Below are 222,922 nucleotides of genomic sequence, written 5' to 3'. Positions count from 1 at the left end.
CCGCCCAGCGCCGCCCGGAGGAGACGCCCATGGCCCAGGAAGTACGCGCGCCGCAGGCCGGCGGCGGCCCCGTGCCCGGCGAGGGCCAGAGCCGCCGCACCGTCGTCATCGCGATCGGCGCCCTGCTGCTCGGCATGCTGCTCGCGGCGCTCGACCAGACGATCGTCTCCACCGCCCTGCCGACCATCGTCAGCGAACTCGGCGGCATGGAGCACCTCTCCTGGGTCGTCACCGCCTACCTCCTGGCGTCGACCGCCGCCACCCCCCTGTGGGGCAAGCTCGGCGACCAGTACGGGCGCAAGAAGCTCTTCCAGACCGCCATCGTCCTCTTCCTCATCGGCTCCGCGCTCTGCGGCATCGCCCAGAACATGCCGCAGCTCATCGCCTTCCGAGCCGTCCAGGGCCTCGGCGGCGGCGGGCTCATCGTGCTGTCGATGGCGATCGTCGGCGACCTCGTCTCGCCCCGCGAACGCGGCCGCTACCAGGGCATGTTCGGCGCGGTCTTCGGCGCCACCAGCGTCCTCGGCCCGCTGATCGGCGGCCTCTTCACCGAACACCTCTCCTGGCGCTGGGTCTTCTACATCAACCTGCCGATCGGCGTCGTCGCCCTCTTCGTCATCGCCACCGTGCTGCACATCCCGGTCGGCACCACCCGCCACACCATCGACTACCTCGGCACCTTCCTCATCGCCTCGGTCGCCACCTGCCTGGTCCTCGTCGCCTCCCTCGGCGGCACCACCTGGGCCTGGGGATCGGCGCAGATCATCGGCCTCGCCGTCCTCGGAGCCGTACTCCTCGTCTGGTTCGTGTACGTCGAACGGCGGGCCGCCGAACCCGTCCTGCCCCTCAAACTGTTCCGGATCAGGACCTTCACCCTCGTCTCCGTCATCAGCTTCATCGTCGGCTTCGCGATGTTCGGCGCGATGACCTACCTGCCGACCTTCCTCCAGGTCGTGCAGGGCGTCAGCCCCACCATGTCCGGCGTGCACATGCTGCCCATGGTCGCCGGCATGTTCCTCACCTCGACCGCCTCGGGCCAGCTCGTCTCCCGCACCGGCCGCTGGAAGGTCTTCCCGCTCGCCGGCACCGCCCTCACCGCGCTCGGCCTGCTCCTGCTCCACCAGCTGACCGAGACCAGCTCCACCTGGTCGATGAGCGTCACGTTCTTCGTCTTCGGCGCCGGACTCGGCCTCGTCATCCAGGTCCTCGTCCTCGTCGTGCAGAACGCCGTCTCCTACCAGGACCTCGGCGTCGCCACCTCCGGAGCCACCTTCTTCCGCTCCATCGGCGCCTCCTTCGGCGTCGCCATCTTCGGCACGATCTTCACCGACCGCCTCACCGACAAGCTGGACGCCGCCCTCGCCGGAGAGGACCTGCCGCCCGGCGCCGGAGCCGACCGGCTCGCCGCCGACCCGCGCGCCCTCGCCGAACTCCCGCCGGAGCTGCGCCCGTCCGTCCTCCACGCGTACGCCACGTCCATCACCGACGTGTTCCTGTACGCGGCGCCCGTCGTCCTCGTCGCCTTCGTCGTCGCCTGGTTCCTCAAGGAGGACCGGCTGCGCGGCTCCGTCACCGCGCCCGACACGACCCAGACGCTCGCCTCCAACCCCGTCGAGCGCTCCTCCTACGAGGAGTGCGCCCGGGCCCTGTCCGTGCTCGGCTCCCGCGAGGGACGCAAGGCGGTCTACGAGAGGATCACCGCCCGCGCCGGGCTCGACCTGTTGCCGGGCGCGAGCTGGCTGCTGCTACGGGTGCGCCGCCACGGCACGGTCGAGCCCGCCGCACTGGCCGAGACCACCCCCGTACCCCTACGGGTGATCACCGAGGCCGCCCGGCAGCTTGAGGAGCGGCACCTGGTGGCGCGGGAGGGCCTGCAGATCGTCCTCACCGAGGAGGGGGCGCAGACGGCGGCGCTGCTCGCCAAGGCGCGCGAGGACTCGCTGTCCGAGCTGCTCGGCGACTGGTGGGGGCCGGACCGGCCGACCGACCTCGTGCGGCTCGTGGAGGAGCTGACGGCCGAGCTCGGCGGCTCGGACGCGGAACGCCCCCGCTATCCGGAGCCGCCCGGCGACCACCGCGCCTGACGCGGAACGGCCGCCCGGCTCAGAGCTCCTTGCCGTACCAGATGTCCATGTACGGGCCGGTGCAGTACGCCGGGATCTCCGCGTAACCGCTCCGCGTGTACAGCGCCCGCGCCTCCACCAGGTCCAGGCGGGTGTTCAGGACGATCCGGCGGGCGCCGAGCCCGCGCGCCGCGTCCTCCAGGTCCCGCAGCAGTGGGGCCGCGCCGCCGAGGCCGCGGAAGGCGTGGCGCAGGAAGACCCGGGTCAGCTCGGCACGCTCCTCGTCGAGCATCAGCACACCGCCGCAGCCGGCCGCCCCGCCCTCGTACCGCGCGACCAGGAACTGCCCGGTCGGCGGGGTCAGCAGCTCGGCCCCGTCGTCGGTCAGGCCCTCGTCGATCTCCGCCTCGGTCGCCGGGCGCTTCCAATAGCGGCTTGCGACGTCGTCGTAGTAGTCGCGGCGCAGGGCGGTGGCGTCCGGGGTGTCGACGCGCTCGGGGGAGAAGGTCCAGGTCATGCGCGCCATTGTGCGGCGCGCACGGCCGGGGCCGCCGCCGGATTTCGCCGTACTGCTCTGGACAGCTCCGTACTGCTCCGTACTGCTCCGGACGGCTCCGGACTGTTCTGGAGCGCTCTCCGGACTGCTTCGGACTGCGCCCGTCTGCTCCGGACGGCTTTCGGACCGCTACTTGGGGGACGCCTGCTGGACGACCTCGAAGGACCACAGCGTGGAGCCGGTCGCGGCGGGCTTCGGCCGCTCGCCCCCGCCCTCGCCGCCGGAGGTGCCCTGGTGGGCGGCCTTCATGGAACCGCTCATCCAGTTCTGGAAGTCATCCTCGCTGCGCCAGCGGGTGTAGACGAGATAGGTGTCCGTCCCTTCCAGCGGGCGCAGCAGCTCGAACCACTCGAAGCCGTCGGAGTTCTCGACGGACCCGGCACGCGCCGCGAAGCGCTGCTCCAGGACCTCGCGCTGCTCGGCGGGCACGGTCAGTACGTTGATCTTCACGATGCTCATGGAGGGCAGGATATGACCGGTGGCGTACCGATCCGCGAACTGGCCGAGGACTGGCTGACCCTTCCGGAGGAGCAGGAGCGGGACTTCGTCGTGTCGCCGGCCGGGCTGTGGCTGGCGCTCGCCGCCGTCGCCGCCGGGGCCCGCGGGGCGACCGGCGAGGAGTTGCGGGGGCTGCTCGGCGTCGCCGGGGAGGAGGCCGCGGACGCGGTGACCGCCGCGGGGCGGAGCCTGGCCGGCAGCGGCGGGACGGACGTGGCGACCGGGGTGTGGAGCCGGGTGCCGGTGCTCGCGGAGTTCCGGGAGCGGCTGCCCGGCCTCGGCTTCGGCGAGCTGGGCGGTCAGGCACAGGCCGAGATCGACACCTGGGTGCGGAAGACCACCGGCGGCCGGATCGAGCGCCTGCCGCTCACCTTGGACGGCGCCGAGGACCTGGTCCTGGTCAACGCGCTCGCCCTGAAGGCCTCCTGGCTGACCCGCTTCCCGGGCCACCTCACCCGCGACGAGCCCTTCGCCTGCGGCGACGGCTCCGTCGTCCCCGTACCGACGATGCACCAGCGGATTCCGGCGCGCTGGGCCTGGCGGACGGCGGGCGCGACCGTCGTCGAGCTGCCCTGCGAGGGGGAGCGGGGGACGGCGGTGCGGGTGCGGTTCGTGCTCGGCGCGCCGGGTGAGGGGCCGGCCGCCGTGCTGCCCGCCGCCTGGGCCGGCGGCTCCGGCCGGTTCCCGCTGCGGGCCGAGGCCGTCGACCTCGCCCTGCCGCGCTTCACCCTCCGCACCGTCACCGACGTGTACGCCAGGCTGCCGGCCCTCGGCATCACCCGGGCGGTCCGGCCGGGCGCCGACTTCTCCGGGCTCTCGCCGGAGCCGCTGGTCGTGTCGGCGGCCGTGCAGGAGGCGCTGGTCGAGATCGCGGAGGAGGGGGTGGAGGCGGCCGCGGTCACCGCGGTCGCGATGACCCGTTCGGCCGCCCCACCCCGTCGCCCGACGGTCGAACGGATTGCCTTCGACCGGCCGTTCGGGGTGGTCGTCCTCGACGGCACGGGCGAGGTCCCGCTGTTCCTGGGCTGGAGGACGACCAGCGAGCGCTAGGCCCCTAGCCGAGGACGCGGGCGATCAGCAGGCCGTCGTACCCCTTCGTGCCGACCGTCTGGAGGGCGGTGGCGTCCAGCCGGGGCTCGCGGGCGATCAGTTCGTACATCTCGCGGGTGCCGGTGATCGCCGGGTCGTCGGGGTCGGGGGTCGCGACCCTGCCGTTGCGCACCACGTTGTCGACGACGATGACCGTGCCCGGCCGGGAGAGCTTCAGCGCCCAGGAGACGTAGTGCGGGTTGTTGACCTTGTCGGCGTCGATGAAGACGAAGTCGAACGGGCCCGCGCCCTCCTCTTCGAGGAGCGGCAGGGTGTCCAGGGCCGCGCCCGTGCGGACCTCGACGATCTTGTCGAGGCCGGCCCGGGCCAGGTTGGAGCGCGCCACGTCCGCGTGGGCGGGGGAGTACTCCAGGGTGACCAGCCGGCCGTCGGCGGGCAGCGCGCGGGCCAGCCAGATGGTGCTGTAGCCGCCGAGGGTGCCGATCTCCAGAACGTTCCTCGCGCCCTGCATCGTGACGAGGAGGTTGAGGAACTTGCCCTGGTTGGGGGCGACGGCGATCTCGGGGAGCCCGGCGGCCGTGGACTCGGCGAGCGCGGCGGCGAGCGCCTCGTCGGCGGGGGCCAGCTGGTCGGTGACGTAGCGGTCGACGGTGGTCCAGAGGTCCTGATCGTTGCTCATGCGGCCGAACGTACACCTGACTTGGCCCGCCGCACCCGTGCCACCGCCACGAGCCCCGTGGCGATCGCGCCGACCGCGAGCAGGGCGCCGAGCACGGTCAGGAGCCAGACCGGGATGCCGTCGCCCACGGTCATCAGCCGGTATTCCTCGTACACCCTGCGGTACGGGGTGTCCTCGGCGGCCCGGGTCAGCCGGTGGTCGCCGTCGATGAGGGCGGGGCGGGGGAAGTACTGCTCGACGGCGGTGAAGAAGACCCGCTCACGGCCGGCGAGTTCGGCGACCGGACCCTCCGGCCGGTCGATGGCGCCGGCGAAGGTGACCGTCGGCCGGTCGCCGCCGATCGCGTCGCGCGGCTCCATCCGGTGGTCGGACAGGATGTAGAGGTCGAGGGCCTGCGGCGTCTTCGCGAGCCGGGAGAGCCGCATGGGGTAGACGGGCGAGTCGTTGCGGAAGGTGATCCGCAGGGGGTCGAGGGCGCCGCGCAGGGGCTCGCCGCTCTTCTCGGGGGCGAGGCGGACGGCGACGTACTCCCACTTCTGCTGGACGTACGGCCGCAGTTCGGCGCTGAGCCGGTCCGGGAGCTCGAAGCCGTTGCGGTGCAGCCAGTCGCCGAGCGCGGTCGGGTCGGTGGCCGTGAGCCGGGCCACGTCGAAGGGGCCGAGCCGTTCGCGGCCGACGACGCCGACGTCCGGGGCCTTGGCGGTGGGCGGCGCGGCGCCGGCGCCGTCGGTGTCGCCGGAGGAGAAGGGCCAGTCGCCCGCGCGCGGCCAGAAGTAGGTGCGCTCGCGGTGCTCGGGCCAGGTCATCCGGTCGAGCGCGTCGAAGAGCGCCGGGTCGCCGAGCGCCACGTCGGCCCGGTGCGGCACCGGCATGACCCAGGCGGCCTGCTCGGCGTCGCCGCGGACGGTGAAGCGCATGACGATCCGCTCGGTGCCGGTGCGCGCGTCCCAGCGCACGGCCGAGGTCTCCCGGTCGACGCCGATCCGCGAGCCGCCGCCCGGGATCATGGCGCCGCAGCCGCAGGCGTACGCCGGTGCGACGAGCGAGCCGAGCTGGAGCGCGAACAGCGCGACGATCAGGATCAGGATTCTGTGTGTGGTCCCCCGCATGCCGGTTCGGACGCGCGAGCGGATCGTCTGGTTCCGTTGGCGGGTTCCGTACGGGAGTTCCGCACACGGGGGTTCCGTACGGGAGTTCCGCACACGGGGGTTCCGTACGGGGGTTCCGTACACGGGAGTTCCGTACGGGAGGCGGGGCGCTGGGCGTGGGGGTGGGGGCCCCGCCTCCCCGGGCTCAGGCCGTCTTGACCTGGAGCTCCTTGATGCCGTTGAGCCAGGCCGCCCGCAGCCGCCGCGGGTCGCCGGCCAGGGTGAGGTCGGGCAGTTCGTCGGCGAGCGCCTCGAAGATCAGCTCGATCTCCTTGATGGCGAGGGACTTGCCGAGGCAGAAGTGCGGTCCGCCGCCCCCGAAGCCGAGGTGCGGGTTCGGGTCGCGGGTGATGTCGAACGTCTCGGGGTTCTCGAAGACCTCGGGGTCGTTGTTGGCGGAGGAGTAGAACAGGCCGACCCGGTCCCCGCGGCGGATCTTCTGGCCGCCGAGCTCGGTGTCCTGGGTGGCGGTCCGCTGGAAGGAGACCACCGGGGTCGCCCAGCGGACGATCTCCTCGGCGGCGGTCACGGGCCGCTCCCGCTTGTAGAGCTCCCACTGGTCGGGGTGGGTGAGGAAGGCGTGCATGCCGTGGCTGATGGCGTTGCGGGTGGTCTCGTTGCCGGCGACGGCGAGCAGCAGGACGAAGAAGCCGAACTCGTCCGAGGAGAGGTTGCCCTGCCCCTCGGCGGCGACGAGCTGGCTCACGATGTCCTTCGCGGGGCACTCCTTGCGGGCCGCGGCCAGGTTCATCGAGTAGCCGATGAGCTCCATGGCGGCCTCGGCGCCGATCTCCTCGGTGATGGCGTACTCGGGGTCGTCGTACGCGACCATCTTGTTGGACCAGTCGAAGATCCGGGCGCGGTCCTCCTGCGGTACTCCGATGAGTTCCGCGATCGCCTGGAGCGGCAGCTCGACGGCGACCTTGGTGACGAAGTCGAAGGCGCCGTCCGGCCCCGCCGCGGCCCTCGCCTCCTCGACGATGGCGCGGGCCCGGTCGCGCAGCGCGGTCTCCAGGCTGCGGATGGCGCGCGGGGTGAAGCCGCGCTGGACGATCTGGCGGACCCGGGTGTGCTCGGGCGGGTCCATGTTGAGCATGATCAGCTTCTGGACCTCGATCTGGTCCCTGGTGATGTGCTCGTTGAAGCGGATGACGGCGGTGTTCTCGTTGGAGGAGAACAGTTCGGGGTGCGTGGAGACGTACTTGACGTCGGCGTGCCGGGTCACGGCCCAGTAGCCCTCGTCGGCGAAGCCGGTGAGGCCGGGGGGCTGAGCGCACCACCAGACGGGAGCGGTCTGCCGGAGCTGTGCGAACTCCGGGTGGGGGACGCGGCTCTGGAGCAGGTCGGGGTCGGTGGCGTCGAACCCTTCGGAGAGATGGGGGCAGGGCATCGGCAACACACTCCATTTATCTGATGGCCCATCAGAAGTTGCCGGGAAAGGTAGTAACGAGTTCTACAAGTGGCAAGAGAAGGGGTGGGAACTGTTGCGTCCCGGACCCTTGCGTACCGGCGGTAGCAGTCATAAGACTGCACTCAGAACTAGAACGCGTACTAGTTCTACGTGCTAGCCGGGCTAGCCACGTGACGTCGACCGGCGAGGGTGCCGGGACACCCCCCGGGCGAGGAGAGGACGATCTCATGGCCGCGGAACCCGTCATCGTCGAAGCCGTACGCACCCCCATCGGCAAGCGCGGGGGAGCGCTCGCCAACCTCCATCCCGCCTACCTGCTCGGCGAGACCTACCGTGAACTCCTCGGCCGCACCGGCATCCACGCCGACTGCGTCGAGCAGATCGTCGGCGGCACGGTCACCCACGCCGGCGAGCAGTCCATGAACCCCGCCCGTACGGCCTGGCTCACCATGGGCCTCCCGTACGAGACCGCCGCCACCACCGTCGACTGTCAGTGCGGTTCCTCGCAACAGGCCAGCCACATGGTCGCCAACATGGTCGCGGCGGGTGTCATCGACATCGGCATCAGCTGCGGCGTGGAGGCGATGTCCCGCGTCCCGCTCGGCTCCGGGTCCAAGCACGGCCCCGGCAAGCCCTGGCCTGACGAGTGGAACGTCGACCTGCCCAACCAGTTCGAGGCCGCCGAGCGCATCGCGCGGCGCCGCGGCCTCACCCGAGAACGCGTCGACTTCCTCGGCCTGCTCTCCCAGGAACGGGCCGCCATCGCCTGGTCCGAGGAGCGCTTCAAGCGCGAGACCTTCGCCGTGCAGGTCCCCACCACCGAGGAGGAGCAGGCCGCGGGGCAGGGCATGTGGCGGCTCGTCGACCGCGACGAGGGCTTGCGCGACACCAGCATGGAGGCGCTGGCCCGGCTCAAGCCGGTCATGCCGACCGCCGTCCACACGGCCGGCAACTCCTCCCAGATCTCCGACGGCGCCTCCGCGATCATGTGGGCCTCCAAGCGCATGGCCCGCGCGCTCAAACTCCGCCCCCGCGCCCGGATCGTCGCCCAGGCCCTGGTCGGCGCCGACCCGCACTACCACCTCGACGGGCCCGTCGACGCGACGCGTGCGGTGCTCGGCAAGGCCGGGATGTCGCTCAAGGACATCGACCTGGTCGAGATCAACGAGGCGTTCGCGTCGGTGGTGTTGAGCTGGGTGCAGGTCTTCGACCAGGACCTGGAGAAGGTCAACGTCAACGGCGGCGCGATCGCACTCGGTCACCCGGTCGGCGCGACCGGGGCGCGGCTCATCGCGACGGCACTGCATGAACTGGAGCGCACGGACAAGGAGTTCGCGCTGATCACGATGTGCGCGGGCGGGGCGCTGGCGACGGGCACGATCATCCAGCGGCTGTAGCCGTCCCTGCGGGGTGTGCGGTGTGCGGTGTGCGGTGTGCGGTGTGCGGTGTGCGGTGCGCGGCGCCGGGCGGTCGGCGGCGGGCGGTCGTGCGGGGGGTGTCCCTCACGGCCGGCCGGCCCCTACCGGGGCGCCTTCGGGCCCCACCCCGCGTCCGCGGCCAGTGTTGACAGGTACTCCGCGGCCCCTTGGCCCGGCCGGCTGAGGCCCGCCGCCTGGCCCGCCCACAGGTTCACGTACTCCGGGCGGTCCTGGGCGCCCGCCGCGCGGCGGATCGGCTGCATCAGGGCGTTCTGGACCGGGTACGGCGGGACGGTGTCCTCGTGGGCGGCCATCGCGTGGACGAAGGCGTTCGGGATGCCTCGGGCCGTGCGGCCGGAGAAGAGGCGGGTCAGGACGGTGGTGCGGGCCTCGGGGGTGGCGAGGGCCGTGCGGTGGACGGGGGACGCGCCCGATTCGCGGGTCGCGAGGAAGCCCGTACCGATCTGGACCGCGTCGGCTCCGAGCGCCAGCGCCGCCGTGATGCCGCGCCCGTCCGCGATGCCCCCGGCCGCGACGACCGGCACCCCCACCGCGTCCACCACCTGCGGGACCAGCGAGAACGTACCGACCAGCGACTCCCGTACCGGCCGCAGAAACGCCCCCCGGTGCCCGCCGGCGTCGCTGCCCGAAGCGACCACCGCGTCCACGCCCGACGCCTCGAGCGCCTCCGCCTCCGCGACCGTGGTCGCCGTACCGATCAGGACGATGCCCCGCCGCCGCGCCTCCGCGACGAGCCGCCGCGGCGGCAGCCCCATGACCAGGCTGATCACCGGCGGGGCGGCCGCCACCAGCGCGTCGAGCTGCTCGTCGAAGCCGGGCCGCGCGGCCACCTCGGCGGCGGTCGGGGCGGTCGCGCCGAGCTCCTCGTAGTACGGGCGGAGCCGCGCCACGTGCTCGGCCAGGGCGGCGGGGCCGACGGTGGCGCCCTCGCCCTCCTGCGGCACCCAGAGGTTCACCGCGAACGGCCGCTCCGTGGCCGTCTTCAGCCGGGCCACCAAGGTTGTGATGCCGTCTGGGGTGAGGATGTGCGCCCCGTACGAGCCGAGGCCGCCGTTCTCCGAGACCGCGACGGTCAGTTCGACGGACGACAGCCCGCCGCCGAACGGTCCCTGGACGATGGGGAGGTCGAGGGGGAGCAGCTCTCGCAGGCGGCCGGTCGGGAGTGTCGGGAGTATCGGCGGTACTGGGGGTACCGGGGGTACGGGGGGTACGGGGGGTGCCGAGGGTGCAGCCATGCGTACGGCCTCCTGGTCGGGGCGGCGGGCTCGGTGCCTGCCGACGTCCAGGACAGTAGACGACTGGTCAACTAAAAATCCACCCCCTTCACGGCGGACGTGAACCGAATAGTTGACCGGCCGTATAGTGACCGCCATGGGACGCACCAGCACCGCCAGGGAACGGCTCGTCGACGCCACCGGTGAGCTCATGCGCAGCCGCGGTTACGGGAGCCTCGGCGTCGCCGAGATCTGCGCCCGCGCCGACGTGAAGAAGGGCAGCTTCTACTACTTCTTCGAGTCGAAGCAGGCCCTGACCGTCGAGGTCGTCAACGCCTACTGGCAGACCGAGCGCGCCTGCTGGGCCGGCGAGCTGACCGCCCCCGCCCCCGCCCTCGACCGGCTGCGCAACCTGCTCGGGCTCGCCTCCGCCGTGCAGCGGCGCGGCAAGGAGGCCACGGGCACGGTCGACGGCTGCCTCCTCGGCAACCTCGCCCTCGAGCTGAGCACCCAGGAGCCCGACGTGCGGGCCCGCCTGGAGGAGATCTTCGACGAGCAGGTCGGGCTGATCGCGGCCTGTCTCGCCGAGGCGGCGGTCGACGGGGCGATCCCGGCCGACCGTACGGGGAACGAGGTGGCCAGGGCGGTCGTCGCCCAGCTGGAGGGGCTCGTCCTGCTCGCCAAGCTCAAGAACGACCCGGCGGTCCTGGACGGCCTGTGGCCGCAGGTCAGGATGCTGCTGGGGGCGTGAGGCGCGCCGGGCGTCACGCACGGGACCTCCGGCGCGAAACGCCGCAGGCCCCGCCCCTCCGAGCGGAGGGCGGGGCCTTGCGGGTGGGCGTCGCTGTGCGGCGTGGTGCTCTTAGTACCAGCCGTGGGACTGCCAGAAGTTCCAGGCGCCGTTCGGGGAGCCGTAGCGCTCGTTCATGTAGTCGAGACCCCACTTGATCTGCGTGGCGGGGTTGGTCTTCCAGTCGGCACCGGCCGAGGACATCTTCGAACCCGGCAGGGCCTGGACCAGGCCGTAGGCGCCGCTGGAGGAGTTGGTGGCCGTGAAGTTCCAGCCGGACTCGTGCTCGACGATCTTGCTGAAGGACGCGTACTGCGACGGCGGCACGATCTGTCGGGCGATCTCCTGCGGGGTGGCGGCCGAGGCCGTGCCCGTCGTGCCCAGGACCGCACCGGAAGCGCCCAGCAGGACGGCGGCGGAGACGGCGAAGGTCTTCTTGCGGTCGGAGACACGAGTGGCGATCGAGCGGAACAAAACGTCATACCTAACGTCGGGGACATGGGTCGCGCCGGGCGGTTTCGGCATGCCGGAACCAGAGCCCGGGGAACCCGGGAACTGGGGGGAACCGGCCGTCCGAGGTGCTGCGCTGAGCACCGGCTGCCTGGCGACGTCCACCAGAGAAGCAGGCCTGCCAGGGCGATGCAACGACCCCCATTACGAGGAAGGTTCGGACCCCCGCGGAAGGTCCCGGGGGTCGGGTGTGGTGGGTTTCCGCAGGTCGCGCCCGCCTATGGGGTGATTTGGGCGGGTCGTCCGGGTCTACTATTTCGGCTCGTACGTGACCTAGGTCCTATGAGGCGCCTCACCCCGGAGGGCCTCTTCGGGAGCCTCGAATGTGACCTGGGCCTCGAAGTTCGCCCGCCGGGTCGCGCGGCGCAGCGCCTTCAGGAGGGCGTCGCCGACGGTCATGGTGAGGACGACGGTGAGGACGGCGCGGCCGAGGTCCCAGCCGAGGGAGGTGGCGACGAGGAAGGCGAGGAAGCGGACCAGGTTGTCGTGGGCCGGGGCGCCCGGCAGGAAGAAGATCCCGCCCGCGTCCGCCGCATCGCCGCCGAGCGTCACCCAGCCGTACAGATTGGTGACCGTGCCGTACGCGAACGCCGCCACGAAGCCGTACGCGGAGAGCATCACCAGCTCCCGCCGGCCCCGAAGCCTCCCCCAGGCTCGCGGCTTCGCTCGGGCACCGGAGACCCCCATCGCCCCCGGCAGCAGCCCCGCGCCCATCGTGAACCAGCCCATCGCCAGCATCTGCGTCGGCATCCACGGGCCGACCCCACCGGTGAGCAGCGCGGACGCGAACATGGTCACCGCGCCGAGGACGAAGCCGAAGCCCGGTCCGAGGACCCGGCCGCTCAGCACCATCAGGAAGAACATCGGCTCCAGGCCGGCCGTCCCCGCCCCGAGCGGCCGCAGCGCCGCCCCCACGGCGGCGAGCACGCCCAGCATCGCCACCGCCTTCGCGTCCATGCCGCAGTCGGCGATGGTCGCCACCACCACGGCGATCAGGAGGGGAAGGAGCAGGGCGAAGAACCAGGGGGCGTCGGCGGCGTGATCGGTGAGGGCCGAGCCCGCGTCGGCGAAGAGCGGCCAGCCGATGGCGACGAGCCCGACGGCGGAGACCAACACCAGTGCGGCGACCGACCTGGGGCCCAGCCGGACGGGGCGGGCGGGGGCGCGGGAGCTCACAGCGCCTCCTCTACCTGCTCGACCGTGAGCCACGCCTGTGGGGCCAGGATCTTCGCGACCTGGGGCGCGAACGCGGGGGAGGAGACCACCACCTCCGCCGTCGGGCCGTCCGCGACGACCTCGCCGCCCGCGATGATCACCACCCGGTGCGCGAGCTCGGCCGCGAGCTCCACGTCGTGCGTCGCGAGCACGATCGCGTGGCCCTCGGCGGCCAGCCCGCGCAGGTGCGCCACCAGGCGCGCCTTCGCCGCATAGTCCAGGCCGCGGGTCGGTTCGTCGAGCAGCAGCAGCGGGGGGCGTGCGGTCAGGACGACGGCGAGCGCGAGCGCGAGGCGCTGCCCCTCCGACAGGTCCCGGGGGTGCGTGTCGTCCGCGACCCCCGGCAGCAGTTCCGACACCAGTGCCCGGCAGCTCCCGGCCGGCGCGTGCGCGTCCGCGTCGGCCGCGGCACACTCCGCGGCCACCGTGTCCGCGTACAGCAGATCCCGCGGCTCCTGCGGCACGAGCCCGACCTGCCGGATCAGTGCGCGGGGGTCCGTGGCGTCCGGGGTGAGCCCGGCGACCCGGACCGTGCCGGCGGCCGGGGCGACCATCCCGACGAGCGTCCCGAGCAGGGTCGACTTGCCCGCCCCGTTCCGGCCCATGAGGGCCACCGTCTCCCCGGCCGCCACGTGCAGGCTGACCTGCCGCAACGCCTCGACCCGTCCGCGGCGGACGGCGAGCCGGTCCACGTCGACGAGGGGCCCGCCGGGGGCGGTCGCGTCCGCGCGTCCGCGGCCCGGGCGCCGGAAGAGGAACCTTCCCCCACCCCGCCCCTGCCCGGAACCGGGGGCTCCGCCCCCAGGGCCCCGAACCTCGGACGCCGGCGGGGCCGGCTTCGACGCGGTCCGCGGCGCGGCCCCGGTGCGGGGGAGCGGACCCGCCGGGGCCCGGTCGGACAGGCGGGCTCGTAGCGGGGCCGCCCGGCGTCGCGCGTCACGGACCGTCAGCGGCAGCGGGTCCCAGCCCGCGATCCGGCCCAGGGCGACCACCGGCGGGTGTACGGGCGAGACCGCCATGATCTCGGCGGGCGGGCCCATGACCGCCTCCGGGAGGAGCAGGACCTGGTCCGCGTACTGCACCACCCGCTCCAGGCGGTGCTCCGCCAGCAGGACCGTCGTGCCCAGGTCGTGGACCAGGCGCTGGAGGACGGCCAGGACGTCCTCGGCGGCCGAGGGGTCGAGGGCGGAGGTCGGTTCGTCGAGGACGAGGACCTTGGGGTGCGGGGTCAGGACGGAGCCGATCGCGACGCGCTGCTGCTGCCCGCCCGAGAGCGTGGCGATCGGGCGGTCGCGCAGCTCCGCCAGGCCCAGCAGGTCCAGGGTCTCCTCCACCCGGCGGCGCATCACGGCCGGGGCCAGGCCCAGGGACTCCATGCCGTACGCCAGCTCGTCCTCGACCGTGTCGGTCACGAAATGGGCCAGCGGGTCCTGCCCCACCGTGCCCACCAGGTCCGCGAGTTCGCGCGGCGGGTGGGTGCGGGTGTCGCGGCCGTCGACGGTGACCCGGCCGCGCAGGGTGCCACCCGTGAAGTGCGGGACGAGGCCCGACACCGTGCCCAGAAGGGTCGACTTGCCGACCCCCGAAGGGCCGACCAGCAGCACCAGTTCACCCTCGGGCACGGTCAGGTCCACGCCCTTCAGCGTGGGCGCGGCCTCGCCGTCGTACGTCACCGAGACGTTCTCGAAGCGGATCATCGCGCAGACTCCTTCGGCACGGGGGCCACGAACGCGGGCAGCAGGCCCAACAGTACGGAAGCCGCCGGCCACAGCGGCAGTTCGGGCGCCTCCAGCGGTACGACCCCGGGGTGCAGCGCCCCCGGCGCCACCGTCCCCGCCCAGATCATCGCCACCGCCACCGTGACGCCCGACCCGGCCACCAGGCAGGCCCGCACCCCCCACCGGTCCGGCCGGTACCGGGTCCGCACCGTCCGTCGCCCGCCGAGCCGCAGCCCCGCGACGGCCGCGAGCAGCCCGGCCACGAGCAGCGGCAGCCCGTACCCGGCACCCTGCGCGGCGAGCAGCCCGTACGAACCGGCGCACACCCCGAGCAGCCCGCCCAGCGTCAGCAGGTTCGTGGTCCGCCGCACCACGGGCGGCACCTGCGCCGTACGGCCGTACCCCCGCGCGTCCATCGACGCGGCCACCGCCACCGACCGCTCCAGCGCGCCCTCCAGGACCGGCAGCCCGATCTGCAGCAGCGCCCGCACCCCGCCCGTGGGCCGGCCGCGCAGCCGGCGGGCGGTCCGCAGCCGCACCACGTCCGCGACCATGTTCGGCGCGAACGTCATCGCGACCACGACGGCCACCCCCGCCTCGTACAGCGCCCCCGGCAGCGACTTGAGCAGCCGCGCCGGGTTGGCCAGCGCGTTCGCCGCGCCCACGCAGATCAGCAGCGTCGCCAGTTTCAGCCCGTCGTACACCGCGAACACCAGCTGTTCCGCGGTCACCCGGCCCCCGATCCGCACCCCCTGCGCCCAGTCCGGCAGCGGCACCTCGGGCAGCGTGAACAGTTCGTACGAGCCCGGGATCGGCGAACCGAGGACGAGGGAGAACGCCACGCGCAGCCCTACGACGAACAGGCCCAGCTTCACGAACGCGCCGTACGAACGCGCCCACGGCGCATCGGTACGGCGCGCCGCGACGACATAGCCCGCGACGCCGATGACCAGGCCGAGCACCAGCGGGTTCGTCGTACGGGAGGCGGCCACGGCAAGGCCGAGCGCCCAGAGCCACCAGGCTCCCGGGTGCAGGGCGTTGGAGCGGGTCGCCTCGGGGGCGCGCAGCCGGGACGGCGGGGTGGTCATCCGCGGCGGCGGCGGGCCTGCACGACGCCGGCGGTACCGAGGAGGAGCACGGCCGCCCCGCCCACGACGAGCCCGACGGACGGCCCGCCGGAATCAGAGGACGAGGAAGAGGAAGCGGACGAGGAGGAACGGGCCGGAGGGGAGGATGCGGAGGCTGAAGCGGAGGGTCCGGAAGCGGACGCCTCGCCCGTCGGCTTCGTCGGCTCCCCCTCCGCCACCTGCTCGCCGCACCCCTTCTCCGGATACCCCTCGATCCCGCACAACAGCGCGTTGGCGTCGTACCGCAGGGGCTTCGCGACCGCCGCGAGCGCCTCCGCGGCGGTGGCGGACTCGCGGACCTGCGGGCAGCCGGCCTTGGGCGTCTTCGCCGGCGGGGTCTCGCCGGGCGGGGCGTCCTGCGGGCCGCCGAAGTCGACGACGACCGCGATCCGCTTGGTGCCCTCCTTCTTCTCCACGCCGGCGCAGATCGTCGCGAAGTCGGGGGCCGAGGAGGGCTGCGCCGCGTCGCTGGAGTCGCGGCTGACCGCGAAGCGGAAGCCGATGGCGTCGCCGTCGGCGGGCCGGGCGGTGGCCGGGCCCTGCGTGGCGTAACCCCACTCGCCGCCCTGTTCCTCCCAGAAGGACCAGTAGCGGTAGCCGGCGGCCTGGGCGGGTGCGGCGACGGCGACGGTCAGGAGGGCGGCGCCGAAGCCGGCGGCCAGCTTGGCGCCGAGGTTGCGGTGCCTCACTTCTTGCGGCCGCTCAGGAGGAAGCCGATGCCGACGCCGACGACCATGCCGATGCCGATGATCCACCACACGTCGAAGCCGGACTCGTCGTCGGCGCCGGTGGACGCCTGCGAGTTGTCGGGGGCCTTCGGGGCGGGGCCGGTGGCGTTCAGCTGCTCGATGAGGTCGGCGCTGCCGAACTCGCGCGGGTCGGTGTCCATGGCGTGCGCGGCGAACACCAGCTGGGCGTAGGCGGCGGGGCCGCTCTCCTTGGCCCAGGTGGCGGAGTTCTTCTCCAGCCAGGCGAGCGCGCCGGTGGCCTCCTTGGTCGCGCCGGCCGCGGCGAGCGCGACGACGGCGTCGGCGGTGTTGCCGAAGTCGGGCAGCTCGGCGGTCTCGGCGGCGCCGGGCATCGGCGGGGTGGTGAGGTGGCCGGTCCTGGCGAGCTGGGCGGCGAGGTAGGAGGCGCCGTTGAGCGCGGCCCGCTCGGCGGTCGGCTTCGGCAGGTCCGTACAGGCCGGGGTCTGCGGGGGCTTCACGCCGCGCGCGGTGATGCCCTTGCCGAGGCCGGCGAGGGCGCCGGCGGCGGTGGCGTCGGCGTTGGCGGGGAGGGCGCCGTTCTTGTCGGGCTGGTACGCGAAGGCTCCCGCACCGCCGTCCTTGGCCGTGCAGGGCAGGGCGAAGGTGAGCAGGGCGTCGTACGGGGTCTTGCCGTCGGCGGACTTCACGCGGCCGGGGTGGTCGCCGGCGGCGATGAGCGCGCCGATGACGATGGAGGTGGAGTTGGCGTCGCTGGGGGTGCCGGGGCTGTAGCTCCAGCCGCCGTCCTTGTTCTGCACGCCGCGGAGCCAGGCCGCGCCCGCCTCGGCGGCCTTCTCGGTCTTCGCCGGGTCGGCGGACTGGCGCTTGACCGAGGCCAGCGCCTGCACGGCGGCGGCGGTGGCGTTGCTGTCCAGCATGGTCTTCGGGTCGCAGGGCTTCGCCGGGTCGGGGCGGAACGAGGCGAAGGCGCCGCTGTCGCACTGCTGGCCGAGCAGCCAGTCAACGGCCTGGTCGGCGGGCTGGATGCCGGAGGTGCGCTGGGCGAGGAAGGCGAGCGACTGGCGCCAGACGCCGTCGTACGTCGGGTCCTTGGTGCCGTAGAGGCCGGCCGGGACCTTGGCGGGGGAGGGGGTCGGCGACGGGGCGGCGGTGGCCACTCCCGCGGCGGTGGTGCTGAGCACGGCACCGGCCGCGAGTGCGGCGGCGATGCGGCGAACGCTGATCATGGGTCCCTCTCCTGCGGGCACCGGACACCGGCACCCGGGGAGCCAGCCTCCGGCGCCGTATTCCTCGACGGTGCCGGCGCTCACGTCCCGTACCGGGCGTTCCGACTCACCGCCCTCTGCATGGGCGGCTCACGGTTGCGGGTCAGTGCCGGATTTCCACCGGCTTCCCCCTGTACGGGCATGACGACGATCGCCCACTCTACCGGCCGGCGCCCTTCGCCCCCGGGCGCTGTACGTCACACCGCCACGTACTCCACCGGCTCCGTCCCCGCCACCGGCTCCGCCCGCCCCAGCTTCACCAGCCGCCGGACGTGGGCCTCGGCCTCGCTGACGGCGATGTTGCGGGAGCCGTGCGGGATCTCGTCCCACGGGCGGTTCCACTCCATCCGTTCGGCGAGCTGCCACGGGGTGAGCGGGGTGGCGAGGAGGGAGAGCAGTCCGGTGAGGCGTTCCTCGTGGTGGTCGAGGAGCTCGCGGACCCGGCCGGCGGCGTCGGGGAAGGCGTACTGGTGGGCGGGGAGCACTTCGGCGACGCCGAGGCGGCCGATGCGTTCGAGGGAGTCGAGGTAGTCGCCGAGGGGGTCGGTGGCGGTGGAGTCGTCGGGGTCCTCGTACAGGCCGATGTGCGGGCTGATCCCGGGGAGCAGGTGGTCGCCGGAGAAGAGCCGGCCGTGGCCGGGGAGGTTCGCCGGGTGTGTCTCCTCCAGGTGGAGGCAGACGTGGCCGGGGGTGTGGCCGGGCGTCCAGACGGCGCGCAGGCGGCGGCCGGCGAGGTCGAGGAGCTCGCCGGGGACGATCTCGCGGTCGGGGAGCGCGGAGCGCAGCCCGGGCAGGGTGCGCATCCGGCCGCCGGCTGCGCGGGCGGCGAGCAGCGGGGCGGTGTGCTCGTCGGGGGCGCCGACGGCGGCGAGCTTGCGGGCCAGGTAGTCGAGCCAGGTGCCCGGTTCGGCGTCGCGGGTGCGGCGTACGACGGCGATGTCGGCGGCGTGCATGGCGATCCAGGCGCCGGACTCCTCCCGGACCCGGCCGGACAGGCCGTGGTGGTCGGGGTGGTGGTGGGTGACGACCACGCCGTGGACGTCCGCAACGGAGAGGCCGAGCCCGCCGAGCCCGGCGGTGAGCTCGGCCCACGACGCGGGGTCGTCCCAGCCGGTGTCGACGAGCACCGGCCCGCGGTCGGTGTCGAGGACATGGACCAGGGTGTGGCCGAGCGGGTTGTCCGGAATGGGCACCCGCAACGACCAGACCCCTCCGCCGTGCTCGGTCACCCGCTGGGTCGGCTGGGTCATGAGGCCTCATCTCTCCACGGCGGTACGGAGCTTGCTCGACCATTGCCCACTATAACTAGAACTGGTATCAGTTCTGAAACACAGTCAGAAAGCCAGAGTCGACGTGCGGTCCCCGGGGAGGCAGTCGGTCATGACCGAGCTTGTGGAGCACGGAAAACTGTTCATCGGCGGTGAGTTGGCCGATCCGCTCGGCAGTGACGTCATCGAGGTGATCTCCCCGCACACCGAGGAGGTCATCGGCCGCGTCCCGCACGCCGCCGAGGCCGATGTCGACCGGGCCGTCGCCGTCGCCCGGAGGGCCTTCGACGAGGGGCCCTGGCCGCGGATGACGCTGGAGCAGCGGATCGAGGTCGTCGGGCGGATCAAGGACGCGATCGCCGTACGGCACGAGGAGATCGCGCGGTCCATCAGTGCGCAGAACGGCTCCCCGTACTCCTGGTCCGTCCTCGCGCAGGCGCTCGGCGCGATGATGGTCTGGGACTCGGCGATCACGGTCGCGCGGGAGTACGCGTACGAGGAGCGGCGCTCCGGCGTGCTCGGGCCGCTGCTCGTGCGGCGCGAGCCGGTCGGGGTCGTCGCGGCCGTCGTGCCGTGGAACGTGCCGCAGTTCACCGCCGCCGCCAAGCTCGGGCCGGCGCTGCTCGCCGGGTGCACGGTGATCCTCAAGCCCTCGCCCGAGTCCCCCCTCGACTCGTACATCCTCGGTGAGATCGCGGCCGAGGCCGGGCTGCCCGAGGGCGTGCTGTCGATCCTGCCCGCCGACCGGGAGGTCAGCGAGTACCTGGTCGGGCACCCGGGGGTGGACAAGGTCTCCTTCACCGGCTCGGTCGGGGCGGGCAAGCGCGTGATGGAGGTCGCCTCGCGCAACCTCACCCGCGTCACCCTCGAACTCGGCGGCAAGTCCGCGGCCGTCATCCTGCCGGACGCCGACCTGGAGGCGGCCGTCGCCGGGATCGTCCCGGCCGCCTGGATGAACAACGGCCAGGCCTGCGTCGCCCAGACCCGCATCCTCGCCCCGCGCTCCCGTTACGAGGAGATCGCCGAGGCCTTCGCCGCCGCGGCCGGGGCGCTCGTGGTCGGCGACCCGCTCGACCCCGCGACCCAGGTCGGCCCGCTCGTCGCCCGCCGCCAGCAGCAGCGCTCCCTCGACTACATCGGCATCGGCCAGGCCGAGGGCGCCAAGGTCCTCACCGGCGGCGGCCGCCCGGCCGGCCTGGAGCGCGGCTGGTACGTCGAGCCGACCCTCTTCGGCGGCGTCGACAACACCATGCGGATCGCCCGCGAGGAGATCTTCGGCCCGGTCATCTGCCTGCTGCCGTACGGGGACGAGGACGAGGCCCTGCGCGTCGCCAACGACTCCGACTATGGCCTCAGCGGCAGCGTCTGGACCGGCGACGTCGAGCACGGCGTCGACTTCGCCCGCCGGGTCCGCACCGGCACCTTCAACGTCAACACCTTCAGCCTCGACATGCTCGGCCCGTTCGGCGGCTACAAGAACAGCGGCCTTGGCCGGGAGTTCGGGCCCGAGGGGCTGAGCGAGTACCTGGAGCACAAGATGATCCACCTGCCCGCGGGCTACGAGGGGCCGGGTGGCGCGTGATGGGCGACCGCTGGCACGTGGAGGTCGACCGGAGCGTCTGCATCGGCTCCGGCATGTGCATCAACCACGCCCCGGACGGCTTCCGCCTCGACCCGGCCCGCCAGTCCCACCCCCGCGACCCCGCCCCGGACGCCAACGAACGCGTCCTCGCGGCGGCCGAGGGCTGCCCGGTCGAGGCCATCTCGATCACCCTCCTCGACGGCGGGGAGCCGGTCTTCCCGCCGGAGGACTAGTTTCCTTATGCAAAACTACTCCCTTGATCACGGGGGCAAGGGGCCTTCGTACGCCCGGAATTGGGAGTGTTGTGCGCAAGTCGATGGGGGTACCCCCTGTACGAGCGAAGTCGAGCGTCGCCTGGGGGAAGGTGGCCGCGGCTGCCGGTGTGGTGCTGCTGGTCGCGGGGTGCGGGAGCAGCGGCGGTTCGGACAAGGGCGGTTCGTCCGCGGCGACCGGGGGCTCGTCCTCGGCCGGCGCCGGTGGCGGCTCGGAGGCCGGGGGCGAGGCGCTGACGGCCGACGCCGTGAGGACGGAGATCGAGACCGCGGCGACGGGCGCCGGCTTCGCCCAGGACGCCACCGGCGACGCGGTGCCGCCGGGCCTGGAGAAGTGCATGGTCTCCTGGACCGCCGACGCCGAGAAGGCCGCCGACCCGAAGAAGTCCTACACCGACACGGTCGCGACCCTCGGCAAGGGCGGCTGGAAGAGCGGCCAGAACTTCTCCCAGGGCGGCTCGACCATCCAGACCCTCACCAAGGGCGGCTGGCAGCTGAAGGCCAGCGACCACAGCATGGGCGCGCTGAAGATGGTGATGTTCATCGCCAGCGACACCTCGGCCACCTGCGAGGCGCCTTTCAAGGCCGACCTGGAGAAGAACAAGAAGTCCTGAGCCCGCGGGGCTCAGCCGCGTCCGGCCGCCGTGCCGGGCGCGGCCCCGGCGCCCCGCGCCGTCAGGTCGATCAGCCGGCACACCGTCTCGATGTCGATCTTCACCTGTGCGATCGACGCCCGCCCCGACAGCCACGTGATCAGCGCCGAGTGCCAGGTGTGCTCGATCACCCGCACCACCGACAGCTGCTCCGGCGTCGGGTGCTGCGTCCCCATCGCGTCCAGGATGATCGCGGTCGTCAGCCGGGACACCGTGTCCACCTCGGGGCTCACGCTGCGGTCGGCGAAGGTCAGCGCCCGCACCATCGCGTCCGCGAGCTGCGGTTCGCGCTGCAGGGCGCGGAACGCCCGCATCAGCGTCTCGGCGACCCGCTCGGCCGGGTCCTCGCCCGCCGGCGGGCGCTTGCGGAGCGTGGTGTGCATGTGCTGGAGCTGGTCCTGCATGGTGGCGACCAGCAGGTGGATCTTGGAGGGGAAGTAGCGGTAGAGCGTGCCGAGCGCCACTCCGGCCGCCTCGGCGACCTCCCGCATCTGTACGGCGTCGAAACCGCCCCGCCCGGCGAGCTGCGCACTGGCGTGCAGGATGCGCCGGCGACGCGCCTCCTGGCGCTCTGTCAGGGGCGGTGACGCAGGTCTGTCTTCCGCGGTCATGAGGTCCCGTTCCGTGCGGTGGCGGAGCGACAGTATGGCGGGGCTCCCGCCGTGGCGCGAATCACCTGATCCGGATCTCGCGGCCGAGCTACCTGCCGGTAGATTCTGTGCTCCTTGAGCGATCAAGAAGATCATGAACGATGATCATGAACGATCAAGTCTGTAACTTGTTCTAGATTAGCGCGGGCGGATACGCTCCCGCGAAAAGCACGCTCGAAGGGGGTCCCAGTTGACCGCGGAGGCCATAGAGGCAAGCCCCCGGCAGTCCGTCACCGCGGGCGGTGACAGTCCGTTGCGGATCGCTCTCCTCACGTACAAGGGGAACCCGTTCTGCGGCGGCCAGGGCGTCTACGTCCGCCACCTCTCCCGCGAGCTCGCCCGCCTCGGCCACAGCGTCGAGGTCATCGGCTCCCAGCCGTACCCGACCCTCGACGAGGGCGTTCCGCTCACCGAGATAGCGAGCCTCGACCTCTACCGCCAGCCCGACCCCTTCCGCACCCCCGGGCGCGAGGAGTACCGGGACTGGATCGACGCCCTCGAGGTCGCCACCATGTGGACCGGCGGCTTCCCGGAGCCGCTCACCTTCTCCCTGCGGGCCCGGCGCATGCTCGCCGCCCGCAGCGGCGACTTCGACGTCGTCCACGACAACCAGACCCTCGGTTACGGACTCCTCGGCGGCCCCCGCGCCCTCGGCGCCCCGCTCGTCACCACGATCCACCACCCCATCACCGTCGACCGGCAGCTCGAACTCGACGCCGCCGCCGACTGGAAGCGCCGCGCCTCCGTCCGCCGCTGGTACGCCTTCACCCGCATGCAGAAGCGGGTCGCCCGCCGGATGCCCTCCGTCCTCACCGTCTCCGGCACCTCGCGCCAGGAGATCGTCGAACACCTCGGTGTCCGCGAGGACCGCATCCGCGTCGTCCACATCGGCGCCGACACCGACCTGTGGTCCCCCGACCCGTCCGTCGCCGAGATCCCCGGCCGGATCGTCACCACCTCCAGCGCCGACGTCCCCCTCAAGGGCCTGGTCCACCTCGTCGAGGCGCTCGCCAAGCTCCGCACCGAGAACCCCGACGCCCACCTCGTCGTCGTCGGCAAGCGCGCCGAGGCCGGACCGGTCGCCCAGGCCATCGAGCGGTACGGGCTCGAGGGCGCCGTGCGGTTCGTCAAGGGCGTCACCGACGCCGAGCTCGTCGACCTCTACCGCTCCGCCCAGGTCGCCTGCGTCCCCTCCCTCTACGAGGGCTTCTCGCTGCCAGCCGCCGAGGCCATGGCCACCGGCACCCCGCTCGTCGCCACCACCGGCGGCGCCATCCCCGAGGTCGCCGGACCCGACGGCGAGACCTGCCTGGCCGTGCCCCCGGGCGACGCCGGCTCCCTCGCCGCCGCCCTCGGCCGGGTCCTGGACGATCCCGCGCTGCGCGCACGGCTCGGCGGCGCCGGGCGGGAGCGGGTGCTGACCCGCTTCACCTGGGCCAGGGCCGCGCAGGGGACGGCCGAGCTGTACCGCGAGGCCATCGCCCGACAGGGCGCTGCCCGGAGCCGTACAGCAGCCCCCCGCGCCTGAGCCCCGCACCCCCGACTCCGCGCCCCCCCACGCCCCCTTCGCAAAAAACGCGGCCCCCCGCAACTGAAGCCACTGAAAGGCAGACCCCGTGCTGACCGTCGACTTCACCCGCTTCCCGCTCGCCCCAGGCGACCGCGTGCTCGATCTGGGCTGCGGCGGGGGCCGGCACGCCTTCGAGTGCTACCGGCGCGGCGCCCAGGTCGTGGCCCTCGACCAGAACGGCGAGGAGATCCGCGAGGTCGCCAAGTGGTTCGCCGCCATGAAGGAGGCCGGTGAGGCCCCGGCCGGCGCCAGCGCCACCGCCATGGAGGGCGACGCGCTGAACCTGCCCTTCCCCGACGAGTCCTTCGACGTCGTGATCATCTCCGAGGTCATGGAGCACATCCCCGACGACAAGGGCGTGCTCGCCGAGATGGTCCGGGTCCTCAAGCCCGGCGGCCGCATCGCCGTCACCGTCCCGCGCTACGGCCCCGAGAAGGTCTGCTGGGCGCTGTCCGACGAGTACCACGAGGTCGAGGGCGGCCACATCCGCATCTACAAGGCCGACGAGCTGCTCGGCAAGATGCGCCAGGCCGGCCTCAAGCCGTACGGGACCCACCACGCCCACGCGCTGCACGCCCCCTACTGGTGGCTCAAGTGCGCCTTCGGCGTCGACAACGACAAGGCGCTGCCGGTCCGCGCGTACCACAAGCTCCTGGTCTGGGACATCATGAAGAAGCCCGCCCTGACCCGGGTCGCCGAGCAGCTGCTCAACCCGGTCGTCGGCAAGAGCTTCGTGGCGTACGCGACCAAGCCCCACCTGCCCAAGGCCGATGCCGACGCCGCCAACGCCGACGCCGCCAACGCCGACGCCGCCAACGCCGACGCCGCGAAGGCCGGCGCGTGACCTCTCCCGAGCGGATCGCCGAGCACCTGGTGCTGCCCGGCGTACTCACCGCCGACGAGGCCGCCCGTACGGTGGCCGGCATCCTTGCCGCACAGCGCGCGGACGGCGCCATACCGTGGTTCCGCGGACACCACCTCGACCCCTGGGACCACACCGAGGCCGCCATGGCCCTCGACACCGCCGGCGAGCACGAGGCCGCCGACCGCGCCTACGCGTGGCTGGCCCGGCACCAGAACGCCGACGGATCCTGGTACGCGGCCTACCAGGACGGCGACCCCGAGGACGTCACCGACCGCGGCCGCGAGTCCAACTTCGTCGCGTACATCGCCGTCGGCGTCTGGCACCACTACCTGTCGACCGGCGACGACGCCTTCCTCGACCGGATGTGGCCCGTCGTCTACGCGGCCGTCGAGTTCGTCCTCGGGCTCCAGCAGCCCGGCGGCCAGATCGGCTGGAAGCGGGAGGCCGACGGCACCCCCGTGAACGACGCCCTGCTCACGGGCAGTTCCTCCATCCACCAGGCGCTGCGCTGCGCCCTCGCCATCGCCGACGAGCGCGAGGAGCCGCAGCCCGACTGGGAGCTCGCGGCCGGCGCGCTCGGCCACGCGATCCGCAGCCACCCCGAGCGCTTCCTCGACAAGTCCCGCTACTCGATGGACTGGTACTACCCGGTCCTCGGCGGCGCCGTGACCGGACCCCAGGCCAAGGCCCGTATCGACGCCCACTGGGACGACTTCGTCGTGCCCGGCCTCGGCGTGCGCTGCGTGCTGCCCAACCCGTGGGTCACCGGCGGCGAGAGCTGCGAGCTCGCCCTCACCCTGTGGGCGATGGGCGAGTCCGACCGGGCCCTGGAGATCCTCCAGTCGATCCAGCACCTGCGCGCCGCGAACGGCAACTACTGGACGGGTTACGTCTTCGAGGGCGAGCGGGCCGTCTGGCCCGAGGAGCAGACCACCTGGACCGCCGGATCCCTGCTGCTCGCGGTGGCGGCCCTCGGCGGCGACGAGGCGACGGTCGCGGTCTTCGGCGGCGAGCGCCTGCCGCGCGGTCTGGAGCCCGACTGCTGCCGCTGACGGGGAACCCGTACGGACTCACTCCGGTGGCGCACCGGCGGGCCGGGGGCGAGGCTGGCGCCACAGCCCCCAGGGAGGTCTCACCGTGCCCACCTTCATACGTGCGCGCCGCGCCCTCGTCGCCCTGTTCCTGTCCGGAGCGCTGCTCGCCACCACCGCGGCCTGCGGCTCGGACGGCTCGCAGAGCCTGACCACCAGCTCGGACGCGACCCCGACGAGCTCGGCGAGCTTCGAGCAGCAGCGGCTGGCCAAGACCCGGTTCGTGGCCAACGCGGGCCTGGCGGCGGGCGCCACGTACCAGTGGATCATCAAGCCGTACCGCGAGGGCAAGTTCAAGAAGGGCGCGGACGGGCGGACCTTCGCCCTGGTGAAGGCCGGCCTCGCGGGCGCGTTCACGTACAACCGGCTCAAGGCGGCCGTGAACAACGCCAAGGGGGACCCGCTGCTCTCGAAGGCGGTGGCGCCGCTGACCGCGGGGATCGAGTCGCTGAAGGACCTCGGCACGAAGCTGCGCAAGGGCGAGGCGGGCGACGCCGACGTCGGTGCGTTCGAGGACGTCATCAACAACGTGAAGGACGCGGGCAAGAGCGCGGGCGCCGAGGTCGTCGAGAAGGTGCCGAGCACGTCCCAGCTGGGCGGCGGATGAGCGGGCCACGCGCACGGGCGGCGGCCCGAGACGGACGAGCGGCGGGCCGGTCGGCGGGCCGGTCAGAGGCCCGGCCGACCGGCCCGGTCAGAGGCCGAGCTCGGCGAGCGTGCGCAGTGTGGCGGGGTCCGGTGCCGTGACCAGGAGGTCGGTGACCGGGCCCTTCCGCCATGCCGCGAGCCGCTCGGCGATCCGCTCCCGCGGGCCGACCAGGGAGATCTCGTCGGCGAAGGCGTCCGGCACGGCGAGCACCGCCTCCTCGCGCCGCCCGGCGGCGAACAGCTCCTGGATGTGCCGGGCCTCCGCCTCGTACCCCATGCGCCCCATGAGGTCGGCGTGGAAGTTGCGGGCCGCGTGCCCCATGCCGCCGATGTAGAAGCCGAGCATCGCCTTGACGGGCAGCAGCCCCTCGGTGACGTCGTCGCACACGTGGGCGCGCACCATCGGGGCGACCAGGAAGCCCTCGGGCAGGGGGTCGGGGAGCGCGTACACCTCGGCCCAGCGCGTGGGGGACCAGTAGAGCGGCAGCCAGCCGTCGGCGATCCGGACGGTCTGGGCGATGTTCTTGGGTCCCTCGGCGCCCAGGAGGACGGGGAGGCCGGCCCGCAGCGGGTGGGTGATGGGCTTGAGGGGCTTGCCGAGGCCGGTGCCGTCGGGGCCGGTGTACGGGTGGGAGTGGTAGCGCCCGTCGAGCGCCACGGGCCCCTCGCGCCGCAGCACCTGCCGGATGACGTCCACGTACTCGCGGGTCGCGGTGAGCGGCGAGCGGGGGAAGGGCCGCCCGTACCAGCCCTCGACGACCTGCGGCCCGGAAAGGCCGAGCCCGAGCATCATCCGGCCCCCGGACAGGTGGTCCAGGGTGAGCGCGTGCATGGCGGTGGCTGTCGGGGTGCGGGCGGCCATCTGTGCGACGGCCGTGCCGAGCCGGATCGTGGAGGTGTGGGCGGCGATCCAGGTGAGCGCGGTGAAGGCGTCGGAGCCCCAGGCCTCGGCGGTCCACACCGAGTGGTAGCCGAGCGCCTCGGCCTCGCGGGCGAGGTCGAGGTGGGCGGGGGAGGGGCCGCGGCCCCAGTAGCCGAGGGCGAGTCCGAGTCGCATGGCGGGCAGCCTTTCTGACGATGTGTCAGCTCGGCTCGGACTGTACGGCAACGGCCCCCCGCCCGGAAGGGAATCCGGGCGGGGGGCCGTCGGCGAGGGTGGCGACTCCGCGGGAGCCGTCAGCCGCGCTGGATGCCGGTGGTGTCCTGCAGGACGCCGCGGCGGCCGTCCTGGGTCTGGGCGACCAGGGCCTGGCCGCGCTGCTCGACCGCCAGGTACCAGGTGCCGGGGGCCAGTTCGGCGATCGGGGCCTGAGAGCCGTCCTCCGCGTACAGCGGGCGGGCGACCGGGACGGCGAACCAGAAGGGGGTGAAGTCCCCGGCCGGCGCCGGAGCGGTGTCCTGCTGCTGCTGGGCCGGCTGCGGCTGCTGGGTCTGCGGCTGGGAGGGTGCGGCCTGCGGCTGCGCGCCGAACGGCTGGCCGGCGCCGAGCGACGGGTCGGGCTGGGCACCGTACGGCGCCGGCTGCTGCTGGCCGCCCGGGTAGCCGTAGCCGGCACCGGGGACGCCCGGCTGGCCCGGCTGCATGCCGTACGGCTGCGGGGTCTGCGGCTTCGGGGCACCCACGAGCGGCGCGTTGAGGGCCGGGACCAGCGGGCCCGCGACGGTGGCACCGGCGAGCACGAGCGCGGCGATCAGGCCGAGGATCAGACCGGCGCCGGCGTTGGAGGACTCGAAGACCCACATCAGCAGGGTCCAGGCGGAGGCGATGGTGAACGCGGCACCGACCTGGCCGAGCTCCAGGCCGGCCACCTTGCGCTGCTGCGGCAGGCCGCGGGAGACGACCACGAGGGCGGCACCGGCGATACCGAGGAAGAAGGCGCCCCAGCCGAGGGGCGACATCTCCCAGGAGTACGGGGTGTCGACGGCGTCGCAGTAGTTGCCGGGCGCGTCACAGCCGGAGATGCCGAGGAACGAGGCGATGAACAGCACCACCGCTGCACCGATCAGCACGCCATCGCCTCGAGTGAGGGAGCGGATATTCACGTAAGAGTCCTTCGTCGGGTCGTCTCGTCGGGGTGGCGCGAAGCACGGGGGCGGCCCCATCGTACGGAGCGAATCTATCGTTCGCCCGATCGCTCCTCGGTCCTACCCCTTGAGGTAGGCCCCGATGCCGTTCGCGATGCCCTGCGCGGCCTTCTGGCGCCACGCGGCGTCGGTCAGGAGCGCGGCGTCCTTCGGGTCACGCATATTGCCGCATTCGATGAAGACCTTGGGGACGGTTGAGAGATTGAGGCCCCCGAGATCCTCGCGTACATCCAACCCGGTGCCGGAACCGATGTAGTTGGCGGGGTGGCTGCCGGTCGCGCGGCCGAACTGTGTGACCAGCTTCTCACCCAGGGCGCGGGACGGTCCCACGATTTTCGCGGTGTCCGCGGCGCCCGCCTTCACGTGCTCGGGCACGATCACGTGGAAGCCCCGGTTCCCGGTCGCCGAGCCGTCCGCGTGGACGGAGACGACGGCGTCGGCCGAGGCGGCGTTGCCGATCCGGGCGCGCTCGTCGATGCAGGGGCCGTAGGGGCGGTCGGCGTCGTGGACGAGGACGACCTCGGCGCCCTGGGCCTTGAGGAGATCGCGAAGACGGTGTGAAACATCGAGGGTGAAGGCGGCCTCGGTGTAGCCCGCGTTCGTGGAGGTGCCCGTGGTGTCACACTCCTTGCGACTCGTCCCGATATTCACCTTCTTGTTGATTTCCGAGGAATGCCGGAAATTACCGGGATTATGGCCGGGGTCGATCACGACCGTCCGCCCGGCCAGCGGCGGCACCTTCCGCGGCGGACCTGCGGGAATGGCGCCGCCGGCCTTGCCGGTGGCCGAGGCGGTGGCGGTGGCGCCGGCCTTGGTATCCGCCTGCGGGGCCGACGCGGCATTGCCCCCGCAGCCCGTGAGGGCGGCGCAGGCGGTCAGGGCCAGGGGGAGGGCGAGCAGCCCGCGGTGGTCGTACGGCACCCCGCGACTGTAGGCGTTCCGGCGCCGGATTGCCCGTATCGCTGGACGTGTGTGAGAAGAGGGTGAAGGGTATGTGGCGGGCATCATCGCATCGACCACAGAGGGGGACCTGTGGCGGGGGAAGATCACGACCACACCAACGCGGGCCGGCAGCCGTCACCGTGGGAATGGAACGGCCCGGAGGGGGCGGGGCACGCGCCGTCAGGCCCGCCGCCACCGGCCGCTTCGCCGCCACCGGCCGCTTCGCCGGCACCGGCCGCTTCGCAGCCTCCGGCCCCTTCGCCGGCACCGGCTCCTTCGCCGGCGCCACCGCAGGACCAGGTCGCCGGGGGCACTCATCCGCCGGTACCGCCGACACCCCCCGGCTACCCGCCGTACGACGCGCCTCCGACGGCCCCGCTGCCGCCGCCGGGCCCCGCGAACCCGGCGCAGGCCGCCGCCGTCGGCCTGCTGAACCTGTCCTGCCTGGGCCTCGGCTACGCCCTGCTCAAGCACGGGAAGTCGGCCGCCCTCTGCTGGGCCGCCACCATCGCCCTGCTCGTCGTCGCCCTGCCCGCCGACCCGGACGGCATCCCGCTCGGCGTCCTCATCGCCTACGCGGTCTTCGTCCTGGCCACGGCCGCCGACGGGGCCCGGCGCGCACTGCATGCCCACCCGGAGCGCCTCGCGCTCCCCGGCCGGCGCGGCCTCGTGCTGCCCGTCGCGCTCGCCCTTCTGCTCGTCGTCCCCGGCGGCGGCACCTTCGCCTACGGTGCCGCCCGGGACGAGGCCATCGAGCAGTCGCTGCTCGACCGGCTCGCCACCGCCGACACGCAGGTCAGGCAGAGCGAGGGCCAGACCTTCACCAGCGTCGAGGCCACCTACCGCCAGGCCCTCGCCACCTACCAGGACCTGGGCACCAGGCACGCGGGCTCACGCGCCGGAAAGCAGGTCCCGGACCGGCTCGCCGCCTACTACAAGACGGTCTCCGCCCCGTACGACAAGAAGGACTACTGCGCCGCCGTCCCCGCCCTCAAGCACCTGCGCGCCCTGCCCGGCACCGTCGACCGGGGGCTCCTCGGCAGCCTCGTCGGCAAGGCCGACGAGCCGCTCGCCGAGTCCTGGTTCGAGTGCGGCACCAAGGCCATCGGCTCGGCCGGCCAGGAGGCCGGCTCCGGCGCCCACCTCAACGAGCTGCTCTCCACCTTCCCGCAGTCCCCGTTCGCGCAGAAGGTCGAGCCCACCCTCCGCGAGGGCCTGCGCACCCGCGACAAGTCCCTGGCCGTCGCGCCCTGCGACACCACCGCGGAACTGCGCCGCTTCGACACCACCGTCGACCTGCTGCCCAGCGCGACCTTCGGCTCGCTCGGCAAGGACACGGAACGGACCATCCAGCGCGGCGACTTCGCGTGCGGACTCGACCACTACAAGAAGAAGGAGTACGGCGAGGCCGTCTCGGCGATGGAGGCCTACGTCAAGGCCTACCCGTCCAGCCCGCAGACCGCCCAGGCCCGCAACGTCGCCATCGCCGCCGAGATCGCCGAGGAGACCCCGGCGGCCGGCGACAAGGTCCCCTCGGGCGCCACGTCCGACGGCTCCGGCATGGTGATGGTCGTCAGCAACGACGGCCCCGGCGAGGTCGAACTCCTCTACACCGGCCCCGTCACCGGCCGCCTCACCATCCCCGCCTGCTCCGGCTGCACCACCTATCCGGGCATCCTGCCGGTGGGCGGCAAGAACAAGCCCTGCTCCGGCCCGTCCTCGAAGTACCCGAAGCGCACCCTGATGCTGCCCCCGGGCACCTACCAGATGCTCCAGAAGCGGGACGGGACGGGCACCTCGGCAAGCGTGAAGAAGGCGAGCAACGCGAAGATCGAGTCCGGCTACAACTACACGAACTGCCTGTACGTGACGTCGCTGTTCAGGTGACGGTCACGCGGTACCGAGGGCGGCGACCTCGGCCGCCGTCAGCGGGTGGTCGAAGACGGCGACGTCGGAGACGGAGCCCTTGAAGTAGGCGTTCCTGTTTCCGCTCACGAGGTCGCGGCCGATGACGAACGGGCCGCTCGCCGCCCACAGGGCGGTGTGCGTCTGGGTGGCCGCGACCTTGCCGTCGACGTACAGCGTCAGCTTCCCGGAGGCGGCGTCGAAGGTGCCGGCGAGGTGCGTCCAGACGCCGGCCGGAGTCGTCGTCGAGGCGTAGGCCTGGTCGATGTGCCAGCCCGCGGTGTCCTCGGTGGGCATCCCGAACCGCCAGTTCCCGGCGCCCGCGTCGTACCAGAGGATGAAGCCGCTGGTCGTCCCGCCGTCCTGCGACGCGACCGCCCCGGTTCCCGCCCCCGGGGCGACCTTCGCCCACAGTGACAGGCTGAAGCTGCGGTTCGTGCTCACCACCGGCCCGGCCGCCGAGACCGTGCCGGTCCCGTCCAGGGCGACGGAGCCGCCGCGCTCGGCGCCCCAGGCGGCCCCACCGCCGAGTGTGCCGGTGCGGTCGTGGCCGGACGTGTCGGCGGCGGTGGTCCCCGACGCGTCGTGCAGCCCCCAGGCGAGCTGCGGGACCCCGCGCGTGTAGCCGTACAGCGGGGTGTGGTCGGAGATCCCGGTCGGGGTGGTGACCGTCCCCGAGTAGAGGGCCTGATCGGCCATCTGAGTCCAGGAGTCGCAGCCGGTGAAGCCCGCCCGCCCGAAGAGGTAGTCGATCTTGACCGACTCGTACTGCCAGGGCCCGGTCGAGGGGGTCCGGTGGAACTGGGTGTCCTCGTTCGCCGCGTCGCCCAGGGCGTACGACTTCGCGTCGCACTCCGGCATCAGGTCGAACAGGGGCTTGAGGTTCGGCTGGTACGACGTGTTGAAGTCGCCGCCGAGCACCACCCACGGGTACTGCGCGACCCGCGCACGCACGGCCTCGACCTGCTTGGCGTACGTGCCCGCCGGCATGTCCTTGGCGTTGGTGAGGTGCGTGGTGCACAGCTTCGTCCGCCAGCCGACGACCCCCGCACACAGGGTCTGGGCCCGCTCGAAGCCGGGGTTGGGTACCGGCAGCGGCTCGCGGACCGGCTCCCCGTCGAAGGTGCCCTTGACCCCGATGGCCACGCTCACGGTGCCGGTCAGGGCGCCCCGGCAGTTCGAGGTCCCGTCCGGACGCTTCACCTCGGCGGTGACGAAGTGCCAGACCGCGGGGTCCAGCTTCGCCTGCAGCCGGCCCAGAACGCTGTCCGCGGGACCCGCGCACACCTCCTGGAGCAGGACGGCGTTGAGGCCGCGGGCCGCCACCACGTCGGCGATGGCATCAGCCTTGGTCTGCGGCGCGTTGCGGAACGGGCAGTAGTCCGGGTGCGCGTCGTCCTCGGTGGGCAGGCTCCCGCCCGCCTCACCGCAGATGTTCCAGGTCATGGCCCGTACGGACTCGACCTCCAGGGCCGTGCCCGCGGTGGACGCGGTGGCGGCCGGGGTGGACAGCGCGGACAGCGCGGACGCCAGTGACACGGCTATGAGTGAGCCCAGGAATCCGCCCCGGCGAAGCCGGGCGGCTCGGGCGCTGCGTCTGAACAAGGTGGTTCCCCGCTGAGAGTGGACGATCAAGAGCGGGGAGACCATAACCTCCGCGGGTCAGCCGCGTCGCCGCAGCACCCGCAGGGAGTCGGTCACCGAGATCTCCTCGAAGTCACCGGACTCCAGCGCCCGCAGATAGATCCGGTACGGAGCCTGACCGCCGTCCTCCGGGTTCGGGAAGACGTCGTGGATGACGAGCACGCCGCCGGGGGCCACCTTGGGCGCCCAGCCCTCGTAGTCCGCCGTCGCGTGCTCGTCGGTGTGACCGCCGTCGACGAACACGAAGCCGAGCTGACCGCCCCACACCTTCGCGACCTGCGGCGACCGGCCGACGACCGCGACCACGTGGTCCTCCAGGCCGGCCTTGCGCAGTGTCCGGCGGAAGGTCGGCAGGGTGTCCATGACGCCGACCTCCGGGTCGACGACGGTCGGGTCGTGGTACTCCCACCCCGGCTGCTGCTCCTCGCTGCCCCGGTGGTGGTCCACGGTCACCGCGACCGTCCCCGCCGCCCGCGCCACGTCCGCGAGCAGGATCGTCGAGCGCCCGCAGTATGTGCCGACCTCCAGGAGCGGCAGGCCCAGCTCCGCCGCCTCGGCGGCAGCCGCGTACAGCGCGAGCCCTTCCTTGACCGGCATGAAGCCCTTCGCGGCCTCGAAGGCGGCAAGGATCTCGGGGGTGGGCTCGGCGGCGGCCATGGGCGGGTCCTCCTACTGGTGAGTACGCGGGTACGGGCGCCCATCGTGCCCTACCCGTCGCACTCGAACCACACCGTCTTCCCCCCGACCCCCTCCATGACCCCCCACCGGTCTGTCACGGCCTCCACCAGGGCCAGCCCCCGCCCGCCTTCGTCCAGCGGCCCGGCCGCCTTCGCCACGAGCGGCCCCGGCACCCCGTCGGCCACCTCCACCCGCAGCCCGTGCGGCTCCCGCAGCAGCAGCACCGTGCACCGGCGCCCCGGCACGTGCCGCACCACGTTCGCGACGAGCTCGGTGAGCGCCAGCTCGCCGGAGTCGGACAGCCGGCCGAGTCCCCAGCGCGTGAGGAACATGCGGAGGATGCGACGCATGTGACCGGCGGAGTGCTCACCCACGGTGAAGCCCATCCGGTAGCTCGCTTCAAGAGCCGCAGGGTAGAGGTCTGTTGCGTGACGCCTCGCCGCTGGACTACTACGGCTCGGAGTTACGCCGGTTGAGGGAGGAGGCGGGGCTCAGCCAGGAGCAGTTGGGCGACATCCTGTATTGCACGGGTTCGCTCGTCGGCCAGATAGAGACGGCGAAGAAGGTCCCGACCCGCCAGTTCTCGGAACGGCTGGACGCGGCGCTGATGACGGGCGGGCTGTTCTCGCGCCTGATCGGCCTGGTCCTGAAGAGCCAGCTGCCGAACTGGTTCCAGCCGTACGCGGAGATGGAAGCGAAGGCGACGTACATCTCGACGTACCAGGCGCAGCTGGTCTACGGGTTGCTCCAGACCGAGCCGTACGCTCACGCAGTCCTGAGCGTGGACAACCCGGGCGGCGCCGACGAGATGGTCGCCGCCCGAATGGAACGCCAGCGCATCCTGGAGCGCGAGAACCCACCCGTGCTGTGCGCCATCCTCGACGAGGCCGTGCTGTACCGGGAGATCGGCGGGGCGGAGGTGATGTGGAATCAACTCGCCCACCTGTTGAGTTTCCGCGACCATCCGTGGATCCAGGTGCAGGTGCTGCCGTTCGGAGTGGGCCAGCACGCGGCCATGATGGGGTCGTTCAACCTCCTGCGCTTCGACGACGACCCGGACATCTTCTACGCGGAGAGCTACGACAGCGGTCACATGACCGCCAATCCGCAAGTGATCAGGGAACGTTCCGTCGGTTACGCTCGGCTGCAAGCCGCGGCCCTCTCCCGGGAGGACTCGGCGGCTCTGATCGCACGTGTGATGGAGGAACGGTATGGGCACCAGTCAGGGCCTGAAGTGGCGTAAGTCGTCATACAGCGGCTCCAACGGCGGCGACTGCGTCGAGTGCGCCCCCCTCGGCGCCGCCGCCTGGCGCAAGTCGTCGTACAGCAGCTCCAACGGCGGCGAGTGCATCGAGGTCGCCGACCTCGCCGCACACGTCGCCGTCCGGGACTCCAAGAACCCCGCCGGCCCCGTCTTCCTCGCCGCCCCGGCGGCCTTCGCGGCCTTCGTGGCGGCCACTGCCGAGGGAACCGTCGGGCGACGCTGACGCGTCGGGACGTGCATGACCAGCACGCTCCCCTCGCCAGCCAAGATCGCCGCCTGGATCGCCCTGCTCGCGCTGGTCGCGGGCGGGGCGGTGCACGCGTACGGGCTGACGTACCTGCCGTTCCTCTTCCCTGAGGACGCCTGCTACTTCAACGCGGGGAACAAGGTGACCCCCGACTCGTCGAGCGGGATGCCGGTGAGCCTGGTCTGCGACGGAGCGGAGATCGTCCCGGGCTGGGTCAACCCGCTGCTGCTCGCCCTGGCGGTCACCGTGGTCGCGGCGACCGTCGCCTCCGTCGTGCTCGCCCTACGCGCCCGCGCCCGCAAGCGCCGCGCGTAGTCGCAGGACGCCCGCCTTCCACTCCTCGCCGTCGGACTCCTCCCACAGCTCCAGCAGCTCGGAGTCCGCGCCGAGGACGCGGTCGAGGGCGGCGACGGCGAGCGGGCGGAGGGCGGCGGGGACGGCCGGTATGGCCTGCTTGGGGCCGTACGAGGTGGTGACGGGCTCGCCGCCGGGGCACTGCGCGGCGACCAGGGCCGCGGCGGCGACGGCCTCGACGGCCAGGTCGGCGTCCAGGTAGTCGTCGCCGGTCTCGGTGACCTCGCGGAAGGCGACGAGGAGCACCGCCGCCTTGTCGGCCGCGGCGGCCTCGTCGACCCGGTACGAGAAGTCGGCGGCGGTGTCGTTGTCGAAGGGGCCGATGTCCCAAGTGCCCATGGCGTACTCGCTCATTCCGTCCGTGCCGGCGGTCCCGACTGCTGCTCCTCATGCTGGCACCCGCCACTGACAACGCCGCCGGTTCCGTAGTGACGGCCGGGCATGCGGGGGTCGTCCCAGCGGGCGGGGGCGGGCAGTCCGATGAGCCGCACGCGGTTCAGCAGGTCCTCGGACGCGCCCCGGCGCCGGAGCCGTGCGGGGGCGTGCCGGGCCAGCCAGGCGGCGAGCTCGGCGCGCAGGGCCTCCTCGTCGACCTCCCAGGCGTGCCAGGGGAGTTCGTCGCCCAGCAGGTCCCACTCCCAGTGGGCGGCGGCCTCGGAGAGGTGCCGGTCGGCCGTGTCGTCGTCGAGGGCCTCCCAGGCCGCGAGCCACGGGGTGAGGGTGCCGGAGGCCTCCGCGCACAGGACGAGGAGGTGGTGGACGGGGACGGCCGGATCCGGGGCGGTGAGGCCGTGGGCCCACCAGGCGTCCAGGAACTCGCGGACCGCCGCTGACTGGTCCGCGGGCCACTGGAGCCAGCGGGCGCGGAGGAACGCGCGTCCCACCTCCTCCATGTCGAACGCGGGGTCCACGGGGCCGTCGGCGAGCGAGCGGGCGAACTGCGGCAGGACGCGGCGCAGCACCGCGCCGTGGTCGGCCCAGTCGGGGGCCCGCCAGGTGCGGCGCAGGAGGTCGGGGGCGAGCTCGGTGTCCGGGACCTTCAGCTGCGCGAGCTCCTCCGGGTCACCCCAGTGGCAGTCGCACTGGACCTCGTCGGCGCGGGCGGTCGCGCCGCGGAAGGTGACGGCCAGGCCGTCCAGGGCGCGGTCGAGCCGGCGGCGGGCGGGGGTGGTGTCGTCGACGTGCGTCATCGTCGGTTCGCCTCACGGGACTCCGGGCGGCTGCGCCGGCCGAAGATCCCGACACTACCGGTGACGGACGTCATCCCGCGCGGCGGCAACCGAGCCTCTTTCTGACCTTCCGTCAGATTGGAACGTGTTCTAGTCTGCCGTGCCATGTGCATCGCCATCACGCACGAACAGCGGGAGCTCGCCCGATCCGTCCGCGGCTGGCTCACCCGCGCCGTACCGCCGGAGGACGTCCGCAAGCACCTCGACGCGCCCGGCGGCGCGACCGGAAGGCCCGCGTACTGGGACGGGGCGGCGGCGCAGGGGCTGCTCGGCATCCACCTCCCCGAGGGGTACGGGGGCGGGGGCGGCGGGGACCTCGTCGACCTCGCGGTGGTCCTGGAGGAGGCGGGGCGGGCGCTGCTGCCCGGCCCGTACCTCCCCACCGTCCTCGCCGCCGAGCTGCTGCACCGCGCCGGGCGGGGGGAGGACGCCGGTGCGCTCGGCACGGGGGAGCGGACCGGCGCCGTCGCCCTCGGGCCGGGCACCCTGACCGCCGCGCCCTCGCACACGGCCGACGGCTTCGTCCTCGACGGGGTCGCGCCGCCGGTCATCGGCGCCGCCCAGGCCGATCTGCTGATCCTGCCCGCGCGCGCCCGGCACGGCACCGTGTGGCTCGCGGTGGACGCCGGCACCCTCGACGTACGCCCGCACGAGAGCGCCGACCCGACGCGGCCGACGGCCGAGGTCACCGCCGACGGGGTGCCGGTGCCCTCGAGCCGGATCGTCGGGGGAGTGGACTCGGCCCTGGTCGCCGACCTGGCCGCCGTGCTCTTCGCCGCCGACGCCTGCGGAACCGCCGCCCGCGTCCTCGACATCGCCGCCGAACACGCCCGGACCCGCGTGCAGTTCGGGAAGCCGATCGGGCGGTTCCAGGGCGTCAAGCACCTCTGCGCCGACATGCTGGTCCGGCTCGAACAGGCCAGGGCGCTCACCTGGGACGCCGCCCGCGCGGCGCGCGAGGAAGCCGCCGACGTACGGGCCCTCACCGCCTCGCTCGCCGCGGGGGCCGCGCTCGACACCGCGTACGGACTGGCCAAGGACTGCATCCAGATCCTCGGCGGCATCGGCTTCACCTGGGAGCACGACGCCCACCTGTACCTGCGCCGCGCCCTCGTCGCCCGCCAGCTCCTCGGCTCCGGCGACACCCACCGGCTGACCGCCGTACGCCACGCCGCCGCCGGCGCCCGGCGCGCGCTGCGCCTCGAACTCCCGGAGGAGGCCGAGGCCTTCCGCGCCGAGGCGCGGGAGGCGCTCGCGCCCGCCGTGGGGCTCGACCCGCACGCCGCCCGCCGCGCCCTCGCCGGCACCGGCTACGCGGCGCCGCACCTCCCGGCGCCGTACGGACTCGGCGCGGGACCCCTCGAACAACTCGCCGTCCAGCGCGAGATGGAGGCGGCCGGCATCGCGCTGAGCCCGCTGTCCATCGCCACCTGGGTCGTACCGTCCCTGATCGCCTACGGCACCCCCGCCCAGCAGGACCGCCACCTCGGGCCCACCCTGCGCGGCGAGCAGCAGTGGTGCCAGCTGTTCTCCGAGCCCGAGGCGGGCTCCGACCTGGCCTCGCTCCGTACGAGAGCCGAGCCGGTCGAGGGCGGGGGCGGCGGCTGGCGGATCAACGGGCAGAAGGTGTGGACGAGCGCCGCCCAGTGGGCCGACTACGGCATCCTCCTCGCCCGCACCGACCCCGACGCGCCCAAGCACCGCGGGCTCACCTACTTCGTCGTCGACATGAAGAACACCCCCGGCATCGACATCAGGCCGCTGAAGGAGATCACCGGAGAGTCCCTCTTCAACGAGGTGTGGTTCGACGACGCCGTGCTGCCCGCCGACGCGGTCGTCGGCGAGGTGAACGACGGCTGGCGGGTCGCCCGCAACACCCTCGGCAACGAGCGCGTCCACATGGCCGACCAGGTCGCCTTCGACACGGGCCTGGAGGCACTGATCGCCGCGGCGGGCGAGATCGCCGACGGCTCCGTACGGGTCAGGGTCGGGGCCCTGATCGCCGAGGCGCACGCCCTCGCCTGCATCGGCCTGCGCACCACGCTCCTTCAGGTGTCCGGGCTCGAGCCGGGCCCGGGCGCCAGCGTCCGCAAGCTCGTCCAGACCCTCCACCAGCAGAAGGTCGCCGAACTCACCCTCGAACTCCTCGGCGACGCGGGCGCGTTGCGCGAGGGGCCGGGGGAGCGGGCCGTGCACGGGCTGCTGATGTCGCGGTGCCTGACGATCGCGGGCGGGACGACGCAAGTACAGCTCAATGTCGTGGCCGAGCGCCTGCTCGGCCTGCCGAGAGACTGAGGGGTGTTCCCGTGAAGGCGTACATCGTGGGCGTGGGCATGACGAAGTTCGAGAAGCCGGAGACCAGGGACTGGCAGTACTGGGACATGGCGAAGGAGGCCGGCACCGCCGCCCTGGCCGACGCCGGCATCCCCTACGGGCTCGTCGAGCAGGTCCCCGTCGGCTACTGCTTCCAGGCCTCCACGGCCGGGCAGCGCGCCGCGTACGAACTCGGGCTCACCGGCGTCCCCGTCTACAACGTCAACAACAACTGCGCGACGGCGTCGACGGCGCTGATGATGGCCCGGCAGTTCGTGGAGGGCGGCATCGCCGACTGCGTCCTCGTGCTCGGCTTCGAGAAGATGGCGCGCGGCGCGCTGGGCGGCGGCTCGGACGGCGGCGACTTCAAGACCTCGCCGGTGGCCCGCCACTACGGGATCATGGCGGCCGGCCACGGCTTCGAGGTGACCCCGCCCACCGCCCAGATCTTCGGCAACGCCGCCCGCGAGCACATGGAGCGGTACGGCACGACGGAGGTGCAGCTCGCGGCCGTCGCCGCCAAGAACCACGGCCATTCGTCGCGTAACCCCAACGCCCAGTTCCAGGACGTGTACACGGTCGAGGAGATCCTCGCCGCCAAGACCATCCACCGGCCGCTGACCAAGCTCCAGTGCTCGCCGACCTCGGACGGCTCGGCGGCGGCGGTGGTGGTCTCGGAACGCTTCGTGGACGAACACGGCCTGGCGGGCCGGGCGGTGGAGATCGCCGCCCAGGCCATGACCACCGACACCGAGGACTCCTTCGCCTCCGGCTCCTGCATCGACGTCGTCGGCCGCCCGATGTCGCGGGCGGCGGCGCGACAGGTGTACGAGACGTCCGGGCTCGGCATCGAGGACGTCGATGTCGTGGAGCTCCACGACTGCTTCTCGATCAACGAGCTGCTGACGTACGAGGCGCTGGGCATGTGCGAGGAGGGCGCCTCGGGCAAGCTCGTCGAGTCGGGCGCGACGACGTACGGCGGCCGCTGGGTCGTGAACCCCTCGGGCGGCCTCATCTCCAAGGGCCACCCGCTGGGCGCGACGGGCCTGGCGCAGGCGGCGGAACTGGTGTGGCAGCTGCGGGGCGAGGCCGGTCCGCGGCAGGTGGCGGGGGCGCGGGTGGGTCTGGCGCACAACATCGGACTGGGCGGGGCGGCGGTGGTGACGATGCTGCGGAGGTCGTAGGTCGTTATACCGATGTACGGGGCGAGAGGCGTCTGCGACCATGACACGCATGCCGCAGCCCCCTCGTACCGACCCAGCCGAAACGACAGCCGCCGAGAAGCCCGAGCCCTCCATACCCCTGTCCGTACCGACCCGCCACCGCCGCCTGTGGCTGGTGGTGGCGATCGCCTGCGCGGGCCAGTTCCTCGTCGTCCTCGACGTGTCGGTGGTCAACGTGGCCCTGCCGTCGATGCGGGCGGACCTGGGGCTGACGGCTACGGGCCTGCAGTGGGTGGTGAACGTCTACTCCATCGCCTTCGCGGGCTTCATGCTGCTCGGCGGCAGGGCGGCGGACCTCTTCGGCCGCAAGCGCATGTTCCTGCTGGGCCTCGGCCTGTTCACGGCGGCCTCGGTGGCGGGCGGCCTGGCCCAGGAAGGCTGGCAACTCCTGGCCGCCCGCGCGGTGCAGGGGCTGGGCGCGGCGGTCCTGGCCCCCTCCACGCTGACCCTGGTCACGGCGGCGGTACCCGAGGGCCCGGCCCGTACGAGAGCGGTCGGCACCTGGACGGCGGTGGGCGCGGCGGGCGGCGCGGCGGGCGGCTTCGTCGGCGGCGTCCTGGTCGACCTGCTCGACTGGCGCTGGGTCCTCCTCATCAACGTACCCATCGGCGCCCTGGTCCTGACGGCGGCGCTGCTGTGGCTCGGCGAGAGCCGGGTAGGCGGCGGCCGGCGCCTCGACCTGCCGGGCGCGGTCCTGGTGACGGCGGGCCTGGCGACCCTGGCGTACGGCATCGTGCAGACGGAGGAGTCGGGCTGGACGTCCGCGGCGACACTCCTCCCCCTGGCGGCCGGCGTGCTCTTCCTGGCCGCCTTCACAGCGGTGGAGAAGCGAACCGCGACCCCGCTGATGCCGCTGCGCATCTTCCGCACGCGCGCGGTGTCGGCGGCGAACGTGACGATGGCGCTGTGCGGTTCGACGTCCTTCGGCTCGTGGTTCTTCATGACGGTCTACGCGCAGAACGTGCTCGGCTACACCCCGCTGGAGGCCGGCCTGGCCCTGGTCCCCAGCTCGGTCAGCGTCATCGCCGGCTCCAAACTGGCCCCCCGCCTGATGCCCCTCGTCGGCCCGCGCACGGTCGCCGTCCTCGGCGCCCTGATCGCGGCGGGAGGGATGGCCTGGCAGTCCACGATGACGCCGGACGGCACCTACGTGACGGCGATCCTGGTCCCCGGCATCCTGATGATGTTCGGCCTGGGCATCGCCTCCACCCCCTTGGCCATCCTGGCCACCACCAGCGCCCCACCCTCCGAAGCCGGCCTGGCCTCCGGCCTCATCAACACCTCCCGCACCATGGGCGGCGCCCTGGGCCTCGCGACCCTGTCGACCGTCGCAGCCTCGGTCACTTCCGGCTCCCCCACCCCGGAGGCCCTGACCTCCGGCTTCGCGACGGCCTTCGCGGCGGCGGCGGCCGTGCTGGTGGCGACGGCGGGGGTGATGGCGGTGTGGCTGCCGAAGGGGGAGCGGCAAAAGCCCTGACGGCCGGCGGCCGGAGGCTCTACAGCCACCCCTGCTGACGGGCCGCCCGGACCGCTTCCATGCGGTTGCGGGTGCCCGTCTTGCCGATGGCCGAGGACAGGTAGTTGCGTACGGTCGACTCGGACAGGTGCAGTCTGGCCGCGATGTCGACGATCGTGGCGCCGTCCACCGACGCACCGAGGGCGTCCCGCTCGCGCGCGGTCAGCGGGTTCGGGCCGGCGCTCAGGGCGGCGGCCGCCAGTGCCGGGTCGATGACCGTTTCGCCCCGGAGGACCTTGCGGATCGCCTCGGCCAGCTCCTCGACCGGCCCGTCCTTCACCAGGAACCCGGCCGCGCCCGCCTCCATCGCCCGGCGCAGATAGCCGGGCCGGCCGAAGGTCGTGAGGATCAGCACCCGGCAGTCCGGCACCTCGTCCCGCAGGTCCGCCGCCGCCTCGAGGCCCGACCGCCCCGGCAGCTCGATGTCGAGCAGCGCCACCTCGGGCCGCGCCAACAGTGCCGCGTCCACGATCTCGTCCCCACGCCCCACCTGCGCGACGACCTCGATATCCGGCTCCATCCCCAGCAGCAGCGCGAGCGCGCCGCGCATCATGCCCTGGTCCTCGGCGAGGAGGACTCTCGTACGGCTCAGCGGGCGATGGTCCTGCGGCATCTCGTTCACGAGGAACAGCGTAGGTCGATAGGTTGCTCGACATGACCGAACTCGGGCCCTCCGTCTGGCCACCCGCCCCGATCACCACCGAGCGGCTGGTGCTCCGCGCGTCCGAGGCCCGGGACCGTGCGGCGTTCGTCGAGCTGTTCGCCTCGCCAGAGGTGGGCACCCACATCGGTGGCTCCCGACCGCGCGATGAGCTCGAAGCCGCGATGCCGGAGGTGCCCGGGCGGCGTCCCGGCCACTTCGTGATCGATCTCGACGGAGCGGTGATCGGCATCGTCACGCTCGATCGCCGCGACGCGGGACGGCAGGGGCACGTCCGTCCGGGGGCCGAAGAGGCAGCCGAGCTCGGCTACCTGTTCCTGCCGGAGGCGTGGGGACGCGGGTACGCCGCCGAGGCGGCCACCGCGGCACTCGACTGGTTCGCCGGCGTGCTTCCCGGTGAGCCGGTGGTGCTCACCACCCGGACAGCCAACGCCCGCTCGATGCGCCTCGCGGCGAAGCTGGGGTTCACCGAGGTGGAGCGGTTCGAGGAGTACGGCGCCGAGCAGTGGTTCGGCGTGTGGTCCCCGGCCACACCGTCCGGTTGAGCCGGGCGAGCATGCACCCGTTGGGGGGAGAGACCCTGTGCGGCGCCCCTGTCCGGGGCTGCACCTCTGATGAGATGCACCTGCTTACGTGAAGTTTCATCAGGAGGACCAGAGTGGCAACGGGAACAGTGAAGTGGTTCAACTCGGAAAAGGGCTTCGGCTTCATCGAGCAGGACGGCGGAGGCCCCGACGTCTTCGCCCACTACTCGAACATCTCCAGCAGCGGCTTCCGCGAGCTCCAGGAGGGGCAGAAGGTGTCCTTTGACGTGGTTCAGGGCGCGAAGGGGCCGCAGGCGGAGAACATCCAGCCCGCATAGACCGCCCGGCCTGCCCGGCTCGCCGGCCGAACCCGGCTGCGGTCAGGCCGACGGCTCCGGTTCGCCGGTCCTGGAGGTCTCCACGGGGAGTTCCGCCGTGACCCGGAAGCCACCGCGAGGGCCCGGCCCCGACACCAGGGTGCCGCCTGCTGTGGCCACCCGCTCGCGGAGGCCCAGGAGGCCGCTGCCCGGGGTGTCGGTGGTCGTGCCCCGGCCGTTGTCCGTGATGGTGAGGTGGACGCGGTCCGGGGTGCCGCCCAGGGTGAACTCGCAGCGGGTCGCCCCGCTGTGGCGGACCGCGTTGGTGGCCGACTCCCGGACCACCCAGCTCAGCAGCGCCTCCGTCTGGGGTTCCAGGGGCGGTCCCGACTGGCGCACGACCGGCTCGATGCCGGCGGAGGAGAGGGCGTCCCTCGCCCGGTCCAGTTCCGTGGTCAGGGAGCCCTCGCGGTAGCCCGTCACCGCCTCGCGGATCTCCGTCAGGGCCTGGCGGCCCACCGACTCGATGTCCGTGATCTGGGACAGCGCCGCGTCCAGGTCGCGCGGGGCCAGGCGGCGGGCCGCCTCCGACTTGACCACGATGACCGACAGGGTGTGGCCCAGCAGGTCGTGCAGGTCGCGGGAGAAGCGCAGGCGTTCCTTCTCCACCGCCGTGCGGGCGAGCTCCTCGCGGGTCGCGCGCAGTTCCCTGACCGTTTCGGAGAGGGTGAGCACCGCCGCCGTCACCATGGTCGACAGGAACGTCCCGTACGCCACGTTGATCGCGTCCCAGCCGTCCCGTACCCCCGCCGCGGCCGCCGCCACCAGGCACAGGGGAAGCACCACCCTCACCAGCATCCTGCCCCGTACCACCGAGCCCACCGCCAGGCCGAGCAGCGGGAAGAACAGCAGCCACGGCCCCGCGTAGCCGATGGCCAGGGCCAGCGTCACCGCCGTCAGCGCGGCCAGCAGCCACCAGGTGGCCGCCGCCTCCCGGCGGGTGCGGTCGAAGGCGCGGAAGACCACCGCGATGTAGAGGGAGTTGAAGGCCAGCAGGCCCAGGGCGCCGATCCAGGGGTTGGGGGCCGCGCCTCCGAGGAGATGCGAGACCGCGCCCCCGCCCATCAGCAGCCACGGCAGCAGCGCGAAGCCGTTCGGCGGGCCCATCTCCTCCGGGGCGCGCCCCCCGCGTCGCCCCTTGCGGCTCTTCCGAATCCTGCGCATGGCGACTCCCCGTTCCCTCGCGTCCCTCAGACCGTCCGTGCCGAACGACGGTACGAGACCGCCGCGTACGCACCGAACACCGCCGCCCACACCGCCAGGATCCCGAGCGCCGCCGCCCCCGGCACCGTGCCCTCCGCCAGCGCGCGGCCGAGCTCGGAGAAACGGTTCGTCGGAGTGTACGAGGACACCGCGCGCAGCCAGTCCGGGAACAGGGCCACCGGGAACCACAGGCCGCCGACCACGGCGAGTCCCAGGTTGCAGGCCACGTTGACGACACCCGTCGTCTGGGCCGAGAGCCGGTAACCGTTGCCGAGGCCGAGCAGCGTGAACGGCAGCGAGCCCGCCCACAGCGCCACCGCCACCGCCGCCCACTGCCACGCGTCGAGCCGTACGCCGTTGACCAGCGCCCCCGCGAGCAGCACCGTCGCGATGGACGGCAGCACCACGACCGTGCCGGTCAGCGCGCGGCCCGTCACCACCTGGCGCGGGCTCATCGGGGTGATCCGCAACTGGCGCAGCCAGCCGGAGGACTTGTCCTCGGCGACACCCGTACCCAGTGACAGGGCCGCGCCCAGGGCCCCGTACGCCGCCATGCTGACCATGGAGTAGGTCTCGTACCCGCCGTCGTCTTCGCCGCCGAGGTTGGTGAAGAGGAGGTACATCAGGACCGGCACGGCGATCGACGAGATCGCGAAACCGGCGTCGCGCAGGGTGCGGCGGACTTCGAGGCGTACGTACGCGGCGATCATCGGGTCAGCTCCAGGGACGTGGACGTGGACGTGGACGTGGACGTGGACGGGGACGTGGACTTGGTGACGCCGGTGAGGGCGAGGAAGGCGTCGTTCAGGGAGACCGGGGCGACCTCCAGGCCCCGGATCGAGTCCCGCGCCGCGAGGGTCAGGACGGTCGCGTCGGAGTCCGCGCTGCGCAGGTGGGCGCGGTCGCCGCGGATCTCGACCGCGGTCACGCCGGGGAGCAGGGACAACCCCTCGGTCGGGCCGCCGGCCAGGTCGAAGGAGACGACCGTGCCGCCCGCCGCCCGCTTCAGCTGGTCGGCGGTGCCGTCCGCGAGGATCCGGCCGGAGTCGACGACGACGATCCGGTCGGCGCTCGCGTCGGCCTCCTCCAGGTAGTGGGTGGAGAACAGCACCGTGTTGCCGCGCCGGGCGTAGCCGCGCATGGCGTCCCAGAAGGTCTGGCGGGCCTCGACGTCCAGGGCCGCGGTCGGCTCGTCCAGGACCAGGAGCTCCGGGTTGCCGGCCAGGGCGACGGCGAACCGTACGCGCTGGGCCTGGCCGCCGGACAGCCGGTCCACGCGACGGCCCGCGAGCCCGGTCAGGCCGGCCAGCTCCAGGGCCTCGTCGACCCGCATGGGCGCGGGGTACGCGCGGGCGACGAAGGTGACCAGCTCGCGCACCGTGACCCGGGGGACGGGGCGGGTGTCCTGGAGCATCGCCCCGACCCGACCGGCCGCGACGGCGCGGGCGGGCGGCTCGCCGAACAGCCGGACCCGCCCGGAGACGGGCTCGTCCAGACCGAGGAGCAGGTTGATGGTCGTGGACTTCCCGGCGCCGTTACGGCCGAGGAGTGCGACGGTCTCGCCACGGCGGATGGTGAGGTCGACGCCGTCGACGGCGCGGACGTCGCCGTACGTCTTGGTGGCCGCCTCGAAGGCGACCGCGGGCTCGTTCTTCATGTCCACGACGCTACGGAGCGGGGGCGGGGGTCCGGCAGAAGCGCATGTACGGACCTGGCCGTGACAAATGTCCTGGGCGAGGTGTCCCGGTGTCCCACAAGCTGTTCTGACGTACCGTCAGGAGGGTTCACAACGCCGAACCCCTCCGCTATACATGAGGATCACCGAACTGAAACGCGTTCTAGAACGACTCGAACGGCCGGACGCGTACGCAGAACGGTCCCCGCACGGCCTCGGTGCGGTCGACGGTGCGGACGACCGCATCGAGGTCTCCACTCCAAGGACCTCCAAGGAGCAGCAACACGATGCCCATTGACGCCGCCAAGGCCGTCGCCGCCGAACCCCGCAGCGCGGAGATCGCCTGGGACCACAAGGACGTCCAGCTCTACCACCTCGGACTCGGCGCCGGCACCCCCGCCACCGACCCCGACGAGCTGCGCTACACCCTCGAATCCCGGCTGCACGTCCTGCCCAGCTTCGCCACCGTCGCGGGCGCCGGCATGGGCGTCGTCGGCGGACTGTCCGCCCCCGGCATCGACATCGACCTCGCCGCCGTCCTGCACGGCGGCCAGTCGATCACCCTCCACCGCCCGCTGCCCGTCTCCGGGCGCGCCGTCTCCACCTCCCGCGTCGCCGCCGTCTACGACAAGGGCAAGGCCGCGGTCCTCGTGCTGCGCTCCGAGGCCGCCGACGACGAAGGCCCGCTGTGGACCAGCGACGCCCAGATCTTCGTACGCGGGGAGGGCGGATGGGGCGGCGAACGCGGCCCCTCCGAGCGCCTCGAACTCCCCGCCCGCGAGCCCGACACCACCGTCGAACGGCACGTCCGCGAGGACCAGGCCCTCCTCTACCGGCTCTCCGGCGACTGGAACCCGCTCCACGCCGACCCCGAGTTCGCCAAGCTCGCGGGCTTCGACCGGCCGATCCTGCACGGCCTGTGCTCGTACGGCATGACGCTCAAGGCGGTCGTCGACAGCCTCCTCGACGGCGACGTCACCCGCGTCCGCGCCTACCGCACCCGCTTCGCCGGGATCGTCTTCCCCGGCGAGACCCTGCGCATCCGGATGTGGCGCCAGGGCGACGGGGCGACCGGCGGCGGCACGACCGGCGGCGGCAGGGTCCAGGTGACGGTCACGGCCGTCGAACGGGACGACGCCCCCGTCCTCGCCGACACCGTCGTCGAACACTCCTGATCTCCACGGACTGTCCCGAACTCGCCCGAGTCTCCCGAAGGGAGCCGCACCATGCGCGCAGCCGTACTGCACGAGATCGGCCAGGACAAACTCGAAGTACTCGACGACGTCGAGGCCGTGGGCTTCGGCCCCGGCAAGGTGCGGATCCGGGTCAGGGCCACCGGCCTGTGCCACTCCGACGTGTCCGCCATGAGCGGCGTGCTCCCGCAGCCCGCGCCCTTCGTCCCCGGCCACGAGGGCGCCGGCGAGATCACCGACATCGGCGACGGCGTCACCGGACTGAGTGAGGGACAGCGGGTACTGCTGTGCTGGCTGCCCGCCTGCGGCAGCTGTCCCGCCTGCAAGCGCGGCCAGACCCAGCTCTGCCTGGCCGGCTTCATGAATGCCGGCACCCCCAACTTCAAGCGCCCCGGCGGTGACGTCTTCGGCTTCGCCGGGACCGGCACCTTCGCCGAGGAGGTCGTCGTCGACGCGGGCTGCGCCGTCCCCATCCCCGACGACGTGCCCTTCGACATCGCCGCGCTCATCGGCTGCGGCGTGACCACGGGACTCGGTGCGGCCATCAACACCGCCAAGGTGGAGGCCGGTTCGTCGGTCGCCGTCATCGGCTGCGGCGGCGTCGGCATCTCCGCGATCCAGGGCGCCAAGCTCCAGGGCGCCGCCGAGATCGTCGCCGTCGACCCCGTCGAGTCCCGGCGCGAGGCCGCGCTGCGCTTCGGTGCCACCGAGGCCGTCGCACCCGACGCGCTCGCCGACGCCAAGCAGCGGGTCACCGGTGGCGAGGGCTTCGACTACGTCTTCGAGGTCGTCGGCAAGTCCGCCACCGCCCGCACCGCCTACGAGAACACCCGGCGCGGCGGCACCCTGTGCGTCGTAGGCGCGGGCGCCCTCGACGACCACCTCCAGCTCAACATGTTCGAGCTCTTCTTCGACGAGAAGCGGATCCTGCCGTCGATGTACGGGGGCGGGGACGTGCTCCGCTCGTACGAACGCGCCATCGCGCTCTGGCGGGCCGGCCGCATCGACCTGGAGTCCCTGATCACGCACCGGGTGCCGCTGGCGGGGATCAACGAGGCGCTGGAGCAGATGCGCACGGGTGTCGCCCTGCGTACGTGCATAGAGATCTGAGGACTGGATCCAATATCCAATGTCCAGTATCCGATATCCAGTATCCGGTATTCGCATATTGGATCCGAGCTGAGAGGACTGCGATGACTCTGCCCCTGGAGGGCCTGAGCGCGATCGTCACCGGCGCGGGCCGCGGCCTCGGCCGCGCCGAGGCCCTGGAACTCGCCCGGCTGGGCGCGGCCGTGGTCGTCAACGACTACGGCCAGCCCGGCCGCGACGGCTCGGGCGAGGCGTCCGCAACCCCGGCGGAGGAGGTCGTCGACGAGATCCGCGCGTCCGGCGGCCGGGCGGTCGCGCACCTCGGCGACATCGCCGACTTCGAGACCGCCCGCGGCCTCGTCGACCTGGCCGTGGCCGAGTTCGGGAAGCTGGACATCCTCGTGAACAACGCGGGCATCCTGCGCGACCGGATGGTCTTCTCGATGAGCGAGGACGAGTGGGACGCGGTCATCCGGGTCCACCTCAAGGGCCACTTCAACACCACCCACTTCGCCGCCGTGCACTGGCGCGGCCGGGCCAAGGCGGGCGAGGACGGTGTCTACGGCCGGATCGTCAACACCTCGTCCGAGGCCTTCCTCGCCGGTTCGGCCGGACAGCCCAACTACGCGGCGGCCAAGGGCGGCATCGTCGGCCTGACCACCTCCACCGCGCTCGCCCTCGCCAAGTACGGCGTCACCGCGAACGCCATCTGCCCGCGGGCCCGCACCCGGATGACCGAGGACGTCTTCGCCGGCTTCGCCGAGCCGACGGCGGCGGACGAGCTCGACCCGCTGTCGCCGGAGCACGTGGCGCCGCTCGTCGGCTACCTCGCCTCCCCGGCGGCCGCCGCCGTCAACGGCCAGCTGCTCGTCGTCCACGGCGGGATGGTGGCGATCGTGGACCGGCCGAAGGTGGCCGCGAAGTTCGACACGGCGAAGGACGTCTTCACGTACGAGGAGCTGGACGGGCTGCTCACCCCGCACTACGCCGCCCGCCCGGCGGGCGAGACCTTCGCGGCGGCGGAGGTGCTGGGCTTGAAGAAGGGCTGAAGAGCGACTCGCAGCAGGAGCTGACCGCACGGGGGTGTGGTGGGGGAACGCGAACGGCCCCCGGGGAGACCCGGGGGCCGTTCGCCTGCTCACTGCGCGTCGGGCTCGCGGCGGTGGCGGCCGTGCGGCGAGGACGTGGAGTCCTCCGCGGGCGCGGTCGGACCCCGGTGCCTGCCCGAGCCGTTCTGCTCCTGCGCGTCCGTGTTGCTCATGGTGGAACTCACCCCGTAGAAATCGTTCTTGCTGTGCGGCCCGTGAGTCTAGCCAGCGGGCTTTCGGTCCGTCAGAGGTGCCTGCTGCAACGGCACGGGCCGGCACACCTTCGGCTCCACCACGACCGCCACCGGCTCCGGTGCGGGGCAGTCGGCGGGCTCCTCGAGGCCCGCGAGCCCGCACGGCGCCCCCGCCGTCGCGTACGGCAGTCGCAGCACCCCCTCGGCCGTCCACAGGCCCGCGCCGGCCAGCCAGCCCGCGGGGGCGGCCAGCTGGTGCATCCGGCGCGAGGAGGGACGCCACATCCCCACCCAGCTGCCGCCCGCCGCGTCGATCCGCAGCGCCACGCCGCAGCTCTCCGGCATCAGCACCTGCCCCGGCTGCACCGCGAACGGCGTGACCGCCGCGTCGTCCAGGCGCAGACAGTCGGGGAACCGCACCGGCAGCAGGCTCCCCAGGACCCCCCAGCCCAGGCGCTCGTGGCCCGGCGAGGGTGCGTCGGAGCGGATCAGCAGCAGCCCGCTGTCCGGGTCGGCGAGGAGCAGCCGGTCGTTGCTCTCCTCGGTGATCTGCAGCAGCGGGGTCACCTCGCCGCCGCGCTCCAGGTCGACCGCGACCGCCTTCACGGGGCCGCCGCCCAGCTGCCGGTCGAGGGCCAGTATCCGCCCCGTACGGTCCAGCCAGACCCCGCCCGTGCAGCGGCCCTTCACCTCGGCCACCTGCTCGGGTCCGAAGGCCCCGCCCGCCACCAGCCACAGGGTGGTGGTGTCCGGGCCGACGCACATGGCGTACGCGCAGATGCCGTCCGGCGACGGCGGCAGGAGCACGAGCCGCTCGGAGCCGGGCGCCTCCACGGCGCCGAGAACCAGCTCGCCCGTCTCGGGGCCGGTCGGGTAGAGCAGGGAGAACGTGTGCCGGCGTCCGTCGACGCGGCGGCCCACCAGGACCCGCCCGTCCGCCAGCGGCAGCAGCAGCGCGCCGGGCTCCTCGGGCTGGGCGAGGGGGAGCGGCACGGCGTACGGCTCCGGGCCGTCCAGCGTCCAGCGCTCCACGTACAGCGCGTCCCCCGAACCGGCGAGCCGGGCCGCGTAGGCGCCGTTCGCCGTGATCGTGAACCGCCCGGGGCCGGCGGGCGTGGGCCACACGGCGTCACCGTCCCCCGCGGCCGTCTCGATGGCACAGGCTGTCATCGACTCGTCACCTCCGGCCACGAAGCTAGTTTTCGCACTTCCAGCCGAACAACACGAGCCACCTCACTTCACCCCAAAGGGTGGCGGTCTTCCCGTTCCGCTGAGCGGAGGGGGCGGGTTGTGCTGGTGGGGCGGGGGGTAGGTAAGGTAAGGCGACCCTAAGTGGAACCTTCGCGTCCGCCGTGGGTCAGCAGCGGGCTCCCGAGGTGCCGGTATCCGACACGCCCGGGGCCCGGCACCGCCCCCATCCCCGTACGCGTACAGGAGACCCCATGTCCCTCCGCCGCCGTGGCACCGCTGCCGCCGCACTCACCCTCGCCGCCGCGCTCACCCTCGCGGCCTGCGGAGGCGGTGACGGCTCCTCGGACAGCGCCAAGAGGGACGAGGGCGGAAAGAAGAAGGACGTCGCCACCGGCGGCAAGGACTTCGGCGACGCCGCCGCCAAGACCGCCGCCATGGGCACGGACGCGAAGACCGGGCAGTTCCCGCGCACCCTCACCCACGCCCTCGGCAAGACGGAGATCCCCGCCGCCCCCAAGCGCGTCGTCGTCCTCGACGTCGGCGAGCTCGACAACGTCGTCAGCCTCGGCATCAAGCCCGTCGGCTACGCCCCCTCCGAGGGCGACGACGGCATCCCCGGCTACCTCAAGAAGGACGCCGGCAGCCCCAAGTCCGTCGGCACCATCAACAACCTCAACCTGGAGGCGATCGCCAACCTCCAGCCCGACCTCATCCTCGGCAGCCAGCTGCGCGCCGCCGACAAGTACGACGAGCTGTCGAAGATCGCCCCCACCGTGTTCTCCATCCGCCCGGGATTCACCTGGAAGGAGAACTACCTCCTCAACGCCGCCGCCCTCGACAAGACCGACCAGGCGAAGTCGAAGCTGACCGCCTACGAGAACAAGGCCGAGCAGCTCGGCACGGACATCGGCCCCGACAAGCCGACCGTCTCCATGGTCCGCTACCTCCCGGGCAAGATCCGCCTCTACGCCAAGGCCTCGTTCATCGGCACCATCCTCGAGGACACCGGCCTGCCCCGGCCCGTGAACCAGCGGGTGAACGACCTCGCCGTCGAGGTCAGCCCGGAGAAGATCGACCAGGCCGACGGCGACTGGATCTTCACCGGCGTCTACGGAGACCCCAAGGCCACCAAGCGCGACACCGCCCAGGCCAACCCGCTGTGGAAGAACCTCAGGGCCGTCAAGGCCGGCCAGGCCAAGGACGTCCCGGACGAGACCTGGTACCTCGGCCTCGGCGTCACCGCGGCGAACAGCGTGCTCGACGACCTGCGCGCGGACCTCGTGAAGAAGTAGCCCGCAGGCCCGGTGGACGGGACGCCGGGGGATCGCGCCCCACGGCTTCCGGCCCCCACCGCGCCGAGCGGGCGCCCGGGGTTATCCACAGGTCAGGGCGGCGGGGCACGGAGGACAGGTAGCCTTTCCTCCGTGCCCCCCCGTCTGTCTGAAGTCATCGCCGAGCTCGACGCCCTGTGGCCGCCCGAGCGGGCCGAGCAGTGGGACGCCGTCGGCACCGTCTGCGGCGACCCCGACACCGAGGTCAGCCGCGTCCTCTTCGCCGTCGACCCCGTCCAGGAGATCGCCGACGAGGCCATCCGCCTCGGCGCCGACCTCATCGTCACCCACCACCCGCTCTATCTGCGCGGTACGACGACCGTCGCGGCCTCCCACTTCAAGGGCCGGGTCGTGCACACCCTGATCAAGCACGACATCGCCCTCCACGTGGCCCACACCAACGCCGACACCGCCGACCCCGGCGTCTCCGACGCCCTGGCCGGCGCGCTCGACCTGCGGGTCACCGGACCGCTCGTCCCCGAGAACAACCTCGGCCGGATCTGCGAGTTCGACCACCCCGAGACCCTCGCCGAGTTCGCCGCCCGCGCCGCCAAGCGGCTGCCCGCCACCGCGCAGGGCATCCGGGTGGCCGGCGACCCCGACATGCTGTTGCACCGGGTCGCCGTCAGCGGCGGCTCCGGCGACAGCCTCTTCGACGCCGTACGGGCCGCGGGCGTGGACGCCTTCCTCACCGCCGACCTGCGCCACCACCCCGTATCCGAGGCGACGCAGCACTCGCCCCTGGGGCTGGTCGACGCCGCGCACTGGGCCACCGAATGGCCCTGGTGCGAGCAGGCCGCCGCCCAGCTCGACACGATCTCCGACCGCCACGGGTGGGGCCTCCGCGTCCACGTCTCGACGACGGTCACCGACCCCTGGTCCTCCCACCACACCTCTTCTGGAGCCCCCAACTGAACGCCGCGCCCGCCGACCAGATCCGACTCCTCGACGTCCAGGCCCTGGACGTGCGTCTCCAGCAGCTCGCGCACAAGCGCAGGTCGCTGCCCGAGCACGCCGAGATCGAATCGCTGAACAAGGACCTCACCCAGCTGCGCGACCTGCTCGTCGCCGCGCAGACCGAGGAGAGCGACTGCGCCCGCGAGCAGACCAAGGCGGAGCAGGACGTCGACCAGGTGCGCCAGCGCGCCGCCCGCGACCAGCAGCGCCTCGACTCCGGCGCGGTCTCCTCCCCGAAGGACCTGGAGAACCTCCAGCGCGAGATCACCTCGCTCGCCAAGCGCCAGGGCGACCTCGAGGAGATCGTCCTGGAGGTCATGGAGCGCCGCGAGTCCGCCCAGGAGCGGGTCGCCGAGCTCACCGACCGGGTCGCCGCCGTCCAGGCCAAGACCGACGACGCCACCGGCCGCCGGGACGCCGCCCAGGCCGAGCTCGACGCCGAGAGCGCCTCGGTCGCCAAGGAGCGCGAGCTGGTCGCCGGCTCCGTCCCGGCCGACCTGATGAAGCTCTACGAGAAGCTGCGCGAGCAGCAGGGCGGGGTCGGCGCGGCGCGGCTGTACCAGCGCAAGTGCGAGGGCTGCCACATCGAGCTGAACATCACGGAGCTCAACGAGGTCCGCGCGGCCGCCGCTGACACCGTGCTGCGCTGCGAGAACTGCCGCCGGATCCTGGTCCGTACGTCGGAGTCCGGTCTGTAATGACACCCGGCGGTGGCGGTGCGGTCCGCGAGGTGATCGTCGAGGCCGACGGGGGCTCCCGGGGCAACCCGGGTCCCGCCGGTTACGGCGCGGTGGTCCTGGACCCGGCGACGGGGGAGACGCTGGCGGAGCGCGCCGAGTTCATCGGCGTCGCCACGAACAACGTCGCCGAGTACAAGGGCCTGGTGGCCGGTCTTGCGGCGGCCCGGGAGCTGTTCCCGGACGCCACGGTCCACGTCCGCATGGACTCCAAGCTGGTCGTCGAGCAGATGTCCGGCCGCTGGAAGATCAAGCACCCCGACATGAAGCCGCTGGCCGCCGAGGCCGCCCGCGTCTTCCCGCCGGGCCGGGTCCGCTACGAGTGGATCCCGCGCGAACGCAACAAACACGCGGACCGGCTCGCCAACGAGGCGATGGACGCGGGCCGCCGGGGCGAGCAGTGGTCCCCGTCCGCCTCCGACGCCGCAGCGGCCCGCAACGCCGCCGCCACGACCCTCCTCGCCCCCTCCGGCCCGCCCGGCGACGCGACGGCGGGCGCGGCGCGAGCGAGGGCCGCCCTGGGGACCACCCGCCCGGAGCGGGCCGGTGAGCCCGAGCCCGAGGCCCTGTTCGAGCCGGACGAGAGCTTGGCCGCCCAGGCCCGCGCGTCGCTGGCCACGGCGGCGACGGCGGACCGGGCGACGGCGGACCGCGAGGCCGCGGGCCGCGACGCGGCCGAGCGCGCTGTGGCGACAGGCGACTTCGAGGCGGAGGCGGCCCACCCCGCCGCACCCAGGACGAAGGAGAAGGCCGAGGCGCAGGCCGACGCCCAAGCCCACGCCCGGCCCCAGACCGAGACCCGGCCCCAGGCTCCCGTCGCGCCGGGCTGGGCCGGGCCCGACATGGGGGCGCCGGCGACCTTCGTGCTGCTCAGGCACGGGGAGACGGCGCTCACGCCCGAGAAGCGGTTCTCCGGCAGCGGCGGCGGTGACCCCGAACTGTCGGCGGCCGGCCGCCGACAGGCCGAGGCCGTGGCCGCCGCGCTCGCCGCGCGCGGCACGATCCAGGAGATCGTCAGCTCGCCGCTCACCCGGTGCCGCCAGACCGCCGAGGCCGTCGCCACCCGCCTGGGCCTTGATGTGCGGATCGAGAACGGCCTGCGCGAGACCGACTTCGGCGCCTGGGAGGGCCTGACCTTCGCCGAGGTCCGCGAACGCCACAAGGACGACCTCGACGCCTGGCTCGCCTCCCCGAAGGCCGCCCCGACCGGCGGCGGCGAGAGCTTCGCGACCGTCGCCCGCCGCGTGGCCGCCACCCGCGACCGCCTCACCGCCGCCTACGCGGGCCGGACCGTCCTGCTCGTCACGCACGTGACCCCCATCAAGACCCTGATCCGGCTCGCCCTCGGCGCCCCGCCGGAGTCGCTGTTCCGGATGGAGCTGTCGGCGGCGTCGATCTCGGCGGTGGCCTACTACGCGGACGGCAACGCGTCCGTACGACTCCTCAACGACACCTCGCACTTGAGGTGAGCGGGCGGCGGTAGGGAGGAGCCGGGCGGTGCGCGGGGTGGTGCGCGGGCGGTGCGGGCCGGAAAACGACTGGACCCGTCCCCCGTCCCGTACCACCATCGCCGGCATGAGCTGGCACTTCACCGAGGACCCCGAGGCGTTCCGTGCCGCCGTACGGAACCACCTGGCCGCCGCCCCGGCCCGTCACACCGCGCTGCTGACCCAGCTCGACGTACCCGGACTGCGCGGCTGGTGGGCGGAGCCGGGGGAAGTCCGGGCGACGGGCGCGTTCCTCGTCTCGCCGCCCGGGGTGCCGCTGCTCGGCGTCATGCCGGACAGCGCCGCGCGGGAGCTGGCCAGGGCGCTGCCCGGGGTGCTGTCGGGAGCGGCCGAAGTGACGGGCGTACGGGGCGAGTCCGGGACCGTGGAGGCGTTCGCCGCGGCGTTCGGGCAGGCCCAGGGCAGGTCGTGGCGGACCACGCGCCGGATGCGGCTCTACCGGCTGGGAGACCTCACTCCGCCTGACCCCGCACCGCCGGGCCGCCCGCGCCTGGCGGTCCGGGCGGACCTGCCGCTCGCGGTCGGGTGGATGCGGGAGTTCGCGCGGGACGTCGGCGAGGACCCCGACGCCGACTACACGGCGAACGTCGCGGCCCGCGTCGCCGACGGCCGACTGCACCTGTGGGAGGCGGACGACCGGCCCGTCGCGATGGCCTCGGTCTCCCGTACGGTCGCCGGCCAGGCCCGCGTCTCGCCCGTCTACACCCCGCCCGCCCACCGCGCCCGCGGCTACGGCGGCGCCGTCACGTGCGCGGTCAGCCGGGCCGCCGTCGAGGCGGGCGCCGAACAGGTGCTGCTGTTCACCGACTTGGCGAATCGGACAAGCAACTCCTTGTACCAGCACATGGGTTACCGACCGGTGACCGATCATGCCGCTGTCGAGTTCGGGATGCAGGTCTAACCTGCTGGCATGCGTACTGTCATCACGGTCCACGCGGAGGGTGAAGGGGCGGACGGCGCCCACGAGTTACGGCGCTGGCTGAGCGCCGAACCCGCGCTGCGCGGCCGGATCCGCGCCGGCGCCGACGAGGCGGTGCCGGAACCGGGGGCGATGGGCGTCGGGGCGGACGCCCTGCTCGCGCTCCTCGCGCCCGGCGGGGTCGCGGCCGTCTTCGCGGGGGCGGTCGTCGCCTGGGCGCAGACCCGTCGGGGCAGCCAGACCATCACGATCACCCGCCCCGACGGCACCGAGATCACCATCGCCAGCGACCACGTCCGCGGCCTCGACGCCCGCCAGTCCGCCGACCTGGCCCGCACCCTGGCCGCCGAACTCTCCCGGCCGGCCGCGGAAACCCGGCCGGGGGCCGAGCCCGGCACCGGCGGCGCCGACGGCGCGGGGGGAGCCGCGGGCGCCGGCTCCGGCACGGCGTCCGGCGCAGGAGCGGGGGCAGCCGCAGCGGGTGCGGTCGCCGGCACTCTTCGAGGCGCCGGCGTTGGCGCAGACACGGCCACCGCGGACACGGCCACCACGGACGGCGCCGCCGCTGCCGCAGCCTCGGCCGCCGCCGGCGTCGACGGAGCCACCACCACCGGCCCAGGCGCAGCCGACGATGCGGAAACCGGCGACGGCACGACCGCCCGTCGATGACCGCCGCACTCGCCGCCGGCGGCGCACGGGCCGTTCTCATCGGCACCGGCCACCACGCCGACGGCTCCACGCTGCCCGCGCTGCCTTCCGTCGACACCACCCTCGACGACCTCCAGCGCGCCCTCCACGAAATCTGCGGCATGGCGCCCGAGCAGGTGCACCGCGTCCCCGCCGACGCGGGCCAGGAGGAGGTCGTCGCCGCCGTCGAGCGAGCCGTCGCCGAGGCGACCGGACCGCTGCTGCTCGTCTACACGGGCCACGGCCTGCTGGGCCCCGCCGACGAGCTGTACCTCGCCACCCGCGGCAGCCGCGGCCCGAGCACCGTCGCCGGCGCCGTGCCGTACCGCACCCTCAAGGGGCTGCTCGGCACCGCAGCCGCGGGCAGCGCCGTCGTCCTCGACTGCTGCTTCTCCGGCCTGGCCGCGGTCCCCGCCCCCGGACCTGCGGCGCTCGACCCCTTCCGCGACGGGCGCCCGAGCGGCAGCTTCCTGCTCAGCTCCGCCTCGTACTTCGCGCTCTCGTACGCCCCCGAGGGCGAGCGCCACACCCTGTTCGGCGGCCGGCTCCTCGGCCTCCTGGAGCGCGGCGACCCTGCCGGCCCGCGCCTGCTGACCCTGGACCACGTGGCCGCCGCGCTGCAACGGAGCCTCGAAGGCGAGCTCGCGCAGCCGCACCCGCAGAGCGACGGGACGCTGGGGCGGCTCGTCGTGGCCCCTAACCGCGCCTACCGGACCGGCTCCGCGCCGACCGCCGAACCGCCGGCCGACGTGCCGTGCCCGTACCCCGGACTGGAATCCTTCCGCGCCGAGGACAGCGGCTACTTCCACGGCCGCGACCTCCTCACCGCCCGACTCCTCGCCGCCGTCGAGGGCGACGGGCGGGGCGGCGGGCAGGGCGACGGGCAGGGCTCCCGGGGCGACGGGCAGGGCGACGGGCAGGGCTCCCGGGGCGACGGCGAGGCGGCGGCGCCCGCGCCTCCGCTCGTCCTGGTCGGCGACTCCGGCGTCGGCAAGTCCTCCCTCCTGCGCGCCGGCCTCCTCGCCCGTCTCGGCGACGACCGCCCCGCGCTCCTGCTCCCCGCCCCCGGACCGCACCCGCTGCGGGCCCTGGCCGCCCTCTGGGCCCGGGCGACCGGGCGCGAGGAGGCGGAGGTCACGGGGGAACTGGCCGAGGGCCGCTTCCCGGCGCCGCTGCCCGGGCGGCGGCCCTGCGCATTGCTCGCCGTGGACCAGTTCGAGGAGGTGTTCACGCGCTGCGAGGACGCCGACGAACGTGCCCGGTTCATCGGGCTGCTCACCGGCGGGGCCGGCCGGCCGCGCGTCGTCCTCGGTCTGCGCGCCGACCACTACGGCAGCTGCCTCGACCACCCGGGTCTCGAATCCGCCCTGGCCGCAGGGCAGTTGAACGTACCGCCCATGTCCGAGGACGACCTCCGCTCCGCCGTCGAACGCCCCGCAGCGGCCGCCGGGCTCACGCTCCAGGACGGCCTCGCCGACCGGCTGCTGCACGACCTGCGGCAGGGCGGCGGCACCCGGGACGCCCTGCCCTTCCTCGCCCACGCCCTGCGCGAGACCTGGCTGCGCCGCAGCGGCGCCGTCCTCACCCTCGCCGGATACGAGGAGACGGGCGGCATCTGGAAGTCGGTCACCACGACCATGGACGAGCTGTACGCGTCCCTCGACGAGCCCGGCCGCGAGGACCTGCGCGACCTGCTCCTCGCCATGGTGCACGTCACCGCCGTCGACGGCTCCGCCGACCCCGTACGCCGCCGGATCCCCACCACCGGCCCCGACGCCCCGACCGCGCTCCTCGACCGGCTGGCCGCCGCCCGCCTCGTCACCCTGGACCAGGACACCGCCCAGATCGCCCACGAGGCACTGCTGCGCGCCTGGGCCCCGCTGGGCGAGTGGATCGAAGCCGACCGCGTCGAGCTGGTACTGCGCCGCCAGGTCGAAGAGGCCGCCGACCGCTGGCAAGCGGCCGGCCGCGACCCCTCGTACCTCTACCAGGGCTCCCAGCTCGCCAGCGTCCAGCTGCTGGCCGGCAGGCTCCGGCGGCCGGTCGACACCGAATTCCTCGACGCCGGCCGGGCGGCCGCCGGCGCCGTGCGCGCCCGCGAACTGCGCCGCACCAGGCGTCTGCAGGGCGCCCTCGTCGCCGTGGCACTGGCCCTGTGCGCGACCCTGGTCGCCGTCTACAGCGCCGTCCAGCAGCGGGCCACGGCCGAGGAGCAGCGGCGCCTCGCGACCTACCGGGCCATGCGCGCGGAGGCCGTGAGCCTCGGCGCGACGGACCCGCGCACGGCCCTGCGCCTCGGCGTGGCCGCGTACCGGCTCCAGCCGACGGCGGAGGCGAGGAGCGCGCTCTTCGACACGCTCGCGCGGACGAACTTCGCGGGGCGGGTTCCGTTGGACGAGGGCAGCGCCTCCACCCGTGTCAACGTGTTCGGCCCCGGCGGACGGGTGCTGGCGGCCGATCATCCCAAGGACCGGACGAAGCTGCGGCTGTGGAACGTCGCGGAGGCAGGAGCCCCGCCCCCGCCGGTGGAGTTCACGCCGTGCGAGGGCAAGGCCGAGGACAAGGCCGAGGACAAGGCCGACGTGGAGGCCGTCGCCTTCAGCCCCGACGGCCGCATCCTCGCCACGAGCTGCGAGGACGGGGCGATCGGCCTGTGGAGCCTGGCCCGTGGCCTCGCGGACGTGCCGGACCGGATCAGCGCTCTGCGCCTGCCGAAGCAGCCGGGCTCGGCCGAGGCGGTCCGCTTCAGCGCGGACGGGCGGACTCTGGGGGCCGTCGGGTGGTGGCGCGGCAACCGCCAGTTCGGGTCCCTCGCGCTGTGGGACGTACGGGACCGGGCGAAGCCGCGGCTGCGGGCCGTACGCGAAGGTGTCTACGACTGCGCGGAGCTGGAGTTCGGACCGGACGGGCGGACGCTGACCACGGCCACGGGGCTGGTCGTCTTCGGATCGGATCCACCGCAGGCGGACACGATCGTGCACACGTCGGGGGCGACCCTGTGGGACCTCGCGGATCCGGCGCGCCCGAAGGCGGTGAAGCGGTTCGAGCGCATGCAGGAGAGCATCGCCTACCGGCCCGACGGGCGACTCCTCGCGCTGGCGAACACGCACGAGATCACCCTGTGGGACATCGCCACTCCGGCCCGGCCCCGGGCCGTGCGGAGCTGGTCGGGTGCCAAGAACGACGTGGACGCCATGCTGTTCCGGCAGGACGGCAAGGTGCTGGCGACCGGCGGCGGGGACGACACGGCCGTCCTCTGGAACGTCGTGGACCCTGCCCGGCCGACCCGGGCGCTCACCCTCGACGGGCACAAGTGGTCCGTGGACGGCCTCGCCTTCAGCGCCGACGCCCGGGAACTCGTCAGTTACGGGTGGGGCGAGGTGATCCGCTGGAAGGCGACCGACCGCTCGGGCCCCACGGTCGTCGGGGCGTTCGACGGCGCGAACTCGGTCAAGAGCTTCGACGTCAGCCCCGACGGACGGCTCGTGGCGACGGGCGGTTTCGAGGAGCGGGTCGACCTGTGGGACTTCGGCGAGCCCCGACGGCCGCGCCGGATCGCCTCTCTGCCCGGTCACACGGCAGGGGTTCAGGCCCTCGCCTTCGGCAACGGAGGCCGGGCACTGGTCAGTGGCGACGACGAGGGGAACATCCTCTTCTGGGATCTGACCGACCGGACGAGACCGCGCCGAGTGGCGCGTCTCCATCGCCCGGAACCCGTCGCGCAGCTGGCCTTCTCCCCGCTCGGGACGACGGTGGTGTCGGTCGAGGGCGTGTGGTTGAAGGGGACGGCCCGGTTCTGGGACGTCACGGACCTGTCGAAGCCCAAGGAGGCGGGCTCTACTGCCCACGCGGGTCTGCACGCCCCGCCTCGGTTCCGGGACGACGGGAAGGCGCTGGCGTTGGCGGGTGAGCTCGGCACCTTCCTGTGGGACCTGAATCCCGACTCGAAGATGGTCGAACTGCCCACGGGCCACTCACCCGTCGCCTTCTCGCGGGACGGGCGTTGGCTCGCGACGGGGTACCCCTCCGACAACACGGGCGTCGTCCTCTGGAACGTCGAGGACCTCCACCACCCGCGCAGGGCAGGAGCCGCTCCGGGGAGTGACGGAGGGCTGTTGAACGTGGAGTTCCATCCGCAGGGCAACCTTCTCGCCAGTGCGAATCAGCAAGGCGACTTCACCCTCTGGGCGGTCGGCGAGCGTCGCCTCCCGCACCGGGTCGGCGTCCTCGACGATCACGACGAGACCGCGCAGTTCGCCCGGTTCACCCCTGACGGCCGCCACCTCCTCACCACCGACTGGAGCAGCCTCTACGTCTGGGACCTCGACGACTTCCCCGAGCTGAGCGCCGACCCCGTCGGCCGTGCCTGCACCGTCGCCGGGGGCGGCCTGACGGAGGAGGAGTGGAGCAGGTACGCGCCGGGTCTCCGCTACGAGCGGACCTGCGGCGCCTCCTGACACCAGGCCGCGGACGCCGCCGCCTCCCGCTGCCGCCAGCCCCGCTGCCTCCCGCTAGGCCGCCAGCCCGCTGCCTCCCACTAGGCCGCCAGCCCGCCGCCTCCCGCTAGGCCGCCAGCGCCGCCGCCTCCCGGGCCAGCGACTCGACCCGCCGCCAGTCGCGGGCCGCGAGTGCGTCGGCCGGGAGCATCCACGTACCGCCGACGCAGGCGACGTTGGGGAGGGCGAGGTAGGAGGGGGCGGAGGCGAGGGAGATGCCGCCGGTCGGGCAGAAGCGGGCCTGGGGGAGGGGGCCCGAGAGGGACTTGAGGTACGGGACGCCGCCGGCGGGCTCCGCGGGGAAGAACTTCATGTCCGTCACCCCGCGTTCGAGCAGTGCCACGACCTCCGAGGTCGTCGACACCCCCGGCAGGAACGCCACGCCCGAGCCGCGCATCGCCTCCAGGAGGCCGTCCGTCCAGCCGGGGCTGACGAGGAAGCGGGCCCCCGCGCCCACCGCGTCGGCGACGCCCGCCGGGGAGACGACCGTCCCCGCGCCGACGACCGCGTCCGGGACCTCCGCCGCGATCGCGCGGATCGCGTCGAGCGCGGCCGGGGTGCGCAGGGTCACCTCGATCGCGGGGAGGCCGCCGGCGACCAGGGCGCGGGCCAGCGGTACGGCGTCGGCGGCGTCCTCGATCACGACGACGGGGACGACGGGGGCGGCGGGGGCAAGGTCGAGCACGCTCGTCATGGCCCCATCCTGCCGACGGCAAGCGGACCATGCAACGAGCGTTGCGCATGTTGCAACTCGACGGGTTCGGGGGCTCTAGTGGATCTCGTCCACCAACACGTCGAGCACCCCCGCCTTGGCGCCCTCCTCCACCGCGTAGCCCAGGTCCCGCAGCGCCCCGGCCAGTTCCTCCCGGCCCGCCGGCTCGGCACCCGACTCCAGGAGGCTCCGCACGATCCGCCCCTTCGTCGCCTTGTTGAAGTGGCTGACCACCTTGCGCGTCGGCGCGTGCAGCACCCGCACCGACGCCGTGCGCGCCGCGAGCTCGCCCTTCGGCTTCCACGCCGTCGCGTACGCCGACGAGCGCAGGTCCAGGACGAGCCCGTCACCGGCCGCCTCCGGCAGGACCGAGGCCATCGCCCCGCGCCAGTGCGCGCCCAGCGCCCCGAGGCCCGGCAGCTTCACGCCCATCGAGCAGCGGTACGACGGGATCCGGTCGCTCACCCGTACCGCACCCCACAGACCGGAGAAGACCAGCAGCGAGCGGTCCGCACGCTTCCGGGCGGCCGCGTCGAGCGTGGCCAGGCCCAGCGCGTCGTACAGGACGCCGGTGTAGATCTCCCCGGCGGGGCGGGCGCCGGCCGTGCGCAGCTCGACGTTCTTGGCGATCTCGCCGCGCAGGCCCTCGCTCAGGCCCAGCACCTCGCGCGCCTTCTCCTCGTCGGCGGCGCACAGCTCGACCAGCTCGTCGAGGACCGCCGCCCGCGCCCCGGCGAGCCCGGGCAGCGACAGCGACTCCGGCTTGAGCGGCGCCCCGCGCCCCGAGGAGGCCTTTCCTTCGGAGGGCGGCAACAGGACGAGCACGGCGGTTCTCCTTCGTACGTACGGGGGTGGGGGTGCGGCCCCAGGGGGCCAGCGTACGAGGTACGGGGCGGGGGCCCGGCCCACGAGGTGGCGAGGTGCCGCCCCCGTCGCCCCACGCCCCGCACGACATGCCGCCCTCGACCCGCACGACGTGCCGCCCCCCGCCGCCCGCCATACGCTCGGTCCATGCCCCGCCGCCACATCCACGTGACCGCCGCCGCCGACACTCCGCTGCGGGCCGCCCTGCGCGCAATGCGTACCAAGCTGGCGCTCCCCGACACCTTCCCGCCCGCCGTTCTCGCCGAGGCCGAGGCGGCGGCGAAGGCGCCGCACCTGCCCGAGTACGACGCCACCGACATCCCGTTCTTCACCATCGACCCGCCGACGTCCAAGGACCTCGACCAGGCCATGCACCTGGCCCGCCGCGCCGACGGCGGGTACCGGGTCCACTACGCCATCGCCGACGTCGGCGCGTTCGTCGCCCCCGGCGGGGCGATCGACGCCGAGGCCCACAAACGGGCGACGACCGTCTACCTCCCCGACGGGAAGGTGCCGCTGCACCCGGCCGTGCTCTCCGAGGGCGCCGCGAGCCTCCTGCCCGGCAACACCGCACCCGCCCTGCTGTGGCGCATCGACCTCGACGCCGAGGGGCGCACGGTCGCCACCGACGTACGCCGCGCCCTCGTCCGCAGCCTCACCAAGCTGAGCTACGCGAGCGCCCAGGCCCAGATCGACGCGGGCACCGCCGAGGAGCCGCTCGCCCTGCTGCCGCACGTCGGCCGGCTCCGCGAGGCGCTGGAGATCGAGCGGGGCGGCGTCTCCCTGGCGGTGCCCGAGCAGGAGGTCGTCGAGGCCGGCGGCTCGTACACGCTCGAATACCGCGCCCCGCTCCGCGTGGACGGCTGGAACGAGCAGATCTCGCTCCTCACCGGCATGGCCGCGGCCGATCTGATGACCGCCGCCGGCACCGGCATCCTGCGGACCCTGCCGCCCGCCCCGGACGGTTCGGTGGCCAGACTGCGCCACTCCGCGAAGGCCCTCGGCATCGACTGGCCGCACCACATGTCGTACGCGGAACTCATCCGCTCCCTCGACCCGGGCAACAGCCGGCACGCCGCCTTCCTCCAGGACGCCACCTCCCTCCTCCAAGGCTCCGCCTACACCCCCTTCACCGGCGGACACGTCCCCGAGCACGCGGTCCACGCCGCCATCGCCGACGAGTACACCCACTGCACGGCACCGCTGCGCCGTCTGGTCGACCGCTACACGGGCGAGCTGTGCCTGGCGGCCGTCGCCGGGACGGCGCCGCCCGAGTGGGTGCTGCGGGCGATGGACAAGCTGAACGCGGAGATGGGGGCGGGCATGAAGCTCGCCCGGAAGGCGGAACGGATGAGCGTCGACATCGTCGAGGCCGCCGTGATGAGCAACCGGATCGGCGAGACCTTCGACTCGGTCCTCATCGACAAGGAGGTCGTGCCGCACCTCGGCCTCGTCGGCATCGCGCACCTGGAGGAACCGGCCGTGATCGGCGTGGTGGTGCCCGACGGAGCGGAGCTGCCGCTGGGGGAGCACCTGCGGGTCAGGCTGACGCAGGCCGATCCGGGGCGGAAGGTCGTGCAGTTCGTGCCGGCGTGAGCGCGGTGGGCCCTGTCGACGCCGTGGGCGCGGTGGGCCCTGTCGACGCCGTGGGCGCCGCGGACGTCGTGGGTGTGGTGCGCGCCTTGAGCGCCTGGTAGAGGGCGCGGGCGTCGTCGGCGTGGAGACGGACCGTGCGTACGGGGCGGGGCGCGCCGAGCAGCCGGGGCGCCGGGACCGGCCCGGTGAGGTCCAGGGTGACGGAGGTCTGCGAGCCCACGGAGAGGTTCAGCTCGCCGTCCGCCTTCTGGTGCGAGAAGAGCAGCTCGTGACGTACGCCGGCGATCCGGTCGAGCGGGATGCGCACGTCGACGTGCGCCGCCTGCCGCACCCGCAGCGCGTCCGCGGTCAGGACGTGCGGGCGGGTCGCCGAGGCGGCGTGCAGGCCGAGGACGAACAGGACGGTGTACACGTCGAGGACGAGCACGACGGCGTGGACCACCGGCCAGTCGGCGAGCAGGTACGACATGCCGACGGACTCCACGACGCAGACGAAGGCGAAGCCGTACATCAGGGCGGCCTGATCCCGCGCGTGCCCGAACGCCCGCGCCTCCGGCCCGGCGACCCCGTGCGGCCGCCGCGCCACCCACCGCACCAGGCTCGTCATCAGCCGCATCTCATGCCCGACGAGCCGCCACACGGGCTCGGGCACGAGCGCCCGTACGGCCTGCCGAGCGGCGAGCCCGCGCCGCCGCAGCCGGAGAAAGGCGACGCCGTGCGCGAGCAGGAGCAGGCCCACGGCCGCCTCGGCGCCGGCGAGGACGGCCGGGGGTATCCGTACCCCGGCGACGAGACAGACGACGAGGACGAACTCGGCGGGGAGGAGGGCGTAGGCGGCGTACTTCATGGGGTGCGCTCCGATACGGGCCGGGGGCGTGGGTCATGGGGGTGTGGGCGGCGTGCGGGGCATGGGGGCGTGGGTGGGGCGCCGTCCGCGCGGTTCATCAGACCTGCTCCGATACGGGCCCCAGGCCGGACCCCGCACCGCGCCGCGCCTCACCTCACCCGGCCCGCTCCGCCACGAGCCGCAAGGCGTGCCGCAGGGCGGCGGCCTGGGCCGGGGCGAGGTCGCGGAAGAACACGTCGGCGAGCCCGCCCTCGGGCAGGCGCCCGCCCAGCTCGTCGGGCAGGCAGGCGGCGAGGAGCTCGGCCGCCTCCGTGACGCGCGGGTCGTCGGGGGCGGCGTCCGCGAGGGCGTCGAGCCGCTCGTACACCTCGGGGGCGTGCCCGGCCGCACCGCGCATCAGCTCCACCAGGCGGGCCCGGTCCTCCGCCGGGGCGACCGTGTCGATCAGGGCCAGCAGCTCCCGGTCCTTGACCGCCATCGGGGACGCCGGCGCGTCTCCCAGCTCGGCGAACAGCCCGGCCAGCCCCTTCGACACCGGCCCCTCGGCCGTAAGCCGCCCCTCTCGGGCCTGGGTGAGCAGCTCCGCGAGCCGGGCCCGCCGCTCGCGGATCAGCCGTTCCTGCCGCCCGAGGTCCTCGTCCAGCTCCTCCAGCACCTCGACGAGCTCCCGCCCGGCCTCGTCCGCGAGCACGTCCGCCACCTCGTCGAGCCCGAGCCCCAGCTCCGCCAGCCGCCGGATCCGCGCGAGCAGGACGGCGTCCCGGATGCCGTACTCCCGGTACCCGTTCGCCCGCCGCAGGGGCTCGGGCAGCAGCCCGAGCCGGTGGTAGTGCCGCACGGCCCGCGGGGTGACCCCGACGAGCGCGGCGATCTCGCCGATACGCATGGCCTCAGTAGAAACCCTGACGCTGCGACAAGGTCAAGCGGATCCCCGGCAAGGCGCGGATCATGTGCCACGGTCGAGGGAGCGACCCCGATCTCAGGGACGGCGGGTGCCCTCGATGTCCGACGATCACGACATGACCGCCATGCCGGTGAGTACCGCAGGTACGACCTCGCGCCCTTCGGCAAGACCCGCTCCCTCCCCGCCCCCTTCGGCTCCGACCTGGAGACCGCCGAATTCCTCCGAGCCGGCCGTCACGAAACGGCAGGTAGCATGGTCGGCACGGCAGACGAGCCGGGCGGGCGGCCGCGTGGGGATCCTCGGATCTCCCCGAGGAACGTCCGGGCTCCACAGGGCAAGGTGGTGGCTAACGGCCACCCGGGGTGACCCGCGGGACAGTGCCACAGAAAACAGACCGCCGGGGACCTCGGTCCTCGGTAAGGGTGAAACGGTGGTGTAAGAGACCACCAGCGCCTGAGGTGACTCAGGCGGCTAGGTAAACCCCACCCGGAGCAAGGTCAAAAGGGGACACCCCGGTGTCCCTGCGCGGACGATCGAGGGCTGCCCGCCCGAGTCCGCGGGTAGACCGCACGAGGCCGGCGGCAACGCCGGTCCTAGATGGATGGCCGTCACCCCGACGACCGCGAGGTCCCGGGGTACAGAACCCGGCGTACAGCCCGGCTCGTCTGTCCCTCAGGCCCCTGACCTGCGATATCGCAGGTCAGGGGCCTTTTCTCGTGGAATCGTGGGCGTCGCCTCACCCCGTTCCGTACCGGTTCAGACCGACCCTCGCCGCTACGAAGGTAGCCATGAAGGTAGCCACGTTGGGCGGCTTGGTGTGGGTGCTGGCTGGACCGGGGCCCTCCGCGTGATGCGTCTACGCCTAGGTGTCCTCTGTTGCGGTCCTGGGGCCGGTCGCACTGGGAATGTGGGCTTGGTGCCCGCCTGCCACTCCTCGACGGTGGGGCGAGGCAGGCTGACGATCCACTCGTCAAGGCGCTCGTCGAAGTGCTCGCTTCCGTTACGGACTTCGCGGGCCTTCAGTGGGGACGAGTCCTCCACCTCAAGAATCCTTCGTAGAAACGGACCTCGCTTCGTCCGCCACTCCAGGCCCTCATCGGTCCCTTTCGGGCTCTTTCCTGTGGCAGGCCACAGAGCCCGGGAGACCTTTCCCACGAAGGAAAGGAAGTCCTCGAAGCAGACCCAGGCGGCTGGTGGCACCGGAGTGGTCTGCGCATAGCCAATGAGGGCGTTCAGGGCTGCCAGAGCGTAGTGAGTATCGCGGGCCAGCCACGTCAAATACACCCGCTGTGCCCATGGGTCATCGGATATGTCGTTGCTCACGGGCGCCAGTGTGCCGCAGGTGGTCTACCGGCTGGGGGCCGGTTTCAGAGGTATGGCTTGGACGCCAGAGAAGCATGAGGAAGTCGGAGGCTTCCGATGTCTGCCGGTCCCGGGGCCGAGCTTCGGTGGTGCCTCACGGGTGGAGGCAGCCTCGGTGTGGGGAAACAGGATGCGTCGTGCTTCCGCGAGGTTCGCCGCGAAGCCGTGCGGTTCCCATAGATGGCCGTTCCACCGCTGGATCGCCCGGGGAGCATCGGGGTTCAGATGCGATGCCCTCGGGCCGTCGCCGGTGACGAGGGGTACGGCGCGGAGCTGCCCGATCCTCGCATCGCGACGCTCGGCCCACTGGGAGAGCGGTTCGTCGTCCATGTCCGGAGCGTAGTGGGTCAGGTGATCCGGTGTTCCCAGCGCAGGGAGGGCGCCTGGTCAATCCAGTACCGGTGGGACGTGGGCGTCACGTGGAGCCGTACGGAGTCGATCTCCGGCGCCCCGGTGCCCTGCCAGGCGACGAGGGAACGTTCCACGTCGTCCCACAGGGCCACCGGACCGCCTTGGCGGACGGTCCAGTTCTCGCCGTCGGCGAGGAACTCGGCGAACGACTCCTTCTCCGGATCGAACAGGTACCGCAAGGGCGGGCCGTCACAGCCCGTCGCGCGGACGAACTGAACGCCGGGCGCCGCCAACTGCGCAAGGAAGGCGGGCATCCACTCCTCCAGGACAAGAGGAGATACCTGAGTACGCCGCTCACTGTCCGCGTACGCGGTCCGGGCGGAGAGATCGCCAGCCGCGGGGGCCACTGCCTGGGCACGCGCCTGCATGAAGGAGGAGCGCCCGACGAACGAGCCCTCGGCGGTGCCGTCATCGCCGACGGTCAGTTTCGCGAGGCCGGTTCCCCACGGCCACGAGCCGACCGTGCCGAGGACGATACCTCCAGGGTTCGTCTGCCTGATCCAGGTGTATGGGATGCGGCGAACCGCGCAGGTGGCGATGACCCGGTCGTACGGTGCCCGGTGCGGGTGGCCGAGGAGCCCGTCGCCCGTCACCGTCCACGTCGAGAAGCCGACGGCTTCGAGAGCGGCATCGGCGCGTGCGGCCACCTGTGCGTCGACCTCGACCGTGGCGACGTTGTCCTCGCTGAGGTAGTGGCACATCAGGGCTGTGGAGTAGCCGGTGCCCGTTCCGATCTCCAGGACTCGGTGGCCCGTCGCGAGGTCCAGGGTCTCGATCATGCCGACGACGGTGGCCGGGTCGGTCGAGGAGGACGTGGGCACGCCCACGACGGGTCCGCCGGCCTGGTCGGCGGTGAGGTGGCCGTCGAGCTGGGTGGTGAGGGTGTCGACGCTGTATGCGATCTTCAGCCACTCGTCCGGATTCGTATCGTTGGCGGTGACGGGCCGCCAGGTCCGCCCCTCGTCCAGGAAGACTCCCGGGCGGAGGAACCGCTCGCGGGGGACGGACTCGATGGCCTCACGCAGCCAGGGGGATTTCAGGACCCCTTCATTCATGAGAATGGTCGCCATGCGGCGTCGCTCGGATGCCGGGTCGGTCATCGGCGGTCTCCTTGTGCGAGCAGGTCGGCGAAGGCAGCGGACATCGGGAGGCCAGTCTCGGTCTCCAGCCACCCCCACTGTCCGTTGGGATTCAGTTCCAGCCACCAGTAGGCCCCCGCCCGGTCGACCGCGAGGTCGAAGCTTCCCGATACCAGATCCAGCCGGTCCAGGTAGGCATGCAGTCCCTTGGCCACCCGGTCGGGAAGGTGCTCCACGGTGTAAGTCAGGGCGCTGTAGTCCTTGCGCCAGTCCAGGAGGTCGGAGTCGATACGTACGGCGAACGTGTGCCGGCCTACGAGCAGTACGCGAACGTCGGCGACTTTGTCCACGCGGGCCTGGAACAGGTGGGGCGCGACCCGAACGCTGTCGTCGATCTCGTCGGGGGTGACGGGGGCGGTCCATCCCGTCATCGGCACGCTGTCACGCGTGTAGGGGGTCCATCGCAGCGTCTTGAAGATCGCCTGCCCCTGAGCACGGACGAACTCGCGGGCCTCGTCCGGGTCGTTGGTGACAAGGGTGGGAGGGATGGTGAAGCCGAGTTGCTGGGCGAGAACGAGCTGCGCGGGCTTGTAGTCGGCTGCGGTAACACGCAGGGGGTGGTTGACCCAGAGAGGGCCGCCCAGGGCGAAGAGGGTGCCACCGAGTCCGTAGCGGACCTGCGCCGCCGCGAACCGGGAGTCGTCAGCGGACAGGTGGGGAAACGTGGGCCATTCCGGGCGGCGCCAGTACACCGACCGGACGTGGGACACATCAGCGGTTCTCGACGGGGTGCGTACCTGCCCGACCACCGGGGCCGGGCAGGTGCCGAACCGAGCCGAGACCGTGAGGTTCTCGCCGATGTCGGCGGGGTTGAACCGGACCACCGGCACATCTCGCCGGTTGAGTTCGGTGATCACCATGTCGGCGGTGATGTCGTCCGCCTCGGTGGCCACCAGAACCGGCCTCTCCTCGGTCATGGTCATCAGTCCTGCGTGCTGTCCTGATCGTGACCCTGGTCGTTCCGGGAGTCCGAGTTCGTCGTCGTGGAGGTCTCGGTGCCCGAGCTGGTGCCGTGCTTGCCCATCTCGACCACCTGCCCGACGCGGTCGCGGAACACCCCGAGCTGCGTCGTGGGGTCGATGGCGACCGTGGCGTGGGGTCGGCGGATGACCGTCGGGTAGGGCGCGAGTCGGCCCGCACCCCACGGCCGCGTGGGGGAGGGGAGTGCGACAGAGGTGGTCATGAGACTCCTTGGGTTGAAGGGTGTGGTGCGGGAATCCGTCTGCGCCAGGGGGCGCGGACGGTGATCTGCGGGCCGCGGCTCAGGGGCGAGCGGCCTGGATGTTGTCGGCCGCGGTCGTCCACTCGACTCCGGACGCGGGCCGGATGTGCGCGATGCGGACCGTGCCGTGGCTGTGGAGCTCGTGTGTGACGGCGACGAGCACACCCTCCCCACGCGAGGCGATGTCACGGACAACTGTGTCCAGGAGCGGGTGGTGCTCGTAGCCGTCGGAACCGACCGGGTTCACTCCTCCGGCTCCTGCCGGGCCTCGATGCGGCGCATGAACCTCTCCCAGCCGCCGGCCGCTCGCACCCGAAGAGCCCGGCTCGGCGCACCCGGCCGGGGCTCCGGCGGCGTGTACGTATGGCCACTGGCGCCAGAGTTCCTGCGGGGCAGTCCGGAGGTTGTCACTCGGTCGCTCCTCTCCGTGGTGGGAGCCGCCGGAGGGTCCTTCGACATCCGAGCGGCGTGTGACCAGTCAACGACGATCCGTTACCTTCTCCCAGAGCGGACCTCGCGCAATACCCGGGCGTTTTCCAGGCGTTGGCGCGTGGCGGGTATGAGTGCGTGAAAGGGTTCTCGTGAGGGGAGACCTATGACGTCGAGGCGAAGGCACTTTGCGGAACGACGCGCGGTCCGGGGTTACTCTCAGGAGGAATTCGCAGAAGTGCTCTCGGTGGCCGCGTCCACCGTGGTCCGTTGGGAAAGTGGTCGTGCCACCCCGCGTCCTCATCAACGGCCGAAGATCGCAGGGCTGTTGGGAGTGACCCTCCCCGAGCTGGAAGCCCTTCTCTCCGACGAACAGCCGGCTGAGACAGCCGGGCTCTCCGCTGCTCCACCCCTCCTCCATGGTGATGATGACGACATGAAGCGCCGCGAAGTCCTGGGTCTGCTCGCCGTTACGGGTGCGCTGGTCGCACTTCCCGATCCCGGTGATGCCGCCCGAGGGCGCGCAGCGTCGACGCTCTTGGAGACGGGGGACGCCTTGCATCGCAGCCTCTGGCAGGTCTACGCGCTATCGGACGCCAAGCATGTTGTCTTCCCTGCGGTGCGCGCACAGCTCGATGTGATGGCGAAGGGACTGACCGAGACCCGTACTGCTGTGGATCGGTCCCGATTGTGTCGGATGACGGCCGACCTCTACCAGCTCGTCGGCGAGCTGTTCTTCGACGCCAACCGGTACACCGACGCCGCGCAGTGCTACACATTGGCCGCCAACGCGGCCTACGCCGGTGGCGACCACGACCTGTGGGCCTGTGCCATGACGCGCCACGCGTACGTCGAGCTGTACGCGCGCCGCGCGCACGCTGCCCAGCCCTTGCTCGCGGCAGCTTTCCGCATCGCCCGGAGGGGCGACGACACTCTCTCCACCCGTCACTGGGTCGCGGCCGTCCAGGCGCAGGCGTACGCGGCCGTGGGCGATCTCGACGCGTGCAACCGGGCTCTTGACGAAGCTGAGAAAGTGCACGCCCTCGACAGCGCTCACTCCCACAATGGCGGCTGGCTCCGCTTCGACGGCTCCCGCCTGGCTGAGGAGAGAGGGGCCTGCTACCTCCAGCTGGGCCGCCCTGATCTCGCCGAGGAAGCGCTCACCGCAGCCCTTGCCCAACCCCTGTCCCTGCGTCGCCGAGCTGCTGTTCTGAGCGACCTTGCCGTGCTCGGGGCGCACAGGCGGGACATCGATCAGGTCGTGCACTACGCGGAGCAGGCACTCGGACTGGCCGACCGGTCGAATTCGGGATTCATCGGCAAGAAGCTGGACGGGCTTCGGGGGCGTCTTGCCCCGCTCATGTCCGATGACCGAGTCTCGACTCTTGATCACCGAATCGCGGCGCTGCCGCGCACCGCATGACGAGAGGGACACGCGCATGAATGACGGCCGGATCTTCCGCGAGGCGTGGATCGACGGTGTGAACAAGCACTACCCCGGCGAGCCCAAGCCCGGCTACGTCACGCCGTGGGACGACACGCCCGCGTGGGAGCGCGAAGCGGCCACCGCCGTGTACGGGCAGGTGCGCGACTTCATCGAGGTCAGCGGCGGGCACGCGGCCCGGCTCACCCGCGAGCAGAAGGGGCGATTCGTCGCGATCTGCTGGACCGCCCAGATGTTCCGGCATTTCGAAGACCCGAAGCCCGGATATGTCGCCGACTGGTCCGACCTGCCGGTCTGGCAGCGGGAGACGGACGCGGACATCTTCGAACGCATCGAGGGGACCGCCTGAATCTCAGGAGCGACGACGTCCCCGTCCGGGCCGATCCGGCCGGGGACGTCTTGTTACGTAGCCATCAAAGTAGCCACGGAAGCACCATCCCTGCACGTTTATGCAGGTCATAGCGTTGCGCCGACAGTCCCCGGCATACAGCCCGGCTCGTCTGTCGGCAGTAGTGAAGGAGAGCCCCCGGCTCGGGCCCAGCGCCCGGCCGGGGGCTCTCCCGCGTCCGGGGCCAGGGGGCCGTGGGTCGGTCGGGGTGTGGCATGGGAGGCGAGTCTGACGGGGGGAGTGGGCGAGTGCCGGGCGGCTGAGTGGCTGACAGGCGGGGGGCCGGGCGGCCTGGTTCCGGGCTTGGGCGGTCGCGGGCGGTGTACGGGTAAGGGCATGACCATTCCTGTGGAGCAGCTCAGCGACCCCGCCGTGCGGGCCTTCGTCGTGGCCCTCAACGACAACGACCAGGCGGCCTTCTTCGGCACCCTCACTCCCGACGCCACCATGTCCGACGACGGCTCCGACCGGGATCTGCGGGACTGGACCGAGCGGGAGGTCTTCTCCTCGAACGGGTTCATGGAGGTCGAGGAGGAGACCGACGGCGGGCGCGCCCTCGTCGTCACCTATCGCAACGACACCTGGGGTGCGATGCGGACCGCCTGGCGGTTCACCGTCGACGGCGGGAAGATCTCCCGCTTCGAGACCGGGCAGGCCTGATCCGCCGGACCGGCGGTAAGGGCGTGACCCCTGCCGGGCGGGGCCCCTCGGCCCCGTCCGGTCAGCCCCGTCCGATGTACGGCATGGTCGTCGCCATCACCGTCGCGAACTGCACGTTCGCCTCCAGTGGCAGGCCCGCCATGTGCACCACGGTCGCCGCCACGTCCGCCGCGTCCATCACCGGCTCCGCCGCCAGCCGGCCGTCGGCCTGCAGGATTCCCGTCTGCATGCGGGCCGTCATCTCCGTGGCCGCGTTGCCGATGTCGAGCTGACCGCAGGCGATGCGGTACGGGCGGCCGTCGAGGGACAGGGACTTCGTCAGGCCCGTCATCGCGTGCTTCGTCGCCGTGTAGGCGATGGAGTGCGGGCGCGGCACATGCGCCGAGATGGAGCCGTTGTTGATGATGCGGCCGCCCTGCGGCGACTGCTCCTTCATCGCCCGGAAGGCGGCCTGCGCGCACAGGAACGCGCCCGTCAGGTTGACGTCCACGACCGCGCGCCAGGTCTCCGGGTCGAGTTCCTCGACCGGCACGCCGCCGCCGGCGAACGTGCCCGCGTTGTTGAAGAGCAGGTCCACCCGGCCGAACCGGTCCCGTACCGCCTCGAAGAGGGCCGCGACCTGGGTCGGTGACGTCACGTCCGTCGGGAGGCACAGCACGTTCCCCGGGGGGAGGGGGGCCGCCGTCTCCTCCAGCGGCTCAAGGCGCCGGCCCGCAAGTGCCACCGACCAGCCGGCCTCCGCCAGCGCCCTCGCCACGCTCCGGCCGATGCCCGAACCGGCGCCCGTCACCACTGCGATGCTCATGGGCGCGCAGCGTACGGCAGACGCCTGCGACACGAACTCATCCGTCCGACACGTGGATGTTCTGTACCCGACAACGTGAGGACGTCCCGCCCCCCTGCACTACGGAAGGACAGCATCCGTCAGGGGAGGGGACCATGACCGCCGCACCCACCTATGTCGATGAACTCCGCGATGCCGCAAGCCACTTGGGTCGCCGCAGATTCCTCACCGTCACCGGCGCAGCCGCCGCGCTCGCCTTCGCCGTGAACCTCCCGGCCGTAGGCACGGCCGCCGCCGCCGAATTCGACCCCCGCCGCATCACCGAGAACCCGTTCACCCTCGGGGTGGCATCCGGCGACCCGCTGCCCGGGTCCGTGCTCCTGTGGACCCGGCTCGCCCCCCGCCCGTACGAGAGCTCCGGCGGCCTGCCCACCGGCAACCGCGTCGCCGTCCGCTGGGAGCTCGCCCACGACGAGCGCTTCACCCGGGGGCTGCGGCGCGGCACGGTCGACGCGCACCCCGAGTTCGCCCACACGGTCCACGTCGAGGTCGAGCACCTCGCCCCCGGCCGCGTCTACTTCTACCGCTTCCGCGTCGGCGCCTGGACCAGCCCCGTCGGCCGCACCCGTACCGCGCCCGCGCCCGGCGCCCGCAACAGCGCCCTGCGGCTGGCCGCCGTCTCCTGCCAGGCCTACCCGGACGGCTACTTCACGGCCCACCGGCACCTCGCCCGGGAGGACCTCGACGTCGTCTTCCACCTCGGCGACTACATCTACGAGTACCCCGTCGACTCCAGCGGCGGCAACCGCCGCTACAAGCCCGGCACCCTGCCGGACGTCCTCGGCCACGAGACCCTCACCCTGGACGACTACCGCTTCCGTTACGCCCTGTACAAGTCGGACCCCGACCTCATGGCGGCTCACGCCGCGCACCCGTTCGTCGTCACCTGGGACGACCACGAGACCGAGGACAACTACGCCGACGACGTACCCCAGAACGACGTCCCGCCGGCCGAGTTCCTCATACGTCGCGCCGCCGCCTATCGCGCCTACTGGGAGAACCAGCCGCTGCGCCGGCCCCAGCGGCCGCAGGGCCCGGACATGAGGCTCTACCGGCGGCTGCGGTTCGGCCGGCTGGCCCAGTTCGACGTCCTCGACACCCGCCAGTACCGCTCCGACCAGGCGTACGGCGACGGCTGGCAGGTCCCGGGCCCGCTGTCCGAGGACCCGAGGCGCACCCTGACCGGCGCCACCCAGGAACGCTGGCTGATCGACGGCTGGCGCGCGTCGGACGCCCTGTGGAACGTGCTCCCGCAGCAGGTCATGTTCGCCGAGCGCCGCACCCTGCCGACCGCCGCCTACAAGCTGTCCATGGACGCCTGGGACGGCTACCCGGCCTCCCGGCAGCGCGTCCTCGCCGGGGCCGCCGCGGCCGGCGTCGACAACCTGATGGTCCTCACCGGCGACGTCCACGTCTCCTTCGGCCTCGACATCAAGGCCGACTTCCGCGACCCGGCCTCCCGCACGCTCGGCACGGAGATCGTCACCACGTCCGTCTCCAGCGGCGGCAACGGCGCCGACCGGCCGGGCAACCACGCCACCCTGATGCAGGCCAACCCGCACATGCGCTTCTACAACGGGCGGCGCGGTTACGCGAAGGTCACCCTCGGCCTCGACCACGCCCGCGCCGACTTCCGTACGGTCTCCTCCGTCACCAACCCCGGTGCCCCGGTCACCACCGCCGCGTCCTTCGTGACCGAGGCCGGCAGGCCCGGTCTCAAGCCCGCCTGACGCCCCTAACATAGGGACGGATTCAACGAAACGGAGCAGCGATGCCGGAGAGCGGCCGGACCACCACCGAAAGTCCCGCAGGGGGCATAGGGGACACAGCGGGCCCGCCGGTCGCCTCCGCGCGACGGGCAGGGCTGCTCGTCACCCTCGTCCTCGGCGGCCTCACCGCCCTCCCGCCGCTCTCCATGGACATGTACCTGCCGGCCCTGCCGGAGGTCACCGAGGCGCTGCGCTCACCCGCCGCCACCGTCCAGCTCACCCTCACCGCGTGCCTCGCCGGCATGGCACTCGGCCAGCTCGTCGTCGGCCCCATGAGTGACAAGTGGGGCCGGCGGCGGCCGCTGCTCGTCGGCATGATCGTGTACGTGCTCGCCACCGCCGTCTGCGCGTTCGCCCCCACGGCCGGACTCCTCGTCGGCTTCCGACTCCTCCAGGGCCTCGCGGGCGCGGCAGGCATCGTCATCGCCCGCGCGGTCGTCCGCGACCTGTACGACGGCGTCGAGATGGCCCGGTTCTTCTCGACCCTCATGCTGATATCCGGTGCCGCCCCGATCGTCGCCCCGCTCATCGGCGGCCAGATCCTGCGGATCACCGACTGGCGCGGCGTCTTCTACGTCCTGACCGGCGTCGGACTCCTCCTCACCTTGGTCGTCTGGCGTTTCCTCGGCGAGACCCTGCCGGCCGAGCGGCGCCACTCCGGCGGCGTCGGCGAGGCGCTGCGCACCATGCGCGGCCTCCTCGCGGACCGGGTCTTCACCGGCTACATGCTGGCCGGCTCGCTCGCCTTCGCCGCCCTCTTCGCGTACATCTCGGCCTCGCCCTTCGTCGTCCAGGAGATCTACGGGGCCTCCCCGCAGACCTTCAGCCTGCTCTTCGGGCTCAACTCGGTCGGCCTCGTCGTCGTCGGCCAGATCAACGGCAAGCTGCTCGTCGGCCGGGTCAGCCTCGACAAGGCGCTCGGCTGGGGGCTCGGCATCATCCTGCTCGCCTCCGTCGCCCTGCTCCTGCTGACCACCGGCGTCTTCGGCGTGCCCGGGCTCGCGCCGATCGCCGCCGGGCTCTTCGTGCTGATGTCCGCGATGGGCCTCGCGATGCCCAACACCAACGCCCAGGCCCTGATGCGCACCCCGCACGCGGCGGGCTCCGCCTCGGCGCTGCTCGGTACCTCCTCCTTCCTCATCGGCGCCGTCGCCTCCCCGCTCGTCGGCATCGCCGGCGAGACCACCGCCGTGCCGATGGCCGTCGTCCAGGTCGTCTGCGCGATCGCCGCCGTCGGCTGCTTCCTGCTCCTGTGCCGGCCCTGGCGCGCCGCCCCGTCGCACGAGGCGTAGGGCACCGTCCGGCTGCCCCGGGGGGTGTCAGGGTGCCGTCGCCGGCCGCCTAAAATGGGTCGGTGAACGCCTCGCTCCCCTCCGCCGACACCCTGCGCGCCGCCCTCGCCGCGCTCCTCGACGGGCTGCCGCCGCGCCAGGCCGCACAGGCCGTCGAGCGGCTCATCGCCAACTACCGGGGGGCCACCCCGACCGACGCGCCCGTGCTGCGCGACCGCTCCGACGTCGCCGCCTATGCCGCGTACCGGATGCCCGCCACCTTCGAGGCCGTACGCAGCGCCCTGTACGCCCTCGCGGACGCGGCCCCCGACTGGGTGCCGGCCACGCACACGGACGTGGGCGGCGGGACCGGTGCGGCGAGCTGGGCGGTCGCCGAGGCCTGGGAGGGCGCGGCCCGCACCACCGTCCTGGACTGGGCGGAACCGGCCCTCGAGCTCGGCGAGGAGCTCGCGCGGGGCGTCTTCGAGGCCGACTGGCGCCGCGAGCGGATCGGCGGGGCGCTGCGCCTGCCCGACAGCGACCTGGTGACCGTCAGCTACGTCCTGAACGAGCTCACCGAGGCGGCCCGCACCGCGCTCGTCACCGAGGCCGCCCGCGCCGCGCAGGCCGTCGTCATCGTCGAGCCGGGCACCCCCGACGGCTACGAGCGGATCATCGCCGCCCGCACCCTCCTCGTCGAGCAGGGCTTCACCGTCGCCGCGCCCTGCCCGCACAGCGGCGCCTGCCCGATCGTGCCGGGCACCGACTGGTGCCACTTCGCGGCCCGGGTCAGCCGGTCCTCGCTGCACCGGCAGGTGAAGGGCGGCTCCCTGCCGTACGAGGACGAGAAGTACAGCTACGTCGCCGCGACCAGGTTCCCGGTGACCCCCGCGACCGCCCGCATCATCCGCAAGCCGCAGATCCGCAAGGGCCAGGTCCTCCTCGACCTGTGCGGCCCCGACGGGCTCACCCGCGACACGGTCACCAAGCGGCACGGGCCCCTCTACAAGCAGGCCCGTGACGCGGAGTGGGGCGACGCCTGGGGCGACGAGAGCTAGCGGTGTGCAGGGCGGCCCTGGCCGCGCAGCTCCTGCGTGCAGCACTTCACGCTGCCGCCGCCCTTGAGCAGCTCGCCCAGGTCCATGCCGATCGGCTCGTAGCCGCGCTCCCGCAGCGGGTCGTACAGGCCCACCGCCGCCTGTGGGAGCAGCACGTGCCGGCCGTCGCTCACCGCGTTCAGGCCGAGCGCGGCGGCGTCCTGGTCCGTGGCGATCAGGGCGCCGGGGAAGAGCCGCTCCAGGACGGCGCGGCTGCCGGGGGAGAAGGCGTCCGGGAAGTACATGACGTCGTCGCGCGCGTCGTCCAGGACGCACAGCGCCGTGTCCAGGTGGTAGTAGCGCGGGTCCACCAGCTCGAGGCCGATCACCGGCCGCCCGAAGAACTCCTGGGCCTCGTCGTGCGAGAGCGGGCTGGAGCGGAAGCCCCGGCCGGCCAGGATCCAGGAGGCGGTCACGGCGAAGTCGCCCTCGCCCTCGTTCACATGGTCCGGCTCCCGCACGTCCGCGTCCGGGTAACCGTTCCTGCGGAACCAGTCCAGGTGCGCCGCCGCCTCGGCCGAGCGCTCCGGGTAGGCGAACTTCGCGCCCAGCACGCGGCCGTCCACCACGGTCGCGCCGTTCGCGGCGAAGACCATGTCCGGCAGGCCGGGGCTCGGGTCGAGCAGCTCGACGGTGTGGCCGAGCGCGCGGTAGCGGTCGCGCAGGTCCTCCCACTGGGCGAGGGCGAGCGGCAGGTCGACCGGCTTCGTGGGGTCCATCCAGGGGTTGATGGAGTACGTCACCTTGAAGTGCGTGGGTGGGCACATCAGATAACGGCGGGGCGAGGCCTCGCGCGGAGTGTGGCGCAAAGAGAGCTCCTCTGCGGTCGCTGATCGTTGAGCCCATGGTCCGCTTTCCTGCGGCCGCGCGCAGTGGACCGTTCGGGTGGTTCGGATGAAGAGCGGGCGACCCCACCGGTGACGAGACGGTGCGTCTCGGTACGGACTAGAGTGGGACGCATGTCCGACACCAAGGCCCCCGACACCAAGGCCCCCGACTCCGCGCGCCGCAGCGAGCGCTCCCGTCGCGCCATCTACGACGCCGCCCTCGCCCTCGTCTCCGAGCAGGGTTACGCGAAGACGACCGTCGAGGGCATCGCCGCCCGCGCCGGCGTCGGCAAGCAGACCATCTACCGCTGGTGGCCCGCCAACTCCAAGGCCGCCGTCCTCATGGAGGCCTTCCTCGACCTCGCCGGCCAGGCGGGCGAGGCGGTGGGCGCCACCGCCGAGAGTGAGATCCCCGACACCGGCGACCTCGCGGCCGACCTCAGGCTCGTCCTGCGGGCCACCGTCGACGAGCTCAACGACCCCGTCTACGACCGCCCGACCCGCGCCCTCGCCGCCGAGGGGATCGTCGACCCCGCGCTCGGCGCCGAGTTCACCGCCAAGCTGCTCGAACCCCAGCTCCAGCTGTACGTGCGCCGCATCGAGGCCGCCCAGTCGGCCGGCGACATCGACCCCGGCGTCGACCCGCGCATCGCCCTCGAGCTCCTCGTCGGCCCCCTCCACCACCGCTGGCTGCACCGCACCCTGCCGCTCACCCACGCCTACGCCGACACCCTCGTCGAGTACGCGCTGCGCGGTCTCTCCGCGCGGAGGTGACCCCGGTTCCCGAGTCCGGTCACCCGAGGCGCAGGATGGTGGGACCATGGAGAGCCCCGTGGGACCGAACGGGCGAGCATGAGGTGTGAGGGGATAGATGGGCGACGGCATCGGCCGCTACCGCGGCACGGAGAGCAAACTCGCACAGTGGCTGCGCAGGCGCCCCAAGCGGACCGCGGCCGACATCGAGAACGACCGCGAGAAGTCACTCCTGGCCGTCGCCGCCGCAGGGCTGCCGCTCGCCCCCGCCGCGTATCCCGTCGGCTATCGCTGTTCCTGTGAGCGGATCGGCTGTCCCACGCCCGCCCGGCACCCCGTCTCCTTCGCCTGGCAGACCCAGTCGACCACCGACCGCGCGCAGATCGAGCGCTGGGCCCGCAACCAGCCCGAGGCGAACTTCATCACCGCCACCGGCATGGTCCACGACGTCCTCGACGTCCCCCTCGCCGCCGGCCGTGCCGCCCTGGAGCGGCTGCTCGCCGAGGGCGTCGAGGTGGGCCCGGTCGCCGTCTCGACCGCGGCCGAGGACCGGCCCGGCGACGGCCGCATGTACTTCTTCACCCTCACCCGCGGCACCCCCGAGGACGAGGACGAGTGGTGGCCGTGCGAGCTCGACTGCCATCCGGAGACGATGGACGAGCATCCGGGGCTGCGCTGGCACTGCCGCGGCAGCTACGTCCTCGTACCGCCGTCCCGGCTCCCCGGCGACGAGGGCACCCAGCCGCTGCTCGCCTGGGAGCGCGGCCCCGAGCACGCGCTGCCCGAGCCGCTGAGCCTCCTGGAGACCCTCACCGACGCCTGCGCCCGCCACGTGGCCGAGCAGGCGGAGCAGGGCGAGCCGGCGGACCACGGGATCGCCTGGCCGCTCAGCCGCTGAGTCCGCAGGCTTCCGGCCGGTCCGTCACGCTTCCGGCCCGTCCGTCACGCTTCCGGCCGGTCCGTCAGGCCTCCGGCCGGTCCGTCGCGCTTCCGGCTGCTGAGCCCGCGCCGCCCGTCGGGTACGGCCGAGGGGCCTGAGGAGCCGGAGGGGTTACGACCCCTCCGCCCCCGTCACTCCCTGGAGCCGGCCCAGGACCTCGACCGCGTCGCGCTCGGCGCCCGCCGGCTTCACGAGGACCGACTGACTGGACACCCACTGCTTGGTGACGGTGCTCCTGACCTCGCCGGTGAGCAGCGCCTTCACGTCCTTGCCGACCTTCGGCCGGTAGCCGGGCGCCGCCGTCTGGCGCTCGAAGTAGCGGGTGGCGAAGAAGACCAGGGCCCCGCCGTCCTGCGTGGCGAGCCCCAGCGGTGCGAAGTCGCCGCCGCTCTCGGCCCGGTCGAGGTACTGCGTGGCGAGCCCGGGCCGCTTGGCCGCCTTCTGGCGCTCCGCGCGCCACTCGGTGGTGTGCGGTCCCGCGGCGAACGGCCCCTGCTGCCCGCCCTTGAGGAACGACACGTACCGCTCGCCCAGGTCCTTCGGCGCGACCGCGAGCCCCGTGCCGCCGGGCGCCACCGGCACCGCGTACCCCGCATCGCTCTTGAACGCGGGGATGTCGTCCGGGCTCAGGATCGACAGATAGGCGGCCTCCCACACCTCGTGCGAGCCACCGCGTACGAAGACCAGGAGCCACCGGGTGTCGGCGGACCCCTGGTCGGTGTCCCGGTTGGAGTCCGTGTCCGCGACGAACCAGCGCGGCCAGCCCGCCTTGCGGGGTATGACGAACTTCGCGTCGGTGAGCTCCAGCGGCCGGTGGTCCGGATTGCCGCCGGGGCTCGACACCTGACGCGACTTCAGGCCCGCCTGGTTGATCTCCCCCATGGGGCCGGTGACCCGGTCCGCGTCGAGGGCCGGGTCGTACGCCTTGTCGGCCTTGTTGTAGGCCGCCGTGAAGTCCTTCAGAGCCTGCTCGGCCTCGGCCTTCGTCGCCGCGGGCAGCAGCTCGCTCTCGCCGTGGACGGTCACACACCCGCTCGCGGTCAGGGCGAGGACGGACGCCGTCACCGCCGCGAGGAGCGTGTCAGCCGGTCGCCTCCGCGCCGCTCGCCTCAGCCTTCTCATCGCTCTCGGTCGCCTTCTGCCTCTCCACCCGCCTGGACGGACCCGACCCTACCGGGGCCAGGAAGATCAGCAGCGTCGGGATCAGATAGAGCGCCCACACCGTGACCTGAACGACCGTCGGATCGGGCTGGAAGTTGAACACGCCCTTGAGGAGCGTGCCGTACCAGCTGTCCGGCGGGATCGTCGCGGAGATGTCGAAGGCCTTGTTCTCCAGGCCGCCGAGGAAGCGCGCCTCCTGCAGGTCGTGCACGCCGTACGCGAGCACACCGGCCGCCACCACGACCAGCATGCCGCCGGTCCAGGTGAAGAACTTCGCCAGGTTGATCCGCAGCGCTCCCCGGTAGAACAGCCAGCCCAGGAACACCGCCGTGAGCAGGCCGAGCACGACGCCGGCCAGCGGCGCGTACGTGCCGTCCGAGGAGGCCCGTACCGACGCCCACACGAACAGCGCCGTCTCCAGGCCCTCGCGGCCCACCGCGAGGAACGCGGTCGCGACGAGCGCGCCCGTGCCCATCTGGAGGGCCGCGTCGAGCCGGCCGTGCAGTTCGGCCCTGAGGTGCCGCGCGGTGCGCCGCATCCAGAAGACCATCCAGGTCACCAGGACCACGGCGACGATCGACAGCGAGCCGCCGAGCAGTTCCTGCGCCTCGAAGGTCAGCTCCTGCGAGCCGAACTCGAGACCGGCGCCGAAGGCGAGCGCGAGCCCCACGGCGACGCCGATGCCGATCCAGATCGGCTTCAGCGCGTCGCGGCGCCCGGTCTTCACGAGGTACGCGATGAGGATGCAGACGACCAGGCTGGCCTCCAGACCCTCACGCAGACCGATCAGATAGTTCCCGAACACGTCGGTTCCCCTCCTCGATTACGAGAACAGCGCCCGGCCCCACCAGTCGTCCTTGTCACGGACGCCCGGAGGGATCGCGAACAGCGCCGAACCCACGTGCTGGGTGTACTCGTTGAGCACGTCCGCGCGCGCGAGGGAGGTCTGCACCGGGATGAAGCCGGTGCGGACGTCCCGCTGGTATGCGAGGAAGAACAGGCCCGCCTCCAGACGGCCGAGGCCGTCGGTGCCGTCGGTGAACGAGTAGCCGCGGCGCAGGATGGTCGCCCCGTTGTTGGAGTCGGGGTGCGCCAGGCGCACGTGCGCGTCCGGCTTCATCGCCTTGAGGAACGGCTCGTCGTGCTCCTTGGCCTTGCCGACGGGCGCGCCTTCCTTCTTGTCGCGGCCGAAGATGTCCTCCTGCTCGGCGAGCGGGGTGCGGTCCCAGGTCTCGACGTTCATGCGGATCCGGCGGGCGACGAGGTAGGAGCCGCCGTCCATCCAGGCGGCCGGGCCCTCGGCGGCCTTGCCGGACACCCACACGTGCCTGGCGAGCCGCGGGGCGTCGGTGCCGGCGATGTTGCGGGTGCCGTCCTTGAAGCCGAACAGGTTGCGCGGGGTCTGGGCGTCCGGCGTCGTCGAGGACGTCTTGCCGAAGCCCAGCTGCGACCAGCGCACCGCGACCTTGCCGAAGCCGATGCGGGCGAGGTTGCGGATGGCGTGCACGGCGACCTGGGGGTCGTCCGCGCAGGCCTGGACGCACAGGTCGCCGCCGCTGCGGGCCGGGTCCAGGTTGTCGCCAGGGAACTTGGGCAGGTCCACCAGGGCCCCGGGCCGCCGGTCCGCGAGGCCGAAGCGGCCGTCGAAGAGCGAGGGGCCGAAGCCGATGGTGAGGGTGAGCCGGGAGGGCTTGAGGCCGAGGGCCTCGCCGGTGTCGTCCGGCGGGGCCTCCGGCAGTCCGCCGTAGGCGCCCTCGCCGACCTCGTGACCGGCCGTCATGCGCTCGGCGGCCCGGGTCCAGTCCTTCAGGAGCTGGATCAGCTCGGCGCGGTCCTTCGTCTTCACGTCGAAGGCGGCGAAGTGCAGCCGGTCCTGGACGGCGGTGGCGATGCCGGCCTGGTGCTCGCCGTGGAACGGGACGGCCCCGCCGGTGTCGGCGACCGGCGCGGTGGCGTCGCCACGGCCGTGGGTGAGGGCGACGGCGCCGCCCGCCGCGGCGGCGCCGAGCGCGAGCCCGGCACCGCCCCAGCCGATGACGCTGCGGCGGGAGGGCGCGGTGCCCTCCTGCGCGGTCGTCGTCTCGTCGGTCATCTCGGTCTTCTCGCTCATCGGGTCCCCCTACTTCGCGACGGCGGCGGCGAGCTTGGAGAGCGGCTCGGCCAGCGCGTTGACGCCGTCCGACAGCTCCTTGCGCTGCTCCTTGCCGACCTTCTCGTACGAGGTGAAGACGTAGCTCGTCTTGTCCGTGCGGTACTTGTCGAGCAGGGCGTTCAGGGCGGCGAACTGCTTGTCGAGCTCGGCGACCAGCTTGGCGTCGTTCTTCGTGGCGACCGGCTTGAGCAGCTCGAAGGACTTCTGGGCGCCCTCGACGTTGGCCTTGAAGTCGACCAGGTCGGTGCGGGAGTAACGCTCCTCCTCGCCGGTGACCTTGCCGGTGGCGACCTCGTCGAGGAGCTCCTTGGCGCCGTTGGCCATGGAGGTCGGGGTGATGTCGGCCTTGCCGACCCGCTTCACCCAGTCCGCGAGGTCCTTGTCGAGGAGGTCGGCGAGCTGCTTCTCGCGGTCGCCGATCTTCTTGTCCTGCCACAGCGCCTTCTCCAGGCGGTGCCAGCCGGTCCAGTCCTTCGCCGGGTCCTGGCCGGCCTCCAGGCCGTCCTCGCGGACGTCGACCTTCGGGTCGATGTCGCCGAAGGACTCGGCGACCGGCTCGGTGCGCTCCCAGCCGATGCGGGACTCGGCGTACGCCTTCTTGGCGGCCTCGATGTCACCGGCGCGGACGGCGTCGGTGAAGACCTTCACCTTGGGCAGCGTCTCGTCGGCCTGGGCCTGCACGTACTGGCGGTAGGCGGCGACGGCGGCGTCCATCTCGGGGGAGCGCTTGGCGGCCGCGGCGCCGCCGCTGGCGGTGACCTTCTGGCGGATGCCGTCGCCCTTCATGCCGGGCTTGCAGGCGATCTCGTAGTCACCGGACTTGATCTCCGCGGTGATGGTGGCCTTGGTGCCGGGGCCGATGTTCTCCCGCTCGGTCACGATCCGGCCGTCCGGGTAGAGGACGTAGACCTCGGTGACCTTCTCGCCGCGGTTCTCCACGTTCAGCTTCAGGTGGCCGGCCGGGAAGTCCTTCTTCGAGACCTCGCAGGAGTCGTCCTTCGCGATCACCTGGATCGCGCCGTCGTCGGCCTTGGAGTCGCTTTTCTGGGTGCAGCCCGTGACGGCGGCCAGGGTCGCCGCTGTGACGGCGGCGGTGACGACGGAGAGACGGACGGCTCGCATGGACGACTCCACTGGGGGGACGGGAACAGGGACGGCAGGAAGGCGGACCTAACTTAACCGAGGCTTACCTCAGCCATACCCACCCGTCCAGTGATTCAGCTCTCAGGTCCGGCGCGCCGGACACGGCCCGGTCACGGGCGGCTCACGGGGATTTCACGGCTTGGTCAAGGAGTGGTCAAGGCGGGGGACTTGTCAGGATTTGGGGTACGCGTCGGTAGCGCGAGCAGCGGCGCCGGTCCGCGGATGCGGAAACACCTTCACCGGCTGCCGGTGGACCCGGCTCGGCAACTCCCCGTCGAGCGCGCCGGTGCCGCCCGGGCCGCCGAGGTGCGCAGGACCGGCCGAACGGGAGGGATGGATGGTTGAATTCCGCCATGAACACGACCGCCACGAGCCGTTCCGCCGCCACCGACATCGACGTGCTGCGGGTCTTCTGCGCGGGCGACGGCCGGTACGGCAACGCCCTCGGCGTCGTCCGCGACGGGCGCGGCCACCCCGACGAGGCCTCGCGGCAGGCGCTCGCCAAGGAGCTCGGGTTCAGCGAGACGGTGTTCGTGGACGACCCGGAGCGGGGCGACGTCGACATCTACACGCCCGGACTCCGCCTCCCCTTCGCCGGCCACCCGCTCGTCGGCGCGGCCTGGCTGCTCGACCTCGAGGTGATCTGCCCGCCGGCCGGTGAGGTCTGGGTACGCGGCGACGGCGAGTTCACCTGGATCGAGGCCCGCGCCGAATGGGCCCCGCCGCGCACCCTGAGGCGTTACGCCTCGGCCGTCGAGGTGGAGGCCCTGAAGGTCCCGGAGCCGGGGGAGTGGATCTACGCCTGGGCCTGGGAGGACGAGGCCGCGGGCCGGGTGCGGGCGAGGGCGTTCCCGGGGCGCGGCGACGGCATCGACGAGGACGAGGCGACGGGCGCGGCGGCGCTGCTGCTCACCGCGCAGCTGGGCCGCGCGCTGAACATCACGCAGGGCCGGGGCTCGCAGCTGCTCACGGCCCCGGGTCCGGGCGGCATCGTGGAACTGGGCGGCAGGGTCCGCCTGGAGCGCACGATCACGCTCTGAGGATCCTCAGAGGAGCAGGGGGCCAGGGAGGAGCAGGGGGCCAGGGAGGATCAGGGGGCGAGGGGAGGATCAGGCGGCGCTGAGCGGGAACTCCCCGGCCAGCTCGCGGAACACCGCTCCGTTGAAGTCGAACGCCCGCTTGCACTCGTCGACGATCCGCTGCTTCTCCAGGTCGTCGGCGTTCACGCGGTCGAGCAGCTCCCGGTACCCCCGCTTGAACGCGGCGGGGTTGGCGATCCCCTCGAAGACGTAGAACCGCACGCCGTCGCCCTTGCGCGTGAAGCCCCAGGTGCGCTCGGCCTTGTCGCGGATGATCTGACCGCCCGACAGGTCGCCCAGATAGCGGGTGTAGTGGTGCGCCACATAGCCGGCAGGCCAGTCGCGGGCGCACTCGGCGACCCGTGCCGCGTACGCCTCGGTGGCGGGAAGCGGGGAGAGACCGGCGCGCCAGCCGGGACCGCGCAGATGGGCGAGGTCCTGCTCCAGGGCGGCGGTGCGGAACAGCTCCGGCTGTATGAAGGGCCCGGCGACGGGGTCGGCCTTCAGGGCCTCCGCGCCCTCCTCCAGGGCGCGGTACACGAACCAGAGCTGCTCCGTGTAGCGCGCGTAGGCGTCCACGGCCAGGCGTCCGCCGAGGAGGTCGCTCATGAACGACGACGACTCCGCTTCCGTGTGCTGCTCGTGCGAGGCGGTGCGGATGAGCGTCGAGAACGGCGTGTCCAAGGGGTGCCTCCGGGACCGTAGGGGGTCGGGAACCACCACGATCCTGCCGAGTTAGGCTTACCTAAGTCAACTGGTTCCCGACGTCCTGTCGGTAAAGAAGCTACCCCTCCACCACGTCAAGGCAACGTGAGGATCTCGGCCCCGGTCTCGGTCACCACGAGGGTGTGCTCGAACTGCGCGGTCCGCTTGCGGTCCTTGGTCACCACGGTCCAGCCGTCGTCCCACATGTCGTACTCGTGCGTGCCGAGCGTCAGCATCGGCTCGATCGTGAAGGTCATGCCGGGCTTGATGACCGTGGTGTGGTGCGGGGAGTCGTAGTGCGGAATGATCAGCCCGGAATGGAAGGACGAGTTGATGCCGTGCCCCGTGAAGTCACGCACGACGCCGTAGCCGAAACGCTTGGCGTACGACTCGATGACCCGGCCGATGATGTTGACCTGGCGGCCCGGCTTGACCGCCTTGATCGCCCGGTTCAGGGACTCCCGGGTCCGCTCGACGAGCAGCCTGGACTCGTCGTCGACGTCGCCGCACAGGTAGGTGGCGTTGTTGTCGCCGTGGACGCCGTTGATGTAGGCGGTCACGTCCAGGTTCACGATGTCGCCGTCCTTCAGGACGGTCGAGTCGGGGATGCCGTGACAGATGACCTCGTTGACCGAGGAGCACAGCGACTTCGGGAAGCCGCGGTAGCCGAGCGTGGAGGGGTAGGCGCCGTGGTCGCACATGTACTCGTGGGCGACCCGGTCGAGCTCGTCCGTGGTGACGCCCGGGGCGATGTGTTTGGCGGCCTCCTCCATCGCCTGCGCGGCGATACGGCCGGCGATCCGCATCCGCTCGATGGTGTCGGCGTCCTGCACCTCGGGCCCGGAGTACGGGGTGGGGGCGGGCTTTCCGACGTATTCGGGGCGGCGGATGGACCCCGGAACGGAACGGTGGGGGGAGAGCTCCCCCGGTACGAGAAGCGACTGGCCAGACATGTCAGCGAGTCTAACGACCGCGTCTGGGGCAGCATGGTGACGGAGGAAGGAGCCGAAGATGGCCCTGTTCAAGCGGCGCACGGTGGGCAAGCCGGGCGAGTGGTACTACTGCCTCAAGCACGGGAAGGTCGAGGAGGGCCCGGAGTGCCCGGCCAAGGACCGCTTCGGCCCCTACGAGACGCGTGAGGAAGCCACCCACGCCATGGAGACGGCCCAGGACCGCAACCTGGAGTGGGACACCGACCCGCGCTGGCACGACCAGGCGGCGAAGGACGGCAGGGACGAGGACACGGACTAGGACCCGTCCGGCCCCTGGGCCTGACCTCCCGTAGGGGATTCGACCGCGCCGAGCCCCTACGGGCCGAGGCCCTACGGGGTCAGGTGCCTGCGGGGTCAGGCGCGCCTGCGGGATCAGGCGCTTGCGACGGCCTCCTGCTCCGCCTCCTGCTGTGCCTTGCGGCGCAGGGCGTCCTCGTCCGTCTCCGCGTCGTACGCGAGCAGCTTCGGCAGGGCGAGGCACAGCAGCCCCACCGAGGCCACACACGCCACACCGCCCGACCAGACCGCGGACCGGGTGCCCGTCCAGCCCGCCATCGTGCCCGCGCGGACCTGGCCGAGCTGCGGGCCCACGCTGTACGAGAGGACCTCGATCCCCGCGAGCCGCCCGCGCAGCTCCTCGGGGATCGTCTGGTTCCAGATCGTCGAGCGCCCGAGCCCGCTCAGCATGTCCCCCGCGCCCGCGAACGCCAGGCACACCAGCACCAGCCAGACGTTCGGGAACCACCCGGCGGCCGCGATCGCGAGCCCCCACCCGGTGGCCCCGGCCACGACCAGGAGGCCGTGGCGCCGCACCCTGGACGTCCACCCACTGGTGAGTCCGAGGACGAGCGAGCCGACCGACCCGGCCGCGTACATCAGGCCCAGCGACCACTCCGCGTCCAGCTCGTCCGCGAGGAACGGGAAGATCGTGTTGGGGAAGGCGAAGAGCATCGCGGCCAGGTCGATCGCGTACGTGCCGAGCAGCACCGGCCGCGACCACGCGTACCGCGCGCCCTCCACGATCCCGCGCAGCGAGGGCTTGTCGGCGTCGTGCGCGGGCGGCGCGGGCGAGAGCCGGCGACACAGCAGCACCGACACGGCGAACCCGCCGGCGGCCACCGCGTAGGCCGGCGCGTGTCCGGCGTACGCCACGACCAGTCCGGCGAGCGAGGGCCCGGCGATGGAGCCCACCTGCCAGCGCAGCGAGTTCAGCGCGGCCGCCGCGGTCTGCTGCTCGTGCGGCACGATCCGGGCCATCAGCGAGTCGAGCGCGGGCCGCTGGAGCCCGGCGAGTGCGGAGACGCCGGCGGCGACGACGTACAGCGGCCAGAGCATGGGCCGCGGCAGCAGCGCGTTGAGCAGCAGGACCAGGGCGAGCAGCCCGAGCCCCGCCTCGGTCGCCACGATCACCCTGCGCCGGTCGACGGCGTCGGCGAGCGCCCCGCCGTAGAGCCCGAACACCACCAGCGGCACGAGCTCGACGGCGCCCATCGCACCCACCGCGAAGGGCGAGTCGGTCAGCTCCTTGATCTGTAGCGGCAGCGCGATCAGTGCCATGAAGCTCGCGAAGAAGGCGACGATCCCCTGCACCCACAGGAGCCGGAAGTCACGGGAGGCGCGCCAGGGCGCGAGATCGGGGAGCAGGCGTTTCACGAGGTGCCATGCTCGGCGGACCGCGTGCCCGGGGCAACCGAATTACGGGCCGCGGGCGCGGCGCCGGCGGTCGCGGCGCGGGCCGACGCGGACCGGCCCCGGTCGGCGCCGGCGCGGGCCGACGCGGACCGGCCCCGGTCGGCGCGTCCCCCCGCCGACGCGGCTCAGGGGCGCGAGCGCTCCCGGACCGGCTTCACCGGCGGCGGCGCGCGGGCGGGTGGTCACCGGTCCGGCCCACCCTCACCACCGCCCCGGCGGCGGGGCCGTCAGGTGGTCGGCGAGGCGGGACAGGCGGTCGCGGAAGCGGAGGCGGCCGCGGGGTGCCGGGGGGAGGCAGTTCTCACCGGCGGCGGCGCTCACCAGGTGCTGGACCGTGTCCAGGTCCACCCCCGCGTCCGCCGCGACGGTCAGCGTCTCGTGGGAGAGGCCGAGGAGTTCCGTGTCGTCGCCGCCGTCCAGGGACAGCACCGTCGCCCCGGCCCGCCGGGCGTCGTGGACCCGTTCGAGCAGGCCCTCGCCGGGACGGGACGGGGCCACCAGAAGGAGCGTCGCGCCCCGCCCGGCCGACTCGATCCGGCCGAGCCCGACGGCCAGGTGCGCCGGGTCGCCCGGCCGGACCCGGTGCCGTACCAGCGTCGGCGCCAGCTCGGGGCGGCCCGACCAGGCCGACTCGTCCACCAGGTGCGCGGCCAGGTGCCACGGCTCGTACTCCTCCGTCCCGACGAGCAGCAGCCCGCCCCCGTGCGACACGACGGAGGAGCGGAGCGAGCCCGCGAAGCGGCGGGCCGCCGCCGGCCACTCCGTACCGGCGAGCACTTCACGCAGCAGCGCGACACGTACGGCGTCCATGGCCCCGCATGCTGCCCCAGGCGTACCCCCGCGCGCGGGCGTTCGACCCGGACTCACCCGTACGGGGACCTCCCGGGCGACCGGCCAGTAATGTCGAGGCCATGACTTCCTCCACCACTGCACCCAAGGACCCCTGGGACCTCCCCGACGTCTCCGGCCTCGTCGTCGGCGTCCTCGGCGGCACCGGCGACCAGGGCCGCGGCCTCGCCTACCGCCTCGCCAAGGCCGGCCAGAAGGTGATCATCGGCTCGCGCGCGGCCGAACGCGCCCGGACCGCCGCCGACGAGCTCGGCCTCGGCGTCGAGGGCGCCGACAACGCCGAGTGCGCCCGGCGCAGCGACATCGTGATCGTCGCCGTGCCGTGGGACGGTCACGCCAAGACGCTGGAGGCGCTCCGCGAGGAGCTGGCCGGCAAGCTGGTCGTCGACTGCGTCAACCCGCTCGGCTTCGACAAGAAGGGCGCCTACGCGCTGAAGCCGGAGGAGGGCTCCGCCGCCGAGCAGGCGGCGGCGCTGCTGCCGGACGCCCGGGTGACCGCGGCCTTCCACCACCTGTCGGCCGTCCTGCTGCAGGACGCGTCCATCGACGAGATCGACACCGACGTCATGGTGCTCGGCGAGGCCCGCGCGGACGTGGAGATCGTCCAGGCCCTGGCCGGCCGCATCCCCGGGATGCGCGGTGTCTTCGCGGGCCGGCTGCGCAACGCCCACCAGGTGGAGTCGCTGGTCGCCAACCTGATCTCGGTGAACCGCCGCTACAAGGCCCACGCGGGCCTGCGCGTCACGGACGTCTGAGCCCGGCCCGGCCCCGCGCAGGGCAGCGGCGGGCATGGGGGACACTGGACGGGCACCATCGCCGTACCCGGACAGGAGCTGACCCCCATGCCCCGCCTCGCCCTCTACGCCCTGGTCGTCTGCGCGCTCGCCGTCGCCGCGGCCGTCGTCTCCTTCGCCCAGGGCAGCTTCATCGGCATCGTCTGGGTGCTGCTGGCCGGCCTCTCCTCGAACATGGCCTGGTACTACATCCGCCGCGCCCGCACCGCCCGCACGACGGAGGGCTAGGGGGGCGAGACGCCCCTGGGGCCTGTCCGGTCCTAGACCAGGCAGATCTCCGGCGCGTCCTCCCAGAACCGGAACAGGTTCGACCCGCAGTAGCGCGACAGCTCGGGCACGCCCAGCGCCCGCATCAGGGCGTCGATCGCGTCGAAGAAGGCCCCGTTGATCGCCGGGACGAAGAGCAGCGCGATCACGACGAAGAAGCCGTACGGCGCGTAGGGCTCGATCTGCCGCTTGACGTGGTACGACAGCCAGGGCTCGACCACCCCGTACCCGTCCAGGCCCGGCACCGGCAGCAGGTTCAGGAGCGCGGCCGTGACCTGGAGGAACGCCAGGAACGCGAGCGCGTACTGGAAGGGGACCGGCACGCCGTCGAGGGCGTCCAGCCAGAAGGGCGCGGTGCAGACGATCGCGAAGAGCACGTTCGCGAGCGGGCCGGCGGCGGAGATCAGGCTGTGCTTCCAGCGGCCGTGCACCCGGCCCCGCTCGATGAAGACCGCGCCGCCCGGCAGACCGATACCGCCCATGATCACGAACAGCACGGGCAGGATGACGCTCAGTACGGCGTGGGTGTAGGCGAGCGGGTTCAGGGTGAGGTAGCCCTTGGCCCCGACGGTGATGTCACCGCCGTGCAGCGCGGTGCGGGCGTGCGCGTACTCGTGGAGACAGAGCGAGACGATCCACGCCGAGGTCACGAAGAGGAAGATCGCGAGGCCCGGTGAGGCCGCGAAGTCACTCCAGACGGCCCAGCCGGTGACGGCCATGACCGCGAGGATCGCCAGGAAGACGGAGCTGATCCTCCGGTCGTCGTGGCGGGTGGTCGCCGTGCTCATGCGGGCTCCTGAAGACGGTGGGCTGATGTGCGGGAAACGTACCGGGCGACGAGCGGGGTTCCTGACCCGGGTCCCCGCTCCGGCTTGCGCCCGGCGGGGTCGCTCCGGTCCGCGCCCGGCGGGGTCGCTCCGGTCCGCGCCCGCCGGGGTCCCTCCGGCCCGCGCCCGCCGGGGTCGCTCCGGCCGTGGTCCGCAGCGTCCGCTCCGGCCATGGTCCGCAGGGCCTGCTCCGGCCGTGGTCCGCAAGGTCCGCTCCGGCCGTGGTCCGCAGGGTCCCCGCTCCCCCTCCGTCGCGCCTCGCGGAGAATGGGGCCGTGCGCTATTCCGTCCTCGGTCCCGCTCGGGCCCACACGTCAGAAGGCATCGCCGTCGCCGTCGGTGGGCCGCGGGTGCGTGCGTTGCTCACCGTGCTCGCGTTGCGGGCCGGCCGGGCGGTGCCCGTGGGGGTGCTGGTCGACGAGGTGTGGGGGGCCGAGCCGCCGGCCGACGCGGTCGCCGCGCTGCAGGCCCTGGTGGGGCGGCTGCGGCGGGCGCTCGGGCACGAGCGGATCCTCTCCACCGAGGGCGGGTACCGGCTTGCCGCCGTACGCGAGGACGTCGACCTGTTCCGCTTCGAGCGGCTGGCCGGCGACGGCGTACGGGAGCTGGACGCGGGCCGGCCCGAGCGCGCCGCGCGGCTCCTCGACGAGGCCCTCGGGCTGTGGAAGGGACCGGCCCTCGCCGACCTCCCCGACCGCGCGGCCGAGGCGGCGCGGTGGGAGACCCGCCGTCTCGACGCCCGCCGGGCCCGTCTGGCCACCGCCCTCGCGCTCGGCGAGGCCGCCGCGGTGCTGCCCGAACTCACCGCCCTCGCCGAGGGCCACCCGCTGGACGAGCCGCTCCAGGCCCTGCACATCCGCGCGCTGCGCGACACCGGCCGCTCGGCGGAGGCCCTCGCCGCGTACGAGACCGTGCGCCGCGGCCTCGCGGAGCGCCTGGGTGCCGACCCCTCGCCCGCGCTCCGGGCCCTGCACGCCGAACTGCTCGCCCTCCCCGAGACCCCGCCCGCCCCCGCTCCCGTCGCCGCGCCCGCGGCCCTCGGCAACCTCCGGGCCCGGCTCACCAGCTTCCTCGGCCGGGACGACGAACTGGACGGCCTGGCCGACGAGTTGCGGTCCGGTCGGCTCGTCACCCTGCTCGGGCCCGGCGGCGTCGGCAAGACCCGCCTCTCCCAGGAGGCCGCCGAACGCGTCGGCGGAGCGTGGCCCGACGGCGTCTGGCTCGTAGAACTCGCCCCCGTCACCGACCCGGAGGCCGTCACCGAGGCCGTACTCGGCGCGGTCGGCGCCCGCGAGACCGTCCTGCGCGGCGCCGGCGCCGAGGAACTGCGCCTGGGCGAGGACCCGACCGGCCGCCTCGTCGAACACTGCGCCGGACGCCGGATGCTGCTCCTGCTCGACAACTGCGAGCACGTGGTGGGCGCGGCGGCGCAGCTGGCGGAGGTGCTGCTCGAGCGTTGTCCGGGGGTGACGGTGCTGGCGACGAGCCGTGAGCCGCTGGGGGTGCCGGGGGAGTCGGTGTGGCCGCTGGGCCCGTTGCCCGCCGGGCCGGCGCTGCGGCTGTTCGGCGAGCGGGGTGCCGCGGTGCGGCCGGGCTTCCGGGTGGAGGAGGACGTGGAGGCGGCGGCGGAGATCGTACGGCGGCTCGACGGCCTGCCGTTGGCGATCGAGCTCGCGGCGGCGCGGCTGCGGATGCTGACGGCGCGGCAGATCGCGGACCGTCTCGACGACCGGTTCCGGCTGCTGACGTCGGGCGCGCGGACGGTGCTGCCGCGGCAGCAGACGCTGCGGGCGGTGGTCGACTGGTCCTGGGACCTGCTCGACGAGCCGGAGCGGGCGGTGCTGCGGCGGCTCTCGGTGTTCACGGGCGGCTGCGACCTGGAAGCGGCGGAGGCGGTCTGCGGGGCGGCGGGCGACGGACCCCACGACCGCATCGACCTGCTCGACGTCCTCGGCTCCCTCGTCGACAAGTCGCTCGTCGTCGCGACTCCTGGGGAGAGCGAGATGCGTTACCGCCTCCTGGAGACCGTCGCCGAGTACGCCGCCGAGCGGCTCGACGAGGCCGGGGACCGGGCGGTCGCCGAGCGGCGGCACCTCGTCCACTACCGGGAGTTCGCCCGCCTCACCGACCCCGAACTCCGCACTGGCCGCCAGGTCCCCGCCATCGCCCGGTTCGGCGTCGAGTACGGCAACCTGCGCACCGCCCTGCGCCGGGCCGTCGCCGCACGCGACGAGCACGAGGCCCTGGTGCTGGTGCACGCGCTGCTCTGGTACTGGCAGATGCGCGACCTGCGTGCCGACGCCCTGCACTGGGCCGAGGCCGTCGCCGCCCTCGGGCCCGACCCGTTCGCGCCGCCCGTCGCCCCCGTCGTGCCGCTGCACGAGCGGGTCACGGCCGCGCCCCCGCCGCTCACCGAGGAGCAGCTGTGGGAGGCCCGGCGGGGGGTGCGGCTGATCGAACTGATCAACATGGACCACGAGACCGGGCGCTGGACCACCCCCGAGGGCGTGGCCCGGCTGCGGCGGATCACCGCCGTCTATCCGCCGGGCCTGCCGCAGACCTGCCGGCTGCCCGGCTCCTTCGCCGTCTTCGGGGTCCTCCTCATCGGCGAACCAGGCCTCATGCAGAAGGCCCTGGACGCCAACGTCGACGCCTGCCGCCGCTACGGCTACGACTGGGAGCTCGGCCAGGCCCTCCAGTTGCGGGCCAATCTGCTCGCCAACCGCGCCGACCTGGCCGAGCGGGCGGCCGCCGACGCCGAGGAGAGCCTGGAGATCTTCGTCCGCCTCGACGACGCATGGGGCGCGGCCGAGGCACTGTCCTCGCGGGCCGAGGCCCGCGAGCGGCGCCTTCGGTTCCACGCCGCGGCCGAGGACTTCGCGGCCGCCATCGGCTACGCCGAGCGCATCGGCGCCCAGTCCCAGATGGCGCTGCTCCGTGCCCGTTACGCCGACATGCTCATCGAGACCGACCGCAAGGAGGAGGCGGAGCGGATCCTGCGCGAGGTCGTGGAGGGCGAGCACGGCCGCGGCCACGAGCCGATGCTGGCCGCCCGGATCTTCCTGGCGATGCTGCTCGGCCGCACCGGACGCACCGCCGAGGCACGGGAGCATCTGCTGCGCCTGCTCGAGGAGTTCCGCTCGGAGACCTTCTCCGTCTTCGAGGGCTTCACGCTCGGCAGCCTGGGCTGGGTGGACAACCTCGACGAGCGGTACGCCTCGGCGTTCGCGCTGTCCCGGCGCGCGTACGAGCGCTCCCTCGGGGCGCTGTCGCTGATGGTCGCCCCGCAGATGCCGGCCATCCACCTGATCTCCGCGGCCTGGGCGCTCGCGGGCCCGGGCGACCGGCCCGCGGCCCGTACCGCCGCGATGCTGCTCGGCGCGTACGAGGTGCTGATGCCGCCCGGCCATCTGCCCTCGCCGGTCGAGCGGGAGAACGTGGCCCGGGCGACCGCTCTCGCGCGGGCCGCCCTCGCCGACGACGCCGAGTTCGAGGCCGCCCACGCCGAAGGCGGCGGCCTCTCCCTGGAGAAGGCCGCCGCCCTGCTCGAACGCGCCGCCGACGCGATCTGAGGCGCGCCGAGTCCGGAGCCCCCCGTCCCCGGGATCTCGTGGGTGAGACCCCTCGGACCGTCCGTCAGGTCTTCTTGCGGAACTTGGAGACCGCGAGCGGCGCCGTCACGACGGTGATGACGACCGCCCAGCCGAGGGTCATCCACACCGAGTGGGCGACCGGGCCGCCGTTGATCAGGTTGCGGGCGGCGTCGGCGAGGTTCGACAGCGGGTTGTAGTCGGTGAAGGTCTCCAGCCAGCCCGGCATCGAGGCCGTCGGGGCGAAGATCGAGGAGCCGAACTGGAGCGGCATCAGGACCAGCATCGCCATGCCCTGCACGGCCTGCGCCGTCTTCAGGGTGAGTCCGAGCAGAATGAAGATCCACATCAGCGAGGCTCCGAAGACCATCGACAGGCCGATCGCCGCGAAGAGGTGCAGCACCGAGGTGTGGATCTGCAGGCCGAGCAGGAAGCCCATGCCGAGCAGGATCGCGGTGGCGACCAGCATCCGGCCGACCTCGACGACGATCTTGGCGATCAGGACGGAGGACCGGGCGATCGGCATCGTCCGGAACCGGTCCATGACCCCCTTCTTGAAGTCGTCGTTGATGCCCACGCCGACGGCCATGGCGATGTTCATGCCCATCATCGCCATCAGGCCGGGCGTCACGTAGTTGACGTAGACCTCGTTGTTGCCCTTGCCGGCGATCGCGCCGCCGAAGACGTACACGAACAGCAGGATGAAGATGACCGGCATCAGGACGGCGTCGAACATCGACTCCGGGTCCTGCTTGATCTGGAGCGCGTTGCGGCGGGCCAGGGCGCCGATGTGGCGGAGGTTGCCGCGCAGGCCGATCCGGCCCTCGGCGGCGGGGGCGGGGCGCGCCGGGCCCGGGCCGGGAGTGCCGACGGGGGACTTGGTGACAGTGGTCGTGCTCATGCGGCGACCTCCTCGCTGATCGCGTCGGAAACGGCGGTCTTCTGGCCGGTGATCGCCAGGAACACCTCGTCCAGGCTGGGCAGATGGGTGCCGATGTGGGCGATGCCGAAGCCGCGCGCACCGAGCAGCGCCACGACGGCGGTGAGCTGCTCGTCCGCGAGGATCGGCACGTACAGCGCGCCCTCGTCGGGGACGACGGTCGCGCCCGCGACGCCGTCGAGGCCGGTCTCGCGCAGGGCGGCGGCCATCGCGGACAGCTGGTCCGGGTCGACCGGGCGGACCTTGAGGGTCCGGCCGCCGACCTTCGCCTTGAGTTCGTCGACCCCGCCCCTGGCGATGACCCGGCCGCGGTCGATGACCGTGAGCTCGTTCGCGAGCTGCTCCGCCTCCTCCATGTACTGGGTGGTGAGCAGCACCGTCACGCCCTCGGCGACCATCCGCTGGACCTCGTCCCAGACCTCGTTGCGGGTGCGCGGGTCGAGGCCGGTGGTCGGCTCGTCCAGGTAGAGCACGGCCGGCTGCCCGATCATCGAGGCGGCCAGGTCGAGCCGGCGCCGCATGCCGCCGGAGTACGTCATGGCCGAGCGCTTGGCGGCGTCGGTGAGCGAGAAGCGCTCCAGCATCTCGTCGGCGCGGCGGCGGGCGTCGGCGCGGGAGAGGTCGAGCAGCCGCCCGATCATGTAGAGGTTCTCCCAGCCGGACAGCTTCTCGTCGACCGAGGCGTACTGGCCGGTGAGGCCGATCGTGCGGCGCAGCTGGCGGGGGTGCTTCACCACGTCGTAGCCGGCGACGAAGGCGGTCCCGGCGTCCGGGACGAGAAGGGTGGACAGGCAGCGGACGAGGGTGGTCTTGCCGGCGCCGTTGGGGCCGAGGACCCCGAGCACGGTGCCCTCGCGGACATCGAGGTCGACCCCGTCGAGGGCCCTGGTCTCGCCGAAGTGCTTCACGAGGCCCCGGACCTCGACGGCGTTGGTGTGTGATCGCGTCATGGCCACCATGGAACAGGCCGCCACCGACAACGCACCGACAGGCGGCCGACAGCCCGCCGACGGGGACCGTCGGCGGGCTGTCGGTGTGTGTCGGTGGCGGCCTGTGTCCGTCGGCGGGGTGCCGCGGACTGACCCGCCGCGGACTAGTGGAAGCTGTGCTCCTCGGCGGGGAACGCCCCGCCGGCCACGTCCTCCGCGAACGCGCGCGCGGCGTCGCCGAGCGTCTCGCGCAGGTTGGCGTACTGCTTGGTGAAGCGCGGCACCTTGCCGCCGGTCAGACCGGCCATGTCGGTCCAGACGAGGACCTGGGCGTCCGTGTCGGGGCCGGCGCCGATGCCGATCGTGGGGATGTGCAGGGAGCGGGTGACCTCGGCGGCCAGCTCGGCCGGGACGAGCTCCAGGACCACGGCGAAGGCGCCCGCGTCCTGCGCCGCCTTGGCGTCGCTGAGCAGCCGGTGGGCGGCCTCGTCGGAGCGGCCCTGCACCCGGTAGCCCATGGTGTTCACGGACTGCGGGGTCAGGCCCAGGTGGGACATGACGGGGATGCCGGCCTGGACGAGCAGCTCGGTCTGCGGGAGGGAGCGCTCGCCGCCCTCCAGCTTGACCGCTCCGACGCCCGCGTCCTTGACCAGCCGGGTGGCGTTGCGCAGGGCCTGGACGGGCCCTTCCTGGTACGAGCCGAAGGGGAGGTCGCCGACGACGAGGGCGCGCTTGGTGCCCCGTACGACCGCGGCGGAGAGCAGCGTCATCTCGTCCATCGTGACGGGCACGGTGGTGTCGTAGCCGAGGTGACAGTTGCCCATCGAGTCGCCGACGAGGACCACCGGGATGCCGGCCTCGTCGAAGACGGACGCGGTCATGGCGTCGTAGGCGGTGAGCATGGGCCACTTCTCGCCGCGGGTCTTGGCGGCGGCGATGTCGTGGACGGTGATGCGGCGGGTGCCCTTCCCTCCGTACAGCGCCTTGCTGCTGTCGGTGGGCGCTTTCTGGGCAGCCTGAAGCGTCATGGTGAACGGCTCCTTTTGTCATCTCGAGGCGCCCTGTGGCGTCCCCGGACCACGTCCATGGTGGCACTTCGCCCGGTGGGCGGGGAAGTGGGGCGCAGTGGCGCTGTTCACACCACGGCAACGTAAAGAATCTCCCAGGATTTCGATACGAGACGGTCCCGTATCGAAATGAGGCTAGAGTGAGGAACATGTCTCAGCCGTCTCCTGAACTCGCCGTGCCCCGTGTCCCCGAGGCCGTGCATCGCCGCCGCTGGGCGATCCTCGGCGTCCTCATGCTCAGCCTGCTGATCGTCGTCCTCGACAACTCGATCCTGAACGTCGCCGTCAAGACGATCTCCAGCCCCGCGCCCACCGGCATCGGCGCCACCCAGAGCGAGCTGGAGTGGGCGATCAACTCCTACACGCTCGTCTTCGCCGGCCTGCTCTTCACCTCAGGGCTGCTCGGCGACCGCCTCGGCCGCAAGAAGGTGCTGCTCTTCGGCATCGTCGTCTTCGGCCTCGGCTCCGCGCTCGCCGCGTTCTCCGGCAGCCCGGGCGAGCTCATCGCCTACCGCGCGGTCATGGGCCTCGGCGCCGCCTTCGTCATGCCCGCCACGCTCGCCGTCCTCATGAACGTCTTCGAGCGCGAGGAGCAGCCCAAGGCGATCGGCATCTGGGCCGGCAGCGTCGGCCTCGCCATCGCGGTCGGCCCGATCACCGGCGGCATCCTCCTGGAGCACTTCTGGTGGGGCTCGATCTTCCTGGTCAACGTGCCGGTCGTGCTCCTCGCCCTGGTCCTCATGACCTGGCTGGTGCCCGACTCGAAGAACCCGCGGCCCGGCCGGATCGACCTGCCCGGCGTGCTGCTCTCCGTGCTCGGCCTCGTCCTGCTCGTGTACGGGATCATCCGCGGCGGCGAGCTGGCGAGCTTCACCGATCCCGAGGTCCTGCTGCCGGGCCTCGCGGGCCTCGCCGTACTCGTCGGCTTCGTCCTGCACGAGAAGCGCAGCGACCACCCGGCCCTCGACGTCTCCTACTTCCGCAAGCCCCCGTTCGCGGCCGCCGTCGCCGCTATCGCGCTCGTCTTCTTCGCCCTCATGGGCGTGACCTTCTTCTCCGCCTTCTACCTGCAGAGCGTGCGCGGCTACAGCGCGCTGGAGTCCGGCCTGCTGATCCTGCCGCTCGCCGTCGCCCAGATGGTGTTCGCACCGAGGGCCCGGCTCGTCGTCGAACGCTTCGGCGCGCGGGCCGTGTGCACGGCGGGCATGCTGCTCATCGCCGCGGGTCTCGCCGCGTTCGCGATCTTCGACGCCGACACGCCGGTATGGCTGATGGAGCTGGTCTTCTTCGTCCAGGGCGCGGGCATGGCGCACATCATGCCGCCGGTCACGGTCACCGTGATGCAGACCCTGCCGCGCGAGAAGGCCGGCTCGGGATCGGCCATCAACAACACCTTCCGGCAGGTCGGCGGCGCGCTCGGGGTGGCCGTGCTCGGCTCCGTCCTGTCCACCACCTACCGCGGCGAGATCGAGGGCCACCTCGGCGCGGTCCCGCCCGCGCTGCGTGACGCGGCGGGCGAGTCCATCGAGGCCACCCTCGCCGTCGCCGACAAGCTCGGCCCGGCCGGCCGCGAGCTGGTGGCCCCCGCGTACGCGGCCTTCCTGGACGCCATGCACGTCACGGCCGTCGCCTCGGCGGGCGTCGCCGTCCTCGGCGCCGTGGTCGTCGCCCTCTTCCTGCCCGGCCGCGCCCCCGAGGCCCCGGAGCAGGCCGCCGTACCGGGCGAGCACGCCGAAGCGGGAGAATCGGTTCCGAGGTAGCCACCAGTGGGAGAGGCGGAACGGACGTGACGCAGAAGAACGGCCGGACGGGTTCGGCAGGGGCGGCCGCGGGACCGGACGGCCCCGGGGCCGCGGCCCCCGAGCCGGCCCCGGCGGCCGCCGCGTCCGCACGTCAGGTCCCGGCCCCGTTCGCCGGCTGCGGCCCGGCGCCCGCACCCGGTGAGGAGGCCGGCACCGCCGTCGTACGGCGCGGACGGCCGCGCAGCGAGGCGGCGGAGCAGGCGATCCTCGAGGCGGCGATCGGGCTCCTGGAGAACGGTGTGCCGCTCGCCGACGTGTCGATCGAGAAGATCGCCCGCACCGCCGGGGTCGGCAAGGCCACCATCTACCGGCGGTGGCCCGGCAAGGAGGAGCTCTTCGTCGACCTGCTGCGCTCCGTCGAGCCCCCGGACCCGGTGCTGCCCGGCACCTCGGTACGGGACGACCTCATCGCGCTCCTGGAGTCGCTGCGCCAGCGCGGGCTGGCCAAGCGGACCTCCGCGCTGCTGCACAACGTCTTCTCGCAGATGCAGCTGTATCCCAAGCTGTGGGCCGCCTACCACCACACCGTCATCGAGCCGCGCCGCCGCACCGGCCTTGACGCCATCCGGCGCGGGATGGAGCGGGGCGAGCTGCGCGCCGATCTCGACGTCGAGCTGGTCAACGACCTGTTCGTCGGCCCCCTCCTCCTGCGCACGGTCATCCGCCCCGGCGCCACCCTGGAACCCGGCCTTCCCGGGCAGATCGTCGACGCCGTCCTGGCGGGCCTGCGCCCGCCGGAATGACGGACCGGGCGCCCCGGACGAAATGTGCGCGTTCTGTCACAGCCGGACGCCCCGCGCCACCTGCAGGAACCCGCCACGCGGCTCTGTCGTCCCACGAGGAGTACGACCGACCCGTCCATCGCCTAGTGTCGAGACCGGGTCGCACAGCAAGGCAGTGAGGACGGCAATGATGGCGCGGGTGGACATGACGGAGACCGAGAACGGCGGCGAGCCGCACGACGAGGGATCCGGCTCCCGCCCCGCCTCCCGGCCCGGCTCCCCGACCGGCTCGGGACCCGGCTTCGGGCCCGGCCACGGAACCGGCTCCGGACCCCGCTCCGGCTTCGCCGCCCGGCTCGCCCGGCTGCGCGGCGACCGCGGCATCTGGCGGCGCGGCATCCTCCTCGCCCTGTGCGCCGTGCTGCTCACGTTCCTGATGGTGTTTCACGCCGAGATCCCCAACCGGATCGGCAACCTCGGCAGCCTGACGGAGACCTTCCTGCCCTGGCTCGGCCTGTTCGTGCCGCTGCTGTTCCTGCTCGCCCTGCTGCGCCGCTCCGTGACCGCGCTGATCGCCCTGCTGCTGCCGGCCGTGGTGTGGCTCAACCTCTTCGGCGGCCTGATCACCGACAAGTCGGCCGCCGGCGGCGACCTGACCCTCGTGTCGCACAACGTGAACGCCGACAATCCCGACCCCGAGGGCACGGCACGTCAGATCGCCGCGTCCGGCGCGGACGTGGTCGCCCTCGAGGAACTCAAGGGCGACATGGTCCCGGTGTACGAGGAGGGCCTGGCCGGCACGTACAGGTACCACTCCGTGCAGGGGACCGTCGGCCTGTGGTCCAAGTACCCGCTGCGCGACCCGCAGTCGGTGGACATCCGCCTGGGCTGGACCCGCGCCATGCGCGCCACCGTCGCCGCCCCGGCGGGCGAGGTGGCGGTGTACGTGGCCCACCTCCCGTCCGTACGGGTCAAGCTGAACGCGGGCTTCACCGCCAACCAGCGCGACGACAGCGCCAACGCCCTGGGCGAGGCCATCTCCCACGACCCGCACCAGCGGATCGTCCTGCTCGGCGACCTCAACGGCACGATGAACGACCGCGCCCTCAACGCGGTCACCTCGCAGCTGCGCTCCACCCAGGGCGCGGCGGGCGACGGCTTCGGCTTCAGCTGGCCGGCGTCGTTCCCGATGGCCCGCATCGACCAGATCATGGTGAAGGGCGTCGAGCCGATGTCGTCGTGGACGCTCCCGGAGACGAGGAGCGACCACCTTCCGGTGGCCGCCCGCGTCCAGCTCTAGTCAGGAGCGCGTCTCCCGCCAGCGGTTCGTGATGGGCAGCCGGCGGTCCTTGCCGAAGCCCTTCGCGGAGATCTTGGTGCCCGGCGGGTACTGGCGCCGCTTGTACTCCGCCGCGTCCACCATGCGCAGGGTGCGGGTCACCAGCTCCTCGTCGAAACCGGCGGCCACGATCTCGTCCCTGCCGCGGTCGCGGTCGACGTAGAGCGCGAGGACGCGGTCCAGGACGTCGTAGTCCGGGAGCGAGTCCGTGTCGACCTGGCCGGGGCGGAGTTCGGCGCTCGGGGGCTTGGTGAGCGAGTTCTCCGGGATGGGCGGGGTCTGGCCGCGGTCCTCGGCGGCGCGGTTGCGCCAGCGGGCGAGGCGGAAGACGTCCGACTTGTAGACGTCCTTGATGGGGCCGTACGCGCCGACCGAGTCGCCGTACAGGGTCGAGTAGCCCACCGCCAGCTCGGACTTGTTGCCCGGGGCGAGGACGATGTGGCCCTCCTGGTTGGACAGGGCCATCAGCAGGGTGCCGCGCAGCCGGGACTGGAGGTTCTCCTCGGCGAGCCCGGTCAGACCGACGGCGCCCATGTAGGCGTCGAACATCGGCTCGATGGAGACGGTGCGGAAGTTCAGGCCGGTGCGGCGGGCCAGTTCGGCGGCGTCGCCGCGCGAGTGGTCCGAGGAGTACTTCGAGGGCATCGACACGCCGTACACGTTCCGCGCGCCGACCGCGTCGCAGGCGATGGCGGCGACGAGGGCGGAGTCGATGCCGCCGGACAGGCCGATCAGGACCGACCGGAAGCCGTTCTTGGCGGCGTACGCCCGCAGGCCCACCACAAGCGCCGAGTACACCTCCTCGTCGTCGTCGAGCCGCTGCGCGTATCCACCCGTCACCTCCGGCTCGTACGCGGGCAGCGGCTCCTCGGACAGCACCACCCGGTCGATCCGCAGCCCGTCGTCGACGATCCCCCCGGGCGCGTCCGCGAGGGCCGCCGGCAGGTCGAGATCGAGGACGACACTGCCCTCGGCGAACTGCGGGGCGCGCGCGATCACTTCGCCGGACGCGTCGACGACGATCGAGTCGCCGTCGAAGACCAGCTCGTCCTGACCGCCGGTCGAGGCGAGGTACGCGGTGGTGCAGCCGGCCTCCTGGGCCCGCTTGCGGACCAGTTCGAGCCGCGTGTCGTCCTTGTTCCGCTCGTACGGCGAGGCGTTGACGGACAGCAGCAGCCCGGCCTTGGCGCTGCGCGCCGCCGGGACCCTGCCGCCCTCCTGCCACAGGTCCTCGCAGATGGCGAGGGCCACGTCGACGCCGTGGACGCGGATCACGGGCAGCGTGTCGCCCTGCACGAAGTAGCGGTACTCGTCGAAGACGCCGTAGTTGGGCAGGTGGTGCTTGGCGAAGCGCAGCACCACCTCGCCGCGGTACAGCACCGCGGCCGCGTTCTCCGGCGACCCTGCGGGCCGGCCGAGCCGGGGCTCGGCCCGCTCGGACCGGTCGAGGTAGCCCACGACCACGGGCAGCTCCCCGAAGCCCTCGTCCGCGAGCCGCCGCCCGAGCGCCCGCAGGGCCTCCCGGGAGGCCTCCACGAACGAGGGGCGCAGCGCGAGGTCCTCCACGGGATAGCCGGTCAGCACCATCTCCGGGAAGGCGACGAGATGCGCGCCCTGCTCGGCGGCGTGCCGCGTCCACTGGACGACGGCCTCGGCGTTCCCGGCGAGATCGCCGACGGTCGAGTCGATCTGGTTAAGGGCGAGGCGTAGTTGAGGCACGCCCCCCAGTCTAATCGTCAATTCGACGCGATGTCCTGGAGAACGCCCGCGGAGCCCCATGGCTTCCTACCGGGAACCCCCGGCCGCGCCCCGGCGTTCGACCCACTGTGTCCAGGAATGCCACGCGTGCCACCGCCGTCCGGCTCGCGTCCGTCCTGCTCGGGCTCGGGGCGCTCGCGTACACCGCCTGGGTGCTCGAGGTCGTCGTCCGTACCGGGCTCGACCCGGTCCGTACGTACGTCTCCGAGCTCGCCGCCGCCGACCAGCCGCTCGGCGGCCTGTTCCGCGCGACGGACCTGACGGCCGGCCTGCTCGTCCTCCTGGGCGCGCTCGCGGGCCTCGCGGCGACCGGCCGGCGCCTTGCCGGAGCCGGCCACGTGCCCGGTGGACCGGCCGGCGGTGCCGGGACCTCCTGGGCCCGCCGGGAGACCGCCCCGCGCCGCCCCTGGCTGCTCCTCGGCTGGCTCGCCCTCGCGCTGTTCGGGGCCGCCACCGTCGCCGACTCGCGCCTCCCGCTCAGCTGCACGCCCACCGCCGACCCCGAGTGCGCCGCGCGGGAGACCGCCGGACTCGTGCCCGCCACCCACACCGCGCACGCCGTGAGCTCCACCCTCGCCATGGCCGGCGCGCTCATCGCGATGGTCGCCCTGACCGTGGCCGCCCGCCGCTACGGGATCTGGGCGCCCCTGGCCCGTACCGGACCGGCCCTCGTCGTCCTGGAGTTCGCCGCCACCGCCTGGACCCTGGCCGCCGTGGCCGCCTTCGAGGCCGGCAGAGGCACCTGGTCACTCGGCGCGGGCCAGCGCCTCCAGGTGCTGCTCGTGGCGGTCTGGCTGGCCGTCCTCGCCTGCTCGGTGGCCGGCGGGCGGGGTGGGGAGCGGAGCGGGGAGCGGGGAGGGGAGCGGTCGTGACCTTCGTACGCCTCGGGGGAGTGGCCCACCACGTCCGCGTCGACGGCTCCGGGCCCGTCTGCGTGCTGGCCGCGGGGCTCGGCATGAGCTGGTTCGACTGGGACCGGGTCGTCCCGCTGCTCGCCCCGCACCGCACCGTCGTCCGCTTCGACCGCCCCGGACACGGGCTGTCCGAGGCCCCCGCCGCACCGCCCACCGCCGCCGGCGAGGCGGACCGGATCGCCGGCCTCCTCGACGCCCTGCGCCTGCCCGGCCCCGCCACCGTCGTCGGGCACTCCATCGCCGGCTTCCACGCGGAGGCCTTCGCGCGCCGCCACCCCGGCCGCACCGCCGCCCTCGTGCTCCTCGACTCCTCCGTGGAGGAGCACCCCCGCGCCTCCCGCACCGCCCCGGTGCTCGCCCGCGCCCTGGGCGCTCTCCTGTGCGCCGCCGGGGTGCCGGCCGCGCTGGGACCGGCGGCCCGCCGCCTCGCCGTACGCGACGACCCGGCGCCGCCCGGCCTCGTCCGCCGCGTCTACCGCAGCTCACGCGTGCTGCGCGGCACCCTCGACGAGAACGCCCGGTACGCCGCCGTCGCCGCCGAGCTCCTCGCCCTGCGCGAGCGCGCGCCCCTGCCGCCAGGGCTGCCCGTCACCGTGCTCGCCGCCCCCGACGGCTCCGCCCGCTGGGAGCGCCGCCAGCGCGCGCTGGCCCGGCGGCTCGGCGCCCGCTACGAGGCGGCCGAGCCGTCGGGCCATCTGGTCATGCTGGACCGCCCGGACCTGGTGGCCGGGGCCGTACTGAGGGTGGGTCAGGAGGCCGCGTAGACGCTCTCGCAGAACGCCTTCAGCTGCTCGTCGGTCAGGTGCTGGGCCAGATCCGCCTCGCTGATCATGCCGACGAGGCGCTTGTCCTCCACGACCGGCAGCCGCCGGATCTGGTGACTCTGCATCTCCTCCAACACCGCGCCGACGTCCGCACCGGACTCGATCCAGCGCGGGGTGCCCTGGGCCATCTCGCTGCAGGTGATCTTCGCGGGGTCGTGGCCCATGGCCACACAGCCGATGACGATGTCGCGGTCCGTGATGATGCCGCAGAGCCGTTCGTTCTCGTCGGCGATGGGCAGCGCGCCCACGTTGAGGTCGCGCATCAGCTGGGCGGCGCGGTCGAGCGTCTCGTGTGCCGGGATCCACCGGGCTCCCGGATGCATGATGTCCTTCGCCGTGGTCATGGGATGCGTACCTTTCGTAGAACCTCGTACGGGTGTACGTCCCCGAGCTCCCTCATTGTCCGTTCACGACGCGGCCCCCGCGACCGCAGGGGTCACGGGGGCCGGCACACGGGGGCGCGTCACGCGCCGTGCTGCCCGAGCATGTCCGCCATCAGCTTGATCTCGGACTGCTGGGCGTCGACCATGCCCTGTGCGAGATCGCGCTCGACGCCGGGCACGCACCGCTCCACACAGCCCTGGGCCATGTGGATGCCGCCCTTGTGGTGCTCGGTCATGAGCTGCAGGTAGAGCACCTCGGCCGCCCGGCCGGAGGCCTTGCGCAGCCGGTCGAGCTCGGCCCGGGTCGCCATGCCCGGCATCAGCTCGCCGTCCTCACCGCCCATCTCCATGCCCATGCCCATCCAGGTCATCGGCGCCACCCCGGACTGCACCTTCGGCAGCCCCCACATGTCCAGCCAGCCCAGCATCATGCCGCGCTGGTTGGCCTGGGTGTTGGCGATGTCGTACGCGAGGCGGCGCACCTCTTCGTCGTCGGTGCGGTCGCGGACGATGAAGGACATCTCGACGGCCTGCTGGTGGTGGACGGCCATGTCACGGGCGAAGCCCGCGTCCGCCGACTCCGCGGTGGGCGTCTTCGGGGCCTCGTCGCGGTCCGCCGAGGCGACGGTGACCGCGCCCCCGGCGAACAGCAGCGCGAGGACCACCGCGGTGACCGACGCCCACTGCGTACGGTTCAGCTTCACTGGCCGACACCGCCGGTGCAGGCGGCGCCCGGCTCGGGCGTCTGCGGGCCGTTCACGTACTTGGTGAAGAAGGCGTCCACCCGCGGGTCGCTCGCGCCGTCCACGGTCACCTGCTTGCCCCAGGCGCTCAGCATGATCGCGCCGGACTGGCCGTCGACCGGGCTCATCAGCGAGTACGGGGTCTTCTTGACCTTCGCGCTCAGCTTCTCGACGTCCGCCGGGGCGGCCTTCTTGTTGTACGTCACCCAGACGGCGCCGTGCTCGAGCGCGTGCACGGCGTTGGTGTCGTCGACCGGCTTGTCGTAGACGTCGCCGTTGCAGTTCTGCCAGACCGGGTTGTGGTCGCCGCCGACCGGCGGGGTCATCTCGTACTTCACCGGCGTGGTGACGTGGTTGCGGGTCAGCTTCTTGGCGTCCCAGGACTTCTCGTCCTTGATGGGGGCCTTGGCGGCGGCCTCCTGCTGCTCCTTCTTGTCGTTCTCCTTGGTCAGCACCCAGCCGCCGAAGCCGACGAGGCTGAGCACGACGACGGCGGACACGCCGATCGTCAGGATCCGGTTGCGGCGCTCACGGGACTGCTCGGCGCGGCGCATCTCCTCTATTCGGGCGCGGCGGTCGGCGGTGGTGGAGCGGTTCGCGGCCATGGTGGTGTCGTCCTTCTGGAAGTAAGTAAAGGGGTGCGAACGAAACGAACGTGACGGAGAGGCCCGGCCGCTTACGTCCGCAGGACTTGAAGGACGTGGAGGTCCGGCGCGCGCGGCTGTGCGCCGGGGCCGGGCGCCCGGCCGGAGTGGTGCGGCGTGCCGAGGCGCGGGAGACGGCCCTCCGCGTGCAGCGGCGGGTCGAGCGGCGGTGCGCTGAGCACCGCGGGGGAGAGGGCGGGGAAGAGCGAGCAGCCGCCGTGGTCGTACGGGCAGACGTACTCCTCGACGACCGAGGTGTGGTGCCGCAGCGCCTGCTCGTGTGCCGGGCCCCGGCCGACGCCGGCCGGGCCCTGCGCGCCGGGCGGGTCGCCCACTCCCAGACAGAGGAACAGCGCGCCGAGGAGCGTCGCCACGGCACTCACCAGTGCCAGGGGACGCGCGTGTCGCGGCGGGCCGATGAGCCGGGAGGCTCCCATGGGCGCCGATCGTAGTGGCAGAAGGGGCGCCGTGGGCCGGACGGGGTACCACTGGGTACGGGGAAGGTGCCGCGTCGACGCCGCTTTTCGGCCGCTCCCCCGTTACCTGTGTCACAGCGGAGCAGGCAGTATGGGTACGCAACGTGCACGAAACCATGTGGTGGGATGCTCAGGTGCCCCCCGATGTGCCCGAGGCGGTGGGAGCAGGCGGCCTGACCAGCGAGGATGGGTGTGGAAATGGACAAGCAGCAGGAGTTTGTACTCCGTACGCTCGAGGAGCGGGACATCCGCTTCGTGCGTCTGTGGTTCACCGACGTTTTGGGCTTCCTGAAGTCGGTCGCCGTGGCACCCGCCGAGCTTGAACAGGCCTTCGACGAAGGCATCGGCTTCGACGGCTCGGCGATCGAGGGCTTCGCCCGCGTATACGAGTCGGACATGATCGCCAAGCCGGACCCCGGCACCTTCCAGATCCTGCCCTGGCGTGCGGAGGCCCCGGGCACGGCCCGGATGTTCTGCGACATCCTCATGCCGGACGGCTCGCCGTCCTTCGCGGACCCGCGCTATGTCCTGAAGCGCGCCCTTGCCAAGACCTCGGACCTGGGCTTCACCTTCTACACCCACCCCGAGATCGAGTTCTTCCTCCTGAAGGACAAGCCGCTCGACGGCAGCCGGCCGACCCCGGCCGACAATTCGGGCTACTTCGACCACACCCCGCAGAACGTGGGCATGGACTTCCGGCGCCAGGCCATCACGATGCTGGAGTCGATGGGCATCTCGGTGGAGTTCTCCCACCACGAGGGCGCGCCCGGCCAGCAGGAGATCGACCTGCGCTACGCGGACGCCCTCTCGACCGCCGACAACATCATGACCTTCCGCCTGGTCATGAAGCAGGTCGCGCTGGAGCAGGGGGTGCAGGCGACGTTCATGCCGAAGCCGTTCTCCGACTACCCCGGCTCGGGCATGCACACCCACCTCTCCCTCTTCGAGGGCGACCGCAACGCGTTCTACGAGTCGGGCTCCGAGTACCAGCTCTCCAAGGTGGGACGCTCCTTCATCGCGGGCCTGCTCAAGCACGCGGGCGAGATCTCGGCCGTCACCAACCAGTGGGTCAACTCCTACAAGCGCATCTGGGGCGGCTCGGGCCGCACCGCCGGCTCGGGCGGCGAGGCCCCCGCGTACATCTGCTGGGGCCACAACAACCGCTCGGCCCTGATCCGCGTCCCCATGTACAAGCCGGGCAAGATGGGCTCCTCCCGCGTCGAGGTCCGCTCCATCGACTCGGGCGCCAACCCGTACCTGACCTACGCCGTCCTGCTCGCCGCGGGCCTGAAGGGCATCGAGGAGGGTTACGAACTCCCGGCCGGCGCCGACGACGACGTCTGGGCCCTCAGCGACGCCGAACGCCGCGCCATGGGCATCGAGCCCCTCCCGCAGAACCTGGGCGAGGCCATCGCCCTGATGGAGCGCAGCGAACTGGTCGCGGAGACCCTGGGCGAGCACGTCTTCGACTTCTTCCTGCGCAACAAGAAGCAGGAGTGGGAGGAGTACCGCTCCGAGGTCACGGCCTTCGAGCTGCGCAAGAACCTGCCGGTGCTGTAGGCGCGGGTAAGACGGCTTTCCGGGGGGCCGGAACCACACTCGGGGCCGGCGGCACTCGGCCGCCGGCCCCGAAGTGGGAGGGGCGGGCTGAGAGGCCTGCTGGTGAGGCTCGGCCCGCCGGCCGGGCGGACTCAGCGTTCCGACAGCTCCGACGGGGCCTCCTGGACCACCCAGCCGTTGCCGTCCGGGTCGGTGAAGGACAGGAAGGAGTTCCAGGTGTCGCCCTTGCCGTCCTCCCAGCCCGTCGCGCCCACGTGGCGGATCGGGGAGGCGTCCACGCCGCGGGTGACGAGCTCCGTGCGGGCGGCCTCGATGTCGGTGACGCAGATCTGGAGGCCGTGGAGGGTGCCCGGGGCCATGTTCCGGGTGCCGGGGAAGGACGGCATGCCCTGGAGGAGGGCGATGGAGCAGCGCGAGCCCGGCGGGGTGAGCTGGATGATGCGCATGCCGGGGGCGACCTCCTGGTCCAGGTCGACCTTGAAGCCGCACTTCTCCCCGTAGAACTCCTTGGCCCGGTCCAGGTCGGTGACGGGGACGGGGACCACTTCCAGCGTCCAGTTCACGGTCACGGCTCCTCGGTCGTGTCGTTGAAGCGCCAGCGGGTCTGGCCGAACGGGTCGCCCTTGGCGAAGCCGAAGGCCGTCGTGGGGGCGACGGCGAACACCAGGGCCGTACCACCGTCGCCCAGGAACGCGCCGTCGCGCACCTCGAAACGCCAGTCCTCCCCGTACTTGGCGACATACGCGTCCACCAGCGCCCGCAGCGCCGCCTCGTCCGTCACCCGGACGGCCTCACCCTCGATCACCAGGTCGAATCCCTCGCCGAGCGTGTTCGTGCCCGTCGTGAGCACCACCCGGCGGTTCGCCTCCAGGTTGCGCGCCTTGCGCTCGTCCGGGCCCGTGCAGAAGTGCAGGGCGTCCTCGTGCCACACCGCGATCAGGGGGGTGACATGGGGGCGGCCGTCCGGGCGGACCGTGGTCAGCCAGAAGACCTCGGCCGCGGTCAGTCGCTCCACCGCCCTTCCCCAGGCCTCCGCCTGCGCCTTCGGATCGCTGTAGCGGGCATCCAACCTCGTGTCCACGGGCATCGTGGGCCTCCCTCTCCCGTCGCGTGCCGGTCGCCTACCACTACAGACCGGCCCGCGGCCGGGAACTCATCGGTTCGTGCGGGCCGTGCCCCGGGGCGACCGCGACCCCCGCGCCGGATAGGCTCGATCGGGCGAGTGCATCGAGGCGTGCGTCGAGGCGCGTGCGTCGAGGCGCGTGCATCGAGGTGTGGGCGTCGACGTGCGTGCATGGACCGGTGGAGGGAGCGGCGGGATGACGGTGCCGGGACGCAGGAGCAGCACGTTCACCCGGCTGCTGCGGCACGGGTTCACCGATCCGTCCGCCGCCGAGCGGTTGCTCGACCTGCCCGAGCTGGCCGCCCTGCGCGGCGACTCCGTGCTCCTCGACGCCCTCGGCGCCACCGCCGACCCCGATCTCGCGCTGCGCGGCCTGGTGAGGCTCGTCGAGGCCCAGCCGGAGGCCGAGCGGTCCGCGCTCACCACCACGCTGCTGTCCGCCAAACCCTTCCGCGACCGGCTGCTGGGCGTGCTCGGCGCCTCCGAGGCGCTCGCCGACCACCTGGCCCGCCACCCCCACGACTGGCAGGCCCTCGTCACCTACGAGGCGGCCGACCTGCACCCGGGCGTCGCCGAGTTCGAGCGGGGGCTCGCCGAGGCGACCGACCCGGTCGCGCTGCGGGTCGCCTACCGCCGCTGCCTGCTGGCCATAGCGGCCCGTGACGTGTGCGGCACCACCGACGTCGCCCAGACCGCCGCCGAGCTGGCCGACCTCGCCACCGCCACCCTGCGCGCCGCGCTCGCCATCGCCCGCGCCGCCGCGCCCGAGGACGCCGCCCAGTGCCGGCTCGCCGTCATCGCCATGGGCAAGTGCGGCGGCAACGAGCTCAACTACGTCTCCGACGTCGACGTGATCTTCGTCGGCGAGGCGGTCGACGGCACCGACGAGGGCAAGGCGGTCCAGGCCGCGACCCGGCTCGCCTCGCACCTGATGCGGATCTGCTCCGAGACCACCGTCGAGGGCACCATCTGGCCGGTCGACGCCAACCTCCGCCCCGAGGGACGCAACGGCCCGCTGGTGCGCACCCTCTCCTCCCACCTCGCCTACTACCAGCGCTGGGCCAAGACCTGGGAGTTCCAGGCCCTGTTGAAGGCGCGCGCGGTGGCCGGCGACCAGGAGCTCGGCGCCGCGTACATCGACGCCGTCTCCCCGCTCGTCTGGCAGGCCGCCGAACGCGAGAACTTCGTCCCCGACGTGCAGAAGATGCGCCGCCGGGTCGTCGACAACATCCCGGTCGCCCAGATCGAACGCGAGCTCAAGCTCGGCCCCGGCGGCCTCAGGGACGTGGAATTCGCCGTCCAGCTCCTGCAGTTGGTGCACGGCCGCAGCGACTCCACCCTGCACAGCGGCACCACCCTCGACGCTCTCGCGGCGCTCGCCGCCGGCGGCTATGTCGGCCGCGCCGACGCCGCCCAGCTCGACGACGCCTACCGCTTCCTGCGGGCCATGGAGCACCGCATCCAGCTCCACCGGCTGCGCCGCACCCACCTCGTACCCGAAGGTGAGGCGGACCTGCGGCGCCTCGGCCGCTCGCTGGGCCTGCGCACCGACCCGGTCGCCGAGCTCAACCGCGAGTGGAAGCGGCACGCGGCCGTCGTGCGCCGGCTGCACGAGAAGTTGTTCTACCGGCCGTTGCTCGACGCCGTCGCCCAGCTCACCCCCGGCGAGACCCGGCTCAGCCCGAAGGCCGCCGGCCAGCGCCTCGAAGCGCTCGGATACGCCGACCCCGCCGCCGCCCTGCGCCACCTGGAGGCGCTGTCCTCCGGGGTCAGCCGCAAGGCCGCCATCCAGCGAACCCTGCTTCCGGTGCTGCTCGGCTGGTTCGCGGACTCCGCGGACCCGGACTCCGGCCTCCTCGGTTTCCGCAAGGTCTCCGACGCGCTCGGCAAGACCCCCTGGTACCTGCGGCTGCTGCGCGACGAGGGCGCCGCGGCCGAGAACCTGGCCCGGGTCCTGTCCGCCGGCCGCCTCGCCCCCGACCTGCTGCTCCGGGCCCCCGAGGCGGTCGCGATCCTCGGCGACCCGGAGGGCCTGAAGCCGCGCGGCCGCGAGCACCTGGAGCAGGAGGTCCTGGCCGCGGTCGGCCGCGCCGACGGCGCCGAGCAGGCCGTGGCGGCGGCCCGCGGCGTGCGGCGGCGCGAGCTGTTCCGTACCGCCGCGGCCGACCTCATCGGCTCGTACGGCACCGAGGACAGCCCCCGCGAACCCGACCCCGGCGCCCTGGTCGACCGGGTCGGACAGGCCGTCACCGACCTCAACGCCGCCACCATCGCGGGCGCCCTGCGGGCCGCCGTGCGGGCCGAGTGGGGCGAGGAGCTGCCGACCCGGTTCGCGGTGATCGGCATGGGCCGCTTCGGCGGACACGAGCTCGGCTACGGCTCCGACGCGGACGTCCTGTTCGTGCACGAGTCCCGCGAGGGCGTCGACGAACAGGAGGCCGCCCGGGCCGCGAACCGGGTCGTCACCGAGATGCGCCGGCTCCTCCAACTGCCCACCGCAGACCCGCCCTTGCTCATCGACGCCGACCTGCGCCCGGAGGGCAAGAGCGGCCCGATGGTGCGCACCCTGAAGTCCTACGAGGCCTACTACCGCCGATGGTCGCTCGTCTGGGAGAGCCAGGCCCTGCTGCGCGCCGAACCGATGGCCGGCGACATGGACCTCGGCGAGCGTTTCATGGAGCTCGTCGACCCGCTGCGCTACCCCGCCGAGGGGCTCGGCGAGGACGCGGTGCGCGAGATCCGCCGCCTCAAGGCGCGCATGGAGACCGAACGGCTGCCGCGCGGCGCCGATCCGACCCTCCACGCCAAGCTGGGCCGCGGCGGGCTGAGCGACGTCGAGTGGACGGTGCAGCTGCTCCAGATGCGGCACGGCTGGGCGGAACCGGGCCTGCGCACCACCCGTACCCGCGAGGCCCTGGCCGCCGCCCACGCGGCCGGCCTGGTCGGGACCGACGAGGCCCAGACCCTGGACGAGGCCTGGGTGCTGGCGACCCGGGTCCGCAACGCGGTGATGCTCGTCCGCGGCCGCCCCGGCGACACCTTCCCCTCCGAGCCGCGCGAACTCGCGGCGGTGGGGCGGTACCTGGGGTACGCGCCGGGACACGTCGGGGAGATGGTCGACGACTACCGCCGCATCACCCGCCGGGCCCGGGCCGTCGTCGAGGAGCTCTTCTACGGGGCGTAGGGCGCGCGGGCAGCGACACTGATGCCGGCGACCTCACTTGAGGTACGGCTGGAGCAGGGTGCTCCAGGCCTCGTCGATCTGCGTGTACTCGTCGGGGCACTGCTCGGCCCGGGCCGCAGGCAGGACCCCGTCCGGGTTGTCCTCGGTCTGGACGACGCCCTGGTAGGTGTCCGGGTCGGAGCCGTACAGCCAGCAGATGGCGTTGTAGTACCGCTGGGCGTCCAGGGCGTGTTCGTCGGCGAGCTGAGCGCTGGCGTCGCCTTCCTCCGCGGCGAGGGCGAGGGCGCCCCACGCCTCGATGGCGCTCACCGCGTAGTCCTGGTGGACGGAGTCCGCCGAGAGCAGGAGCGTGGCGAGCTGGTCGGCGGCGTCCTCCTCCCGGCCGGTGGCGGGCAGGTCGTAGACGTCGATGAGGGCGTGTCCGAGCTCGTGGAAGACGATGCTGTTGGAGATGCCGATCACGTCGTCGTCCGTGGCCCGGGCCCGCTGTGCCTGGCTCCCCTCGGTGTTCAGCTCCTCGAACAGGGCCCGGTAGGCCCCCGCGAGTCCGTAGCAGAAGACGATGCCCTGGGGGTCGGGGCTCCAGTAGGCGTTCGCCTCGTCACAGCTCATTGCGACCACCGGAAGGTCATGGGGCAGCCCGATCAGCGAGCTCGCGTGCTCGGCCGCGCTCTCCAGGACCTGGTTCTCCTCCAGGAAGCGCTGCTCGGCCTGATCCGCCTCGGTCTCGGCGGGTTCGTAGCTCACGACGAGAACCCCCGGACCGGGTGCGGCCGTCGAGGAGGGCACGCCGAAGCCGAGCAGGGCCAGGGTGGTGAGCAGGGCGATCGCCCAGGTGCGGGGGAACGGCATCCTTGTCTCCGATCGTCTCCGATCCGGATTCACGGTATGCGGTGATCAGGTCAGGGCGTGCACCGGCTCCTGATGCGGCCGGCCGTCACGGCGGGCGGTCCTGAAAGGGCCGCACAGGAAAAGCATAGGCCTCTACGGGGTGTTCAGCAGGTTCCGGCAGTGCGCCAGGTATCCCGCGAGCGCCAGCTCGAAGGCCGCGTCCGTGCGGCCCCCGGCGACCACGTCCAGGGCGCGGGCCAGCTGGGGTGTGGCCGTCTCGTCGGTCAGCTCCCACATCGCCTCGGGGGCGGCCATGTCGAGGGCCGAGCCGAGGACCAGGTTCTCCAGGGCGATGATCACCGGCATCACGTCCGCGAGGGGGAAGCCCGCGTCCAGGAGCCGGACGACGGCGCGTTCGTACTGCACGAGCACCTTCGCGGCGCGCACCGGTGAGGCGGTGAGGAGCGGGATCGCGCGCGGGTGGGCGGCGAAGGCGGCGCGGTAGGAGCGGGCCCAGGCGGCCATGGCCGTGTCCCAGGGGTCCCGGTCGAGCGTGCCGCCGTCGATGGCGGCGCAGACCCGCTCCCGCAGCAGCTCCACGATGCCGTCCCTGCCGTCCACATGGTGGTACACCGAGGCCGTCTGCACGCCGAGCCGTGCCGCAATCCGGGGGACGCTGAAGTCACCCTGCTCGTCGACGAGTTCGAGCGCCGTGGTGGTGATGCGCTCCCGGTCGAGGAGGGGCTTGTGCGGCCGGCCCATGAACGTTCTCCCGCTGTTCAGGTCTTCCCGAATCGTTGGACACGAGGCTACATTGCGCCAACCGAAAGCCTTTAGGTTTACGAGAAGGGCTTCTCCCGCATGTCCTCCAGCACCTCCGACGAGCCGCCCGGCCTGCGCACCGGCACCCTCACCACCGCCGACATCTCCTTCTTCGTCGTCTCCGCGGCCGCACCGCTCACCGTGATGGCCGGCGTCGCCCCCATCGCCCTCGTCCTCGGCGGCATCGGCGCCCCCGCCGGCTACCTCCTGGCCGGCATCACCCTGGCGATCTTCGCCGTCGGCTTCACCGCCATGAGCCGCCACGTCCGCAGCGGCGGCGCCTTCTACGCGTACATCGCCCAGGGGCTCGGCAAGCCCCTCGGCATCGCCGCCGCCCTCGTCGCCATGGTCGGCTACAACGGCATGGAGATCGGCGTCTACGGACTCCTCGGCTCCGCCACCGCCGACACCGCCCACGCCCTGTGGGGCGCCGACCTGCCCTGGCTCCCCATCGCCCTCGCCGGCCTGCTGCTCATCTGGTACGGCGGCTACCGTTCCATCGACTTCGGCGCCAAGGTCCTCGGCGTCCTGCTCGTCGCCGAGACCGGCATACTCGTCCTCCTCGCCGGCGGCGTGCTCCTCGAGGGCGGCGCCGACGGACTGTCCCTCTCCTCCTTCGCGCCCGGCAACGTCCTCGTGCCCGGCACGGCGGCCGTACTGGCCTTCGCCTTCTCGGCCTTCACCGGCTTCGAGTCCACCGTGATCTACCGTCGCGAGGCCCGCGACCCCGCCCGCACCATCCCCCGCGCCACCTACATCGCGGTCGGCTTCCTGGGCCTCTTCTACGCCTTCGTCGTCTGGACCGTGATCCAGGCCTTCGGCGACGACCAGGTCGTCGCGGCCGCCGCGGGCGACACCGGCGGGCTCTTCTTCGCCGCCATCACCACCTACGTCGGGTCCTGGGCCGCCGACCTGATGCACGTGTTCATCGTGACCAGCATCATCGCCTCGCTGCTCGCCTTCCACAACGCGATCAACCGCTACGGCCTCGCCCTCGCCGAGGAGGGCGTCCTGCCCGCCGCGCTCGGCCGGATCCACCCCCGCCACCGCTCCCCGTACCTCGCGGGCCTCGCCCAGACCGTGCTCGGCGCGGCCGTCGTCCTCGGCTTCGCGGCCGCCGGCGCCGACCCGTACACCCAGCTGCTGCTCTGGGTGAACACCCCCGGAATGCTCGGGCTCATGGCGCTGATGCTGCTCGCCGCCCTCGCCGTCGTCCGCTACTTCCGGCGCGTCCCGCACCAGGAGGGCGCCCTGCGCACCCTCGTCGCCCCCGTGACCGCCGCCGTCCTGCTCGGCGTCGCGATCTGGCTGGTCGCCTCCAAGGTCGCGCTCTTCACCGGGGCGTCCCCGACCGTCAACGCGGTCCTCGTCGCCGTCGTCCCCACCGTCCTCGTCCTCGGGCTCCTCCTCGCGTACCGGCTGCGCCGCACACGCCCCGAGGTCTACGCCCACTTCGCCGAAGAGCCGCCCACCGAAGGAGCCGACCCCTCGTGTCCGCAGCACCCGACCTCCTCCTCGTCGACGCCCGCGTCCGCACCCCCGAACCGACCGGCCACACCGCTGTCGCCGTCCGCGACGGACTGATCACCGCCCTCGGCGACGCCACCGACGCCCGCGCCTGGCGCGGCCCCGGCACCGAGGTCGTCGACCTCGGCGGTGCCACCCTCACCCCCGGCCTCACCGACGCCCACAGCCACCCCGTCTGGGGCCTGGAGATGTCCGCGGGCCTCGACCTCTCCGGCGTCACCGACCTCGACGGACTGCGGGCCGCCCTCAAAAGCGCCCCGCGCCGCGAGGGCTGGGTCGTCGGCTTCGGTCTCGACCACAACGTCTTCGGCGGCCGGCCCGTCCACCACGCCCTCGTCGCGGACGTCCTTGACGGCGCCCCCGCCCACCTGCGGCTCTACGACGGCCACTCCGCCCTCGTCAGCGAGGCGGCCCTCAAGGCCGCCGGCATCGACGGGCCGCGCGCCTTCACCCAGCGCTCGGAGGTCGTCTGCGACGCCGAGGGCCACCCCACCGGGCATCTGGTCGAGCACGCCGCCATGGACCTGATGACCCCGGTGCTGCCGACGCAGCCGTACGCCGAGCGCCGCGACCGGCTCGTCGAGCTGCTCACCGCCATGGCCGCCACCGGGCTGACCGGCGCCCATGTCATGGACCTCGGCGGCCACGACGTACCCGGTCTGCTCGCCTCCCTGGAGGCCGACGGCGACCTGCCGCTACGGCTCCGCCTGGCGCCCTGGTGCATGCCCGGCGCGGGTACGGAGGAGCTGGAGGAGCTGGTCCGGCTCCAGGCGCGGGCCGGGCGGCTCTGGCGGGTCGGCGGAGTCAAGTTCTTCATGGACGGCACCGTCGAGGGCGGCACCGCCTGGCTGGAACACGCCGACTGCCACGGCCAGGGCACCGACGCCTTCTGGCCCGACCCGGCCGCGTACTCCGCCGCCGTGCGCCGGCTGCACCGCGCCGGCGTCGGCACCGCCACGCACGCCATCGGCGACGCTGCCGTACGGCATGTCCTCGACACCGTGGAATCCCTCGGGGAGAGCGGCCCGCGGCACCGGATCGAGCACATCGAGACCGTCCCCGACGACCAGCTCGGCCGGTTCGCGGCCCTCGGCGTCGTCGCCTCCATGCAGCCCCCGCACACCGCGTACACCCGCGCCGACCACACCGACGAGTGGTCCAGGCGGCTCGGCGAGGAGCGGGCAGGACGGGCCTGGCGCTGCCGGGACCTCAGGGACGCCGGGGCGTACCTCGCGCTCGGCTCGGACTGGCCCATCGCCCCCTACGACGCGCGCCAGGTCCTCGCCACCGCGCGCGCCCCGCGAGGCGCCGCCTCGGCCCGGCACGGACTGACCGGCCTGATGGCCCTGGAGGGCATGACCACCCACGCGGCGCTCGCGGCGGGGGAGGAGCGACTGGCGGGCCGCATCGCGGCCGGCTACCGCGCGGACCTCACGGCGTTCGCGCTCGACCCGGTGACGTCACCGGCCGACGAGACCGGACAGGCCCCGATCCGGCTCGCCGTGGCCGGCGGCCGGATCACCTTCCGGAGCTGACCCGCTCCGGGGCGTCCTCGGCGTCCCGCGAAGGCGCGGACCGCTCGGCGTCCTGAGCCCGCTCGGTGTCCGCCCCCGTGGCCGGGGGCGGGCCGCCGTGGCCGCGCGCGGTGGCCGGCTCCACCAGCCTGGGCAGCTTGTGCGGCAGGCGGGAGCCGTTCCAGACGTACGAGATGCCGAAGCCGAAGGCCAGGCAGATCATGCCGCCCACCGCGTCCAGCCAGAAGTGGTTGGCGGTGGCGACGATGACGACCAGCGTGGCGGCCGGGTAGAGCAGGCCCAGGATGCGGGCCCAGGGCGCCTTGGCGAGCAGGAAGATGGTCAGGCCGCACCACAGCGACCAGCCGATGTGCATCGACGGCATCGCCGCGTACTGGTTCGACATGTGCTTGAGGTTGCCGGAGGCCATCGAGCCCCAGGTGTGGTGCACGAGCACGGTGTCGACGAAGTTCTGGCCGTTCATCAGCCGCGGGGGAGCGAGCGGATACAGGTAGTAACCGACCAGGGCCACACCGGTGGTCGCGAACAGGACCGTGCGGAACCCCGCGTAACGGCCGGGCTGCCACCGGTAGAGCCACACCAGCACACCGATCGTCACGACGAAGTGCAGGGTGGCGTAGTAGTAGTTCATCGACACGATCAGCCATGTCACCGAGTTCACGGCGTGGTTGACCGCATGCTCGAAGGCGAGGCCGAGGGAGCTCTCGACCTGCCAGATCCAGTCGGCGTTCTGGAGCGCCTGGGCCTTCTGCTCCGGCACCGCGTTGCGGATGAGGGAGTACGTCCAGTAACTCACCGCGATGAGCAGGATCTCGAACCAGATCCGCGGTCGCCGGGGCGCGCGCGCACGCAGGCGCGCGAACCTGCCGTCGGTCACGATGGGTGACGACGGGGTCGTCCGGCGTTCCAAACTCTTCACGGTCGTTTCACCCATAGGAGGAGAGTCTGCCAGATCCCATCCCCCCGACCGATCATCCCTCGGTCGGGTTAACGGCGCACCCTCTCCGACTCAGGACGGACGTCAACCCTGAGGGGGTGCCGAAGCGGTTGAACCGCGAACGACCAGCTCGGGCATGAAGACGAACTCGCTGTGCGGGGCGGGAGTGCCGCCGACCTCTTCGAGGAGTGCGCGCACGGCCGCCTGGCCCATCGCCTGCACGGGCTGGCGGATGGTGGTGAGCGGCGGATCGGTGAACGCTATGAGCGGGGAGTCGTCGAAGCCGACGACCGAGACGTCCTTGGGGACCTGGAGTCCCTGCTGGCGGGCGGCCCGGATGGCGCCGAGCGCCATCATGTCGCTCGCGCACACGACCGCGGTGCACCCCTTGGCGATCAGCGCCGCGGCCGCGGCCTGGCCGCCCTCCAGGGTGTAGAGGGAGTGCTGGATGAGCTCGTCGGACTCCTCGGGGGTGAGCCCGAGGCGCTCCCGCATGCCCCGCTGGAAGCCCTCGATCTTGCGCAGCACCGGCACGAACCGCTTGGGGCCGACCGCGAGGCCGATCCGGGTGTGGCCGAGCGCCGCGAGGTGGGTCACCGCGAGGACCATCGCCGCCCGGTCGTCGGGGGAGACGAAGGGGGCCTGCACCTTGGGGGAGAAGCCGTTGATGAGGACGTACGGGACGCCCTTGCCGCGCAGCTGGTCGTAGCGGGTGGTGTCGGCGGTGGTGTCGGCGTGCAGCCCGGAGACGAAGATGATGCCGGAGACGCCGCGCTCGACCAGCATGTCGGTGAGCTCGTCCTCCGTGGACCCGCCGGGGGTCTGGGTGGCGAGCACCGGGGTGTATCCCTGCCGGGTCAGGGCCTGCCCGATGACCTGCGCGAGCGCGGGGAAGATCGGGTTGTCCAGCTCGGGGGTTATGAGGCCGACGAGACCCGCGCTGCGCTGGCGCAGCCGTACGGGACGCTCGTAGCCGAGCACGTCGAGTGCGGCGAGTACGGATTCACGGGTGGCCGAGGCCACACCGGGCTTGCCGTTGAGCACGCGGCTGACTGTGGCCTCACTGACCCCCGCCTGGGCTGCGATGTCGGAGAGCCGCGCGGTCATGGGAGTGGACTGTACCGGTCGGGGGTCGGATTGCCCACCGAATGCGGGATTCGGCCACTGTCAGCGCCTTTGCGCAAGACCTTGCAAGTCGCTGAGGTGGCACAAAGGTGCGCGAAGGGCACTGTCAAGCGGCTCGTCGGCAACCTTCGGGACACGCGGATGTAACGATCGCCGGGCCTTGCAGAAATTTCTCGCAAGCTCTTTCGGCGCGTTTTCAACCCTGTTACGTTCCTGGCAACCCGGCGCGCCGCGAGGGAGCGGTCGCATGAGGAAGGTTCCAGCCCCTCGTCCTATCCGGGATCAGTTGAAGGAGTTCACATGCGGCGTGGCATAGCGGCCACCGCGCTGGTCGCGGCCCTGGGCGTGACCCTGGCGGCGTGCGGGAGCGGCGACGATTCCTCCGGCGGCGGCTCGAAGAGCTCGGGCGAGCTCTCCGGCACCGTCACCTGGTGGGACACCTCCACCGTCGGGTCCGAGGACAAGGTCTTCAAGAAGATCGCCGAGGACTTCACGAAGAAGCACCCCAAGGTCACGGTCAAGTACGTGAACGTGCCCTTCGGTGACGCCCAGAACAAGTTCAAGAACGCCGCCCAGTCCGGCTCCGGCGCCCCCGACGTGATCCGCTCCGAGGTCGCCTGGACCCCGGACTTCGCGAACCTCGGCTACCTCGCCCCGCTGGACGGCACCGCCGCCCTGAAGGACGACAAGGACTTCCTCCAGCAGGCCGCCGCGTCCACCAAGTACAACGGCAAGACCTACGCCGTGCCGCAGGTCATCGACTCCATGGGCATCTTCTACAACAAGAAGATCTTCAAGGACGCCGGCGTCGAGGTCCCCAAGACCGTCGACGAGCTCAAGTCCGTCTCCGCCAAGATCAAGCAGAAGACCGGCAAGACCGGCCTGTACCTGCGCGGCGACGACGCCTACTGGTTCCTCTCCTTCCTGTACGGCGAGGGCGGCGACCTGGTCAACGCCGACGCCAAGACGGTCACCGTCGACAACCCGGCCGGCGTGAAGGCCATGAAGGTCGTCAAGGACCTCGTCGACTCGGGCGCCGCCAAGACCGACGCGACCGACGGCTGGAACAACATGCAGACGGCGTTCAAGGACGGCAAGGTCGCCATGATGATCAACGGCCCGTGGGCCGTCGCCGACACCTACGCCGGCAAGGAGTTCGCCGACAAGGCCAACCTGGGCATCGCCCCGGTCCCGGCCGGCTCGGCCGGCCAGGGCGCCCCGCAGGGCGGTCACAACCTCGCCGTCTACGCGGGCTCCAAGAACCTGGACGCCTCCTACGCCTTCGTCGAGTACATGAGCTCGCCCGAGGTGCAGACCCAGGTCGCCAAGGAGCTGAGCCTGCTCCCGACCCGTACCTCCGTGTACGGCAAGTCGGACGTGGCCATGAACGAGCAGATCAAGTTCTTCAAGCCGGTCGTCGACAAGGCCGTCGAGCGCCCCTGGATCCCGGAGACCGGCAGCCTCTTCGCGCCGCTCGTCACCGAGTACACCAAGGTCCTCACCAACCAGACCAGCCCGGAGCAGGGAGCGAAGACGGCGGGCGACTCCTACCGCAAGCTCCTGAAGGACTGGAAGTAACAAGGAAGCGGGAAGGAAGGCAGACCGGCTGATGGCTGTGGACACCAGCAGCCAGTCGGTGGCGAAGGCCGCGGGCGAGAACGTCGCCCGCGGCCGGAGCCGCGGAACTGGCAAGCGGCAGGGAACGGTGAAGCGTTCCCTCTCCACCCACTGGTACGCCTGGGCGATGGTCGCCCCGGTGGTCGTCGTGATCGGCGTGATCATCGGATACCCGTTGGTCCGCGGTATCTGGCTGTCGCTCACCGACGCCAACGAGCGCAACGTCGAGCGATCGATCGGCGTCAACCACATTCCCGCGACCTACGAGTTCGTCGGGGTGGACAACTACGTCGACGCGCTCACCGGAAGCCAGTTCCTCGGCACCCTGGGCTGGACCCTGCTGTGGACGGTGTCCTGCGTCTCCGTGACCTTCGCCCTCGGCCTCGGTCTCGCCAACCTGCTCAACCGCCGGATCGCCGGCCGCTCCGTCTACCGGATGCTGCTGATCCTGCCCTGGGCCGTGCCCGGCTTCGTCTCCGTCTTCGCCTGGCGCTTCCTCTACAACGAGGACAACGGCCTGCTCAACAAGCTCCTCGCGGGCGGCGGCATCGACGCCGTCCCGTGGCTGAACGACCCCACCTGGGCCAAGTTCTCGGTCATCGCCGTCAACGTCTGGCTCGGCGTGCCGTTCATGATGGTCGCCCTGCTCGGCGGCCTGCAGTCCATCCCCGGCGAGCTCTACGAGGCCGCCGAGATGGACGGCGCGAACGCCCTCCAGCGCTTCCGGCACATCACGCTGCCCGGCCTGCGCTCGGTCTCCACGACGGTGATCCTGCTCTCCACCATCTGGACCTTCAACATGTTCCCGGTGATCTTCCTGCTCACCCGGGGCGGTCCCGGCGAGGCCACCCAGATCCTGGTGACCCAGGCGTACAAGTTCTCCTTCGAGATCAGCCCGCGCGACTACGCGCAGTCCTCCACGTGGGGCGTGCTGATCCTGATCCTCCTGATGGTCTTCGCCGCGGTCTACCGGCGAGTCCTCCGCAAGCAGGGAGAAGTCTGGTGACCACGCACGCCTCCGCCGCCTCCGCCGCACCCGCGGTCAACGCCCCGCGCCGCGGCCGCCGTTCGCCGTTCGCCTCGATCGGGCTGCACGTCACCCTGATCGTCGCCGCCGTGATCGCCGTCTTCCCGGTGCTCTGGGTCCTGCTGACCTCGCTCAAGCCGGCGAAGTTCGCGACCACCACGGACTTCTTCAACGAGCCGACGTTCGCGAACTACACGAACCTGCTGAACGACACCCCGTTCCTCACCTGGTTCGGCAACTCGCTGCTCGTCGCGGCCCTCACCACGGTCATCGGCGTCTTCGTCGCCTCCACCACCGGCTACGCCGTCAGCCGCTTCCGCTTCCCCGGCAAGCGCGGACTGATGTGGACGCTGCTCATCACCCAGATGTTCCCGGTCGCCGTCCTCATCGTGCCGATCTACAACATCATGGCGTCGATGGGCCTCCTCAACAGCCCGGCCGGCCTGGTCATCACCTATCTGACGATCGCCGTGCCGTTCTGTGCCTGGATGATGAAGGGCTTCTTCGACACCATCCCGCGCGAGATCGACGAGTCGGGCTACGTCGACGGCCTCACGCCCTTCGGCACCTTCTGGCGGCTGATCCTGCCGCTCGCCAAGCCGGGCATCGCGGTCACCGCCTTCTACTCCTTCATCACCGCCTGGAGCGAGGTCGCCTACGCCTCCGCGTTCATGGTCGGCGACGAGAACCTGACCCTCGCCGGCGGACTGCAGAAGTTCGTCAACCAGTACGGCGCCCAGTGGGGACCGATGTCCGCGGCCTCCGTGCTCATCGCCGTCCCGGCCGCCCTGGTGTTCCTCTTCGCGCAGCGCCACCTGGTGACCGGCATGTCCGCCGGCGCCGTCAAGGGCTGAGCGCCGCACCCGTGTCCGTACGCTCCTTACGACTCAAGGAAGACATGACCCAGCACCTCGCCGCCCCCGCCGACGCCGCCCCCACCACCGGCACGCAGTCGGGCTGGTGGAGAGACGCGGTGATCTACCAGGTGTACCCGCGCAGCTTCGCCGACGGAAACGGCGACGGCATGGGCGACCTGGAGGGCATCCGCAGCCGGCTGCCGTACCTGAAGGAGCTCGGCGTCGACGCCGTCTGGCTCTCCCCGTTCTACGCCTCCCCGCAGGCCGACGCCGGCTACGACGTCGCCGACTACCGGGCCATCGACCCGATGTTCGGCAGCCTCCACGACGCCGACGCCGTCATCCGCGAGGCCCACGGACTGGGCCTGCGCATCATCGTCGACCTGGTCCCCAACCACTCCTCGGACCAGCACGAGTGGTTCCAGCGCGCCCTGCGCGAGGGCCCCGCCTCGCCGCTGCGCGAGCGCTACCACTTCCGCCCCGGCAAGGGCGTGAGCGGCGAACTCCCGCCCAACGACTGGGAGTCCATCTTCGGCGGCCCCGCCTGGACCCGTACGGAGAACCCGGACGGCACCCCGGGCGACTGGTACCTGCACCTCTTCGCGCCCGAGCAGCCCGACTTCAACTGGGAGCACCCGGCCGTCCGCGACGAGTTCCGCTCGATCCTGCGCTTCTGGCTGGACATGGGCGTCGACGGCTTCCGTGTCGACGTCGCCCACGGCCTGGTCAAGGCCGCGGGCCTGCCCGACATCGGCAGCCACGACCAGCTCAAGCTGCTCGGCAACGACGTCATGCCGTTCTTCGACCAGGACGGCGTGCACGCGATCTACCGCTCCTGGCGCGAGGTGCTCTCCGAGTACGACGGCGAGCGCGTCCTGGTCGCCGAGGCGTGGACCCCGACCGTCGAGCGCACCGCGAACTACGTGCGCCCCGACGAGATGCACCAGGCCTTCAACTTCCAGTACCTGGGCACCTACTGGGACGCCGCCGAGCTGCGCGGGGTCATCGACGAGTCGCTCGCCGCGATGCGCCCGGTCGGCGCCCCCACCACCTGGGTGCTGTCCAACCACGACGTCACCCGGCACGCCACCCGCTTCGCCAACCCGCCGGGCCTCGGCACCCAGCTGCGCACCCCCGGCGACCGCGAGCTCGGCCTGCGCCGGGCCCGCGCGGCCAGCCTGCTCATGCTGGCACTGCCCGGCTCCGCGTACGTCTACCAGGGCGAGGAGCTCGGCCTGCCGGACGTCACCGACCTGCCCGACGAGGTCCGCCAGGACCCGTCCTTCTTCCGGGCCACCGGCCAGGACGGCTTCCGCGACGGCTGCCGGGTGCCGATCCCGTGGACCGCCGAGGGCTCCTCGTACGGCTTCGGCACCGGCGGCTCCTGGCTGCCGCAGCCCGCCACCTGGGGCGCGCTGAGCGTCGAGGCGCAGACCGGCGACCCCACCTCCACCCTGGAGCTGTACCGCAGCGCGCTCGCCGTGCGCCGCACCCAGCCGGGGCTCGGCGCGGGCGAGGCCGTCGAGTGGCTGGACGCCCCCGAGGGCGTGCTGGCCTTCCGCCGCGAGGGCTTCGTCTGCACCGCCAACACCACCGGTCGGGCCATCTCCGTCCCGCTGCCCGGCCGGTTCCTCCTCTCCAACTCGGAGATCCGGATCGTCGACGATGAGGCCCAGCTGCCCGCCGACACCACCGCCTGGTGGGCGGTGTGACGATCCCCCTGCCGCGGGGCGCCGGAGGGGGCGCCCCGCGGCTCGCGGACATCGCGGCCCAGTCCGGGGTGAGCGAGGCCACCGTCAGCCGGGTCCTCAACGGCAAGGCGGGCGTGGCCGGCGCGACCCGGCACAAGGTGCTCGCCGCGCTCGACGTGCTCGGCTACGAGCGTCCGGTACGGCTCCGGCGCCGCAGCGCGGGACTGGTCGGCCTGGTCGTGCCCGAGCTGACCAACCCGATCTTCCCGGCCTTCGCCCAGGTCGTCGAGCAGGTCCTGGCCGGGCACGGCTACACCCCGGTGCTCTGCACCCAGATGCCCGGCGGTGCGACCGAGGACGAGCTGGTCGAGCAGCTCGTGGACCGCGGCGTGTCCGGCATCGTCTTCCTCTCCGGTCTGCACGCGGACGCGAGCGCGGACCCGGCCCGCTACACGCGGCTCGCCCAGCGCGGGGTGCCGTTCGTCCTCATCAACGGCTTCAACGAGCACATCGACGCCAACTTCGTCTCGCCCGACGACCGGGCCGCGGCCAGGATGGCCGTACGGCACCTGGTGGAACTCGGCCACGAGCGGATCGGGCTCGCCATCGGGCCGACCCGCTACGTGCCCTCGCGCCGCAAGGCGGAGGGCTTCGCCGCCGAACTGCGCGAGCAGCTCGGCATCGAACGGGCCGAGGCCGAACGCTTCGTGCGGCCCACCCTGTTCGGCGTGGAGGGCGGCCACGCCGCCGCCGACCTGCTGCTCGCCGAGGGCTGCACCGGCATCGTCTGCGGCTCCGACCTGATGGCCCTCGGGGTGGTCAGGGCGGCCCGCGCGCGCGGCCTCGACGTGCCCGGGGACGTGTCCGTGGTGGGCTTCGACGACTCCCCGCTGATCGCGTTCACCGACCCGCCGCTGACCACCGTGCGCCAGCCGGTGCAGGCGATGGCGACGGCCGCGGTCGGCGCGCTCCTGGAGGAGATCGAGGGAAGCCCGGTCCAGCGCACGGAGTTCGTGTTCCAGCCGGAGCTGGTGGTCCGCGGTTCCACGGCGCAGGCGCCGCAACTCCTTGCGTAACGTGTTGCATCGGGTTGTTTGAACTATTGACCGCACGCCTGTACGCCCCTACCGTCGCGGCTGAAAACAGTTGCTGAACTTTTCGGCAACTTCTTGCGAGCCGCTCTTGCGACAGGGACGTCGTACAGGAGGAAACATGGCAAGGAAGTCCGTGGCCGCTGCACTCGCCCTCGTGGCGGGAGCCGCTGTGGCCGTCACGGGACCCGCCCCGGCGCAGGCCGCGGCCCCCGGCACGAAGGACGTCACCGCGGTGATGTTCGAATGGAACTTCGCCTCGGTGGCCAAGGCCTGCACCGAGCAGCTCGGCCCGGCCGGCTACGGCTACGTGCAGGTCTCGCCGCCCCAGGAGCACCTCCAGGGCGCGCAGTGGTGGACCTCGTACCAGCCGGTCAGCTACAAGATCGCGGGCCGGCTCGGTGACCGCACCGCCTTCAAGGGCATGATCGACACCTGCCACGCGGCCGGTGTGAAGGTCGTCGCCGACACCGTCATCAACCACATGGCGAACGGCTCCGGCACCGGAACGGGCGGGACCGCCTTCTCCAAGTACGACTACCCGGGCCTGTACTCCGGCGCCGACATGGACGACTGCCGGTCCGCGATCTCCAACTACCAGGACCGCGCCGACGTCCAGAACTGCGAACTGGTCCAGCTGCCCGACCTCGACACCGGCGAGGACTACGTCCGCGGCCGCATCGCGGGCTACCTGAACGACCTGCTCTCCCTCGGCGTCGACGGCTTCCGCGTCGACGCCGCCAAGCACATGCCGGCCGCCGACCTGGCCGCCGTCAAGTCGCGGCTGACGAACCCCGGCGTCTACTGGAAGCAGGAGGCGATCTACGGCGCGGGCGAGGCCGTCTCCCCGAGCGAGTACCTCGGCAACGGCGACGTCCAGGAGTTCCGCTACGCCCGCGACCTCAAGCGGGTCCTGCAGAACGAGAAGCTGGCCTACCTCAAGAACTTCGGCGAGGCCTGGGGCTACATGGCCTCCGGCCAGTCCGGCGTCTTCGTCGACAACCACGACACCGAGCGCGGCGGCGACACCCTCAACTACAAGGACGGCGCGAACTACACCCTCGCCTCCGTCTTCATGCTCGCCTGGCCCTACGGCTCCCCGGACGTCCACTCCGGCTACGAGTGGACCGACAAGGACGCCGGCCCGCCGAACGGCGGTCAGGTGAACGCCTGCTACAGCGACGGCTGGAAGTGCCAGCACGCCTGGCGCGAGACGGCCTCCATGGTCGCCTTCCGCAACACCGCCCGCGGACAGGCCGTCACCGACTGGTGGGACAACGGCGGCAACGCGATCGCGTTCGGCCGCGGTACCAAGGCGTACGTGGCGATCAACCACGAGTCCGCCGCCCTCACCCGCACCTTCCAGACCTCCCTGCCGGCCGGCACCTACTGCGACGTCCAGTCGGACAACCCGGTCACGGTGAACTCCGCGGGCCAGTTCACGGCCACCCTCGCCGCGAACACCGCCGTCGCCCTGCACACCGGCGCCACGACCTGCGGCGCCGGCGGCAGCACCCCGCCGCCCGCGAGCACCGGCGCCTCCTTCGCCGTCAACGCCACGACCGTGGTGGGCCAGAACATCTACGTCACCGGCAACCGTCCCGAGCTCGGCAACTGGTCCCCGGCCGCCGCCGTCAAGCTCGACCCGGCCACGTACCCCGTCTGGAAGCTGACCGTCCCGCTGCCCGCCGGAACGGCCTTCGCGTACAAGTACCTCCGCAAGGACGAGGCCGGGAACGTGACCTGGGAGTCCGGTGCCGACCGCACCGCGACGGTCCCCGCCTCGGGCCGGGTCGCCCTGAACGACACCTTCCGCAACTGACGTTCCCGTCCCCCCTTCCTGGGAGCACCCTCGTGACACGCAAGAGAACGGCGGCGGCCGTCCTGGCCGCCGCCCTGTGCGCGGCCCTCGTGCCGGTCGCCCCCGCGGCGGCCGCGCCCCGGCCCCCCGCCCCGCCCTCCGACCGGGCGCTCGCCGCCACCCCGGCCCGCCACGACCTGACCCGCGAGCAGTTCTACTTCGTCCTGCCCGACCGCTTCGCCGACGGCGACCCGGCCAACGACCGCGGCGGCCTCACCGGCAGCCGCACCCGGACCGGCTTCGACCCCACCGACAAGGGCTTCTACCAGGGCGGCGACCTCAAGGGCCTCACCGAGCGGCTCAACTACATCAAGGGCCTGGGCACCACCGCCATCTGGATGGCGCCGATCTTCAAGAACCGGCCCGTACAGGGGGAGGGGAAGGACGCCAGCGCCGGCTACCACGGCTACTGGATCACCGACTTCACCCAGGTCGACCCGCACTTCGGCACCAACGCCGACCTGGAGAAGCTGATCGACGCCGCCCACGCCAAGGGCATGAAGGTCTTCTTCGACGTCATCACCAACCACACCGCCGACGTCGTGGACTACGAGGAGCAGTCCCACGGCTACCTCGCCAAGGGCGCCTTCCCGTACCTGACGAAGGACGGGGTGCCCTTCGACGACGCCGACTACGCGGACTCCGCCGCCGGGCCCCGGCGCTTCCCCGCCGTCGACCGCGACTCCTTCCCGCGCACCCCCGTCGTCGCCGCGGACGAGAAGAACGCCAAGATCCCCGCCTGGCTCAACGACCCGACGATGTACCACAACCGGGGCGACTCGACCTTCGCGGGCGAGTCCTCCTCGTACGGCGACTTCGCCGGTCTCGACGACCTGTGGACCGAGCGTCCCGAGGTCGTCGAGGGCATGGAGAAGATCTACCAGCGCTGGGTGCGCGACTTCGACATCGACGGCTTCCGCATCGACACCGTCAAGCACGTCAACACCGAGTTCTGGACCCAGTGGGCCACCGCTCTCGACGAGTACGCCGCGAAGCACGGCCGGGACGACTTCTTCATGTTCGGCGAGGTCTACTCCGCCGACCCGGCGATCACCGCCCCGTACGTGACCGAGGGCCGCCTGGACGCCACCCTCGACTTCCCCTTCCAGGACGCCGCCCGTACCTTCGCCTCCCAGAGCGGCCCGGCCGACAAGCTGGCGAACCTCTTCGCGCAGGACTACCGCTACACCACCGACAAGGCCAACGCCTACGAGTCGGTGCCGTTCCTCGGCAACCACGACATGGGCCGCTTCGGCACCTTCCTCAAGCAGGACAACCCGAAGGCCGGCGACGCCGAACTCCTCCAGCGCTACCGGCTCGCCAACGAGCTGATGTTCCTCAGCCGGGGCAACCCCGTCGTCTACTACGGCGACGAGCAGGGCTTCACCGGACCCGGCGGCGACAAGGACGCCCGGCAGAGCCTCTTCGCCTCGAAGACCGCCGACTACCTGGACGACGACCAGCTGGGCACCGACCGCACGCACGCGAGCGACGCCTACGACACCTCGCACCCGCTGTACCGGCAGATCGCCGCCCTGTCGAAGCTCACCCGAGAGCACCCGGCGCTGCGCGACGGCGTCCAGGAACAGCGCTACGCCGAAGGCCCCGTCTACGCCTTCTCCCGCACCGACGCCAAGCGGCGCACCGAGTACCTGGTCGCCACCAACAGCGCCACCACCGCCAGGATGGCGACCGTGCCCGCAGGCTCGGCCGCCTTCCACGTCCTGTACGGGGGTCAGGGCCCCGTCGCGGCGGAGAACGGCAAGGTCACCGTCACCGTCCCCGCCCTGTCGTCCCTGGTCCTCAAGGCCGACGCCCCGCTGCCGGCCCCGGCCGCGCCGCCCGCGCTCACCCTGAAGGCCCCCGCGGCCGGCGCCACCGGCACCGTCGAGCTCTCCGCCGACGTCGCGGGCGGACAGCTGAACCGGGTGGTCTTCGCCGCCCAGTCCGGCAACGGGAAGTGGCAGGTCCTCGGGACCGCCGACCACGCGCCGTACAAGGTCACCCAGAAGGTCACCGCCGCCGCCGGGACCGCGCTGCGCTACAAGGCCGTCGTCGTCGACAGCGCCGGCCGCACCGCGAGCGCCACCGCCGCCACCACCAGCGGCGCCCCGGCCGTCGAGCAGCCGCCGACCGCCACCCAGCGCGACTACGCGATCGTCCACTACAAGCGCGCCGGCGGCGACTACGCCGACTGGGGCCTCTACACCTGGGGCGACATCGCCGACGGCGAGGGCACCGACTGGCCGGCGGGCAAGCCCTTCACCGGCCGCGACGCCTACGGCGCCTTCGCCTACGTCAAGCTCAAGCCCGGTGCCTCGTCGGTCGGCTTCATCGCCGTGAACAAGGACGGCGTCAAGGACACCGACGCCGATCGCAGCATCGACCTGTCCAGGACCGGCGAGGTCTGGATCGAGCAGGGCAGGCCCGAGGTCCTGAACGCCGCCCCCGCGGGCGCCTACCCGCCCCAGGACACGACGAAGGCCGTCCTGCACTACAAGCGCGCCGACGGCGACCACACCGGCTGGGGCCTGCACACCTGGACCGGTGCCGCGAACCCGACCGACTGGACCAAGCCGCTGGAGCCGGTCCGCACCGACGCCTACGGAGCGGTCTACGAGGTCCCGCTCGCGGCCGGAGCCACCTCCCTCTCGTACATCCTGCACAAGGGCGACGAGAAGGACCTGCCCACCGACCAGTCACTCGACCTCAAGGCGAACGGCCACGAGGTGTGGCTGCTCGGCGGACAGGAGAAGTACCTGCTGCCGCAGCCCAAGGGAAGCGGCGCGGCCCTCGACCTCACCAAGGCCCAGGCCGTCTGGATCGACGCGACCACCCTCGCCTGGAACGGCAGCGACGCCGCCGCCTCCAGCGTCCTCCTCGCCTCCCGCGACGGCTCCCTCGCCGTGCGGGACGGCGCCCTCACCGGCGACCGCACGGTCCTGCGCCTGACCAGGTCGCAGCTCACCGACGCGCAGAAGGCCGCCTTCCCGCACCTGAAGTCGTACGGGGCGTTCACCGTCGACCCGCGCGACCGGGACCGCGTCCGCGAGGCCCTCAAGGGCCAGCTCGTCGCCGCCCAGTACGCGGCGAACGGCGCCGTCCTCACCGCCACCGGCGTCCAGACCGCCGGGGTCCTCGACGACCTGTACGCGGCGAAGGCCGGCCGGGCCGCCCTCGGCCCGGTCTTCCGCGGCGGCCGGCCCACCCTCTCGCTGTGGGCCCCGACCGCCCGGTCCGTCGCCCTCGAACTCGACGGCAGGACCGTGCCCATGCGGCGCGACGACGCCTCCGGCGTCTGGTCCGTCACCGGCCCGAAGTCCTGGGCGGGCAAGCCGTACCGGTACGTCGTGAAGGTCTGGGCGCCGAGCGTCGGGAAGGTCGTCGACAACAAGGTCACCGACCCCTACTCCACCGCCCTCACCACCGACTCCGCCCGCAGCCTCGTCGTCGACCTCGCCGACGCCCGGCTCGCCCCGGCCGGCTGGAAGAACCTGAGGAAGCCCGCCGCCGTGCCGCTGCGCGACGCCCAGATCCAGGAGCTGCACATCCGCGACTTCTCCATCGCGGACCCGACGGCGCCGGCCGGCCACCGGGGCACCTACCTGGCCTTCACGGACAAGGGGAGCAAGGGCTCGCAGCACCTGAAGGCGCTGGCCGACTCCGGCACCTCCTACGTCCACCTGCTGCCCGCCTTCGACATCGGCACCATCCCCGAGAAGAAGTCCGACCAGACCGCCCCCGCCTGCGATCTGAAGGTCTACGCCCCCGACTCCGAGGAGCAGCAGGCCTGCGTCGCCGCCGCGGCGGCCAAGGACGCGTTCAACTGGGGCTACGACCCGCTGCACTACACCGTCCCCGAGGGCTCCTACGCCACCGACCCCGAAGGCACCCGCCGCACGGTCGAGTTCCGGCAGATGGTCCAGGCCCTCAACGGCCAGGGCCTGCGCACGGTCATGGACGTCGTCTACAACCACACCGTCGCCGCCGGGCAGTCCGACAAGTCCGTCCTCGACAGGATCGTGCCCGGCTACTACCAGCGCCTCCAGGCCGACGGCACCGTCGCCACCTCCACCTGCTGCGCCAACACCGCGCCCGAGAACGCGATGATGGGCAAGCTCGTCGTCGACTCGGTGGTCACCTGGGCGAAGCAGTACAAGGTCGACGGCTTCCGCTTCGACCTCATGGGCCACCACCCGAAGGCGAACATCCTCGCCGTGCGGGCCGCTCTGGACGCGCTCACCGTCGAGAGGGACGGCGTCGACGGCAAGGCGATCGTCCTCTACGGCGAGGGCTGGAACTTCGGCGAGATCGCCGACGACGCCCGCTTCGTCCAGGCCACCCAGAAGAACATGGCCGGCACCGGCGTCGCCACCTTCTCCGACCGGGCCCGTGACGCCGTACGCGGCGGCGGCCCCTTCGACGAGGACCCGGGCGTCCAGGGCTTCGCCTCCGGCCTGTTCACCGACCCCAACTCCTCCTCCGCCAACGGCTCCCCGGAGCAGCAGAAGGCCCGGCTGCTCCACTACCAGGACCTGATCAAGGTCGGCCTGACCGGCAACCTCGCCTCGTACACCTTCACCGACACGGGCGGGCGTACGGTCAAGGGCTCCGAGGTCGACTACAACGGCGCCCCGGCCGGCTACGCCGCCGCACCCGGCGACGCCCTCGCCTACGCCGACGCCCACGACAACGAGGCCCTGTACGACGCCCTCGCCTTCAAGCTGCCGGCCGGCACGCCGGCCGCCGACCGGGCCCGCATGCAGGTCCTCGCCATGGCCACGGCCACCCTCTCGCAGGGCCCGTCGCTCTCCCAGGCGGGCAGCGACCTGCTCCGTTCGAAGTCGCTGGACCGCAACTCGTACGACAGCGGGGACTGGTTCAACGCGATCCACTGGGACTGCCGCGACGGCAACGGCTTCGGCCGCGGACTGCCCCCGGCCCCCGACAACAAGTCCAAGTGGGGCTACGGCAAGCCGCTCCTCACCGCCCCGGCCCTGACGGCCGGCTGCACCGAGATCGACGGTGCCTCCGCCGCCTACCGCGACCTGCTGAGGATCCGGAGCACCGAGCCGGCCTTCTCCCTCGCCACGGCCGCACGGGTCCAGGACACCCTGTCCTTCCCGCTCTCCGGCCGCGACGAGACCCCCGGCGTGATCACCATGCGCCTGGGCGACCTCGTCGTCGTCTTCAACGCGACCCCGCAGCGGCAGCGGCAGACGATCGGCGCCCTGGCCGGGCAGGCCTACCGCCTCCACCCGGTCCAGGCAGGCGGCTCCGACCCGACGGTCAGGTCCGCCTCGTACGAGACGGGCTCGGGCACCTTCACCGTCCCGGCCCGCACGGTCGCCGTCTACACCGCGCGCTGACCGCCGCACGGCTCACCAGGCCGCGCCCCCTGACCGGGGCGCGGCCTTCGTGTCGCGTGCCCAGCAGCACCCGGCCGGTCCCGGTCGCCTCTGGCCGATCCCGCTGAGCACCATCCAGCGCGCCGCCGCGTCGTGCACATCCACCAGGATGGCGAGGTCGCGGTCGTCCGCCTGCCGGAAGGTCACTTGTGCCGTCACGGTGATCACCGTAAAGGTGTGGCCAGACATCCGTGCCACCAGGAGCGAGACCCATGCCCCAGATCACCGTCGACTACTCCGCGCCGCTCGACCGGCGCGGGTTCGCGCTCGCGCTGCACCCGCTCGTCGTGGAGACGGTCGACGCCCGGCTCGACGCGTGCAAGACCCGCTTCCGTGAGGTCGAGGAGCTGGTCGTCGGCGACGGCGCCACGCACGACACGGTCGTCCACGTGGAGATCGCGCTGCTCGCGGGGCGCACCGCCGAGGCCAAGGCCCGCCTCGCCGAAGCGGTGATCGCCCTGGTGCCGGCCCACCTCAAGGAGCGGGAGGGCGTACACGTCTCCGCCGAGGTGCGCGACCTCGACGCCTCCTACGCCAAGCGCTGACCCGGTACCCGCGGGGCTGCCGGGAGGAGCTCCTGCGGGGCCTCCTGGGGCGCCTCCTGCGGGGCCGGGAGGAGTGTGGCGAGCCTGCCGATCAGGTCGCCGAACGGCCCGTCGGCCGGTTCGCCGGCGAGGATGCGGAGCATGATCCCCGCCATCTCCTCGTCATAGGCGGCGCTCACCGCGGCGAGCGCCGCGAAGTCGTGCACGAGCTGGAGCTCCAGCTCCTCGCGCGGCACCCGGCGCCCGTCCAGCCACAGCAGCGCCGTCGACTCGGCGAGCGACACCCAGGAGCGCACGACCAGTTCGAGCCGCGCCGGGGGCTCGTCGACCTCCAGGTGGGCCAGGATCTGCTCGTACGCCGCCTGCCGCACCTCGTCGATCATCGCGTTGGTGGTCGAGGAGCCGACCGCGGGGCCGCCCCGCATCAGCGCGGCGAATCCCGGCCCGTGCCCGTCCACGAAGTCGAAGAAGCGGCCCATCACCCGCAGCAGCCGGGCGCCGAGCGGGCCCTGCGGCGGTTCGACGAAGCGGGCCGCCAGTTCGTCGGCCGCCCGTCGCAGGGCCGCCTCGTACAGGGACTGCTTGCCGGGGAAGTAGTGGTAGACCAGCGGCCGGGAGATGCCCGCGGCCGCGGCGATCTCGTCGATGGAGACCTCGTCGGGGGAGCGGTGGCTGAACAGCTCGAGGGCCACCCCGATCAGTTGCTGCTTGCGCTCCTCGACGCCCATCCGTCGCCGTACCCCGGTCGTCATGCGAACAGCCTAACGGGAGTCCGTTACGCTCCCGGCACATGAGCGCTTCTGAGCAGGACACCCCGGACACGGCGGTCGCCGGGGAGGAACGGGCCGAGGGCACGGAACTCGCCGAGGACGCCGGACCCGACGAGGAGGCGGAACCCGCCGAGGACGCCGAACTCGCCGAGGACGCACCGGCCGACGGTGCCCTCACCCCCAAGCAGGCCCGGCGCCTCCGGATAGCCGCGGGATCGGTTCTGCTCGTGGTGATGGCCGTCGTCCTGGTGATCCGCCTGGCGAGCCGGACCTCCGTCCTCGTCGTCGGCGTGTACGGGCTCGCCATGATCCTCTGCGGCGTCGTGATCGAGCTCTCCCGCAACGGCCGGACCCGCCTGGCCACCTGGCTCCTGGTGGGCGGCCTGCTCACCGCGCTCGCGCTGGACTGGCTGGTCCTGCCGTAGCGGACACCCCCTGGCCCGGGGGTGTCTCCTAGAGGTCGAGGACGAGCCGCTCGCCCGCGCAGCGCGAGACGCAGATCAGCATCGAGTCGGCCCGCTCGGCGGCGGTGAGCAGCTCGTCGCGGTGGTCGATCTCGCCCTCCAGGACCCGCTGTTGGCAGGTGCCGCAGAAGCCCTGCCGACAGGAGTAGAGGACTCCGGGCACCGCCTCGCGGACCGCGCTGAGCACCGACTGGTCGGCCGCCACCGTCAGCGTCCGCCCGGAGCGCCGCAGTTCGACCTCGAAGGGCGCGCCGCCCTCGGCCCGGGCGGCGGAGAACCGCTCCAGGTGCGGGACCCGGCCGTCCGGCAGCGCGCCGGTGACGGCGTCCATCAGCCCCTCGGGCCCGCAGCAGTAGACGGCGGTCTCCTCGGGCAGTCCGGCGAGGAAGGCGAGCTCGGGCAGCCCGCTCTCGTCCTCCGCGACCACCGTCGTGCGGCCGCGGCCGAGGGCCTCGAGCTCGTCGGCGTACGGCATGGTGGCGCGGCTGCGGCCGCAGTACAGCAGCCGCCAGTCGGCCCCTGCCGCCTGGGCGGCGCGCACCATGGACAGGACCGGCGTGATGCCGATGCCGCCGGCGACGAAGACGTACGCGGGCGCGGGGGCGAGCGGGAAGCGGTTGCGCGGCCCGCGGATCTCGACCTCCGTGCCCACGTGCAGCTGTTCATGGACCTCGCGCGAGCCCCCGCGGCCGCCCTGGTCGGGCTCGATCAGGCGGGTGGCGACGGTGTAGGAGTCGCGGTCGGCCGGGTCGCCGCAGAGCGAGTACTGGCGCACGGCCCCGGAAGGCAGCACGAGGTCGATGTGGGCGCCCGGCTCCCAGGCGGGCAGTCCGCTGCCCTCCAGGCGCAGTTGGACCACGCCCTCGGCGGGCGATACCCGCTCGGCGACGAGCACGCGCCGGGTCACGGTGGACCGTCGGCCGCGGCCGGAGACCGGCTCGTCGAGCGCGGGCATCGGCCACAGCGGCGAGGCGGTGATCCGGCGGCGCAGCCCCCGCTTGGCGAGCAGCGCGGCCCCGGCGACGAGGACGACGGTACGCAGTCGGGGCATGGGTCAGCGACCTCCGTTGGCGCCGGGGGAGCTTGCGAGGTACGCGGCGGCCTGGGCGGTGGAGCCCTCCTGCGTGGGGTGGTAACTCCGGCTCAGATAACGGGGGATGGAGCGCAGCATGTCGGGCGTCGACGGCAGCACGCCCTCCCGGCCCTTGCGGACGAACTGGCCGATCGACGGCTTGGCGTCGAGGACCGTAGGGTCGTTCTCCATGAAGAAGCGGATCCCGCGCTGCCAGAGGAAGACGAGCGCGGAGAACGCGAGCGCCCAGGTGCGGGCACGACGGCGGTAGCCGCCGTCGAGGTGGAGGAAGAGCTCGAAGGCGACCGAGCGGTGCTCGACCTCCTCTGCGCCGTGCCAGCGCAGCAGGTCCAGCATGACCGGGTCGGCCCCGACCCGGTCCAACTCGTCTGCGTTGAGCACCCAGTTGCCGAGGAACGCCGTGTAGTGCTCGATCGCGGCGATCAGTGCGACCCGTTCCATCAGCCACCAGCGCCGCGGCCGCCCCGGCGGCAGGGTGCGGTCGCCGAGCAGCTTCTCGAAGAACCAGTCGACCTGCGCGGTGTACGGGGTGGGGTCGAGCCCCAGCTCCTTGAGGTGCGGCAGCACGTCGTCGTGCGCCTGGGAGTGCACGGCCTCCTGCCCGATGAAGCCGATGACGTCCGCACGCAGCCGATCGTCGGTGATGTACGGCAGGACCTGCTTGTAGACGTGCACGAACCAGCGCTCGCCGGCGGGGAGCAGCAGGTGCAGCACGTTGATCGTGTGGGTGGTGAACGGGTCGCCGGGAACCCAGTGCAGCGGGGTCTCCTCCCAGTCGAAGGAGACCTTGCGGGCCTTGAGCTCGATGTGTTCCGACGCCACCGGTACAGGCTGCGTATTAGACATGGCGTCAATGTACTGAGGGGTAGCGCAGGGGAACAGGGGCGTGCACGCTGTTTTTCGGCCTGGCGCCAGGCGCCAGGCGTCTCGTCGCGGGGGCGCCTACCGCAAAGCACCCACCCGTGTCCCGTCCCGCAGCGTCCCCGTCAGATCCGCCCGGCTGCCCGGCTCCGCCTTGACGGCCAGCAGATGGCCCTCGACCCGCGCCTCGACGCCCCCCGACAACGCCAGCGCCGCGAAGTCCCCCGTCCCCGCGGCCAGCACGTACCACTGCCCACTCCTCGCCTGCCACACCACTCCCGCCAACACCCGCGCCTCCCGCACCCCGCAAGCCGGCGCCCCCTCGGAGCGCGCCGCGAGTGCCGCGGTCCCCATGGCGCCCGGCGCGCGGAACAGCGCCAGGGTCCGGCTCCCGGTCCCCCGCCACGTCTCCGCCCGCGCGCACAGCCACTCCGCCGTGCCGCCCCCTTCGGGCAGCGCCTGCGCCGCGAACGCCCAGGAGTTCACCGCCCGCACCCCGTGCGACCGCACCGCCGCAAGCTGGCACGCCGTCCGCGCCCAGGACTCCCGCGCCGCCGCCCCCGTCGCGTCCGCCGGCCTCCCGGGCGGGCCCGAGGTCAGCCGGGCCGGGGCGAGCTCGCCCAGGTCGGTCAGGAGCCGCGTGCCGCCGGTCTCGTCGCGGACCTGAAGCGTGTTCCAGCGCGTACAGTCCCGGGCCGTCGCCGGGCTCGGCATCGGCTCCGTCACCCCGTACGCGTCCCGGGGCAGCGGCCGCGCCTCCTTCGCGGGAGCCAGCAGGTCCCGTACCGCCGCCTCCTTCACCCACGGCGCCGTCAGATAGCGGACGTTGCCCGACGCGCGGGACACCACGAGCGCCGCCGAACCGACCGCGTCCGCCCCGTCCGTACGCGCGAAGTCCAGCGCCGCCCCGCTCGTGTCCCCGACCGGCTCCGCGTACCGCACCACCCGCAGCCCGTCGAAGAACAGCACCACGCGCGCGGCGTCCACCCGCCCCGCGAACAGCAGCTGCGGCGAGCCCATCGGCGGCCCCGGCGGCGTCCCTGGAGTCGCCGAGGTCTGTACGGTCGGCCCCGGCCTCGCCCACACCGCGAGCGCCCGTCGCAGCAGTCCCGAGTCGCCGCTCAGCGCGCCGCGGGCAGGCCACACCGAGAAGTCCTGCCGCGAGGACACCCGCCACGCCACCGCGTCGACCCGCTTCACGCCCGCCGGATCGAGCGCCGCCTCCGCCGCCGGGTTGCGGGCGTACGAAGGGGCCGCAGCACCGTTTCTGCCCCACCCGTCGCCCGGCAGCCCGAGCAGCGTCCCGCACACGAGCGCCGCCGCGGCCGCGGCGAGCGCCGCCTTGCCGTGCTGACGCCGCCGCATCAGGTCCGTAGGCCGCGCCTGCAGCGAGCACGGGTCGAACTCGGGCGACTCCAGGAGCGCGTACTGCGCCTCCACCCCGTCCGCCTCCTCCAGCGCCGCCTGCGGGTCCTCGACCCCGGCCGCCGACAGACCCCGCAGCACCTCCGGGTCGCCCTGCCGCTCCAGCCCGCGCAGCACGTACGCCGCACGGGCCGGCCCGGAGAGCGCCGAAAGCCGCTGGTCCAGGGCCAGTTCATCGGCACCGCCGGCCCGCGGGAACAGCCGCAGCCCCCATACCTGCGGCAACAGCGGCGGGAGCTGCGCCCGCCTCGGCAGCGCCCGGCGCCTGAGCGGGAGGCCGGCGACCAGGGCCTGCCGCAGCACCTCGCCCCGTACGTACGCGTACCCGGGATCCACCGCGTCCTCCGCCCGGCGCGAGCCCGGCACGGCCGCGGCCGGGGTGCGGCGGCGCGGCAGCGAGCGCTGCACGAGCGCGTGCGCGGTCAGCACCCGGCGATTGCGGCCGAGCGAGGGCGGCAGTACCAGGTAGGCGATCCGGACGAGCCGTGGATAGTGCTCGACGAGCGCGGCCTCGGCCTGCTCCACGTCGACGGGGCCGGGGCGGGGGGAGTCGGGGGAGGGCGGCGGGGCGAGTTCCTGGGTGCTCACGTTCAGCAGAACGAGCGAATCTTCCGATGGTCACCCCGGGGGGTGCCGAGGCCGGGACGCGGGCGCCGGGCGTCCGGGCGCGGCGCCCGGCCCGCGGCCCCTTCAGGCCGCGTACACCGTCAGCCGCTCGCGGATCAGCTCCGTCACCTCGTCCGGGACGCCGAGCCCCTCCCGTACGTACTTCTCCATCGACCCGTGCCGGACCGCCACCTCGTCCAGGGCCGCCTCCAGGTACTCCGGCACCACCCCGATCAGCGCGAGCGCCAGCTCCGGGTCACCGCCCTGCGCGGTGAAGCCCTCGATGAGCGGCGCGAAGGCCTGGCGTACCCCCGGATTGACCGACAGGTACTCCGCCATCACCGTCCTCTCGTCCGCGCCGAGCAGCGCGAGCACGATCGTCGCCGCCCAGCCCGTGCGGTCCTTGCCCGCCGTGCAGTGGAAGAGCAGCGGACCGGCGTACGGATCGCCCAGCTCGGTGAGGAGCGCCCGATAGGAGGCCCGCGCCGACTCGGTGGACACGAAGGCCCGGTACGTGCGCCGGAACGCCGCCTGCGCCCGGCCTCCGCCCAGGTGCTCCTCGGCGAGCGCCGGATCGGACAGCAGGGTCTTCAGCCGGGCGGCGGGCGGCAGCCCGCTCGCCGCCAGGTGGTCCGCGAGCACGTCCGCCACGAGCAGCCGCCCGCCCGGCGGCACGTGGTCGGGCCGCTCGGCCCGCTCGCCCGCGGTGCGGAAGTCGACGACGGTACGGATGCCGAGCCCGGCCACCACCGGGTCGGCCGGGTCCAGCCGGTCGAGCTGCCCGGAGCGGAACACCAGGCCCTCGCGGACGCTGCGGCCGTCGCCGAGAGGAAGGGCGCCCAGGTCACGGAGGTTGGCGACGGTGGCGGCGGGGATGGCGGGCATGCGTCGACTCCTCCGAAACCGGTGCGAATCGCACTTTCCCACGAACCGTAACCGATGGTCGCCGGGGGCGGTCTGTCGTGCGCGGCGGCGGGATGACAGCATGTGCGCACCATGACGCACACCCGGTCGCCTCTGCGCGCCCTCCGGGCCGCACTCTTCGCGGCGGTGTGCGTGACTTTGGCAGCGGTGGGGCATTCGTCCATGTCTGCCCACGCGATCCCCTTGACCTCCCTCCTCGTGGCCTTCACCGTGACGGCCGCCCTCGCCTGGACGGCCGCCGGCCACCGCCGCGGCCCGCTCGCCATCGCGACCGGGCTCGCGGCCGTACAGGGGGCGCTGCACCTGATCTTCGGGGCGGGGGAGCACGGCGGGATGCCGGGCATGGGCATGGGCATGGGCATGGCCGGTCCGGGCATGGCCGGTCCGGGGACGGCGGGCGCCGAGGCGGAGCTGCCGGCGGCGGTGCTGGCGGACCCGTACCTGACCCATGCGGCACACGCGGCGCACTCAGCGCATGCCGCCCACGCGGACCACATGGCGCACGCCATGGACAGCGCCACGACCCACGCCTCCGGCTCGGGCTCCGGCATGCTCGCCGCCCACCTGATCGCCGCCCTGGCCTGCGGGCTCTGGCTGGCCAGGGGCGAGGCCGCGCTGTTCGCGCTGGCCCGCACCGTCCGGGCCCGCGCGTGGGCACCGCTGCGGCTGCTGCTCGCCGCCGTACGCGTCCTCGTCCCGGCCCTGCCGGCCCGCCGCCCGGTACGCCCCCGGCGGCACACCCGCCGGCCGCACGGCGTCGTCCTCGCGCACGCCGTCTCCCGGCGCGGTCCGCCCCGCCCGCCCGCACCCCGCGCCACGGCCCTCGGAGCACTCATCTGACGTGGATCGACCGGGGGTCGCTTCCCCGTGTCGACACACGACTCCTAGGACCGTCATGACCATCGACGACGTGGCACGCCCGGACACCCCCGGGACGCCACCCGCGACCACCACGACCACCACCGACACCCCGGCCACCGCGACGCCGGCCACCGCGGCCCCGACCGCCTCCGCCGGGCGGCCGGGCGGCTGGGCGGCCCTGCGCCCGCTCGTCCTGCGCCTGCACTTCTACGCGGGCGTCGTCGTCGCCCCGTTCCTCCTCGTGTCCGCCGTCAGCGGACTCCTCTACGCGCTGTCCGTCCCGGCCGAGAAGCTCGTGTACGCGCACGAGCTCGAGGTCCCGGTGCCGGACGGGGCCACGGCCCTGCCCCTCTCGCAGCAGGTCGAGGCCGCCCGTAAGGCCAACGCCGACGGCACCGTCACCGCCGTCTGGCCGGGCGCCGAACCCGGCGCCACCACCCGGGTCCTGATGGCCGACCCCGAGGCGCCCGAGGGCACCTCGATGGCCGTCTTCGTCGACCCGTACACCGGTGACATACGCGGAGAGCTGCCCAGTTACGGCAGTTCCGGCGCGCTGCCGCTGCGCACCTGGATCTCCGGGCTGCACGTCGACCTGCACCTCGGCGAGCTCGGCCGCAACTACAGCGAGCTGGCCGCCAGCTGGCTGTGGGTGGTCGCGCTGGGCGGGCTGCTGCTGTGGCTCGGCCGTCGCCGGAAGAACCGCCGGGCCCTCTTCCTGCCCGAGCGCGGCCCGAAGTCCCGCCGCCGTACGCTCTCCTGGCACGGCGCGGTCGGCCTGTGGGCGGTGGCCGGTCTGGTGGCCCTGTCCGCCACCGGTCTGACCTGGTCGCGGTACGCGGGCGAGAACATCGGCTCGGTCCAGGACCGGCTCGGCGGCGCCACCCCGGCGCTCTCCGCGGGCATCACCGGCGGCGCGGGCGGCGCGGGCGAGCACGCGGGCCACGGCGCCGGCCACCACCCGGCACCCGTCGCCCAGGGTGCGGACATCGGCATCGACAAGGCGGTCGAGGCGGCCCGCGGGGCCGGCATCGACAGCCCGTCGATCTCCGTGGTGCTGCCGGCCGAGGGCAGCGGCTACGTGGTGAAGGAGACCGACAAGCAGTTCCCGGCCGAGCTGGACTCGGTCGCCGTGAACCCGGCCGACGGTGCGGTCCTCGACCGGCTGGACTTCGCCGACTACCCGCTGCTCGCCAAGCTCACCCGGGTCGGCATCGACGCCCATATGGGCGTCTTCCTCGGCCTGTTCAACCAGCTGGCCCTCGCCGCCCTGGCGCTCGCGCTGATCCTGCTGATCGTCTGGGGCTACCGCATGTGGTGGCTGCGCCGCCCGGGCCGTCCGGTGGCGCGGGGCGCGTGGCGCAAGGTCCCGCCGACGATGCTGCTGCCGCTGCTCGCGGTGACGGCACTGACGTCCTGGTTCGTGCCGCTGCTCGGCATCAGCCTGGCGGCGTTCCTGGCCGTGGACGTCACCGCCGGTGTGGTGACGCGGATCCGGGCCGGCCGACGCGGCCCGGACCCCGCCGGAACTCCCTGATCAGGGGGTGTACTTGTAGCCGACCCGCCGCACGGTCTGGATCGTGTGGCGGTGCTCGGCCCCCAGCTTGCGGCGCAGCCGGGCCACATGGACGTCGACGGTCCGGCCGTCGCCCACGTGCCCGTACCCCCACACGGTCGTGACCAGCTGGTCGCGGGTGTGCACGCGGTGCGGGTGGGCGACGAGATGGGCGAGGAGTTCGAACTCCAGATACGTCAGGTCCAGCGCCCGCCCGTCCACGACGGCGACCCGCTGCACCCCGTCGATGACCACGGGCCCCTGCTCGGTGACGCTCGCGGCGGGCGGCTCCTGATCCGCGGGCAGCAGGACCAGATACCCGACCATGGGCGGCCGGCCCGGCAGCACCGGCAGCGCGTGCTGCGGCGCGGGCAGAAGCGTGGCACCGGGCGGCAGGAAGTCCGCGACCCGCGCGAGTCCGGCGACCTCGTCGGGATCGACGGCCCGCAGCCGGTGACGCTCGGGACGCTCGGTACGGGGACGGAGGGCGGTGAGGGTGGCGGCAGCCTGGGTGTGGGCCATGAGGACTCAGCTCTTTCGCGCGAGAACGGACGGAAGGTCGTCGTACGTCATGCGCGTCGGCCGAAGGCCGCGGGACCGGAATCTGCCGATCGGGGCTTTAGAGGGCCGACGCGTTCCTCACGCGCCGACAGCACCGGTCGAAGTCGTGGTGCTGCCGGGAAGGCCAGAACGGCTCGAGGTCGAGGCGACCCCTCGCGCTGTCGTTCTTCCTCTCGGCCATATCCCTATTAAACCAGCAGGGAAGTGCCGTGGGCAGTCCCCTGCCGGCCGAATCCCCTGTCGTCTTTCCCACATGCCGGAAGGGGCGCCCACCGTGTGAAACGGGGGGCGCCCCTTCCGAGGAGTGCGCGGAGCGGACGGGATCAGACCTGGCCGGCCTTCTCCAGGGCCTCGCAGCAGGTGTCGACCAGGAGACGGGTCACCGTGTACGGGTCGACGTTCGCGTTCGGGCGGCGGTCCTCGATGTAGCCCTTCCGGTCCTGCTCGACCTGCCACGGGATGCGGACCGAGGCGCCGCGGTCGGAGACGCCGTAGGAGTACTTGTCCCACGGGGCGGTCTCGTGCAGGCCGGTCAGGCGGTCGTCGATGCCCGCGCCGTAGTTCTTGACGTGGTCGAGCGGCTTCGAGCCCTCGCCCAGGGACTCGCACGCGGTGATGATCGCGGCATAGCCCTCGCGCATCGCCTTCGTGGAGAAGTTGGTGTGCGCGCCGGCGCCGTTCCAGTCGCCCTTCACCGGCTTCGGGTCCAGGGTCGCGGAGACCTTGAAGTCCTCGGCGGTGCGGTAGAGCAGCCAGCGGGCCACCCACAGCTGGTCGGCGACGTCGAGCGGCGCCAGGGGGCCGACCTGGAACTCCCACTGGCCGGGCATGACCTCGGCGTTGATGCCGGAGATGCCCAGGCCCGCCTTGAGGCAGTTCTCCAGGTGCGCCTCGACGACGTCACGGCCGAAGATCTCGTCCGCGCCGACACCGCAGTAGTAGCCGCCCTGCGGGGCCGGGAAGCCGCCGACCGGGAAGCCGAGCGGGCGCTCGCCGTCGAAGAAGGTGTACTCCTGCTCGATGCCGAAGATCGGCTCCTGGGCGGCGTACTTCGCGTACACCTCGGCCAGCGCGGCACGGGTGTTGGACTCGTGCGGCGTCATGTCCGTGTTCAGGACCTCGCACAGCACGAGCACGTCGTCGCCGCCGCGGATCGGGTCGGGGCAGACGAAGACCGGCTTGAGGACGCGGTCCGAGGCGTGGCCCTTGGCCTGGTTCGTGCTGGATCCGTCGAAGCCCCAGATGGGAAGCTCGGCGAGGGTCGCGCCCCCGCCCGTGAGGATCTTCGTCTTCGAGCGGAGCTTGGCGGTCGGCTCGGTGCCGTCGATCCAGATGTACTCAGCCTTGAAGGTCACGGGCCTCATCCTTTGGCGTGCTGCGGGGTGCGCGGCGGCGGCTCGCGACGTTGCGAGAGCTGCGGTGGCGTTGTCTCTGCGGTTCTGCGCGCAGCTTCGCAACACGGGATTTCCCGTCGGTTGCCCGATTGTGAACCCCGTGTTACTCAGGTTTCCGCTGTGTCGCGCAGGCGCCGTGCGACCACGTGGGCGTTCAGGAGGGAGCCCAGGCCCGCGCGCTCGATCCGCGCCACCACCTCGGCGTACGAGGTGCCGAGCGCCTCCGCCGTACGCCCCAGGTGCCAGTCGCAGTCCGCGAGCCGGCGCAGCAGGTACCCCCGCCGGATCTGGTTCTCCGACAGCCGGAACGTCTTGAGATAGGCCGTCCGGCCCCGGTGGTCGCTGATCAGCTCGCCGATGTGCTGCTCCTGTCCGGACCGCAGGAACGGCGGCAGGAAGCGGAAGAGCCGGAAGCCTCCCATCCGGTAGACCCGCTCGTAGGCGTACGGCGTCTGAAGGAGGTCCCGCGCCATCAGCCCGTCGTGCGCCTCGGCCCAGGCCCGCTCCTGTGCCCGGGCGGCGGCCCGCAGCTGGGTCAGCGAATGGACAGCGCCGCTTTCCAGGGACGTGGTGAAGTCCGCGACGGGCGCGCCATAGTGCGTGTACTGGTGCACCAGCTCCCCGAACAGGTCCTCCACCAGCGTCGGGTGCAGCAGCCGGTAGTCGTCGGGGTGCGGGACGACGAAGGCCGCGGCGAGAGCGTCGGAGACGTACAGCATCATCCCGCACTGCCCGGGATGGATCTCGAACACCCGCAGCGCCTCCGCGAGCCCCGGCACCTGCCACCCGGCGTACGCGGCCTCCGCCCGCGGCGAGAGCCCCCGGCGGACCGCGTCCCGGGACCACTCGTCCCAGACGACGGACGGCCCGCCGAAGTGGAGGGCGAGGTACCCCTCCAGGGCGAGGTGCAGCGGGAGGAACCGCAGCCGCGGCTCGCCCTGCCGGCGCCGGGCCAGCCGCCGCAAGGGCACCGCGGCCGGCGGCTCCGCCCCGAGCCGCGTCCCGTAGGAGGCGGCCTGCGCCCCGGTACCCGACCAGTCGGCGACGAAGCCGTGCGGGATGTACGAGGTGTACGTCGTGCCGTCGCCGACCTCGACCGCGTCGGGGCCGTCGCCGCCCTCGTACACCTGGCGGTGCAGCCGCAGGCCCGCCACCGGCTCGTCCCGCACCAGCGGCACGAGCCGCACCCCGCCCCACACCTGCGCGGGCCGGACGTCGAGCCCGGTCAGATCGATCCGTGTCATGCCCGGGCCTCCTCCGCCCCCTTCAGGAACAGCTCCACCCGCCGGTCCAGATACGCCCGCAGCGCCGGCAGCCCCTCGCGGCCCTCGGCGAACCGCGCGATCTCCACCAGCGCCGGCAGATCCTCCGCGTCCCGGATCCCGGCGGTCGGCACCTCGGGGGCAAGCCGGCGGACGTCGAAGACGTCGGCGTCGTATACGGGGTTCACATGGACCGCGCTCGTCCGCCGCTCCGGATCGAGCCGTTCCCGCCACACCCGCAGCACCTCGCCCGCGAGCCCGGGCGGTGCGTTGTCCCAGCCGTCCGAGACGATCACCAGACGCTCGGGCGCGAGCTCCAGGGCGTCGAGGATCCGCTCCCCGAGCGGCGTCGGTCCCCACGGCCGTACGAGCAGCGGATCGAGGCCGCCCGAGGTCCAGTGCGCCGTGTACGCACCCGGCGCCGCCAGCGCCTCCAGGAGGAAGTGGCAGCCGAGCGCGACGGCCAGCGGCCGGCGCCGCTTCACCGCCGAACCGGAGGACGACCAGCTGTCGTCGAGGACCGCCGCCACCCGCCCCCAGCTCCCGGCGTGCGGCCCCGCCACGCGCCGCGCGGCCGCCCGAAGCGCCCCCGTCAGCTCGGTGCGGCGCTCCGCTCTCTCCCCGAAGGGGAGAGACAGCACGTACAGCGCGAGCCGGGTCAGCGGCATCACGGACAGGTCCGTCGCCCCGGGGCGGGTCCGCAGCCGTTCGAGCCGGGTCATCCGGGGCGCGATCCGCTCCAGGAACACCTCACGGGCCACCCCGTGCCGCGCGGCGAAGCCCTCCGCGACGGTGAACGGCAGCTCGTACAGCGCCCCCTGCTCGTAGTGCGCCCGGCGGAACGCGTCCAGCGCGGGGTGCGCGTACCGGGTGCGCCGGCCGGGCGCGAAGAGGAAGTCCCCGGTCTCGTCCGCCGGCTCGGGGGAGCCGGGCAGCGGCAGATGGGCGTGCCGAGCGGCGGCCTTGAGGCCCTGCCGGTACTTCACGGCGTCGTGCGCGAGATCGGGGCGCCCGGCCAGCCAGTCGCGGACGATCGCCCGGGTGCGGCGGTTGTTGACGCCGGCGGCCCGCAGGACGCGGAAGAGCCGGTAGACGCGCTGCGGCGGCATCCCGGCGAGCCGCGCGGCGATCAGCCGCCCCTCGTCGGGGCCGGCCTCCCGCGGCGTGCGCAGCAGTTGCTCGGCGATCAGGGCCGCGTTGTGGTCGTTGATGTCGAGCGCGAGCACGGCGGCGTACAGCGGGCGGTAGTTGACCCGTACGTACTCGTGGACGAAGGCGAGCGAGAAGCGCTGCTGCTCGGCCGAGGAGCGGAACTCGCGCTGGCCGGTGGCCGTGACGGCCGCGTTGACGAAGAGGAGAACGTCCTCGGCGGCGACGAGATCGGACATCCTTCGCTCCTTCGCGGGGTTGCCGGCCGGGGAATGGGGGCGCGAACAGCGAATACGTTGCTTCAGAGGCAGGTCCCGGAAGTCGCGCCGGAGTCCCGCGGCCGGCCCGGGAACGCTAACACCGGGGGAGGGGAGGCGGTCCACCGGATTTCGGCGCGCACTGCGAGCCGGGACGAGCCCGGGTGCGCCTGGACGAGCCCGGGTGGGCCCGGGTGCGCCTGGATGCCCGCTCGGGTGCGCGCCCGGGTACGCGCCCGGAGCGTGCGCTCGGGGACGGTTCGGGGACGGATCGGGGAGGTCCCGGATCCCGAGGCCGGCGCCGCCCGGCAGACTGGTGGTCATGACGAAGCTCCCGGGCAGCAAGCCCCGCATCGGACTCCTCGGCACCGGCCCCTGGGCCGCGCGGACCCACGCGCCCGCGCTCGCCTCCCACGAAGACGTCGACTTCGCCGGGGTGTGGGGCAGGCGGCCCGAGGCGGCGGCGGAGCTGGCCACCGCCTTCGGCACGACCGCGTTCGACGACGTCGAGGACCTCTTCGAGGCGAGCGACGCCATCGCCTTCGCCCTGCCCCCGGACATCCAGGCCCCGCTCGCCCGACGCGCGGCGGCCATGGGCTGCCACCTGCTCCTGGACAAGCCGGTGGCCACGACGGTCGCGGCCGCCGAGGAGCTCGCCGGCGTGGCCGAGCTGGCCGGGGTCGCCTCCGTCGTCTTCTGCACGCTCCGCTTCGCGGAGCCCACCGCCCGCTGGATCGAGGAACAGGCGGCGGCGGGCGGCTGGTTCCTCGGCGAGGCGCACTGGCTGGGCTCGCTGTTCGCGCCCGGCTCGGCGAGCGCGTACGCGGCGTCGCCGTGGCGGCGGGAGAAGGGCGGCCTGTGGGACGTCGGCCCGCACGTCCTCTCGGTCTACCTGCCGATCCTCGGCGACGTCACCTCGGTCACCGCCGTCCAGGGCCCCGCCGACACCCAGCACCTGGTCCTGCGTCACACCTCGGGCGCGAGCAGCACGGCGACCCTCACCCTCAGCGCACCGCCCGAGGCGGCGGAGGCCGCGCTCTCCCTGTACGGCGAGCGGGGGCGGACGACGATGCCGCGCTGGGACGGCGCCGTCGACGCGTTCCGGGGAGCGCTGGACGCTCTCCTGGAGGCGATACGAACGGGCGGGCCGCACCCCTGCGACGCCGGCTTCGGGGCCCGGCTCACGGCGATCCTGGCGGAGGCGGAGGCGGAGGCGCAGGCGGCCGCCCACCGGCCCTGAGGCCCGGCGCCCACGTCCACTGGCAACGGCGGCGACCAGCTCGTCCGCACCGGAAGCGGAATCCGCCCCGCGGCGGGGTCGCCGGGCGGCAGGATCCTGTCATGACCGGAGCAGCGTTCGACCTCGCCTACGACACCGTCCTCGCCAAGTGGCCGCACGGCACCACCACCGCCACGGTCGCCACGCCGTACGGGACGACCCACCTCATCAGCCACGGCCCCGCCGACGCCCCGCCGGTCCTGCTGCTGCCGGGCGGCGGGGCGACGGCCACCGGCTGGTACGGCACGGCCGCCGTGCTCGGCGCGACGCATCGCGTCCACGCCGTCGACCTGGTCGGCGAGCCCGGCCGCAGCGTGGCCGATCCGCGGCGCCCGATCCGTACCGCCGAGGACCTGACCGGCTGGCTGGACGCGCTCCTCGACGCCCTCGGCATCCCGGCGACGGGCCTCGTCGGCCACTCGTACGGCGCGTGGACGGCCCTCACCTACGCGCTCGCCGCACCCGACCGCGTCGACCGGCTCGTGCTCCTCGACCCGACGAACTGCTTCACCGGCTTCGCCCCGCGCTTCCTGCTGCGCGCCCTGCCGGTGCTGCTGCGTCCCACTCCGGCCCGGAACACCGCTCTCCTCGACTGGGAGACGCGCGGCGCCGCACTCGACCCGGACTGGCGAGCGCTCCAGGCCCTGGCCGCGACCTTCCCCACCGTGCGTCCCGTCAACGGCCCGCGCCCCGGCCCCGAGCGGCTGGCCGCCCTGAAGCCGCCGACGCTCGTCCTCCTGGCCGGCCGGTCCCGTGCGCACGACCCGCGTGCGGTGGAGCGCGCGGCCCGTGCCGCCGTCCCCGGTCTGGAGCCGGAGATGCTGCCCGAGGCCGGCCACTTCACGCTCCCCGTGGCGGCTCCGCCGGGCACCCACGAGCGAACGGCCCGCCACTTCACGGACTGAGAACGGGGATTCCCGCCAGGAATCCGCGCACGAGGACCGCCGCCGGGAAGCTGGGTCAGCGGGACAGCGCGTCCCGCACGGCCTCCTCGGAGCGGGCGACCACGGCCGTGCCGTCCTCCGCGGTGATGATCGGCCGCTGGATCAGCTTCGGGTGCGCGGCGAGTGCCTCGACCCAGCGGTCGCGGCTCGCCGCGTCCTTGGGCCAGTCCTTGAGGCCGAGCTCCTTCGCGGCCGCCTCCTGCGTCCGCGTGATGTCCCACGGTTCGAGGCCGAGCCGGTCGAGCACGGCCCGGATCTCGTCGGGGCTCGGCACGTCCTCCAGGTAGCGCCGCACGGTGTAGTCGGCGCCCTCGGCGTCCAGCAGGGTCAGTGCGCTGCGGCACTTGGAACAGGCGGGGTTGATCCAGATCTCCATGCCCCCAAACGTACCGCCAACGCCGGTCCGACCAGGGACGATTGTCAGTGGGGGGCACTAAAATCGGGGGTGAAGGTGAGGGTCCCGGGGAGGGCCCTCGCCCACCGTTCGCCAGGAGGTCGCCCATGGCTGTCGCCATGATCCGGACACCGTCCCTCGAACCCTGGAAGCCCCTCCAGAAGAAGCCGCTCCCCGCGGGTCGCCCCCGCGAGTGGTACGTCACGCACAACCGCCGGCTGAAGGCCATGCGCCTCGCCATCGCGCTGCTCGACGCGGGTGTCTACATCCCGTCCCGGGCCACGAACGCGAGGATACGCACGACCGCCGTCCAGCTCGGCATCCACCCGCCCTCCGACACCACCTGCCACATGGTCCGCGCCCTGATCCGCTACGGACGCTGAGGACGCCGGCCCGTCGGCGCTGCCCGCCCGGCCCGGTCGGCACGGCCGGGTGGGCAGCGCCACCGCGACGCCCTACCAGGCGACGGGCAGTCGCTCCGGCAGTCGCTTCATGAAGTTGGTGCGCCACACCAGCTGTTCGACCGGCACCGCGAGCCGCAGCCCCGGCAGCCGGTCGAGCACCGTCTCCAGGGCGATCTCGGCATGCCGCTTCCCGAGCGCGGTGGCCGGGCAGAAGTGCCGGCCGCCACCGAAGGACAGGTGGTCGGAGGCGTTCTCCCGGCCGGGAAGGAAGGCCTCCGGCTCGGGGAACCGCTCCGGGTCGTGGTTGGCCGCCTCCACGAGCACCAGCACCAGCTCGCCCGCCCGCACGGGCACGTCGCCGAGCTGCACGTCCTCGAGGGCGAGCCGCGGCAGCCCGTCGCCGATCGACAGGTTCACCCGCAGCAGCTCGTCCATCGCCCCGGCGACCCCGCCCCCGACCAGCGCGTCGCGCACGTCCTCGCGGGTCAGCACCGAGACCAGCGCCATCGTCAGGAAGCCCGCGGTGGAGATCACCCCGGCGCCGAAGAGCGTGACGCCGACCGTCGCGAGCATCTCGTCGGTGACGTGCGCGTACTCGGGATCCTCGCGCAGCGCCGCGAGCTCGGCCATGAGCCCGGTGGTGGCCGGGTCGTCGAGCCGCTCGACCATGTACGCGATGTCCCGGTCCCAGTTGAGCCGCGCCGCCTCGATCTCACGCGGCGCGTTCATGAACGCCACGTCCAGGCTGCGCAGCAGCTTCGGCCCGTCCGCCTCGGGGATGCCGAGCAGCCGGCAGTGCAGCCCCGCCGAGTACGGATCGGCGAAGCCGCCCCGCAGCTCCCCGGGCGCCCCCTCGCCGACCAGCGCGTCCACCAGGGACCCGGCGCGCTTCCGCAGCCACTCCTCCAGGCCGGGGGCCTTCGGGTTGAGCGCCTTCATCACCGCCTTGCGCAGCCCCGCGCCGGTGATGTTGCCCATGTTGTTGACCACGTGCGGGGGGATCGTCAGCGCGTACTGCCGCGGCGCCCCCGGCGCGGAGGTGTCCTTGAGGCTGAACCGTGGATCCTCCAGAACCTGTCTGCACAGCTCGTACGACGAGACCAGCCAGGCCTCGGCGCCCGCGAGGGTGCGGACCTTCCGGACCGGCTCGGCGCGCAGCTCCGCGATCTCCGCGGGCAGCCGGGTGCCGTTCCAGTCGAAGGGAAAGGCGGGCAGGGCCGGGGCGGGGGCGGTCATCGGGGATCTCCTTCGACGGGCGTGAGGATGCCGTGCCCCTGGTTGCGCGAGGCCCGCAGCCCGGACCCCCGGGCGTACAGCAGGTCGGCGAGCGGGAGGGCCTGGTGGTAGACGTTCAGCGAGGACGGCACGCCGAGGATCGCGGGCGTGTCGAGGAAGAGCGGCACCTCGGCGCAGATGTACTCCCGGCACACCTCCCGCTGCCGGTCGGTGACCTCCTGCCCGGACGTGAGCTTCCCGGCCAGGAAGATCCCGGCAAGCGCGTCGCACGTCCCGCGCACCACCGGGTCCCCGGCGACGGCCGCGAGGACCTGCCGGTGCAGCTCCTGATACGCCGGCACCTCGCCGAACTCCGACATGCCCCGGCCCCGCAGCCGCAGCCCGTCGGGGTCGGCCTCGGCCACGGCGGCTCCGACCTTGGCCCGTACCCCCCGCAGATTCTTCACGGCCTTGCGCCGTGCCTCGTCGGCCCCGTAACCGAGTGCCTCGTACATGTCGGAGACGTGCAGATCCGTATAGACGAAATCGACTCTTTCGAAGTGGTCAAGACCCCAGCGCGCCAGTTCGCGCAGTCGCTGGGCGGTGAAATAGCTGTTTCCCGGGGAGACGCCGATGACCACATGCGCGCCCTCGTCAGCGATGACGCGGCAATGGTCGGTGTACGGCTGGAGTTGGAGCGTCTCTGCAGGGGCGAAAGCCGCCTGAGTCACGTTCGGAATCCTCATCGCGCCAGCTAGTCCCAGCGGAGCCCAGTGCTCCGGGTGTGGCGGCTGCGACGACGACACGCTATCGAGCGGTAGCGGAGAGTAAATCCCTACTCAGGGGTTTGGCCGAAAATAGCCGCTGCTGCCTTGATCGGATCCCTCCCCGGAGCCCGCATCAGGCTCACCGGATCCACCACGTGGTCCGCCCCCCGAACCGCCACCGGATCCGTTGCCTCGCAGCTCGTCCCGCAGCTCCCGCCAGGCCCGGACGAGCCCGGGCAGCCCCGACCACCGCGGGCCGGCCCGGCATGCCGAAGTGCGTCCTGGCCGTGCAGGCCGCCGACGCGGCGCAGTGCAACAGGGCCGCGCGCCAGCCCTGTTCACGCATCAGCTCCGAGGTGCACCCGACCCGGCTTTCCACGTGCCGGACGAACTCCGCTGCACATACGGCCACCTCCCGTACGGCGAAACGCGAGCCCCCGGCCCACGGCAGGCGCACGTCCGATGCGACGGCAGGGAACGCCGACAGCGCCTCCGGCCCGTCGTCCCGCGCCCTCGCGCACCACTCCGCGACCGCAGGGCGCACACCTGGAGTTGGTCCAGGCCCTCCAGGAGCTGCACCGCGCGACCGGTCCGCTCAGCCGGCGACGGGTGAGCGCCCTCACGAAGGGCCGCGACGACCTCCTGGACGCCGTGAGCCACGAGGGCGTCCGCACGGCGCTCACCGGGCTGCGTGTGCCGCGCTGGGAGACCGTCCACGCGATCGTCACGATGCTGGCCGAACACTGCGGCTGGGGCGGCGAGGACGGCCAATGGACCGCCGAACAGATCGTCGGCGTGTCGATCAACCCCTTCAACGCCGTCGAGACCCGCCCGGGGCAGCCGGCCGCGGACAGGTTCCGGATCACCTGGCGCATCCCCGAGCCGCCCTCCGCACAGCGCATGCGCGGCGGACACGCTTAGGGGCTGTTCCAGCGCCCGCACGGCGAAGGCCGCCCTCCCGGAGACTCCGGGAGGGCGGCCTTCGCAGCGGTGTCCGTTGCTTGCGCGTCCGGCTTAGAGGTCGAAGTAGAGCTCGAACTCGTGCGGGTGCGGGCGCAGCTGGATCGGGGCGATCTCGTTGGTGCGCTTGTAGTCGATCCAGGTCTCGATCAGGTCGGAGGTGAAGACACCGCCGGCCTGCAGGTACTCGTTGTCGCCCTCCAGGGCGGAGAGGACGGCCTCGAGGTTGGTCGGGACCTGCGGGACGTTCGCGTGCTCCTCCGGAGCCAGCTCGTACAGGTCCTTGTCGATCGGCTCCATGGGCTCGATCTTGTTCTTGATGCCGTCGAGGCCGGCCAGGAGCAGCGCCGAGAAGGCGAGGTACGGGTTCGAGGACGGGTCCGGCGCGCGGAACTCGACGCGCTTGGCCTTCGGGTTCGAGCCCGTGATCGGGATGCGCATGGCGGCGGAGCGGTTGCGCTGCGAGTACACCATGTTGACCGGGGCCTCGAAGCCCGGGACCAGGCGGTGGTACGAGTTCACCGTCGGGTTGGTGAAGGCGAGCAGCGACGGGGCGTGCTTGAGGATGCCGCCGATGTAGTAGCGGGCGGTGTCCGACAGGCCCGCGTAGCCGGCCTCGTCGTAGAACAGCGGGTCGCCGTTCGACCACAGCGACTGGTGGACGTGCATGCCCGAGCCGTTGTCGCCGAAGATCGGCTTCGGCATGAAGGTCGCGGTCTTGCCGTTGCGCCAGGCGACGTTCTTCACGATGTACTTGAAGAGCATCAGGTCGTCGGCCGCGGCGAGCAGCGTGTTGAACTTGTAGTTGATCTCGGCCTGGCCGGCGGTGCCGACCTCGTGGTGCTGGCGCTCGACCTGGAGACCGACGTTCTCCAGCTCGAGGGAGATCTCCGAACGCAGGTCGGCGAAGTGGTCGACCGGCGGGGCCGGGAAGTAGCCGCCCTTGTAGCGGACCTTGTAACCGCGGTTGTTCTCCTCCGCACCGGTGTTCCAGGCGCCGGCCTCGGAGTCGATGTGGTAGAAGCCCTGGTTCGCCGAGGTCTCGAAGCGGACCGAGTCGAACACGTAGAACTCGGCCTCGGGGCCGAAGTACGCGGTGTCGGCGATGCCGGTGGAGGCCAGGTACGCCTCCGCCTTCTTCGCGATGTTGCGCGGGTCACGGCTGTACTGCTCGCCCGTGATCGGGTCGTGGATGAAGAAGTTGATGTTCAGCGTCTTGTCGCGGCGGAAGGGGTCCACCCGGGCCGTCGACAGGTCGGCGCGCAGGGCCATGTCCGACTCGTGGATGGCCTGGAAGCCGCGGATCGAAGATCCGTCGAACGCGAGCTCCTCCGCCGGGTCGAAGGCCGTCGCCGGGATCGTGAAGTGCTGCATCACGCCCGGAAGGTCGCAGAAGCGGACGTCGACCATCTTGACGTCGTTGTCCTTGATGAACTTCTGGACCTCGTCGGCGTTCTGGAACCCGTGCTTCTCGGACATCCAACTCCTCCTACTCCCGGCCCGGGGAGGGGCGGGGTTGCAGCTCGGTCGTGCGGCCAGTGCGGTGGCACACTCGGGACCCGACCATAGGCAGACGGGATTTCTCAAGCATGACCCATTTGTTTCGTCGAAGTTAACCGGGCCGGGGCCGCACCGGCCGCGTGTCGCGTCCCGCCCACCCGGGCCGAAGTGATCAAAAACGGGCGCAGTACCGTGGTCGGGTGGACAACAGGCAAGCACTCGGATCATGGCTCTCCGGACCGCGCGCCGCGGCCGAAGAAGCGGGCGTGGACTTCGGTTACCGGGGGCAGCAGCTCGGTCTGCCCGAGGAGGGACCCGGCTCGATCGCCCGCCCCGGCCGCCGCATCGGCGCCCTCGCGGTCGACTGGGCGCTGTGCAGCCTGATCGCATACGGACTGATCACCCACCGCTATGGCCAGACGAGCCAGAACTGGGCCGTGGTCATCCTGCTCGTCCTGAGCGTGCTCACGGTCGGCACCATCGGCTCCACGCCCGGCAAGCGGATCTTCGGCCTGCGGGTGGCCTCGGTGCGCGGCGGTCGCCTCGGCCTCGTCCGGGTCGTCCTGCGCAGCGTCCTCGTGTGCCTCGCCATCCCGGCCCTCATCTGGGACCGCGACGGCCGCGGCCTGCACGACCGGCTCTCCGGCGCCGTCCAGGTGCGGATCTGATCCTTCATGGGATCCCGCGGCGAACGAGATCCCGGGACAGGACGAAATCCCGGGACAGGACGAGATCCCGGGACAGGCAAAGAGGGGGCGCCCCGGACCGAACCGGCCCGGGGCGCCCCTCTCCTTCTCCGTACGCTCAGCGCATCTTTCCGCCGCGCGGCATCCGCATGCCCTTGGGCATCGGGCCCTTCGGCAGCGGCATGTTGCTCATCAGGTCGCCCATCGCCCGCAGCCGGTCGTTCGCCGCGGTCACCTGGGGGCCGGCGAGCACGCGCGGCAGCTTCAGCATCTTGGTGCGGACCTTCTTCAGGGGCACCTGACCCTTGTCCTCGTCGTTGCCGACGACGATGTCCGTCACCGGCACGTCCACCACGATGCGGGCCATCCGCTTCTTCTCGGCCGCCAGCAGCGTCTTCAGCCCGTTCGGGTTGCCCTCGCCGACCAGCACGATGCCCGCGCGGCCGACCGCGCGGTGCACGACGTCCTGGTTGCGGTTCATCGCGACCGCCGGGGTCACCGTCCAGCCGCGCCCGATGTTCTGGAGCACCGCCGCGGCCGCGCCGGGCTGCCCCTCCATCTGACCGAAGGCCGCCTTCTCGGCACGCCGGCCGAAGACGATCGCCATCGCGAGGAACGCGAGGACGAAACCGAGAATGCCCAGGTAGACCGGGTGACCGATCGCAAAGCCGATCGCGAGGAGGACACCGAGTACGACGATGCCCACGCCCCCGACGACGAGCGCGACCTTCGGGTCGGCCTTCCGGGTCATCTTGTACGTGAGGGCGATCTGCTTCAGTCGCCCGGGGTTCGCGGCGTCAACGCCGTCCGTGTTTGCCTTCCTCGCCATGTCCTGAAGTTTACGTGGCCCGGGAAGCCTGACCAGCCACCGCCTCCATCACATGCTGGGCCTCGACCCGGTCCTTCGCGCGGCGGCGGTCCTCCAGGACGGAGGTCCAGGCGTTGCGCCGGGCGGTGCGCTGCCCTCCGGCGAGCAGCAGGGCCTCGACGGCCCGCAGGGCGTCGGTGACGGACGGGAGGGCGGTGGCACGGACGTGGCTCGTGTGAGTCGCTGCGGCCTGCATGGGCGGGGGCCTCCGTAAGCGCTCGATGGCTGTGAGTGAAATCAGACTCACAGACTGGTGTTACCAGGGCGTGACTCGGTGGTCAAACACTGATGAAGACGTCGGGACAGCAGGAGCGGGCGTACGCAGGGGTCCGCAGACCATCCGTACGTACGCCCGCATCGCAGCTCCGGAGCGGTTAGCCCCTGCTCAGACGGCCTGGGTCGCGTCCACCGCGCCCGCGCCGCGCCGCTCGATCGCCTGCTGGTAGAGCCGGCCGGCCCGGTACGACGAACGTACCAATGGGCCGGACATCACACCGGAGAAGCCGATCTCGTCGGCCTCCTCCTTCAGCTCCACGAACTCCTGCGGCTTCACCCAGCGCTCCACGGGGTGGTGCCGGACGGAGGGGCGCAGGTACTGGGTGATCGTGATGAGCTCGCAGCCAGCGTCGTGGAGGTGCTGGAGGGCCTCGCTGATCTCCTCGCGGGTCTCGCCCATGCCGAGGATCAGGTTCGACTTCGTGACCAGACCGTAGTCCCGCGCCTTGGTGATGACCTCGAGCGAGCGCTCGTAGCGGAAGCCCGGGCGGATCCGCTTGAAGATCCGCGGCACCGTCTCGACGTTGTGCGCGAAGACCTCGGGGCGGGAGGCGAAGACCTCGTCCAGGAGCTCCGGCACCGCGTTGAAGTCGGGGGCGAGCAGCTCGACCTTGGTGCGGCCGTCGGCGCGCTCCGCCGTCTGCTGGTGGATCTGGCGCACGGTCTCCGCGTACAGCCAGGCGCCGCCGTCCTCCAGGTCGTCGCGGGCGACGCCGGTGATCGTGGCGTAGTTCAGGTCCATCGTGACGACCGACTCGCCCACGCGGCGCGGCTCGTCACGGTCCAGGGCCTGCGGCTTGCCGGTGTCGATCTGGCAGAAGTCGCAGCGGCGGGTGCACTGGTCGCCGCCGATGAGGAAGGTCGCCTCGCGGTCCTCCCAGCACTCGAAGATGTTGGGACAGCCCGCCTCCTGGCAGACCGTGTGCAGGCCCTCGCTCTTCACGAGGCCCTGCATCTTCGTGTACTCGGGCCCCATCTTCGCCCGGGTCTTGATCCACTCGGGCTTGCGCTCGATGGGGGTCTGGGCGTTCCGGACCTCCAGGCGCAGCATCTTGCGTCCGTCGGGTGCGACTGCGGACACATCGGCTCCTGTAGCTTCGATTCTTCGGCGTACACCAGGGTACGCCCGTTGCTTCCCATGCCTTAACGCTCTGACCAACCCCTGGCCAGAGCCCGGCATTCCTAGGCCGAGGCCCGCTCCGTCTCGCGCCCGGTCCCGGGCGCGAGATCGCGCTCGATCTCCCGCGGCCTGAGCTCCGCGTTCTCCAGGACGTCCCGGAGGTGGCGCTCAAGGACCGGCAGCACGTCCTCGATGGTGATGTCCCGGCCGAGCTCGTTCGCCAGCGAGGCCACGCCCGCGTCGCGGATGCCGCACGGGATGATCTTGTCGAACCAGGTGTTGTCCGGGTTCACGTTGAGGGCGAAGCCGTGCATCGTGACGCCCTTGGCGACCCGGATGCCGATGGCCGCGAGCTTGCGGTCCTCGCGGCGCTGGCCGGCGTTGGACGGGGCGTACTCCGGGCCGTTGAGCCGGGGGTCGAACTCGTCGTCGGTCAGCCGCGGGTCGAAGTCGAGGGAGAGTCCGCCGAGCGACGGGCGCTGCTCGACCGGGTCGCCCAGCACCCACACGCCGCTGCGCCCCTCGACCCGGCTGGTCTCCAGGCCGAACTCGGCGGCCGTGCGGATCAGGGCCTCCTCCAGGCGGCGGACGTGGGCGACCACGTCGACCGGGCGGGGAAGCTTCATGATCGGATAGCCGACCAGCTGGCCGGGGCCGTGCCAGGTGATCTTGCCGCCACGGTCGACGTCCACGACCGGCGTGCCGTCCAGCGGGCGCTCGCTGTCCGCGGTGCGCCGGCCCGCCGTGTAGACGGGCGGGTGCTCGAGGAGCAGGCACGTGTCGTCGATCTCGTCGGCGAACCGTGCGGCGTGCACCTCGCGCTGCTTGTCCCACGCCACCTGGTACTCGACGGCGTCGTCGCCGAAGCCCAGACGGACGAATCGCAGCTCACTCACGGCAAAGCCTCCTCCTGGGTGCCGCGCACCGGGTTCCGGGGATCGTCCCGGGGCGGGAGCCGGTGCGGCACCATGCGTCTTTCGCGCCCATGCCACTGTACGGCGGTGCGCGGAAAGGCCCTCCGGCAGGTGTACGAGGCCCCCCGGAGGTCTCGGCCGACCCGCCGACGTCCCGGTCCGTCGACGCCCCGGGTAAATCCCGCCCCCAGCTCCTCACACGATCGGATGAATCTGGGGCGAAGGTGGCGGTCAGGGCGGTGAGTGCCGCTAAATTCGCGCCGTTCCATGAGGGCCATGAGGGTCCATACGGGCTGCCACCCGGGCCCGGAAGGCAGGAGACCGCACAGCTGATGACGGAACGACCCCCGCAGCGCATCCCGAACCGCCAGCTCGCCGCGCTCATCGCCGAGGCAGGGTTCTCCAACGCGGGCCTCGCAAGACGGGTGGACCAGCTCGGCCTCGAACACGGGCTCGACCTGCGGTACGACAAGACCTCGGTGACCCGCTGGCTGCGCGGGCAGCAGCCGCGCGGCACCACCCCCGCGCTGATCGCCGAGGTCTTCACCCGCCGCCTCGGCCGCCGGCTCTCGGCGCAGGACCTGGGGCTCGACGCGTGCGCGCCGGTGTACGCGGGGCTCGAGTTCGCCGCGACGCCCGAAGAGGCGGTCGACATCGTCAGCGGGCTGTGGCGCAAGGACTCCGGCAGCCACGCCGAGCTGCGGAAGATCGCCTTCACACCGGCCGGCCTGGTCGTCCCCAGCCGCGACTGGCTGATCGGACGGGCCGACGAGCGGGTCGCGCGCGGCGAGCCGGGCGGGGCGGGCGCCACGGCGGGGGATCCACGGGTGCCGGCCCAGGGCCGCTTCTCCGTACCCCGCCAGCGCGGTACCGACCGGGGGCCGGGCCAGCGGGTCTCCAGCGGGGACATCGCCGCCCTGCGCTCGGTCGGCGAGCTCTTCCGCACCCTCGACCACGCCTACGGCGGCGGCCACGCCCGCCAGGCCCTCGTCCGCTACCTGGAGCACGAGGCCGAGCCGATGCTGCGCGGCACGTACGGGGAGAACGTGGGCCGCCGGCTCTTCGCGGCCGCGGCCGACCTGACCCGGCTGGCCGGCTGGACCTCGTACGACATCGCCGCGCACGGCCTCGCCCAGCGGTACTTCGTCCAGGCGCTGCGGCTCGCGCAGGCGGCCGGGGACCGGGCCTACGGCTCGTACGTCCTGATCACCATGAGCCACCAGGCCGTCTACCTCGGCCACGGCCGCGAGGCGGTCCAGCTGGCCCGGGTCGCCCAGCAGGGCGTCGGCTCCGCCGCGCCGCCCGTCGTCCAGGCGCTGCTGCACTCGGTCGAGGCGCGCGGGCACGGCGTGCTCGGCGAGTCACGGGCCTGCGGCGCGTCCCTCGCCCGGGCCGAACGCGCCCTGGAGGCCGCCCGGCCAGGGGACGAGGCGCCGCACTGGGCGCGGGCCTTCGACGAGGCCCAGCTCGCCGACGAGTTCGGCCACTGCCACCGCGACCTCCAGCAGTACCGCGCCGCCGCCCAGCACGCCGAACGCGCCCTCCAGCTCCGCGCCCCCGGCTTCGCCCGCAGCCGCCTGTTCTGCCGCGTCGTCCTCGCCTCCGCCCGCCTCGCCCTCGGCGAACTCGACCAGGCCTGCGCCCTGGGCGCGGAGGCCGCCCAGCAGGCCTCCGAGATGCGCTCGGCCCGCGCGGTGGAATACGTCCGCGACTTCGAACGCCGCCTGGAGCCCTACCGCGACGCCCCGGCGGTCCGGACCTATCGCGACAGGGTGGCGGCGCTCGGCTGACGAGGGGCCCGGGGCGTGTCCTAGGCCGCCTGCTCCGCTCCCGTCTCGGCCTGCGCCCGCGGGCGCAGGCCCAGGTCGGTCAGGAGCGCGGTGGCGGTGCGGCGGGCGGAGGTGAGGGCGCCGACCGGGGTGCCGGTGGCACGGTGGTCACCGCAGACGTAGAGGCCGGACAGGACCCGGACCGGGCGTTCCGGGTCGAACGGGGGCCGCATCGCCGGGAATGCGTGCGGGGTGTGCTGCAGGGCGAGCAGCTCCCATTCGTCCGTCGACGTGCCGTACAGCGTCGCCAGGTGCTTGCGGACCCGGCGCTCGGCGTCGTCCGGCGGGGTGCCGAGGACCGTCGAGGTGATCAGGACGCGGCCCGCCGGGGCCCGGGCCGGGTCGACGGCGCTCATCACCGCCGTGTGGGCCACCGGCCCGCCCGGGTCGGCCTCCAGGAGCAGCACCGGGTCCGCGGTCGGGGCGACGGGCGCCGTGTGGTGCAGCACGGTCGCCGCGTGGTACTCCGGCACGCGCAGCCCCGGCAGCAGCTCCGCCGCCGTCCGCCCGCCCGTCGCCAGGACCACCGCCCGGCAGGTGAACACCCCGTGCGCGGCGGTCGTGACCCGCGCGATGGACACCTCGGTGACCTCCACGCCGGTACGGACGGTCGCCGGCGGCAGCGCGGCCGCGAGCCGCGCCGGTACCGCGCCCGAGCCGCCCTCCGGCACGGCCGGCCGGCCCCGGGCGAAGGACCGCAGCGCGAGGTCCGCACGGCGGCTGGAGGTCGTGAGGTCCGGGTCGCCGAGCAGCGCCGCCAGCAGCGGCCGCAGCACCCCCTGGACGGTACGGCCCGGCAGCCGGGACGTCAGGGCCTCGCGGGCGCTCCGCTCCGTGCGGGTGAGCAGGCGCGAGGGGGGCGTCGTGGCGAGCCGCACCAGGGACGCGCCGAGCCGCGCCTGGTCCAGCGAGACGGCCGGATTTCGCGGGGCGCTGGCAAGGGCGCGCGCCCTGCCGCGTGCTCCCCCCACGCCCCGGGGGGCGTAGGAAGGGCCCCCCGCGCTCCAGGGGCCGTGCGCACGTGCCGTACTCCACGGCGCGTGCGGCGCCCCCCACCGCCCGTAGCGGCCGTCGCTGTGCACGACCACCCCGGGGGCGAACGCGCGCAGCGGCACCCCCTCCAGGTGAGGCGTGGTGAACAGCGGCCCGACGCGGTCGAGCCGGAAGCCGTCCACGGTGTCGGTCGCCATCCGGCCGCCGATCCGCGGTCCGGCCTCCAGGACCGTGACCGAGAGGCCGGCCTCGGTCAGCAGGCGAGCCGTCGCGAGTCCCGCGATCCCGGCTCCTACGACGACGACGTCCGAGTTGTTGAGCACGTGCCCCTCCCCAGGTCGGCGCGGCTGGTGGGAGGCCTATGCCCCCAACGGACCCCCGGAATGCCCGAGTTCGCAACGAGACTAGGCAGCGCTCCCACGCCGCGAAGCCGCGCGCGACGGGGTGCACGCAGCACGGGGGAGCACACGGGGCGGCGTCACCGCAGGGTGGCGGGCCGTCAGCGGGCCGCGGCCCGCACCGAGTCGTCGATCGTCGGGAACGCGAAGTCGAATCCGGTCTCCAGCAGCCGCCCCGGCAGCACCCGCTGGCTGCCCAGGACGTCCTGTGCGAACTCCCCGAGCGCGAGGCGCAGCGCGGGCGCGGGCACGTGGAACAGGGCGGGGCGGTGCAGCACGCGCCCCATCGCCGCCGTCACCTCGCGGTTGGTGACCGGCTCCGGCGCGGTCAGGTTCACCGGGCCCGCCACCGAGGGGGTGTCGATCAGGTGCCGCAGCGCGGCGACCTCGTCGTGCAGCGAGATGAAGCTCCAGTACTGGCGCCCGTCGCCCATCCGCCCGCCGAGCCCGGCCCGGAACAGCGGGAACAGCCGCCCCCACGCCCCGCCCTCGCGCGCCACGACCAGACCGGTACGGGCGTACGCCACCCGGATCCCGGCCGCCTCGGCAGGCGCCGCGGCGGCCTCCCACTCCACGCACACCGACGGCAGGAAGCCCTCGCCCGCGGGTGCGCTCTCGTCGACCGCGCGGCTGCCGGTGTCGCCGTAGTAGCCGAGCGCCGTGCCGCAGACCAGCACCTCCGGCGGGTCGGCCAGCGAGGCGAGGGCCTCGGCGATCGCCCGCGTACCGAGCACCCGGCTGTCGCGGATCTCCCGCTTGTACGCCTCGCTCCAGCGCCGCTCGCCGACGCCCGCGCCCGCGAGGTGCACGACCGCGTCGACCCCGACGAGACCGGCGGCGTCCACGTACCGGCGCGCCGGGTCCCACTCCACCTCGTCGGCGGTCGCGGCGGGCCGCCGGACGAGCCGCAGGACCTCGTGGCCGTCGGCGCGCAGGGAGCGCACGAGGGCGGAGCCGATCAGTCCGGTGGCGCCGGTGACGGCCACCCGCCGGCGCGGGGACGACGCCGCGGAGCCGGGCGAGGAGACGGCGTGCGAGGAGGGCTGCATGCGGCCCATCCTGCCCTCCCGGGCCCGTCCGTGGCACAGTGGCCCGCATGATCGTGCCGGAGATCCGGATACGCGAGGCCGTGCCGTCCGACGAGCCCGCCCTCGCCGAGCTCGACCGCACCACCTGGTCGACCCTCCACGCCGTGCTGCCCGCACCCGAGCCGGGCGAGCCCTTCTACGACGAGCGGCACCTGCCCGAGCACTACCTGGTCGCGGAGACCGGGGGAGCGGTCGTCGGCTACGTACGTGTCGTACCGCCCACCCCGCTCGCCTGCAACGCCCACGTCCGCCAGATCCAGGGCCTCGCGGTCGCCGCGTCGGTACGCGGCAGGGGCGTGGCCCGGGCACTGCTGCGGGCCGCGATGGAGCGGGCCGGGCGCGAGGGCGCGACGCGCATGACCCTGCGGGTCCTCGGACACAACGCGCCGGCCCGCGCGCTCTACGCCGCCGAGGGCTTCGCCGTGGAGGGCGTCCTGCCGGGGGAGTTCCTGCTGGACGGGTCGTACGTGGACGACGTCCTGATGGGCCGGTCGCTGCTCTGACGACGCCGGCGGGCCACGTCCTGAGGGACGTGGGCACCACCCCGACGCTGCAGGGCACCCTCCCGACGCCCCGTCACTCCTCCCGCGCAAGCAGCCGCATCCCGCCCATCAGCTCCCGCAGGCACCGCACCGCGAGCGCGGCCGGTGCGCCCTCGCCCCGCACCGGCGCGTCCGTCTCCGCCCAGGTCTCCAGGGCGATCCGGATCGCGTCGGTCGCCGCGGCGGCCGCGAGCCGCAGCTCCAGCGGGTCGGTTTCCGGTCCCGCGAGCCCGGCGAGGACGGAGCGCAGCCGGTCCTCCGACTCCTGGTTGACGCGGAACCAGACGGCCCGCAGCGCAGGGTCCTGTTCCGCCGCCCGCAGCAGCCCGCGGGTCCAGCGCAGTCCCTCCGCCGCCGCGTCGCCGTCCGCAGCGAGCGAGGCGGCGATGGACCGCTCGAGCGCGGCCGGCAGGGCCGTGCCCGGTGCGGTGGCGGCGAGCTCGGCCCGCCAGCGGTCGGCACCGCCGGCGAGGAGCGGGGCGACGGCGTCCTGCTTGGAGCGGAAGTAGCGGTAGAAGGTGCGCAGCGCGACCCCGGCCCGCAGGGCGATGTCCTCGGCCGTGGTGTCGTCGGGCCCGCGCTCGGTGAACAGCTCGGCGGCGGCGCGGGCGATGTCGAGCTGGGTGGCGGCCTTGCGGCGCTCCGTCAGGGAGGGGGGCTTGGTGCTCACCCCGCCCAGCGTACGCCCGCGACTGCCATATGTGCATTTCATGCAGAGATGGCAAAACGTGTCACTTAGGCGTACGGTGACAGCATCCCCGGATAGTTCGAGATCGAGAGGTTGCCTCATGAACCGCTACGAAGGACGCCGCGCCCTGGTCACCGGTGGCGGCTCGGGCATCGGCCAGGCCACCGTGCTGCGCATGCTGGCCGAGGGCGGCCGCGTCGTCGCCGCCGACATCAGCGAGGACGGCCTCAAGGACACCGTCGCCAAGGCGGGCGCCGCCGACGGCCGCCTCACCACCGTCGTCCTGAACGTGGCCGACGAGAGCTCCGTCCGTACGGGCGTGGCCGCCGCCGTCGAGGCCCTCGGCGGTCTGGACGTCCTGGTCAACGCGGCCGGCGTGCTGCGCTCCTCGCACACCCACGAGACCAGCCTCGACGCCTTCGAGCAGGTGCTCCGGATCAACCTCACCGGCACCTTCCTCATGATCCGCGAGGCGATACCCGCCCTCCTGGAGGGCGACGGCGCCGCGGTCGTGAACTTCTCCTCCACCTCGGCGATGTTCGCCCACCCCTACATGGCGGCCTACGCGGCCAGCAAGGGCGGCATCCAGTCCATGACCCACGCGCTCGCCGCCGAGTACGCCAAGCAGGGCATCCGCTTCACCGCCGTCCAGCCCGGCTCCATCTCCTCCGGCATGACGGACGGCAGCGGCGCCAGTCGCCAGTCCGTCGGCCCCGGCCTGCCCGAGGACACCGACTGGTCGCTCTTCGCCAAGCTCGCCCCCGCCCTCGGCGAGGGCTTCGCGGGCCCGGAGACCGTCGCCGGCGTCGTCGCGATGCTGGCCTCTGAGGACGGCAGGTTCATCACCGGCACCGAGGTCCGCGTCGACGGCGGGACCCACTTCTGACCTCCCCCGCGGACGTCCTCGACGGCTGCCAGGAGAACCCCCGGCTCCTGCCCGGGGGCTGACGGACCGGTCGGGTCCGGTCCCGGTACCCCGTGTCCTTACCCCCTACCCGGGACCGAACCTGGCCCACAGCCGCGGGAAGCGGGCCGCGAGCACGCCGTCGTCGTCCAGGTCGAAGGGCGTGCCCTCCGGCTCGCCCGGCTGCGGCGGGATGCCCAGGTCCGGCGCCTCCGCGCCGGTCAGCTGCTCGTACGCCTCGTCCGCCGCGAAGCCCAGCTCCTCGCCGTCCCCGTCGATCTCCTCGTCGAAGTCGTCGAGCAGCTCCGCCAGCGCGTCCGGCTCGTGCACCCCGCCCTCGAAGATCTCCCGGCCCTGGCCGATCAGCCAGCAGCGGAAGTAGTCGAAGGCGTCGTCCCCCACCCCGTCGAACAGCACCGCGGCCGCGCCCCACAGCTCCCACGTGTACGCGCGGTTGTAGCGGGCCTCGAAGTGGCGGGCGAAGTCGAGGACGGAATCGGGGTCGAGCTGCGTCAGCCGTTCGACGAGCAGGTCGGCATGCTCCTCCGGGTCGCCCTCGGCGCGCTCCCGGGTGGAGTCGATGATCTCCCAGAACTCCGTCTCGTCCATCACGGGACAAGCATCGTGGGTGCGGACCGGCGACGCACCCGGAATCGGCTGAAACAATCCGGACAGGAGATGTCGTACTTTCCTGTCAGGCTCGTTCCATGACCGCTGAAACGAAGCCCCTCACCGGCCGCATCGCCCTCGTCGCCGGCGCCACCCGCGGCGCGGGCCGCGGAATCGCCGTCCAGCTCGGCGCCGCCGGAGCCACCGTCTACGTCACCGGACGCACCACCCGCGACAAGGTCAGCGAGGTCGGCCGCACCACCGAGACCATCGAGGAGACCGCCGACCTGGTGACGGCCGCGGGCGGCGAGGGCATCGCCGTCCCCACCGACCACCTGGACGTCGAGCAGGTGCGCGCGCTGATCGGACGGATCGACCGCGAACAGGGCCGGCTCGACATCCTCGTCAACGACGTCTGGGGCGGCGAGCACCTGCTGAAGTTCGGCGAGAAGACCTGGGAGAACGACCTCACCGGCGGCCTGAGGATGCTCGAACTCGGCGTGAAGACCCACGCCATCACCTCGCACACCGCGCTGCCCCTGCTCATCCGCCACGCCGGCGGACTGCTCGTCGAGGTCACCGACGGCACCGCCGCGTACAACTCCACCCGCTACCGCGAGAACCTCTTCTACGACCTCACCAAGAACGCCCCGATCCGGATGGCCTTCGGCCTCGCCCGCGAACTGAAGGAGTACGGCGGCACGGCGGTCGCGCTGACGCCTGGCTGGCTCAGGTCCGAGCAGATGCTCGCCGGCTTCGGCGTCACCGAGGCCAACTGGCGCGACGCGACCGCGAAGATCCCCGACTTCGCCGTCGCCGAGTCCCCCGTCTACGTCGGCCGGGCCGTCGCCGCCCTCGCCGCCGACCCCGACCGGGAGCGCTGGACCGGGCAGTCGCTCTCCAGCGGACAGCTCGCCAAGGAGTACGGCTTCACCGACGCGGACGGCTCCCGGCCGGACGCGTGGGGGTTCATCGTCGCCAAGGAGACGGACCCCGACGTGTCGGCGGACGACTACCGCTAGGAGACAGCGGCTCCCTCCGGTGGAGAAGAGCGGATAGCGGCGGTTCCTACGCGTACCGCTCGGCCATCGCGCGCGCGGCGGCCGCGAACCGTGCACGAAGGGAGGCGGGGGACAGGACCTCCGCCTCCGGACCGAGCGCGAGCAACTGGCCGAAGGCGACCTCCTCGCTCTCCACGGCGAGCGTCGCCGTCACCCGGCCGTCCCGCTCGTCCCGTACCCCAGCCGCCAGCGCCGCCTCGGCCGCCGCCCGGTCCGTCACGTACGGCAGCCGCCGCGCGCCCGCGGGAGTGAGCCGCAGCACGACCTCCCCCCGCAGCAACGAGCGCGCGAACTCGGCGGAACGCTCGGTCCAGAAGGCCGCCAGGTCGAAGTCCGGGTCGCGCGCGAACGGCTCCTGCGCGAGCTCGACGCTCGTGAAGCGGTCCACCCGGTAGGTGCGGTACGAGGAGCCGGCGCGGGCGCACACGTACCAGACGCCCGCCTTCAGGACGAGCCCGTACGGCTGGAGCTCACGTTCCACCTCGCCGTCGCCCCGCCGGTAGCGGGCCCGCACCGGCCGGTCGCCCCACACCGCCTCCGCGACCGGCGCGAGCAGCTCCGGGGTCTCGGGCTCCTGGTACCAGGCGGGCGCGTCCAGATGGAACCGGCGCCCCACCGCCTCCGGTGCGTCCCGGAGCGAGGGCAGCAGCGCCGCCGACACCTTCAGGCGGGCAGCCGAGGCCGCGTCGGCGAGCCCCAGGTCCCGCAGCGCCCCCGGAAGCCCGGACAGGAACAGCGCCTCCGCCTCCCCGCGGGCGAGCCCGGTGAGCCGGGTCCGGTAGCCGCCGACCAGCCGGTAGCCGCCCGCCCTGCCCCGGTCCGCGTACACCGGCACTCCCGCCTCCGACAGCGCGAGCGCGTCCCGCGTGATGGTCCGCTCCGACACCTCCAGCTCCTCGGCGAGTTCGGCGGCGGTCATGGACGGCCGGGACTGGAGCAGAAGCACCAACTTGATGAGACGGGCGGCACGCATGAGCCAAGCCTGCCATCGCGGCTCCACCGGCCGAAGAGGGCCGGCCACGGCCGGCGAACGCCTGCGACACGGAAGGGGCCGCGCCCGTACGTGTCGGCGTACGGGCGCGGCCCCTTCGTCAGTACCGGAGTGCGCTGGCCCTACAGGCCGTAGCGCTCCCGCGCCTCCTTCACCGAGCTCGCCTGGACCTCGCCGCGGCGCGCGAGCTGCGCGAGGGCGGCGACCACGATCGACTGGGCGTCGATGCCGAAGTGGCGACGGGCGGCGTCGCGGGTGTCCGACAGGCCGAAGCCGTCGGCGCCCAGCGAGGACCAGTCCTGCTCGACCCACTGCGCGATCTGGTCCGGGACCTGGCGCATGTAGTCGGAGACGGCGAGGACCGGGGAGTCCACGCCCTCCAGGGCCTGGCGGACGTACGGCACGCGCTCCTCGCCGCGCAGCAGGGCCGCGTCGGCCTCGAGCGCGTCGCGGCGCAGCTCGGTCCAGGAGGTCGCGGACCACACGTCGGCGGCCACGCCCCACTCGGCGGCGAGCAGCTTCTGGGCCTCCAGGGCCCAGTGGATGGCCGTGCCGGAGGAGAGCAGCTGGATGCGCGAGGCGTTCGCCGGCAGCTCCAGGCCGGCCGACTCGGCCGTGTTGAAGCGGTACAGGCCCTTGATGATGCCCTCGTCGATCCCGGCCGGCTTGGCAGGCTGCGGCATGGGCTCGTTGTAGACGGTGAGGTAGTAGAAGACGTTCTGGTCCTCGCCCTCGGCCGCCTCGCCGTACATGCGGCGCAGGCCCTCCTTGACGATGGCCGCGACCTCGTAGGCGAACGCCGGGTCGTAGGTCAGCGCCGCCGGGTTGGTGGCCGCGATCACCGGGGAGTGGCCGTCGGCGTGCTGCAGGCCCTCACCGGTCAGGGTGGTGCGGCCGGCGGTGGCGCCGACGAGGAAGCCGCGGCCGAGCTGGTCGCCGAGCTGCCACATCTGGTCGGCGGTCCGCTGCCAGCCGAACATCGAGTAGAAGATGTAGAAGGGGATCATCGCCTCGCCGTGCGTCGCGTACGACGTCGAAGCGGCGATGAAGTCGGCCATCGAGCCGGCCTCGGTGATGCCCTCGTTCAGGATCTGGCCGTTGACGGCCTCCTTGTAGTACATCAGCTGGTCGCGGTCGACCGGCTCGTACGTCTGGCCCTTCGGCGAGTAGATGCCGAGCGAGGGGAACAGCGACTCCATACCGAAGGTACGGGCCTCGTCGGGGACGATCGGGACCCAGCGCTTGCCGGTCTCCTTGTCGCGGACCAGGTCCTTGACGAGCCGTACGAAGGCCATCGTGGTGGCGATGGACTGCGAGCCGGAGCCCTTGTCGAAGGCGGCGAAGGCCTTCTCGGCCGGGGCCGGCAGCGGTGCCAGCGGGTGGACGCGGCGGGCCGGGGCGGGGCCGCCGAGGGCCGCGCGGCGCTCCTGGAGGTAGCGGACCTCGGGGGAGTCGGCGCCGGGGTGACCGTAGGGGACCACGCCGTCGACGAACTGGGCGTCCGAGATCGGCAGCTCGAGAAGGTCACGCATGGTCTTGAACTCGTCCGACGTCAGCTTCTTCATCTGGTGGTTCGCGTTCTTCGACGCGAAGCCCTCACCCAGGGTGAAGCCCTTGACGGTCTGCGCGAGGATCACCGTCGGCGCGCCCTTGAACTCCAGGGCGGCCTTGTACGCGGCGTACACCTTGCGCGGCTCGTGGCCACCGCGGGAGAGGTGGAAGCACTCGAGGATCTTGTCGTCGCTCAGCAGCTTCGCCATCTCGACGAGCGCCGGCTCCTTGCCGAAGAAGTCCTCGCGGATGTAGGCGGCGTCGCGGGTCTGGTACGTCTGGACCTGCGCGTCCGGCACCTCGCGGAGGCGGCGGACCAGGGCGCCGGTGGTGTCGAGCGCGAAGAGCTCGTCCCAGGCGTTGCCCCACAGCGACTTGACCACGTTCCAGCCGGCGCCGCGGAACTGGGCCTCCAGCTCCTGCACGATCTTGAAGTTGGCGCGGACCGGGCCGTCGAGGCGCTGCAGGTTGCAGTTGATGACGAAGGTCAGGTTGTCCAGACCCTCGCGGGCCGCCAGTGCCAGTGCCGCCGTCGACTCGGGCTCGTCCATCTCGCCGTCGCCGAGGAAGGCCCACACGTGCGAGGCGGAGACGTCCTTGATGCCGCGGTTGGTCAGGTAGCGGTTGAAGCGCGCCTGGTAGATCGCGGAGAGCGGGCCGAGGCCCATGGAGACGGTGGGGAACTCCCACAGCCAGGGGAGGCGCCGCGGGTGCGGGTAGGAGGGCAGGCCGTTGCCGCCGGACTCCTGCCGGAAGTTGTCGAGGTGGGCCTCGTTCAGCCGGCCGTCGAGGAAGGCGCGGGCGTAGATGCCGGGAGAGGCGTGGCCCTGGATGTACAGCTGGTCGCCGGAACCGGCGGCGTCGCCGGACTCCTTGCCCTTGAAGAAGTGGTTGAAGCCGGTCTCGTAGAGCCAGGCCGCGGAGGCGAAGGTGGCGATGTGGCCGCCGACGCCGTGCTTGGAGCCGCGGGTGACCATCGCGGCCGCGTTCCAGCGGTTCCAGGCGGTGATCTTCCGCTCGATCTCCTCGTCGCCGTCGATGACCGGCTCGGCGGAGGAGGGGATGGTGTTGACGTAGTCCGTCTCCAGGAGCTTGGGCAGGGCCAGGCCCGCGCCCTCGGCGTGCTGGAGCGTACGGCGCATCAGGTAGGCGGCCCGGTGCGGGCCGGCGGCCTTGGTGACGGCGTCCAGGGAGGCCGCCCACTCGGCGGTCTCCTCGGTGTCACGGTCCGGGAGCTGGTCGAGCTCGCTCGGAATCTTGCCTACGGGATCGGTCATGATCGCCGCCTTCCGGACAGGTGGGGGTGGAGATAAAGGGGCCTTGTCTGGCAGGACAGGGCGAAGGGCCGGGGTTGCGGCCCGCCGAAGACTGTAAGCCGCCGATCGATGATCGATCAAAGTGTCGAAGCGAAAAACTGCTCCAGAACACAAAAGTAGGCACAGGGTGCCGTGAAAACGGGCACCCGGTGCCTTGTTTTTGAAGGATCGGCGGACGCGGCGTACCGAGCGTCACGCCCTCGGCGCGCACCCCAGCACATGCGCCTTCACCAGCGCCCCGATGTTCGGGTCGCCCCTGCGGAAGGCCTCCACCAGCTCCTGGTGCTCCTCCGCGTACGACTTCTGCACCGTGCCCAGCCAGCGGATCGACAGGGCCGTGAACACCTCGATGCCCAGACCCTCCCAGGTGTGCAGCAGCACGCTGTTCCCCGCGGCCTTCACCAGCTCCCGGTGGAAGGCCACCGTGTGCCGCACCTGCGCCGTGCCGTCCGAGGCCGCGTCCGCCTCGTACAGGGCCGCTACGTGCGGCTCCAGGGCCGAGCAGTCCGACGCGAGCCGGCCGGCCGCCAGCTCCGCCGCGATCTGCTCAAGACCGGCCCGTACGGGATAGCTCTCCTCCAGGTCGGCAGCCGTCAGATTGCGCACCCGGACGCCCTTGTTCGGCGCCGACTCGATCAGCCGCAGCGACTCCAGCTCGCGCAGCGCCTCGCGCACCGGCGTCTGGGAGACCTCGAGCTCCGTCGCGATCCGTCGCTCCACGATGCGCTCGCCCGGCTTCCAGCGGCCGCTGACGATGCCCTCCACGATGTGCTCGCGGATCTGCTCGCGCAGCGAATGGACGACGGGCATGGTCATGGAGGCCGCTCCTTAGGGAGTCGATTGACTCTTAGACAATACGGCGGTGTCCCCGCCCGGAAACACATCCGGACGGGGACACCGCAGGTGAGGCTTGTTACGTTGCCTTCTCGCCGTTTGCCTTACAGGCCGAGGTCCACCTCGAACTCGCCGGCCTCCAGGATCGCCTTGACGGCCGTCAGGTAGCGGGCGGCGTCGGCGCCGTCCACCAGACGGTGGTCGTAGGACAGCGCGACGTACGTCATGTCGCGGATCGCGATCGTCTCACCCAGGTCCGGGTGGTTCACGACGACCGGACGGCGCACGGTGGCACCGATGCCCAGGATGGCGACCTGGTTCGGCGGCACGATGATCGTGTCGAAGAGCGCACCGCGCGAACCGGTGTTGGAGATGGTGAAGGTCGCACCGGCCAGGTCGTCCGGCGTGATCTTGCCGGCGCGCACGGCGCCGGCCAGCTCCGCGGTCTTCTTGGAGATACCGGCGATGTTCAGGTCGCCCGCACCCTTGATGACCGGGGTCATCAGACCCTTCTCGGAGTCCACCGCGATACCGATGTTCTCGGTGTCGAAGTAGGTGATCGTGCCCTCGTCCTCGTTGATCCGGGCGTTGATGACCGGGTGGGCCTTCAGCGCCTGGGCCGCCGCCTTCACGAAGAACGGCATCGGGGAGAGCTTGACACCCTCACGGGCGGCGAAGGCGTCCTTCGCGCGGCCGCGCAGCTTCATCAGCTTGGTGATGTCGACCTCGACGACCGAGGTCAGCTGGGCCTGGCCGTGCAGCGCCTTCATCATGTTGTCGCCGATGACCTTGCGCATGCGGGTCATCTTGACCGTCTGACCGCGCAGCGGGGAGACCTCGAGGGCCGCGGCCTTCGGAGCGGCGGCCGGAGCGGCGGCGGGGGCCGGGGCGGCCTTCCTGGCCTCGGCGGCCGCGAGGACGTCCTGCTTGCGGATACGACCGCCGACGCCCGTGCCCTTGACGGCCGCCAGGTCGACACCGTTCTCGGTGGCGAGCTTGCGGACCAGCGGGGTCACGTACGCGCCGTCCTCCGCGGGAGCCGCGGGGGCGGCCGGAGCCGGGGTGACCGGGGCCGGGGCGGCCACGGGGGCGGCCGGAGCGGCTGCCGGAGCGGCGACCGGGGCGGGCGCCGGAGCCGGAGCGGCCGGAGCCGGAGCCGGAGCGGCGACCGGGGCGGGCGCCGGAGCCGGAGCGGCCGGAGCCGGAGCGGCGGCGGGGGCCGGGGCCGGAGCGGCCGGGGCGGCACCGGCGGCGCCGATGACGGCGAGCTTCGCGCCGACCTCGGCGGTCTCGTCCTCGCCGACGACGATCTCGAGGAGAACGCCGGAGGCGGGGGCGGGGATCTCGGTGTCGACCTTGTCGGTCGAGACCTCGAGCAGCGGCTCGTCGGCCTCGACGGTCTCGCCGACCGACTTCAGCCAGCGGGTGACGGTGCCCTCGGTGACGGACTCGCCCAGGGCGGGCAGCACGACATCGGTGCCGGTCGCGCCACCGGCCGGGGCGGCGGCGGGCGCCTCGGCGGCCGGGGCCGGAGCGGCCGGGGCCTCGGCCACGGGGGCCGGGGCGGCGGCCACAGGGGCCGGGGCGGCGGCCGGAGCGGCCTCGGCGGCCGGGGCGGCGGCCGCGGCGGGGGCGCCGGAGCCGTCGTCGATGATGGCCAGCTCGGCGCCGACCTCCACCGTCTCGTCCTCGGCGACCTTGATGGAGGCCAGGATGCCGGAGGCGGGGGCGGGGATCTCGGTGTCGACCTTGTCGGTCGAGACCTCGAGCAGCGGCTCGTCGGCCTCGACACGCTCACCCTCGGCCTTGAGCCAGCGGGTGACGGTGCCCTCGGTGACGCTCTCGCCGAGCGCCGGCAGGGTTACGGAAACCGACATGGTTTCGGTTGCTCCTATCGAAAGTGCGGAAAGTGGTCGTCGCGCCCGTGGATGACGTGAGCGTCAGTCGTGGGAGTGGAGCGGCTTGCCGGCCAGGGCCAGGTGGGCCTCGCCGAGCGCCTCGTTCTGCGTCGGGTGGGCGTGGATGAGCTGCGCGACCTCGGCCGGCAGCGCCTCCCAGTTGTAGATCAGCTGCGCCTCGCCGACCTGCTCGCCCATGCGGTCACCGACCATGTGGACGCCGACCACGGCACCGTCCTTGACCTGGACGAGCTTGATCTCGCCCGCGGTCTTCAGGATCTTGCTCTTGCCGTTGCCCGCGAGGTTGTACTTCAGGGCGACGACCTTGTCCGCGCCGTAGATCTCCTTGGCCTTGGCCTCGGTGATGCCGACCGAGGCGACCTCGGGGTGGCAGTACGTCACCCGCGGCACACCGTCGTAGTCGATCGGCACGGTCTTCAGACCGGCGAGGCGCTCCGCCACCAGGATGCCCTCGGCGAAGCCGACGTGCGCGAGCTGGAGCGTCGGGACCAGGTCGCCGACCGCGGAGATCGTGGGCACGTTGGTGCGCATGTACTCGTCGACGAGGACGTAGCCGCGGTCCATCGCGACGCCCTGCTCCTCGTAGCCGAGACCGGCCGAGACCGGGCCGCGGCCGATGGCGACGAGCAGCACCTCCGCCTCGAAGGTCTTGCCGTCGGCCAGCGTGACCTTGACACCGGTCTCGGTGTACTCGGCCGACTGGAAGAAGGTGCCGAGGTTGAATTTGATGCCGCGCTTGCGGAAGGCGCGCTCAAGGAGCTTGGAGCTGTTCTCGTCCTCGACCGGAACCAGGTGCTTGAGACCCTCGATGACGGTGACGTCGGTGCCGAAGGACTTCCACGCGGACGCGAACTCGACGCCGATGACACCGCCGCCGAGGATGATCGCGGACTCCGGGACCCGGTCCAGGGTCAGCGCGTGGTCCGAGGAGATGATCCGGTTGCCGTCGATCTCCAGGCCGGGCAGTGACTTCGGTACGGAGCCGGTGGCGAGGAGGACGTGACGGCCCTCGACGCGACGGCCGTCCACGTCGACGGAGGTCGGGGAGGACAGGTGGCCGGTGCCCTCGATGTACGTGACCTTGCGGGAGGCGACGAGACCCTGCAGACCCTTGTAGAGGCCCGAGATCACGTCGTCCTTGTACTTGTGCACGGCCTTGATGTCGATGCCCTCGAAGGAGGCCTTGACACCGAACTGCTCCGCCTCACGCGCCTGGTCGGCGACCTCGCCGGCGTGGAGCAGGGCCTTCGTCGGGATGCAGCCGTTGTGCAGGCAGGTGCCGCCGAGCTTGTTCTTCTCGATCAGTGCGACGTCCAGGCCCAGCTGCGCTCCGCGCAGCGCCGCGGCGTAACCGCCGCTACCGCCGCCGAGGATCACTAGGTCGAAAACGGTGCTGGCGTCGTTCGCCACGTCACGTCCTCCATGCATGTGCGCTCGTCGCCGGTCTTCGGTGACCTGGCGGCGGCTGGTGTCCGGCCGCTTTTTCGTCGGCCCTGTGGTGGGGGCCCTGTCCTGCCGAGAACCCATCTTCGCACTTGTTGCCGGATGGCGGGACGCGGGGCCGTGGTCTGAGACGGCTGATCGTCCGTACGGGCGGGTAACCCGGGCGTGCGAAGCTACGGATTTCGTCGCAAGCGAACGGCCCCCGGGTGAGACACCCGGGGGCCGTGCGAAGGATCAGAGCTCGCCGTCGGCGGTCCGCTCCGCGAGCCGCACCAGGGTGCGCACCGAGGAGCCGGTGCCGCCCTTGGGGGTGTAGCCGTACGGAGCGCCCTCGTGGAACGCGGGGCCCGCGATGTCGAGGTGGGCCCAGGTGATGCCCTCGCCCACGAACTCCTGCAGGAACAGACCGGCGACCAGGCCGCCGCCCATCCGCTCGCCCATGTTGGCCATGTCGGCGGTCGGGGAGTCCATCCCCTTGCGCAGGTCCGCCGGGAGCGGCATCGGCCAGGACGCCTCGCCGACCTCGTCGGCGATCTCGTGGATCGCGGTCCGGTAGTCGTCGTCGTTGGCCATGATGCCGAAGGTGCGGTTGCCGAGCGCGAGCACCATGGCACCGGTCAGGGTGGCCACGTCGACGATCGCGTCCGGGTTCTCCTCGGAGGCCTTGGTCAGCGCGTCCGCGAGGACCAGGCGGCCCTCGGCGTCCGTGTTGAGGACCTCGACGGTCTTGCCGCTGTACATGCGCAGCACGTCGCCGGGGCGGACGGCCGTGCCCGACGGCATGTTCTCGGCGAGCGCCAGCCAGCCGGTGACGTTGACGGCGAGGCCCAGGCGGGCGGCGGTCACCACGGTGGAGAACACGGCGGCGGCGCCGCTCATGTCGCACTTCATCGTCTCGTTGTGACCGGCCGGCTTCAGGGAGATGCCGCCCGAGTCGTAGGTGATGCCCTTGCCGACCAGGGCGAGGGTCTTCTCCGCCTCGGGGTGGGTGTAGGCGATACGGACCAGGCGGGGCGGGTTGGCCGAGCCGGAGCCGACGCCCAGGATGCCGCCGTAGCCGCCCTTGGTGAGCGCCTTCTCGTCGAGGACCTGGACCTTCAGGCCGTGCTCCTTGCCGGCCGTCTGGGCGGCGGCGGCGAAGGAGGCGGGGGTCAGGTCGTTCGGCGGCATGTTGATCAGGTCGCGGGCGCGGTTGATCTCCTCGGCGAGGGCCTGGGCGCGCTCCGCGGCGGCCTTGAACGCCTTGTCGCGGGGCTTCGCGCCGAGCAGGGCGACCTCGGCCAGCGGCTTCTTGGCGTCCTTGCCGTTCTCCTGGTACGCGGTGAAGGCGTACGCGCCGAGCAGTGCGCCCTCGGCCACGGCGGCGGCGTCCTCGGGGGACGCGATCGGCAGCGCGAAGGCGGCCTTCTTCGAGCCGTTCAGGGTGCGGGCGGCGGTGCCGGCGGCGCGGCGCAGGGCCTCCGCCTTGAAGGGCTCGCCGTCCTCGGGAGCGGCGCCCAGGCCGACGGCCAGGACGACGGGGGCCTTGAGACCGGCGGGGGCGGGCAGCTTCGTCGCCTCACCTTCGGCACCCGAGGCACCCAGAGTCTCCAGGACGGCGGCGAGCCGACCGTCGAAGGCCTGGTCGACGGCCTCGGCGCCCGGGGCGACGACGAGCGTCTTGCCGGACTTCGCGACGCCGACCACGAGGGCGTCGGCGCGCAGCGTCGCCGCGCCTGCGGTGCTGAGAGTGAGAGCAGTCACGGTGGTGAAATCTCGCTTCCATTGAGTTCTGTGGCGGTCGAGGGATGGGCCGACCGTGCCCCGCCGCATCGTATTTCGGCCCGATGAGCGCCGAGAACGAGCCTACGCCCGCCCGCGGCCTTCGCTCACAGCGGCGGCGATTCACTCATCCGTGGTGTCTCTTTCGGGTTTACCCCGCCGGCCCGCGGGCCTCGTTCACACTCGCCTCAATCGCGCAAGGACGACCCACGTTCCTTCGCCTCATCTGCGACATCTCCACAGGTCCCGCCGGTCAGGCGGGCCTGCCGAGGGGGGACACCACCTTGTCGGACTCCGGCCGAATCCGTACGCCCAGAACTTCCCGCCTGGCCGCCCTCGTGGCCGCCGGGCTGCTCGCCACCATCGTCCCGTCCGCGCAGGCGGGCGCCGCCGAGCAGACCCCGCGCATCGATCTGACCGTGCTCGTCGTGGACGACGGCGGCAGCGCGGTCGAGGCCATCGCCGCCGAGCTGAAGGGCTCCGGCGTCCCGTACCGCACCCTCGACCTGAACGACGCCGGCCGCCCGGTGCTCACGGCCGCGTTCCTCAGCGACACGGTCGACGGCCGGCCGCGCGCCAAGTACCAGGGCGTCGTCCTGCCGCACGAGTCCGTCTTCGGACCCGACTCCGCCGAGCAGTCCGCCCTCGTCGCGTACGAGAAGAACTTCGGCATCCCGCAGGTCGACGCGTACACCTGGGCCCACCCCGGCGTCGGCCTCGACTACACCTCCGAAGGCGGCTACTCCGGCGTCCTCGACGGCACCCGCGCCGACGTCACCGCCGCCGGCAAGGCCGGCCCCTTCCGGCACCTCCAGGGTCCGGTGACCTTCGAGGACAACGACCCCGCCATCGCCGAGAGCTACGGCTACGCGGGCCGCCCCCGCGCCGGCTACACCAGCTACCTCGACCTGCCCGTCGACGGCGGCGGCCGGGCCAGCCTGATCGGCGAGTACGCCCACGACGGGCGCCGCGAGCTCGTCGTCTCCTTCGCCTACAACCCGTACCAGCGGCAGTTCCGGGCGCTCGCCCGCGGCATCGTCGAATGGCTCACCCAGGGCGTCCACCTCGGACAGAACCGCAACTACCTCTCCGTCCACGTCGACGACGTCCTCGCCCCCGACGCCCGCTGGGACACCGTGCTCGACTGCACCCCCGGCGACTTCGACTGCGCCGGCGACGACGGCGAGGGCGCGAACCCGATCCGGATGACCGCCGCCGACGCCCAGTACGCCGCCGCCTGGCAGAAGTCCTCCGGCCTCCTCCTCGACCTGGTCTACAACGGCGGCCAGGGCGAACAGTGGAAGACCGAGCACGGCGGCACCGACCCGCTCGCCGCGAGGCTCATCGCCGACCGCGCGCAGTACCGCTGGATCAACCACACCTACACGCACCCCTTCCTCGGCTGCGTCCAGGACACCACCACCGTCCCCTGGGCCTGCGCCAGGGACGCCGCGGGGGCGACCAGGTGGACCAGCCGCGCCGAGATCTCCGCCCAGATCCGCGACAACGTGAACTGGGCCGTCGGCAAGGGCATCTCCGTCGACCGCGGCGAGCTCGTCACCGGCGAGCACTCCGGCCTGAAGACCCTGCCGCAGCAGCCCGTGGACAACCCCAACCTCGCCGCGGCCCTCGCCGACAACGGCGTGCAGTGGACCGGCAGCGACAACTCCCGCGAACCGCAGCAGCGTTCCGTCGGCACGGGCACGGGCGCCGCGCGGACGGTGCCCCGCCACCCCATGAACGTCTACTACAACGTGGGCACCGCCGCCGAGATGACCGACGAGTACAACTGGATCTACACCTCGCGCGCCGACGGCGGCAGCGGCATCTGCGAGTCCAACCCGGCCTCCACGTGTCTGCCCGCCCCGCTCGACCCCGCCACCGGCTACGCCGGCCACATCGTGCCGCAGGAGGCCCGCACCGCCCTCGCGCACGTGATGGGCAACGACCCGCGCCCGCACTACGTGCACCAGTCCAACCTCGCCGAGGAGCGCATCCTCTACCCGGTCCTCGACCGGGTCCTGGCCGACTACCGCGCGCTGTTCGCCGCCAACACCCCGCTGGTCAACCCGCGCCAGAAGGACGTCGGCGCCGAGCTGACCCGCCGCACCGCGTGGGACCAGGCGCTCGCGGCCGGCAAGGTCACGGCTTACCGCGTCGGCACGACGGTCACCGTCAAGGCCCCGTCGGGCGTCGCCGTCCCGCTCACCGCGCCGGAGGGGACGCGCAAGCAACTCCTGCTCGGGACGACGGCGTTCGGTACGGCGTACGCGGGAGGGCGCTCGGCGTGGACGACTCCGGAGCCGCTGCAGTCGGGCATCACGCTGAAACTGCCGGCGATGTGACGCCCTGTCGACCCATCCTCTCCGCTTCCGACCTCTGACCTGCGCGCTCTGGGGGGACACGCACATGCCGAGCAGTGGCCGTGACGTCACCATGCTCACGGAAGGCACCTATCCGCACGTCCACGGGGGCGTGAGCACCTGGTGCGACCAGCTCGTCCGCGGCATGCCCGAGGTCGACTTCCGGATCCTCGCCCTCACCGGCAGCGGCCGCGAACCCGTGACCTGGGAACTGCCGCCGAACATCTCCGAACACCGCTCCTTCCCGCTCTGGGGCGTCCCCCCGGAGCGGTGCGGGGCTCTTCGCGGCCGCGCCCGCCGCCGCTTCCTCGACACCTACGAACGCTTCCTGCTCTCGATCCTCGACCCCACCGCAGGCTGCGACTTCGGCGAGGGCCTGTACGCCCTGGCCGAACTCGCCCGCGAGGGGCGGCTGACGGCCGCCCTGCGCTCCGAGCGGGTGCTGCGCTCGCTCATGTGGATCTGGACCATGCCGCACCTGCCGACGGCCGCGGCCGAGCCCACCGTCCACGACGCCCTCACCGCCACCGACCTGCTGGAACACGCGCTGCGCCCGCTGGCCGCGCGCATACCCGACGGGTGCGTCGCGCATGCCGTCTCCAGCGGACTCGCCACACTGCCGGCGCTCGCCGCCCAGCACTTCGAAGGGGTGCCCTTCCTGCTCACCGAACACGGCATCTACCTCCGCGAGCGCTACCTCGGCTACCGCACCGAGGCCCAGCGCTGGCCGGTCAAGGCCCTGATGCTCGGCTTCTACCGCGAGCTCAACTCCCTCGGCTACCGCGAGGCCGACCTCATCACGCCCTGCAACCAGTACAACCGGCGCTGGGAGGAACGCGGCGGCGCCCCCGCGGACCGCATCCGCACCGTCTACAACGGCGTCGACCCCGCCGCCTTCCCGTGGGCCGGGCCCGAGCCGGAGACCCCCACCCTCAGCTGGGTCGGCCGGGTCGACCCCATCAAGGACCTGGAGACCCTGATCAGGGCGTACGGCATCGTCCGGGCCGAACTGCCCGAGCTGCGGCTGCGGCTGTTCGGCCCGGTGCCGGCGGGCAACGAGGACTACCGCACGCGCCTGGAGAAGCTGGCGGCCGAACTCGGCGTGGCCGACGGCGTCACCTTCGAGGGCCGCACCGCCGATGTCGCCGGGGCCTACGCGGCGGGCAACGTGGTGATGCTCTCCTCGATCAGCGAGGGCTTCCCCTTCTCGCTCATCGAGGCGATGTCCTGCGGCCGGGCCACGGTCTCCACCGACGTCGGCGGCGTACGCGAGGCCGTCGGCGACACGGGCCTCGTCGTCCCGCCGCGCGAACCGGCCGTGATGGCCGCGGTCGTCGCGGGCCTCCTGAGGGACGACGCCCGCCGCGCCGAACTCGGCCGCAGGGCCCGCCAACGGGTCGTCGACCGCTTCACCCTGCACCGCTCGGTGGACGGCTTCCGCCAGATCTACCGCGAACTGGCCGGACGGCCGACGGCCCCCCGCGTCGAACCGGCCGACTGGACCGTCCGCCTGACCGACCCGTGGCGCACCGGACTCGTGGGCGGGGGACCCCTGTCGTGAGCGGCTCCCTGTGGCTGAAGAACGGCACGATGCAGGACACCCTGCCGGTGATCCCCCGCCAACGCGCGGGGGCGGGACGGCCGGCGGACCCGCGCACACCGCCCCCGGCCCCGCACGCGGACCCGCCCCCGCACGCACTTGCGCCCCCGCAAGCGGACCCGCGCCCGGTTCCGTACGAGCGGGCAGGCGCGGCACCACCGGTGGGCGTCCTCGCCGGCGACCCCCTCGACGAGCTCGCCGACCGGCTCGACGTGCTCGTGGCCGTCGCCGTGCACCCCGACGAGATAGCAGCGATCCTCGAGTCCGACGGCATGACCGACGACCACATCCGCCTCACCTACGGCCGCGCCGACTCCTTCGCCCTCGCCGAGGACCTCTACGCCCGCGTCGAGCGCCGCCACCCCGCCCCCGAGGCCCCGCCTGCCGGGCCCTGGCACACCGCACTGGCGGGCTGCCTCCTGCGCGGTCTCGTCTTCGCGCTTCCGGGCCTCGCCTACGTCCTGGGCGCCCCGCTGCTCGCCGCCGGGCCCGGCCGGTACGGGCTGCCGCCCGGCACCGTCCCGCTGTTCGCCGGGGCCGTCACCGGGTGGGTGTGGAACCAGGCCCTGTCCCACCGCGCGTACACCTGGCTCGGCCTCGGCGACCGCCGAGCCGCCTCCCGCGCGCTGCTCACCGGCGCCCCCGCGGGCGCTCTCGCCGGGGCGGCGGTCGCGTTCGCCGCGGCCGGGCCGGGGGAGGGGCCGGCCGCCCTGTTCGGCACGGGCCAGGCCCTGTACCTGGCCGCCGCGACCGTCCTGCTGGTCCTCGGCCGCGAACGGGCCCTGCTCGCCGCGCTGCTGCCGCTGGCCGGCGCCGTACCCGCATTTCGCTACGACCTGCCGGAGGCGCTGCGGGTCGGACTGCTGCTGCACTCCCTCGGCGCGACGGCCGTGTTCGCGGTGCTGGTGCTGCGCCCGGGGTTCGGCAGGCGCCCCCGCGCCCGGGGCGGACCCCCGTTCGCGACCTCCCTTCCCTACGGCCTGTTCGGGCTCGGCAGCGGGCTGCTCGTGCTGTACGCGGGCGCCGACGCCGTGATCGCGCTGACGCTCTCCATGGGGCCGGCCGAGTGGCTGCTGCACCGTTTCCGCGGCGCGAGCCTGACGCGGCTGCGGCTGCTGACCACGGCGCAGGAGTTCCGGCGGGCGGTCACGGGGATGCTGGCCCGCTGCCTGGCCGCGTATCTGGCGGTGCTGTCCGCGCTGACCGTCACGGCCGGGCTGCTGTGGCCCGGCGCCGCCGCCGTCTCCGCCGGGCGAATCGGTTCGCTGCTGCTCGTCGGGGCCGTGCTGTGGCTGGGGCTGCTGCTCCAGGCGTTCGGCGCGGTGTCGAGCGCGGCGGTGGTGTGCCTGCTGGCGGCGGGCGCGCAGACCCTCGCGCCGTCCGCAGGACCGGTGGCGGCGGGCGCGGCGGCCGCGGTCCTGTGCGTGCTCACCTGCGTCCTTCTCGTACGCCCGACCACCCATCGCTTCTAGGGGGCGACGGACCATGAACACCTCCCCCTCCCTCCTCGTACCGTTCTACGAGCACCCCGCCGACCGCCCCGACGCCTGGGCCGCCCTGCTCGCGGCGGCCCCCGCCCTCTACGGCGTGGTCCTCAACCCGGCGAGCGGCGCCGGCCGCGCCCCGGACCCCGCGTTCGCGGAGGTCGCGGGGAGACTGCGGGCGGCCGGGGTACGGGTCCTCGGCTACGCGGACACCGACTACGGCCGCCGCCCCCACCCCGAGGTCGTCACCGACCTGGTCCGGCACCGCGACTGGTACGGCGCCGACGGCACGTTCCTCGACCAGGTGCCGACCGACCCGGCCGCGCTCCCGCACTACCGCCGCCTCACGGTCGCCGCCCGGGCCGCGGGCGCGGCCACCCTGGTCCTGAACCACGGCGCCCAACCGGACCGCGGCTACGAGGACCTGGCCGACCTCCTGGTCACCTTCGAGGGCCCCTGGGACTCCTACCGCCGCCTCGACCTCCCGGTCGCCGACCACTACTGCCACCTGGTCTACGCGGCCCCGCCCGACGCCCACCCGACCACCCCGGTCCACTGCACGGTCCCCGGCACCGGCGCCCACCCCTGGGGCACCCTGCCACACACCCTGGAGCCGGTGGCCGGGCCGGGTTTCACCCCAGCGTGAGCGCCACCAGGGTCACCGTCGCCGCCGTCTCCTCCACCGCTCCGAAGACGTCGCCCGTCACCCCGCCGAAGCGGCGTACGCAGTGGCGCAGGAGCAGGGTGGCGGCGGCGAGGGCGGTGGCGGAGGCGAGGAGGTCGCGGAGGGCGTCGTACGGGGAGGAGAGGGCGCCGGTCGCGGTGGCGAGGACGAGGACCACGGCCGTGGTCAGGGCGGCGGCGCGCAGCGGGACCGTGGCGGCGACGACGGCCCCGAGGCCCTCGGGGCGGGCGGCCGGGACGCCCTCGCGGGCGGCGTGGGTGAGGGCCAGGCGGGCGATGGTGGCGGACAGGGCGGCGGCGATCGCGCCCTGGGCCCAGCCCTCGTCGTACGACTCGTACAGGGCCGCGGTCTGGGTGAGGAGGACGAAGAGGACCGTGATCACGCCGAAGGGGCCGATGTCGGACTGCTTCATGATGCGCAGCGCCTCCTCGGCGGGCTTCGCGCTGCCGAGGCCGTCGGCCGTGTCGGCGAGGCCGTCGAGGTGGAGGCCGCGGGTCAGCAGCGCCGGTACGGCAACGGTGAGGACGGCCGCGAGCAGCGGGCCCGAGCCGAGGAGCAGGAACACTCCGCCGACCGCCGCGGCGAACAGGCCGACGACGAGGCCCGCGAGCGGGGCGCAGAGCATCCCGGCGCGGGCCGCGTCACGGTCCCAGCGCGTGATGCGGGCGGGGAGCACCGTGAGGGTGCCGAAGGCGAAACGCAGGCCGTCCATCCGCGGAAGGGTAGTGCCCCACCAGAGGGGCTAAATTGGCCATACTGCCCAAAACTGACCAATCGACAGAGGGTGGCATGGGTCACTGGTTCTCGCGCAACATCGTCGAACCCGGGAAACTCCCGCTGTTCCTCGCCCTGGCCTCCTTCGTCGTGACCTTCCTGGTCACCCGGACCATCGTCCGGCTGATCAGGGCAGGCAAGGGGCCCTTCCGCAATGTCTCGTCGGCGGGCGGGCTGCACATCCACCATGTGGTGCCGGGGGTCGTCCTCACCGTGCTCGGGGGGTTCGGCGCGGTCGCCAGCGGCCGGCACGGGGTCGGCGCGGCCGTGTTCGCCGTGGTCTTCGGGATGGGCGCCGGGCTCGTCCTCGACGAGTTCGCGCTGATCCTCCACCTCGACGACGTCTACTGGTCGGACGACGGCCGCAAGAGCGTCGAGGTCGTCGTCCTCACCGCCGCCCTCGCCCTGCTGGCGCTGGCCGGTTTCTCCCCGCTCGGTGTGAACGACATGACGACGGACGAGCGGCAGGACCGGGTTACTTTCATCCTGAGCCTCGTCCTGAACTTCCTGCTCGTCCTCGTCACCCTGGTGAAGGGCAAGTTCCGGATGGCCGTGATCGGCACCCTGCTGCCCTTCGTCGCCATCGTCGGCGCCGTCCGGCTCGCCCGCCCCGGCTCCTGGTGGGCCCGCCGCTTCTACCCCCGCCGCCACAAGGCCCGGGCCCGCTCCCGGATCCGCACCTACCGGCACGACAAGCGCTGGACCAAGGTGCGCCGGAAGGCTCAGGACCTGATCGGCGGCTTCCAGGAGCGCGTGCCGGGACCGGGCTCCGCGCCGCCGCCCTGACGCCGCCCGCGCCACTCCTCGAAGCCGACCACCGCCAGCACCGCGGCGATGGCCGCCAGGTGCTCCTTGCCCGCCAGGTTGTTCTTGACCAGCACCTCGACGACCATGGCCACGACCACCAGCGCCCCGGTCCACCGGGCCCGGTAGCGCCAGCACACGTACACCGCGAGGGCCACCACCGCCGCCGACGGGCCGGTGTCCACCACCTGCGCGTCGGAGGCCGGCAGGCCCAGCGGGTGGTCGGGGCCGAGGGCGATGCCCACCCGGGCGTAGAGCGTCCCGGCCAGCGTCGCCACGTACGCGAGGGCCAGCGTCCGCCACCGGCCCAGACAGATCTCGGCGATCCCGAACACCAGCAGGACCTGGGCGAGCGCACCCCACACCGGCAGGTCGAGCGCCGGCACGAAGAGGGAGAGCGGGGTACGCAGCAGCGCCAGCCAGAGCGGGTCCTCGGCCCGCACCGAGCCGACGTCCTGCACCGGCTGGTAGCCCCAGTCCTGGTTCTGCACGATCTGGAAGAGGGAGGTCAGGCACACGGCGGCCAGCGTCATCGGGATCGCGCGCCATCTGCGGGCGACGAGCTCCCTGCGTACGGTGCCGGACAGCGGGCCCCACTCGCGGCGTGCGAACCCCTTCAGGGTCCCGCTCAACGCCGGCCCTCCAGGTGCTTGCGGTGCAGCCACTTGGGCAGTCCCGGGGCCTCGAGGAAGCCCTCGGCGCGGCCGGCGGCGAGGCCGATCCGCAGCAGGTCGGCGCTCTTCTCGAAGAGCATGAATCGGGGCTCCCAGATCGGTCGGTACTTGGCGTTGGCGCGGTACAGCGACTCGATCTGCCACCAGCGGGAGAAGAAGCTGAGCAGCGAACGCCACATGCGCAGCACGGGTCCCGCCCCGAGCTTCGAGCCGCGTTCGAAGACGGACCGGAACATCGCGAAGTTCAGCGAGACCTGAGTGATCCCGATCTCCTTGGCGCGCTGGAGGAGTTCGATGACCATGAACTCCATCAGGCCGTTCTCGGACTCGCGGTCACGGCGCATCAGGTCGAGCGAGAGGCCCTTCGGCCCCCACGGCACGAAGGACAGCACCGCCCGCAGCTCGCCCTGCCCGTCGGTGCACTCCAGCATCACGCACCGGCCGTCGCGCGGGTCGCCGAGCCGGCCGAGCGCCATCGAGAAGCCCCGCTCGGTGGCCCCGTCGCGCCAGTCGTCCGCCTTGCGGAGCAGCTCGTCCATCTCGTCGCCCGGGATGTCCTCGTGGCGACGGATGCGCACCTCGTAACCGGCCCGCTTGACCCGGTTGAAGGCCTGCCGGACCGTGCGCATCGCGCGGCCGTCGAGGGTGAACTCGTCGGTCTCCACGATCGCCTCGTCGCCGAGCTCCAGGGCGTCCAGCCCGTGCCGGGCGTAGATGGTGCCGGCCTCCTCGCTCGCGCCCATCACGGCCGGGATCCAGCCGTGCTCGCGGGCCTCGGCCAGCCAGGGCTCGATCGCCCCCGGCCAGGCCTCGGGGTCGCCGATCGGGTCACCGGAGGCGAGCGAGACACCGCCGACCACCCGGTAGGTGACCGCCGCCTTCTCGCTGGGGGACCAGATCACGCTCTTCTCGCGGCGCAGCGCGAAGTAGCCGAGCGAGTCCCGCTCGCCCTGCTTGTCGAGCAGCGCCCGCAGCTTGTCCTCGTCCTCCTCGGTGATCGCGTCGACGGCCCGCCGGGAGCGGAAGGCGGCGAACAGCACCGCGAACAGGAGCAGCGTCGACATGACGTTGATGAAGACGTCGACCCAGCCCGGGGTGGCGATCCCGGCGAACCGGGAGTCGTCCGAGGCCAGCGTGATCAGCCGCATCACGCCGTACCGCCAGCGCTCCAGGAAGGTGGAGTGGCCGGTCGAGGTGTTGGTGACGGTGACCAGGAAGGCGGCGAACAGCGAGGTGACGAGCAGTCCGCCGACCGCGACGCCGGCGGCGAGCAACGGGTTGGAGCGGTCGCCCTTCGCGTAGAACTCCTTGCGGCCGAGCAGCAGCGCGACGAAGAATCCGGCGGTCAGGACCAGGGAGACCCAGTTCTGGGCGTGCTGGCGGATCTCGGGGAAGACCATCACCAGCGCGAAGAGCAGCAGGAAGAGACCGCACAGGACGACGTTGAGGATCCACGCGGCCCGCTTGCGCCGGCGCATGGTGATCGCCAGGAAGAGGGTGAACACCCCGGAGGCGAAACCGGCGGTGAGCAGGTACGGAGTGAAGTAGTTGTCCTCGTTGTGCCGGCGCAGGTCCTGACCGAACGAGACCCAGACGGCGCTCAGGAAGTTGATGAACGTGACGGCCCGCAGATACCAGACGGCGAACGCGGCGCTGCGCCGCGAACGGACCGTGCTCTGGGGCGCTCCTTCGGTGGACAAACGGACCTCTCCCATGAAAAGCGATCATATGGGGCGTCGCTCTGCATGGTGGGGCGCCGGATGCGACCGCGCCCGCGTGGCGGGCGGGTCGCACCCGGCGCCGTGATCCGGCTCAGTCCTCCTCGTCCGCCACCGGAGTGGTCACCTCCGGCAGCTCCGCGGCCAGCGCGGCGGCGGCCCGGACGAGGGGAAGAGCGAGCAACGCCCCGGTTCCCTCGCCCACAGTGACGCCGTGGTCGAGGAGAGGGTTGAGTGCCATCCGGTCCAGCGCCTTCGCCTGCGCCGGCTCCCCGCTCACCTGGCCCGCCAGCCACCAGTCCGGCGCCCGGAACGCCGCCCGCTGCGCCACCAGCGCACAGGCCGCACCCACCACGCCGTCCAGGATCACCGGCAGCCGGCGCACCGAGGACTGCAGCAGGAACCCGGTCATCGCCGCCAGATCCGGCCCGCCGACCGCCGCGAGCAGCTCCAGCTGGTCGCCCAGGACCGGCCGCGCCCGGCGCAGCGCGTCCCGGACCGCCGCGCACTTGCGCATCCACGCCAGATCGTCGATCCCCGCGCCGCCCCGGCCGGTCACCACCGAGGCGTCCGTGCCGCACAGCGCCGCGATCAGCGTCGACGCCGGGGTCGTACCGCCCACGCTCAGATCGCCGAGCACCACCAGATCGGTGCCGGAGTCGGCCTCCTCGTCGGCGACCGCGATGCCCAGCTCCAGGGCCGCGCGGGTCTCGTCGAGCGTCAGCGCGTTCTCCACGTCGATCCGGCCCGTGCCACGGCGCACCCGGCGGCGCGTCACCTCGGCCGGCAGCAGCTCCGGATCGCAGTCCAGACCCGCGTCCACCACCCGCACCGGCACCTGCTGGGCGCGGGCCAGCACCGCGACCGGGCTCGCCCCGTCGAGCACCCCGCGCACCAGCTCGTACGCGCCGCCCGCGGCCCGTCCGGACACGCCGAGCGAGGCCACCCCGTGGTCGCCCGCGAAGAGCACCACCTTCGGCTGCTCCACCGGCCGGGCCGGCACCGCGCCCTGCGCGGCGGACAGCCACTCGCCCAGTTCGTCGAGCCTCCCGAGCGCACCCGGCCGTACGGCAAGCCGCTCCCTGCGCTCCTCGGCATCGCGCCGTATCCCCCCGTCGGGGCGCTCGATCAGATCGGAGAAGTCGTCGAGGTTCAAGGTTCGTTCCGCCTAGAGACGTCAATCGGTCGGGGCATGGTCCATCAGTCGTTCGAACCCTACCCGCGCAGCACCAGCGCCTGGCCGGCCACCACGAGGAGCACCTGCTCGCACTCGTCGCCGAAGGCCGCGTTGAGCCGTCCCAGTTCGTCGCGGAACCGGCGCCCCGACGCCGTCGCCGGCACCACCCCCGAACCGACCTCGTTCGTCACCGCCACCACCGTGCGGCGGGTCGCCCGCACCGCCGCCACCAGCTCCGCGGTCCGCTCGGCCAGCGCCTCCCGGCCGCCGCTCGCCCACCGGTCGTCGTCCCACGCCCCGACCCGGTCCATGACGTCCGTCAGCCACAGCGACAGACAGTCGATCAGCAACGCCGGTCCCTCCGCCTTCAGGAGGGGTACGAGATCGGTGGTCTCCGCAGTACGCCACGAGCCCGGCCGCCGGTCCCGGTGCAGGCCCACCCGGTGCGCCCACTCCGGGTCGCCCTCGCGCGTGCCGCCCGTCGCCACGTACAGCACCTCGGGGAAGGTCTCCAGGCGACGCTCCGCCTCCACCGACTTGCCCGACCTGGCCCCGCCCGTCACCAGCGTGCGGCGCGGCACGTCCGGCACGGCGTGGTACTCGCCCACGTACAGCGTCGTCCCGTCCGGCACCGCCCGCGCCCCCGCCGCCGCGAGCCGCCGGTCAAGTTCCGCACCCGTGGGCGCGTCGTGGTCCAGGTGCACGGCGATCACGTCGGTGCTCGGCCCGACCGCCCCGGCCGCCCGCAGCCGGGCCAGACCGTCCGGGCGGCCCGTCACGTCGGCCACCACCATGTCGTACGGGGCGCGGTGGTCGTCCGCAAGCCCGGCGGGCGCGCCGCCCGGGGGCAGGTACAGCAACCGCTCGCCGTCGGCGGAGGTCACCTCGTAGCCCGTACCCGGCGAGTCCATCGGCACCGCCCGCACCCGGTGCCCGCTGATCAGCGTCAACTCCCGGCCGTCCGGCACCCGCCCCGCCGCGGGCAGCCCCGCCGGCACCTCCACGGCCGGTCCGTCGTGCGGGTGGGTCAGCAGCACCTGCCGCACGCCGACCAGCGAGTGGCCCGAGCGGGCGGCGGCCAGCGCGGCCTCCGGCGTCAGGTCGAGCAGCAGCGCACCGTCCACGAGCAGCGAGGTCGCCGCCCGCGCCCGCTCCCCGCGGGACAGCGCGCACACCGCGCAGGAGCATTCGGGGCGGGGGAGTCCGAGGGGTGCGCCGGTGCCGAGCAGAGTCAGTTCCACCCTCAGATCCTCCCGCGTCACCGCAAGGGGTGCGCGCCCGGCTACGCTGCGGGCAGGAAACCGATCATCCGGTGAGCCCCAGGATCCCCAGGAGGCGGACATGGCATGGACGTGGCGGTTCGAGAAGTCCGACGGCACGGAGGTCGCACCGGCCGTGACACCCGAGGAGTTCACCACCCAGGGCGACGCGGAGTCCTGGATCGGCGAGAACTGGCGCGAGCTCCTCGACGGCGGCGCGGACCAGGTGACGCTGTCGGAGGACGGCAGCAAGATCTACGGCCCGATGCCCTTGGACGCGGAGGGCTAGGCCGTCTGCCGGCAGGTCGCTGACGGGGGTGCGGGCCGGTCGGGCCCGCACCCCCTTCGCGCGCCGTCCGCCGTCCGCCTGGGCCTCGACCTCCGCGACACCGGTCGGCTCGTACGCGTCGCCGAGGACCGTACGGCCCGTGATGGCCAGGGCGCTGCGGGAGCTCCGGCGGTGGTCACACCGGTCAGGACGCGGCGCGGCCGCGAGCGCGTGACCCGGACCCGGCCAAGATCCGCCGGATGCGGCCGGGACCGGCCCGCGGGCCCGGGATCAGCCCGCACGCCGTGCAGCCGCCGGGCCGGTACGCCGCGCGGGCGCCGCGATCAGCCCCGTACGCCGCACAGGTGCAGCAGCCCCGCGATCCGCCGGTACGGGTCCGTCCGCGCGGCCCGGTCCTCGGCGGCGAGCAGGCGTTCCAGCTCGTCCGCGGCCGGCAGGCCCTCGTCGCCCGGGACGCCGTCGGTGAAGACGCGCACCCCGTACCAGGCGTGCAGCGGGGCCGCGATGCCGGAGAGGGTCGAGGCCAGCGCGTCGAGCCGGTCCGCCCGGACCTTCACCCCGTTGCGGTCGGTGTAGACGTCCGACTCGAAGCCGGCGAGTGCGCCCGCCCAGTCCCCGGCGAGGCCCGGCCGCATGGCTAGTGCCTCCGCGTTCCGTACCACCAGGGAGAGCAGGCCGCCGGGGGCCAGCATCCGGGCCAGGCCCGCGAGCAGGGCGTCGGGCTCGTCGGCGTACATCAGGACGCCGTGGCAGAGGACGACGTCGAAGCTGCCGGGCAGGAAGTGCACCCCGGTCTCGCGTCCGTCGCCCTCGATCAGCCGGACCCGCTCGCGGATCCCGGCCGGTTCGGTCGCCAGCGACTCGCGGGCGGCCTTGAGCAGCTCGGGGTCGGCCTCCAGGCCGGTCACGGTGTGTCCGGCCCGGGCCAGGCGCAGGGCCTGGGCGCCCTGGCCCATGCCCGCGTCGAGGATGCGCAGCCGCTGCCCCACGGGGTAGCGGCCGGCTATCTGCTCGTCGAGCTGGCGCGCGATCAACTCCTGGCGGACGGTGTCAAGCAGCCCGCCGGGAACGGCCGGCCAGTGCGCGACGACGGGGAGCGTCCCGCCGCCCGTACCGGAACCGGAGTCCTGCCCGCTCAGGGCCGCTCTCCGCGCTTGACCTGCGGCTTCGGCAGCCGCAGCCGGCGCATCTGGAGGGTGCGCATCAGGCCGTACGCGATCGCGCCGCGCTTCGGCTCGTTCGGGAAGCGCTCGTTCAGCTGCTTGCGCAGGCGGATCCAGATGCCGATCGAGTCGATGACGATCATGACGATCACACCGGCCCAGAGCAGCAGCGAGATGTTCTGCAGCGAGCGGTTGGTGTTGCCGAACAGCGACAGCACGAGGATCACCACGGCCATCGGCAGGAAGAACTCGGCGACCGCGAACCGCGAGTCGACGAAGTCACGGACGAAGCGCCGCACCGGACCCTTGTCGCGGGCCGGCAGATAGCGCTCGTCGCCGCTCGCCAGCGCCTCGCGCTGACGGGCCAGGTCCGAGCGGCGTGCCTCGCGCTGGCGCTTGGCGGCCTCCTTGCGGTCGGTCGGCACCGTCGCGGCACGACGGCGCTGGGTCTGCGCCTCGCTCCGCTTCGGAGTCGGGCGGCCCTTGGGGGCCTCGGGGTCGCGGGGCTGCTTGGAGAGGTCCGCCGTCACCTTTTCGGTGGGGGCCTTCTCATCCTTCGAACGGCTACGGAACACAAGGCCAAGGGTACGTGCTGCCAGGCATGGACCCCAGCGTGGGCGGGAACGATCCGCTAACGGCCTGCGTCCTTGCGTACGGGGACGGGGAGTCCTGGGGGTCGCCGTACTCCCTGGGCCGGAGGGCGCGTGATCCGCACTCGTCCTTGGGGAGGAGCACATCGGGCCCCGAACAGTGCGGTAATGGAGACAGGAACCGTAGTGTGGTTTCTGTTGGAGAGCTGGAGCCGAGTCCGTCAGAAGGGGGCGCGCGAAGCCCATGAGCGGTGTCATGAAGCGTATGGGGATGATCTTCCGCGCGAAGGCAAACAAGGCCCTCGACCGGGCCGAGGATCCGCGCGAGACCCTCGATTACTCGTACCAGAAGCAGCTGGAGCTCCTGCAGAAGGTGCGCCGCGGCGTCGCCGACGTTGCGACCTCCCGCAAGCGCCTCGAACTGCAGCTGAACCAGCTCCAGGGCCAGTCCGCCAAGCTGGAGGACCAGGGCCGCAAGGCGCTGGCGCTCGGCCGCGAGGACCTGGCGCGCGAGGCGCTGTCCCGGCGGGCCGCGCTGCAGCAGCAGGTGAGCGACCTGGAGGTGCAGCACCAGACCCTGCAGGGCGAGGAGGAGAAGCTCACCCTCGCGGCGCAGCGCCTCCAGGCCAAGGTCGACGCCTTCCGCACCAAGAAGGAGACGATCAAGGCGACCTACACGGCGGCCCAGGCGCAGACCCGGATCGCCGAGTCCTTCTCCGGCATCTCGGAGGAGATGAGCGACGTCGGCCTGGCGATCCAGCGGGCCGAGGACAAGACCGCCCAGCTCCAGGCGCGGGCCGGCGCGATCGACGAGCTGCTCGCCTCGGGCGCGCTCGACGACCAGTCGGGCCTGGCCAAGGACGACATCCAGGCCGAGCTGGACCGGCTGTCCGGCGGCACGGACGTCGAGCTGGAGCTCCAGCGGATGAAGGCGGAGCTGGCGGGAGGCTCGTCCGCGCAGCAGCAGGCCATCGAGGGCGGCGGCCAGACCGGCACCCCGCAGGACCAGCAGCAGTCCCACCCGCGCTTCGACAAGCAGTAGCCAAGCAGTAGCCAAGCAGTGGCGAAGCAGTAGCGCTCGAGCGGCAGAACAGGCGGACGTCATGATCGTACGGATCATGGGGGAGGGCCAGTGGAAGCTGGCCGACAGTCACTTCACCGAGCTCAACAAGCTGGACGACGAGCTCCTGGGAGAGATGGAGTCGGGCGACGAGGCGGGCTTCCGCCGCACGCTCGGCGCCCTCCTCGAGGCGGTGCGCCGGCTCGGCGAACCCCTCCCGGACGAGGCCCTCGAGCCGTCCGAACTGATCCTGCCCGCGCCCGACGCGACCCTCGACGAGGTCCGCGAGATGCTCTCCGACGACGGGCTCATCCCCGGCTGACGCCCCGACCGCGCCCCGTCTCCCCCGCGGAGGCGGGGCGCGGCCGTGCCCGGACCCCGTACCGTTTCCTGCTGTGACGACCCACGGAAGCCTCTTCTCGCGGAGCCGGGACTGGCTGCGGGCCCACCCGCTGGCCTTCGACGCGGGTCTGGCGTTCCTGGTGCTCGTGGCCATGATCGCCGGCTCCTTCACCGACCCGCACGGCAGCCCCATGGGGCCCACCTTCGGCGACCGCACGCCCAGCGCGGGCGGTGTGCTGCTCATGCTGCTCGGCGCCGCCGCCCTGGTGCTGCGCCGCCGCCGGCCCATCGCCGTGCTCGCCGCCACCACCGTCTTCTCGCTGATCGGGCTGATCAGCGACGTGCGCCCGGCGCCCGTCACGATGAGCGCCGTCATCGCCCTGTTCACCGTCGCCTCCCGCACCGACCGGCCCACCACCTGGCGGCTCGGCCTCGCCACCATGGCCGTGCTGACCTGCGCAGCCATGGTCTTCGGGCCCACCCCCTGGTACGCGCAGGAGAACCTGGGCGTCTTCGCCTGGACCGGGATGGCCGCGGCCGCCGGCGACGCCGTGCGCAGCCGACGGGCCTTCGTGGACGCCATCCGGGAGCGGGCCGAGCGGGCCGAACGCACCCGCGAGGAGGAGGCCCGCCGCCGGGTCGCCGAGGAGCGGCTGCGCATCGCCCGCGACCTGCACGACGTCGTCGCCCACCACATCGCCCTGGTCAACGTGCAGGCCGGGGTGGCCGCGCACGTCATGGACAAGCGTCCCGACCAGGCCAAGGAGGCCCTCGCGCACGTCCGCACCGCCAGCCGCTCGGCGCTCGACGAGCTGCGCGCCACGGTCGGCCTGCTTCGCCAGTCGGGCGATCCGGAGGCCCCGACCGAGCCCGTGTCGGGCCTGGCCGTCCTCGACGACCTGCTCGGCACCTTCCGCAACGCCGGCCTGCCGGTGGAACTGGCCCGCACCAACGGCGCCGCCCTGCCGGCGGCCGTCGACCTCGCCGCGTACCGGATCATCCAGGAGGCGCTGACCAACGTGCGCAAGCACGCGGGGCCCGACGCCCGGGCCGAGGTGAGCGTGGTGCGGGTGGGCAGGACCGTGGAGATCACCGTCCTGGACGACGGCCCCCCGCAGCCGGCGCCCGGCCGGCACGGCGGCCACGGCCTGCTCGGCATGCGTGAACGCGTGACCGCCCTCGGCGGCACGCTCACCGCCGCACCCCGCTACGGGGGCGGCTTCCGGGTGCAGGCGATACTGCCGGTGCCGGTGGACAGCGGGGAGGACACATGACCATCCGGGTACTGCTCGCCGACGACCAGGCGCTGTTGCGCAGCGCCTTCAAGGTCCTGGTGAACTCCGAGCCGGACATGGAGGTGGTCGCCGAGGCCGCCGACGGGGCCGAGGCGGTGGCCCTGGCCCGCTCGGAGCGGGCCGACGTGGTCCTGATGGACATCCGGATGCCGGGCACCGACGGGCTCGCCGCCACCCGCATGATCACCGCGGACCCGGACCTCTCCGCCGTACGGATCGTCATGCTGACCACCTTCGAGGTCGACGAGTACGTCGTGCAGTCGCTGCGCGCCGGGGCCTCCGGCTTCCTCGGCAAGGGCGCCGAACCGGAGGAGCTGCTCGGCGCGATCCGGATCGCGGCGGCCGGCGAGGCGCTGCTCTCCCCGGCGGCGACCAAGGGGCTGATCGCCAAGTTCCTCGCGCAGGGCGGCGGTTCGGACCCGGAGGGGGAGTCGGGGCGGGCGTACTCCGAGCGGCTCTCGGCGCTCACCGCCCGGGAGCGCGAGGTCCTGGTCCTCGTCGCGGGCGGCCACTCCAACGACGAGATCGCCGACCGGCTCGACGTCAGCCCGCTCACCGTCAAGACCCATGTGAACCGGACCATGGCCAAGCTCGGGGCCCGCGACCGGGCCCAGCTGGTGGTCACGGCCTACGAGTCGGGCCTCGTACGTCCAAGGGTGGAGTGAGGCGAGGGGGCGGCGTACTCCAGACGCGGTATGCGCGGCATAAGGAATTGGGCCCGGGGGCCGAGGATCGGGCCCTTCACATGGCTGATCGTGTAGACGGGGCACCCCTCGGGTGCCCGGACGGCACCCCCGGGGGTGCCCGGACGCCTGCCGAGTACGCCACAGAAGAGAGTCCCCATGTCCTGGCTGTCCAGATTCAGCCTCGCGCAACGGGCCCTGATCGGGCTGATGTCCATAGTCGCGCTCGTCTTCGGAGCGATCGCGATCCCGCAGCTGAAGCAGCAGTTGCTGCCCTCGATCGAGTTCCCCGTGGTCTCGGTCCTCGCCCCGTACCAGGGTGCCTCTCCCGACGTGGTGGAGAAGCAGGTCGTCGAGCCGCTCGAGAACGCGCTCAAGTCCGTCGACGGCATCAAGGGCGTCACCTCCACCGCCTCCGAGGGCAGCGCCGTCATCATGGCCTCCTTCGACTACGGCGACGAGGGCACCAAGCAGCTGGTCGCCGACGTCCAGCAGGCCGTGAACCGGGCCCGCGCCCAGCTCCCGGACACCGTCGACCCGCAGGTCGTCGCCGGCTCCACGGACGACATCCCGACCGTCGTCCTCGCCGTCTCCTCGGACAAGGACCCGCAGGCCCTGGCCGACCAGCTGGAGCGGACGGTCGTCCCGGTCCTGGAGGACATCGAGGGCGTCGGCCAGGTCACCATCGACGGCGTCCAGGACCTCCAGGTCTCCGTCACCCCCGACGACAGGAAGCTCGCCGCGGCCGGCCTCACCTCCGTGAAGCTCGCCGAGGCCCTCCGCAACGGCGGTGCCACCCTCCCGGCGGGCTCGTTCTCCGAGGCGGGCAAGAGCCGCACCGTCCAGGTCGGCGGCGGCTACACCTCGCTGCGGCAGATCCAGGACCTGCGGATCAAGCCCGAGCGGGGCAAGGCGGTCCGCCTCGCCGACGTCGCCACGGTGCAGCAGGAGGAGTCCCAGCGGGTCTCCATCACCCGCACCGACGGCAAGCCCAGCCTCGCCGTGATGGCCACCATGGACAAGGACGGCAGCGCCGTCGCCATCTCCGACGCCGTCCAGGACAAGCTGCCGAAGCTCCGCAAGGACCTCGGTGCCGGCGCCGAGCTGACCGTCGTCTCCGACCAGGGCCCGGCCGTCGCCAAGTCGATCTCCGGCCTCACCACGGAGGGCGCGCTCGGCCTCGTCATGGCCGTCCTCGTCATCCTGGTCTTCCTGGCCTCCCTGCGCTCCACCCTGGTCACCGCGGTCTCCATCCCGCTCTCCGTGGTCCTCGCCCTGATCGTGCTGTGGACCCGTGACCTCTCGCTCAACATGCTCACGCTCGGCGCGCTCACCATCGCCATCGGCCGGGTCGTCGACGACTCGATCGTGGTCCTGGAGAACATCAAGCGGCACCTGGGCTACGGCGAGGAGCGCGAGGCCGCGATCATCACCGCGGTCCGCGAGGTGGCCGGCGCCGTCACGTCCTCGACGCTCACCACGGTCGCCGTGTTCCTGCCGATCGGTCTGGTCGGCGGCATCGTCGGCGAGCTGTTCGGCTCCTTCTCGCTGACCGTCACGGCCGCACTCCTCGCGTCCCTGCTGGTCTCGCTCACCGTGGTGCCAGTCCTGTCGTACTGGTTCCTGCGCGCCCCCAAGGGCACCTCGGAGGATCCGGAGGAGGCCCGCAGGCTGGCCGAGGAGAAGGAGAACAAGAGCCGGCTGCAGCGTGGTTACGTGCCGGTGCTGCGGTTCGCCACCCGGCGCCGCTTCACCAGCGTGGCCATCGCGCTCGTCGTCCTGGTCGTCACGTTCGGCATGGGCGGCCTGCTCAAGACCAACTTCTTCGACCAGGGCGAGCAGAAGCTGCTGAGCATCAAGCAGGAGCTGGCGCCCGGCACCAGCCTCGGCGCCTCCGGCGAGGCCGCGAAGAAGGTCGAGAAGGTCCTCGCCGAGACCGAGGGCGTCAAGGACTACCAGGTCACCATCGGCTCCTCCGGCTTCATGGCGGCCTTCGGCGGCGGCACCGGCTCCAACCAGGCCTCCTACCAGATCACCCTGGAGGACTCCGCCTCGTACGAGAAGACCCGCGACGCGATCGACACGGCGCTCGGGAAGCTCGACGGCATCGGCGACACCACCATCGCCGCGGGCGACGCCTTCAGCAACCAGGACCTGCGCGTGGTCGTCAAGGCCTCCGACCCGGAGGTCCTGAAGAAGGCGGCGGACGCGGTCAAGGCCGGCGTGGCGGAGCTGAAGGACGTCACCGACGTCCAGAGCGACCTGTCGCAGTCCATCCCGCGGGTCTCGGTCAAGGCCAACGCCAAGGCGGCGGACGCCGGCTTCGACGACACCACCCTTGGCATGATCGTCGCCCAGGCCGTGCACGGCACCCCGACCGGCAAGGCGATCCTCGACGACACCGAGCGGGACGTCCTGATCACCTCGGCGAAGCCGGTCACCACCCTGGCCGGGCTGAAGGCGCTGCCGCTCGGCCCGGTGAAGCTCGGCGACATCGCCACCGTCGAGCTCGTGCCCGGCCCGGTCGCCAAGACCCGCATCGACGGCGCCCGGGCGGCGACCATCACCGCCACCCCGACCGGCGACAACACCGGTGCGGTGAGCTCGGCGCTCCAGACCAAGCTCACGCAGATCAAGCTGCCGGAGGGTGCGACCGCGACCATCGGCGGCGTCTCCGAGGACCAGTCGGACGCGTTCCTCAACCTGGCCCTGGCCATGCTCGCGGCCATCGCGATCGTGTTCATGCTGCTGGTCGCGACGTTCCGGTCGCTGGTACAGCCCCTGATCCTGCTGGTCTCGATCCCCTTCGCGGCGACCGGTGCCATCGGCCTGCTCGTCGCCACCGGCACCCCGATGGGCGTCCCGGCCCTCATCGGCATGCTGATGCTCATCGGCATCGTGGTCACCAACGCCATCGTCCTGATCGACCTGATCAACCAGTACCGGGCCCAGGGCCTGGGGGTCGTCGAAGCGGTGATCGAGGGCGGCCGGCACCGGCTGCGCCCGATCCTCATGACGGCCCTGGCGACGATCTTCGCGCTGCTGCCGATGGCGCTCGGCGTCACCGGCCAGGGCGGCTTCATCGCCCAGCCGCTGGCCGTGGTGGTGATCGGCGGTCTGATCACCTCGACGCTGCTGACCCTGCTGCTCGTCCCGACGCTCTACGCGATGGTGGAGCTCCGCAAGGAGCGCCGCGCGGCGAAGAAGGCGGCGAAGCGGGCGGCGAAGGCCGGCGACGCGCCGGTGCCGCCGCAGGCGAAGGAGCCGGCGGGCGTCTGACCCGTACGGCACCCGCGGCATGACGAAGGGGCGCCCCGCGATCACGCGGGGCGCCCCTTCGGCGTACGGAGCGGAGAACCGTTACGGCAGCGCCAGCATCCGCTCCAGGGCGAGCTTGGCGAAGGCCTCGGTCTCCTTGTCGACCTCGATCTGGTTGACCAGGTTGCCCTCGGCCAGCGACTCCAGGGTCCACACCAGGTGCGGCAGGTCGATCCGGTTCATGGTCGAGCAGAAGCAGACCGTCTTGTCGAGGAAGACGATCTCCTTGTCCTCGTCGGCGAATCGGTTCGCCAGGCGGCGGACCAGGTTCAGCTCGGTGCCGATGGCCCACTTCGAGCCGGCCGGGGCCGCCTCCAGGGCCTTGATGATGTACTCCGTCGAACCCACGTAGTCCGCGGCGGCGACGACCTCGTGCTTGCACTCGGGGTGGACGAGCACGTTCACGCCCGGGATCCGCTCGCGCACGTCGTTGACCGAGTCCAGCGAGAAGCGGCCGTGCACCGAGCAGTGACCCCGCCAGAGGATCATCTTCGCGGCGCGCAGCTGCTCGGCGGTCAGGCCGCCGTTCGGCTTGTGCGGGTTGTAGACCACGCAGTCGTCCAGGGACATGCCCATGTCGCGGACGGCGGTGTTGCGGCCCAGGTGCTGGTCCGGCAGGAAGAGCACCTTCTCGCCCTGCTCGAAGGCCCAGTCCAGGGCTTTCTTCGCGTTGGACGAGGTGCAGATGGTGCCGCCGTGCTTGCCGGTGAAGGCCTTGATGTCGGCGGAGGAGTTCATGTACGAGACGGGCACGACCTGCTCGGCCACGCTGGCCTCGGTGAGCACGTCCCAGCACTCGGCGACCTGCTCGGCGGTGGCCATGTCGGCCATCGAGCAGCCGGCCGCGAGGTCCGGCAGCACGACCTTCTGGTCGTCGGTGGTCAGGATGTCCGCCGATTCGGCCATGAAGTGCACACCGCAGAAGACGATGTACTCGGCCTCCGGCTTGGCGGCCGCGTCGCGGGCGAGCTTGAAGGAGTCGCCGGTGACGTCGGCGAACTGGATGACCTCGTCGCGCTGGTAGTGGTGCCCGAGGACGAAGACCTTGTCCCCGAGCTTCTCCTTGGCGGCGCGGGCACGCTCCACCAGGTCCGGGTCGGAGGGCGACGGCAGGTCGCCGGGGCACTCCACGCCGCGCTCGCTCTTCGGGTCGGCCTCGCGGCCGAGCAGGAGGAGGGCGAGCGGCGTCGGCTGGACGTCCAGGGGCTGGGCGGTGGTCACGTCACGCACCCTTTCTACGGTGAGCCTCGAAAAACCTTTTCGTCGAAATGACGCTATCTATCATAACCGCTTCACGTCACTTTGACGATGGCCATAGTGTCGATGTGACGAGTTCGCGCTCCGCTCGCTGGACAGGGTGTGCGAGCATGAAAGGGAAAGACACGCCTCGGCCCGGAATGAATCCGCGGCCCCGCCGGTTGCAACCGTCGGCAAGCAGTCTCCGTACCAACCCGGGAGAGAAGCAGATGTCCGTATCGGACGAGAAGACCACTGTCAGCGACGGCATTCTCCTGTCCGACGCCGCCGCGGCGAAGGTCAAGGCCCTCCTCGACCAGGAAGGCCGCGACGACCTGGCGCTGCGCGTCGCCGTTCAGCCCGGTGGCTGCTCCGGCCTGCGCTACCAGCTGTTCTTCGACGAGCGCTCGCTCGACGGCGACGTCGTCAAGGACTTCGGCGGAGTCAAGGTCGTCACCGACCGCATGAGCGCCCCGTACCTGGGCGGCGCGTCGATCGACTTCGTCGACACCATCGAGAAGCAGGGCTTCACGATCGACAACCCGAACGCCACGGGCTCCTGCGCCTGCGGCGACAGCTTCAGCTAAACGTACGTACGCCGGAGGGCGGCACCCGGGACCGACCCCGGGTGCCGCCCTCCCGCGCGTTCTCACACGGCCGCGTTCTCACACGGCGGCTACGGCCGGGGGACGGCCTGCCCGCTCGCCCCGTCCACGACCGGACGGTCGCCGAGCGGCTGCTGCAGCGTCACCGTCTTGGTGATCTCCACGGCGATCGCGATGCAGGCCCTGCCCGGGTCGTTCGGCGTCTCCTTGATCCGCACCGTGACCTGCTGCGGGGTCTCCTGCGCCGTCACCGCGTACGTGCTGCACACGCCGCCCCAGAAGGTCACCGACAGCTTGCGCCCCTCGGCGTCCGTACGGAACGAGGAGATCTGCCGCTCGGGAGCCGTCCCCACGTCGGGCGTGGGAGAGGGCTTCTCCGTCGGCGCCAGGTACGCCGGCGCCACCGCCGTCTGCGCCACCGTGTACGGCTTCGTGCCCGGCTTGCCCTGCGCCTGGAACAGCCACGCCGGTACGAGCACCTGCTCGCCCTCCACGTACTGCGCGGCCAGGCCGAACGTCGCACCCGTCACCGTCACCCGGTCCGGCGGCGCGAGGTCCACGATCGACTGGCAGGGCGCGGTCGGCGGGGTGGCCGGCCGGGGCGCGGGCTTCTCGGCCGTGTCCGCCGGCGGATCGGTCGCGCAGCCGCCGATCCCGATCGGGCCGGTCCCCTTCGACGCCTCGTTCAGAGCGTCCAGCGCCTTCCGGGCGCCGATCACCGGATACGTGTCGTCCTTCGCCGGCTCCAGCAGCCGGCCGCTCCCCGCGACCAGCGAGCCGTCCGGCCCGACGTGGATGCCGGTCGACCAGCCGTACGTCGGAAGGCCGCCCACCACCGGGTCGGCGTTGACCACCCGCACCGAGCCGTTCATCACCTGGCTCGCGTCCAGCTTCGCGTCGTCCTGGCCGATGGCCTTCAGGACCGGCGCCACCGCCGCCTTCGCCGCGGCCTCGCTCACCGGGGAGCCGCCGCCCGGGGGCTTGCCCTCTCCTGGGGGCGGGCAGGCCTTGCCCTTCAGGCACGTGTCGCCCGCCGGGCCGCCCTGGTACACGCTGAGCGTCCAGCTTCCCGGCGCCTTCGCCGAGACGTCCAGGCGCAGCCCCGTGGCGTCCTTCTCCGGGCCCAGCTGCCACACCTCGCCCACCAGCCGCGGGGTGCCCGCGATGCCCAGGGCCTCGGCCAGCCGGGTCACCTCCGCCGAGGTGACCCGGCCCTCGGGCCGGTGGACCGCGGCCAAGGAGGGCCCCTCGGGGAGCGGTCCCTTGGCCTTGTAGACGGTCCCGTTCGGACCGCCGCCCGGGTCGGGCTCCCCCGGCGCGATGCCGGGACCCGGACCGCCACCCTTGTCGCTCAGGCTCAGCGGCGGGGGAGCGGCGGGCGCGTCCTGGGCGCCGCCGCCCCCGCCGGAGGCCGTGGTGGCGTAGTACACACCGCCGCCGCCGGCCAACAGCACCCCCGCCGCCACCGAGGCGACGAGGAGCGGGCCGCGCTTCCTGGGCCGGTTCTCCGTACTGCTCACCGCACGCTCCTCCAGACCATGGCATCCCTGCGGAAGACACCCATGGGACGGAAGCGGCGCGCGATCGGTTCCGCCCGTCAGGCTCCGTACTCGGGGGTGGCCGCGATCAGTCTGGCCGAAGCGGCCGGCACGTCGACGCCGTGGATGAGCGCGGGGGAGACCGGAGCGGCCGCGGGCTCGGCCGGAGTCACCCAGTGCGGGGCCATCCGTGCACTGTCTCCGCACAGCTGCGCAAGGCTGAATTCGGACTCCTGAGGCTCACGGGGAGCGGGGTACTGGGTCATGCGCGCACCGTACGCACGCCGGGTGTCCGGGGAAAAGACCTACTCTGGGGTAGTTTCCGCTGTTCGGCATGCGCCGCCGCACCCGGTAGCGTGAACTGTCATCACCGTCCCTCCCGCAGGAGCGTCCAGCCGTGCGTATCGCAGTCACCGGCTCCATCGCCACCGACCACCTCATGACCTTCCCGGGAAGGTTCGCCGACCAGCTCGTGGCGGACCAGCTCCACACGGTCTCCCTGTCCTTCCTCGTCGACAACCTCGACATCCGGCGGGGCGGTGTGGGTCCGAACATCTGCTTCGGCATGGGCCAGCTCGGCGGCAACCCGATCCTGGTGGGAGCGGCCGGCTACGACTTCGACGAGTACCGCGGCTGGCTCGACCGGCACGGCGTCGACACCGCCTCGGTCCGCATCTCCGAGGTCCTGCACACCGCCCGCTTCGTGTGCACCACGGACAAGGACCACAACCAGATCGGCTCCTTCTACACCGGCGCGATGAGCGAGGCGCGGCTGATCGAGCTGAAGGCCGTCGCCGACCGCGTGGGCGGGCTCGACCTGGTGCTGATCGGCGCCGACGACCCGGAGGCGATGCTGCGCCACACCGAGGAGTGCCGCACCCGCGGGATCCCCTTCGCGGCCGACTTCTCGCAGCAGATCGCGCGCATGGACGGCGAGGAGATCCGCACCCTCCTCGACGGCGCGACCTACCTGTTCTCCAACGAGTACGAAAAGGGCTTGATCGAGTCCAAGACCGGCTGGACCGAGCAGGAGATCCTGAGCCGTGTCGGCCACCGGGTCACCACCCTCGGCTCCCGCGGCGTGCGCATCGAGCGCGTCGGCGAGCCGGCGATCGAGGTCGGCTGCGCCGAGGAGGACGCCAAGGTCGACCCGACCGGTGTCGGCGACGCCTTCCGCGCCGGCTTCCTGACCGGTCTGTCCTGGGGCGTCGGCCTGGAGCGCGCCGCCCAGGTCGGCTGCATGCTCGCCACCCTGGTGATCGAGACGCTCGGCACGCAGGAGTACACCCTGCGCCGCACCAACTTCATGGAGCGCTTCACCAAGGCGTACGGCGACGAGGCCGCCGCCGAGGTCCAGGCCCACCTGTCCTGACCCGCACGACCTCCTTCGCCGGAGCCCCGGGCAGCCCGCCCGGGGCTCCGGCGCGTCAGGAGACCCTGCGCACGACGTACGCCGTGCCGCCCTTCGGGGACGGCTCCTCGCCCACGTACTCCTGGCCGCGCATCTCGCACCAGGCCGGGATGTCCAGGCGGGCCGCCTCGTCGTCGGACAGCACCGTGACCGTGCCGCCCACCGGGACCGAGCCGATCACCTTGGCCAGTTCGATGACCGGGATCGGGCAGCGCTTGCCCAGCGCGTCGACCACCAGCGTGCCGCCCGCGCCGGTGGCCGCCGCCGGCTCCGGGGCGCCGAGCCGGTCCCGTACGGAGGCGACCAGGCCCGGGAGCACCGCGAGGAAGCGGTCCACGTCCTCCTCCGCCGTGCCGGCCGGCAGTGACACCCGCACGTTGCCCTCGCTCAGCACGCCCATCGCGCGCAGCACATGGCTGGGCGTCAGCGTCGAGCTCGTACACGATGAACCGGACGAAACGGAGAAACCCTCCCGGTCCAGCTCGTGCAGCAGCGTCTCCCCGTCGACATAGAGACAGGAGAACGTCACCAGATGTGGCAGTCGCCGCACCGGATCGCCCACCACCTCCACGTCCGGCACGAGCTCCGGCACCCGCGCCCGGATCCGGTCGACCAGCGTCCGCAGCCGCGCCCCCTCGGCCGCCGCCTCCGCCCGTACCGCCCGCAGCGAGGCCGCCGCCGCCACGATCGCCGGCAGGTTCTCGAAACCGGGCGCCCGCCCCGACTCCCGCTCGTCAGCCGGACCTTGCGGGGCGAACCGGACACCCTTGCGTACGGCGAGCAGCCCGACCCCCGCCGGGCCGCCCCATTTGTGCGCGCTCGCCGCGAGCAGCGACCAGCCCTCCGGCACCGGACCCCAGGCCAGCGACTGCGCGGCGTCCACGAGCAGCGGAACCCCCGCCGCCCGGCAGGCCGCCGCGACCTCCGCCACCGGCTGCTCCGTGCCCACCTCGTGATTGGCCGACTGCAGACAGGCCAGCGCGGTACGGGAGTCGAGCGCGGCCCCGAACACCGCCGGGTCCACCGCGCCCGACCGCCCCACCGGCACCTCGGTCACCGAACCGCCCGCCGCCGTGTGCGCCTCGCCGGCGTGCAGCACGGAGGAGTGTTCGACCGCCGACACCACGAGCCGGTCCCCGACACGCCGACGCCCGGCTAGCGCCCCGGCGACTCCCGTGTGAACCGCGCGCGTTCCCGAAGGAGTGAAGACCAGCTCGTCCGGGCGGCACCCCACCGCCTCCGCCGCGGCCTCCCGCGCCGCGTCCAGCAGCAGCCGGGCCCGCCGCCCCTCCCGGTAGAGCCGGGCCGGATCGGCCCAGCCCTCGTCCAGGGCGGCGAGCAGCGCCTGCCGGGCGACGGGGTGCAGCGGAGCCGCTGAGGCGGCGTCGAAGTACGGCATCCGCCCACGCTAACCCCGCCCGGGTAAGTCCCCGTCAGAAGGCCCGCCCGCACCGCCGGTCGGCCCCCTGGAAGCCACCCGCGGAACGCAGGAGTCCACCCCTTCGGGGACTCGGACGGCGCGTTGGGCACCCTCCCCGCGCGACCCCAAATAGCGTCCAGTAGGGTTTGGTCCGCATAAACATCCAAACCCCTGCCCGCGGCCGGGGCGGCGACCGACCAGCGAGACGGACGGCCGTGGCCGACCAACGCGGGCCGAGACTCTCGGGAAGGCGCTACGTGAGTCCCAACGGCTCCGACCGCTCGTCGCGGCGCCCGATGCGGCGGAAGCTGCCGCAGGTGCTGACTGCGGGCCTGATCCTGGCGACAGCCACCGGCTGCTCGTACAACTGGGAAGACTTCCCCCGCCTTGGTATGCCCACCCCGGTGACCGAAGAGGCGCCGCGGATCCTCTCCCTCTGGCAGGGCTCGTGGGCGGCAGCGCTCCTCACGGGCATCCTGGTGTGGGGCCTGATCCTGTGGGCCACGATCTTCCACCGGCGCAGCCGCACCAAGGTCGAGGTTCCTCCGCAGACCCGTTACAACATGCCCATCGAGGCGCTGTACACGGTCACCCCGCTGATCATCGTTTCGGTGCTCTTCTACTTCACCGCACGCGACGAGTCGAAGCTCCTCGAGCTCACCCCGAAGCCGGCCCACACCGTCAACGTGGTCGGCTACCAGTGGAGCTGGGGCTTCAACTACGTCGAGCCGGTGCCCGGTGTGGCCGGCAACGCCAAGACGGACCCGAACCTGGCGGCCATTCCGGACCGGTTCAAGGAAGACTTCCCGGCGAACGCCGGTGGCGTCTACGACGCCGGCATCCCCGGCACGCGGAACCCGCAGACCGGCAACCCGGGCCCGACCCTGTGGCTGCCCAAGGGCGAGAGGGTCCGGTTCGTCCTGACCTCCCGTGACGTCATCCACTCCTTCTGGGTGGTCCCCTTCCTGATGAAGCAGGACGTCATTCCGGGTCACACCAACGCCTTCGAGGTCGTCCCGACCCAGGAAGGCACCTTCCTCGGCAAGTGCGCCGAGCTGTGCGGTGTCGACCACTCCCGGATGCTCTTCAACGTCAAGGTGGTCTCTCCGGAGCGCTACCAGCAGCACCTGAAGGAGCTGGCGGAGAAGGGGCAGACCGGCTACATCCCGTCGGGCATCGAGCAGACGGACCCGGCCAGGAATGCGGAGACGAACAAGCTGTGAGCATCCTCAACGAACCCCACGGGGCAGCCGCGGCTGAGGACTCGTACGAGAACGAGCTCCCGGTACGCCGCAAGCAGCCCGGCAATGTCGTGGTGAAGTGGCTGACCACCACCGACCACAAGACGATCGGCACGCTGTACCTGGTCACGTCGTTCGCCTTCTTCTGCATCGGCGGCCTGATGGCGCTCTTCATGCGCGCCGAGCTGGCCCGTCCGGGCACGCAGATCATGTCGAACGAGCAGTTCAACCAGGCGTTCACGATGCACGGCACGATCATGCTGCTGATGTTCGCGACGCCGCTGTTCGCCGGATTCGCGAACTGGATCATGCCGCTGCAGATCGGCGCGCCCGACGTGGCGTTCCCGCGGCTGAACATGTTCGCGTACTGGCTGTACCTCTTCGGCTCGATCATCGCGGTGGCCGGCTTCCTCACCCCGCAGGGTGCGGCCGACTTCGGCTGGTTCGCCTACTCCCCGCTGTCGGACGCGGTCCGCTCGCCGGGTGTCGGCGCCGACATGTGGATCATGGGTCTGGCCTTCTCCGGCTTCGGCACGATCCTCGGCTCGGTCAACTTCATCACCACGATCATCTGCATGCGCGCTCCGGGCATGACGATGTTCCGCATGCCGATCTTCACCTGGAACGTGCTGCTGACCGGTGTCCTGGTCCTGCTCGCCTTCCCGGTCCTGGCGGCCGCGCTGTTCGCCCTGGAGGCGGACCGCAAGTTCGGTGCCCACGTCTTCGACGCGGCCAACGGCGGCGCCTTGCTGTGGCAACACCTCTTCTGGTTCTTCGGACACCCAGAGGTGTACATCATCGCGCTGCCGTTCTTCGGAATCATTTCCGAGGTCATCCCGGTCTTCAGCCGTAAGCCGATGTTCGGCTACATCGGTCTGGTGGCCGCGACCATCGCGATCGCCGGTCTGTCCGTGACCGTGTGGGCCCACCACATGTACGTGACCGGTGGCGTGCTCCTCCCGTTCTTCTCCTTCATGACGTTCCTCATCGCCGTACCGACCGGCGTGAAGTTCTTCAACTGGATCGGAACAATGTGGAAGGGCTCGCTGTCCTTCGAGACCCCGATGCTCTGGGCCGTCGGCTTCCTGATCACCTTCACCTTCGGTGGTCTGACCGGCGTCATCCTGGCCTCGCCCCCGATGGACTTCCACATCTCCGACTCGTACTTCGTGGTCGCGCACTTCCACTACGTCGTCTTCGGCACCGTGGTCTTCGCGATGTTCGCCGGCTTCCACTTCTGGTGGCCGAAGATGACGGGCAAGATGCTGGACGAGCGGCTCGGCAAGATGACCTTCTGGACGCTGTTCGTGGGCTTCCACGGCACCTTCCTGGTGCAGCACTGGCTGGGTGCCGAGGGCATGCCGCGTCGTTACGCGGACTACCTCGACGCCGACGGCTTCACCACGCTGAACACGATCTCGACGATCTCGTCGTTCCTGCTCGGCATGTCGATCCTGCCGTTCTTCTACAACATCTGGAAGACGGCCAAGTACGGCAAGAAGATCGAGGTCGACGACCCGTGGGGCTACGGCCGTTCGCTCGAGTGGGCGACGTCCTGCCCGCCGCCGCGGCACAACTTCCTCACCCTGCCGCGGATCCGTTCCGAATCCCCGGCGTTCGACCTGCACCACCCTGAGATCGCGGCTCTCGACCAGCTCGAGAACAAGCCTCACGAGGTGGCGGCCCTCAGCGGCGGCAAGGAGGCCGGCAAGTGAAGATCCAGGGCAAGATGTTCATCTGGCTCAGCGTCTTCGTCCTCGCCATGGCGATCCTCTATGGCGTGTGGTCGAAGGAGCCGGTCGGTACGACGGCGCTGTTCCTGGCGTTCGCTCTCTGCATCATGATCGGCTACTACCTGGCCTTCACGGCCCGGCGGGTCGACGCCATGGCGCAGGACGACAAGGAGGCCGACGTCGCGGACGAGGCCGGCGAGGTGGGCTTCTTCGCCCCCCACAGCTGGCAGCCGCTCTCGCTGGCCGTCGGCGGTGCGCTCGCCTTCCTCGCCATCGCGATGGGCTGGTGGATCCTGTACTTCTCGGCACCGCTGATCCTGGTCGGCCTCTTCGGCTGGGTGTTCGAGTTCTACCGCGGTGAGAACCAGAACCAGTAGCAGCACCCCGTAACACCCCGAGGGGCCCGGTCACTTCGTGCGCGAAGTGACCGGGCCCCTCTTTTGCCACGCTCGGCGCGCTGCTCGCGAGGATGGTTCTTAACGTGAAGTCATGAACGACACGCCGCGCATTCGGACTTTTCTGAGCTGCACTCTTCTGGCCCTCACCGTCACCGCAGGCGCCACCGCGTGTGCGGGCTCCGGGGGCCATCCGCTGTCGGCGAGGCCCTACGACGCGGCGGACGAGGTCGCCTTCAACGCCCCCGCCGAGGGGAAGAAGGCCGACCCGGAGAAGCCGCTGGAGATCACGGCCAAGGGCGAGGACGGGCGCATCACCGACGTCACCGCCCTCGACGAGTCCGGGCACCACCTGGCCGGCGAGCTCACCGCGGACGGCCGCAAGTGGCGCTCCACGGCCGCGCTCGCGGCCGGAGCGCGCTACACCGTCCGGGTGGCCACCGAGGACGAGGACGGCGCCCCTGGGGCCCGTACGTTCACGTTCGAGACGGCGCCCGCCAAACGGGCCCTGACCGTCGCGTTCGGCCCGGAGGCGGGCACGTACGGCGTCGGGCAGCCGATCACCGCCGACCTCAGCCTCCCGGTGAAGGACAAGGCGGCCCGCGGGGTCGTCGAACGGGCCCTCAAGGTCCGCTCGGTCCCGGCCGTGGAGGGCTCCTGGTACTGGGTGGACGACAAGAAGCTGCACTTCCGTCCGAAGGAGTACTGGCCCGCGGGCACGACCGTCTCGGTGACCGGCAACCTGGCCGGCCTCAGAGTGGGCGACAAGCTCTACGGCGGCGCGTCCAAGCCGCTCAAGCTCACGATCGGCGACCGCATCGAGGCCGTCGCGGACGCCGGCTCCCACTACATGACGGTCAAGCGCAACGGAGAAGTGATCAACACCATTCCGGTGACCACCGGGAAACCGGGCTTCTCCACCCGGAACGGGATCAAAGTGGTCCTGGGCAAGGAGTACTACGTCCGGATGCGGGGCACCAGCATCGGCATCTCGGAGGACAGCTCCGACTCGTACGACCTGCCCGTCTACTACGCCACCCGGGTCACCTGGAGCGGTGAGTACGTGCACGCCGCCCCCTGGTCCGTCGGCTCCCAGGGCGTCGCCAACGTCAGTCACGGCTGCGTCGGCATGTCGACCGGGAACGCGGCCTGGTTCTACGAGACCGTCCGCCCCGGCGACATCGTCCAGACCGTCAACAGCTACGGCGAGATGATGGACACCTTCGGCAACGGCTTCGGCGACTGGAACCTGGCCTGGGACAAGTGGCGCAAGGGCAGCGCCCTGGTGACGGACACCTCCGACCCGTCCGCCACCGAGGACGCCAAGGCCCGCCTCAGGCCCAGCATCTAAGGGGTGCCCGTGGGGGCGCCGCTTCGGCTACGCGTCGATCGAGAGCCGCGAGCGCAGCAGGGCCGCCAGGGACGCCGCGAACTCCACCGGTTCCACCGGAAGGGTGACCGCGGCGTCCGCACGGCTCCAGGTGGCCAGCCAGGCGTCCTGCGGGCGGCCGATCAGGAGCAGCACCGGCGGGCACCGGAAGACCTCGTCCTTGATCTGGCGGCACACGCCCATGCCGCCGGCCGGCACCGCCTCGCCGTCGAGCACGCAGACGTCGATGCCGCCCTCGTCCAGCGCCTTCAGCACCGCGGGCAGCGTCGCGCACTCGACGAACTCGACCGGGGGAACATCGGCCGCGGGCCTGCGGCCGGCCGCGAGGCGGACCTGCGCGCGGGTGTTCGCGTCGTCGCTGTAGACCAGGACCGTGGCGCTCGACTGCATCGTTCCTCCGTGAAGGTGGTCGGTCGTTGCGCGGATGCTACTCCGGTCCACACCCCGTCAACACCCGTTCAACACCTGTTCGAAGGGTGCCGGATGCCGTCTCGGATGGGCCGTTCGGGCAGGACACGCGCCCCGGACACTCCGAACGGCACCCCCCGGAGTGAGGGCGGGATAAGCGACCGACATAATGTCGGTCGTGGCGACAGTAACGACAGTAGATACCGGGCACGCGCACCCGTCGGTCAATCGACCGAACCTCACCAGCGTCGGAACCATCATCTGGCTGAGCTCCGAGCTGATGTTCTTCGCGGCCCTCTTCGCGATGTACTTCACCCTGCGATCCGTGATGGGCGCGGAGTTCTGGTCGGAAAAGGCCTCGGCCTTGAACTTCCCGTTCTCGGCGACCAACACCACGATCCTGGTCCTCTCCTCACTCACCTGCCAGCTCGGCGTCTTCGCCGCGGAGCGGGGCGACGTGAAGAAGCTCCGGTCGTGGTTCATCCTCACGTTCGTGATGGGCGCGATCTTCATCGGCGGCCAGGTCTTCGAGTACACCGAGCTGGTCAAGAAGGACGGCCTCTCGCTGTCCTCGGACCCGTACGGCACGGTGTTCTACCTGACCACCGGCTTCCACGGCCTGCACGTGACGGGCGGTCTCATCGCCTTCCTGCTGGTCCTGGGCCGGACGTACGCCGCCAAGAGGTTCACTCACGAGCAGGCAACCGCCGCCATCGTCGTGTCCTACTACTGGCACTTCGTCGATGTCGTCTGGATCGGCCTCTTCGCCACGATCTACATGATCAAGTAATCGGTTCCGCCGACACGGCGGACCGACACATCCAGCAAGCATCGACGCAGAAGATCCTGACACCGGGGTAATCCGTGAAAAAGCTCTCCGCACGACGACGCCATCCGCTGGCGGCGGTCGTCGTCCTACTTCTCGCGCTGGCGGCAACTGGGGGGCTGTACGCCGCCTTCGCGCCCGCGGGCACGGCGAAGGCCGATGAAACCGCCCAGTCCCTGGCCATCGAGGAGGGCAAGAAGCTCTACTCCGTCGGCTGTGCCAGCTGCCACGGAACCGGCGGTCAGGGCACCTCTGACGGCCCGTCCCTGGTCGGCGTGGGCTCGGCGGCCGTGGACTTCCAGGTCGGCACCGGCCGTATGCCGGCCCAGCAGCCCGGCGCCCAGGTCCCGAAGAAGAAGGTCATCTACACGCAGGCTGAGATCGATCAGCTCGCGGCGTACGTCGCCTCCCTCGGGGCCGGCCCTGTCGTGCCGAAGGAAGGCCAGTACAGCCCGGCCGGCGCAGACATCGCCAAGGGTGGCGAGCTGTTCCGCTCCAACTGCGCCCAGTGCCACAACTTCACCGGTGAGGGTGGCGCGCTGACCTACGGCAAGTACGCCCCGAACCTCGAAGGCGTGAGCCCGAAGCACCTCTACGAGGCCATGCAGACGGGTCCGCAGAACATGCCCTCCTTCCCCGACACGACCATGCCGGAGAAGCAGAAGAAGGACATCATCGCCTACGTCCAGGCCGTCAACAGCGACAAGGCCGACAACCCGGGTGGTCTCAAGCTGGGTGGGCTCGGCCCCGTCAGCGAGGGTCTGTTCGCGTGGGTCTTCGGTCTGGGCGCGCTGATTGCAGTTGCCATCTGGGTCGCGGCCCACACCGCTAAGGCCAAGAAGTCATGAGTACCCAAGAGAATTCAGAAGAGAACCTGCCTTCCGCGCAGGACACCGCGCACGGCGCGGTGAAGGTCGCCGACGACCCGTTCGCCGACCCGGGCCTCCCGCCCCACAAGCCGCGCATCCAGGACATCGACGAGCGGGCCGCCCGGCGGTCCGAGCGTGCGGTCGCCTTCATGTTCACGCTGTCGATGCTGGCCACGATCGGCTTCATCGCCTCGTACGTGATCTTCCCGGTCGACAAGATCGTGTACATCTGGCCCTTCGGCCGGGTGTCCGCGCTCAACTTCGCCCTGGGTCTGACCCTCGGTGCGGCCCTGTTCTTCATCGGCGCGGGCGCGGTCCACTGGGCCCGTACCCTCATGTCCGATGTCGAGGTCGCCGACGAGCGTCACCCGATGGCGGCGACGCCGGAGGTCAAGGCCAAGGTCATGGCGGACTTCGCGGCCGGTGCCGCCGAGTCCGGCTTCGGCCGCCGCAAGCTCATCCGCAACACGATGTTCGGTGCGCTGTCGCTGGTCCCGCTCTCCGGCCTCGTGCTGCTGCGTGACATGGGCCCGCTGCCCGAGGAGAAGCTCCGCTCCACCCTGTGGGCGAAGGGCAAGCAGCTCGTCAACATGAACACGAACGAGCCGCTGCGCCCCGAGGACGTCGCGGTCGGTTCGCTGACCTTCGCGATGCCCGAGGGCCTCTCGGAGCACGACCACCACTTCCAGGTCCAGATCGCCAAGGCCGCCCTGATGATCGTCCGGATCCAGCCGGAGGACATCAAGGACAAGCGCGAGCTCGAGTGGTCGCACGAGGGCATCGTCGCCTTCTCGAAGATCTGCACCCACGTCGGCTGCCCGATCTCCCTGTACGAGCAGCAGACGCACCACGTGCTCTGCCCGTGCCACCAGTCCACCTTCGACCTCTCCGACGGCGCCCGCGTCATCTTCGGCCCGGCCGGCCACGCCCTGCCGCAGCTGCGGATCGGCGTGAACGACAAGGGCTTCCTTGAGGCGCTCGGCGACTTCGACGAGCCCGTCGGTCCTGCCTTCTGGGAGCGCGGATGAGCAATGTGAGCAATACGCAGAAGAAGGCGCCCGCCGGTGAGCGGATCGCCGACTGGGCCGACGGTCGCCTGGGGATCTACACGCTGGCCAAGGCCAACATGCGGAAGATCTTCCCGGACCACTGGTCCTTCATGCTGGGCGAGGTCTGCCTCTACAGCTTCCTCATCATCATCCTGACGGGCGTCTATCTGACGATGTTCTTCCACCCGTCGATGAACGAGGTGGAGTACGTCGGACCGTACGTCCCGCTCCAGGGACAGCTGATGTCCGAGGCGTTCAACTCGACCATGCACATCTCCTTCGAGGTGCGCGGTGGTCTGCTCATCCGGCAGATCCACCACTGGGCGGCGCTGATCTTCCTCGCCGGCATGTTCGTGCACATGATGCGCGTGTTCTTCACCGGCGCGTTCCGCAAGCCGCGTGAGATCAACTGGCTGTTCGGCTTCCTGCTGTTCTTCCTGGGCATGTTCACCGGCTTCACCGGTTACTCGCTCCCGGACGACCTGCTCTCCGGCACCGGTGTCCGCTTCATGCAGGGCGCGATCCTGTCCGTGCCGATCATCGGTACGTACCTGTCGATGTTCCTGTTCGGCGGCGAGTTCCCCGGCGGCGACTTCGTGGCCCGGTTCTACTCGGCGCACGTGCTGCTGCTCCCGGGCATCATGCTCGGCCTGGTGGTCGCCCACCTGATCCTGGTGTTCGTGCACAAGCACACGCACTTCGAGGGTCCCGGCCGCACCAACAAGAACGTCGTCGGCATGCCGCTGCTGCCGGTGTACATGGCCAAGGCCGGAGGCTTCTTCTTCCTGGTCTTCGGTGTCATCGCGGTCATCTCGGCGATCGCCTCGATCAACCCGATCTGGGCCATCGGCCCGTACCGCCCGGACCAGGTGTCCACCGGCGCCCAGCCCGACTGGTACATGGGCTTCGCCGAGGGTCTGATCCGTGTCATGCCGGGCTGGGAGATCAACCTGTGGGGCCACACGCTGGTCCTCGGCGTGATGATCCCGCTGGCGATCTTCCCTGCGGTGCTCGCCGCGATCGCGGTCTACCCGTTCATCGAGTCCTGGATCACGGGCGACAAGCGCGAGCACCACATCGCGCAGCGCCCGCGCAACGCTCCGACGCGCACCGCCTTCGGTGTCGCCTGGATCACCGCGTACATGGTCATGCTCGTCGGTGGTGGAAACGACCTCTGGGCCACCCACTTCCACCTGTCGCTGAACTCGATCACCTGGTTCGTCCGGATCTTCTTCTTCGTCGGACCGGTCATCGCGTTCGTCGTCACCAAGCGGATCTGCCTCGGCCTCCAGCGCCGGGACAAGGACAAGGTGCTGCACGGTCGCGAGTCCGGCATCATCAAGCGCCTGCCGCACGGTGAGTTCGTCGAGGTCCACCAGCCGCTCAGCCAGGGCGAGCGGCACCGGCTCACGGCGCACGAGCAGTACGAGCCGGCCGAGCTGCCGCCGGCCGTCGACGAGAACGGTGTGGAGCGCAAGATCGGGCGTATGGAGAAGCTCCGGGTCAAGCTCAACAAGAGCTACTACGGCGCCGACAACCAGATCGCCAAGCCCACCGTCGAGGAGTACGAGGAGATCACGAGCGGCCACGGCCACCACTGATCCACCCGAGCTCCTGACCCAGGTCGCCACGGCGAGAGCCCCGTCCATTCGCTGGACGGGGCTCTTTGCCGTCCCCGGGGGTCGATAGGGTGGGAGCACCCGGATATTCCTTACGTACACACCAGGAGCGACCATGAGCGCTGTGAACCCCGCTGGAGGCGACACCGCGGCGGGCCGCTCCTGGCCCGTTCTGCTGAACGGACTGCTCGACGGCCGGGACCTCTCCGCCGACGACACCGCCTGGGCGATGGACCTGATCATGAGCGGCGAGGCCACCGACGCACAGATCGCCGGGTTCATGGTGGCGCTGCGGGCCAAGGGCGAGACGGTGGAGGAGATCACCGGCCTCGTCCGGACCATGTACGCGCACGCCAACGTGATCGAGGTGCCGGGGCCGTCCGTCGACATCGTCGGCACGGGCGGCGACGGCGCCAAGACGGTGAACATCTCCACCATGGCGTCGATCGTGGTCGCCGGAACGGGCACGAAGGTCGTCAAGCACGGCAACCGCGCCGCGTCCTCCGCCTCCGGCTCCTCCGACGTCCTGGAGAAGCTCGGCATCAACCTCAACCTGACCCCGCAGCGGGTCGCCGAGGTCGCCGAGGAGGCCGGCATCACCATCTGCTTCGCGGTGAGGTTCCACCCGTCGCTGCGGCACGTCGCCGCGGCCCGCGGCCAGCTGGGGATCCGGACCACCTTCAACGTCCTCGGCCCGCTGACCAATCCCGCCAAGGTGCGGGCCCAGGCCGTCGGGGTCGCCGACCCGCGCATGGCGCCGATCGTGGCCGGGGTGCTCGCCGAGCGCGGCAACTCCGCGCTCGTCTTCCGCGGCGACGACGGCCTGGACGAGCTGACGACCACCTCGACCTCCCGGGTGTGGGTGGTCCGCGGCGGCACGGTCACCGAGGAGCGCTTCGACCCCCGGGACGTCGGCATCGACCTCGTCCCCCTGGAGGCGCTGCGGGGCGCCGACGCCTCGTACAACGCCGACGTGGCCCGGCGGCTGCTCGCCGGCGAGACCGGCCCGGTACGGGACGCGGTCCTGCTCAACGCGGCGGCGGCGCTGACCGCCCTTGAGCCGGGCGAGGGCACCCTGGTGGAGCAGCTGCGCGCGGGCATCGCGAAGGCGGCCGAGTCGATCGACTCGGGGGCGGCGCGGCAGACGCTGGAGCGCTGGATCGCGGCCAGCAACAGGTAGGGGCGCCGCGCGCACCCCGTTCCGGAATCCGGGACGGGGTTGCGCGGCGGCGATCACGTGGCATACGTTCTGTGCCAGGTCATGAGTGACAGCTGTCAAGCCCCGGCTGGCTGTCCGGCAACCCTCCGTCCGTGGCGGGGTGCCCCGGGTGAAGACCAGGCCGTAGGCAGCGAGGTCTACGGCAAGCGCGGACCCCTGCACACCCTGGGGTCCTGGTCCTCAAGGGAGCAGTCTCGTGAGCAAGCGAATGCGCTAGGGCTTCGAAGCCCCTTCTTCGTCGCACCCCCTTTTCCTTCTTCGTGTGCCTCCGCACCGACGCGCAGCCCGCGCCCGGTCGCGTCGAGGCGCCGAATTCGCCTGCCTTGTACGGGAGTTCGCCATGTCCGTCGCCACCGTTGCCGCCGACCAGTCCGTTTGTGCCCCGCTGCCCGTTCTGGGCCGGGATGTCACCGTCCCGCTCGTGACCGGCGGCGAGGTCACCTACGCGGCGCTCGACTACGCCGCCAGCGCCCCGGCCCTCCAGCGCGTGTGGGACGACGTCGCCGCGTACGCCCCGTACTACGGCAGCGTCCACCGTGGCGCCGGCTACCTCTCCCAGCTCTCCACCGACCTGTTCGAGAACAGCCGCGCCACCGTCGCCGAGTTCCTCGACTGCCGCCCCGACGACCAGGTGGTCTTCACCCGCTCCACCACCGACTCGCTCAACCTGCTCGCCGCGGTCGTCCCGGCCGACTGCCAGGTCTTCGTCTTCGAGACCGAGCACCACGCCTCCCTCCTGCCCTGGAAGGACGCCCGGGTCACCTACCTCGACGCGCCGCGCACCCCGCGGCAGGCCGTCGAGACCCTGGAGCGCGCGCTCGCCGACCGCGTACCCCACGGCCCGGCGCTCGTCTGCGTGACCGGCGCGTCCAACGTCACCGGCGAGCTGTGGCCGGTCAGGGAACTGGCCGCCGCCGCCCATGCCCACGGTGCCCGGATCGTCCTCGACGCCGCCCAGCTGGCGCCTCACCACCCCGTCTCCGTGAAGGAGTCGGACGTCGACTGGGTCGCCTTCTCCGGGCACAAGCTGTACGCCCCGTTCGGTTCCGGAGTCCTCGCCGGCCGCGCCGACTGGCTGCGGGACGCCGAGCCCTACCTCGCGGGCGGCGGCGCCTCCCGCACGGTGGCCCGCCGGGCCGACGGCGGTGTGGACGTGGAGTGGCACACCACCGCCGCCCGGCACGAGGCCGGCTCGCCCAACGTCATCGGCGTCTACTCCATCGCCTCCGCCTGCAAGGCCCTCACCGAGGCCGGCTTCGCGCAGCTCGTCGCCCGCGAGCAGCACCTGATCGACACCGTCCGCGAGGGCCTGGCCGAGGTGCCCGAGGTGCGGGTGCTCTCGCTCTTCGGCGACGACGCGCCCCGGGTCGGTGTCCTCTCCTTCGTGGTGGAGGGCTGGAACAGCTCCCACTTCGCCGCCGCGCTCTCCGCCGAGTACGGCATCGGCGTCCGCGACGGCCTGTTCTGCGCCCACCCGCTGGTGCGCACCCTGCTCGGCAGCGACCCGCAGGACCCGGGCGAGTGCGGCGCGCCGGACGCCACCCCCGGTGAGCCCGCCGGGACTTCGTCCGGGGGCGCCCCCACCCTCAACGCCATCCGCGTGAGCTTCGGCGCGGGCACGCCCGACGAGCACGTGGAGCGGTTCGTCGGCGCGGTGAAGGAGCTGGTGCGCGACGGCGCCCAGTGGAAGTACCGCACCGAGGGAGGCCGTTGCGTCCCGGACCGCGGCTGAGCACTCCCTCGTACGAGTGAAGGGGGCCTCCCCGGCGGGAGGCCCCCTTCAGCGATGTCCGGGCCGGCTCAGGACTCCAGGCCGATGGCGAAGGCGGCGTCCAGGTCGTGCTGGGAGTAGGCACGGAAGGCGACATGGGTGTCGGTGCCCTCGACGCCGGGGATCTTGCTGATCTTCCCGGGGATGACGTCGGCCAGGTCGTCGTGGCGCGCCACCCGGACCATGGCGATCAGGTCGTAGGTCCCGGTCACCGAGAACACCTCGGAGACGGAGTCGATCGCGGCGATCGCCTCGGCGATCTCGGGGATGCGGTCCACGCTGGTCTTGATGAGCACGATCGCGGTGATCACGGCTGGCTTTCTCCCTCGGTGGCCGCTGCTGGTGGCTTCACTCTAGCTCCACCTCTGTACCGGCCCCACGCGAAGAGGAAGCCGATCGCGAAGCCCACCACATGGGCCAGATACGCCACCCCCGGCCCCGCCCCCGCCGAGCCCGCCGCCAGCCACTGGAGCACGAACCAGAAGATCAGCACGATCCAGGCCGGGAAGCGCAGCGGCAGGAAGAAGAGGAAGGGGAAGAGGCTGGTGACCCGGGAGCGCGGGAAGAGATAGAGGAAGGCCCCGAGCACCCCCGAGATCGCCCCCGACGCCCCGACCAGCGTCTGCGCGCTGTCCGCGTGCGCCGCCGCGTAGCCGAGCAGGGCCAGCGCGCCGCAGCCCAGGTAGAACAGGGCGAACGCGCCGGCCCCCATCCGTTCCTCGGCCATCGCCCCGAAGACGTACAGGAACAGCATGTTCCCGAGCAGGTGCAGCCAGCTGCCGTGGACGAAGAGCGCGGTCAGCGGGGTGAGCAGGGCGCGCGCATGGCCGCTGGTCAGGTCGGCCGGGATCACGCCCCAGCGCTGGAAGTACGCGTTCTGCGCCGCGAGCAGGGTGTCGCCGGTGCCGTACACCGGGTTGAGTCCGGAGACCGGGCTCGTCGCGAAGAGCAGCACGCAGAGGGCGATGAGGCCGTACGTCACGGTCGGCCCGCTCCGGGCGCCCCGCCATGCGCCGAGGGCCGCGCCCCGCCAGTCGATCATGGACAGATCATGGCGTACCGGGGCCCACCTGGACAGAGTGCCTCGCCGTGACATGGGGTACCAGGGAGGCCGTAGGGTTACGGGCAGTACTCCCGCAGTTCGACGGCGCACCGCGGGCCCGTAAAGCCTCGTACGGAAAGAGGACGGCACGATGACGACGGTTCCCCTGCCGACCGCCGAGACCCGCTGGCGCTGCACCCTCTGCGGCAATCTGACCCGCTTCGATGTCACGCGCTCGTCCAAGGTCGTCGAGTACGTCCATCTGGACCTCGCCGGAGAGCCGAAGGTCGAGGAGCGCGAGGTGGTCAGTGAGACCATCGAGTCGGTCCGCTGCCGCTGGTGCAACGCGGTGGACCAGATCGAACTGGTGGACAGGCCGGGCACCGCTTCCTGAGAAGCGGCCCGGAAGGGCGACGACGACAGGTAGTGGGGTGACGGATCGTGGAGCAGCCCGCGCACGGTGATGAGCCGGCGGGCTCGGCAGACGACGCTGCCGAGGCGCTCGACCGACCGCTGCCCGAGCCCGTACGGCGCAAGGTGGTCGCGCTGGTCGCGGACGCCTTCGGCGGGCTGACCCTCGCCGAGCTGCCCGCCCCACTGCGCCAGTACGCCCGCTTCACGGCCTCCCGGCGGGCCAAGTTCGCCGGCAACGCCATGGCGGCCGCCCTGGAGACCGATCCGCTCTTCCGGCAGCGGATCGGCGAGCGGTTCAAGGAGGCCCAGCCCGAGCTGGCCGGGTCCGTGGAGTCCGGTGCCCCGCCCGCCGCCGCCGACCCGGTCGACGTCGCCGCGGCCGCCTACGTGCTGCGCCCCACGGGCTGGGGCAAGCTCGTGGCCGCCGCCGGCGAGGAGGCCGAGCGGGCCGGCGCGGAACGGGCCGACGAGGCGAGCCGCCGCGAGCTGGAGCGGTTGCGCGAGGAGGTCGCGGGCGCGAAGGAGCGCACCAGGGCCGAGACCGAGCAGCTGCGCCACGAACTGGAGGCGGCCCGCAAGGAAGCCGAATCGCTTCACCGCAAGCTGCGCAGCGCCCAGAGCGACGTGAAGCGCGGCGAGGCGGCGCTGCGGCGCGCCCAGGCCGAGTTCGACACCGCCCGCACCGAGGCCGCCGCCCAGGTCTCGGCCGCCGAGAGCGAGACCCGGCGGCTCAAGGCCCGGCTCGGCGAGGTGGAGGCGGCCCTGGAGGCGAGCCGCCGGGCCGCCCGCGAGGGCCGTTCGGTGGAGGACATGAGGCTGCGGCTGCTCCTGGACACGGTGCTCGACGCCGCCCAGGGGCTGCGGCGCGAACTGGCCCTGCCCCCGGTCTCGATGCACCCCGCGGACACCGTGGACGCGGTGGAGCCGGGCCGGATGTCGCCGAAGGACATCGCGGCGCGCGCCCTGTCCGAGACCGACCCGGCGCTCCTCGACCAGCTGCTCGAACTGCCCCAGGCGCATCTGGTGGTGGACGGCTACAACGTCACCAAGACCGGCTATCCGACGATGCCGCTGGAGAAGCAGCGGCTGCGGCTGCTCGGCGGGCTCTCCGCGCTCGCGGCCCGTTCCGGGGCCGAGGTCACCTGTGTCTTCGACGGGGCCGAGCTCGCGGCGCCGGTGCTGCTCGCGCCGCCGCGCGGGGTACGGGTGCTGTTCTCCAAGCCCGGTGTCACGGCGGACGAACTGATCCGCCAGCTGGTGCGGGCCGAGCCGCCGGGCCGTCCGGTGGTGGTGGTCTCCACCGACCGCGAAGTGGCCGACGGGGTCGCCAAGTCCGGTGCCAGGCCCGTGGCGTCCGCCTTGTTGCTGAAGCGGCTTTCGCGTCTCTCGTGATGTCTCGTAACTCCTGGGCTTAATGCCCGTTTTCTGATCCGCTCAGGGTCAAGTTCCCCTCACTACCTGTGCGGTGTTGGGAAATAAGTTGTCGAGTGAGCGAGATTTTGCCCGTTGGGATTTGAACTGATCACAAGATGGTCACTAGGGTCGGGGCTCGAACCTGCGCGCGGTTGATCATCCATCGGGGATGGCAGCGTTGGTCCCGCCTGCCGCAGTTCGGCCGGGCGGCTGAGGAAGAAGGAGATCGCCTTCGTGGCGTCCCACCGTCGTCCCAAGCAGCCGAGCCGCACGCGTGTGACCGTGCTCACCGCGACCGCCGCAGCGGCCGTCGCGCTCTCCGCCCAGGCAGGTGCCCAGGCGGCCCCCAAGCCGAAGATCGACGAGGTCAAGTCGAAGGTCGACAAGCTGCACCACGAGGCCGAAGAGGCCACGGAGCAGTACAACCTCGCCGAAGAGCGCCGCGGGAAGCTGCAGAAGGAGATCGGCGCCCTCCAGGACAAGGTCGCCCGCGGCCAGCAGGAGCTCAACACCCTGCGCGGGCAGATCGGTTCGGTCGCCACCGCGCAGTACCGCTCCGGTGGCATCGACCCGGCGCTCCAGCTCTTCCTCTCCTCCGACCCGGACACCTACCTCGACAAGGCGTCCGCGATCGACCAGCTCGGCGCCAAGCAGGCCGACGTGCTCCAGTCGATCCAGGCCAAGCAGCGCACCCTCGCCCAGCAGCGCGCCGAGGCGACGACGAAGCTGGCCGACCTCGAGGACGTCCGCAAGACGCTCGGCGAGAAGAAGAAGAAGTTCCAGGGCAAGCTCGCCGAGGCGCAGAGGCTGCTCAACACCCTGACCGCCGCCGAGCGCGCCAAGATGCAGCAGGACGAGCAGCGCGCCAGCCGCGCCGCCGGCGACCGCGTCGACCTCGGCAACGAGGTGCCCGCCTCGCAGCGCGGCGCCGCCGCCCTCAGCGCGGCCGCCACCCAGCTGGGCAAGCCGTACGTCTCCGGCGCCGAGGGCCCCAACTCCTACGACTGCTCGGGTCTGACGCAGTGGGCCTACCGCCAGGCCGGCGTCACGCTCTCCCGCACCACCTACACCCAGCAGAACGACGGCGTGAAGATCGGCCGCAGCCAGCTCAAGCCGGGCGACCTGGTCTTCTTCAACGGCCTCTCGCACGTCGGCCTGTACGCGGGCAACAACACCATCCTGCACGCCCCGAAGCCGGGCGCGGTGGTGCGCTACGAGTCGATGAGCTACATGGGCACCTTCCAGTTCGGCGTCCGCATCTGACGCGACGGCGCCTGCCCTCCGATCGGGTGGTTTGTCGGATCCTGGACTGACGTGACGCCCCGCCGGTGACCTGTGGTCTCCGGCGGGGCGTCACTTTGTGTGCCCGGCGGCTTCGTTGGACACGGAGTGATCACCGGCTACTGTCTGCCGCGCCAGTCCGTCGAAGCGAACGGAGCGCGATTCGTGGCGTCCCACCGACGACCCGCCAGGGTCACCGTCCTCACCGCAGCCGCGGCCACCGCGGCCTCGGCCCTCGGCGCCGTCCCCGCGCACGCCGACCCGGGCGGCGCCACGACCGAGACCACCCGGGCCACTGTCGACCGGCTCTTCGAGGAGGCCGAGAAGGCCACCGAGGGCTTCAACCGGGCCGACGAGAAGGCCGACCAGCTGCGCAGGACGGTCTCCCAGGCGCAGGACAGCCTCGCCCGCGGCCAGGAGCGGATCAACCGGATGCGCGGCGCACTCGGTTCGGTGGCCGGCGCCATGTACCGCTCGGGCGGCATCGACCCGGCCCTCGCCCTGCTGCTCTCCTCCGACCCGGACAGCTACCTCGACCGCGCCTCCGTGCTCGACCGGGTCACCGCCCGTCAGAGTGCCGCGCTCGGCGAACTCCGCCACGAGCTGCGCAGGTTGTCCCAGGAGCGGTCGGAGGCGAGCCTCGCGCTGGCCGAACTCGAGCGCAGCAGGTCGGAGGTGGCCCGGCACAAGCGCACCGTCGAGCGGAAGCTCGCCGAGGCCCGCCGGGTGCTCGCCTCGCTGTCCGCCGAGGAGCGGGCCGGATACGAGCGGGCCTCGCGCTCCGGCCGCGACGCCCTCGACGAGGAACTCCCGCCGCTCGCCGACCTCGGCCCCTCGCGGGCCGCCGCCGCGGTGATCGCCGCCCGCAGCGCCATCGGCAAGCCCTACGTGTGGGGCGCCACCGGCCCCTCCGCCTTCGACTGCTCGGGCCTGATGGTCTGGTCGTACCGCCAGGCCGGCATCGCGCTGCCCCGCACCTCCCAGGCGCAGCGGCAGTCGGGCCGCCGGGTGCCGCTCTCGCAGGCGCAGCCCGGGGACCTCGTGACGTACCGCAGCGACGCCAGCCATGTGGCGATCTACGCCGGGAACGGGCAGGT

Annotated in this window: 204 protein-coding genes, 1 other RNA gene, 1 pseudogene and 2 riboswitches (1 of these 208 only partly in view); of the genes and pseudogenes, 102 read left to right on the top strand and 104 right to left on the bottom strand. The window is 72.4% G+C overall.

Annotated features, from left to right (window positions below; all coding sequences use genetic code 11):
* Window positions 1-29 precede the first annotated feature (29 nt).
* On the top strand, window positions 30-2,084 hold the full coding sequence (locus ACIGEZ_RS02885; protein WP_399824950.1) for a DHA2 family efflux MFS transporter permease subunit: 2,055 nt from the start codon (window positions 30-32) through the stop codon (window positions 2,082-2,084).
* A 19-nt stretch (window positions 2,085-2,103) separates the two neighbouring features.
* Here the strand turns inward: ACIGEZ_RS02885 and ACIGEZ_RS02880 are convergent, their stop codons facing one another.
* Window positions 2,104-2,589, bottom strand: a complete 486-nt coding sequence (locus ACIGEZ_RS02880) for a GNAT family N-acetyltransferase (RefSeq protein ID WP_399824948.1) — start codon at window positions 2,587-2,589, stop codon at window positions 2,104-2,106.
* Window positions 2,590-2,748: 159 nt separating this feature from the next.
* Complete coding sequence (locus ACIGEZ_RS02875) at window positions 2,749-3,078, bottom strand: antibiotic biosynthesis monooxygenase family protein (RefSeq protein WP_399824946.1); 330 nt, start codon at window positions 3,076-3,078, stop codon at window positions 2,749-2,751.
* 12 nt (window positions 3,079-3,090) lie between these two features.
* Between ACIGEZ_RS02875 and ACIGEZ_RS02870 the strand changes: the two genes are divergently transcribed.
* Window positions 3,091-4,167, top strand: a complete 1,077-nt coding sequence (locus tag ACIGEZ_RS02870; RefSeq protein WP_399824945.1) for a serpin family protein — start codon at window positions 3,091-3,093, stop codon at window positions 4,165-4,167.
* Between the two features lie 4 nt (window positions 4,168-4,171).
* Here the strand turns inward: ACIGEZ_RS02870 and ACIGEZ_RS02865 are convergent, their stop codons facing one another.
* The 3 genes from ACIGEZ_RS02865 to ACIGEZ_RS02855 all read right to left on the bottom strand — a co-directional run bounded on the left by ACIGEZ_RS02865 (window position 4,172) and on the right by ACIGEZ_RS02855 (window position 7,384).
* Window positions 4,172-4,846: an O-methyltransferase gene (locus tag ACIGEZ_RS02865; protein ID WP_399824943.1), complete on the bottom strand. Its 675-nt coding sequence runs from the start codon at window positions 4,844-4,846 to the stop codon at window positions 4,172-4,174.
* Entirely contained in the window at window positions 4,843-5,955 is a 1,113-nt protein-coding gene (locus ACIGEZ_RS02860) for a DUF2330 domain-containing protein (RefSeq protein ID WP_399824942.1), read from the bottom strand. The genes ACIGEZ_RS02865 and ACIGEZ_RS02860 overlap by 4 nt, the downstream gene beginning before the upstream one ends.
* Before the next feature lie 184 nt (window positions 5,956-6,139).
* Window positions 6,140-7,384, bottom strand: coding sequence for a cytochrome P450 (locus tag ACIGEZ_RS02855; RefSeq protein ID WP_399824941.1), 1,245 nt, complete (start codon window positions 7,382-7,384; stop codon window positions 6,140-6,142).
* Between the two features lie 248 nt (window positions 7,385-7,632).
* Between ACIGEZ_RS02855 and ACIGEZ_RS02850 the strand changes: the two genes are divergently transcribed.
* Window positions 7,633-8,802, top strand: coding sequence for a steroid 3-ketoacyl-CoA thiolase (locus ACIGEZ_RS02850; protein WP_399824939.1), 1,170 nt, complete (start codon window positions 7,633-7,635; stop codon window positions 8,800-8,802).
* A 122-nt stretch (window positions 8,803-8,924) separates the two neighbouring features.
* Here ACIGEZ_RS02850 and ACIGEZ_RS02845 read toward each other — a convergent pair whose 3' ends face one another.
* Window positions 8,925-10,079, bottom strand: coding sequence for an NAD(P)H-dependent flavin oxidoreductase (locus ACIGEZ_RS02845; protein ID WP_399824938.1), 1,155 nt, complete (start codon window positions 10,077-10,079; stop codon window positions 8,925-8,927).
* Between the two features lie 136 nt (window positions 10,080-10,215).
* Between ACIGEZ_RS02845 and ACIGEZ_RS02840 the strand changes: the two genes are divergently transcribed.
* Window positions 10,216-10,809 (top strand): TetR/AcrR family transcriptional regulator, encoded by a 594-nt coding sequence (locus ACIGEZ_RS02840; protein WP_399824936.1) that lies wholly within the window; start codon window positions 10,216-10,218, stop codon window positions 10,807-10,809.
* Window positions 10,810-10,920: 111 nt separating this feature from the next.
* Here the strand turns inward: ACIGEZ_RS02840 and ACIGEZ_RS02835 are convergent, their stop codons facing one another.
* From ACIGEZ_RS02835 to ACIGEZ_RS02805, 7 genes are all read right to left on the bottom strand, one after another.
* The gene (locus ACIGEZ_RS02835; RefSeq protein ID WP_399826188.1) at window positions 10,921-11,322 is read right to left on the bottom strand and encodes a transglycosylase SLT domain-containing protein; all 402 of its coding nucleotides are present in this window, start codon (window positions 11,320-11,322) and stop codon (window positions 10,921-10,923) included.
* 309 nt (window positions 11,323-11,631) lie between these two features.
* Entirely contained in the window at window positions 11,632-12,534 is a 903-nt protein-coding gene (locus ACIGEZ_RS02830; protein WP_399824935.1) for an ECF transporter S component, read from the bottom strand.
* Window positions 12,531-14,270 (bottom strand): ABC transporter ATP-binding protein, encoded by a 1,740-nt coding sequence (locus ACIGEZ_RS02825; protein ID WP_399824934.1) that lies wholly within the window; start codon window positions 14,268-14,270, stop codon window positions 12,531-12,533. The genes ACIGEZ_RS02830 and ACIGEZ_RS02825 overlap by 4 nt, the downstream gene beginning before the upstream one ends.
* Window positions 14,267-15,379 carry an energy-coupling factor transporter transmembrane component T gene (locus ACIGEZ_RS02820; RefSeq protein ID WP_399824932.1) on the bottom strand — a complete coding sequence of 371 codons (1,113 nt, stop codon included), beginning with the start codon at window positions 15,377-15,379 and terminating at the stop codon, window positions 14,267-14,269. The genes ACIGEZ_RS02825 and ACIGEZ_RS02820 overlap by 4 nt, the downstream gene beginning before the upstream one ends.
* Window positions 15,376-16,107 carry an SCO2322 family protein gene (locus ACIGEZ_RS02815; protein WP_399824931.1) on the bottom strand — a complete coding sequence of 244 codons (732 nt, stop codon included), beginning with the start codon at window positions 16,105-16,107 and terminating at the stop codon, window positions 15,376-15,378. The genes ACIGEZ_RS02820 and ACIGEZ_RS02815 overlap by 4 nt, the downstream gene beginning before the upstream one ends.
* On the bottom strand, window positions 16,104-17,354 hold the full coding sequence (locus ACIGEZ_RS02810; RefSeq protein ID WP_399824929.1) for a prenyltransferase/squalene oxidase repeat-containing protein: 1,251 nt from the start codon (window positions 17,352-17,354) through the stop codon (window positions 16,104-16,106). Before ACIGEZ_RS02810 ends, ACIGEZ_RS02815 begins: the two co-directional genes overlap by 4 nt.
* Window positions 17,355-17,448: 94 nt before the next feature.
* Window positions 17,449-17,526: riboswitch (cobalamin riboswitch) on the bottom strand.
* A gap of 64 nt (window positions 17,527-17,590) precedes the next feature.
* Window positions 17,591-18,643, bottom strand: coding sequence for an MBL fold metallo-hydrolase (locus tag ACIGEZ_RS02805; RefSeq protein ID WP_399824927.1), 1,053 nt, complete (start codon window positions 18,641-18,643; stop codon window positions 17,591-17,593).
* Window positions 18,644-18,773: 130 nt separating this feature from the next.
* Between ACIGEZ_RS02805 and ACIGEZ_RS02800 the strand changes: the two genes are divergently transcribed.
* From ACIGEZ_RS02800 to ACIGEZ_RS02790, 3 genes are all read left to right on the top strand, one after another.
* A complete protein-coding gene (locus tag ACIGEZ_RS02800; RefSeq protein ID WP_399824925.1) occupies window positions 18,774-20,243 on the top strand; it encodes an aldehyde dehydrogenase in 1,470 nt (489 codons plus the stop codon).
* Complete coding sequence (locus tag ACIGEZ_RS02795; RefSeq protein ID WP_399824924.1) at window positions 20,243-20,476, top strand: ferredoxin; 234 nt, start codon at window positions 20,243-20,245, stop codon at window positions 20,474-20,476. The genes ACIGEZ_RS02800 and ACIGEZ_RS02795 overlap by 1 nt, the downstream gene beginning before the upstream one ends.
* Before the next feature lie 131 nt (window positions 20,477-20,607).
* Window positions 20,608-21,129 (top strand): hypothetical protein, encoded by a 522-nt coding sequence (locus tag ACIGEZ_RS02790; RefSeq protein WP_399824922.1) that lies wholly within the window; start codon window positions 20,608-20,610, stop codon window positions 21,127-21,129.
* A gap of 11 nt (window positions 21,130-21,140) precedes the next feature.
* Here the strand turns inward: ACIGEZ_RS02790 and ACIGEZ_RS02785 are convergent, their stop codons facing one another.
* On the bottom strand, window positions 21,141-21,779 hold the full coding sequence (locus ACIGEZ_RS02785; RefSeq protein WP_399824921.1) for a TetR family transcriptional regulator: 639 nt from the start codon (window positions 21,777-21,779) through the stop codon (window positions 21,141-21,143).
* Window positions 21,780-22,008: 229 nt separating this feature from the next.
* Between ACIGEZ_RS02785 and ACIGEZ_RS02780 the strand changes: the two genes are divergently transcribed.
* The 4 genes from ACIGEZ_RS02780 (at window position 22,009) to ACIGEZ_RS02765 (ending at window position 25,951) form a co-directional block, all read left to right on the top strand.
* The gene (locus ACIGEZ_RS02780) at window positions 22,009-23,346 is read left to right on the top strand and encodes a glycosyltransferase family 4 protein (protein ID WP_399824920.1); all 1,338 of its coding nucleotides are present in this window, start codon (window positions 22,009-22,011) and stop codon (window positions 23,344-23,346) included.
* A gap of 88 nt (window positions 23,347-23,434) precedes the next feature.
* Complete coding sequence (locus tag ACIGEZ_RS02775) at window positions 23,435-24,232, top strand: class I SAM-dependent methyltransferase (RefSeq protein ID WP_399824919.1); 798 nt, start codon at window positions 23,435-23,437, stop codon at window positions 24,230-24,232.
* A complete protein-coding gene (locus tag ACIGEZ_RS02770) occupies window positions 24,229-25,305 on the top strand; it encodes a prenyltransferase (RefSeq protein WP_399824918.1) in 1,077 nt (358 codons plus the stop codon). Before ACIGEZ_RS02775 ends, ACIGEZ_RS02770 begins: the two co-directional genes overlap by 4 nt.
* An 85-nt stretch (window positions 25,306-25,390) precedes the next feature.
* Entirely contained in the window at window positions 25,391-25,951 is a 561-nt protein-coding gene (locus tag ACIGEZ_RS02765) for a hypothetical protein (RefSeq protein ID WP_399824917.1), read from the top strand.
* An 87-nt stretch (window positions 25,952-26,038) separates the two neighbouring features.
* On the opposite strand, the gene ACIGEZ_RS02760 is transcribed toward ACIGEZ_RS02765, so the two are convergent.
* From ACIGEZ_RS02760 to ACIGEZ_RS02750, 3 genes are all read right to left on the bottom strand, one after another.
* A complete protein-coding gene (locus ACIGEZ_RS02760; RefSeq protein ID WP_399824916.1) occupies window positions 26,039-27,049 on the bottom strand; it encodes an LLM class F420-dependent oxidoreductase in 1,011 nt (336 codons plus the stop codon).
* Window positions 27,050-27,168: 119 nt separating this feature from the next.
* Window positions 27,169-28,035, bottom strand: a complete 867-nt coding sequence (locus ACIGEZ_RS02755) for a DUF5336 domain-containing protein (RefSeq protein WP_399824914.1) — start codon at window positions 28,033-28,035, stop codon at window positions 27,169-27,171.
* 102 nt (window positions 28,036-28,137) lie between these two features.
* On the bottom strand, window positions 28,138-28,998 hold the full coding sequence (locus ACIGEZ_RS02750; RefSeq protein ID WP_399824913.1) for an N-acetylmuramoyl-L-alanine amidase: 861 nt from the start codon (window positions 28,996-28,998) through the stop codon (window positions 28,138-28,140).
* Between the two features lie 111 nt (window positions 28,999-29,109).
* On the opposite strand from ACIGEZ_RS02750, the gene ACIGEZ_RS02745 reads away from it, so the two are divergent.
* Complete coding sequence (locus tag ACIGEZ_RS02745; RefSeq protein WP_399824912.1) at window positions 29,110-30,906, top strand: hypothetical protein; 1,797 nt, start codon at window positions 29,110-29,112, stop codon at window positions 30,904-30,906.
* 3 nt (window positions 30,907-30,909) lie between these two features.
* On the opposite strand, the gene ACIGEZ_RS02740 is transcribed toward ACIGEZ_RS02745, so the two are convergent.
* From ACIGEZ_RS02740 to ACIGEZ_RS02730, 3 genes are all read right to left on the bottom strand, one after another.
* Entirely contained in the window at window positions 30,910-32,463 is a 1,554-nt protein-coding gene (locus ACIGEZ_RS02740; protein WP_399824910.1) for a LamG-like jellyroll fold domain-containing protein, read from the bottom strand.
* A gap of 123 nt (window positions 32,464-32,586) precedes the next feature.
* Window positions 32,587-33,225 (bottom strand): class I SAM-dependent methyltransferase, encoded by a 639-nt coding sequence (locus tag ACIGEZ_RS02735; RefSeq protein ID WP_399824908.1) that lies wholly within the window; start codon window positions 33,223-33,225, stop codon window positions 32,587-32,589.
* A 50-nt stretch (window positions 33,226-33,275) separates the two neighbouring features.
* Entirely contained in the window at window positions 33,276-33,596 is a 321-nt protein-coding gene (locus ACIGEZ_RS02730) for an ATP-binding protein (RefSeq protein WP_399824907.1), read from the bottom strand.
* A 74-nt stretch (window positions 33,597-33,670) separates the two neighbouring features.
* On the opposite strand from ACIGEZ_RS02730, the gene ACIGEZ_RS02725 reads away from it, so the two are divergent.
* Genes ACIGEZ_RS02725 through ACIGEZ_RS02715 form a run of 3 tightly spaced genes read left to right on the top strand, consistent with a single transcriptional unit; the run spans window position 33,671 to window position 35,072 of the window.
* Entirely contained in the window at window positions 33,671-34,489 is an 819-nt protein-coding gene (locus ACIGEZ_RS02725) for a Scr1 family TA system antitoxin-like transcriptional regulator (RefSeq protein WP_399824906.1), read from the top strand.
* Entirely contained in the window at window positions 34,458-34,733 is a 276-nt protein-coding gene (locus tag ACIGEZ_RS02720; protein ID WP_399824905.1) for a DUF397 domain-containing protein, read from the top strand. The genes ACIGEZ_RS02725 and ACIGEZ_RS02720 overlap by 32 nt, the downstream gene beginning before the upstream one ends.
* Before the next feature lie 15 nt (window positions 34,734-34,748).
* Complete coding sequence (locus tag ACIGEZ_RS02715) at window positions 34,749-35,072, top strand: hypothetical protein (protein WP_399824903.1); 324 nt, start codon at window positions 34,749-34,751, stop codon at window positions 35,070-35,072.
* Here the strand turns inward: ACIGEZ_RS02715 and ACIGEZ_RS02710 are convergent.
* Window positions 35,040-35,450 carry a DUF4259 domain-containing protein gene (locus tag ACIGEZ_RS02710; RefSeq protein ID WP_399824902.1) on the bottom strand — a complete coding sequence of 137 codons (411 nt, stop codon included), beginning with the start codon at window positions 35,448-35,450 and terminating at the stop codon, window positions 35,040-35,042. The two genes, ACIGEZ_RS02715 and ACIGEZ_RS02710, sit on opposite strands and share 33 nt — an antisense overlap.
* An 11-nt stretch (window positions 35,451-35,461) precedes the next feature.
* On the bottom strand, window positions 35,462-36,301 hold the full coding sequence (locus tag ACIGEZ_RS02705; RefSeq protein WP_399824900.1) for a hypothetical protein: 840 nt from the start codon (window positions 36,299-36,301) through the stop codon (window positions 35,462-35,464).
* A gap of 144 nt (window positions 36,302-36,445) precedes the next feature.
* On the opposite strand from ACIGEZ_RS02705, the gene ACIGEZ_RS02700 reads away from it, so the two are divergent.
* From ACIGEZ_RS02700 to ACIGEZ_RS02690, 3 genes are read left to right on the top strand one after another with little or no spacing between them, the layout of a single operon-like run.
* Entirely contained in the window at window positions 36,446-38,635 is a 2,190-nt protein-coding gene (locus ACIGEZ_RS02700) for an acyl-CoA dehydrogenase (protein ID WP_399824899.1), read from the top strand.
* An 11-nt stretch (window positions 38,636-38,646) separates the two neighbouring features.
* A complete protein-coding gene (locus ACIGEZ_RS02695) occupies window positions 38,647-39,837 on the top strand; it encodes a lipid-transfer protein (protein WP_399824898.1) in 1,191 nt (396 codons plus the stop codon).
* A 40-nt stretch (window positions 39,838-39,877) separates the two neighbouring features.
* Window positions 39,878-41,353 (top strand): MFS transporter, encoded by a 1,476-nt coding sequence (locus ACIGEZ_RS02690; RefSeq protein ID WP_399824897.1) that lies wholly within the window; start codon window positions 39,878-39,880, stop codon window positions 41,351-41,353.
* Between the two features lie 19 nt (window positions 41,354-41,372).
* Here ACIGEZ_RS02690 and ACIGEZ_RS02685 read toward each other — a convergent pair whose 3' ends face one another.
* Entirely contained in the window at window positions 41,373-42,005 is a 633-nt protein-coding gene (locus tag ACIGEZ_RS02685) for a response regulator (protein ID WP_399826185.1), read from the bottom strand.
* Window positions 42,006-42,046: 41 nt separating this feature from the next.
* On the opposite strand from ACIGEZ_RS02685, the gene ACIGEZ_RS02680 reads away from it, so the two are divergent.
* Together ACIGEZ_RS02680 and ACIGEZ_RS02675 are read left to right on the top strand one after the other, a co-directional pair.
* The gene (locus tag ACIGEZ_RS02680; RefSeq protein ID WP_399824896.1) at window positions 42,047-42,598 is read left to right on the top strand and encodes a GNAT family N-acetyltransferase; all 552 of its coding nucleotides are present in this window, start codon (window positions 42,047-42,049) and stop codon (window positions 42,596-42,598) included.
* Between the two features lie 113 nt (window positions 42,599-42,711).
* Window positions 42,712-42,915, top strand: a complete 204-nt coding sequence (locus ACIGEZ_RS02675; protein ID WP_399824894.1) for a cold-shock protein — start codon at window positions 42,712-42,714, stop codon at window positions 42,913-42,915.
* A gap of 42 nt (window positions 42,916-42,957) precedes the next feature.
* Here the strand turns inward: ACIGEZ_RS02675 and ACIGEZ_RS02670 are convergent, their stop codons facing one another.
* Genes ACIGEZ_RS02670 through ACIGEZ_RS02660 form a run of 3 tightly spaced genes read right to left on the bottom strand, consistent with a single transcriptional unit; the run spans window position 42,958 to window position 45,814 of the window.
* Window positions 42,958-44,118, bottom strand: coding sequence for a sensor histidine kinase (locus ACIGEZ_RS02670; RefSeq protein WP_399824892.1), 1,161 nt, complete (start codon window positions 44,116-44,118; stop codon window positions 42,958-42,960).
* 26 nt (window positions 44,119-44,144) lie between these two features.
* Window positions 44,145-44,867, bottom strand: a complete 723-nt coding sequence (locus tag ACIGEZ_RS02665) for an ABC transporter permease (protein ID WP_399824890.1) — start codon at window positions 44,865-44,867, stop codon at window positions 44,145-44,147.
* Window positions 44,864-45,814 (bottom strand): ABC transporter ATP-binding protein, encoded by a 951-nt coding sequence (locus ACIGEZ_RS02660; RefSeq protein ID WP_399824889.1) that lies wholly within the window; start codon window positions 45,812-45,814, stop codon window positions 44,864-44,866. The genes ACIGEZ_RS02665 and ACIGEZ_RS02660 overlap by 4 nt, the downstream gene beginning before the upstream one ends.
* Window positions 45,815-46,119: 305 nt before the next feature.
* On the opposite strand from ACIGEZ_RS02660, the gene ACIGEZ_RS02655 reads away from it, so the two are divergent.
* From ACIGEZ_RS02655 to ACIGEZ_RS02645, 3 genes are all read left to right on the top strand, one after another.
* On the top strand, window positions 46,120-47,007 hold the full coding sequence (locus ACIGEZ_RS02655; RefSeq protein ID WP_399824887.1) for a MaoC/PaaZ C-terminal domain-containing protein: 888 nt from the start codon (window positions 46,120-46,122) through the stop codon (window positions 47,005-47,007).
* Window positions 47,008-47,058: 51 nt separating this feature from the next.
* The gene (locus ACIGEZ_RS02650; protein WP_399824885.1) at window positions 47,059-48,135 is read left to right on the top strand and encodes a Zn-dependent alcohol dehydrogenase; all 1,077 of its coding nucleotides are present in this window, start codon (window positions 47,059-47,061) and stop codon (window positions 48,133-48,135) included.
* 83 nt (window positions 48,136-48,218) lie between these two features.
* Entirely contained in the window at window positions 48,219-49,163 is a 945-nt protein-coding gene (locus tag ACIGEZ_RS02645) for a 3-oxoacyl-ACP reductase (RefSeq protein ID WP_399824884.1), read from the top strand.
* Between the two features lie 89 nt (window positions 49,164-49,252).
* On the opposite strand, the gene ACIGEZ_RS02640 is transcribed toward ACIGEZ_RS02645, so the two are convergent.
* Both ACIGEZ_RS02640 and ACIGEZ_RS02635 read right to left on the bottom strand, forming a co-directional pair.
* The gene (locus ACIGEZ_RS02640; protein ID WP_399824882.1) at window positions 49,253-49,375 is read right to left on the bottom strand and encodes a hypothetical protein; all 123 of its coding nucleotides are present in this window, start codon (window positions 49,373-49,375) and stop codon (window positions 49,253-49,255) included.
* 48 nt (window positions 49,376-49,423) lie between these two features.
* A complete protein-coding gene (locus tag ACIGEZ_RS02635) occupies window positions 49,424-50,566 on the bottom strand; it encodes a hypothetical protein (protein ID WP_399824881.1) in 1,143 nt (380 codons plus the stop codon).
* A 272-nt stretch (window positions 50,567-50,838) separates the two neighbouring features.
* On the opposite strand from ACIGEZ_RS02635, the gene ACIGEZ_RS02630 reads away from it, so the two are divergent.
* The 7 genes from ACIGEZ_RS02630 (at window position 50,839) to ACIGEZ_RS02600 (ending at window position 61,183) form a co-directional block, all read left to right on the top strand.
* Window positions 50,839-51,879, top strand: a complete 1,041-nt coding sequence (locus ACIGEZ_RS02630) for an ABC transporter substrate-binding protein (protein WP_399824879.1) — start codon at window positions 50,839-50,841, stop codon at window positions 51,877-51,879.
* Between the two features lie 132 nt (window positions 51,880-52,011).
* Window positions 52,012-52,833: a Nif3-like dinuclear metal center hexameric protein gene (locus ACIGEZ_RS02625; RefSeq protein ID WP_399824878.1), complete on the top strand. Its 822-nt coding sequence runs from the start codon at window positions 52,012-52,014 to the stop codon at window positions 52,831-52,833.
* The gene (locus tag ACIGEZ_RS02620) at window positions 52,830-53,573 is read left to right on the top strand and encodes a zinc ribbon domain-containing protein (RefSeq protein ID WP_399826183.1); all 744 of its coding nucleotides are present in this window, start codon (window positions 52,830-52,832) and stop codon (window positions 53,571-53,573) included. The genes ACIGEZ_RS02625 and ACIGEZ_RS02620 overlap by 4 nt, the downstream gene beginning before the upstream one ends.
* Complete coding sequence (locus tag ACIGEZ_RS02615) at window positions 53,573-55,081, top strand: bifunctional RNase H/acid phosphatase (protein ID WP_399824876.1); 1,509 nt, start codon at window positions 53,573-53,575, stop codon at window positions 55,079-55,081. The genes ACIGEZ_RS02620 and ACIGEZ_RS02615 overlap by 1 nt, the downstream gene beginning before the upstream one ends.
* Before the next feature lie 106 nt (window positions 55,082-55,187).
* Complete coding sequence (locus tag ACIGEZ_RS02610; protein WP_399824875.1) at window positions 55,188-56,021, top strand: GNAT family N-acetyltransferase; 834 nt, start codon at window positions 55,188-55,190, stop codon at window positions 56,019-56,021.
* 9 nt (window positions 56,022-56,030) lie between these two features.
* Window positions 56,031-56,708, top strand: a complete 678-nt coding sequence (locus ACIGEZ_RS02605) for a hypothetical protein (RefSeq protein ID WP_399824874.1) — start codon at window positions 56,031-56,033, stop codon at window positions 56,706-56,708.
* Window positions 56,705-61,183 carry a hypothetical protein gene (locus tag ACIGEZ_RS02600; RefSeq protein ID WP_399824872.1) on the top strand — a complete coding sequence of 1,493 codons (4,479 nt, stop codon included), beginning with the start codon at window positions 56,705-56,707 and terminating at the stop codon, window positions 61,181-61,183. Before ACIGEZ_RS02605 ends, ACIGEZ_RS02600 begins: the two co-directional genes overlap by 4 nt.
* Window positions 61,184-61,289: 106 nt before the next feature.
* Here the strand turns inward: ACIGEZ_RS02600 and eda are convergent, their stop codons facing one another.
* Both eda and yaaA read right to left on the bottom strand, forming a co-directional pair.
* On the bottom strand, window positions 61,290-61,916 hold the full coding sequence (gene eda, locus ACIGEZ_RS02595; RefSeq protein WP_399824870.1) for a bifunctional 4-hydroxy-2-oxoglutarate aldolase/2-dehydro-3-deoxy-phosphogluconate aldolase: 627 nt from the start codon (window positions 61,914-61,916) through the stop codon (window positions 61,290-61,292).
* Window positions 61,917-61,991: 75 nt separating this feature from the next.
* On the bottom strand, window positions 61,992-62,759 hold the full coding sequence (yaaA, locus tag ACIGEZ_RS02590) for a peroxide stress protein YaaA (protein WP_399824869.1): 768 nt from the start codon (window positions 62,757-62,759) through the stop codon (window positions 61,992-61,994).
* Between the two features lie 186 nt (window positions 62,760-62,945).
* Between yaaA and ACIGEZ_RS02585 the strand changes: the two genes are divergently transcribed.
* Window positions 62,946-64,394 (top strand): RNB domain-containing ribonuclease, encoded by a 1,449-nt coding sequence (locus tag ACIGEZ_RS02585; protein WP_399824867.1) that lies wholly within the window; start codon window positions 62,946-62,948, stop codon window positions 64,392-64,394.
* Here ACIGEZ_RS02585 and ACIGEZ_RS02580 read toward each other — a convergent pair.
* Together ACIGEZ_RS02580 and ACIGEZ_RS02575 are read right to left on the bottom strand one after the other, a co-directional pair.
* Window positions 64,339-65,241, bottom strand: coding sequence for a hypothetical protein (locus ACIGEZ_RS02580; protein ID WP_399824865.1), 903 nt, complete (start codon window positions 65,239-65,241; stop codon window positions 64,339-64,341). The two genes, ACIGEZ_RS02585 and ACIGEZ_RS02580, sit on opposite strands and share 56 nt — an antisense overlap.
* A gap of 154 nt (window positions 65,242-65,395) precedes the next feature.
* Entirely contained in the window at window positions 65,396-66,127 is a 732-nt protein-coding gene (locus ACIGEZ_RS02575) for a MerR family transcriptional regulator (protein WP_399824863.1), read from the bottom strand.
* Between the two features lie 287 nt (window positions 66,128-66,414).
* On the opposite strand from ACIGEZ_RS02575, the gene rnpB reads away from it, so the two are divergent.
* An RNA gene (gene rnpB / locus ACIGEZ_RS02570) (RNase P RNA component class A) lies at window positions 66,415-66,813 on the top strand.
* 679 nt (window positions 66,814-67,492) lie between these two features.
* Here rnpB and ACIGEZ_RS02565 read toward each other — a convergent pair.
* The 5 genes from ACIGEZ_RS02565 to ACIGEZ_RS02545 form a co-directional block, all read right to left on the bottom strand.
* A complete protein-coding gene (locus ACIGEZ_RS02565) occupies window positions 67,493-67,837 on the bottom strand; it encodes a DUF6087 family protein (protein ID WP_399824862.1) in 345 nt (114 codons plus the stop codon).
* A 17-nt stretch (window positions 67,838-67,854) separates the two neighbouring features.
* Window positions 67,855-69,018: an ATP-grasp peptide maturase system methyltransferase gene (gene tgmC, locus ACIGEZ_RS02560; RefSeq protein WP_399824861.1), complete on the bottom strand. Its 1,164-nt coding sequence runs from the start codon at window positions 69,016-69,018 to the stop codon at window positions 67,855-67,857.
* Window positions 69,015-69,974 (bottom strand): ATP-grasp ribosomal peptide maturase, encoded by a 960-nt coding sequence (tgmB, locus tag ACIGEZ_RS02555; protein WP_399824860.1) that lies wholly within the window; start codon window positions 69,972-69,974, stop codon window positions 69,015-69,017. The genes tgmC and tgmB overlap by 4 nt, the downstream gene beginning before the upstream one ends.
* A gap of 5 nt (window positions 69,975-69,979) precedes the next feature.
* The gene (gene tgmA, locus ACIGEZ_RS02550; protein WP_351101981.1) at window positions 69,980-70,240 is read right to left on the bottom strand and encodes a putative ATP-grasp-modified RiPP; all 261 of its coding nucleotides are present in this window, start codon (window positions 70,238-70,240) and stop codon (window positions 69,980-69,982) included.
* A gap of 79 nt (window positions 70,241-70,319) precedes the next feature.
* Window positions 70,320-70,526, bottom strand: coding sequence for a hypothetical protein (locus ACIGEZ_RS02545; protein WP_399824859.1), 207 nt, complete (start codon window positions 70,524-70,526; stop codon window positions 70,320-70,322).
* Window positions 70,527-70,874: 348 nt separating this feature from the next.
* On the opposite strand from ACIGEZ_RS02545, the pseudogene ACIGEZ_RS02540 reads away from it, so the two are divergent.
* The 4 genes and pseudogenes from ACIGEZ_RS02540 to ACIGEZ_RS02525 all read left to right on the top strand — a co-directional run.
* Window positions 70,875-71,009: pseudogene (locus ACIGEZ_RS02540) on the top strand (helix-turn-helix domain-containing protein); the annotation flags it as partial.
* Between the two features lie 135 nt (window positions 71,010-71,144).
* The gene (locus ACIGEZ_RS02535; RefSeq protein ID WP_399826180.1) at window positions 71,145-72,131 is read left to right on the top strand and encodes a transcriptional regulator; all 987 of its coding nucleotides are present in this window, start codon (window positions 71,145-71,147) and stop codon (window positions 72,129-72,131) included.
* Window positions 72,132-72,147: 16 nt separating this feature from the next.
* Complete coding sequence (locus tag ACIGEZ_RS02530; protein ID WP_399824858.1) at window positions 72,148-72,501, top strand: hypothetical protein; 354 nt, start codon at window positions 72,148-72,150, stop codon at window positions 72,499-72,501.
* Between the two features lie 375 nt (window positions 72,502-72,876).
* The gene (locus ACIGEZ_RS02525; RefSeq protein WP_399824856.1) at window positions 72,877-73,200 is read left to right on the top strand and encodes a nuclear transport factor 2 family protein; all 324 of its coding nucleotides are present in this window, start codon (window positions 72,877-72,879) and stop codon (window positions 73,198-73,200) included.
* 61 nt (window positions 73,201-73,261) lie between these two features.
* On the opposite strand, the gene ACIGEZ_RS02520 is transcribed toward ACIGEZ_RS02525, so the two are convergent.
* A complete protein-coding gene (locus ACIGEZ_RS02520) occupies window positions 73,262-74,005 on the bottom strand; it encodes an SDR family oxidoreductase (RefSeq protein ID WP_399824854.1) in 744 nt (247 codons plus the stop codon).
* Between the two features lie 134 nt (window positions 74,006-74,139).
* Here ACIGEZ_RS02520 and ACIGEZ_RS02515 point away from each other — a divergent pair, with 134 nt between their 5' ends.
* The 3 genes from ACIGEZ_RS02515 (at window position 74,140) to ACIGEZ_RS02505 (ending at window position 78,142) form a co-directional block, all read left to right on the top strand.
* The gene (locus tag ACIGEZ_RS02515; RefSeq protein WP_399824852.1) at window positions 74,140-75,774 is read left to right on the top strand and encodes an alkaline phosphatase D family protein; all 1,635 of its coding nucleotides are present in this window, start codon (window positions 74,140-74,142) and stop codon (window positions 75,772-75,774) included.
* Window positions 75,775-75,815: 41 nt separating this feature from the next.
* Window positions 75,816-77,105 (top strand): multidrug effflux MFS transporter, encoded by a 1,290-nt coding sequence (locus ACIGEZ_RS02510; RefSeq protein WP_399824850.1) that lies wholly within the window; start codon window positions 75,816-75,818, stop codon window positions 77,103-77,105.
* 62 nt (window positions 77,106-77,167) lie between these two features.
* Window positions 77,168-78,142, top strand: a complete 975-nt coding sequence (locus ACIGEZ_RS02505) for a small ribosomal subunit Rsm22 family protein (RefSeq protein ID WP_399824848.1) — start codon at window positions 77,168-77,170, stop codon at window positions 78,140-78,142.
* Here ACIGEZ_RS02505 and ddaH read toward each other — a convergent pair.
* The gene (ddaH, locus tag ACIGEZ_RS02500) at window positions 78,139-78,990 is read right to left on the bottom strand and encodes a dimethylargininase (RefSeq protein WP_399824846.1); all 852 of its coding nucleotides are present in this window, start codon (window positions 78,988-78,990) and stop codon (window positions 78,139-78,141) included. The genes ACIGEZ_RS02505 and ddaH overlap by 4 nt on opposite strands.
* A 150-nt stretch (window positions 78,991-79,140) precedes the next feature.
* Here ddaH and ACIGEZ_RS02495 point away from each other — a divergent pair, with 150 nt between their 5' ends.
* Both ACIGEZ_RS02495 and ACIGEZ_RS02490 read left to right on the top strand, forming a co-directional pair.
* Window positions 79,141-79,782 (top strand): TetR/AcrR family transcriptional regulator, encoded by a 642-nt coding sequence (locus tag ACIGEZ_RS02495; protein WP_399824844.1) that lies wholly within the window; start codon window positions 79,141-79,143, stop codon window positions 79,780-79,782.
* A gap of 97 nt (window positions 79,783-79,879) precedes the next feature.
* Window positions 79,880-80,659, top strand: coding sequence for a bifunctional DNA primase/polymerase (locus ACIGEZ_RS02490; RefSeq protein ID WP_399824842.1), 780 nt, complete (start codon window positions 79,880-79,882; stop codon window positions 80,657-80,659).
* 153 nt (window positions 80,660-80,812) lie between these two features.
* On the opposite strand, the gene ACIGEZ_RS02485 is transcribed toward ACIGEZ_RS02490, so the two are convergent.
* The 4 genes from ACIGEZ_RS02485 to efeO are packed head-to-tail and all read right to left on the bottom strand — an operon-like array spanning window position 80,813 to window position 85,136.
* Window positions 80,813-81,823 carry a hypothetical protein gene (locus ACIGEZ_RS02485; RefSeq protein ID WP_399824840.1) on the bottom strand — a complete coding sequence of 337 codons (1,011 nt, stop codon included), beginning with the start codon at window positions 81,821-81,823 and terminating at the stop codon, window positions 80,813-80,815.
* Window positions 81,783-82,667, bottom strand: a complete 885-nt coding sequence (gene efeU / locus ACIGEZ_RS02480) for an iron uptake transporter permease EfeU (RefSeq protein WP_399824838.1) — start codon at window positions 82,665-82,667, stop codon at window positions 81,783-81,785. The genes ACIGEZ_RS02485 and efeU overlap by 41 nt, the downstream gene beginning before the upstream one ends.
* Before the next feature lie 18 nt (window positions 82,668-82,685).
* Window positions 82,686-83,954 carry an iron uptake transporter deferrochelatase/peroxidase subunit gene (gene efeB, locus ACIGEZ_RS02475; protein WP_399826178.1) on the bottom strand — a complete coding sequence of 423 codons (1,269 nt, stop codon included), beginning with the start codon at window positions 83,952-83,954 and terminating at the stop codon, window positions 82,686-82,688.
* A gap of 27 nt (window positions 83,955-83,981) precedes the next feature.
* Window positions 83,982-85,136 carry an iron uptake system protein EfeO gene (gene efeO, locus ACIGEZ_RS02470; protein ID WP_399824836.1) on the bottom strand — a complete coding sequence of 385 codons (1,155 nt, stop codon included), beginning with the start codon at window positions 85,134-85,136 and terminating at the stop codon, window positions 83,982-83,984.
* A 374-nt stretch (window positions 85,137-85,510) separates the two neighbouring features.
* Here efeO and ACIGEZ_RS02465 point away from each other — a divergent pair, with 374 nt between their 5' ends.
* The gene (locus ACIGEZ_RS02465; RefSeq protein WP_399824834.1) at window positions 85,511-86,197 is read left to right on the top strand and encodes a PhzF family phenazine biosynthesis protein; all 687 of its coding nucleotides are present in this window, start codon (window positions 85,511-85,513) and stop codon (window positions 86,195-86,197) included.
* 69 nt (window positions 86,198-86,266) lie between these two features.
* Here ACIGEZ_RS02465 and ACIGEZ_RS02460 read toward each other — a convergent pair whose 3' ends face one another.
* Together ACIGEZ_RS02460 and map are read right to left on the bottom strand one after the other, a co-directional pair.
* Window positions 86,267-86,920 (bottom strand): heme oxygenase (biliverdin-producing), encoded by a 654-nt coding sequence (locus ACIGEZ_RS02460; RefSeq protein ID WP_399824832.1) that lies wholly within the window; start codon window positions 86,918-86,920, stop codon window positions 86,267-86,269.
* A gap of 116 nt (window positions 86,921-87,036) precedes the next feature.
* Window positions 87,037-87,894 (bottom strand): type I methionyl aminopeptidase, encoded by an 858-nt coding sequence (gene map, locus ACIGEZ_RS02455; RefSeq protein ID WP_399824831.1) that lies wholly within the window; start codon window positions 87,892-87,894, stop codon window positions 87,037-87,039.
* A 58-nt stretch (window positions 87,895-87,952) separates the two neighbouring features.
* Here map and ACIGEZ_RS02450 point away from each other — a divergent pair, with 58 nt between their 5' ends.
* The gene (locus tag ACIGEZ_RS02450) at window positions 87,953-88,192 is read left to right on the top strand and encodes a hypothetical protein (RefSeq protein ID WP_399824829.1); all 240 of its coding nucleotides are present in this window, start codon (window positions 87,953-87,955) and stop codon (window positions 88,190-88,192) included.
* 113 nt (window positions 88,193-88,305) lie between these two features.
* Here the strand turns inward: ACIGEZ_RS02450 and ACIGEZ_RS02445 are convergent, their stop codons facing one another.
* On the bottom strand, window positions 88,306-89,586 hold the full coding sequence (locus tag ACIGEZ_RS02445; RefSeq protein ID WP_399824827.1) for an MFS transporter: 1,281 nt from the start codon (window positions 89,584-89,586) through the stop codon (window positions 88,306-88,308).
* Window positions 89,587-89,826: 240 nt separating this feature from the next.
* Entirely contained in the window at window positions 89,827-90,435 is a 609-nt protein-coding gene (locus ACIGEZ_RS02440; RefSeq protein WP_399824825.1) for a hypothetical protein, read from the bottom strand.
* Window positions 90,436-90,536: 101 nt separating this feature from the next.
* Here ACIGEZ_RS02440 and npdG point away from each other — a divergent pair, with 101 nt between their 5' ends.
* Together npdG and ACIGEZ_RS02430 are read left to right on the top strand one after the other, a co-directional pair.
* Window positions 90,537-91,229 carry an NADPH-dependent F420 reductase gene (gene npdG, locus ACIGEZ_RS02435; RefSeq protein ID WP_399824823.1) on the top strand — a complete coding sequence of 231 codons (693 nt, stop codon included), beginning with the start codon at window positions 90,537-90,539 and terminating at the stop codon, window positions 91,227-91,229.
* 87 nt (window positions 91,230-91,316) lie between these two features.
* Window positions 91,317-91,496, top strand: coding sequence for a hypothetical protein (locus ACIGEZ_RS02430; protein WP_399824822.1), 180 nt, complete (start codon window positions 91,317-91,319; stop codon window positions 91,494-91,496).
* 32 nt (window positions 91,497-91,528) lie between these two features.
* On the opposite strand, the gene ACIGEZ_RS02425 is transcribed toward ACIGEZ_RS02430, so the two are convergent.
* The gene (locus ACIGEZ_RS02425) at window positions 91,529-92,323 is read right to left on the bottom strand and encodes a site-2 protease family protein (RefSeq protein WP_399824820.1); all 795 of its coding nucleotides are present in this window, start codon (window positions 92,321-92,323) and stop codon (window positions 91,529-91,531) included.
* A 314-nt stretch (window positions 92,324-92,637) separates the two neighbouring features.
* Between ACIGEZ_RS02425 and ACIGEZ_RS02420 the strand changes: the two genes are divergently transcribed.
* Window positions 92,638-95,934, top strand: coding sequence for a BTAD domain-containing putative transcriptional regulator (locus ACIGEZ_RS02420; RefSeq protein WP_399824818.1), 3,297 nt, complete (start codon window positions 92,638-92,640; stop codon window positions 95,932-95,934).
* A gap of 64 nt (window positions 95,935-95,998) precedes the next feature.
* Here ACIGEZ_RS02420 and ACIGEZ_RS02415 read toward each other — a convergent pair whose 3' ends face one another.
* The 3 genes from ACIGEZ_RS02415 to panB all read right to left on the bottom strand — a co-directional run bounded on the left by ACIGEZ_RS02415 (window position 95,999) and on the right by panB (window position 98,849).
* Window positions 95,999-96,853 (bottom strand): ABC transporter permease, encoded by an 855-nt coding sequence (locus ACIGEZ_RS02415; RefSeq protein WP_399824816.1) that lies wholly within the window; start codon window positions 96,851-96,853, stop codon window positions 95,999-96,001.
* On the bottom strand, window positions 96,850-97,851 hold the full coding sequence (locus tag ACIGEZ_RS02410; RefSeq protein ID WP_399824815.1) for an ATP-binding cassette domain-containing protein: 1,002 nt from the start codon (window positions 97,849-97,851) through the stop codon (window positions 96,850-96,852). Before ACIGEZ_RS02410 ends, ACIGEZ_RS02415 begins: the two co-directional genes overlap by 4 nt.
* 134 nt (window positions 97,852-97,985) lie before the next feature.
* The gene (gene panB / locus ACIGEZ_RS02405) at window positions 97,986-98,849 is read right to left on the bottom strand and encodes a 3-methyl-2-oxobutanoate hydroxymethyltransferase (protein WP_399824813.1); all 864 of its coding nucleotides are present in this window, start codon (window positions 98,847-98,849) and stop codon (window positions 97,986-97,988) included.
* A 188-nt stretch (window positions 98,850-99,037) separates the two neighbouring features.
* On the opposite strand from panB, the gene ACIGEZ_RS02400 reads away from it, so the two are divergent.
* The 3 genes from ACIGEZ_RS02400 to ACIGEZ_RS02390 all read left to right on the top strand — a co-directional run bounded on the left by ACIGEZ_RS02400 (window position 99,038) and on the right by ACIGEZ_RS02390 (window position 102,712).
* On the top strand, window positions 99,038-100,648 hold the full coding sequence (locus ACIGEZ_RS02400; protein ID WP_399824812.1) for an MFS transporter: 1,611 nt from the start codon (window positions 99,038-99,040) through the stop codon (window positions 100,646-100,648).
* 26 nt (window positions 100,649-100,674) lie between these two features.
* Window positions 100,675-101,433 (top strand): TetR/AcrR family transcriptional regulator, encoded by a 759-nt coding sequence (locus tag ACIGEZ_RS02395; protein WP_399824810.1) that lies wholly within the window; start codon window positions 100,675-100,677, stop codon window positions 101,431-101,433.
* Between the two features lie 184 nt (window positions 101,434-101,617).
* Window positions 101,618-102,712, top strand: a complete 1,095-nt coding sequence (locus tag ACIGEZ_RS02390) for an endonuclease/exonuclease/phosphatase family protein (RefSeq protein ID WP_399824809.1) — start codon at window positions 101,618-101,620, stop codon at window positions 102,710-102,712.
* On the opposite strand, the gene ACIGEZ_RS02385 is transcribed toward ACIGEZ_RS02390, so the two are convergent.
* A complete protein-coding gene (locus ACIGEZ_RS02385) occupies window positions 102,713-104,470 on the bottom strand; it encodes an NAD+ synthase (protein ID WP_399824807.1) in 1,758 nt (585 codons plus the stop codon).
* Window positions 104,471-104,577: 107 nt separating this feature from the next.
* On the opposite strand from ACIGEZ_RS02385, the gene ACIGEZ_RS02380 reads away from it, so the two are divergent.
* On the top strand, window positions 104,578-105,381 hold the full coding sequence (locus tag ACIGEZ_RS02380) for a DUF998 domain-containing protein (protein WP_399824805.1): 804 nt from the start codon (window positions 104,578-104,580) through the stop codon (window positions 105,379-105,381).
* Window positions 105,378-106,187 (top strand): alpha/beta fold hydrolase, encoded by an 810-nt coding sequence (locus ACIGEZ_RS02375; RefSeq protein ID WP_399824803.1) that lies wholly within the window; start codon window positions 105,378-105,380, stop codon window positions 106,185-106,187. Before ACIGEZ_RS02380 ends, ACIGEZ_RS02375 begins: the two co-directional genes overlap by 4 nt.
* On the opposite strand, the gene ACIGEZ_RS02370 is transcribed toward ACIGEZ_RS02375, so the two are convergent.
* The 4 genes from ACIGEZ_RS02370 to ACIGEZ_RS02355 form a co-directional block, all read right to left on the bottom strand.
* Window positions 106,172-106,591: a CBS domain-containing protein gene (locus ACIGEZ_RS02370; RefSeq protein ID WP_399824801.1), complete on the bottom strand. Its 420-nt coding sequence runs from the start codon at window positions 106,589-106,591 to the stop codon at window positions 106,172-106,174. The genes ACIGEZ_RS02375 and ACIGEZ_RS02370 overlap by 16 nt on opposite strands.
* Before the next feature lie 119 nt (window positions 106,592-106,710).
* A complete protein-coding gene (locus ACIGEZ_RS02365; RefSeq protein WP_399824799.1) occupies window positions 106,711-107,334 on the bottom strand; it encodes a DUF305 domain-containing protein in 624 nt (207 codons plus the stop codon).
* Entirely contained in the window at window positions 107,331-107,978 is a 648-nt protein-coding gene (locus tag ACIGEZ_RS02360; protein ID WP_399824798.1) for a DUF3105 domain-containing protein, read from the bottom strand. Before ACIGEZ_RS02360 ends, ACIGEZ_RS02365 begins: the two co-directional genes overlap by 4 nt.
* 71 nt (window positions 107,979-108,049) lie before the next feature.
* Complete coding sequence (locus ACIGEZ_RS02355) at window positions 108,050-108,454, bottom strand: hypothetical protein (protein ID WP_399824796.1); 405 nt, start codon at window positions 108,452-108,454, stop codon at window positions 108,050-108,052.
* A 237-nt stretch (window positions 108,455-108,691) separates the two neighbouring features.
* Between ACIGEZ_RS02355 and ACIGEZ_RS02350 the strand changes: the two genes are divergently transcribed.
* Complete coding sequence (locus ACIGEZ_RS02350; protein WP_329420080.1) at window positions 108,692-110,053, top strand: glutamine synthetase family protein; 1,362 nt, start codon at window positions 108,692-108,694, stop codon at window positions 110,051-110,053.
* A gap of 131 nt (window positions 110,054-110,184) precedes the next feature.
* Here ACIGEZ_RS02350 and ACIGEZ_RS02345 read toward each other — a convergent pair whose 3' ends face one another.
* Both ACIGEZ_RS02345 and ACIGEZ_RS02340 read right to left on the bottom strand, forming a co-directional pair.
* A complete protein-coding gene (locus ACIGEZ_RS02345; protein ID WP_399824794.1) occupies window positions 110,185-110,616 on the bottom strand; it encodes a VOC family protein in 432 nt (143 codons plus the stop codon).
* 2 nt (window positions 110,617-110,618) lie between these two features.
* Complete coding sequence (locus tag ACIGEZ_RS02340) at window positions 110,619-111,140, bottom strand: pyridoxamine 5'-phosphate oxidase family protein (RefSeq protein ID WP_399824792.1); 522 nt, start codon at window positions 111,138-111,140, stop codon at window positions 110,619-110,621.
* 232 nt (window positions 111,141-111,372) lie between these two features.
* Here ACIGEZ_RS02340 and ACIGEZ_RS02335 point away from each other — a divergent pair, with 232 nt between their 5' ends.
* Window positions 111,373-114,360 (top strand): bifunctional [glutamine synthetase] adenylyltransferase/[glutamine synthetase]-adenylyl-L-tyrosine phosphorylase, encoded by a 2,988-nt coding sequence (locus ACIGEZ_RS02335; RefSeq protein WP_399824790.1) that lies wholly within the window; start codon window positions 111,373-111,375, stop codon window positions 114,358-114,360.
* 33 nt (window positions 114,361-114,393) lie between these two features.
* Here ACIGEZ_RS02335 and ACIGEZ_RS02330 read toward each other — a convergent pair whose 3' ends face one another.
* Together ACIGEZ_RS02330 and ACIGEZ_RS02325 are read right to left on the bottom strand one after the other, a co-directional pair.
* Window positions 114,394-115,212 carry a DUF4344 domain-containing metallopeptidase gene (locus ACIGEZ_RS02330; protein WP_399824789.1) on the bottom strand — a complete coding sequence of 273 codons (819 nt, stop codon included), beginning with the start codon at window positions 115,210-115,212 and terminating at the stop codon, window positions 114,394-114,396.
* Window positions 115,213-115,344: 132 nt separating this feature from the next.
* Window positions 115,345-115,953 carry a TetR/AcrR family transcriptional regulator gene (locus tag ACIGEZ_RS02325; protein ID WP_399824787.1) on the bottom strand — a complete coding sequence of 203 codons (609 nt, stop codon included), beginning with the start codon at window positions 115,951-115,953 and terminating at the stop codon, window positions 115,345-115,347.
* A 99-nt stretch (window positions 115,954-116,052) separates the two neighbouring features.
* On the opposite strand from ACIGEZ_RS02325, the gene ACIGEZ_RS02320 reads away from it, so the two are divergent.
* Both ACIGEZ_RS02320 and ACIGEZ_RS02315 read left to right on the top strand, forming a co-directional pair.
* Window positions 116,053-117,597, top strand: a complete 1,545-nt coding sequence (locus ACIGEZ_RS02320) for an APC family permease (protein ID WP_399824786.1) — start codon at window positions 116,053-116,055, stop codon at window positions 117,595-117,597.
* Complete coding sequence (locus ACIGEZ_RS02315) at window positions 117,504-119,075, top strand: amidohydrolase (RefSeq protein ID WP_399824784.1); 1,572 nt, start codon at window positions 117,504-117,506, stop codon at window positions 119,073-119,075. The genes ACIGEZ_RS02320 and ACIGEZ_RS02315 overlap by 94 nt, the downstream gene beginning before the upstream one ends.
* Here the strand turns inward: ACIGEZ_RS02315 and ACIGEZ_RS02310 are convergent.
* Together ACIGEZ_RS02310 and ACIGEZ_RS02305 are read right to left on the bottom strand one after the other, a co-directional pair.
* Complete coding sequence (locus ACIGEZ_RS02310; protein WP_399824782.1) at window positions 119,059-120,009, bottom strand: phosphatase PAP2 family protein; 951 nt, start codon at window positions 120,007-120,009, stop codon at window positions 119,059-119,061. The genes ACIGEZ_RS02315 and ACIGEZ_RS02310 overlap by 17 nt on opposite strands.
* Window positions 120,010-120,096: 87 nt before the next feature.
* Window positions 120,097-121,119, bottom strand: coding sequence for a LacI family DNA-binding transcriptional regulator (locus ACIGEZ_RS02305; protein ID WP_399824780.1), 1,023 nt, complete (start codon window positions 121,117-121,119; stop codon window positions 120,097-120,099).
* 318 nt (window positions 121,120-121,437) lie between these two features.
* On the opposite strand from ACIGEZ_RS02305, the gene ACIGEZ_RS02300 reads away from it, so the two are divergent.
* The 7 genes from ACIGEZ_RS02300 to pulA all read left to right on the top strand — a co-directional run bounded on the left by ACIGEZ_RS02300 (window position 121,438) and on the right by pulA (window position 134,650).
* On the top strand, window positions 121,438-122,715 hold the full coding sequence (locus tag ACIGEZ_RS02300) for an extracellular solute-binding protein (protein WP_399824778.1): 1,278 nt from the start codon (window positions 121,438-121,440) through the stop codon (window positions 122,713-122,715).
* Between the two features lie 31 nt (window positions 122,716-122,746).
* Window positions 122,747-123,760, top strand: a complete 1,014-nt coding sequence (locus ACIGEZ_RS02295) for a carbohydrate ABC transporter permease (RefSeq protein WP_399824776.1) — start codon at window positions 122,747-122,749, stop codon at window positions 123,758-123,760.
* Window positions 123,757-124,635 (top strand): sugar ABC transporter permease, encoded by an 879-nt coding sequence (locus tag ACIGEZ_RS02290; RefSeq protein ID WP_399824775.1) that lies wholly within the window; start codon window positions 123,757-123,759, stop codon window positions 124,633-124,635. Before ACIGEZ_RS02295 ends, ACIGEZ_RS02290 begins: the two co-directional genes overlap by 4 nt.
* Window positions 124,636-124,679: 44 nt before the next feature.
* On the top strand, window positions 124,680-126,350 hold the full coding sequence (locus ACIGEZ_RS02285) for a glycoside hydrolase family 13 protein (RefSeq protein WP_399824774.1): 1,671 nt from the start codon (window positions 124,680-124,682) through the stop codon (window positions 126,348-126,350).
* The gene (locus ACIGEZ_RS02280; protein ID WP_399824773.1) at window positions 126,338-127,405 is read left to right on the top strand and encodes a LacI family DNA-binding transcriptional regulator; all 1,068 of its coding nucleotides are present in this window, start codon (window positions 126,338-126,340) and stop codon (window positions 127,403-127,405) included. The genes ACIGEZ_RS02285 and ACIGEZ_RS02280 overlap by 13 nt, the downstream gene beginning before the upstream one ends.
* 136 nt (window positions 127,406-127,541) lie before the next feature.
* On the top strand, window positions 127,542-129,242 hold the full coding sequence (locus tag ACIGEZ_RS02275) for a carbohydrate-binding module family 20 domain-containing protein (RefSeq protein WP_399824771.1): 1,701 nt from the start codon (window positions 127,542-127,544) through the stop codon (window positions 129,240-129,242).
* A 32-nt stretch (window positions 129,243-129,274) separates the two neighbouring features.
* Window positions 129,275-134,650: a pullulanase-type alpha-1,6-glucosidase gene (pulA, locus tag ACIGEZ_RS02270; protein ID WP_399824769.1), complete on the top strand. Its 5,376-nt coding sequence runs from the start codon at window positions 129,275-129,277 to the stop codon at window positions 134,648-134,650.
* 12 nt (window positions 134,651-134,662) lie between these two features.
* On the opposite strand, the gene ACIGEZ_RS02265 is transcribed toward pulA, so the two are convergent.
* On the bottom strand, window positions 134,663-134,848 hold the full coding sequence (locus tag ACIGEZ_RS02265; RefSeq protein WP_399824767.1) for a hypothetical protein: 186 nt from the start codon (window positions 134,846-134,848) through the stop codon (window positions 134,663-134,665).
* A gap of 53 nt (window positions 134,849-134,901) precedes the next feature.
* Here ACIGEZ_RS02265 and ACIGEZ_RS02260 point away from each other — a divergent pair, with 53 nt between their 5' ends.
* Window positions 134,902-135,234, top strand: coding sequence for a 5-carboxymethyl-2-hydroxymuconate Delta-isomerase (locus tag ACIGEZ_RS02260; protein WP_399824765.1), 333 nt, complete (start codon window positions 134,902-134,904; stop codon window positions 135,232-135,234).
* Here ACIGEZ_RS02260 and ACIGEZ_RS02255 read toward each other — a convergent pair.
* Window positions 135,219-135,986, bottom strand: coding sequence for a TetR/AcrR family transcriptional regulator (locus tag ACIGEZ_RS02255; RefSeq protein WP_399824763.1), 768 nt, complete (start codon window positions 135,984-135,986; stop codon window positions 135,219-135,221). The two genes, ACIGEZ_RS02260 and ACIGEZ_RS02255, sit on opposite strands and share 16 nt — an antisense overlap.
* Before the next feature lie 38 nt (window positions 135,987-136,024).
* On the opposite strand from ACIGEZ_RS02255, the gene ACIGEZ_RS02250 reads away from it, so the two are divergent.
* Window positions 136,025-136,429, top strand: coding sequence for a hypothetical protein (locus ACIGEZ_RS02250; protein WP_399824761.1), 405 nt, complete (start codon window positions 136,025-136,027; stop codon window positions 136,427-136,429).
* Window positions 136,430-136,457: 28 nt separating this feature from the next.
* On the opposite strand, the gene ACIGEZ_RS02245 is transcribed toward ACIGEZ_RS02250, so the two are convergent.
* From ACIGEZ_RS02245 to ACIGEZ_RS02230, 4 genes are all read right to left on the bottom strand, one after another.
* Window positions 136,458-137,519, bottom strand: a complete 1,062-nt coding sequence (locus ACIGEZ_RS02245; protein WP_399824760.1) for a PDR/VanB family oxidoreductase — start codon at window positions 137,517-137,519, stop codon at window positions 136,458-136,460.
* Window positions 137,520-137,522: 3 nt separating this feature from the next.
* Window positions 137,523-138,407 carry a metal-dependent hydrolase gene (locus ACIGEZ_RS02240; RefSeq protein ID WP_399824759.1) on the bottom strand — a complete coding sequence of 295 codons (885 nt, stop codon included), beginning with the start codon at window positions 138,405-138,407 and terminating at the stop codon, window positions 137,523-137,525.
* 96 nt (window positions 138,408-138,503) lie between these two features.
* Window positions 138,504-140,435, bottom strand: a complete 1,932-nt coding sequence (locus tag ACIGEZ_RS02235; RefSeq protein WP_399824757.1) for a hypothetical protein — start codon at window positions 140,433-140,435, stop codon at window positions 138,504-138,506.
* 102 nt (window positions 140,436-140,537) lie between these two features.
* Entirely contained in the window at window positions 140,538-141,338 is an 801-nt protein-coding gene (locus tag ACIGEZ_RS02230; protein WP_399824756.1) for a tyrosine-protein phosphatase, read from the bottom strand.
* A gap of 201 nt (window positions 141,339-141,539) precedes the next feature.
* On the opposite strand from ACIGEZ_RS02230, the gene ACIGEZ_RS02225 reads away from it, so the two are divergent.
* On the top strand, window positions 141,540-142,217 hold the full coding sequence (locus ACIGEZ_RS02225; RefSeq protein WP_399824755.1) for a hypothetical protein: 678 nt from the start codon (window positions 141,540-141,542) through the stop codon (window positions 142,215-142,217).
* Between the two features lie 55 nt (window positions 142,218-142,272).
* Window positions 142,273-143,772, top strand: coding sequence for a PepSY-associated TM helix domain-containing protein (locus ACIGEZ_RS02220; RefSeq protein ID WP_399824753.1), 1,500 nt, complete (start codon window positions 142,273-142,275; stop codon window positions 143,770-143,772).
* Here the strand turns inward: ACIGEZ_RS02220 and ACIGEZ_RS02215 are convergent, their stop codons facing one another.
* From ACIGEZ_RS02215 to ACIGEZ_RS02200, 4 genes are all read right to left on the bottom strand, one after another.
* Complete coding sequence (locus ACIGEZ_RS02215; protein WP_399824751.1) at window positions 143,773-144,312, bottom strand: winged helix-turn-helix domain-containing protein; 540 nt, start codon at window positions 144,310-144,312, stop codon at window positions 143,773-143,775.
* Window positions 144,313-144,674: 362 nt separating this feature from the next.
* The gene (gene glnII, locus ACIGEZ_RS02210; protein WP_399824749.1) at window positions 144,675-145,706 is read right to left on the bottom strand and encodes a glutamine synthetase; all 1,032 of its coding nucleotides are present in this window, start codon (window positions 145,704-145,706) and stop codon (window positions 144,675-144,677) included.
* A gap of 146 nt (window positions 145,707-145,852) precedes the next feature.
* On the bottom strand, window positions 145,853-146,989 hold the full coding sequence (locus tag ACIGEZ_RS02205; RefSeq protein WP_399824748.1) for an ARPP-2 domain-containing protein: 1,137 nt from the start codon (window positions 146,987-146,989) through the stop codon (window positions 145,853-145,855).
* Window positions 146,986-148,395, bottom strand: coding sequence for a hypothetical protein (locus ACIGEZ_RS02200; RefSeq protein WP_399824747.1), 1,410 nt, complete (start codon window positions 148,393-148,395; stop codon window positions 146,986-146,988). Before ACIGEZ_RS02200 ends, ACIGEZ_RS02205 begins: the two co-directional genes overlap by 4 nt.
* A gap of 340 nt (window positions 148,396-148,735) precedes the next feature.
* On the opposite strand from ACIGEZ_RS02200, the gene ACIGEZ_RS02195 reads away from it, so the two are divergent.
* On the top strand, window positions 148,736-149,653 hold the full coding sequence (locus ACIGEZ_RS02195; RefSeq protein ID WP_399824745.1) for a Gfo/Idh/MocA family protein: 918 nt from the start codon (window positions 148,736-148,738) through the stop codon (window positions 149,651-149,653).
* A gap of 101 nt (window positions 149,654-149,754) precedes the next feature.
* The gene (locus ACIGEZ_RS02190; protein WP_399824744.1) at window positions 149,755-150,597 is read left to right on the top strand and encodes an alpha/beta fold hydrolase; all 843 of its coding nucleotides are present in this window, start codon (window positions 149,755-149,757) and stop codon (window positions 150,595-150,597) included.
* 55 nt (window positions 150,598-150,652) lie between these two features.
* Here the strand turns inward: ACIGEZ_RS02190 and ACIGEZ_RS02185 are convergent, their stop codons facing one another.
* Entirely contained in the window at window positions 150,653-151,012 is a 360-nt protein-coding gene (locus ACIGEZ_RS02185; RefSeq protein ID WP_399824743.1) for an arsenate reductase family protein, read from the bottom strand.
* Between the two features lie 125 nt (window positions 151,013-151,137).
* On the opposite strand from ACIGEZ_RS02185, the gene ACIGEZ_RS02180 reads away from it, so the two are divergent.
* On the top strand, window positions 151,138-151,413 hold the full coding sequence (locus ACIGEZ_RS02180; RefSeq protein ID WP_399824742.1) for a hypothetical protein: 276 nt from the start codon (window positions 151,138-151,140) through the stop codon (window positions 151,411-151,413).
* Window positions 151,414-151,485: 72 nt separating this feature from the next.
* On the opposite strand, the gene ACIGEZ_RS02175 is transcribed toward ACIGEZ_RS02180, so the two are convergent.
* Both ACIGEZ_RS02175 and ACIGEZ_RS02170 read right to left on the bottom strand, forming a co-directional pair.
* Window positions 151,486-152,670, bottom strand: a complete 1,185-nt coding sequence (locus ACIGEZ_RS02175; RefSeq protein WP_399824741.1) for a cytochrome P450 — start codon at window positions 152,668-152,670, stop codon at window positions 151,486-151,488.
* On the bottom strand, window positions 152,667-153,380 hold the full coding sequence (locus ACIGEZ_RS02170) for a tRNA-dependent cyclodipeptide synthase (RefSeq protein WP_399824739.1): 714 nt from the start codon (window positions 153,378-153,380) through the stop codon (window positions 152,667-152,669). Before ACIGEZ_RS02170 ends, ACIGEZ_RS02175 begins: the two co-directional genes overlap by 4 nt.
* A gap of 645 nt (window positions 153,381-154,025) precedes the next feature.
* Between ACIGEZ_RS02170 and ACIGEZ_RS02165 the strand changes: the two genes are divergently transcribed.
* Entirely contained in the window at window positions 154,026-154,337 is a 312-nt protein-coding gene (locus ACIGEZ_RS02165) for a hypothetical protein (RefSeq protein WP_399824738.1), read from the top strand.
* A 93-nt stretch (window positions 154,338-154,430) separates the two neighbouring features.
* On the opposite strand, the gene glnA is transcribed toward ACIGEZ_RS02165, so the two are convergent.
* On the bottom strand, window positions 154,431-155,855 hold the full coding sequence (gene glnA, locus ACIGEZ_RS02160) for a type I glutamate--ammonia ligase (RefSeq protein WP_399824736.1): 1,425 nt from the start codon (window positions 155,853-155,855) through the stop codon (window positions 154,431-154,433).
* Between the two features lie 221 nt (window positions 155,856-156,076).
* Here glnA and ACIGEZ_RS02155 point away from each other — a divergent pair, with 221 nt between their 5' ends.
* Window positions 156,077-156,544 carry an RDD family protein gene (locus ACIGEZ_RS02155; RefSeq protein WP_399824734.1) on the top strand — a complete coding sequence of 156 codons (468 nt, stop codon included), beginning with the start codon at window positions 156,077-156,079 and terminating at the stop codon, window positions 156,542-156,544.
* Window positions 156,545-156,680: 136 nt separating this feature from the next.
* Here the strand turns inward: ACIGEZ_RS02155 and ACIGEZ_RS02150 are convergent, their stop codons facing one another.
* The 4 genes from ACIGEZ_RS02150 to lipB all read right to left on the bottom strand — a co-directional run bounded on the left by ACIGEZ_RS02150 (window position 156,681) and on the right by lipB (window position 159,722).
* The gene (locus tag ACIGEZ_RS02150) at window positions 156,681-157,391 is read right to left on the bottom strand and encodes a DUF4191 domain-containing protein (protein ID WP_399824733.1); all 711 of its coding nucleotides are present in this window, start codon (window positions 157,389-157,391) and stop codon (window positions 156,681-156,683) included.
* Between the two features lie 10 nt (window positions 157,392-157,401).
* Window positions 157,402-157,626 (bottom strand): hypothetical protein, encoded by a 225-nt coding sequence (locus ACIGEZ_RS02145; protein ID WP_399824732.1) that lies wholly within the window; start codon window positions 157,624-157,626, stop codon window positions 157,402-157,404.
* Window positions 157,627-157,815: 189 nt separating this feature from the next.
* The gene (lipA, locus tag ACIGEZ_RS02140; protein WP_399824731.1) at window positions 157,816-158,787 is read right to left on the bottom strand and encodes a lipoyl synthase; all 972 of its coding nucleotides are present in this window, start codon (window positions 158,785-158,787) and stop codon (window positions 157,816-157,818) included.
* Window positions 158,788-158,888: 101 nt separating this feature from the next.
* Complete coding sequence (gene lipB / locus ACIGEZ_RS02135) at window positions 158,889-159,722, bottom strand: lipoyl(octanoyl) transferase LipB (protein ID WP_399824730.1); 834 nt, start codon at window positions 159,720-159,722, stop codon at window positions 158,889-158,891.
* A 350-nt stretch (window positions 159,723-160,072) separates the two neighbouring features.
* On the opposite strand from lipB, the gene ACIGEZ_RS02130 reads away from it, so the two are divergent.
* Window positions 160,073-161,530 (top strand): regulator, encoded by a 1,458-nt coding sequence (locus ACIGEZ_RS02130; RefSeq protein ID WP_399824729.1) that lies wholly within the window; start codon window positions 160,073-160,075, stop codon window positions 161,528-161,530.
* A 20-nt stretch (window positions 161,531-161,550) separates the two neighbouring features.
* Here ACIGEZ_RS02130 and ACIGEZ_RS02125 read toward each other — a convergent pair whose 3' ends face one another.
* Both ACIGEZ_RS02125 and ACIGEZ_RS02120 read right to left on the bottom strand, forming a co-directional pair.
* Entirely contained in the window at window positions 161,551-162,885 is a 1,335-nt protein-coding gene (locus ACIGEZ_RS02125; protein ID WP_399824727.1) for an NAD(P)/FAD-dependent oxidoreductase, read from the bottom strand.
* 176 nt (window positions 162,886-163,061) lie between these two features.
* The gene (locus ACIGEZ_RS02120) at window positions 163,062-164,009 is read right to left on the bottom strand and encodes a TIGR01777 family oxidoreductase (protein ID WP_399824725.1); all 948 of its coding nucleotides are present in this window, start codon (window positions 164,007-164,009) and stop codon (window positions 163,062-163,064) included.
* Window positions 164,010-164,056: 47 nt separating this feature from the next.
* Here ACIGEZ_RS02120 and ACIGEZ_RS02115 point away from each other — a divergent pair, with 47 nt between their 5' ends.
* Window positions 164,057-164,551, top strand: coding sequence for a GNAT family N-acetyltransferase (locus ACIGEZ_RS02115; RefSeq protein ID WP_399824724.1), 495 nt, complete (start codon window positions 164,057-164,059; stop codon window positions 164,549-164,551).
* A gap of 73 nt (window positions 164,552-164,624) precedes the next feature.
* On the opposite strand, the gene ACIGEZ_RS02110 is transcribed toward ACIGEZ_RS02115, so the two are convergent.
* Window positions 164,625-165,302, bottom strand: a complete 678-nt coding sequence (locus tag ACIGEZ_RS02110) for a TetR family transcriptional regulator (RefSeq protein ID WP_399824723.1) — start codon at window positions 165,300-165,302, stop codon at window positions 164,625-164,627.
* Between the two features lie 76 nt (window positions 165,303-165,378).
* Between ACIGEZ_RS02110 and ACIGEZ_RS02105 the strand changes: the two genes are divergently transcribed.
* Entirely contained in the window at window positions 165,379-166,164 is a 786-nt protein-coding gene (locus tag ACIGEZ_RS02105; RefSeq protein WP_399824722.1) for an SDR family NAD(P)-dependent oxidoreductase, read from the top strand.
* Between the two features lie 105 nt (window positions 166,165-166,269).
* On the opposite strand, the gene ACIGEZ_RS02100 is transcribed toward ACIGEZ_RS02105, so the two are convergent.
* Window positions 166,270-166,791: a DUF4240 domain-containing protein gene (locus ACIGEZ_RS02100; RefSeq protein WP_399826175.1), complete on the bottom strand. Its 522-nt coding sequence runs from the start codon at window positions 166,789-166,791 to the stop codon at window positions 166,270-166,272.
* 98 nt (window positions 166,792-166,889) lie between these two features.
* Here ACIGEZ_RS02100 and ACIGEZ_RS02095 point away from each other — a divergent pair, with 98 nt between their 5' ends.
* Entirely contained in the window at window positions 166,890-167,813 is a 924-nt protein-coding gene (locus ACIGEZ_RS02095) for an SDR family oxidoreductase (RefSeq protein WP_399824720.1), read from the top strand.
* 46 nt (window positions 167,814-167,859) lie between these two features.
* Here ACIGEZ_RS02095 and ACIGEZ_RS02090 read toward each other — a convergent pair whose 3' ends face one another.
* The 6 genes from ACIGEZ_RS02090 to ACIGEZ_RS02065 all read right to left on the bottom strand — a co-directional run bounded on the left by ACIGEZ_RS02090 (window position 167,860) and on the right by ACIGEZ_RS02065 (window position 177,649).
* Window positions 167,860-168,825 carry a helix-turn-helix transcriptional regulator gene (locus ACIGEZ_RS02090; protein WP_399824718.1) on the bottom strand — a complete coding sequence of 322 codons (966 nt, stop codon included), beginning with the start codon at window positions 168,823-168,825 and terminating at the stop codon, window positions 167,860-167,862.
* A gap of 140 nt (window positions 168,826-168,965) precedes the next feature.
* Window positions 168,966-171,671, bottom strand: coding sequence for a pyruvate dehydrogenase (acetyl-transferring), homodimeric type (gene aceE / locus ACIGEZ_RS02085; protein WP_399824717.1), 2,706 nt, complete (start codon window positions 171,669-171,671; stop codon window positions 168,966-168,968).
* A 231-nt stretch (window positions 171,672-171,902) separates the two neighbouring features.
* Window positions 171,903-172,526, bottom strand: a complete 624-nt coding sequence (locus ACIGEZ_RS02080) for a GntR family transcriptional regulator (RefSeq protein ID WP_389205438.1) — start codon at window positions 172,524-172,526, stop codon at window positions 171,903-171,905.
* Window positions 172,527-172,648: 122 nt separating this feature from the next.
* Window positions 172,649-174,421 carry a 2-oxoglutarate dehydrogenase, E2 component, dihydrolipoamide succinyltransferase gene (sucB, locus tag ACIGEZ_RS02075; RefSeq protein ID WP_399824715.1) on the bottom strand — a complete coding sequence of 591 codons (1,773 nt, stop codon included), beginning with the start codon at window positions 174,419-174,421 and terminating at the stop codon, window positions 172,649-172,651.
* Between the two features lie 63 nt (window positions 174,422-174,484).
* Window positions 174,485-175,873: a dihydrolipoyl dehydrogenase gene (gene lpdA / locus ACIGEZ_RS02070; protein WP_132915677.1), complete on the bottom strand. Its 1,389-nt coding sequence runs from the start codon at window positions 175,871-175,873 to the stop codon at window positions 174,485-174,487.
* 267 nt (window positions 175,874-176,140) lie between these two features.
* Entirely contained in the window at window positions 176,141-177,649 is a 1,509-nt protein-coding gene (locus tag ACIGEZ_RS02065; protein WP_399824713.1) for a leucyl aminopeptidase, read from the bottom strand.
* Window positions 177,650-177,951: 302 nt separating this feature from the next.
* Between ACIGEZ_RS02065 and ACIGEZ_RS02060 the strand changes: the two genes are divergently transcribed.
* The 4 genes from ACIGEZ_RS02060 (at window position 177,952) to ACIGEZ_RS02045 (ending at window position 183,760) form a co-directional block, all read left to right on the top strand.
* Window positions 177,952-180,012, top strand: coding sequence for a hypothetical protein (locus ACIGEZ_RS02060; protein ID WP_399824712.1), 2,061 nt, complete (start codon window positions 177,952-177,954; stop codon window positions 180,010-180,012).
* A 64-nt stretch (window positions 180,013-180,076) separates the two neighbouring features.
* Window positions 180,077-181,591 carry a GT4 family glycosyltransferase PelF gene (pelF, locus tag ACIGEZ_RS02055; protein ID WP_399824711.1) on the top strand — a complete coding sequence of 505 codons (1,515 nt, stop codon included), beginning with the start codon at window positions 180,077-180,079 and terminating at the stop codon, window positions 181,589-181,591.
* On the top strand, window positions 181,588-183,102 hold the full coding sequence (locus tag ACIGEZ_RS02050; RefSeq protein ID WP_399824710.1) for a hypothetical protein: 1,515 nt from the start codon (window positions 181,588-181,590) through the stop codon (window positions 183,100-183,102). Before pelF ends, ACIGEZ_RS02050 begins: the two co-directional genes overlap by 4 nt.
* 13 nt (window positions 183,103-183,115) lie before the next feature.
* Complete coding sequence (locus ACIGEZ_RS02045) at window positions 183,116-183,760, top strand: spherulation-specific family 4 protein (protein ID WP_399824708.1); 645 nt, start codon at window positions 183,116-183,118, stop codon at window positions 183,758-183,760.
* Here ACIGEZ_RS02045 and cobS read toward each other — a convergent pair.
* Window positions 183,747-184,511: an adenosylcobinamide-GDP ribazoletransferase gene (gene cobS, locus ACIGEZ_RS02040; RefSeq protein ID WP_399824707.1), complete on the bottom strand. Its 765-nt coding sequence runs from the start codon at window positions 184,509-184,511 to the stop codon at window positions 183,747-183,749. The genes ACIGEZ_RS02045 and cobS overlap by 14 nt on opposite strands.
* 77 nt (window positions 184,512-184,588) lie before the next feature.
* Here cobS and ACIGEZ_RS02035 point away from each other — a divergent pair, with 77 nt between their 5' ends.
* On the top strand, window positions 184,589-185,359 hold the full coding sequence (locus ACIGEZ_RS02035) for a hypothetical protein (protein WP_399824706.1): 771 nt from the start codon (window positions 184,589-184,591) through the stop codon (window positions 185,357-185,359).
* Here the strand turns inward: ACIGEZ_RS02035 and ACIGEZ_RS02030 are convergent.
* The 4 genes from ACIGEZ_RS02030 to ACIGEZ_RS02015 all read right to left on the bottom strand — a co-directional run bounded on the left by ACIGEZ_RS02030 (window position 185,296) and on the right by ACIGEZ_RS02015 (window position 190,187).
* Window positions 185,296-186,009, bottom strand: coding sequence for a hypothetical protein (locus ACIGEZ_RS02030; protein WP_399824705.1), 714 nt, complete (start codon window positions 186,007-186,009; stop codon window positions 185,296-185,298). The genes ACIGEZ_RS02035 and ACIGEZ_RS02030 overlap by 64 nt on opposite strands.
* Window positions 186,006-187,766: a phosphatidylglycerol lysyltransferase domain-containing protein gene (locus ACIGEZ_RS02025; protein ID WP_399824703.1), complete on the bottom strand. Its 1,761-nt coding sequence runs from the start codon at window positions 187,764-187,766 to the stop codon at window positions 186,006-186,008. The genes ACIGEZ_RS02030 and ACIGEZ_RS02025 overlap by 4 nt, the downstream gene beginning before the upstream one ends.
* A gap of 97 nt (window positions 187,767-187,863) precedes the next feature.
* Entirely contained in the window at window positions 187,864-188,925 is a 1,062-nt protein-coding gene (gene cobT / locus ACIGEZ_RS02020; protein WP_399824701.1) for a nicotinate-nucleotide--dimethylbenzimidazole phosphoribosyltransferase, read from the bottom strand.
* Window positions 188,926-188,984: 59 nt separating this feature from the next.
* Window positions 188,985-190,187 carry a bifunctional adenosylcobinamide kinase/adenosylcobinamide-phosphate guanylyltransferase gene (locus ACIGEZ_RS02015; RefSeq protein WP_399824700.1) on the bottom strand — a complete coding sequence of 401 codons (1,203 nt, stop codon included), beginning with the start codon at window positions 190,185-190,187 and terminating at the stop codon, window positions 188,985-188,987.
* 100 nt (window positions 190,188-190,287) lie between these two features.
* On the opposite strand from ACIGEZ_RS02015, the gene ACIGEZ_RS02010 reads away from it, so the two are divergent.
* Complete coding sequence (locus tag ACIGEZ_RS02010) at window positions 190,288-190,494, top strand: hypothetical protein (RefSeq protein ID WP_399824698.1); 207 nt, start codon at window positions 190,288-190,290, stop codon at window positions 190,492-190,494.
* A 323-nt stretch (window positions 190,495-190,817) separates the two neighbouring features.
* On the opposite strand, the gene ACIGEZ_RS02005 is transcribed toward ACIGEZ_RS02010, so the two are convergent.
* Window positions 190,818-191,552 carry a class I SAM-dependent methyltransferase gene (locus ACIGEZ_RS02005; protein ID WP_399826172.1) on the bottom strand — a complete coding sequence of 245 codons (735 nt, stop codon included), beginning with the start codon at window positions 191,550-191,552 and terminating at the stop codon, window positions 190,818-190,820.
* A 77-nt stretch (window positions 191,553-191,629) separates the two neighbouring features.
* Window positions 191,630-192,232, bottom strand: a complete 603-nt coding sequence (locus tag ACIGEZ_RS02000) for a DUF3043 domain-containing protein (RefSeq protein ID WP_399824696.1) — start codon at window positions 192,230-192,232, stop codon at window positions 191,630-191,632.
* Window positions 192,233-192,491: 259 nt separating this feature from the next.
* Here ACIGEZ_RS02000 and ACIGEZ_RS01995 point away from each other — a divergent pair, with 259 nt between their 5' ends.
* The 5 genes from ACIGEZ_RS01995 to ACIGEZ_RS01975 all read left to right on the top strand — a co-directional run bounded on the left by ACIGEZ_RS01995 (window position 192,492) and on the right by ACIGEZ_RS01975 (window position 198,906).
* Window positions 192,492-193,289: a PspA/IM30 family protein gene (locus ACIGEZ_RS01995; protein ID WP_399824694.1), complete on the top strand. Its 798-nt coding sequence runs from the start codon at window positions 192,492-192,494 to the stop codon at window positions 193,287-193,289.
* Window positions 193,290-193,350: 61 nt separating this feature from the next.
* Window positions 193,351-193,629 (top strand): hypothetical protein, encoded by a 279-nt coding sequence (locus ACIGEZ_RS01990; RefSeq protein ID WP_399824693.1) that lies wholly within the window; start codon window positions 193,351-193,353, stop codon window positions 193,627-193,629.
* A gap of 73 nt (window positions 193,630-193,702) precedes the next feature.
* Window positions 193,703-194,923, top strand: coding sequence for a sensor histidine kinase (locus ACIGEZ_RS01985; RefSeq protein WP_399824691.1), 1,221 nt, complete (start codon window positions 193,703-193,705; stop codon window positions 194,921-194,923).
* Complete coding sequence (locus ACIGEZ_RS01980) at window positions 194,920-195,609, top strand: response regulator (RefSeq protein ID WP_399824689.1); 690 nt, start codon at window positions 194,920-194,922, stop codon at window positions 195,607-195,609. Before ACIGEZ_RS01985 ends, ACIGEZ_RS01980 begins: the two co-directional genes overlap by 4 nt.
* Window positions 195,610-195,786: 177 nt before the next feature.
* Window positions 195,787-198,906, top strand: coding sequence for an efflux RND transporter permease subunit (locus ACIGEZ_RS01975; RefSeq protein WP_399824687.1), 3,120 nt, complete (start codon window positions 195,787-195,789; stop codon window positions 198,904-198,906).
* An 81-nt stretch (window positions 198,907-198,987) separates the two neighbouring features.
* Here the strand turns inward: ACIGEZ_RS01975 and nadA are convergent, their stop codons facing one another.
* Window positions 198,988-200,175, bottom strand: a complete 1,188-nt coding sequence (gene nadA, locus ACIGEZ_RS01970) for a quinolinate synthase NadA (protein WP_399824685.1) — start codon at window positions 200,173-200,175, stop codon at window positions 198,988-198,990.
* Between the two features lie 236 nt (window positions 200,176-200,411).
* Here nadA and ACIGEZ_RS01965 point away from each other — a divergent pair, with 236 nt between their 5' ends.
* Window positions 200,412-200,768, top strand: coding sequence for an iron-sulfur cluster assembly accessory protein (locus tag ACIGEZ_RS01965; RefSeq protein ID WP_019885637.1), 357 nt, complete (start codon window positions 200,412-200,414; stop codon window positions 200,766-200,768).
* Window positions 200,769-200,857: 89 nt separating this feature from the next.
* Here the strand turns inward: ACIGEZ_RS01965 and ACIGEZ_RS01960 are convergent, their stop codons facing one another.
* Together ACIGEZ_RS01960 and ACIGEZ_RS01955 are read right to left on the bottom strand one after the other, a co-directional pair.
* Window positions 200,858-202,306: a hypothetical protein gene (locus ACIGEZ_RS01960; RefSeq protein ID WP_399824684.1), complete on the bottom strand. Its 1,449-nt coding sequence runs from the start codon at window positions 202,304-202,306 to the stop codon at window positions 200,858-200,860.
* A 77-nt stretch (window positions 202,307-202,383) separates the two neighbouring features.
* Complete coding sequence (locus ACIGEZ_RS01955) at window positions 202,384-202,590, bottom strand: hypothetical protein (protein WP_399824682.1); 207 nt, start codon at window positions 202,588-202,590, stop codon at window positions 202,384-202,386.
* A 131-nt stretch (window positions 202,591-202,721) separates the two neighbouring features.
* Between ACIGEZ_RS01955 and ACIGEZ_RS01950 the strand changes: the two genes are divergently transcribed.
* Complete coding sequence (locus ACIGEZ_RS01950; RefSeq protein ID WP_399824681.1) at window positions 202,722-203,696, top strand: carbohydrate kinase family protein; 975 nt, start codon at window positions 202,722-202,724, stop codon at window positions 203,694-203,696.
* Between the two features lie 55 nt (window positions 203,697-203,751).
* On the opposite strand, the gene ACIGEZ_RS01945 is transcribed toward ACIGEZ_RS01950, so the two are convergent.
* The gene (locus ACIGEZ_RS01945) at window positions 203,752-205,134 is read right to left on the bottom strand and encodes a cysteine desulfurase/sulfurtransferase TusA family protein (protein ID WP_399824680.1); all 1,383 of its coding nucleotides are present in this window, start codon (window positions 205,132-205,134) and stop codon (window positions 203,752-203,754) included.
* Window positions 205,135-205,412: 278 nt separating this feature from the next.
* Between ACIGEZ_RS01945 and coxB the strand changes: the two genes are divergently transcribed.
* From coxB to ACIGEZ_RS01925, 4 genes are all read left to right on the top strand, one after another.
* A complete protein-coding gene (gene coxB, locus ACIGEZ_RS01940; RefSeq protein WP_399824678.1) occupies window positions 205,413-206,378 on the top strand; it encodes a cytochrome c oxidase subunit II in 966 nt (321 codons plus the stop codon).
* Complete coding sequence (ctaD, locus tag ACIGEZ_RS01935) at window positions 206,375-208,111, top strand: cytochrome c oxidase subunit I (RefSeq protein ID WP_399824676.1); 1,737 nt, start codon at window positions 206,375-206,377, stop codon at window positions 208,109-208,111. Before coxB ends, ctaD begins: the two co-directional genes overlap by 4 nt.
* Complete coding sequence (locus ACIGEZ_RS01930; protein WP_399824674.1) at window positions 208,108-208,506, top strand: cytochrome c oxidase subunit 4; 399 nt, start codon at window positions 208,108-208,110, stop codon at window positions 208,504-208,506. The genes ctaD and ACIGEZ_RS01930 overlap by 4 nt, the downstream gene beginning before the upstream one ends.
* A gap of 112 nt (window positions 208,507-208,618) precedes the next feature.
* Window positions 208,619-209,875 (top strand): Ig-like domain-containing protein, encoded by a 1,257-nt coding sequence (locus tag ACIGEZ_RS01925; RefSeq protein WP_399824672.1) that lies wholly within the window; start codon window positions 208,619-208,621, stop codon window positions 209,873-209,875.
* A 27-nt stretch (window positions 209,876-209,902) separates the two neighbouring features.
* On the opposite strand, the gene ACIGEZ_RS01920 is transcribed toward ACIGEZ_RS01925, so the two are convergent.
* Window positions 209,903-210,304: a hypothetical protein gene (locus ACIGEZ_RS01920; protein WP_399824670.1), complete on the bottom strand. Its 402-nt coding sequence runs from the start codon at window positions 210,302-210,304 to the stop codon at window positions 209,903-209,905.
* Window positions 210,305-210,491: 187 nt separating this feature from the next.
* Between ACIGEZ_RS01920 and ACIGEZ_RS01915 the strand changes: the two genes are divergently transcribed.
* The 6 genes from ACIGEZ_RS01915 to ACIGEZ_RS01890 all read left to right on the top strand — a co-directional run bounded on the left by ACIGEZ_RS01915 (window position 210,492) and on the right by ACIGEZ_RS01890 (window position 217,636).
* On the top strand, window positions 210,492-211,112 hold the full coding sequence (locus tag ACIGEZ_RS01915) for a heme-copper oxidase subunit III (protein WP_399824668.1): 621 nt from the start codon (window positions 210,492-210,494) through the stop codon (window positions 211,110-211,112).
* A 74-nt stretch (window positions 211,113-211,186) separates the two neighbouring features.
* The gene (locus ACIGEZ_RS01910) at window positions 211,187-211,996 is read left to right on the top strand and encodes a c-type cytochrome (protein ID WP_399824666.1); all 810 of its coding nucleotides are present in this window, start codon (window positions 211,187-211,189) and stop codon (window positions 211,994-211,996) included.
* A complete protein-coding gene (locus ACIGEZ_RS01905; RefSeq protein ID WP_399824664.1) occupies window positions 211,993-213,045 on the top strand; it encodes a Rieske 2Fe-2S domain-containing protein in 1,053 nt (350 codons plus the stop codon). The genes ACIGEZ_RS01910 and ACIGEZ_RS01905 overlap by 4 nt, the downstream gene beginning before the upstream one ends.
* Window positions 213,042-214,667 carry a cytochrome bc complex cytochrome b subunit gene (locus tag ACIGEZ_RS01900; protein ID WP_399824663.1) on the top strand — a complete coding sequence of 542 codons (1,626 nt, stop codon included), beginning with the start codon at window positions 213,042-213,044 and terminating at the stop codon, window positions 214,665-214,667. Before ACIGEZ_RS01905 ends, ACIGEZ_RS01900 begins: the two co-directional genes overlap by 4 nt.
* Window positions 214,668-214,800: 133 nt before the next feature.
* Window positions 214,801-215,865 (top strand): anthranilate phosphoribosyltransferase, encoded by a 1,065-nt coding sequence (gene trpD, locus ACIGEZ_RS01895; protein ID WP_399824662.1) that lies wholly within the window; start codon window positions 214,801-214,803, stop codon window positions 215,863-215,865.
* Between the two features lie 77 nt (window positions 215,866-215,942).
* A riboswitch (SAM riboswitch) is annotated at window positions 215,943-216,059 on the top strand.
* A 185-nt stretch (window positions 216,060-216,244) separates the two neighbouring features.
* A complete protein-coding gene (locus tag ACIGEZ_RS01890; protein WP_399824660.1) occupies window positions 216,245-217,636 on the top strand; it encodes an aminotransferase class V-fold PLP-dependent enzyme in 1,392 nt (463 codons plus the stop codon).
* Between the two features lie 68 nt (window positions 217,637-217,704).
* On the opposite strand, the gene ACIGEZ_RS01885 is transcribed toward ACIGEZ_RS01890, so the two are convergent.
* Both ACIGEZ_RS01885 and ACIGEZ_RS01880 read right to left on the bottom strand, forming a co-directional pair.
* The gene (locus ACIGEZ_RS01885; protein WP_399824658.1) at window positions 217,705-217,986 is read right to left on the bottom strand and encodes an Lrp/AsnC family transcriptional regulator; all 282 of its coding nucleotides are present in this window, start codon (window positions 217,984-217,986) and stop codon (window positions 217,705-217,707) included.
* The gene (locus ACIGEZ_RS01880) at window positions 217,983-218,717 is read right to left on the bottom strand and encodes a rhomboid family intramembrane serine protease (RefSeq protein WP_399824656.1); all 735 of its coding nucleotides are present in this window, start codon (window positions 218,715-218,717) and stop codon (window positions 217,983-217,985) included. Before ACIGEZ_RS01880 ends, ACIGEZ_RS01885 begins: the two co-directional genes overlap by 4 nt.
* A 151-nt stretch (window positions 218,718-218,868) precedes the next feature.
* Between ACIGEZ_RS01880 and ACIGEZ_RS01875 the strand changes: the two genes are divergently transcribed.
* The 4 genes from ACIGEZ_RS01875 to ACIGEZ_RS01860 form a co-directional block, all read left to right on the top strand.
* Window positions 218,869-219,111 carry a hypothetical protein gene (locus ACIGEZ_RS01875; protein ID WP_260228851.1) on the top strand — a complete coding sequence of 81 codons (243 nt, stop codon included), beginning with the start codon at window positions 218,869-218,871 and terminating at the stop codon, window positions 219,109-219,111.
* A gap of 47 nt (window positions 219,112-219,158) precedes the next feature.
* Window positions 219,159-220,523 (top strand): NYN domain-containing protein, encoded by a 1,365-nt coding sequence (locus tag ACIGEZ_RS01870; protein ID WP_399824654.1) that lies wholly within the window; start codon window positions 219,159-219,161, stop codon window positions 220,521-220,523.
* 255 nt (window positions 220,524-220,778) lie between these two features.
* Window positions 220,779-221,807 (top strand): NlpC/P60 family protein, encoded by a 1,029-nt coding sequence (locus ACIGEZ_RS01865; RefSeq protein WP_399824653.1) that lies wholly within the window; start codon window positions 220,779-220,781, stop codon window positions 221,805-221,807.
* Window positions 221,808-221,990: 183 nt separating this feature from the next.
* Window positions 221,991-222,922: the 5' portion of an NlpC/P60 family protein gene (locus tag ACIGEZ_RS01860; RefSeq protein ID WP_399824651.1), read on the top strand. It continues 82 nt past the right edge of the window; only the first 932 of its 1,014 coding nucleotides appear in the window; it begins with the start codon at window positions 221,991-221,993; its stop codon lies beyond the right edge, outside the window.

Source organism: Streptomyces sp. NPDC085481 (assembly GCF_044541845.1).
In the GTDB taxonomy this organism is placed as follows: Bacteria; Actinomycetota; Actinomycetes; order Streptomycetales; family Streptomycetaceae; genus Streptomyces.
The sequence above is the reverse complement of the archived record's forward strand: the minus strand, read 5'-3'. Positions and strand labels throughout refer to the sequence as shown.

Excerpts from the sequence above, each read along its gene's own strand:
- ACIGEZ_RS02525 (WP_399824856.1), top strand. The coding sequence starts at position 72,877 with ATGACCATTCCTGTGGAGCAGCTCAGCGACCCCGCCGTGCGGGCCTTC.
- ACIGEZ_RS02855 (WP_399824941.1), bottom strand. The coding sequence starts at position 7,384 with ATGCCCTGCCCCCATCTCTCCGAAGGGTTCGACGCCACCGACCCCGAC.
- tgmA (WP_351101981.1), bottom strand. The coding sequence starts at position 70,240 with ATGACCACCTCTGTCGCACTCCCCTCCCCCACGCGGCCGTGGGGTGCG.
- ACIGEZ_RS02095 (WP_399824720.1), top strand. The coding sequence starts at position 166,890 with ATGACCGCTGAAACGAAGCCCCTCACCGGCCGCATCGCCCTCGTCGCC.
- ACIGEZ_RS02580 (WP_399824865.1), bottom strand. The coding sequence starts at position 65,241 with ATGAAGTACGCCGCCTACGCCCTCCTCCCCGCCGAGTTCGTCCTCGTC.
- trpD (WP_399824662.1), top strand. The coding sequence starts at position 214,801 with ATGAGCGCTGTGAACCCCGCTGGAGGCGACACCGCGGCGGGCCGCTCC.
- ACIGEZ_RS02880 (WP_399824948.1), bottom strand. The coding sequence starts at position 2,589 with ATGGCGCGCATGACCTGGACCTTCTCCCCCGAGCGCGTCGACACCCCG.
- ACIGEZ_RS01980 (WP_399824689.1), top strand. The coding sequence starts at position 194,920 with ATGACCATCCGGGTACTGCTCGCCGACGACCAGGCGCTGTTGCGCAGC.
- ACIGEZ_RS02310 (WP_399824782.1), bottom strand. The coding sequence starts at position 120,009 with ATGGGTGAAACGACCGTGAAGAGTTTGGAACGCCGGACGACCCCGTCG.
- cobS (WP_399824707.1), bottom strand. The coding sequence starts at position 184,511 with ATGGACGGCCTGCGTTTCGCCTTCGGCACCCTCACGGTGCTCCCCGCC.
- ACIGEZ_RS02010 (WP_399824698.1), top strand. The coding sequence starts at position 190,288 with ATGGCATGGACGTGGCGGTTCGAGAAGTCCGACGGCACGGAGGTCGCA.
- ACIGEZ_RS02735 (WP_399824908.1), bottom strand. The coding sequence starts at position 33,225 with ATGGCCGCCGCCGAGCCCACCCCCGAGATCCTTGCCGCCTTCGAGGCC.
- ACIGEZ_RS02785 (WP_399824921.1), bottom strand. The coding sequence starts at position 21,779 with ATGACCGCGGAAGACAGACCTGCGTCACCGCCCCTGACAGAGCGCCAG.
- ACIGEZ_RS02530 (WP_399824858.1), top strand. The coding sequence starts at position 72,148 with ATGAATGACGGCCGGATCTTCCGCGAGGCGTGGATCGACGGTGTGAAC.
- ACIGEZ_RS02865 (WP_399824943.1), bottom strand. The coding sequence starts at position 4,846 with ATGAGCAACGATCAGGACCTCTGGACCACCGTCGACCGCTACGTCACC.
- ACIGEZ_RS02370 (WP_399824801.1), bottom strand. The coding sequence starts at position 106,591 with ATGACCACGGCGAAGGACATCATGCATCCGGGAGCCCGGTGGATCCCG.
- ACIGEZ_RS02215 (WP_399824751.1), bottom strand. The coding sequence starts at position 144,312 with ATGGCCCACACCCAGGCTGCCGCCACCCTCACCGCCCTCCGTCCCCGT.
- ACIGEZ_RS02565 (WP_399824862.1), bottom strand. The coding sequence starts at position 67,837 with ATGGACGACGAACCGCTCTCCCAGTGGGCCGAGCGTCGCGATGCGAGG.
- ACIGEZ_RS02025 (WP_399824703.1), bottom strand. The coding sequence starts at position 187,766 with ATGGGAGAGGTCCGTTTGTCCACCGAAGGAGCGCCCCAGAGCACGGTC.
- ACIGEZ_RS02190 (WP_399824744.1), top strand. The coding sequence starts at position 149,755 with ATGACCGGAGCAGCGTTCGACCTCGCCTACGACACCGTCCTCGCCAAG.
- ACIGEZ_RS01955 (WP_399824682.1), bottom strand. The coding sequence starts at position 202,590 with ATGACCCAGTACCCCGCTCCCCGTGAGCCTCAGGAGTCCGAATTCAGC.
- ACIGEZ_RS02605 (WP_399824874.1), top strand. The coding sequence starts at position 56,031 with ATGCGTACTGTCATCACGGTCCACGCGGAGGGTGAAGGGGCGGACGGC.
- ACIGEZ_RS02225 (WP_399824755.1), top strand. The coding sequence starts at position 141,540 with ATGTCTGCCCACGCGATCCCCTTGACCTCCCTCCTCGTGGCCTTCACC.
- ACIGEZ_RS02285 (WP_399824774.1), top strand. The coding sequence starts at position 124,680 with ATGACCCAGCACCTCGCCGCCCCCGCCGACGCCGCCCCCACCACCGGC.
- ACIGEZ_RS02305 (WP_399824780.1), bottom strand. The coding sequence starts at position 121,119 with ATGACCGCGCGGCTCTCCGACATCGCAGCCCAGGCGGGGGTCAGTGAG.
- ACIGEZ_RS02240 (WP_399824759.1), bottom strand. The coding sequence starts at position 138,407 with ATGTCTAATACGCAGCCTGTACCGGTGGCGTCGGAACACATCGAGCTC.
- ACIGEZ_RS02610 (WP_399824875.1), top strand. The coding sequence starts at position 55,188 with ATGAGCTGGCACTTCACCGAGGACCCCGAGGCGTTCCGTGCCGCCGTA.
- ACIGEZ_RS02825 (WP_399824934.1), bottom strand. The coding sequence starts at position 14,270 with ATGATCCGCTTCGAGAACGTCTCGGTGACGTACGACGGCGAGGCCGCG.
- ACIGEZ_RS02195 (WP_399824745.1), top strand. The coding sequence starts at position 148,736 with ATGACGAAGCTCCCGGGCAGCAAGCCCCGCATCGGACTCCTCGGCACC.
- ACIGEZ_RS02585 (WP_399824867.1), top strand. The coding sequence starts at position 62,946 with ATGCCCCGCCGCCACATCCACGTGACCGCCGCCGCCGACACTCCGCTG.
- ACIGEZ_RS01880 (WP_399824656.1), bottom strand. The coding sequence starts at position 218,717 with ATGATCGACTGGCGGGGCGCGGCCCTCGGCGCATGGCGGGGCGCCCGG.
- sucB (WP_399824715.1), bottom strand. The coding sequence starts at position 174,421 with ATGTCGGTTTCCGTAACCCTGCCGGCGCTCGGCGAGAGCGTCACCGAG.
- ACIGEZ_RS02710 (WP_399824902.1), bottom strand. The coding sequence starts at position 35,450 with ATGGGCACTTGGGACATCGGCCCCTTCGACAACGACACCGCCGCCGAC.
- ACIGEZ_RS02220 (WP_399824753.1), top strand. The coding sequence starts at position 142,273 with ATGACCATCGACGACGTGGCACGCCCGGACACCCCCGGGACGCCACCC.
- ACIGEZ_RS02665 (WP_399824890.1), bottom strand. The coding sequence starts at position 44,867 with ATGATCGCCGCGTACGTACGCCTCGAAGTCCGCCGCACCCTGCGCGAC.
- ACIGEZ_RS01900 (WP_399824663.1), top strand. The coding sequence starts at position 213,042 with ATGAGCAATGTGAGCAATACGCAGAAGAAGGCGCCCGCCGGTGAGCGG.
- ACIGEZ_RS02810 (WP_399824929.1), bottom strand. The coding sequence starts at position 17,354 with ATGATCAGCGTTCGCCGCATCGCCGCCGCACTCGCGGCCGGTGCCGTG.
- ACIGEZ_RS02535 (WP_399826180.1), top strand. The coding sequence starts at position 71,145 with ATGAAGCGCCGCGAAGTCCTGGGTCTGCTCGCCGTTACGGGTGCGCTG.
- ACIGEZ_RS02320 (WP_399824786.1), top strand. The coding sequence starts at position 116,053 with ATGTCCTCCAGCACCTCCGACGAGCCGCCCGGCCTGCGCACCGGCACC.
- ACIGEZ_RS02520 (WP_399824854.1), bottom strand. The coding sequence starts at position 74,005 with ATGAGCATCGCAGTGGTGACGGGCGCCGGTTCGGGCATCGGCCGGAGC.
- ACIGEZ_RS02425 (WP_399824820.1), bottom strand. The coding sequence starts at position 92,323 with ATGAGCACGGCGACCACCCGCCACGACGACCGGAGGATCAGCTCCGTC.
- ACIGEZ_RS02640 (WP_399824882.1), bottom strand. The coding sequence starts at position 49,375 with ATGAGCAACACGGACGCGCAGGAGCAGAACGGCTCGGGCAGGCACCGG.
- ACIGEZ_RS02850 (WP_399824939.1), top strand. The coding sequence starts at position 7,633 with ATGGCCGCGGAACCCGTCATCGTCGAAGCCGTACGCACCCCCATCGGC.
- aceE (WP_399824717.1), bottom strand. The coding sequence starts at position 171,671 with ATGACCGATCCCGTAGGCAAGATTCCGAGCGAGCTCGACCAGCTCCCG.
- npdG (WP_399824823.1), top strand. The coding sequence starts at position 90,537 with ATGACTTCCTCCACCACTGCACCCAAGGACCCCTGGGACCTCCCCGAC.
- ACIGEZ_RS02100 (WP_399826175.1), bottom strand. The coding sequence starts at position 166,791 with ATGGACGAGACGGAGTTCTGGGAGATCATCGACTCCACCCGGGAGCGC.
- ACIGEZ_RS02795 (WP_399824924.1), top strand. The coding sequence starts at position 20,243 with ATGGGCGACCGCTGGCACGTGGAGGTCGACCGGAGCGTCTGCATCGGC.
- ACIGEZ_RS01925 (WP_399824672.1), top strand. The coding sequence starts at position 208,619 with ATGAACGACACGCCGCGCATTCGGACTTTTCTGAGCTGCACTCTTCTG.
- ACIGEZ_RS02800 (WP_399824925.1), top strand. The coding sequence starts at position 18,774 with ATGACCGAGCTTGTGGAGCACGGAAAACTGTTCATCGGCGGTGAGTTG.
- ACIGEZ_RS02260 (WP_399824765.1), top strand. The coding sequence starts at position 134,902 with ATGCCCCAGATCACCGTCGACTACTCCGCGCCGCTCGACCGGCGCGGG.
- ACIGEZ_RS02105 (WP_399824722.1), top strand. The coding sequence starts at position 165,379 with ATGAACCGCTACGAAGGACGCCGCGCCCTGGTCACCGGTGGCGGCTCG.
- pelF (WP_399824711.1), top strand. The coding sequence starts at position 180,077 with ATGCCGAGCAGTGGCCGTGACGTCACCATGCTCACGGAAGGCACCTAT.
- ACIGEZ_RS01915 (WP_399824668.1), top strand. The coding sequence starts at position 210,492 with ATGTCGGTCGTGGCGACAGTAACGACAGTAGATACCGGGCACGCGCAC.
- ACIGEZ_RS02600 (WP_399824872.1), top strand. The coding sequence starts at position 56,705 with ATGACCGCCGCACTCGCCGCCGGCGGCGCACGGGCCGTTCTCATCGGC.
- ACIGEZ_RS02355 (WP_399824796.1), bottom strand. The coding sequence starts at position 108,454 with ATGGGAGCCTCCCGGCTCATCGGCCCGCCGCGACACGCGCGTCCCCTG.
- ACIGEZ_RS02700 (WP_399824899.1), top strand. The coding sequence starts at position 36,446 with ATGTGCATCGCCATCACGCACGAACAGCGGGAGCTCGCCCGATCCGTC.
- ACIGEZ_RS01965 (WP_019885637.1), top strand. The coding sequence starts at position 200,412 with ATGTCCGTATCGGACGAGAAGACCACTGTCAGCGACGGCATTCTCCTG.
- ACIGEZ_RS02205 (WP_399824748.1), bottom strand. The coding sequence starts at position 146,989 with ATGACACGGATCGATCTGACCGGGCTCGACGTCCGGCCCGCGCAGGTG.
- ACIGEZ_RS02645 (WP_399824884.1), top strand. The coding sequence starts at position 48,219 with ATGACTCTGCCCCTGGAGGGCCTGAGCGCGATCGTCACCGGCGCGGGC.
- glnA (WP_399824736.1), bottom strand. The coding sequence starts at position 155,855 with ATGTCCGAGAAGCACGGGTTCCAGAACGCCGACGAGGTCCAGAAGTTC.
- ACIGEZ_RS02110 (WP_399824723.1), bottom strand. The coding sequence starts at position 165,302 with ATGAAATGCACATATGGCAGTCGCGGGCGTACGCTGGGCGGGGTGAGC.
- ACIGEZ_RS02515 (WP_399824852.1), top strand. The coding sequence starts at position 74,140 with ATGACCGCCGCACCCACCTATGTCGATGAACTCCGCGATGCCGCAAGC.
- ACIGEZ_RS02300 (WP_399824778.1), top strand. The coding sequence starts at position 121,438 with ATGCGGCGTGGCATAGCGGCCACCGCGCTGGTCGCGGCCCTGGGCGTG.
- ACIGEZ_RS02245 (WP_399824760.1), bottom strand. The coding sequence starts at position 137,519 with ATGCCCCGACTGCGTACCGTCGTCCTCGTCGCCGGGGCCGCGCTGCTC.
- ACIGEZ_RS02400 (WP_399824812.1), top strand. The coding sequence starts at position 99,038 with ATGTCTCAGCCGTCTCCTGAACTCGCCGTGCCCCGTGTCCCCGAGGCC.
- ACIGEZ_RS02705 (WP_399824900.1), bottom strand. The coding sequence starts at position 36,301 with ATGACGCACGTCGACGACACCACCCCCGCCCGCCGCCGGCTCGACCGC.
- ACIGEZ_RS02860 (WP_399824942.1), bottom strand. The coding sequence starts at position 5,955 with ATGCGGGGGACCACACACAGAATCCTGATCCTGATCGTCGCGCTGTTC.
- ACIGEZ_RS01995 (WP_399824694.1), top strand. The coding sequence starts at position 192,492 with ATGAGCGGTGTCATGAAGCGTATGGGGATGATCTTCCGCGCGAAGGCA.
- ACIGEZ_RS02820 (WP_399824932.1), bottom strand. The coding sequence starts at position 15,379 with ATGACCACCCCGCCGTCCCGGCTGCGCGCCCCCGAGGCGACCCGCTCC.
- ACIGEZ_RS02250 (WP_399824761.1), top strand. The coding sequence starts at position 136,025 with ATGAGCGCTTCTGAGCAGGACACCCCGGACACGGCGGTCGCCGGGGAG.
- ACIGEZ_RS02685 (WP_399826185.1), bottom strand. The coding sequence starts at position 42,005 with ATGCCGCAGGACCATCGCCCGCTGAGCCGTACGAGAGTCCTCCTCGCC.
- ACIGEZ_RS02875 (WP_399824946.1), bottom strand. The coding sequence starts at position 3,078 with ATGAGCATCGTGAAGATCAACGTACTGACCGTGCCCGCCGAGCAGCGC.
- ACIGEZ_RS02350 (WP_329420080.1), top strand. The coding sequence starts at position 108,692 with ATGGACAAGCAGCAGGAGTTTGTACTCCGTACGCTCGAGGAGCGGGAC.
- ACIGEZ_RS02615 (WP_399824876.1), top strand. The coding sequence starts at position 53,573 with ATGACACCCGGCGGTGGCGGTGCGGTCCGCGAGGTGATCGTCGAGGCC.
- map (WP_399824831.1), bottom strand. The coding sequence starts at position 87,894 with ATGTCTGGCCAGTCGCTTCTCGTACCGGGGGAGCTCTCCCCCCACCGT.
- ACIGEZ_RS02145 (WP_399824732.1), bottom strand. The coding sequence starts at position 157,626 with ATGCAGGCCGCAGCGACTCACACGAGCCACGTCCGTGCCACCGCCCTC.
- ACIGEZ_RS02035 (WP_399824706.1), top strand. The coding sequence starts at position 184,589 with ATGGGTCACTGGTTCTCGCGCAACATCGTCGAACCCGGGAAACTCCCG.
- efeO (WP_399824836.1), bottom strand. The coding sequence starts at position 85,136 with ATGCGAGCCGTCCGTCTCTCCGTCGTCACCGCCGCCGTCACAGCGGCG.
- ACIGEZ_RS02150 (WP_399824733.1), bottom strand. The coding sequence starts at position 157,391 with ATGGCGAGGAAGGCAAACACGGACGGCGTTGACGCCGCGAACCCCGGG.
- ACIGEZ_RS01945 (WP_399824680.1), bottom strand. The coding sequence starts at position 205,134 with ATGCCGTACTTCGACGCCGCCTCAGCGGCTCCGCTGCACCCCGTCGCC.
- ACIGEZ_RS02690 (WP_399824897.1), top strand. The coding sequence starts at position 39,878 with ATGACACGCATGCCGCAGCCCCCTCGTACCGACCCAGCCGAAACGACA.
- ACIGEZ_RS02390 (WP_399824809.1), top strand. The coding sequence starts at position 101,618 with ATGACGGAGACCGAGAACGGCGGCGAGCCGCACGACGAGGGATCCGGC.
- eda (WP_399824870.1), bottom strand. The coding sequence starts at position 61,916 with ATGACGAGCGTGCTCGACCTTGCCCCCGCCGCCCCCGTCGTCCCCGTC.
- ACIGEZ_RS02295 (WP_399824776.1), top strand. The coding sequence starts at position 122,747 with ATGGCTGTGGACACCAGCAGCCAGTCGGTGGCGAAGGCCGCGGGCGAG.
- ACIGEZ_RS02575 (WP_399824863.1), bottom strand. The coding sequence starts at position 66,127 with ATGCGTATCGGCGAGATCGCCGCGCTCGTCGGGGTCACCCCGCGGGCC.
- tgmB (WP_399824860.1), bottom strand. The coding sequence starts at position 69,974 with ATGACCGAGGAGAGGCCGGTTCTGGTGGCCACCGAGGCGGACGACATC.
- ACIGEZ_RS02490 (WP_399824842.1), top strand. The coding sequence starts at position 79,880 with ATGGGCGACGGCATCGGCCGCTACCGCGGCACGGAGAGCAAACTCGCA.
- ACIGEZ_RS02450 (WP_399824829.1), top strand. The coding sequence starts at position 87,953 with ATGGCCCTGTTCAAGCGGCGCACGGTGGGCAAGCCGGGCGAGTGGTAC.
- ACIGEZ_RS02680 (WP_399824896.1), top strand. The coding sequence starts at position 42,047 with ATGACCGAACTCGGGCCCTCCGTCTGGCCACCCGCCCCGATCACCACC.
- ACIGEZ_RS01990 (WP_399824693.1), top strand. The coding sequence starts at position 193,351 with ATGATCGTACGGATCATGGGGGAGGGCCAGTGGAAGCTGGCCGACAGT.
- tgmC (WP_399824861.1), bottom strand. The coding sequence starts at position 69,018 with ATGACCGACCCGGCATCCGAGCGACGCCGCATGGCGACCATTCTCATG.
- ACIGEZ_RS02180 (WP_399824742.1), top strand. The coding sequence starts at position 151,138 with ATGGCTGTCGCCATGATCCGGACACCGTCCCTCGAACCCTGGAAGCCC.
- ACIGEZ_RS02410 (WP_399824815.1), bottom strand. The coding sequence starts at position 97,851 with ATGGTGGCCATGACGCGATCACACACCAACGCCGTCGAGGTCCGGGGC.
- ACIGEZ_RS02120 (WP_399824725.1), bottom strand. The coding sequence starts at position 164,009 with ATGCAGCCCTCCTCGCACGCCGTCTCCTCGCCCGGCTCCGCGGCGTCG.
- ACIGEZ_RS02495 (WP_399824844.1), top strand. The coding sequence starts at position 79,141 with ATGTCCGACACCAAGGCCCCCGACACCAAGGCCCCCGACTCCGCGCGC.
- ACIGEZ_RS02715 (WP_399824903.1), top strand. The coding sequence starts at position 34,749 with ATGACCAGCACGCTCCCCTCGCCAGCCAAGATCGCCGCCTGGATCGCC.
- ACIGEZ_RS01890 (WP_399824660.1), top strand. The coding sequence starts at position 216,245 with ATGTCCGTCGCCACCGTTGCCGCCGACCAGTCCGTTTGTGCCCCGCTG.
- ACIGEZ_RS02090 (WP_399824718.1), bottom strand. The coding sequence starts at position 168,825 with ATGCGTGCCGCCCGTCTCATCAAGTTGGTGCTTCTGCTCCAGTCCCGG.
- ACIGEZ_RS02805 (WP_399824927.1), bottom strand. The coding sequence starts at position 18,643 with ATGACCCAGCCGACCCAGCGGGTGACCGAGCACGGCGGAGGGGTCTGG.
- ACIGEZ_RS01905 (WP_399824664.1), top strand. The coding sequence starts at position 211,993 with ATGAGTACCCAAGAGAATTCAGAAGAGAACCTGCCTTCCGCGCAGGAC.
- ACIGEZ_RS02635 (WP_399824881.1), bottom strand. The coding sequence starts at position 50,566 with ATGACAGCCTGTGCCATCGAGACGGCCGCGGGGGACGGTGACGCCGTG.
- ACIGEZ_RS02840 (WP_399824936.1), top strand. The coding sequence starts at position 10,216 with ATGGGACGCACCAGCACCGCCAGGGAACGGCTCGTCGACGCCACCGGT.
- ACIGEZ_RS01920 (WP_399824670.1), bottom strand. The coding sequence starts at position 210,304 with ATGCAGTCGAGCGCCACGGTCCTGGTCTACAGCGACGACGCGAACACC.
- ACIGEZ_RS02200 (WP_399824747.1), bottom strand. The coding sequence starts at position 148,395 with ATGTCCGATCTCGTCGCCGCCGAGGACGTTCTCCTCTTCGTCAACGCG.
- ACIGEZ_RS02080 (WP_389205438.1), bottom strand. The coding sequence starts at position 172,526 with ATGACCATGCCCGTCGTCCATTCGCTGCGCGAGCAGATCCGCGAGCAC.
- ACIGEZ_RS02330 (WP_399824789.1), bottom strand. The coding sequence starts at position 115,212 with ATGCCGTTCCCCCGCACCTGGGCGATCGCCCTGCTCACCACCCTGGCC.
- ACIGEZ_RS02885 (WP_399824950.1), top strand. The coding sequence starts at position 30 with ATGGCCCAGGAAGTACGCGCGCCGCAGGCCGGCGGCGGCCCCGTGCCC.
- ACIGEZ_RS02650 (WP_399824885.1), top strand. The coding sequence starts at position 47,059 with ATGCGCGCAGCCGTACTGCACGAGATCGGCCAGGACAAACTCGAAGTA.
- ACIGEZ_RS02335 (WP_399824790.1), top strand. The coding sequence starts at position 111,373 with ATGACGGTGCCGGGACGCAGGAGCAGCACGTTCACCCGGCTGCTGCGG.
- ACIGEZ_RS02510 (WP_399824850.1), top strand. The coding sequence starts at position 75,816 with ATGCCGGAGAGCGGCCGGACCACCACCGAAAGTCCCGCAGGGGGCATA.
- ACIGEZ_RS02465 (WP_399824834.1), top strand. The coding sequence starts at position 85,511 with ATGAACACGACCGCCACGAGCCGTTCCGCCGCCACCGACATCGACGTG.
- ACIGEZ_RS02340 (WP_399824792.1), bottom strand. The coding sequence starts at position 111,140 with ATGCCCGTGGACACGAGGTTGGATGCCCGCTACAGCGATCCGAAGGCG.
- ACIGEZ_RS02415 (WP_399824816.1), bottom strand. The coding sequence starts at position 96,853 with ATGAGCACGACCACTGTCACCAAGTCCCCCGTCGGCACTCCCGGCCCG.
- ACIGEZ_RS02115 (WP_399824724.1), top strand. The coding sequence starts at position 164,057 with ATGATCGTGCCGGAGATCCGGATACGCGAGGCCGTGCCGTCCGACGAG.
- ACIGEZ_RS02485 (WP_399824840.1), bottom strand. The coding sequence starts at position 81,823 with ATGAGAAGGCTGAGGCGAGCGGCGCGGAGGCGACCGGCTGACACGCTC.
- ACIGEZ_RS02325 (WP_399824787.1), bottom strand. The coding sequence starts at position 115,953 with ATGGGCCGGCCGCACAAGCCCCTCCTCGACCGGGAGCGCATCACCACC.
- ACIGEZ_RS02870 (WP_399824945.1), top strand. The coding sequence starts at position 3,091 with ATGACCGGTGGCGTACCGATCCGCGAACTGGCCGAGGACTGGCTGACC.
- ACIGEZ_RS02670 (WP_399824892.1), bottom strand. The coding sequence starts at position 44,118 with ATGCGCAGGATTCGGAAGAGCCGCAAGGGGCGACGCGGGGGGCGCGCC.
- ACIGEZ_RS02045 (WP_399824708.1), top strand. The coding sequence starts at position 183,116 with ATGAACACCTCCCCCTCCCTCCTCGTACCGTTCTACGAGCACCCCGCC.
- ACIGEZ_RS02275 (WP_399824771.1), top strand. The coding sequence starts at position 127,542 with ATGGCAAGGAAGTCCGTGGCCGCTGCACTCGCCCTCGTGGCGGGAGCC.
- ACIGEZ_RS02440 (WP_399824825.1), bottom strand. The coding sequence starts at position 90,435 with ATGGACGCCGTACGTGTCGCGCTGCTGCGTGAAGTGCTCGCCGGTACG.
- ACIGEZ_RS01875 (WP_260228851.1), top strand. The coding sequence starts at position 218,869 with ATGACGACGGTTCCCCTGCCGACCGCCGAGACCCGCTGGCGCTGCACC.
- ACIGEZ_RS01975 (WP_399824687.1), top strand. The coding sequence starts at position 195,787 with ATGTCCTGGCTGTCCAGATTCAGCCTCGCGCAACGGGCCCTGATCGGG.
- ACIGEZ_RS02845 (WP_399824938.1), bottom strand. The coding sequence starts at position 10,079 with ATGGCTGCACCCTCGGCACCCCCCGTACCCCCCGTACCCCCGGTACCC.
- efeB (WP_399826178.1), bottom strand. The coding sequence starts at position 83,954 with ATGACCGACGAGACGACGACCGCGCAGGAGGGCACCGCGCCCTCCCGC.
- ACIGEZ_RS02655 (WP_399824887.1), top strand. The coding sequence starts at position 46,120 with ATGCCCATTGACGCCGCCAAGGCCGTCGCCGCCGAACCCCGCAGCGCG.
- ACIGEZ_RS02255 (WP_399824763.1), bottom strand. The coding sequence starts at position 135,986 with ATGACGACCGGGGTACGGCGACGGATGGGCGTCGAGGAGCGCAAGCAG.
- ACIGEZ_RS02630 (WP_399824879.1), top strand. The coding sequence starts at position 50,839 with ATGTCCCTCCGCCGCCGTGGCACCGCTGCCGCCGCACTCACCCTCGCC.
- ACIGEZ_RS02185 (WP_399824743.1), bottom strand. The coding sequence starts at position 151,012 with ATGGAGATCTGGATCAACCCCGCCTGTTCCAAGTGCCGCAGCGCACTG.
- ACIGEZ_RS02230 (WP_399824756.1), bottom strand. The coding sequence starts at position 141,338 with ATGCCCGCCATCCCCGCCGCCACCGTCGCCAACCTCCGTGACCTGGGC.
- panB (WP_399824813.1), bottom strand. The coding sequence starts at position 98,849 with ATGACGCTTCAGGCTGCCCAGAAAGCGCCCACCGACAGCAGCAAGGCG.
- ACIGEZ_RS02730 (WP_399824907.1), bottom strand. The coding sequence starts at position 33,596 with ATGCGTCGCATCCTCCGCATGTTCCTCACGCGCTGGGGACTCGGCCGG.
- ACIGEZ_RS02760 (WP_399824916.1), bottom strand. The coding sequence starts at position 27,049 with ATGCGACTCGGACTCGCCCTCGGCTACTGGGGCCGCGGCCCCTCCCCC.
- ACIGEZ_RS02430 (WP_399824822.1), top strand. The coding sequence starts at position 91,317 with ATGCCCCGCCTCGCCCTCTACGCCCTGGTCGTCTGCGCGCTCGCCGTC.
- ACIGEZ_RS02130 (WP_399824729.1), top strand. The coding sequence starts at position 160,073 with ATGACGGAACGACCCCCGCAGCGCATCCCGAACCGCCAGCTCGCCGCG.
- ACIGEZ_RS02360 (WP_399824798.1), bottom strand. The coding sequence starts at position 107,978 with ATGGCCGCGAACCGCTCCACCACCGCCGACCGCCGCGCCCGAATAGAG.
- ACIGEZ_RS02720 (WP_399824905.1), top strand. The coding sequence starts at position 34,458 with ATGGGCACCAGTCAGGGCCTGAAGTGGCGTAAGTCGTCATACAGCGGC.
- ACIGEZ_RS02660 (WP_399824889.1), bottom strand. The coding sequence starts at position 45,814 with ATGAAGAACGAGCCCGCGGTCGCCTTCGAGGCGGCCACCAAGACGTAC.
- ACIGEZ_RS02175 (WP_399824741.1), bottom strand. The coding sequence starts at position 152,670 with ATGACCGCCCCCGCCCCGGCCCTGCCCGCCTTTCCCTTCGACTGGAAC.